Origin of the sequence: Pelomonas lactea (assembly GCF_043555885.1) — a bacterium.
Lineage (GTDB): Bacteria > Pseudomonadota > Gammaproteobacteria > Burkholderiales > Burkholderiaceae_C > Pelomonas > Pelomonas lactea.
Genome location: NZ_JBIGHX010000003.1, coordinates 282252 through 506326, shown reverse-complemented (window position 1 = coordinate 506326; position 224075 = coordinate 282252). Strand labels below are relative to the sequence as shown.

The window sequence follows — 224075 nt, the reverse complement described above, 5'->3', positions numbered from 1 at the left end:
CAGCGCCCGCCGGGGCGGCGGGACGATCCCTTCGGAAGGCAGGGTCGCAAGCTCGGCGTGGCGCAGGGCGGCTCCCATGTCGACGCCGACTTGAGCCGCAGGGGGCGCACTTCCCAGCCCCGGGATCACGCAGAACGCGCAGTAGTCAAGCCCCGGCAGACCCTTCACGTGGCAATGCGGGGCGGCCGCCGACGCCAACCAACGCCCAGCTTCGGTCCTCAGGCAGCGCGAAACGCTTGGCGCAACGCAGACAAGCACGAGCAGCAGCAGGACCAAGCTGCGGCGCAGCCCGGTGATCTTGCTTTGCTTGCCAACGTAAAGATGCATAACAAATTCACTTTAACATGTGCGAGCCAAGCATGTTCAACAACCACTCAAGCCTTGAGACATCTGCGAAATCCCCCTTAAACATGCACGGGCTTTGCTTGTTTAAATTGCATGATAAATGTATCTTTTGGCTTCACCCAATGTTCGGAGGTCCCATGAATCCAGGCCAAACCGCAGGCCGCCCGGGGCGCAAGTCCATCGCCGCAGCTGCACTGCTGGCAACGCTGATCTCAGGTCAAGCCTGGGCCGCCAAGCGCGAGTTCGAAATGAACATCGAGGACACGCGCATCACCCTGGTCGAGAAGCAGCAGTTCCACACCTTCGCGTTCGCCGGCCAGGTGCCGGGTCCGCTCTTCCATGTCGACGAGGGCGACGACATGGAGGTCAAGGTCAACAACATGACCGCCCTGCCCCACACCATCCACTGGCACGGCATGCTGCAGCGCGGCACGTGGAAGATGGACGGCGTGCCCGACGTGACGCAGGAGGGCATCAAGCCCGGCGACAGCTTCACCTACAAGTTCAAGGCCGAGCCGTCGGGAACGATGTGGTACCACTGCCATGTCAACGTCAACGAGCACGTCGCGCTGCGCGGCATGTGGGGCCCCTTCATCGTCAAGCCCAAGGCGCCAACGGCGCTGGAGAAGCGGGTCACCAAGGACTTCATCCTGATGCTGTCCGACTGGGACTCGAAGTGGGCCAACAAGCCAGGCTTCGGTGGCCTGCCCGGCGACAAGTTCGACTACTTCACCATCAACGGCCGCGCCTACCCGGACACCGAGCCGCTGCGCATCACCAAGGGCGATGTCGTGCGCATCCGCCTGATCGGCGCCGGCGACCTGGTGCACTCCATCCACATCCACGGCCACGCGTTCAAGATCGCATTCAAGGACGGCTTCCCGCTGCCGCAGCCCATCACCGGCGACACCGTGCTGGTGGGGCCGGGCGAGCGCTACGACCTGATCTTCGAGGCGGACAACCCCGGCCGCTGGATGGTGCATGACCACGTCGACAGCCACACCATGAACGGCGACCGCCCGCACGGCGGCCTGATGACGGTCATCGAATACACCGAGGTCAAGAGCGACGACGCCTTCTACCCGTGGAACAAGCGGGTGCCCAAGCCCAACTTCTACTACCAGGACTCGCTGAAGAAGGGCCCCGGCATCTACACCAACGAGACCTTCCAGGGTCAGGCCGTGCAGTGAGGGCGCCGTGATCAAGCTTCTCCTCTCCACACTGGCGGCAGCGGCGGCATTGGGCGCCGCCGCGCCTTCGCACGCCGCATCGGGCGCCGAACTGCTCAAGAGCCAATGCGTGGCCTGCCATGCGGTCACGAAACCGGCCGAGGCCAGCGTCGAACGCCTGCTGCAACGCAAAGGCCCCGACCTCTACTACGCCGGCAGCAAGTTCAACCGGGACTGGCTGACGGCCTGGCTGCAGCAGCCGACCGTGCTGCGCCCGGGTGGCGCGATGTTCCTCAACGCGGTGAAGCCGGGCGAGGCCGGCAGCGCCGATGTCGTCGACGCCGCCAAGGTCACGCCGCATCCCAAGCTCAACGCCGCGGATGCCGCCGCCGCCGCCGACGCGCTGATGGCTCTGACGACGCCAGACCTCGTCGCCAAGGGCGCGTTCAAGGGCGATCCCGTCAACGCCTCGATGGCATCGCTGCTGTTCAACAAGCTGCGCGGCTGCGCGTCCTGCCACTCGGCCAAGCCGGGCGCAGGGGGCGGCTCGGGCCCCGAGTTGTTCAGCGCGGGCGATCGGCTGCAGCCGGACTACGTCGTCGAGTACATCCGCAACCCGCAGAAGTTCGATCCGCACGTCTGGATGCCTCGCCTGGACCTGACCGACGCCGACGTGCAAAAGCTCAGCGGCTACATCAACACCCTGAAGCAAGGAGGCGCCAAATGACGCGCTGGCTCGCTCTCATGGCAGCCTGCCTGGCCGGCGCCGTACAGGCGGCCGAACCGCCTGCCCGCGCGGTGCGCAACTACAACGCCTACTGCGTGCAATGCCACGGCATCAACCGCGACGGCAACGGCATCAACAGCCGCGACATGGCCGTCAAGCCACGCGACCACACCGACACCAAGGGCATGGGCGACACGCCCGACGAGCTGCTGTTCAAGGCCATCAAGGGCGGCGGACTGGCAGTCGGCAAATCCGTCCTGATGCCCCGTTGGGAGGGCGTCATGACCGACGAGGAGATGGGGGAGCTGGTGGCCTATCTCCGCATCGTCAGCAAGACCACCGCGAAATGAAACCCTCGACCGAAAGGAACCCCGTGAAAAAGACGACCCTGGCCCTGGCGCTTGCCCTGGCCGCCCTGGGCGCTGCCCAGGCCAAGACCGTGCAGGTCACCCTGACCGCCAAGGAAGTGGAACTGCCCATCGACAACAAGGGCACCATGTACCGCGCCTGGACCTACAACGGCCAGATCCCCGGTCCCGTGGTTCGCGTGACGGAAGGCGACATCGTCGAGTTCACGCTGGTCAACGACAAGACCAGCAAGAACTCCCACTCCACCGACTTCCACGCCGCCCGCGTCGACGTCGTCAAGGAGTTCGAGTCCATCAAGCCGGGCGAGAGCAAGAAGTTCAGCTTCCCGGCCACCTACCCGGGCACCTTCTTCTACCACTGCGGCTCGGATCCCATGATCCAGCACATCGCCCGCGGCATGTTCGGCGTCATCATCGTGGACCCCAAGGATCCGAACGCACTGCCCAAGGCCGATCGGGAGTACGTGCTGGTCCAGTCCGAGCTCTACCCGAACCCGGACAACCAGGCCGAGATGATGGCCGGCAAGTGGACCAACACGATGTTCAACGGCGGCGTCTTCAAGTACGACCCCGTGCACGACCCCGCCGCCACCCGCATCCTGCAGGCCAAGCCGGGTGAGCGCGTGCGCATCCACTTCGTGAACGCCGGCGTCAACGAGTTCTCGTCCTTCCACCCCATCGCGGGCATCTGGGATCGCGTCTACGTCAGCGGCAATCCGAAGAACGTCATCCACGGCGCGCAGAGCTTCACCGTCGGCCCCGGCGACGGTGCCGCCTTCGACATCATCTCGCCGGTCGAGGGCGCCAACGCACTGGTCAGCCACGTAATGAAGCAGGCCCTCACAGGCGCCATCGCCATCCTGCAGTTCAGCAACGACGCCGACCCCAAGGCCGGCAAGGGCGACAACATCGTCGTCCGCTGACGGCGCCACGCTGAGCGGCCCGGCAGGGCCGCTCAGCCACGGAAGCAACCCATGTACCACCGACTGGCAATCGGCGTGGCCCTCGTGGCCATCGCTGCGACCGGCTTCGTCATCACACGCCACCAGGCATCGCACGGCGTCGGGCTCAAGCCCGTGCCGCAGGCTGCCGGCGAGGTCGTGCCGGGCGGCTGGACCTGCCCCATGCATCCCGACCTGCTGCGCGACGCGCCGGGCTCCTGTCCCATCTGCGGCATGGCCCTGGTTCGCGCAGCCGGGCCTGCAGCGGACGCCAATCCGGCAGTGCCGGTCAGCGTCGCGCAGCAGCGTCGCATCGGCCTGGTGCTGGAGAAGGTGGGCACTTCCGCAATCACCGCTGGCGACCTCGTCAGCGGCCAGATCGTGCAGGACGAAAGCGCCAGCGTGCAGCTGACTCCCAAGGCGGAGGGCTGGGTGCGGCGGCTAGCCGTAGGTGGCGTTGGCGACAAGGTGAGCAAGGGCCAGTTGCTGTACGAGCTCTATTCACCCGAACTGCAGCAGCGCCAGCGCGACTACCTGGACCTGCTGACGCGCCGCGACGCCCTCACCAACCGCCCGGGTGGCATGGGCCCCATCGGCAACACCGCGCCGGAGATCATGCTCGCCAGCATCGCGAAGGAACGCTTCCGGGCCCGTGCACGTCTGGTTGCGGCCGACATCCCGGAGGACGTACTCCAGGAACTCGAAGCCAGCCACCGCGTTCGCGAGCTGCTGCCGGTACGGGCCGAGCATGACGGCATCATCACCAGCCTGACGGCGCGTGAAGGTGCCGCCGTCGGCCCGGCACAGCCGGTGCTCAGCTATGCGGACACCAGGCGCGTCGCCGTCGAACTCACGCTGTCGCCCCGGCAACTGGGCGCCCTGGGCAGCCAGGCCCGGGTCAGGCTGCAGTCCAGCGTCGACCCGCATCAGACCCTGGTCGTGACCGCTCGCGCGCAGCAAGCCGTCGTCGACCCCGTCTCGCGCCAGGCCAGGCTCAGGGCCACGTTGAACCCGGGCGCCCATGCCGCGGCCTTTCCGCCGGGCAGCCTGGTGCGCGCGCAGCTGGCCGACGCCATGCCAGCGGTCATCACGGTGCCCAGCGACGCGGTGCTGCGCATGGGCGACACCGAGCAGGTCATCGTCGCCGACGGTGACACGGGTTTCCGGCCGGCCACGGTCATCCTGGGCCGCAGCGACGGCGAACGCGTCGAAGTGCGCGAAGGCCTGGCGCCCGGACAGCGCGTCGTCGTGAACGGCCAGTTCCTGATCGGCGCCGAAGCCTCCTGGGCGGCGGCCCGGGCCCGTTTCGCAGCCCACGCCAAGCCGCGCGACAACGCAGCACAGCACCACCATGCGCACTGACCGGCTGCTTGCCCGCATCATCCGCGCCTCGCTGGCGCACGGCCGCTGGGTCGTGCTGGCCGTGGCCGCACTCACAGCGCTGGCCGCCGGCCTGGCGTCGCAGCTGAAGCTCGATGCCCTGCCCGACCTGTCGGACGCCCAGGTCATCCTCAAGGTCGAAGCCCCGGGCCAGCCGCCCCGCCAGGTCGAGGACTTGTCGGTCTACCCCGTCACCACGGCGCTGCTGGGTGTGCCGGAGGCGGCCACCGTCCGCGCGGTGTCGATGTTCGGCGAGGCCTTCATCTACGTCGTCTTCCGCGATGGCATCGCACCCGCCCAGGCGCGTGCCGCTGTCCAGCAGCGCCTGTCGCAGCTGCAAGCGGCGCTACCTGCCGGCAGCAAGCTCGTCCTGGGCCCCGACGCCGCCGGCACGGGGTGGATCTACCAATACGCCCTCACCGGCCCGCTGCCCGTGGACCGCCTGCGCGCGCTGCAGGACACCGTGCTGCGGCCGCAGCTGCAGAGCCTGCCGGGCGTGGCCGAGGTGGCCAGCATCGGCGGCGCCGCCAGGCAGCTGCAGGTCGACCTCGACCCGCTGCGGGCCACGGCGCTGGGCATCACGCCCGACGCGGTGGCACAAGGCCTGCGCGACGCCAACCAGTTGCGCGGCGGCGGCGCTCTGGAACTCGGCAGGCAGCGAACGATGGTCACGCTGGATGCCCGCTCGTCGGCGCCGCGCGACCTGGCGGGCGCCGTTGTCGGCCAGGATGCAAACGGCCAGCCGGTGCGGCTGGCGCAGATCGCACGCGTGGGCTGGGGGCCTGCCCCTCGCGAAGGCGTGGCCGACCTCGACGGCCAGGGCGACGTGGCCGGCGGCATCGTCGTCATGCGCCAGGGCGAGAACGCCGAGCGTACGCTGAGGGCGGTCCACGAGCGCGTGGCCAGCCTGCAGGCCAGCCTGCCGGCCGGCGTCCGGCTGGAAACGACCTATGACCGGGCCGGACTGATCCACGCCTCTGTCCGTTCGCTGGCGCTGCGCCTGCTGGAAGAAGCCATCGTGGTGGGGGCCGTGTGCCTGCTCTTCCTGCGCCGCCTGCGCTCCGCATGGGTGGCCGTGCTGAGCCTGCCCGTCGGGCTGCTCGTCGCGCTGGCGGTGCTGGAGCGACAAGGCATCACCGCCAACATCATGTCCATGGGCGGCCTGGCCATCGCCGTCGGCGCCATGGTCGATGCCGCCGTCGTCATGGTCGAGACCCTGCACCGCAAGCTCGAGAACGCCGACGGCCGCGCCAGCCACCACGAGCTGGTGCTGCAGGCGGCCCAGGAGGTCGGGCCGGCGCTCTTCTTCTCGCTGCTCGTCATCACGGTGTCCTTCCTGCCGGTCTTCTCGCTGCAAGGCCCCGAGGGCCGGCTGTTCACGCCGCTGGCGCTGACCAAGACCTATGCAATGGCCGCGGGCGCGGCGCTGTCCATCACGCTGGTCCCGGTGCTGATGCTTCGCTTCGTGCGCGGCCCGGTGCAGCCCGAGCTCGGCAACCCCATCAACCGCGTGCTGCAAAACCTGTACAGCCCGCTGCTGCGCGCCGCGCTCGCGCATCCCCGCCGCACCGTAGCCGCTGGCGCGCTGACCAGTCTCACACTCGCCTGGCCGCTGCTGCACATGGGTAGCGAGTTCATGCCGCCGCTGGATGAGGGCGACCTGCTCTATATGCCCACGACGCTGGCCAGCGTGTCGGTGGACGAGGCGGCCGACATCCTGAGCCGCAGCAGCGCACTGATCAAGCAGCAGCCCGAGGTGGCCTCGGTCCACGGCAAGGCCGGCCGCAGCGATTCCGCCACCGACCCCGCACCCCTGTCCATGCTGGAGACCACCATCCAGCTCAAGCCCCGTGCCGAATGGCCCGATCCGGCCCTGCCCATGCCGGATCTCATCGCCCGGCTGGACGCCGAGCTGCGGCTGCCTGGCCTGACGGCGAGCTGGGGCCACCCCATCCGCACGCGCATCGACATGCTGGCCAGCGGCAGCAAGACGCCACTGGCACTGCGCGTCACGGCCCCCGACCCGGCGCTGGCGGCCCGCGTCGCCGAACAGGCGGAGGCGCTGCTCCAACAGGTGCCCGGCGTCAGGCACGCCGTGGCCGAACGCAGTGCGCAAGGCCGCTTCCTGGAAGTGCAGCTGGACCGCGCCCGCCTGTCGCAGGCCGGGCTGCGCGCCGCCGACGTCGCGCAGTGGGTGGCGGGCCCGCTGGGCGGCGAGGTGATCGACACCGTCGGCATCGGCCGCGAGCGGGTGCCCATCGTCGTGCGCCTGCCCCGCGCCGACCGCGACTCCATGCAAGCCCTGGAGCGCCTGCAGTTGCGCGCCGGCACCGGTGCCATCGTGCTGCTGGGCGACGTCGCCACGCTGCGCCTGACCGAAGGGCCGGCCGAGCTGAAGACCGAGAACGGCCAGCCCGTGGTCGACGTGCAACTGGATCTGGACAGCGGCGACATCGGTGGGGTGCTCGAACATGCCGGCCTGGCGCTGGAGCCGCTGCGGCCGCGGGCCGAAGGCGCTCAATGGACCTTCGTCGGGCAGCAGCTGCGGCTCGCGCAGGGGCGCTGGAGGCTGGCCGCCATCAGTGCCGCCACGCTGGCCCTCGTGGCAGCCATCCTGGCCCTGCACTTCCGCCGCACGCGGCATGTGGTGGTCGTGCTGTCCAGCCTGCCTGCCGCAGCGGCCGGCGCGTTCTGGCTGTGCTGGGCGCTGGGGCTACAGTGGTCGTTCGCCGTTGCCGTTGGGCTGCTCGCGCTGGCAGGGTTGGCGGCCGAGTTCTGCGTGGTGATGCTGCTCTACCTCGACCAGGAGCGGCAGCGCCACCCCGAGCTCGCGCTGGCGGACACCATCACGCGGGGCGCCCTGCTGCGCCTGCGCCCCAAGGCGATGACGGTGGCCGTCATCCTCGGCGGCCTGATGCCCCTGCTCTGGTCGGACGGCGTCGGCGTGGACGTCATGCGCCGCATCGCGACGCCCCTGGTGGGCGGCATGCTGACGGCACCGCTGTACACCTTGCTGGTGGTGCCGGCCCTCTACCGTTGGGTGGTGCGCGCATGAACCGGCTGCTGCGCCTGCTGGGCTCCATGCCCTTTGCCGTGGGCGTTCTGGCCGTGGTCGCCATCGCGGCGAGCATCGGCTCGCTGGTCGAACAGAACCAGCCCCTGGCGGCGGACGTCGGCCGCTACGGCCTGCTCTGGGCCACCAGCTTTCGCCTGCTCGGCCTGCACGACATCTATCACGCCGGCTGGTTCCTCGCGCTGCTCGGGTTCCTGACGTTCTCGACCGGGCTGTGCGTCTGGCGCCAGACGCCGGGCATGTGGCGCGAAGCGCGGGGCTTCAAGCACCACCTGGGCGCCGAGGCGCTGCGCCGCCTGCCCGCTACCGTCGAGCTGCAGCTGTCCGAGGGGCAGAAGGCACAACTGCCGACGGCGCTGCGGGCCGGTCGCTGGCGCTGGGTCGGCGACGGCCTGACGCTGTCGGCCACCAAGGGGCAGCTGCGGCGGCTGGGCTATGTCGCCACCCACCTGGCCATCGTCGTCATCAGCGTCGGCGGACTGGCCGACGCCAACCTCGGCCTGCAACTGCGACTGGCAGCCGGCCGACTGCACGCCGCACCGCTGGAGCAGCCGCCATCCGAGCTGAGCCCCGCCAGCCGGCTGGGGCCCGACAGCGGCGCTTTCCGCGGTGCGCTGCGCCTGGCGGAAGGCGGCAGTGGCGACCAGGCCAGCCTGGCTGTGGCGGACGGCTATCTGCTGCGCCGGCTGCCGGTGGCCGTACACCTGCGGGCTTTCCGCGTGGAGACCCACCCGGGCGGCCAGCCCAGCGACTTCGTCAGCGAGATCGAGATCACCGACCCGGCCCGGCCCGGCACCGCTTTCCCGTTGCGCGTCGCGATGAACGCGCCGGCCCGCTACGGCCGCCTGCAGTTCTACCAGTCGGGCTTCGACGACGGCGGCTCCAGCGTGCGCGGGGCCTGGCTGCTACAGGGCGGCCTAGCGCACCAGCCCCTGCAGGCCCAGGTGGGTGTATCGCAGGCCCTGCTGCTGGACGGCCGGCCGCTGACAGCGGAACTCACCGGCTACAAACCGCGCAATCTGGTCGCGCCCGACGCGCCTGCGACCCGGGGCTGGCACGAGGCCTTCCTGTCGGGTGCGCAGGCCGCGCAGCGCGTCGACCTGGGGCCCAGTCTGGAACTGCGCCTGCGCGACGATGCCGGGCAGACGCTGACCGAGACCGTCTACGTCAAACCGGTTCGCCTGGACGGGCGGGCCTATGCCGTCTTCGGCCTCGCCGAGGCCTCGGGAGAGGCGCGCTTCCTGCGCCTGCCCATCGACGAACGGGGCTCGCTGGGTGACTACCGCCGGCTGCTGGCAGCGCTGGCCGACCCAGCCACGCTGCACGCATTTGCCACCGGCGCGCCACCGGTCGTGGCGCAGGCCCTGCCGCATGCACTGGCGCAGTTCCGCCGCGGCGGGCTGACCGCCGTGGGCGACGCCAGCAACCAGCGCGTGCTGATCGAGCTGCTGTCCCGGCTGGCTCTGCATGCCTGGTCGGCCGAGCACCCCGGGCAGCCGCCCGCCGAAGGACTCGCGTTCGTGACAGACGCGCTGCTCGCCTACAGCCACTGGATAGAGGCGGGGAAGCCGGCCCTGCTGCAGGTGGACGAGGTCACGCCCGTGGCGGCCAGCGTGCTGCAGGTCAGCGAGGCACCGGGCGCCGCCATCGTCTACCTGGGCATGGCGTTGCTGGCCCTGGGCGCCGCATTGATGGTGCTGTGCCCGGAAAGGCGGCTGTGGGTGCGCGAATCCCCGCAAGGCGTTCTGATCGCACTGGCTGCCCACCGGCCGCTGGACGGCCTGCCAGACGAACTCCATGCGTTCACGCAACTCATCCTGAAGGAATCCCCATGAACTGGATAGTCGGCGCCACGGCGCTGCTGCTCACCTGCCTGCTGGCCCACCTCGGGGGCGCAGCGATGTTCACCCGCACGCTGGGCAGCAGCCAGGCGCAGATCTTCGGCATGGGCATCGCCACGCTGGCGGCGGTGCCCGCCTACGCGCTGGCGTGGTGGCGGCAGTCCCACGGCCCCTGGCCGGCCCGGCTGACCAAGCTGGCGCTGGTGCTGGGCATCAGCGGCCTCGCGCTGCGATGGGTCGAGTCCTACCGGCTGGGCGGCGGCATCGGCCATGTGCCCATCAGCAACCTCTACGAAGTGTTCGTGCTCTTCGTGCTGATTGCGGGCGCGATGCAGTTGCGCCTGCAGGCCCGCGGCTTGGCGAGCGCCGGTGCGTTTCTCGCCCCGGTCGGCGGCGCGGCAGCGGCGTTCCTGTTCTGGTACGCGCTGGCGCGCGGCGGCCATGAACAGGCGCCGCTGGTGCCAGCGCTGGATTCGTACTGGATGAAGCTGCATGTGCCCGCCAACTTCATCGGCTATGGCGCCTTCTGCCTCGCCGCGATGTGCAGCGCCGCGTGGTTGGCCGCCGGCCAGCCGTTCGCCGCGCGGCGCCTGCCCGCCAGGAAGGCCCTGGAGGAGGCGAGCTACCGGCTCATCGCCGTGGGCTTCGTCGCCTTCACGATCGCAACCGTCCTCGGCGCGCTGTGGGCCGCAGAGGCCTGGGGCGGCTATTGGAGCTGGGACCCCAAAGAAACCTGGGCCCTGGTCGTGTGGCTCAACTACGCGGCCTGGCTGCACCTGCGCCTGGTCGGCAGCCGCCGCCACGCCGGCCTGCTGGCCTGGTGGTCCATGGTCGGGCTGCTCATCACGTTGTTCGCCTTCCTCGGCGTCAACATCTATCTGTCGGGCCTGCATTCCTACGGTGCCCTGTGATGACGTCCATTGCCCCTGTCATCACTTATCTGTGCGCCGGTGCGCTGCTGGCCAACGTGGCAACCGCCTGGGCCTTGTCATCGCATCGCCCGACCTGGCAGCGCCTGCTGGCGCCCGTCGCCTGCCTGGCCGCGTGGCTCGCGGCTTCGGTGCTTCTGGACGACGGCTGGCCCGGCGCCGAACTGCCAGGCCACGCGGCAGCCGTAGCGACCGCCATCTTCTGCGTGGCCGGATTCCCGGTCTTCGTCGTCCAGCGCTGGCGCCGCCGATGACGGCGCCGCGCCCTCAAGCCTTGTCGATCGCCGCGTAGAACTCGGTGTTCTCGCGCCGGATCCTCTCGTTCAAGGCCTTGATGATGTGGCGGGACTCGTTGGCGAAGCTCAGCGCTTCCCGGGCGATGTCCTTGGGCAGCAGCCACTTGTCGCTGTAGGCCTTGAACGCCCCGGCCAGATCGCCCATCTCGGACTGGTATTTCTCGCCCAGCTTGCGCACCGCGGGATCGGCGCTGCCCAGCGCCTGGGGATAGAGCAGCTTGTCCTCGCCGGCCAGATGCAGGCGCAGCTTGCCCGCCAGCTCCGACAGCGCCCGGCGCGCCGGCGCACCGTCCTTGCCGAGCAGCGCGATGTCCAACGTGGTTTCAAAGCCCTTGATCAGCAAGGCCAGGCTGGCGTGTTCTTCACGGTAGCGGGCGGTTTTCAGCATCGTCTTCTCCTGGGTGGGTGATGGATACAAAAAGGGACGGCGGGCCCAAGCCCGCCGGTACTGCATAGGCGCAAGGCGCTCACGGGCTGCTGAACTTCCAGCTCATGCGCAGTTCGGCCGAGCCGTCACCGGCCGGCGCCTTCAGCACGTCCGAGCCTTGCTCGTTCAGATTCAGCAGCCGCTGCCGAAGCGCCCCATCGGCCTCCCACCACTTCAGCGCGATGCGCCCCTCCGTGCGGCGCGTCGGGTGGCCGGATTCCTCGCGGACAGTGATGCCCACGGTCTCCGGGCGCAGCGTGGGAATGCCCAGCCAGACGCGACCCGACCTGGGGTGCAAGACGACCTGGAACAGGCCGCACAACGCGCTGTCTCGCACGGTGCTTTCGCCGCGCTGCGTCTCGGTATACCTGACGACGCCCTGCACGTCGTTGAAGCTGCCTTCGACGCGCGAATCGATCTTGGCCTGCAGGGCCAGCTTGCAGTCCGCCTGGCCCGTGAAGAGCAGGAATTGCGGCTGGGGGCCGGTGTCGTCGTCCACGCGGGCGGCGGCCGGAGTGCCCGTCACGCCGGCCAGCGCGCTGTTCATCGCGGCGCTGAGGGCGGCGCTCTCGCGGGCGATGCACTGGGGATCGGTGCCGCATCGCGCCTGCATCGCCTGCACCTTGGACTGCATGTCGGCCTGCAACTGCCGGCCCTGGGACGCAGACACCCGCTGCTGCGGCCCTCCAGTGCCAGCCGCGGGCGCGCGGGAAGCCTGGGACTGCTGAAAAAGCCTGTCCACGTCTTGGGCATCCAGCGGATTGCTGGGGAACAGCACGCCATCGGAATGCAGCAAGGCATCGACCTTCAGAAGCTGGGTGAGCCGCTGTTCGCCGCTCTCCACGCCCAGCTGAACGGGGCCTCGACGCACCAGCTCAAGGCTCAGGCTGAGCCGGCGGCTTTGCGGCGCCGCGGCAGCTGCCGGGCTTGCGAGAAACGCGCCCGCCAGCACGGCGATGGCCAGCGTGGTGGCCGTGATGAAACGGCGTGGGCGTGGGGTGGCTTGGGGCATGGGCAACTCTCGGGACTCGATCGCAATGAGTTTCTGGGGCGGAGTCAGCGGATGCATCGCCCAAACGGCCCATCGAGGAGCCATGAAGCAGCGTGCCCTAGCCAGCAAGGCTGGTAACCAGCGACGTCGCGCCCTCATGAGCGGATGCAGGCGCTTCCGGCCCGAGCACGAGCGCCGCCACGGTGTCGGCGCCGCGGTCCTGCTCCTCCATCATTCGCCGGCAGCGCAGCCGCCGCATCTCGTTCTGGATATCGGTGAGAGCCCGGCTGATCGCCGTGGCGAACTCGCCGGCCGACCAGGCCGCGCTGCCCATCTCGCCCAGGCCTTCGCGCGCGAGACGGTGCGCGTTGTCGAATTGATCATGGGCGGAAGGCACGGCGAGCTGATGCACGCCAGAGCGCAGCGCTTCGGCCATGGTGCCTATGCCGCCGTGATGAACGACGAGCGAGACCCGCCGCAAGAGCGTCTCGAAGGGCGCGAAACGAAGCCACAGCACGTCGGCGTCGCAGCTCTGCGCCGTCGCGGCCGGGCCCACCGCAATCACCTTCGCGCCCGCCGCCAAGGCGCCGAGGATGCATCGGCTCATCCAGCCGGACACGTTGGCGACGGCGGTGCCGGCAGTGATGAGGATGGTCGGCTTGTCAGGCCGCATGGCCAGGAAGTCGCTCACCGTCCTCGGCAAGGCCACCCCACGCTGCTGTTGCAGCGGGAAACCGCCATGCACGCCCTGCTGCGGCCAGTCCGCGGCGGCTGGAGCGAACCAGGTCGGAAAGGCGTACACCACCCGCCGCGGCGAATGGATCCAGCGCGAGAACACCTGGGAGACCGGCTTCAGCCCCAGCCTGGCGCGGACCTTGTTGACCCCAGGCGCAATCACCGGGTCCAGGGCCAGCCGTTCCACCACGGACAGGGTTCCCTTCTTCAGCCAGAGCGGCCACTCGGCAGGAATGGAGGCCGCCGGCCACCTGGGCGGCGAAACGGCAGAGAAGATCACCGACGGCGACAGATGGACCGTTGCATTGGCAAACCCGTCCCTCTCCTCGGCCAGCCGCGCGGCCAGCGCGAAGCTAGAGCTGACCAGCAGCGTGCGACCCGGCGACCAGCGATGCGCGATCAGTTCGTGGCCGCTGCGCATCGCTGCCGTGTAGTAGCGCCAGGCCGCCGCGGTTCCCTTCTTGGGGTCCCAGACCTCCTCGCCGTCAAAGACGTCCTCGAAGACGTCCTCGGCGCCCATGCTCTCGAAGTCGAGGCCCCGGCTGTCGGCATGCGCCCGGTAGCGGTCCGGGCCCAGCATCGTGACCTGCAGGCCCCGCCTGGAGAGCGCGGCCCCGATCTCGACGAAGGGCAGGACATCGCCGCCCGACCCGGCCGCGCAGATGACGACACGATTGAATGACTCCATGGCCCGACTCCTGAGGGCATCACCCCCCGATCCTGTTTGCGCAGCAAGTCCTCTCGCCACGATTGATGCTTAGCGTATGCAGCATTTCGTTCCATGTCTTGAACGATTCGGCCAAAGGCGGCGCTTCGCGGGAATTCAGCAGCGGTCGGAAGCCGCAAAACCTCATCCGATGGGCCAAAGGAACCATTGATGCCCATCTTATTATGATGTATTGTTTATACATCTTATAAACAGCCGCACCGCGATGAATGAACGTGTCACCCTGCTGCCTGCGCCCGCGTCGCTGCAAGCGCATGTGGTGTGCATCGTCCGGCGCGAGGTGCAGGGCGACGAGCAGGCCGGGGCATTGCCCGGCACCGTGCCGGCCAATGCCTATGCCTGCCTCAACCTGGTCGCAAGGCCGGGTCATGTACGGCTCGACGAGTCGCGCGAACTGCTGCCCCGTGCCTTCGTCACCGGGCCGTTCACCGCCCCGCTGCGGACCCAGGCCCAGGCACCGCTGCGGTCGCTGAGCGTCGTGCTGCAACCCTGGCTGCTTTCACACTGGTTCGGCCTCGCGCCGGCGCGAATGGTGAATGCCCTTCAGGATCTGGAAGACGCCGCGCTCACCGACCTGCTGGCCAGCGTCGACCAGCCCGAGCGGCTGGCGCCGGCGCTGCTGGCACTGGCGACCCGCGGCGAGCGGTTCGAAAAAGAGGCGGCCGAGGCCAGGCGGCTCATCGGCGCAGTCTCTCAATGCACCACGGTGTCCGAGGCGGCAGCCATGGCGAGGCTCAGCGAGCGTCACTTCATGAGGAAGTTCGAAGTTCTCCTGGGCCTGAACCCCGTCGCCTGGCGCCGCGTCAAGCGCTTCGAGTCCGCCCTGGAGCAGATGGCGAACGAGCCGGCGAGCAAGGCGCAGCTCGGGCACATCGCCCTCGACTCGGGCTACTCGGATCAGGCCCATATGACGCGGGAGTTCCGGGCCATCACGGGTTGCACGCCTTCGGCGCTCCGGCTCGGTTTGAGTGCCGACGCTCCCGGCCTGTGGGCGTTCAAGCCCGCCCTCCACACCCCTCGAGCCTCAACTGCGCAGGCAGACTGCCCATGAAGCGCCACGCCAACCTGGTTGCACTCGCCCGAGAACACCACCAGTCTTTGGTGATGGCGCGTTGGGCCAAGGCCGCAACCGCCGACGAGGACGCCGCGCTGACGGCGTCCGAGCGGCTTCGCCTGGCCGAGTTCCGGGGCGCGCTGGCAAGGCATGCGAGCCGGGAAGAGGCCATCGTCGGCGCCATTCCGGAATTCGCCGGCCTTGGCCTGGAAGCGGCTCGGCTGCGGGCCGAGCATCTGGAATTGCTCGATCTGATGGACCGCTGCGGCAGCCAGGCCGACCTGAACCGGCTCGGCAACCGGCTGGAGGCCCACACCCGTTGGGAGGACCGCGAGTTCTTCGCTCAGCTGGAAGCCTACTGGTCAAGGAGCGGCCAATGAACCACACCGCGGCATTCCACGTCGAAAAGGCGCTCATCGGCCGCAGCACCTCCCCGGTCGTCAGCGAATGGCTGGGCTCACCCTGGAGCAGTGACATGTCCGAGATGAAGGCCTCCACGCCGGAGCGGCTGCTGCTGCTCGGCCTCATCGTCGATCAGCTGGTCGATGCGGTGATCACCATCACCCCGGACCAGCGCATCGTCGTGGCCAACAACGCCACCTCCCGGCTCTTCGGCTATGCGCACGAGGAGCTGATCGGCATGTCGCTGGCCTGGCTCATGCCCGAGAGGTTCCGGGCGGCGCACCGCCGCGGCGTCGACGCCTACCTGGCCATCGGCGGCACCCAGCGGCGCACCGAGGGCTACATCGACGTGGTGGGCCTGACCAAGGCGGGCGATGAAATCCCGATGTCCCTGAGCATGACCTGCATGTTCCACGAGGGACAGCCCTATCTGACCGGCGTGCTACGGGACATGTCCGCCATCACCGAGGCCAGAGAGACCATCCATCGCCAGCTCGAGGCGCTGACGGTGGCCAATGCCCAGCTGCAGCAACTGGCCGATCGCGATCATCTGACCGGCGTCATGAACCGCCGCGCGCTTCAACAGGTGCTGCCGGCACTCTGGCGTGACTCGGATCCTCAGTCGGCACCGATGGCCGTGCTGCTCTGCGATCTCGATCACTTCAAGCAGTACAACGACAGCTACGGCCACCTGGAAGGCGACAACTGCCTCATCGCTGTCGCCGCGGCTCTTCAGACCGCGCTGGCGGACGTGGCCACGGTCGCCAGGTTCGGTGGCGAGGAGTTCATCGCCTTGCTGCGGCCGTCGTCAGGACTGACTGCGGCGGCTGCGGCCGAGCGTATGCAACAGGCCGTGGCGTCGTTGGCCATCCCTCACGTCGGCTCGTCCGCCAGCCCCGTCGTCACGCTGAGCATCGGCGTCGCCAGCCACCAGGCACAGGACAGCAACGTGGAAGCGCTGATCCGCCACGCTGACGATGCCCTCTATGTCGCCAAGCGCTCACGCAACCGATACGTCGTCTGGGATCAACGCCTGCTGGGCGGCCCACACGACTGAGCCAGCCCGCCCACCACGCCATCTGCTTCGACTGTCACCCCATGAATTCCGAGATCACCACCGACCTCCGCCCACTGACCACCGCGAACCAGGACCTCCTCGCCGTCTTCAACGGGTATTGCGCTCTCCTGGCCGGCCAGGCCATGCTGCTGGTTTCCAACCGCCCCATGGACCATGTGCAAAGACACCTGGATTCGATGCTGGAGAGTGACTACCTCTGGGAAGTGCTGGACCAGGGTCCGGCGCAATGGCGTGCCCGCGTCACCAAGCTGGAAGCATTCCAGACCTGCTGCGGCGCATGTGGCTGAGGCTGGACGGGAAGCAGCTATGACCCATCTGCTCACCGCCAGGCACAAGGGGCTGGTCGCCTGCGTCGCCCAGGCCCTCGTCCACCTCGGTTCGGAAGGCCTGCTCCACCCTCACGACCGAGAGCAGGCACTGGCCGCCGTTGAAGAGGCGCTGACTGAAGTCGTCGGCCATGTGGAGTCGGAGAACCAGCTGCTGCACAACCCAGGGCCGCCTCCTGCGCCGGGCGCAGCCCATCTGCGGCATGACACCCTGCTCGAAGAGTGCCGGATCATCCGGTTCTCGATCGCTGCGATCCGAGCCTCGACACAGCAGAACTGGCCGCGGGTGGCCGACGTGCTCTACAACTCGCTGGCCAAGCTGCTGAGCATGCTGGTGACGCACACGCTCGAAGAGCAACGGCAGCTGAGATATGCCGGCGTGTCGGTCGAGGCGGCAGCAGCAGCCGACAAGAATCCGGCCGACATACGCCTGGCCAAGGACGCGGTCGCCCGGAATGCGGGGCAGGCCCTTCGTTGGATGGCGAGTGCGTGCAATCTGAAGGAAATCGCCTACGTTCTGCAGCTCATCGCCGCGTATGGAACACGCGACGACTACCGAGCAGCAGCGGAAATCATCCGCGCGCTTTCCATCCCTCGCAGGTGGGAGCAGATCTCGGCGAGCCTGCCCCAGTTCGCCGACACCATCCCTGCGGATCTGGGGGCATCGCCCCCCATGCGAGCGTGAAGCGCGCCGGCTTCGTCGGCCGCGCCACAGCGGCGCGGCGGCGATCAGATCACCCGCGAGACCCCGAACTGCTCCAGCACCTCGGCCATGACGCCCAGGTCTCGCGGCAGTTCCTGGACACGGTCGGCCATGGAGACGAAGAACTTGTCCATCGGACCGCCCACCGTCCAGGCAAGGAAGCGGGTGCGGGCCTGTGTCGGGTTGCGGTAGCCATGCGGCGTACCGGGCGGCAGATGAACCATGTCGCCCGCGGCGAGGGTGTGCTTCTCGGTCGGCGTGTGCATGAAGAGCTCGCCCTCCAGCACGAAATAGACCTCCTCCTCCTTGGCATGGGTCACGCAGGGCGTGCCGCTGTAGGGAGGCACATCGACGACGACGATGGCCATGCCGTGGGGCGAGTCCGACGACGGCACCTTGATGTTGACCTGGTCGCCGAGCACAGCCACCTGGTGGCCCTCGTTCATGCGGATGACTTTCATGGGGATTTCTCCAGTTCGGAAGTGACTTCATGTCTGATGCGGCGGCTGCCGCACAGCAGGCCAAAGAGTAGTCATCGCCCCCCGACAGGACATCGACCAAAAGCACCATCGGTGGACCACCCGAGCTGGCGGCACAGGCAGCAGACGGCAATGACCCATTCAGACCATGCGCGCAGCGAGCTCTTGGTTCACAGTCGGGTGGACCGGCATCCATCTCGCCCACATGAAACCGGATCTGGAGGGACACCCGCATGACTGACTCGACAAGCTGCACCCGCCCACAGCTGCCGGTCAAGCTGTGCCCGCCCCGCCCCCAACTCCACACGCTGGTCGCCCGCGAGCAACTGGGCGGCATGCTCGGCCGCGAGCTGGCCACGCGCCGGGTGGTGCTGGTGCAGGCGGCGGCCGGCTATGGCAAGAGCCTGGCGGTGGCCCAGGCGCTCGAGATGCTGCCGCCGCAGCTCATCAAGGTATGGATCAACCTCGATGAGGGGGATTCCCTGCGCAGCATCGCTCACGGTCTCTCGCAGGCCCTGGAGCCCTACGACCCGCCCTGGACCAGCGACCCCTGCGCCTGGGCGAACAACGTCATCGCCGGCGACAAGGGGTCGCTGATCGCGGAGTCGGCCGAATTCGTGCGCGCGCTGCAAGGCGTCGAGGCCCCGTCCGCGGTGCTGGTCTTCGACGATCTCCATAGGCTCCAGCAGGAGTCCGCCCTCGGCATCGTCCAACTGCTGGCAGAGCGCCTGGGCCACCGTTGGACCGTCGTGCTCGTCAGCCGGTCCCGACCCAGCTTCTCTGTGGCTCGCCTGGCTGCGAGCAGCGACCTGGCCATCTTCAGGGAGGCCGACCTGGCCCTCGGTCAGGACGAGACCCTCAGCATGTGTGCGTCGCTGCCAAGCGATCGTGCTCAAGCCATCTGGCGACGCACCGCGGGCTGGCCCGCGGGTGTGCGGCTGGCCATGGCCGCTTCAGCGGTCGATGCACGTGACGACGCCATCGACGAGTCGGTGTTCGACTTCCTGGCCTCGGAAGTCATCGAGCAATTGCCCCGCGACATGAGAAGGCTGCTGCTCCAGCTCGCCTGCCTGCCCGAGTTCAACCTCGCCCAGGCCGAGGCCTTCACCGGCAGTGCAGACGCGCCCCAACTTCTCGAAGAAGCCACCCGGCGATCCCTGTTCATCTCCCATCTCGGCGACGACAAGGGCACCCTGCGCTTCCACGACCTCTTCAGAGCGGCCTTGCTGCGCCACATCCGCTTTGAGCCCGACCTGGAGCTGCCCGCGCTGATGCGGCGGGCTGCCGAGCACGAAGCGGACCCGGCGCGCAGGATCGACTTCTTCATCAAAGCCAATGCCTGGCAGGAGGCTGCGGCTGAACTGTTTCGGCAAGCGCCGGCGTATTTGCTCCAGGCGGAGGCCGACGAGCTTGAAGGCCTGCTGCGGAAGTTCCCCGATCAGCAGCGCACCGCCATGCCGGACCTGCTGGCCGTGCAAGGCTTGATCGCCTTGAGCCGATGGCAGTGGCCCGACGTGCCGCCTTTGATGCGACGCGCCTCTGAGCTCTACGAGAACGAGCAGCGCAGGGCCGACAGTCTGCAAACCAAGAGCCTCATCCCCATCGCACTGGCCGGCCTCGGGGAGAACCAGTCCGCGCGGGCTCTCGTTCGCCAACTCGACGAGGCCGGCGGCCTGAGCGAGCAGGCCCGGCTCTACCTTGGAATCGCCCGGAGCTGGATCCTGCTTTCCGAGGGTGCGCTGGAAGCCACCGGGGAGTGCCTCACGGCCACCGTGGACTGCTTGAACGACATGGATGCGCCGCCCTTTCTGTGGCAGCAGGCGCAACCCCTGCCTGCGTTCATCGGACTGCCGAACTCGCGCGGCGCGATCTCTCGATGGGTGCAGGGATCGCTGCGTAGGAGCGGCGACGTTCCCACCACGCTCCGCGGCATGGCGCAGGTGCTGCGCGCCTGGCTGCTGCTGCGTGCCGGCGACAGCGACGGCGCCTGGGAGGCTTGCGAGGATGCAGCCAGCGAATGCAGCTGGCTCCACCAGCCCAGGGCGCTGGCATTCCAGCTCGGGCTGCTGAAGGCTCAACTGCTTTCGGTGGATGGGCGCCATGAAGCGCTGGAAACCCAGTTGAACACCATGCTGGTCAGTGCCGAAATGGGCGAGGAGCGCGCCAGCAGCTTCGCGGCACGCGGGCTGCTGCTCTACCTCGGCTGCCGACTCGCCAGCCAGGCCGGCCATACCGCGCTGGCCTCTCGCCTGGCATCGCAGCTGCTGAGAGAACCCGACGTGATGGTGGGTTGGATCCATGCCGACCTGCTGCACGGGATTCGGGCCATCGCCGCGGAAGCGCGCGGTGAAATGCAGATCGCGCTGAGCCATTGGCAGCTGCAGCTGGACATCGAAGGCCGGTCCGACCTGTTTGGTCAGGGCGCTGAGGCCCGCATCCATGCCGCCACGCTCGCCCATGCCGTGCATGGCCCGGGCGCGGCCGAGGTGATCCTGGGCCCGCTGCTGGACCAGTGCATCGCCAACGGTGAGCCCGGGCTGCTGCTGTTTGCAAGCCCACACGCACGCCGCTACATCGCCACCGCCAGTTGGAGCCCCGGCTTTGCCGAGCGATGGGCGGCACTCATGCCCGGCCGGCCCTCAGCGCCCAACACACTCACCCTCGCTTCGGCCAACCTCAACGACATCGATCGCCCGTCTCGATCTGTCGACAGGATGGCCGGGCTCTCTACCCGCGAGATCGAGGTCCTGGACAGGCTCGCCGCCGGGGACAGCAACAAGCAGATCGCCCGCGAGTTCGACATCAGCCCGTTCACCATCAAGAGGCATGTCGGCAACATCCTCAACAAGCTGGGCGTTCAGAGCCGGGGCCAGGCGGCGGCCTGGTACCGGAAACAGTCGAACTAGCACCGACAGCACATCGCCCGGCAACCACGGCGCTGGTTCCTTGGGGCGATGTCCCCCGGCCGGGATCCCCTCACAGTGCATCCACTGGCCTTGAGAGGATCAACATGCCGCGCCCCCCTCACAACTCGTTTCTCCCAAACCGTCGCCAGCCTGCTGCTCGCCGCCTCGTGTGGCGCCAACGCCGCTGCTGGATGCTGGATCGCCGACGCGCCCACGCAGGCCAGTGATCGCTCACCGCTGGGCACACCCTCGACGGTGCCTGTGGACAGGCTGGCGCGCGAGATCAACGCCATCCTGCACCGCAACCCGGTGCTTGCGGCGATGCCGACCGGGCCGACCCCGGTTCAACTGCGCACGCAATGGAGCGTGGGCACCAGGCAGGAGGCGGCCGGCAACCGCTATCTCTGGATCCCAGATCCTCGTCGACAAAGTGCAAGTCATAGCAGCACGGATCGAAAAAGGTGCAATCTGATCGTTCATCGTGAACGAGTCGGGTTGCCCAGACGCGTACATTCGTGGGTGCCGGGCTGATGACAGTGCAAGCTGTTGCTACCGCTCAGGTGCAAAGCAATCCTTCAAGTCACATGAGCGGTTACGCGCATGTCCCGGCCGCAGAGCATGGCATGGGTCTCCAGGCAGGTCCTCGGGTTGATTGCCCGCATCAAGCCCGATTAGCCTCAGCGTCGCGGGCGCGTAAATGTGCCCGTCCGGGTCAGAGCCCGCCGCCAAACAACACGCACGATCTCGACGCTGCCCGCTGCTGCCGGCATCGGCGGCCGGAGAAGCGCCCCTCGCCCCACAAGCGACTCCGGAATGCGGCATCTGACCCGGTTCTCCGGTTGGTCGTGTGCGCCGAATCGCACCACAATCCAGCTTGCCCACCGCTGGAAACGATTGCCGCCGGCAACGCGTACAGGGCGTGCAACCGACCTACGACCCTCGTCGCACCGCGACGACGCTGCACATGAAAGGTTCCATGAACGTCCTCAAGCGCAACAACGTCAGTGTCATGGGCGATCAGGGGCCCGTGTTGCTGTACGCCCATGGCTTTGGCTGCAACCGGGAAATGTGGAACCACATCTTGCCGGCCTTTGCCCAGACCCATCGTCAAGTCGTCTTCGACTACGTTGGGAGCGGCAACTCCGATCGCAGCGCATTCGATCCGCAACGGTACTGCGATCTCAAGGGCTACGCGCAGGACGTGCTCGACGTGTGTGACGCGTTGAACCTGACCGAGGGCGTCATCTTCGTCGGGCATTCCGTGAGCTGCAGCATCGGCATGCTGGCCTCCATTGAACGGCCGGCGCTGTTCGATCGCCTCATCTTGCTCGGGCCGTCGCCGTCCTTCCTGAATGATCCGCCGGGCTATCTTGGCGGCTTCGAGCGGGAAGATCTGGAAGGCCTGCTGGCGTTGCTGGATCAGAACTACATGGGCTGGGCGCAGTACCTGGCGCCCGTGGTGGCGGGCGCCTCAGGGGGCGATGCCGTGGCGGGCACCCTGAATGCGAGTTTCTGCTCCACGGACCCGGGCGTGGCGCGGGTGTTCGCACGTGCCACCTTCTTTGCGGACAACCGTGCCGACCTGAATCGCGTGCCACGGCCGGCACTGCTGCTGCAGCACCGCAAGGACAACCTGGCACCGCTCGGGGTGGGCGAGTACATGCACGCGCAGATGCCGCAAAGCACACTGCAGGTCCTGGACGTCGAGGGCCACTGCGCGCACTTGAGCCACCCGGCACTGGTCATCGACGCCATGCACCAGTACCTCGCGCCCGCCGCTTCGGCCGACTGACACCGGCCTCGAGCGATGAAGCTGCTGGACGAACTCCCCTGCGCGGTCGTCATCACGGATCGCGCAGGCCGGGTGCTGGGTGCGAATGCAGGCCTGGCGGCGCTGGTCGGGGCTCCCCGCGAGAACCTCGTGGGCGGCTCGATCGAAGACCTGCTGCCGCCAGCCAGCCGCATCTTCCTGCAGACGCATCTTTGGCCGACCTTGTTGCGTGACGGGCGCCTGACCGAGATCCATCTGCAGATCAAGGGCGACGGCAGTACCCGGCTGCCCGTCCTGCTGAATGCCCGGTTGGGTGAGCACCAAGGGGCGGCGGCCTATTACTGGACGCTCTTTGCCGCGATCGACCGGCACCGCTTCGAGGCCGAGTTGGTGGAGCAGCGCAACCTGGCCGAGTCGCGGAACCAGGCGCTGCACCAGGGCCAGCGCTTCATCAAGAGCGTGACGGATGCGATTCCGGGTCTGGTCGCCTACTGGGACAAGGACCTGCGCTGCCGCTTCGCGAACAAGGCCTACGTTGAATGGTTCGGCCGGCACCCTGACCAGTTGCTCGGCACCTCGCTGCGCGAGCTGCTGGGCGACGCCGTCTTCGCATTGAACGAGCCGTACATCCGCGGCGCGCTGGCGGGGCAGGAACAGGTTTTCGAGCGCACGCTCGTCAAGGCGGACGGCAGCACCGGTCACACGCTGGCGCACTACCTGCCCGATGTGGTGGCCGGCGAGGTCCAGGGCTTCTTTGTACTGGTCAACGATGTGACCGCCCTCAAGGAAAGCCAGGTGGTGCTGGAAGAGGCGCAACGGCTGGGCCAGATCGGCAGCTGGACATGGCGCGTTGCGGGCGACGTCGTCACCTGGTCGCCGCAGCTGTTCGCCATCTTCGGGCGGGACCCCGCTGGACCTACGCCCAGCTTCGTCGAGCAGGCGGCGCTCTACCTGCCGGAGGACTTCGAGCAGTTGCGGCGGCAGGTTGAGCTCGCCCTCTCGTCGGGGCAGTCCTACGACATCGAGCTGCGGTACTGGCGCTCCGATGCCTCGGTGGGCTGGTTGGACGCAAAAGGCGAAGTGGTCCGGAATGCGGCGGGTCAGGTCACCGGCCTGCGCGGGACGGTGCAGGAGATCAGCCTGCGCAAGGAGCAGCAACAGGCCCTGCTGGTGGCGAAAGCGCGCTTGCGCTCGATGTACGAGACCACACCGGCCCTGCTCCACTCCATCGACGCTCAAGGGTGCCTGCTGCACGTCAGCGATGCATGGCTGGCCCGCCTGGGCTATGAGCGAAGCGAGGTGATCGGTCGCCCCGTCACGGACTTCCTCACCGACGACTCCCGCAGCCGGGCGCTTGAGCAAGTGCTGCCGGCATTCTTCGAGATGGGCCGCTGCGACGACGTGCCCTATGAGATGGTCAGCAAGAATGGCGAGATCATCGACGTTCTCCTGTCGGCGATCCTGGAGCGCAACGAGCAGGGCCAAGGCGAGCGCAGCCTGTCCGTCATCCAGGATGTGACACTGCGCCGCCGCGCGGAACGCGAACTGGCCCGTGAACACGAGCGCCTGCGAAACCTCATCGAAAGCACGAACGCCGGCACCTGGGAGTGGAACGTCCAGACCGGTGAGGTGATCGTCAATTCGCGCTGGGCGAGCATCCTCGGCTGGTCCCTGGAGGAGCTTGGTGCCGTGACCAACCAGTTCCGCGCCGACATCGCCCATCCCGACGAACTGCCCCGCACAAGGACGCTGTTGCGCGAGCACTTCGCGGGCCGCTCGGACGCCTACATCACGGAGGTTCGGCTGCGCCACCGGGACGGGCACTGGATCTGGGTCGAGGACCGCGGACGGCTGATCTCCCGCACGCCTGACGGGCGGCCTGAGTGGGTTTACGGCATCCACATCGACATCTCCGAGCGCAAGCGCCGTGACGAGGTGCTGTCCACGCTGAGCATGCAGCTGGCGGACCAGCATGAACTGATGCGCGTGACACTGCGCTCGATCGGCGACGCCGTCATCACGACCGATGCCGAGGGTCTCATCAGCTGGCTCAATCCGGTGGCGGAGCGCATGACGGGATGGCTGTCCTCCGAGGCGCTCGGGCGGCCTCTGCTGCAGGTGTTCCACATCGTCAATGAAGAGACCCGGGAAGTGGCGCCCGACCCTGTGGCTGCGTGCATGGCCGAAGGACGGATCGTCGGGCTGGCACACCAGACGCTGCTGATCTCCAAGGACGGCACCGAGTACGGCATCCAGGACTCGGCGGCTCCGATCCTCAACGCGCTGGGCGATATGCTGGGCGTGGTGCTGGTATTCCACGACGTGAGCGAACAGCGCCGCCTCAGCGGCGAGATGACCTACCGCGCCACGCACGACGCGCTCACAGGGCTGGTCAACCGCGCCGAATTCGAGACGCGCATGCTGAGGACGCTGCGGCATGCCCAGGAGAACGACAGCCAGCACGCACTGATGTACATCGACCTGGACCAGTTCAAGCTCGTCAACGATGCCTGCGGCCACTCGGTGGGTGACCAACTGCTTCAACAGGTCAGCAAGCTGCTGGCCGACGCCGTGCGGGCACGTGACACCCTGGCTCGCCTGGGTGGCGACGAGTTCGCCATCATCCTCGAGCACTGCACGATGGAGCAGGCAGCCCGCGTGGCACAGAAGATCTGCGACCGCATGGACGACTTCCGCTTCATCCATGAGGACCGCCGGTTTCGCATCGGCACGAGCATCGGCCTGGTGCCGGTGGACAGGCGCTGGGCCAGCACGGCAGCGATCCAGCAGGCGGCGGACACCTCCTGCTACGCGGCCAAGGAAGCTGGGCGCAACCGGGTGCACGCCTGGTTTGACACCGACGCCGCCATGCGGGCGCGCAGCCACGAGATCCAATGGACGTCGCGCATCGAGAACGCACTCGATCAGGACGGCTTTGAACTGTTCGCACAACGCATCGAGTGCCTGAAAGATCAGGCGCAAGGCGTGCATGCGGAAGTGCTGCTGCGCATGCGCAACGACGATGGCACGCTGGCCCAGCCCGGCTCGTTCCTTCCGGCGGCGGAGCGGTTCCATCTCGTCTCGCGCATCGACCGCTGGGTCTTGAAGCGTGCTCTCGCGTGGCTGCGCGGACTGCCCGAGCCCTGCGTCATCGAGAGCCTGAGCATCAACCTCTCAGGCCGATCCGTGGGCGACCGCGCCTTTCATGCCTGGGTACTCGAACTGCTCGCCGAAGCAGGGGCCGGCGTGTGCCAGCGGCTCTGCCTGGAGATCACCGAGACCGCCGCGGTGACCAACCTCGCGGATGCCGCGGTGTTCATCGGCCAGGTCCGCGCTGCGGGCGTGAAGGTGTCGCTCGACGACTTCGGCGCGGGCGCCTCATCGTTCGGCTATCTGAAGGCCTTGCCGGTGGACTACCTGAAGATAGACGGCCAGTACATCCGCAACCTCGTGACGGACGCGCTGGACGACGCCGCCGTGCGCTGCTTCGTCGACGTTGCTCAGCTGATGGGCATCAAGACCGTGGCCGAGTTCGTCGACAGCCCCGAGGCCTTGAACCGATTGAAGCTGATCGGCGTGGACTACGCGCAGGGCTATCTGCTCCACCGCCCGGAGCCCATCGCCGGGCTGCTGGCGGTGGCGGCTCGACCAGGACACTGACGCCTCAGGCGGGCGCCTCCTGGCGCGGCGGAAGCGACGAAATGGCGGCGCGAAGCCGTGCTGCAGGCAGTTCGAGCTGCTGGGCGATGCTCTCGAGGCAGCGCTCGAAATCTGCTGCGGACGCGGTGGCGTGATGCGCCAGCGCAGACACCGCCGCGATGCGTCGATGACCGAGCGGGCCGGAGAGGGCCAAGGTCGTCTGCGTCTGCACGTGGTGGCGCACGCTGTGCACGGCCGAAGCCTGCAAGCCCCAGGTCTCGCACAAGGCTGCGCCGAGGATGTCGTGGGACGCTCCAAACGCCTGCATTTCGAGCGACACCAGCAACGCGTCATCGGCAGGTGCCTGGGCCCAGATCAAGCGGTAGCGTGACGCCGCGTGGCGGTACAGCAGCGCCTTGCCGCATTCCTCGAAAAGCCCGGCCGAGTGTGCCGCCCAGGCGTCAAAGCCGAGCGCCTGAGCCACGACACCCATCCATCGGCTTCGCTCCGTCGCTCGTTGCCAGAGCGCCTCAAGCTCGGGGGCCGGCGGGAATGCAGCGCGCAGCGCGTTCTGCAGGGTGATCGCGCTGACCTCGCGATGCCCCAGGTAGGTGATGGCCTCGCGCACGGTCTGCACACGGCCAGACAACTTGAAGAACGCGGAATTGACCGTCTTGAGCAGCGCCGAGCTCAACGCCATGTCGGCTTCGATGACGTCGCCCAGCGTGTCCACATCGCAGGTGGGCGCCGCCATCAGGGCAGCCATCCGCAAGAGCGCCGCTGGCGGCGCCGGCAACTGAAGGCTCAGGGCGCTCTGCGCAGCGCCCGCCGTTGACTCGTTCACGCTTGCCTCCCGGTGGGTCCACACGCACTGTCGACATCAGCCCCAAGCCTGCCGCGCCGGCGGACACTCACAGCTGCCTGTCGTTTGCACGAAGATCGCTTCGTCAGCGCCGCGCGCTTGGGGCTGATCATTTCTGAGCCAGTCTACCGGCCGATTGGCGTTTGCATGGAAGTTGACGATGAGGCGCCCACAAGCGCAACGGGGTGCGCCCGCTGGCTCGAGCGACGCGCCGAGCGCCTCCCGCGGTGCCATACCACCCGGATTCGTCATAAAAACCGCAGATGCAGACACCCAATCGTGGATCGACCAAGGGATTGTGAATAAATTCATCATCTTCATCAAATTCGTGTGTGCAACGTTGATCTTCATCAGCCGGAAATCTTCAATTCGGTAAAGATAACGACGCGTCCAGTTTGAACGCACACGACGACTCAACAAGAGAGGTAGGCGACATGAGCAAGATCAGCACTCGATCGTTTCTGATGGTGGCTTTCTGCGCGGCGGTGATGCCGCTGGCCGCCCATGCAAACGATCCCAAAGCAACCATCGCAGAACTGGATGCGCGCTTGACCAAGCTCGGCCCGCCCAAGATTCAGGGCATGGAGAAGGCTGGCGACAAGGAGGCGCCGGGCCTCTACTTTGGCTCACGCAAGCTCAACAACAACTACGACATCGTGGACGATGTGAAGAAGAAGTTCGGTGCGACTGCGACGATCTTTGTCAAACAGGGCGACGAATTTGTTCGAGTCAGCACCAACGTGCTCACGCCCGAGGGCAAGCGCGGCGTGGGAACGAACCTGGCGCGTGCCAAGGCGTACGAGGCGGTCAGCAAAGGCCAGAGCTTCTGCGGCGATGTCGACGTGCTGGGCACAGCGTTCAGCGCTTGCTACAACCCTGTCAAGGACGACAAGGGCAGCGTCATCGGCGTGACGTACGTCGGCTTCAAGAAGGGCTGACATGGGTACGCGCACCGGCAAGTTTCAGGGGCGCCTTCGCCGCCGACTCTCTGAGCTGTCCACGGCCAAGAAGTTCGCCTTGGCGTTCGGCTGGCTGATCCTGCTAACGGCGCTGCTCGGTGGAGGTTCGCTCTACTCACTGAACCGGGTGCACAGCGCGTCGGGTGAGTTGGCCGCACTTTGGCTTCCCGGTGCCGGTCACCTGGCCGCTGGCCGCGCTGCGCTGCTGGAGCATCGCGAGTTCGAAGTCAAGCACACGACCGCGGCCGACGCCGGTTACATGGATGAATACCAGGAGAAGATGAAGCAAGCGTTGGAGGCCGCCGAGAAGGCCTTCTCGGACTTCGCCGCCATCCCCCTTCCGGTAGAGCACAAGGCCATGCACAAGGCTTTCGACGGGCTGCTCAAGGCCTATCTCGCTACTGCTGCCAAGGTGGTCGCCCTTGACAAGGGCGGGAAGCAGGAAGACGGCAAGGAGATCAGCGAAGGCGCCGGAAAATCGACTTTCGACGAAGCCATCCTGGCTCTGGACAAGTTGGCCGCTGCCGGCTTCGAGGCGGGCGCCATCGCCGGTCAGGCGTCCCAGGCGACGTTCGAGAAGTCGAGGCAACTGACATGGGTGCTGCTGGTCGTGAGCCTGATATCCGGCGCCATGCTTGCAGCGGTGCTGTCCAGGGCCATGCTGGGTGAACTGGGCGGTGAGCCGCGCGTGGCCGCCGAGCAGCTCCGCCACATCGCGCAAGGGGATCTGACCCGGCCGGTCCCCGTGAAGCCGATGGATGACAGCAGCCTGATGGCGGGACTGGCTCAAATGCAGCAGCGTCTGATTGCCGTGGTGGCCCAGGTTCGGCAGGGGGCGGACAGCGTCGCCACGGCCAGCCAGGAGATTGCCGTCGGCAACACGGATCTGTCTCAGCGCACGGAAGTCCAGGCCGCCGCGCTGCAGCGCACCGCCGGCGCGATGGATCTTCTGCGCCAGCAAGTGCTGCTGAGCGCGAAGAATGCGAGGGATGCGAGCGGTGTGGCCACCCAAGCCACCTCCGTGGCAGAGCAAGGCGGCAACGTTGTGGGCGGCGTCGTTGAAACGATGCGTGGCATCAGCACCAGCTCCGACAGGATTGCCGAGATCATCGGCGTCATCGATGGCATCGCATTTCAGACCAACATCCTGGCCTTGAACGCTGCCGTTGAAGCGGCACGCGCCGGCGAACAAGGCCGCGGGTTCGCCGTGGTCGCGGGCGAGGTGCGCAACCTGGCACAGCGCAGCGCGGCAGCCGCCAAGGAGATCAAACAACTGATCGTTGCCAGCGGCGAAGAGGTGAGGAGCGGGTCGCGGCAGGTCGACCAAGCCGGTGACACGATGAAGGAGGTCGTCAGCTCCATCCAGCAGGTTGATCGCATCGTGAACCAGATCAGCGCGGCTGGCGCCGAGCAGGCAGACCAGGTGACGAAAGTCGGCGAATCGATCGGGCAGATGGACCAAACCACGCAGCAGAACGCAGCGCTGGTGGAACAAAGTGCTGCCGCTGCGGAGAGCCTGCAATCCCAGGCACAGCAACTGGTTCAAGCAGTTGCCTTCTTCAGACTGGAACGCTGAGCGTCGCCCTCAGGCTCTGAACCGACAGGTTCTCGACCGGCCGGTCCGCCGAATCATCCCCACCACCGCCCCAGTTGCGCCCTGATTGGAGATGCGCCATTCAACGACCCGAGCCGCCGTGACTGACCGAGGCCTCTGGCAGCCTGCCGGGACCTTCCAAGGAATACGTCTTACGCCTGGCTCCGGGTCCGACCTCGTCTGCAGCAGTGCCACACACCACCCTGCCCCGACGTCCGAGTGAAACCAGGCATGATTTGAGACTCTCTGTCCCCGCAACGGATCTCGCCTGACGGAATCCATGGGGGCACCATCATCCGTTCTATTTGCGGCGCGCTGCGTCTTCCGCACGCGCCCGCGTGAAGCGCTCATGACTGATTCCCACCCTCAACCGCTTCGCATCCTGGTGGTGGACGACGACGAGAGTGTCCGCGGCAGCATCGCGTACCACCTGGATCGCCTCGGCCACCAGGTCATCGAGGCATCGAGTGCCGCCTGGGCGCTGGAGCTGTTCGAGCGTCATCGCCCGCACATGGTCCTGAGCGACATCGTCATGCCGGAACACGACGGCTACTGGCTTGCGAACGGCATACGGCAACGAGAAACGCAGACCGGCGCCTGGACGCCCATCATCTTCCTCTCCTCGCTTTCCGAAGCGACCAGCGTCGCCGATGGCATTGCCGCGGGTGGTGACGACTACCTCACGAAGCCCGTGCATCCGCTGGTGCTGGAGGCCAAGCTTCATGCGATGCGGCGCCTCGCACGCATGCAGCGCGAGTTGCACGAGATCACGCAGGAGCTCCAGCGCGCCAACGCCGAGTTGCAGCGTCAGGCGGTGCATGACGCCCTGACGGGGCTGCTGAACCGCCGCGGGTTCAATGAGCAGCTGCAGGAGTCCATCGCGCTTTGCCGCCGGACTCAAAAGCCACTCACGGTGATGATCTGCGACGTCGACCACTTCAAGCAGTACAACGATGCGCTGGGTCACCAATCGGGCGATGACTGCCTGCGCATCATCGGCAGCATGTTGCGTCAGCTGGCGCGCCGTCCGCTGGATTCGGTGGCCCGGTATGGCGGCGAAGAATTCGCGCTGGTACTGCCCGACACACCGCGCTCGGGCGCGCGAACCCTGGCGAATGCGATCACCCGGGTGTTCGCCAGCGCCGCGCTCCCGCACCCCAATTCCGCGACGGCTTCACATGTCACGCTTTCCGGGGGGTTCACGACTTGCAACCCCGACGCCGACTGCCAGCCCGACCAGTTGCTGCGTGCGGCAGACGCGGCTCTCTACGACGCAAAAGCGACCGGCCGCAACCGCTTCGTGGGCGCGTGAGCCCCTGCGCGCTTTCGCTCAAGCCGACGCCGGCACGCGGAAGCGCGACACGACCTCGGCCAACCGCTGGGCCTGGGTGCTCAGGCTTTGCGATGCCGCTGCGCTTTCTTCCACGAGTGCCGCATTCCTCTGGGTCGCGTCGTCGATGCTGGACACTGCGGCGCCTACCCGCGACACGCCCTGGCTCTGATTGCGGCTCTCCGCCGCGATGTCCGACACGAGGTCGCGAACGCGATCAATCGACTTGACGACGGTCTGCATCGCGCCGCCGGCCTGATCGACCTCCACCACACCGTGCCGAACGTTCTCTGCGCTCTCGTTGATGAGGCTGGAGATCTGCTTGGCGGCATCCGCGCTGCGGGTTGCAAGCGCCCTCACCTCCGCCGCAACGACCGCGAAGCCACGCCCCTGCTCGCCCGCCCTGGCGGCCTCGACCGCTGCGTTGAGCGCGAGCAGGTTTGTCTGGAAGGCAATGCCGTTGATGACGTCCGTGATCGCCATGACGCGCTCGGAGCTGCTCCTGATCGAAGCCATCACGACGGAGACTCGGCGCACCGCCTGGTCGCTGTTCATGACATGCGTGGATGCCTCCGACGTGAGCGCCTGCGCGCTGGCGGCATGCTCGGCATTGCGCTGCACCATGTCGCTGAGCTCGCGCATCGTGGCGGCGGTCTCCTGCAATGCTCCGGCTTGAATCTCGGTTCGGCTGCTGAGGTCGGCGTTGCCCGCGGCGATCTGCCCCGTGCCGCTGGCGATGCAGTCACTGCCCTCCCGCACGGTGCGCACGATCTCGCCGAGCTTGCCATTCATGGCGCCGAGCGTGCGCAGCAGATGCGCGACTTCGTCATCCCCGCTCGTGGTCAGTCGAACCGTCAGGTCACCATCGGCCACGGCTTCTGCCAACGAGACGGCGTGGTTGATGGGAATCACGATGGAGCGCGTCACGGCGACCGCTGCCGCGATGGCCGCCACTAGCGCCACGGCGGAGCCGGCGAGCAAGACCACGTAGCCGTGGTGTGTCGTCTCCAACGCCTGATCCAGCCGCTCGACACTGCGCTCGCGCGTGTATTGCTGATACTCCTGACTACCCGCCTGCAGCGCCGCCAGCAGCGGCTGGCATCGCTCAACCAGCTTGGCCGCACCGATCTCCCGTCGACCGGCCTTCAGGTCTGCCACGATATCGACCGCGACAGGCCCGTACTGGTCTTCAAGTTTGCGCAGTTGTGCAATCAGCTCGCGCGCCTTGCTGCTGGCGTCCGACTGGGGCCCGGCGAGCGCTTCGAGTTCCTTGAGACGCTTGGCGACGGTGCCATGCGCGAGCTCAGCGTCGGCCCCGTAGGCCATGACATGCTGCTGGTCCGGCGTCACCACCATGTTGCGAACGGCAAGCGCCCGCTGATCGACGGCTGCCCTGAAGGCATTGGCCACTTCGGCGCGACGTGAAAGCCCGTGCACGAAACCGTCCAGCCGTTGCTGGGCGGCATGCAGCGCCTGAGCGGAAAGCGCCGCGACGAGGAGCGTGGAAGCGGCCAGCAGCCCGAAAACGAGCAACAGCCGGGTCTTGATGCTGAGACGTTCCATGACCTTGCCCTTTCGATGGTGCGCCGTCGCTTGTGACGGGATGCTTCAGAGAATGTCAGATAATTTGATGTAAATGATATTTTTGATCAAGATGGGATGTGTCTCTGACGCCGCTCACACCGCGTGCCCGCCGGGCTTTCAGTGAAAAGTGCACGCTGCGTGGCCCGGTGACGGGCCGACGACGGCACGCCGATCAGCTGGCGCTGGCTTCCACCCGCTGCATTTCAACCAGCGCTGCGAGCGCTTGCGGCCGGTGCAGCAGGTAGCCCTGGGCAAAGTCCACCCCGATCGCGCGGATCATGTCTTTCACCGCCGGGCGATCCACGAACTCCGCCACCGTCTTCACGCCGACGACGCGCGCGACATCGACGAAGCAACGAACAGCGGCTTCATCGAGCGGGTCGTCCACGACATCCCGGATGAACTGGCCATCGATCTTGATGTAGTCCACCGGCAGGCTCTTCAAGTAGCCGAAGGATGATGCGCCAGCCCCGAAGTCGTCCAGTGCCACCTTGATGCCCAGCGCGCGTACCTGCTGGATGAACACCGCGGCGTCGGCCATGTTGGTGACGGCTGCCGTTTCGGTGATCTCCAGGCACAGGCTCCGGCAGATCGCCTCGCCGGCACCCTCCAGCATCTCGAGCGCCTGCCGGTGAAACGCCCGATCGCCGATGGACTGCCCCGACAGGTTGACGTTGAGGCTGGACACGGAGGAGATCACGCCCGGCACATGCAGATAGTCGATCACGGCCTTCAACACCCAACGGTCCACGCGCGACGCGAGGTGAAACCGCTCGGCGGCGGGCAGGAAGGCGCCGGGCATCACGACGTTGCCATCGCTGTCCTGCATGCGCAGCAGCACCTCCGCATGCACGCCGGACTCCGGGTCACCGAGTGATGTGATGCGCTGTGCGTACAGCACGAACAGGTTTTCATCCAGCGCCTGCTCGATGCGCGACGCCCACTGCATCTCGCCGTGCCGCGCACGCATTGCCGCGTCCGTGTCGAACCAGGCGTGCACCCGGTTGCGCCCGGCCTCCTTGGCGGCATAGCAGGAGGTGTCCGCGGCCTGCATCACGGCCGCTGCCGTGCCCCACCGATGGTCGAGCGGCACGAGGCCGACGCTGGCCCCGATGCGGAAGCGCTTGCCATCGTGGACGAACCGGAAGTCATCCATGCGCTCGCAGATCTGCTGCGCGACGCGCTGCGCCTGATCGGCGGAACAATGCTCCAGGATCACTGCGAACTCGTCGCCGCCAAGCCGCGCCAGCGTGTCACGAGCCCGCACCGACTCCGCGAGCAGCTTGGACACCTGCTGCAGGAGCTGATCGCCTACCGAGTGGCCGCAGGCGTCGTTGACCAGCTTGAACTGGTCCAGGTCCAGGTACATCAGCGCATGCTCGCTGCGGTCCTCGTGGGCCTTGTTCAGCACGCGGCGCAGCCGGCTCTCGAACTCCGCGCGGTTGACGAGGCCGGTCAGGGCGTCATGCGTCGCACGGAAGGTCATCTCGCCGCTGAGGCGGCGCTGCTCGGTGACGTCATGGAAGACCAGCACCACGCCGAGGATCTCGCCGCCCTCGCTGCGGATGGGGGCGGCCGAGTCCTCGATGCCGAACTCCTCGCCCTGCCGCGAAATCAGCACCGTGTGGTTGGCCAGGCCAGCCACCTTGCCCTGGTCGAGACAGGTTGCCACGGGGTTCTCCGTGGGCTCGCGAGTCTCCTCGTTGACGATGTGGAACACGATGCCCACCGGCTGCCCGATCGCTTCGGCGTTGATCCAGCCGGTCATGCGCTCTGCCACGGGGTTCAGCCACGTGACCCGGCCGTCGCGGTCCGTGGTGATGACCGCATCACCGATGGATTGGAGCGTCACCTTCAGCAGCTCGTGCTGGTCTGCCAGCTCAGTGTGCAGCGCTCGGCGCTGCGTGATGTCCTGGAAGGCGCCCAGCAACCGCACGGGCTTGTCCCCTTCGAACTCCACGCCGCCGACCGCGCGCACCCAGATCGGCGTGCCATCGGCACGCACCAACGGAAGCTCGAGGTCCCAGCCCTGGCCGGTGGCCATCGACCGCTGGACCGCGGCCTGAATGGCCGGCCGCGCTTCGGGTGCATAGAAGTTGATCGCCGTGTCCAGCGTTGGCGTGTAGTCCGGAGGCACGCCATGGATGATGCGTGTCTGGGCGGTCCACATCAGCGATCCGGAGGCCAGATCCAACTCCCAGCCCCCCACACCGGCCACCTCGCCGGTGCGATTCATGAGCGCCTCGCTCTTGCGCAGGGCTTCTTCCTGCTCCTTGCGGGCGGTGATGTCCAGCTGAGTGCCGAACATCCACTCGGGCTTGCCATCGGCAGTCCAGCTCAGCACGCGGCCCCGCTCCAAGATCCAGATCCAGCCGCCGGCGGGTTGACGCACCCGAAGCTCGCATTCGTAGCGCTCCGTCCCCTCGGCGACATGCTTTTCGAGCAGCGTTTCCGCCCGCTTGCGGTCGTCCGGATGAATCGAGTCTCGCCAATGGTTGGCGCGCAGCGTGCCGAACTGCGCGGTGCAGCTCCCGGCAATCAGCATGCCTTTTTCGTTGAGCGACACCTGCCCGGTCTGCAGGTTCCATTCCCATGTCCCGACACCGGTCCCTTCGATGACGCCGGCCAGGCGTCGCTGCTTGGCGAGCAGTCTCACCTGGATGGCGCGCGCCTCGGTCACGTCTTCCACCGAGCCGACGTACCCCGTGACCTGCCCGGCCGAAGACTGGACAGCCCGGGCCCGGGAGCGTACGTAGCGCTCGCCACCCGACGGATGCAGGATGCGGAACTCCATATCGAATTCGCCCCCCGAAAGGGCCGCGCGCTGCCACTCGCCGAAGACGGTCCCCTTGTCGTCGGGATGCAGCGTCGACGCCCAGCCCTTGCCGAGACTGTCGGCCAGGCTCAGGCCATAGATCTCCTGCCACTTGGCGTTGGTGTAGGTGCAGTTGCCCTCCTGATCGGTGGCGAACACGCCCAGCGGCGACGCATCGCTGAGTGCGCGGAATCGAGCCTGGCTCTCGCCCAGCGACGCGGAAGCGGCGACGACTTGCAGGCCGAGTTCCCGCTCGGCCTTCAGGGCCCGGCGCCCCTCCAGCGCCTGGACTGCGGCGCGCGCCAGATGGCGCAGAACGTCACGCTGGGTCTCGTCGAGCTTGCGGGGCTGACGGTCGATGACGCACAGCGTGCCTGCGTGGGTGCCATCGTTCAGCTTCAACGGCGCGCCGGCATAGAAGCGGATGTTCGGATCACTGGTCACCAGTTCGTTCTCGGCGAACCGCGGGTCGAGCGCAGCGTCCGGAATTTCGAAGATGCCCTCCTGCAAGATGGCGTGCGCGCAGAACGCCAGGTCCCGCGGTGTTTCCGTGACGCCGGGCAGGCCGACATTCGCCTTGAACCACTGCCGCCCCTCGTCGATCAGGCTGATCAGCGAGATGGGCACGCCACAGGTCAGCGCAGCCGCCTCGACCAGCGCATCGAACTCCTGTTCCGGCGCGGTGTCGAGTACATGCAGCCGGTAAAGCGACTTCAGTCGGTCAATCTCATCGAGCGGCAGAGGGGCAGCGGGCATGGGAACCTTCTTGCGAGCAACACGGACAGAGGTTCCAGCGGCACACACCAACTACAACCGATTGCAAGGTTGGGACAGGACCGCGCACCGGTCAATGTGAATACTTCGGACAGCGCCTGCACGACCGAGTGCCCCGCGCGCTTCTGCGCATTAGTGCACGCCCGCCGCCCGGTCCGGCGCCGTGCGCCGCGAGGGGCCGTTCATCGAAGGTTCAGCCATCACCCACTATCCTGCGGCGTTGCCGCGGCCTGCGCGGCCCTACCACCGAACCGCCCGTGACCCCCTACCCGCCCGCCAGCGAAGACTCCGAGGCCTCCGAGCACACCCAGGCCGAGCGTGCCGCGGCCGCCTCGCGCAGCACCTGGGTCAGCGTGGTCGTCAACCTGGTGCTCACCACGACGCAGATCGTCGCGGGTGTGCTGACCAAGTCGCAGGCGCTGGTGGCGGACGGCGTGCATTCGCTGTCCGACCTCGTCGCCGACTTCGTCGTGCTACTGGCCAACCACCACAGCCAGAAGGACGCCGACGCGGACCATCCCTACGGCCACCACCGCTACGAGACGGCGGCCTCGCTGGTGCTGGGCCTGCTGCTGCTGGGCGTGGGCCTGGGCATGCTGTGGACCGCCGCCGTCAAGCTGGAGCAGCCGGACGCCATCCCGCAGGTGCACCTGGCGGCGCTGTGGGTGGCGCTGGGCGCGCTGGCGGCCAAGGAGCTGCTGTTCCGCTACATGCTGGCCGTGGCCAAGCGGGTCAAGTCCAGCATGCTGGTGGCCAACGCCTGGCATGCGCGCTCCGACGCCGCATCCTCGCTGGTGGTGGGCCTGGGCATCATCGGCAACCTGGCCGGCTACCCCATCCTCGACCCCATCGCCGCCGCCATCGTCGGCTTCATGGTCACGAAGATGGGTTGGGCATTCGGCTGGGACGCGCTGCACGACCTGATGGACCGCGCGGTGGACGACGAGGAAGTCGCGGCCATCCGCCAGACGCTGGCCGGCACGCCCGGCATCATGGGCGTGCACGACATCCGCACCCGCAAGATGGGCGACATGGTGGTGGTGGATGCGCACATCGAGGTCGACGCGACGCTGACCGTGGAGGCCGGCCACGACATCGCCGTGGAGGCCCGGCGCCGCGTGATGCAACGCCACCGGGTGCTGAACCTGATGACGCACGTGGACCCCTGGCACCGGCCGGACCGCGACCACGACAAGGTGGCTTCCGCGCCGACGCCCTGAGCCGCGAAGGCGTCAGTCATCATCGTCGTGGTGCCCACGCGGTGCTCGCCGTGCGGCGCCGACGCGCCACGCGCGTCGCCCTGCGCGGTATGCCAGCCGATGAACCCGACGCAGCCCGCCACCAGCAGCAGCGCCAGCCAGCCGCGGTTGGCGCGGACGAGATCCGGGCCCGGGCCCGGCGTGCGGCCCGTCAGCATGGGCGCCGCGAGATTGCGCCGCCGCAGCACCGACAGCAGCGCGATCAGACCCAGGTGCGCGGCCACCAGCGCCAGTGCCGTGTTGGCGAAGAACTCGTGTACCTCCTCCATCGCGTCCTCCAGGCCCAGCCAGTCGACGTGGCCGGCATAGCCGGACAGCACCAGCGGCCCGGCCAGCGCCAGCAGCAGCAACATCGCCGCACCCATGGCCAGCGTGGCGGCACGGGGCAGGTCGGGCCGGCCGGCGCCGGCCTGGCGCAGCCAGTCGCCCAGGCCCGACACGCGCTGCAACAGCCGGGCCAGCCGTGCCTGGCGAGGCCCGACCAGGCCATAGACCAGGCGGAACAGCAGCAGCCCGCCAAAGGCATAGCCCAGCGTCACGTGCAGGCCATGCCAGCGCTCGGACTCGGCGGTGAGCCAGGCGCCAGCGAAGCTCAGCGCGAACAGCCCGTGGAAAGCCCGCGTGGGGGCGTCGATCATCAGCCGCGCCGGGCGCGCGGCTGGCGCATGACCGGCGGCAGGGGCGTCGGGGGTGGTCGTCGAGGTCATCGGGTACTCCTTGCGTGACGCCGCCATCGTGGGCCGCCGCCCTTGAACCCCTGCTGAACCGCCCGTTCATCCTAGGTTCAGCTTCGGGCACCGACACTGCACCCATGAAACCGCCACGTTGGCCCCGCGCCCTCCTGCCCTGCGTCGCCGCGCTGTGGCTCGCCGCGGCCGGCGCAGACGACCGGCGCGAGCACGATCACGACCGGGCCCGCGCCGCGCTGAAGGCTGGCGAAGTGCTGCCGCTGCAGCAGGTGCTGGAGAAGGTGCAGCGCAGCCACCCGGGCGACGTGCTGGAGGTGGAGCTGGAACGCGAGGACGGCCGCTGGATCTACGAGCTCAAGCTGCTGCAAGCCGGCGGCCGGCTGCTGCGCCTGGACGTGGACGCCCGGACCGGCCAGATCGTCAGCACCCGGCAACGCCCAGCCCCCGGCGACAAGCCACCGCCCGCCTCCGCGCCGGAGCGCCGGCCATGAGGGTGCTGCTCGTCGAGGACGACGCGGTGCTGCGGTCGCAGCTCGTGCAGACGCTGGCGCAGGCCGGCTATGCCGTCGACGAGGCCGCAGACGGCGCCGCGGCGCTGCACCTGGGCATGACGGAGCCCTGCGACGCCGTCGTGCTCGACCTCGGCCTGCCGCAACTGGACGGCCTGACCGTGCTGCAGCGCTGGCGCGCCCAGGGCCGGGCCATGCCGGTGCTGGTCCTGACCGCCCGCGACAGCTGGCACGACAAGGTGGCCGGCATCGACGCCGGCGCGGACGACTACCTGGCCAAGCCCTTCCACACCGAGGAGCTGCTCGCGCGGCTGCGCGCGCTGGTGCGCCGCTCGCACGGGCTGGCGTCGCCGCTGCTGCAGCAAGGCGACATCACGCTGGACACCCGCACCGGCACCGTCACGCAGCGGGGTGCCACCGTCGGCCTCACGGCGCACGAGTACCGGCTGCTGGCCTACCTGATGCACCGCGCGGGGCAGGTGGTGTCGCGCGGCGAGCTGGTGGAGCACCTGTACGCGCAGGACTTCGACCGTGACTCCAACACGGTGGAGGTGTTCGTGGGCCGGCTGCGGCGCAAGCTGGGCGCCGGCCTCATCGAGACCGTTCGTGGCCTGGGTTACCGGCTCGTGCCGGCCGCCTGAAGGCCGGGAGCCGCGTTGACCCTGCCCGCCCTGCGCTCGCTGCGGCACCGCCTGCTGGGCGTGACACTGCTCACCGCGGGGCTGACGCTGGTGGCCGCGGGCGTGCTGCTGTCCGCCCTCTTCCGCGACCATGTGCGGCAGCAGTTCATCGAGCGCCTGACGGCCGACCTGGACCAGGTCATCGCCCGGCTGGAGGTGGATGCCCAGGGCCAGCCGGTGCTGGACGCCACCCGGCTGTCCGACCCGCGCTGGACACGCCCCCACTCCGGCCTGTACTGGCAGGTCGACGGTGCCGGCGCGCACGGCCGGCCGGGGCTGCTGCGCTCCCGCTCGCTGTGGGACGAGGACCTCGCCGCGCCGCGCGACGCGCCCGCCACGGGCGAGCTGCACGTGCACGAAGTGCTCAACCACCGCGCCGAACCGCTGCTGCTGATCGAGCGCGGGCTGCAGGCGGAGGGCGCTGCCACGCCTTGGCGCGTCATGGTGGCGGCCGGCACGGGACCGCTGGCGCAGGCCGCTGACCGGTTCGACCGCGTGCTGCTGGCGGCGTTGCTGCTCCTGTTGCTGCTGCTGGCCGCGGGTGCGCTGCTGCAGGTCACGCTGGGGCTGGCGCCGCTGGGCCGGCTGCGCGACGCGCTGGCCGCGCTGCGCGACGGCCGCACGCAGCGCCTGGCAGGCCGCTACCCGGACGAAGTGCAGCCGCTGGTGGACGACCTCAACAACGTGCTGGACCGCCAGGCCGCCTCGCTGGAGCGCGCGCGCGCCCAGGCCGGCAACCTCGCGCATGCGTTGAAGACGCCGCTGGCCATCCTGGGCCAGGGCGCCACGCAGGCGCAGGCCGACTCGGCGGCACTGCAGGCCCTGCCGCTGCTGGTGCAGGACCAGGTGCAGCTGGCGCGCCGCCACGTCGACTGGCACCTCGCCCGCGCGCGCGCGGCGGCGGCCCAGGGCGCCGGCGGCCTCAAAACGCCGCTGCAGTCGGTGGCCGACGGGCTGGTGCGCGTCATGCAGAAGGTGCACGCGGGCCGGGCGCTGGCCATCAGGGCCGACGTCGACCCTGGCCTGACCTTCGCCGGCGAGTCCCAGGACCTGCAGGAAATGCTGGGCAACCTGCTGGACAACGCCTGCAAGGCGGCGCACACGCAGGTGCTGGTGGCCGCCGTGCAGACCGGCCGGCAGCTGCGCGTGACGGTCGACGACGACGGCCCCGGCATCCCGCCCGCGCGCATGGCCCAGGCGCTGCAGCGCGGCCAGCGGCTGGACGAGAGCACGCCGGGCAGCGGGCTGGGGCTGGCCATCGTGCAGGAGCTCGCCGCGCTGTACGGCGGCTCGGTGGAGCTAGGCGTCAGCCCCATCGGCGGGCTGCTGGTGGTGCTGACGCTGCCGGCCGCCTGAAGCCGCCTATCCTGCGCAGCCCGCTCAGGGCTCGCCGGTGTAGCGCGTGTGGAAGCGCCGGCCCTGGGCATCCATGGCCTGCAGCCAGAGCTCCGACGTGACGGTGCTGGTGGGCGTGTAGGCGGTGGCCAGCGTCACGCTGGCCTTGGGCGGCAGCGGTACGGCGGTGTCCAGCACCTTGGGCGCGGTGCCGTCCGTGGGGCGAAACACGCGCTTGATCTCGATGAGGCGCAGGTCCGGGTTGGCCGCGGCCCACGTGGCCCAGTTGATCGCGTAGGTGCCGCCCTGCAGGTCCACCGCGCGCAGCAGCAGGTTGCTGGTCAGCCCGTCCAGCGCCGGGAAGCGCGCCAGCGCCGGCTCGCCCAGCACGTCGGCGCGCAGGTAGGCATTGCGGTTCTCGGTGGCGGTGCCCAGCGTGTAGTTCACGACGAACTTGGCGCCGCGCGTGCTGTCCGCGCCGCCCACCCAGCCCACGGCAGCGCGCTGGATGGCCAGGTCACCGACGCCACCGGTCGCGATGAGGTTGGTGGCACCCGCTGTGGGCGACAGGCACAGCCAAGGCCGGCTGCAATAGGCGAACGGGATGCTGAAGCCGCCCGGCAGCTGCACGGTGGCCGAGCTCAGCAACTGCGTGGGCGGGTTGGTCGGCAGCGGGTCGGGCGTCTGCGCCTGGATCTCCACCTGCAGGCCGATGCCCGGGTTGGGCGACAGGCTGGCGTCGGGCGAGCCGTCGGACTTGCGGGCGGCGAAGGCCAGCGGATGCACAGCCACCGCGAGCTTCTTGCCATTGCCGACGAGGTTCCACTTGTTGGTCGTCGTGGCGGACTTGTTGTAGCTGACGGCGTCGCTGAACACGTCGACGACGGTGCCGCTGGTGTCGCTGATGAGCGCACCGACGAGCACCTTGCTGCAGGTGCCGGTGGCGGGCGCGTCATCGGCGCAGCCCAGCAGCTGCAGGCGGCCGAACTGGCGGTTGGCCACCGAGTAGTCGTACAGGACGGCGCCCAGGTCGGTCTTCACGCGGCCGTTGTGCCTGTCGTAGCCGGTCACCAGCGGGTGGGCCAGCACGGTGGTGATGTCCTTGCCCTGCGCGATGAGCTGGTTCAGCGCGGCGCCCAGGTCGTCCAGGCCGGACAAGGTGCCCAGCAGCGTCGTCGCGCTGGTGGCGGCCTTCAGCGTGGACGTGATGGCGTTGGCCGGCGTGGCGCCGGTGGTCTTGAGCAGCTCGGTCTGCGCCGTGGGCAGCTCCACGACAACCTCGGCCGCCGGGCTGGCCAGGAACTTGTTGCCGATCTGCAGCACCGGCACGTTCAGCCGGGAGCGCGCCAGGTCCACCCGCACGCTCTCGATGAGCAGGTCATGGGCGCTCTTGTTCGCCGTGAAGCTCGCGTCGGCCAGCAGGTCCAGCGTCGTCAGCTTGAGGTCGGAGATCTGCGTCTTGACCAGCGTCTTCAGGAAGTCGCTGGCGGCCGTCGTGGCGGTGGCCATCTGCGTCAGCTGACTGCTGCTGGTGGCCGCGGCCGCGAACACCGGCGCGGGCTCGGTGCCCAGCGCCAGCGCCACGACGGCGTTCGTCAGCGGCGTCACATGGCCCACCATCGCGGCGCTGACGGTCGGCACCGTGGAGTGCAGCACCTGCATGGTGCCGGCGGCGTCCATGCCGCGCGCCTGGATGAACAGCGGCGCGGCGGGGCTGGTGACGGACAGCGTCAGGCTGTAGCTGCCGTCCGCGGCATGCGTGGTGGCCGTGCCGACCGCCTTGCCCTGCCCATCCACGACGCTGACCTGCGCGTTCACCAGAGGCGCGCCGGTCGCGGCCACGCCGCGCAGCGTGGGCGGTGTGGTCGGCGTGGGCGTGGTGCCGGCGTCGCCGCCTCCCCCGCCGCCGCCTCCGCAGGCGCAGAGCAGCAGGGTCAGGGCGAGGGCGGCTAGGCGGTACGGCATGGCACGGTCTGAAACGGGGCTCAGGTCAGTGTGCCGCGCCGGGCGAGCCCGCGGTGGGCCGTTAAGCGGTGGAAATCAGCGGCTGATCTGCACCCAGGACAGCTCGACGAAGTTGTCCGGCCGGTGCACCGGCGTCACGTTGGCGCGCGCGGCCCACGGGATGACCTGGCGGTGCAGCGGGATCACGTTGACCTGCTCGCGCAGCTCGGTCAGCGCGCCGCGGATCTGCTGCTCGCGCTTCTTCGGGTCGGGCTCGACGCTGCTCTGCGCGGCCAGCGCGTCGGCGCGGTCGTTGCGGAAGTTGCCGTAGTTGTAGTCGCCCACACCCTTGGCGCCGCGGTGGCGGAACACCGGCGTCAGCACGACCTCGGCATCGGTGATGCTGCCGCCCCAGCCATACAGGAACAGGCTGCTGTCCAGCTTCTCCAGCTTGGGGAAGTACAGCGCCCGCGGCATCGCGTTGACCTTGACCTTGACCTTGAGCTGCGCCCACATGGCCGCCAGTGCCGCACAGATTTCCTCGTCGTTGATGTAGCGGTTGTTGGGGCAGTCCAGCGTCACCTCGAAGCCGTCGGCGAAGCCCGCGTCGGCCATCAGCTTGCGGGCGGCGGCGAGGTCGTGCGGCAGCCGCGTCTGCAGCGCCGGGTCGTCGAACGAGGCGTTGGCCGACGGCGTCAGCGCACCGGTGGGCACCGCCAGGCCGGCCATCAGCTTGGTCTTCATCGCCTCGATGTCGATGGCCTGGTACAGCGCCCGGCGCACGCGCACGTCCTTGAACGGGTTCCGGTCGCCCGACGCCTTGCCGTACAGCAGCTTGTCGCGCGCCTGGTCCATCCCGAGGAAGACGAGGCGGTTCTCGGGGCCGTCGATGATCTTCACGCCGGGCGTGTTGCGCAGCCGGGTCACGTCGCGCGGTGCCGGGTCGTTGACGAGGTCCACCTCGCCCGACACCAGCGCGGCCAGCCTGGTCGCGTCGCTGGCGATCGGGGTGTAGACGACCTCCTGCAGGTTGCCGTCGAACCTGCCCCACCAGTTCGGGTTGCGCTTGAGCACGGTCTTGATGCCCGGCTGGCGGCTCGCCAGCATGAAGGGGCCGGTGCCGTTGGCGTTGACGGACGCGAAGCTCTCTTCCCTGTTCTTGAAGTCCAGAGGCTTGGTCACGCGGTGCGCCTCGCACCACTTGCGGCTCATGATGGGCAGCTGCTCCACGTGCTGCAGGAAGATCGGGTTGAAGGCCGCCAGCTGGATGTCGACGGTCAGGTCGTCGACGCGCTTGGCCACGCCGACCGCGTTGGCATAGACGGCGATCTGCGACGTGGGCTCCTTGGCCCGCTGCAGCGAGAAGACCACGTCGTCGGCCGTCAGCGGCGTGCCGTCGTGGAACTTGACGCCGGCGCGCAGCTTGAAGCGCCAGGTCAGCGGGCCGGTCTGCTTCCACTCCGTGGCGAGACCCGGCACCAGGGCCAGCTTTGCATCACGCAGGATGAGCCGCTCGTAGACCTGCGAATTGATGTTGTTGGTCAGCGTCTCGTTCTGCGAGTGCGGGTCCATGGTCTGCGGATCGCCCTGGCCGGCCCAGCGCAGCGTCTGTGCCCCGGCCTGCAATGACAACCCCACCGCCAGCCCCACGAGGGCCGCCCCCATCCATCGCTTCATCGCTGATCTCCCAACTGCATAGCGCGCAGTTTAGGAGCGGCCCCAAATTACCTTTTCGAGTTGGGGTTCCAGAGTTCTTCCAAGTGGCTGAAGCCCCAGTTCTCCGGCGGCTCGCGACCGGCGATGCGGTCGGTCGCGCCCGGCGCCGACAGGTCCAGCACCTGCACGGGGATGGGCATGTTGGACTTGGTCGAATAGAACACCTTGACCCGCGGCGCCACCAGCGACGACGGGTTCTGGTCCACCACGACGCCCAGCCGCCCGGACTGCAGCCGCACCAAGGTGCCGGTCGGGTAGATGCCGACGCTCTTCACGAAGGCCTGGAAGATGACGGGATCGAACTGACCCTTCCACTGCGCCATGCGCTGCAACGAACCGGCCGGGTCCCAGGCACTCTTGTAGGGGCGCGTGGACGTGATCGCGTCGTACACGTCGCAGACGGCGCCCATGCGCGCCAGTACGCTGATCTGGTCGCCTGCCAGCTTGTGCGGATAGCCCGTGCCATCCACTTTCTCGTGATGGTGCAGGCAGACGTCCAGCGCCGACGGCGGCACGTTGCTGCCGTCCTTCAGCAGCTCGAAGCCACGCTCGGGATGGCTGCGCATGACGCTGAACTCGGCGTCGGTCAGCGCGCCGGGCTTGTTGAGCACCTCCAGCGGCATCTGCATCTTGCCCACATCGTGCAGCAGGCCAGCCAGACCGGCCTCGCGCACTTGGTCGTCGGGCAGGCCCATGTGCCGGCCCAGCGCCACCATCAGCCCGCAGACGGCCACCGAATGCATGTAGGTGTAGTCGTCCTTGGTCTTGAGCCGCGCGAGGCTGACAAACGCGGACGGGTTGCGCGCCAGGGACGACGCGACCTCCTCGACGATGGGCAGGCAGACCTCGCTGTCGATGGCCTTGCCCAGTCGGGCCTCACCGAACAGCGCCATGACCGCCACCTTGGAACGGTTCAGCACCTGGGCGGCGCGATCCAGTTCGGCCTCCATGGTGACGCGCTGCTCCGGCACACGCGCGACCGGGGGCGGCGGCGGAGGCGCTGGCTCCACGGCCGGCGCGGGTGGCGTCGCGATGGGGCTGACCTTGGCGGGCTCGACGTCGGCCACGTCCGCGCCCTTCTCGTTGTCTATCCAGACCGCCGGCACGCCGCTGGCCTTCAGCGCAGCCAGGTCGGCCGGGTCCGTCAGCACGAATTTGGTCTTCCAGAACGGGTGAGACAGCCATGCGCCTTCCATCGCCTGGAGGTACATGCCCAGTCTCACGTCGGTAGTGGCGATCTTCTTCAACATGACCACGCTGTCAGAGTGGCACGCAGTATCTCTGCCTGCCGAGGCGGCCCGTGTGCAGCTCTGCACGGTTTGGCCATGGGCGTGAAAAAGCCGCCTCGCAGGGCGGCTTGTCGGCGCAGGTCAGCGGCGGCTCAGCGGAACTTGCTCTGAGGCACCGTGGCCAGCTCAGTGGGCAGCGTGCTGATGTAGGCCGCAATCGCCTTCAGCTCGGCGTTGCTGAACTGCTTGACCTGGCCGGCCATGATGCCGTTGCTGCGGCCCACGCTGGCGTTCTTGTCGACCTTGTACGACTTGAGCGCCACGGTCAGGTAGTCGGCGTGCTGGCCGGCCAGCTTGGGGTAGCTCGGGTCGATGGGCTTGCTGAAGTTGGCGCCGTGGCAGGAGATGCAGGCGCCCTTGGTCAGCAGCTCGGCCACGTTGGCGGGCGCGGCGGGCACGCTGTCGGCCACCGCGGGCAGCTTGGCCTGCTGTTCATAGAACGCGGCGACGTCGGCCATGTCCTGGTCGCTCAGCGAACCGGCGATGCCGCGCATCGTCGGATGCTTGCGTTCGCCCTTGGCATAGGCCTGCAGCGCTGAGACGATGTACTTGGCGTTCTGGCCCGCGATCATGGGGACCTTGTGGATCTCGGGGAAGCTCGCCTGATAGCCCACGATGCCGTGGCAGCCGATGCACATCGCGATCTTCTTTTCACCCGCCTTGACGTCCTGCGCCTGGGCGGCAACGGCACCGAATGCGGCGGCCAGGGCGAGCGAGATCTGCAGCAGTTTTTTCATGTCTCGGTGGGTGATGGGTTCTTGTGCGGCGCGGATTATAGGAGGGCTCCTATACTGAAACGGCCCCCTTCCAGCCCCGGTTTTCCCCATGAAATTCAAAGGTTCCGACCAGTACGTCGCCACGGCCGACCTGATGCTCGCGGTCAACGCGGCGGCCGCGCTGCAGCGCCCGCTGCTGATCAAAGGCGAGCCCGGCACGGGCAAGACCATGCTGGCCGAGGAGGTGGCCGCCGCCCTCGGCATGCCGCTGCTGCAGTGGCACATCAAGAGCACCACGAAGGCCCAGCAGGGTCTGTACGAGTACGACGCCGTCAGCCGGCTGCGCGACAGCCAGCTGGCCGGCATCGAGGGCAGCGAGCGCGTGCGCAACATCGAGAACTACATCGTCAAGGGCGTGCTGTGGCAGGCCTTCGAGGCGGACCAGCCGGTCGTGCTGCTCATCGACGAGATCGACAAGGCCGACATCGAGTTCCCGAACGACCTGCTGCGCGAGATCGACCGCATGGAGTTCTACGTCTACGAGACGCGCCAGCTCGTCAAGGCGAAGCACCGCCCGCTGGTGTTCATCACCTCCAACAACGAGAAGGAGCTGCCGGACGCCTTCCTGCGCCGCTGCTTCTTCCACTACATCAGGTTCCCCGACGCCGAGACGATGAAGAAGATCGTCGACGTGCACTTCCCGACGCTCAAGAAGGACCTGCTGGCCGCCGCGCTGAAGAACTTCTACGACGTGCGCAACCTGCCCGGGCTGAAGAAGAAGCCCAGCACGTCGGAGCTGATCGACTGGCTCAAGCTGCTGGTAGCCGAAGATGTGCCGGTTGACGCGCTGCAGGCCAAGGACGACAAGGTCAGCATCCCGCCGCTGGTGGGCGCGCTGCTGAAGAACGAGCAAGACCTGACGCTGTTCGAGAAGCTCGTCTTCATGCAGCGGAACAACCGCTGATGGCGCAGGACTTCAACCGCGCGATGCGCGAAGGGCTGGCCGATGCGGCCGGCTTCGTCGGAGGCGCGCTGCTGGGCTGGTGGGCCGGCCGGCAGTTAGGCATCGACTTCGTCGCCAGCACCGACTGGAACGCCACGCAGATGCTGGGCCTGCTGCTCATCGTGGCCGGCTGCGGGCTGGGCCGCTGGGCGGCGCGCAAGGTGCTGCTGAAGGACAGGCCGTGAAGCCGGTCGAGCCCGTCACGCTGGCCGCCGGGCCCATCCGCCTCGAGCCGCTGACGCTGGACCATGTGCCCGGCCTGCAGGCCGCGGCCGCCGACGGCGAGCTGTGGAACCTGCGCTTCACCAGCGTGCCGGCGCCCAGCGAGACCACCGCCTATGTCGAAACCGCGCTGGCCGGCCAGGCCGCCGGCCACCGGCTGCCCTTCGCGGTGCTGGACGCCGCCAGCGGCGAGGTGCTGGGCTCCACCAGCTATCACGACATCGTGCCGGCCATCGAACGCGTCGAGATCGGCTACACCTGGTACGCGCAGCGCGTGCAGCGCAGCGCCGTCAACACGACGGCCAAGCTGCTGCTGCTGACGCATGCATTCGAGACGCTGGGCGCGAAACTCGTGGGCTGGCGCACCGACAACTTCAACCACGCGTCGCAGCGCGCCATCGAGCGCCTGGGCGCCCGGCGCGACGGCGTCATCCGCCATCACGCGCTGCGGCGCGACGGCACGGTGCGCGACACCGTCATGTACAGCCTGACCGCGGGCGAATGGCCGGAGGTCAAGGCGCACCTCAGCTGGCAACTGACAAGACCGAGAGCATGAGCAAACCTTCCAGGCCTTTCAACGCACCGTTTGACGTTGATGCACTGTGGGGCCTGGACCGCATCGCCGCGCCCAGCCTCAGCCCCGACGGCGCCCAGGCCGTTGCCGCCGTCACGCGCTACTCGATGGAGACCAACCAGGCGCAGTCCAGCCTGTGGCTGTTCTCCACGCTGGGTGGCGCACCGCGCCGCCTGACCGAGGCCGGCGACAAGGACGGCCAGCCGCAATGGAGCCCGCGTGGCGACCTGATTGCCTTCACCGCCCGGCGCGAGCAGGGCGGCAGCAAGGACGAGGAGGCGCAGCTCTACGTCATCGCGCCCGACGGCGGCGAGGCGCGCCGCGTGGGCCGCGTGCCCACCGGCGTGGACGCGTTCAAGTGGTTCCCCGACGGCCGGCGCATCGCCTTCGTGTCCTGGGTCTGGCCCGACCGCAAGGCCGCCGCGCAGGCCGACGCGCTGAAGGAGTTCAAGGCACGCAAGGAGACGGCCTGCGTCACCGAGGAAGCGCTGTACCGCTACTGGGACCACCACATCCCCCAAGGCCGCGTGCCGCACCTGCACGTGATGGACGTCGCCACCGGCAAGGCGCGCGACCTGTTCGAGGGCAGCGCCTGGGAGCTGGAGCGCGCCGAGCCCGACGCGACCTGCTTCGACATCTCGCCCGACGGCCGGCGCATCGCGTTCGCGTTCGACCCGGCCGCCGAGAAGCGGCTGGACAACCGCTACGCGCTCGCCGAGATCGATGTACGCACGCGCCGCGGGCAGACGCTGCTGCAGGACGCCGACTGGGATTTCTCCGTCCCGCGCTACAGCCAGTCCGGCGCGCATCTGGCGTTCCTGGCCAGCCACCAGGCGCTGGGCCACAACCAGCCGGACCGCCTGGCCGTGCTGGACCAGCGCGGAAACTGGGCCGTGTTCAGCGACGACTGGGACCACGAGGTGGCCGCACCGCTGCAGTGGACCGACGACGACCAGGCCGTGCTGTTCGCCGCCGAGGAACGCGGCCGGCGCCACCTGTGGCGCTTCGCGCTGGGCGACCGCCGCGCTGAAGCGCTGTTCGAGGGCGGCCACGTGGGCAGCTTCGCGCAGGCCGGCGGCATCACGGTCATCAACCACGATGGCATGCAGCACCCGCCGCAGCTGTCGGTGCTGGACGGCGCCGCCGCCCAGCGCATCGAGACGCTGAACGATGACCGCCTGGCCGCACACCGCTTCGGCCGGCACGAGGAGGTCACCATCACCGGCGCGCGTGGCGACGCGGTGCAGATGTGGCTGACCTACCCGCCCGGTTTCGACGCGAAGGCGAAAAAGAAGTGGCCCGTGATGCACGTCATCCACGGCGGCCCGCACACCGCGTTCGGCGACAGCTGGCACTGGCGCTGGAACCACCAGGTGTTCGCCGCACAAGGCTACGTGGTCGCGAGCGTCAACTACCACGGCTCCTCCAGCTTCGGCCACGAGTTCCTGGACAGCATCACCGGCCACTGGGGCGAGTACGAGCTGCAGGACGTGGAGGCCGGCACCGACTGGCTGCTTCAACAACGCTGGGTGGACAAGACGCGCATCGTCGCCACCGGTGGCAGCTACGGCGGCTACATGGTCGCGTGGATGAACGGGCACGTGAAGCCGGGCCGCTACCAGGCCTACGTCTGCCACGCCGGCTGCTACGACTGGCAGGCCATGTATGCCGACGACGCCTACGCCTGGCACCGCAAGGAACTGGGCGCCGCCTACTGGGACGACCCGGCCCGCGTCTCCGCGCAGAGCCCGCACACGTTCGCCAGGCACTTCAAGACGCCCACGCTGGTCATCCACGGCGCGCTGGACTACCGCGTGCCCGACGCGCAAGGCCTGGCCTACTACAACACGCTGAAATCACTGGGCGTGCCGGCGCGCCTCGTGTGGTTCCCGGACGAGAACCACTGGGTGCTGAAAGCCCGCAACAGCCGGCTCTGGTACGGCGAGTTCTTTGGCTGGCTGGCGCGGCATGCACCCCCAAGACGCTAACGCCTTCACACAGGCCGGCGCCCGGTTGCCTTTCATAATGGACGGGCCATGCTGATCCAGTTCTTCTACACGCTGCGCGCCGCCAAGCTCAAGGTGACAGTGCCCGAGTACCTGACGCTGCTGGAAGCGCTGCGGGCCGGTGTCATCGCGTCGGCCGAAGACGGCGGCGTCGCGTCCATCGACGACTTCTATCACCTGGCCCGCGCCGCCCTCGTCAAGGACGAGACCCAGTACGACAAGTTCGACCGCGCCTTCGCCGCCTACTTCAAGGGTGTGGAGATGCTGACCGACTTCACGGCCGAGGTGCCGCTGGACTGGCTGAAGAAGAACCTGGAACTGAACCTGACGCCCGAGCAGAAGGCCGCCATCGAGAAGATGGGCTGGGACGAGCTGATGGAGACGTTGAAGAAGCGCTTCGAGGAGCAAAAGGAACGCCACGAAGGCGGCAACCGCTGGATAGGCACGGGCGGCACCAGCCCGTTCGGCAACAGTGGCTACAACCCGCAGGGCATCCGCATCGGCGGCGCCGGTGGCAACAAGAGTGCCGTCAAGGTGTGGGAGCAGCGCGCCTATAAGGACTACGACGACTCGCTGGAACTGGGCACGCGCAACATCAAGGTCGCGCTGCGGCGGCTGCGCCGCTTCGCGCGCGAGGGGTCCGACCTGGAGCTGGACCTGGACGGCACCATCCACGGCACGGCCGCCAACGCCGGCATGCTGGACATCCGCATGCAGCCCGAGCGCCACAACAAGGTCAAGGTGCTGCTGCTGATGGACGTGGGCGGCACGATGGACGAGCACATCCACCGCGTCGAGGAACTCTTCAGCGCCGCCAAGGCCGAGTTCAAGCACCTGGAGTTCTATTACTTCCACAACTGCGTCTACGACTTCGTCTGGAAGAACAACCGCCGCCGCTTCGCCGAGAAGCTCGCTACCCACGACCTGATCCGCAAGTACAACCGCGACTACAAGCTGATCTTCGTCGGCGACGCGACGATGAGCCCCTACGAGATCCTGCAGGCCGGCGGCAGCGTCGAATACAACAACGACGAGCCGGGCGCCGAGTGGCTGCAGCGGCTCACGCACGCGTTCCCGAAGTACGCCTGGATCAACCCCGAGCCGCAGGGCGTGTGGCAGTACCGGCAGAGCATCGCGCTGATCCAGCAGCTGATGCAGCAGCGCATGTTCCCGCTCACCCTCTCCGGCCTCGAAGGCGCGATGCGGCTGCTCAGCAAATGACGCGTGCCCTCCTCGCCCTGCTGCTCGTGGCGGTACTGAGCGGCTGTGCGACGAAGCCCCCCGCCCCCGCCTCCCCGTCCACTGGTTCTGCGCCCGACATCCCGGCCGACGCACCGGCCGTCTACAGCCTGGACATCCGCGTCGAGAACGACGGCGACGGCCGCTTGCGCGCGCTGCTGCAGCAGCACCTGGACATCGCCCGCTACCGCGCCAGCGAGGCGGCGCTGAGCCGCGTGGAGCTGGCCCGGCTGGCGGCGGCCGCGCCGGCGCAGGCCCAGACGCTGCTGGAGACCGAAGGCTTCTTCAACGCAGCGGCCGACGTGGCCCGCGATACGGACGATGCCACCCGGCTGCGCCTCACCGTCACGCCGGGCCCGCAGGCAAAGGTGGCCAGGGTGGAGCTCGAGTTCAGCGAAGGCCTGGCCAGCGACGACGTGCCGGCGCTGCGCGAGGCGCTGCAGCGCGCCTGGCCGCTGAAGGACGGCGACGCGTTCACGCAGTCGCAATGGGCGGCCGGCAAGGGCGACCTGCTGCTGCGCGCCCGCACCGGCGGCTACCCGACGGCGCGCTGGGCCGAGACGTCCGCCCGCGTGGACCCCGACACGCAGACAGTGGAGCTGCGCCTCGTGCTGGCCAGCGGCAACCGCGCGAAGTTCGGCGAGCTGCGCATCGAGGGCCTGCAGCGCCAGACCCGCCTGTCCGTCGAACGCCTGACCGGCTTTGACCGCGGCGATCCCTACACCGAGCAGCAGCTGGCCGACTTCCAGGAGCGGCTGGCCAAGACGCAGCTGTTCGACGCCGTGCGCGTGCAGCTGCAGCCCGAGGTGGTGGACGCCGACGGCACCAGCCCCGTGCTGGTCACGCTGACCGAGTCGGCGCTGCAGCAGGCCACCGTCGCGGTGGGCTACCACGCCAACAACGGCCAGAGCATCAGCGTGGAGCACCTGCACCGCCGGCCGTTCGGGCTGTCGATGCGGGCCCGCTCCAAGCTGCAGTTGAGCCGCGACCTGCGCGGGGCGGAGCTGGAGATCAGCTCCCACCCGCAGCCCGACCTGAAGCGCAACCTCGCGTCCCTGCAGTTCGAGCAGGACCGCAGCAGCGACAAGATCGCCACCAACCTGGGCCTGCGGCTGGGCCGGCTGTACGAGTCTCCGCACGACGAGCGGCTCAGCTACGTGGAGCTGCTGCGCGCCCGCGAGACGGCCGGCACCGAGGTCAACACCAACCTGGCCGTGTCCATCAACCAGCAGTGGATACGCCGCCGGCTCGACAGCTCGCTGCTGCCCACCGACGGCCACCAGGGCCTGCTGCTGCTGGGCCTGGGCCATGTGCGCGGCGGCGGCACGGACGACAGCGGCCCCTTCGGCCGCCTGCAGCTCAAGCTGGGCTACTACAAGCCGCTGGGCGGCTGGTTCACGTCGGCCCGCGCCGAGGTGGCCCAGGTGATCGCGCGCGAGCAGGTGGGCGTGCCCGAGAAGCTGCGCTTCCTGGCCGGTGGCGACGAGTCGGTGCGCGGCTACGCGTATCACAGCCTCGGGCCGGTCGACAACGGCCTGACCGTCGGCGGCCGCGTGATGGCCACCGGCAGCCTGGAGATCGCGCGGCCCGTGCTGGCGAGCATGCCCAGCCTGTGGGGCGCGCTGTTCGTCGACGCCGGCAATGCCGCGTCGCGCTGGCAGGACTACCGGCCCGTCATCGGCGTTGGTGCCGGCGTGCGCTGGCGCAGCCCCGTGGGCCCGCTGCGCGTGGACGTCGCCCGGGCGCAGGAGACGGGCAAGTGGCGGCTGCACTTCAGCGTGGGGATCACGCTGTGAGACGGTCGCTGCGCATCGCCCGCAACGGCCTGATCGGGCTGGCCGTACTGGCCGTGCTGGTGGCCGGCTTCATCGCCTGGCTGCTGCAGCAGTCGTCCGGCAGCGCCTGGCTGCTGGCCCGGCTGCCGGGCGTGCAGGTCGAGCAGCCCGAGGGCTCGCTGATGGGTGAGTTCCGCGCCCGCCGCCTGCTGCTGACCTGGGCCGGCGGCACCGCCGAGCTGCGCGGGCTGCACTGGACGGGCCTGGGCGTCAGCCCGCGCCAGCGCGTGCTGCAGGCGCGCGAGCTGGCGGTGGACGAGGTCATCGTCCGCACGCAGCCCAGCACCGCGCCGCTGGTGCCGCCGCTGGACCTGTCGCTGCCGCTGGGCGTGCAGATCGACAAGCTGGCCATCGGCAGCCTCAGCTGGGCCGCCGACCAGCCGCCCGTGCGCGGCATCGCCGCCACGCTGGACCTGCCGCGCAGCGGCACCCATCACGTCAAGCTGACCGGCGCACGCTGGCAGCAACTGCTGCTCGCGGGCGAGGCGCGCGTCGCCAGCGCCGCGCCGCTGCAGACGGAGGCAACGCTGACGGTGCAGCAGCAGGAGGCCACCGACCTGCCCTGGCTGGCCGTGGCGGCCGTGCGCGGCCCGCTGGCCCGGCTGCAGGCCAAGGCCGAGGTGCAGGCCGCCGGGCAGACACTGAAGGCGCAGGGCGACGTGCAGCCGTTCTCGCCGTGGCCGGTCGCGGCGCTGCAGCTGCAGGCCGAGCAGTTCAACCTCGCCGCGCTGTCGGCCCTCGCCCCCGGCCTGCCCCGCACCGCGCTGACCGGCAGCGCGCGGCTGAGCGCGCCGGCGCGCGACGCCGAGGCCACGCTGCAGGCCGAGCTGCGCAACAGCGCGGCCGGCCGCTGGGACCAAGTCGCCCTGCCCGTGCAGCAGCTCAGCCTGGCGCTGGCCGGCCGGCCCGACCAGCTCACCACGCTGCGCCTGACGACGCTGGACGCCACGCTCAGCGGCGGCGCCCGCGTGCAGGGCCAGGGCCGCCGCGAGGCCGACGGCCGCTGGCAGCTGGAAGCGCGCGTGCAAGGCCTGCGTCCCGAGCAGCTGGACGCACGCGCCACGCCCGCCCGCCTGGACGGGCCGCTGGCCCTCACCGGCGGCCCCGGCCAGCCGCTGACGGCAAAGACCGACCTGCGCGGCACGCTGGAGCAGCGCCCGCTGCGCGTGCAGGCGCGCGTGCAGGGCCGCCTGCACGACCAGGGCAGCAGCTGGCAGGTCGAGGAGGCCCGGCTCACCAGCGGCGACGCCGAGCTGCAGGCCAGCGGCAGCGTCGAGGCGCCACGCGCCGGCCTGCCCGCCGTCAAGCTCAAGGCGCAAGTGCGGCAGTTCGACCCGCACCTGCTGTGGCGCGGCGCGCCTGGCTCCGCATGGGCGCGGCTGCCCGGCCCGACGCGGTTGAACGCGGACGCGACGCTGGACCTGCGCGGCAACAGCGCCGACAACGCCACCGGCACGGCCGAGGCCACGCTGCTGCCTGGCCAGTTCGGCGGCCTGCCGCTGGATGGCCAGCTCAAGCTCGCCCGCCCGCGCGCGGCCGACGCGGCCGGCTTCGACCTCGCCGCGCGGCTGGGCAGCAACCGCGTGCAGACGCGCGGCGAGGCCCGGCCCGAGGCCGTCGCGGCCGACATCAAGCTGCAGGCCGCCAGGCTGGCCGAGCTGAACCCGCTGCTGGCGCTGCTGGGCCAGGGGCCGGTGGCCGGCCAGGTGGACGGCGACGGCGACCTGCAGCTGCAGCGCGTGAAGCTGCCGGCGCCGGGCAAGCTCTCGCCCAAGACGCTGCCCGCCACCGTATGGCAGGTGGGCGGCCGCGGCAGCGCGACGCTGAAGGGCCTGAGCGCCAACGGCACGATGGTGGAGAGCGCCAAGGCCCGCTGGAGCCTGCCCGCGCCGGGCGTGGATGGCGACGCGCCGCTGTCGCTGGCGGTGGAAGCCGGCGGCGTGCGCAACGGCCAGGTGCAGCTGAAGCTCGTCAAGCTGGACCTGCAGGGCCGGCGCAGTGCCCACGAACTCAAGGCCCAGTTGGCCGGCCGCGCACCGGCCGGCGGGCAGGACGTGAACCTGGGCGCCACGCTGCAGGCCCAGGGCGACTGGAACGGCCAGGCCTGGGCGGGCCGCATCGCGCAGCTGGACATCGCGCCGCTGCGCCCCGGCACGCCGGCCACGCTGGCCGCCAGCAACATCGGCCTGCGCGTGGCGCTGGGCGACAGCGGCCCGCAGGTGACGGCCGAGCCCGGCCGTGCCGAGGTAGGCGGCGCCTTCGTGCGCTGGCAGACCCTGAGCTGGCGCGGCGGCGCGCAACCCGAGGCGCGCGCCGAGCTGCAGCTGGAGGACCTGGCCGTCGCGCCGCTGATGGCGCGCTGGCAGCCCGACTTCGGCTGGAGCGGCGACCTGCGCATCACCGGCCACGCGTCGCTGCTGCTCACCGATCGGCTCACCGCCGAGGTGCTGCTGGACCGCCAGGGCGGCGACCTGCGCGTGACCGACGAATTCGGCACGCGGCCGCTGGGCCTGACCGACCTGCGCGTGGCGCTGAACGTGCGCGACGGCGTGTGGCAGTTCGCGCAGGGCCTGTCCGGCAAGGCGCTGGGCAGCCTGGGCGGCGCGCTCTCGCTGCGGCCCGCCGGGCTGTGGCCCGAGGCCGCCACGCCCATCGACGGCGTGCTGCAGGCCAACGTGAACGACCTCGCCACCTGGGGCCGCTGGGTGCCGGCCGGCTGGCGGCTGGCAGGCCGGGCCGCCGCCACGGTGCAGATCGGCGGCAAGCTCGCCGCGCCGGACCTGACCGGCCGCGCCGACGGCGACGGCCTGGCGCTGCGCCACCTGCTGTACGGCGTGGACGTCACCGAGGGCCGCTTCGTGCTGGACCTGAAGGGCCAGCATGCCGAGCTGACCGAGCTGCAGGCCCGCGCGGGCGATGGCTGGCTGCGCGCCACCGGCCGCGCGGAGCTGGGCGCCAAGCCGGCCGCGCACATCGAGATGACGGCCGACAAGCTGCGCGTGCTGTCGCGCGTGGACCGCCGCATCGTCGCCAGCGGCAACGCCACGCTGGACCTGGACGACAAGGGCCTGAACCTCAGCGGCAAGCTGCGCGCCGACGAGGGCCTGTTCGACTTCACGCGCGCCGATGCGCCGACGCTGGCCGACGACGTCATCGTGCGCCGCGGCCCGCGCACCGCCGAGCCCACCGCACCACCCGCGCCGCAGTCGGTGCGCGGCTCCACCGTCAACGTGTCGCTGGACTTCGGCCGCGAATTCAAGGTGCGCGGCCGCGGCCTGGCGACGACGCTGCGCGGCCAGCTGCAGATCGCGCAGAAGGAGAACGGCCCGTTGCGCGTGACCGGCAAGCTCGACGCCAACGGCGGCCAGTACGCCGCCTACGGCCAGAAGCTGGAGATCGAGCGCGGCGACATCAGCTTCACGGGCTCGCTGGACAACCCGTCGCTGGACCTGCTGGCCGTGCGGCCCAACCTGGACGTGCGCGTGGGCGTCTACGTCGGCGGCACCGCGCAGGCGCCGCGCGTGAGCCTGTACGCCGAGCCCGACATGAGCGACACCGACAAGCTGTCCTGGCTGCTGCTGGGCCGCGGCCCCGACGGCCTGGGCCGCACCGACACGGCGCTGCTGCAGCGCGCCGCGCTGGCGCTCATCAGCGGCGAGGGCGAAGGCGCCACCGGCAAGGCGCTGCGCCAGCTGGGGCTGGACGAGTTGTCGCTCTCGCAGAGCGACGACGACACCCGCGCCACCATCGTGCGGCTGGGCAAGCAGATCTCGCGGCACTGGTACGTGGGCTACGAGCGCAGCCTGAACGCGACGACCGGATCGTGGCAGCTGATCTACCGCATCGCCCGGCGCTTCACGCTGCGGGCGCAGAGCGGCGACGACAACGCGGTGGACCTGATCTGGCAATGGAAGTGGAACTAGCGGCCCGGCGCCCGGCCTTGCTGCACCACGACGATCAACCCGCTGCTCCAGCCTGCTGACCGGGCGGGGCGGCGCTTCTGGTGCGCCGCCCTCGCCCCGCGCGGTGACTCAGGCGCGCAGGTCGAAGCGGTCCAGCTCCATCACCTTGACCCAGGCCGCGACGAAGTCGTCGACGAACTTGGCCGCGGCGTCGCTGCCGGCATAGACCTCCGCCAGCGCGCGCAGCTGCGCGTTGGAGCCGAACACGAGGTCGGCGACCGTCGCCGTCCAGCGGCGCTGGCCGGTCTTGCGGTCCACGCCCTCCAGCACGCCGTCGGCTGTCTTCTGCCACTTCGTGCCCATGTCCAGCAGGTTCACGAAGAAGTCGTTGGACAGCGCGCCGACGCGCGTGGTCAGCGCGCCCGCCGGGCTGCCGCCCGCGTTGGCGCCCAGCACGCGCAGGCCGGCGACGAGCACCGCCATCTCGGGCGCCGACAGCGTCAGCAACTGCGCCTTGTCGACGAGGCGTTCGGCCGCGGAGGCCTGAGGCAGCCCGGGGGCCAGGTAGTTGCGGAAGCCATCGGCCCGCGGCTCCAGCGGTGCGAAGGATTCGGCATCGGTCTGTGCCTGCGTGGCGTCCGTGCGGCCGGGGTGGAAGGGCACGGTGATGTCGGCACCCGCCTGCTTCGCGGCGGCCTCGATGGCGGCGCTGCCGCCCAGCACGATGAGGTCGGCCAGCGAGATCTTCTTGCCGCCGCTCGCCGCGGCGTTGAAGGCCTGCTGCACGGCTTCGAGCTTGGCCAGCACGCCGGCCAGTTCTGCCGGCTGATTGACGGCCCAGTCCTTCTGCGGCGCGAGGCGGATGCGCGCGCCGTTGGCGCCACCGCGGTTGTCGCTGCCGCGGAAGGTGGACGCCGACGCCCACGCGGTGCCGACGAGCTGCGCCGTCGTCAGGCCGCAGGCGAGCAGTTGCTGCTTCAGCGCAGCCACGTCGTGGTCATCGACGAGCGGATGGTCGACCGCGGGCACCGGGTCTTGCCAGATCAGCGTTTCCTGCGGCACCAGCTTGCCGAGGTAGCGCGACACGGGGCCCATGTCGCGGTGCGTCAGCTTGAACCAGGCACGCGCGAACGCGTCGGCGAACTCGGCCGGGTTGGCGTGGTAGCGGCGCGAGATCTTCTCGTAGGCCGGGTCGAAACGCAGCGCCAGGTCGGCGGTGGTCATCATCGGCGCATGGAACTTCGTCGGGTCGTGCGCGTCGACGACCGTGTCGCTGCCCGCGCCGCCCTTGGGCCGCCACTGGTGGGCGCCGGCCGGGCTCTTCGTCAGTTCCCAGTCGTACTTGAACAGCGTGTCGAGATAACCCATGTCCCAGGTCGTCGGGTTGGGTTTCCAGGCGCCCTCGATGCCGCTGGTGATGGTGTGGCCGGCCATACCGGACGCGTAGCTGCTCTTCCAGCCCAGGCCCTGGTCGAGGATGTCGGCGCCCTCGGGCTCCTTGCCGACATGACTGGCCGGGCCCGCGCCGTGCGCCTTGCCGAAGGTGTGGCCGCCGGCCACCAGCGCCACGGTCTCCTCGTCGTTCATCGCCATGCGAGCGAAGGTGTCACGGATGTCGCGCGCCGACAGCAGCGGGTCGGGGTTGCCGTCCGGCCCTTCCGGGTTCACGTAGATCAAGCCCATCTGCACGGCGGCCAGCGGGTTGGCCAGGTCGCGCTCACCGCTGTAGCGGCCGCCGGGCTTGTCGCTGGTGGCCAGCCATTCGGCCTCGGGGCCCCAGTCGATGTCGGCTTCGGGCTCGTAGATGTCGGCCCGGCCACCGCCGAAGCCGAAGGTCTTGAAGCCCATGGATTCGAGCGCGACGTTGCCGGTCAGGATGAACAGGTCGGCCCACGACAGCTTGCGGCCGTACTTCTGCTTGATGGGCCACAGCAGGCGGCGGGCCTTGTCCAGGTTGCCGTTGTCGGGCCAGCTGTTCAGCGGCGCGAAGCGCTGGTTGCCGGTGTTGCCGCCACCACGGCCGTCGGAGGTACGGTAGGTGCCGGCCGCGTGCCAGGCCATGCGGATGAAGAACGGGCCATAGTGGCCGTAGTCGGCGGGCCACCAGTCCTGCGAGTCGGTCATCAGCGCCTGCAGGTCGCGGACGACGGCATCCAGGTCCAGCGTCTTGAACTCGGCTGCGTAGTCGAAGGATGCGCCCATCGGGTTGCCGCGCGGCGAATGCTGGTGCAGCACGCCCAGGTCGAGTTGGTTGGGCCACCAGCGCTGGTTGCCCCTGGCGGCAGGCTTGGCGTGGGCGCCCGAGAACGGGCAGTGAGATTCGGACATGGGAGTCTCCTCGGGGGGATGAACAGAGCCAGGGCAGTCTAGGAGTCGGTCCATGAGGGATCAACGCAATCCTGCCAATGGCAGCGATAGCGAGAAATGCGTGCCGACGATGCCGTTCACCGTTGCCAGCCGGAGATCTCTGCCGGCAGACCGGACCTGCCCAGCTGCCCTCGCACGCCCGACCCAGCAGCGGCGCCATGAGAGAATGCGCGCCCTCGCACCGCCGTCACGGCGGGCGAGACGGCACTCTCCGTAGTTCAATGGATAGAACGGCCGCCTCCTAAGCGGCAGATACAGGTTCGATTCCTGTCGGAGGGACCAAGGCTGGCACGGCGCATGGCTGAAGGTCCAAACGCACCGGCCGCATAAGCATCCCCGCTTTCCTTCGTTCCGCGCAGAAGCGCCGATCCCTATCGTGCAAGGCCTGAACACATGCAGGCCACCATGCACATCACCAGCATCTCCGGCAGTCCCAGCGAACGCTCGCGATCGGCGTGGCTGACACAGTTCGCGCTGACGCGGCTGGAAGGCGTGGCCACGCGCAGCGAGCACATCGCCGTGCGCGAGCTGCCGGCCGGCGCGCTGCTGAACGCCGACGCGCAAGACCCCGCCATCGCCCGCGCCATCGATGCGCTCAGCGGCGCCGGCCTCGTCATCGTCGGCACGCCCATCTACAAGGCCGCCTACTCGGGGCTGCTGAAGGTCTTCCTGGACCTGCTGCCGCCCGACGCGCTGCGCGGCAAGACGGTGCTGCCGCTGGCCACCGGCGGCAGCCCGGCCCACCTGCTGGCACTGGACTACGCGCTCAAGCCCGTGCTGTCGGCCCTCGGCGCCCGCTACGTGCTGGATGGCGTGTTCGCCACCGACGCGCAGCTGCAGCGCCATGAGGCGGGCGGTTATGTGCCCGACCCCGACCTGCTCGCGCGGCTGGACCGCGCGCTGCAACCGCTGCTGCCTGCCGCGCGAATGCGCAGCGCCGCGGAGCCGTTCGACTGTCGGCGCTGAACCCCTCACAACGCAGTACCTCTTGTCTCCTCGCCTCCCGGACGGGAACGGCGACTTCTTCCCGGCGCTCGGGCGCGGATCGGGTGTGACCGAGCGCCGGGATCTTTTTTGCACAGGACAAACACATGCTCTCCTTCCGCTCCCTCTTCCGCCTGGCCGCGCCACTGCTGGTGGCCGCCATCAGCCTGCAGGCGTCCGCGCAGACGACGCTGCGCATCGGGTTCCAGAAGTCCGCCAGCCTGCTGACCTACCAGAAGTCCAGCGGCTCGCTGGAGAAGAAGCTCAGTCCGCTGGGCGTGGCGGTGAAGTGGGTGGAATTCCCCGCCGGCCCGCAGCTGCTGGAAGGCCTGAACGTCGGCGCCGTTGACGTGGGCTTCGTCGGCGAGGCGCCGCCCATCTTTGCGCAGGCCGCCGGCGCCCGCTTCGTCTACATCGGCTTCGACCCCGCCGCGCCCGAGGCCGAGGCCATCGTCGTGCCCAGGGACTCGGGCATCAAGACCGTCGCCGAGTTGAAAGGCAAGAAGGTCGCGCTGAACAAGGGCAGCAACGTGCACTACCTGCTCGTGAAGGCACTGGAGAAGCAGGGCCTGAAGTTCAGCGATGTGCAGGCCGTCTACCTGCCGCCGGCCGACGCACGCGCCGCCTTCGAGCGCGGTGCGGTGGATGCCTGGGTGATCTGGGACCCCTTCCTCGCCGCCGTCGAAAAGCAGAGCGGCGCCCGCCTGCTGCAGGACGGCCGCGGCCTCGTCAACAACTACGCCTACTACCTGGCCGAGCGCGGTTACGCCGAGAAGCAGCCACAGGTCATCCAGGCGCTGTTCGAGGACACGCAGGCCCAGGCCGTGGCGCTGAAGGCCAACGTCAAGGCGGCGGCCGCCGTCATCGCGCCGCTGCAGGGGCTGGAGCCCGAGGTCGTCGAGAAGAGCCTGACGCGCTACCAGTTCGGCGTGAAGCCGCTGACCGCCGCCGTGGCCGCCGAGCAGCAGAAGATCGCCGACACCTTCCACGCGCTGGGCCTGATCCCCAAGCCCATCCGCGTGGCGGACGCGCTGCCAGGCAGCGTCAAGCTCGCCGAGGCCGGCAAGTGAGCTCGCCCGCGCCGCGGCTTGCCGCCATCGCCCTCATCCTCGCCACCACGGCGGCACTCTGGCAGCGCGAAGGGCTGCGCGTCCGGGTGCCGGGAGCGCCCGCATGAAGATCTTCTGGTTCATCCCCACCCACGGCGACAGCCGCTACCTCGGTAGCTCGCCCGGCGCGCGCGTGGCCGACCACGCCTACTTCAAGCAGATCGCCATCGCCGCCGACAGCCTCGGCTATGAAGGCGTGCTGCTGCCCACCGGCCGCTCCTGCGAGGACTCGTGGATCGTCGCGGCCAGCCTCATCGACGCGACCAGGCACCTCAAGTTCCTCGTCGCGCTGCGGCCCGGGCTGGTGGCGCCGTCGCAGAGCGCGCGCATGGCCGCCACGCTGGACCGGCTGTCGGGTGGGCGCCTGCTCGTCAACCTCGTGACCGGCGGCGACCCGGACGAGCTGGCCGGCGACGGCCAGTTCCTCGGCCATGCCGAGCGCTACGAGCAGTCGGCCGAGTTCATCCGCATCTGGCGCGAACTGATGAGCCGCTCGCACGACGGCACGCCGCTGGACTTTGAAGGCCAGCACCTCAGCGTGAAAAGCGGCAAGGTGCTGTACCCGCCCATCAACAAGCCCTACCCGCCGGTGTTCTTCGGCGGGTCCTCAGGCCCGGCACACGACCTCGCCGCCGAACAGGTGGACACCTACCTGACCTGGGGCGAGCCCCCCGCCGACGTCGCGAAGAAGCTCGCCGACGTGCGCGAACGCGCCGCGGCCAAGGGCCGGCAGCTGCAGTACGGCATCCGGCTGCACGTCATCGTGCGCGAGACGGAGGACGAGGCCTGGCGCGCGGCCGCCGAGCTGGTGTCGCAGCTGGACGAAGCCACAGTCGCCACCGCCCAGGCCAAGTTCAAGACGATGGACTCGGTCGGCCAGCGCCGCATGGCCGAGCTGCACGGCGGCCAGTTCGACAAGGCCAACGTGCGCGCCGGCCTGGAGATCGCGCCCAACCTGTGGGCCGGCGTGGGCCTGGTGCGCGGCGGCGCGGGCACCGCCCTCGTCGGCAATCCGCAGCAGGTGGCGGACCGCATCAAGGAGTATTCCGACCTCGGTCTGGAGTACTTCATCCTCAGCGGCTACCCGCATCTGGACGAGGCGCACCGCTTCGCAGAGCTGGTATTCCCTCTGCTGCCGCTGGGCGTGCGCGAGAAGCTGACAGCGCCGGCGCTGACCGGGCCGTTCGGTGAGGTCGTGGCGAACAGCTACGTGCCCAAGGCCGTATCGGCGAGCTGACGCATGCTGAAGCGCCTCACCCCCTGGCTGCTGCCCGCGGCCATCCTCGTCGCGTGGGAGATCGCGTCGCGCACGGGCTGGCTGTCGGCGCGCATCCTGCCGGAGCCCGCCGCCGTGGCCACCGCGTTCTGGACGCTGCTGCGCTCCGGCGAGCTGGCGCATCACGTCGGCGTCAGCGCGGCGCGCGCGTTCTCGGCACTGGCCGTCGGCGGCGGGCTGGGTCTGGTGCTGGGCCTGCTGACCGGCACCTGGCGCCACGCCGAGGCGTTGCTGGACACGACGCTGCAGATGCTGCGCAACATCCCGGCGCTGGCGCTGATCCCGCTGGTCATCCTGTGGTTCGGCATCGACGAGGCCGCCAAGCTGGTGCTGGTCGCCGTGGGCGTGTTCTTCCCGGTCTACCTGAACACCTTCCACGGCATCCGCAACGTCGACCGCGACCTCATCGAGATGGCGCGCAGCTACGGCCTGTCGGGCTGGCAGTTGTACCGGCAGGTCATCCTGCCCGGCGCGCTGCCGTCCATCCTCGTCGGCCTGCGCTTCTCGCTGGGGCTGATGTGGGTGCTGCTCATCGTCGCCGAGACGCTGTCGGCGCAGGCCGGCATCGGGTACCTGACGATGAACGCCCGCGAGTTCCTGCAGACCGACATCGTGCTGGTGGGCATCCTGCTGTACGCGCTGCTGGGCAAGCTGGCCGACGTCGTCGCCCGCGCGCTGGAGCGTGCGTGGCTGCCCTGGCACCGAGGCTATGCGAGCGAAGGAACCTGACGATGTGGCTCACCGAGTTCGACACCCCCGTGCTGCCGCGTGACGCCGTGGCCAACGATCCCCCTGCCCGCGACACCTCGCACGGCCTGGCGCTGACGCTGCGCGGCGTCGACAAATCCTTCGGCACGCGTCATGTGCTGCAGGCACTGGACCTGAACATCGCGCCCGGCGAGTTCGTCGCGCTGGTGGGCCGCAGCGGCTGCGGCAAGAGCACGCTGCTGCGCCTCATCGCGGGGCTGGACGCGCCCAGCGCCGGCCACGTCGACGCCGGCGCGGCGGATGAACGCCGGCTGATGTTCCAGGACGCGCGGCTGCTGCCGTGGAAGCGCGTCGTCGACAACGTCGCGCTGGGGCTGGCGGGCCGCGACGCCAGGGCCCGCGCGATGGAAGCGCTGGCCCAGGTGGGCCTGGCCGGCCGTGGCGACGACTGGCCGGCGACGCTCTCGGGCGGCCAGCGTCAGCGCGTGGCGCTGGCCCGCGCGCTGGTGCACCGCCCGCGCCTGCTGCTGCTGGACGAGCCGCTGGGCGCGCTGGATGCGCTGACGCGCCTGGAGATGCACCGCCTCATCGAGCAGCTGTGGCAACGCCACGGCTTCACGGCGCTGCTGGTGACGCACGACGTCGCGGAGGCCGTCGCGCTGGCCGACCGCGTGCTGCTCATCGACCGCGGCGGCATCGCGCTCGACGCGACGGTCACGCTGCCCCGCTCGCGCTCACGCGCAGCGCCGGGCTTCGCGGAGCTGGAAGACCGGGTGCTGCGGCACATCATCGGGCACCCAACAACCGCCTAGGCCTGTTAACACTGCGGGAGTAGGCCGCGAAGGCCCGCCGCCAGGGGCCAATCAAGGCGCGGCGCGCAGCCCGCATTGATATGCGGGCAAGCGGTGCAACGCAGAGTGGCCCCTGGCGGCGGGCCTTCCCTTCGGGTTGAGGCCATAAAGCCCGCGCGCGGCGTTGCAAATCCTCGCCGGGTATCGAACCCGGCTGCGGTTTGCGCCTTGCTCGCGGGCTTTCTGGCCTCAACGCGGCCGGCTCCCGCAGTGTTAACAGGCCTAACGCCGCATCAGCTTCCACACCCGCGGCACCACCAGCACCGCGGCCAGCAGCACCAGCAGGCCCTGCGACAGCGGCCGCTCGATGAACACGCTCCAGCTGCCGCTGCCGATGGACAGCGCGTTGCGGCCCTGGGCTTCGGCCAGGGGGCCGAGGATCATGCCGACGACCACCGGCGCGGTCGGGAAGTCGAAGCGCCGCATGACGACGCCCACCAGCCCCAGGCCCAGCATCAGGAACAGGTCGAACGCGCTCTGGCGCATGCCGTACACGCCCACGGTCGCGAAGATCAGGATGCCCGCGTACAGCTGCGGCTTGGGGATCTTCAGCAGCTTCACCCACAGGCCCACCAGCGGCAGGTTCAGCACCAGCAGCATCACGTTGCCGATGTACAGCGACGCGATCAGCGCCCACACCAGCGCCGACGACGTGGTGAACAGCTGCGGGCCCGCCTGGATGCCGTAGTTCTGCAGCGCGCTCAGCAGGATGGCCGCCGTCACCGACGTCGGGATGCCCAGCGTGAGCAGCGGCACCAGCGTGGCCGTCACGGCCGCGTTGTTGGCCGCCTCGGGGCCGGCCACGCCTTCGATGGCGCCGGTCGTGCCGAACTCGTGCTTGTGGTCGCTGAGCTTGCGCTCGGTGGCGTAGCTGAGGAAGGTGGGGATCTCCGAGCCGCCGGCCGGGATGGTGCCGAACGGGAAGCCGATGACCGTGCCGCGCAGCCAGGCCGGGATGGAGCGCTTCCACTCCGTCTTCGTCATGTGCACGCTGCTGAGCTTGTTGATCTCGGACTTGCTGCGCCCCTCGTACAGCGCCATGTAGAGCGTCTCGCCGACGGCAAACAGGCCCACGGCCACCAGCACGGTCTCGATGCCGTCCATGAACTCGGGCACGCCGCCCGTGTAGCGCACTTGGGCCGTGATCTGGTCCAGCCCGATGAGGCCCAGGGCCAGGCCGATGAACAGCGCCGTCATGCCGCGCAACGTGCTCTTGCCCAGCACGGCGCTGACGGTCGTGAACGCCAGCAGCATCAGCAGGAAGTACTCCGGCGGGCCCAGCGTGACGGCGAAGTCCGCCACGACCGGCGCGAACAGCGTGACCAGCACCGTTGCCACCGTGCCGGCGACGAACGAGCCGATGGCCGCCGTGGCCAGCGCCGCGCCGGCGCGGCCGCTCTTGGCCATCTTGAAGCCCTCCAGCGCCGTCACCATCGTGCCGGTTTCACCGGGCGTGTTGAGCAGGATGGAGGTGGTGGAGCCGCCGTACATTGCGCCGTAGTAGATGCCGGCGAAGAAGATCATCGACGCGGTCGGCTCGACCTGCGACGTGATCGGCAGCAGCATGGCCACCGTCACGGCCGGGCCCAGGCCCGGCAGCACGCCGATGCCGGTGCCGATGACGCAGCCGAGGAAGGCCCACAGCAGATTGATGGGCGTGCCGGCGGCGGCAAAGCCGCCCATCAGCTGGTTCCAGAGATCCATCATGATCGGCCGCTCCTCACAGCCAGCCGCTGGCCGTCAGGCCCGGCAGGTTGATGGCCAGCAGCTTGCTGAACATCCAGAACACCGGCGCCGCGATGGCCACGCCGGTCAGCAGGTCGATGGCGCTCTGCTTCGCGGCACCACCCGGCTTGCCCTCGGCCATGCGCAGCCCGCGCACGGCCAGCGCAAAGCACAGGCCGCAGGCCAGGATGAAGCCTATCGTCGTGATGAGGCTGGCGTTGGCGACGACGCCGCCCACCACCCACGCCACGGCGCGCCAGTCGCCGCGTTCGGCGCCGGACGGCGCCTCCATCTCGCGATAGCCGCCCGTGCGCGCCTCCCACACCAGCCAACCGCCGCACAGCATCAGCACCACGGACACCAGCCACGGCAGCGCGTTGGGCCCCACGCCGGCATAGCCGGCATCGGACGGGATGAACGTGGCGCCGAACGCCATGACGGCGCCGACGATGAGGACGCCAAGGCCGACAAGCGTCTGGCTGGCGGTGGAAGGATTCACGCTGCTCATGGAGCCGCCTCCGTGTTTGTATTGGGCCGAGCGCCGGGCCGCCCCAAGCCGGCCCGTCTGGCGATGTGCTTGGCGGTCGATCCGCCAAGCATCGCCGTCCCCTCGGGGGCTGAGGCCGGACACATTGAGCCCAGTGGGCTCAATGTGCCTGCCGAAGCGCTGCGGCCCAGGCCGCAGCGCGGTCCCGACTGGACCCGCCCGCGTTCAGCGCGGCGGGGCCAGGCGAGGGGCTTCAAATCATTCCGCTCTTCACCATGATGGCGCGCAGCGTCGCGAACTCGCGGTCGACGAAGGCATCGAACTCGGGGCCGGCCAGCAGTGCCGGTGTCCAACCGTTCTTGTCGATGGACTCGGCCCAGCTCTTGCTCTTGGTGGCCGCCACGACGAGGTCGGTCAGCGCCTTGCGCTGCTCGGGCGTGATGCCCGGCGGCGCATACACGCCGCGCCAGTTGCCGATCTCGACGCTGATGCCCAGCTCCTTCAGCGTCGGCGCGTTCACGCCCTTCAGGCGCTCCGGCGACGTGACCGCCAGCGCGCGCATCTTGCCGCTTTCGAGATACGGCTGGAACTCGCTGAAGCCGCTGCCGCCGATGGTGACGTTGCCGCCCAGGATGGCCGCCGTCGCCTCGCCGCCGCCGCGGAACGGCACGTAGTTGATCTTGGCCGCATCCACGCCGACGTCGCGCGCGATCATGGCCGCCGCCACATGCTCGGTGGCGCCGCGCGAGCCGCCGCCCCACTTGACGCTGCCGGGGTCCTTCTTCAGCTGCTCGATGACGTCCTTCATCGTCTTCAGCGGCGACGCCGCGTGGACGACGAACACGTTGTACTCGCTGATGAGGCGGGCGATGGGCGTGGCCTGCGACAGGCTCACCGGCGGCTTGCCGGTGATGATGCCGCCCAGCATGACGGCACCCATCACCAGCAGCGCGTGCGGGTCGCCCTTGCTGGCGTTGACGAACTGGGCCAGCCCCAGCGCACCGGCGGCACCGCCCTTGTTCTCGAACTGCACGGACGACGCGACGCCCGCGTCCTGCAGTGCCTTGCCGAGCGCACGGCCCGTGGTGTCCCAGCCGCCGCCGGGGTTGGCGGGGATCATCATCTTCATGGGCACGCCGGCCGCGCTGGCACTCAGCGGCAGCGCGCCGGTGGCAGCCAGCGCCGCCAGGGACTTGAGGAAGGTGTCGCGACGCATGGTTGTCTCCTTTGACGTCATCAGTGAACTCGCGGGCCGAGCGCCGGGCCGCTCCCAAGCCGGCCCGGTCTGGCGATGTGCTTGCGGCTCGAAGCCGCAAGCATCGCCGTCCCCTCGGGGGACCGGCCAAGGTACTCCTTGGACGAGGGGCCTGTCAGAACGAGTGATAGATGCCGGCCTCGATGCCGCGCGAGTCGTCACCCAAGGCAATCGCCGACCCACCGGGGATCAGGAAGCGGCCCGTCTTGCTATTGTTGACCTGCGAGAACGTCGTGTAGAGCGACGTGCGCTTGGACAGGTTGTGCACATAGCCCAGCGCGAACATCTTGCCCGTGTAGTCCTCGCCATTGGCGCTGTTGCGCGAATGCGCGTTGACGAAGCTGGCGCGGACGATGCCGCTGCCCACCGCGTAGTGCGCGCCGATGACGACGTTCTTCTGCTCGCGCGTCGTCTGCTTGCTGTTGTGGACGAGGCCCAGCAGCTTGAGCGCGCCGAGCGTGTAGCTGCCGCCCAGGTTGACGACCTTGAACTTGTCGCCCGCCGCAGTGTTGGTGGTCTCCGACACGCCCAGTGCCACGTCCAGCCCGTTGCCGGCCCAGCCCAGGCGCGCGCCGACGTAGCGGCCCGTGCTGCCCTCGCCCGCCGCCACCATGGCCTGGCCGTAAGCGCCGCCCAGCCCGTCGGGCAGGAAGTAGCCCACCGAGTTGTCGGAACGGATCACCGTCTTGGCCGTGCTGGAGGCGCCGTCGAAGCCGTAGACCAGGTTGCTGGCCGCGCCCACGCCGTTGGTGCCGAAGGCGTTGAACTTGCTGATGTTCCAGAAGGTCGGCGTGTAGTCGCGGCCCAGGCGCAGCTCGCCGGCATCCTTGCTCGCGAGGCTGACCGTCGCGCGGCGGCGCCAGTCGCCGCCTGAGCCGACGTCGGGGCCGATGGCGCCTTCCAGGTGGAAGCTGGCCGTCAGCCCATCGCCCAGGTTCTCCTGGCCGCGAAAGCCGATGCGGCTGGTCTGCAGGCCGTCGATGCTCTCCAGGTTCAGCGTCTTGCTGCCGTTCTTGATGCGCTGCACGCCGACGTCCAGCACGCCGAAGATGGTGACGCTGGAGGCCTGGGCTGCGGCCAGCGTGGCGGTGCCCGCCAGCAACGCGGCGGCGAGCGCCTTGGCTTGGAAGTTCATGGTTGTCTCCTGTTTATGACTTATGGGCCTTTCATGCTGGGCAGCCAGGCTGTCATTCCGCTGTCCAACGCGTCGGGGTAAACCTCAACTCCGGGGCAGGGCTACCCCGGTGCTAGCCTGCCGCCCCATGAAGTTGCTGGTCATCGAAGACAACGCCGCGATGCAGACCACGCTGCAGCGCTCCTTCGAGCGGCGCGGCTTCAAGGTCGCCATCTGCGACGACGGCGCCAAGGCCTTGGGCCGCTGGCACGCGGCTGTGCCCGACGTGGTGCTGCTGGACCTGTCCATGCCCGGCCTGGACGGCCTGGAGGTGCTGGCCCAGGCGCGCGCCGAGGGGTTGACGACGCCCGTCATCATCATCACGGCCCGCGGCACGCTGGGCGACAAGATCCTGGGCCTGAACACCGGCGCCGATGACTACCTGCCCAAGCCCTTCGACCTGGACGAGCTGGAGGCCCGCATCCGCGCGCTGGTGCGCCGCCAGGGCCAGGCGAGCGAGGGCTTCCGCGCCGCCGAGGCGCCCAGCTTCTGCGGGCTGCGCGCGGACGCCGACAGCGGCGCCGTCTACCACCACGGCCAGCCGCTGGACCTGCCACCGCGCGAGGCGGCGCTGCTGCGCGCGCTGCTCGTGCGGCCGGGTCAGGCGGTGGCCAAGGACCGGCTGTTCGAGCTGGTGTTTGCCGACGCCGCCGATGCGCAGCCCGATGCCATCGAGGTGGTCGCGTACCGGCTGCGCAAGCGGCTGGCTGCAACCGGGGCCAAGCTCGTCACGCTGCGCGGCCTGGGCTATCTGCTGCAGCCCGATGACTGAGCTGCGCCAGCGCCTGGCCGGCCTGTCCATGCGCGCCCGGCTGCTGTGGGGCATCCTGCTGCCGGTGGGCCTCATCGTGGCCATCAACACCGTGAGCCTGTACCGCGACACGCTGCGCGCGGTGGACACCGCCTACGACCGCACGCTGCTGGCCTCGGCCAAGGCCATCGGCGAGCTGCTGGGCGTGGACGGCAGCGGCGAGCAGGCGCGGCTGGTGGCCGCCGTGCCCTACGCCGCACTGGAGGCCTTCGAGACCGACAGCCGCAGCCGGCTGTACTTCCGCGTGCTGGGCTTCAAGGGCGAGATGGTGTCGGGCTACGACGACCTGCCCGCCTGGCAGGGCAAGCTGCCCGACCAGGGCGCCTACCCGGCGCTGGTGGACTTCTACGACGACACCTTCCGCGGCGAGCCGGTGCGCATGGCCGTGCTGCTGCAGCCGGTGTCGGGCCAGACCGGCATGGGCCTGGCCACCATCCAGGTGGCCGAGACGCTGGCGCTGCGCCGCAGCCTCGCGCGCCAGGTGCTGCTGCACACGCTGTGGCGGCAGGCGGCGCTGCTGGGCATCATCGCCGTCGTCGTGTGGGCCGTCGTGCAGCGCGCAACGCGCCCGGTGCGGGAACTCAGCGCCGCGCTGCGCGAGCGTGACGCCGACGACCTCAGCCCGCTGCAGGCACCGGGCCTGCCGGCCGAGCTGGCGCCGCTCATCGTCGCCACCAACGACGCGCTGGACCGCCAGGCCCGGCTGCTGGAGCACCAGAAGCGCTTCGTGCGCGACGCCTCGCACCAGCTGCGCACGCCGCTGGCCGTGCTGAAGGTGCAGGTGCAGTCGGCCCGCCAGGGCGACGTGGAGCCGCAGCAGGCGCTGGCCGAGATCGACACCACCGTGGCCCGCGCCACGCAGCTGGCCACGCAGATGCTGGCGCTGGCCCGTGCCGAGCAGATGCGCCAGCAGCGCGACGACATGCCGGTGCTGGACTGGGCCGACATCGTGCGCGCGATGGCGCTGGACCTGGCACCGCTGATTGCCAAGCAGCGGCTGGACTTCGACATCCACACCGAAGCTGCGCCCATCGCCAGCCACGAATGGGCGCTGCGCGAGCTGACGCGCAACCTGCTGCACAACGCGATCCAGCACACGCCGGCCGGCGGCCGGCTCGCCATCGCGCTGACGGTGCAGGCCGGTTCGGCGCGGTTGCTGATCGCGGACGGTGGCCCGGGCCTGACGCCCGAGCAGCAGCAACGCCTGTTCCTGCCGTTCGCCGTCGGCGAGGGGAGCGAGGGCTCGGGGCTGGGCCTGGCCATCTGCCAGGCCCTGGTGCATTCGCTGGGCGGGCAGATCACGCTCGGCAACCGCGTGGACGGCGGCCGCGTCGTCGGGCTGGACGCACGCGTGGACCTGCCGCTGCACGCCTGAACGCCGCCCGGTGCCCCCCGCGGCGGCGAGCGGCGGCGCCTCATGGCACCATGCCGGCCCATGACCCTTCACGTCGCCTGCCTCTGCGCCGCCTGGTGCCGCACCTGCGAGTCCTACCAGCAAGTCTTCGAATCCGCCTGCGCCGAGCTGCCGCAGGCCGGGCTGCAGGTGCGCTGGATCGACATCGAGGACGAGGCCGAGCTGATCGGCGACCTGGACATCGAGACCTTCCCGACGCTGCTGATCGCCGACGCCGAGCATGTGCGCTTCGCCGGCCCGCTGACGCCGCAGCCGGAGACGCTCAAGCGCGTGCTGCGCGCCCATCTGACGGACGCGACGCCGGCGCGGGTGGCGCCCGAGGTCACCGAGCTGGCGAGGCGCTTGCGGGCGGCGGGCTGACGTCCAGCGGCCTGCGACGCGGCCACTGGGCGGCATAGGCCGCCGACGCGATGTCCTCGGCGCTCCAGTGGCGCGTGAGCCAGATGGCCAGCGCCGCATTCGACAGATGCCACCAGGCCATGCTTCGTCGCGAAGGCTGACGCCAGTTGTGCTCTCGCGCCACCCAGTACGCGATGGTCTCGCCCGGCTGGGCTCGTCCATCGCCGGCCAGCAAGCGCAGCACATAGCCATAGGGGTTCATCGGAGCCACGGTCGGCATGCCCGAGCCTCGCGCCAGCCTCCACACCCACGCCTGCTGTTCCGCCGTGGCCATCTGCGCCGGCCGGGCCGGCATCGCGTCGAAGCGGCTCAGCCCGATCTCGTACAGCAGCCAGGGTGACAACATGGCCAGCAGCGCCGCGAGCAAGGCCATCATCCCTAGAACGCGGGCGATGAGCCGCGGGATTTTTCGCATGGTGAGCAAGTATGCAGCGCCCTGCCCTACCTGTAGGAGTCAACTGACATCCACAAGCGCCGCAAGCCGTCGCCGCCGGAGCTCGACGGCATCGACAGTGCGGTCATGGCCGACGCTCCCACCACTCCGCATGCCCCCCACGACCTCACGCCCACCGGCGCGGCCACCTTGTTTCTGCGCGTGGCCGGCGTCGCCGGCGCAGCGGCGCCGGCCGTGCGCGCCGTGCAGTTCGGCGCCGAGCGATTCGCCGAGCACGGCCGCAGCCTGGCCACCGCGCAGCGCGTGGACGACGACCGCAGCCAGCCACGCCCCTTCTTCCCGCGGTTGAAGAGCAATCTGCAGGTCTGGAGCGCCGCGCTGGAGGTGCTGTCCGAGCACGGCCTGCAGGCCGACAGCGACCCGGCGCATGCCTGGCTGCTGGACAACGCCCGCCTCGTGCAACAGCAGCTCGACGAGGTGCTGCACGACCTGCCACGCAGCTACTTCCAGCGCCTGCCGCGGCTGGCCGATGAGCCGCTGCAGGGCCTGCCGCGCGTCTACGGCGTGGCCTGGGCCTGGGTGGCGCATGCCGACAGCTCGCTGGACATGGCGCTGATGCGCCACTTCCTGGCCGGCCACCACGAGGCGCAGGCACTGACGCTGCGCGAGCTGTGGGCGCTGCCGTCCACGCTGCGCGTGGTGCTTGTCGAAAACCTGCGCCGGCTGGCCGAGCGCGCCGCCTGGCGCCACCTGGGCCGGCGCGCCGCGCAGGCCCTGTTCGAGGCCCTGCCCCACCTCAGCGCCGCGGCCGTGCGCCAGCAGCTGACGGCCTGGCAGGCCCGTTGGCCGAACGACCCGGCCATCCAGGCCCTGGCGCTGCGCCTGCACGAGCGCCTGGTGGACCGCGCGCTGGGCCAGCATGAGGACGGCGACGATGACGACTCCGCCTGGGATGCCGCCCGCGACTGGCTGACCGCACAGCTGCCCGACCCCGCCGCCGCGCAGGCGGCCGAGCAGTCCGAGGGCGCGGCCGACCATCAGAGCATCCGCAACGCGATCGGCAGCCTGCGCCACCTCGGCGCCGCCAACTGGGCCGGACTGTTCGACGACGTGCACCCGGCGCTGAAGGCGTTGAACCACATCGACGTCTACCGCCAGGAGCAGGAGAGCACGCAGGACCGCAGCATGCACGCCATCGAGGCGCTCGCAGCACGGCACGGGCTGCCCGAGGCCGAGGTCGCGCACGTGCTGCGGGTGCTGTGCAACGACGCCCAATGGGCGCCCGACGCCGCCGAGCGCGCGCCGCTGCACTGGCTGACCGGCCGCGGCCATGCGCAATTGCTCGCCGAGTTGCGTGTGAAGCCGACGTGGCTGAAGCGCGCGGGTGCCTCGCTGCAGCCGCACCGCACGCTCATCTATCTGTCCAGCCTGGGGTTGCTCAGCATTGCTGCGATGGCCTTGCTGCTGGCGCTGGGGTTGCCGCACGACGCGGGCTGGCCCATGACGGTGGCCGCGGCGCTGCTGGCCGCGCTGCCCGCCAGCGAGGCCATCGTCGCGCTGGCCAACCGGCTGATCAGCGAAGGCGCCCGGCCGCTGCGGCTGCCGCGGCTGGCCTGGCCCGGCGGCATCCCCCCCGAGGCGCGCGTCATGGTGGTCATTCCTTGCATGCTGACGCGGCCCAAGGGCATCGCCACGCTGCTGGCACAGTTGGAGCGACACCACCTCGCCAATCTGGAAGGCGAGGCGCAGTTCGCGCTGCTCAGCGACTACGGCGACGCCAAGGCCCAGCATCTGCCGCAGGACGCAGCGCTGCTGGCGCAGGCCCGTGCGGGCGTGGAAGCGCTGAACCAGCGCCACGGCCCCAGCTGCGGCGGGCTGCCGCGCTTCCTGCTGCTGCACCGCGAGCGCCGCTGGAGCGAGACCGAGCAGAAGTGGATCGGCTGGGAGCGCAAGCGCGGCAAGACCGAGGCGCTGGTCACCCTGCTCGCGGGCCATGCGCCCGAGACGCTGCCCGACCGTTTCATCGACCTGGGCGAGTTTTCCACGCCGGCACCGGGCATGCGCCACGTCGTCACGCTGGACAGCGACACCGCCCTGCCCCCCGGCGCGCTGCGCGAGCTGGTGTCCATCGCCGCGCACCCGCTGAACCGGCCGCGCGTGGCCACGTCCGCGCGTGGCGCCGTCACCGTCGTGCATGGTCACGGCATGCTGCAGCCGCGCATCGCCACGCCGTTGGCCACGGCCGCCGGCAGCTCCACGGTGCATGGCACCTGGTTCCACAGCCTGTTCGCCGGCCAGCCGGGGGTGGACCCCTACAGCACGGCCGCGTCCGAGGTCTACCAGGACTTGTTCGACGAAGGCAGCGCTACCGGCAAGGGCCTCATCGACGTGCACGCCGCGGCGCAGGTGCTGGCGCACCGGCTGCCCGAGGGCCAGGTCCTCAGCCATGACCTGCTGGAAGGCTCGCTGATGCGCTGCGGCGGCGTCAGCGACGTGGTGCTGGTGGAGCCCGCCCCCATGCACGCCGATGTGGCCGCGTCGCGCATCCACCGCTGGACGCGCGGCGACTGGCAACTGTGGCCCTTCATCGAGCACCCGCGCCGCTGGGGCCTGCGCGGCGTGCACCTGTGGAAGATGCTGGACAACCTGCGCCGCAGCCTCGTCGCCCCGGCATCGCTGCTGCTGCTGGTCGCGTCGTGGCTGGGGCTGGGCCTCACGCCCGGCTGGGCGCTGGCCGCCGTGGCCGCGGCCTTCGGCGCCGGGCCGCTGATGGGCGCACTGGCTGCCTGCGCGCCGGCGCGGGACCGCATCTCGCTGCCGCGCTTCTACCGCCAGGCGGCCATCGAACTGAGCCGCGCCGTGGCCGGCACGCTGTGGCACCTGGCCATGCTGCCGGCGGCCACCTGGCTGCAGCTGGATGCCATCGTGCGCGCCGTCTGGCGCCAGCGCGTCACGCGTCGCGGCCTGCTGGAGTGGACGACCGCGGACGCCGCCGAGGCCGCGGCGCGCACCGACTGGATGTCGCTGCTGACCCAGCATCGCAAGCTGAGCATCGCCACCGGCGTGCTGGCCACGCTGCTGGTCAACGCCGAGTTCCTGGGCCTGACGGTGGCCTGGCCCGTCGCCCTGCCGCTGCTGGCGGCCTGGATGCTGGCACCGCTGTGGATCGCGCTCGCCAGCCGGCCACGCGCGCGGCCGCGCCGCGAGGCCGTCACCGACGAGGAGCGCCACTACCTGCTGGGCGTGGCGCGCGACACCTGGCGCTGGTTCGAGCGCTGGGTCACGAAGGACGACCACGACCTGCCGCCCGACAACGTGCAGTTCGACCCCGACGTCGCCGTCGCCCACCGCACCTCGCCCACCAACATCGGCCTGTACCTGCTGTCGGCCTGCTGCGCGCGCGAGTTCGGCTGGCTGCACAACGTGGGCCTGGCCGAGCGCATCGGCCGCACGCTGGACACGCTGGAGCAATGCCCCAAGCACCGCGGCCATCTCTACAACTGGATGGACACGCAGCGCCTGGCCGTGCTGGAGCCGCACTACGTGTCGACGGTCGACAGCGGCAACCTGTGCGCCTTCCTGCTGGTCGTGGCGGCCGCCTGCGAGGGCTTTGCGCGCGGCGAGGACGGCATGGCCCCGCCGCCCGAAGTCGCCGACGCGCTCAACGCCGTGGCCGCCCGCGCCCGCGCGCTGGCGCTGGCACACGACTTCACGTGGCTGTACGACCCGCAGCGCCGGCTGCTGCACATCGGCGCCATCGCGCAGCCCGGCGTTGCACACGGCGAGGAGCGGCTGGACCAGAACCACTACGACCTGCTCGCCTCCGAGGCGCGCCTGACCAGCCTCGTCGGCATCGCCAAGGGCGACCTGCCCGCCTCGCACTGGGGCGCCTTGGGCCGGCCTTTCTTCTCGCGCGGCACCGTCACCGGCCTGAAGAGCTGGTCGGGCTCGATGTTCGAGATGCTGATGCCCTCCCTCGTGCTGGACGAGCCGGCGGGCAGCGCGCTGGAGGAGGCGGCCCGCGCCACCGTGATGGAGCAGATCCGCGCCGGCCGTGCCAAGGGCCTGCCTTGGGGTGTCTCAGAAAGCGCCTATGCCAAGCGCGACGAGAGCCTGGCCTACCAGTACGGCCCGCAGGGCAACGCAGCACTGGCGCTGCGCGACACGCCGCCGGAGGAGATCGTCATCGCCCCCTACGCCAGCCTGATGGCGACCATGGTGATGCCGCGCGCCGCGGTGGCGAATTTGCGCCACCTGCAGGCGCTGGGCGCCCGCCACGAGCTGGGCTTCATGGAGGCGCTGGACTACACCGCCACGCGCCAGCCCGAGCCCACCACCGACGGCGAACCGCAGGGCCCGCGCGTGCAGCGCATCGGCACGTCCATGAGCCATCACCAGGGCATGGCGCTGGTTGCGCTGACCGAGGTGCTCAGCGGCGGCGCGCCGCAGCGCTGGGCCGACGCCGAGCCGCGCCTGTCGGCCGTGCGCTGGCTGCTGCACGAGCGCGCGCCGCACGAGGTGCCGCCGCTGAAGGAACCGCCCGCCACGCCCACACGCGCCACGCCGCGGCGGGCCCACATCTCGCTGGTCGTGCCCGACACGCGCGGCCGCGCGCTGCCCGCCACCGGCTGGCTGGGCCACGGCCGGCTCAACACCATGCTGCGCGAGCACGGCGGCGGCACGCTGCTGTTCGGCGAGCCCGGCCAGCAGGTGCTGGTGAGCCGCTGGCATGACGACCTCGCGCAGGACCTGCTGGGACACCACCTGCACCTGCGCGGCCTGGATACGCCCTGGCCCGCCAGCACCGAGAGCAGCTGGCGCGGCGGCCCCGAGTCCAGCCCCTGGCGGTCGCTGACGCTGCGGCCCACGCCGGGCCCGCAGTGGCGCTACAGCGCGCGGCTGCATCCGGCCAGCGCGCAGTTCACCGCCGAGGGCGAGCAGCTGCACGCGCACACCGAGGTCTGGGTGGCCGTGGAAGACGACGTCGAGCTGCGCCGCGTGACGCTGCGCAACCTGTCCGACCGCGAGCGCCACCTGGTGCTGGTGTCCAGCTTCGAGCCCGTGCTGGCCCCGGCCCGTGCCGACCTGGCACACCCGGCCTTCGGCAAGCTGTTCCTGCAGGCCCGCTGGGCGCCCGAGCAGCGCGCACTGCACTGGCAGCGCCTGCCGCGCGGCCACAAGGAGGTGCCGCTGCACGCGGTGCACGCACTCGTGGGCCTGGAGGTGGAAGGCGGCGCGCGGCTGCTGCGCGTGCAGGCCGGCGCCGACCGCGCCCATTGGCTGGCCCGCGGCGGCCGTGCCGGCCAGCCGGGCGGCGCCATCGCGCGCGCCGACGCCAAGGCGCTGCGCAACCCGGTGCCCGGTCTCAGCACCGACGCCGGCGCGCTGGACACCGGCAACGACCCGCTGTCGCTGCTGCACCTGGCACTCACGCTGCCGCCCGGGGGGCGCGTGGAGCTGACCTTCGCCACCGCCGCCGCGCCCGAGGCGCAGACGCTGAACCACCTGCTCGACAAGCTGGCCCAGCCGGCGCTGCGCGAGCGCACGCTGATGCTGGCCCACACGATGGCCGGCGTGCGCACGCAGGGCGCCGGCCTGGCACCGGGCGCCTGGCGCGCGGGCCTCGCGCTGCAGACGCTGCTGACCTCGCAGGGTGCGCGCGACGGCGTGCCGGCGCTGGAGGGCTTCTTCCAGCGCGATGCGCTGTGGCGCCACGGCGTGTCGGGCGACGCGCCCATCATCCTCGTCCGCGTGGCCGACACGACCGGCGTGATGATGGTGCGCGAGCTGTGCGCGCTGCTGCAGGCCCAGGGCAGCCCGCTGGCGGTGGACATCGTCGTGCTGGACGCCGAGCCGGCCTCCTACCTCGCGCCGGTGTCGCGCGCGCTGCGCTCGCTGGCCGAGCAGCTGCGCGGCCGCGCCAGGCTGCATGTGCTGGCCGACGGTGCCGTGCAGGACGACACCCGCTTCGCGCTGAACCTGCTGGCCCGCGTGCGCTGGTTCGCCGACGGCCGGCCGCTGGCGCAGCAGCTGGAGCGCCTCACCGCGCCGCACGAGCAGGCCGCCAAGGCACGCCGCGCGGCCGGTGCCGTGCATGTGCTGTGGAACCACGCCGAGCCCGGCGCCGTGCAGCCACCGCACGACTTCGACACCGCCAGCGGCGCCTGCCGCTTCGAGCTGGCCCCCAGGAGCCAGCCGCCGCGGCCCTGGGTCAACGTCATCGCCAACGAGCACTTCGGCTGCCAGGTGTCCGAACGCGGTGCCGGCATGGCCTGGGCCGGCAACAGCCGGCTGCACCAGATCACGCCGTGGTCCAACGACGCGCTGCTGGACTCGCCCGGCGAGTGGCTGATGCTGCACTGCCTGGACAGCGGCTGCGCCTGGCTGCTGGGCCGCGCGAGCCCCCACCAGCCGGTGAGCCACCTGCCCGGCGCCACGGCGCTGGCGTTCACGCTGCCGGGCCTCGTCGTGCGGCTGCGCTGGACGGTGGATGCCCGCACCGCCGTGCGCCAATGCCAGGTCGAGCTGCACGCCGCGCCCGGCACGGCGCCGCGCCGGCTGCGCCTGCTGGCCGGCGCGCAATGGCAGCTGGGCATGGACAGCGGCGCGCGGCGCAGCGTCGTCACGCGCATAGACCCCGGCTCGGCCGACACGCCCACGCTGGTGCTGGCCACGCAGGCCGACGGCCTCAACGGCTTCGGCGGGCACACGGCATGGCTGGCGCTGCGCCCCACGCGCGGCAGCGACCAGACGCCCGACCAGATCGAGGCACTGGCCGAAGACCATGCGCTGTGGCCGTGGCCGCAGGAAGCCGGCTTCGCGGCCGACCTGAACCCGCCGCGGCTTTGGCAGGCCGCCGTCGAGGCCAGCGGCGACCGCCGCCTGCTGTTCGACGACGAGGGTCGCCTCGTCATGCCGCTGGCTCTCGACGGCCAGGCCGGCCCCGGCGCCGACGCCGCCGCGCTGCTGGCCGTGCCGCTGCGGCTGGAGGCCGGCCATGCGTGGCATGCCACGGTGCTGCTGGGCCACGCGCCCAGCTTGCCCGCGGCCCGCGAACTGGCCCGCGACGCCTGGACCGTGGACCCGCTGCAACGCCTGGCCGCGCAGCGCGCCGTGTGGCGGCGCTTGAGCGCGCCGGTGCAGGTGGCCACGCCGGACGCGGGCTTCGACGCCCTCGTCAACCACTGGCTGCCGACCCAGGTGCTGGCCTGCCGCATCTGGGGTCGCGCGGGCTTCTTCCAGGCCGGCGGCGCGTTCGGCTTCCGCGACCAGCTGCAGGACGCGATGTCGCTGGTGCAGCACGCGCCCGAGCGGCTGGCCGAGCAGATCCGCCGCCATGCGCGCCGCCAGTTCCGCGAGGGCGACGTGCAGCACTGGTGGCACGAGCCGGCCGGCGCCGGCGTGCGCACGCATTTCGCCGACGACCGGCTGTGGCTGGCCTTTGCATTGGCGCTCTACACCGAGCGCACCGGCGACACCGCGCTGGCCGACGAGCAACTGCCCTTCATCGACGGCCGGCCCGTGCCCGAAGGTGCCGAGGACATCTACGAGTCACCCGCTATCACCGACGAGACCGCCAGCCTCTACGAGCACGCGGCGCGCAGCATCGACATCAGCCTGGCCGTCGGCGCGCACGGCCTGCCGCTGTTCGGCACCGGCGACTGGAACGACGGCATGAACCGCGTCGGCGCGGGCGGCCAGGGCGAGTCGGTGTGGATGGGCTTCTTCCTGTGCGCCGTCATCGACGCGCTGCATCCGCTGGCCGTCGCGCGCAACGAGCAGGCGCGCGCGCAGCGCTGGCGCGAGGCGCGCGCGCGGCTCAGCGCCGCGCTGGACGCGCAGGCCTGGGACGGCGACTGGTACCGTCGCGGCTGGTTCGACGACGGCAGCGTGCTGGGCACGCACACCGCCAGCGAGTGCCGCATCGACCTCATCGTGCAGGCCTGGGCCGTGCTGACCGGCGCCGCCGACCCCGAGCGCGCCCGCCGTGCGCTGGACAGTGCCTGGCGCGAGCTGCACGACCGCGACGCGCACCTGCTGCGCCTGCTGTGGCCGCCGCTGAAGGACCACCAGCCCGAGGCCGGCTACATCCAGGCCTACCCCGGCGGCGTGCGCGAGAACGGCGGCCAGTACAACCATGCCGCCACCTGGGCACTGATGGCCAGCGCCAAGCTGGGCCAGGCCGACCGTGCCTGGGCGGCGTTCACGGCCATCAGCCCGGCGCACCGCAGCGCGCATGGCGCCGTCTACGGGCTGGAGCCGTTCGCCGTGGCTGGCGACATCGAAACCGCGCAGCCGCACGCCGGCCGCGGTGGCTGGAGCTGGTACACCGGCGCGGCCGGCTGGCTGCTGCGCGCGGCGGTCGAGTCCATCTGCGGCGTGCGGCTTGTTCACGGCCGGCTGACCGTGCAGCCCTGCCTGCCGCCGCACTGGCAGCAGGCCCGGGTGCGGCTGCAGGCGGACGGCCGCGGGATCGAGGTGCTGGTGCAGCGCGCCCCCGCCGATGCCCAAGCGCCGTCAGGCTACCGCCGCCTGCCACCGGGCACGACGCTGCTGCTGGCCGAGGCGGCGGGTGAGCTGCGCCTGTGGGTGCCCGCCGCCGAGGTCGCCGCGGCGCCGCGCGCCGAACCGGCGCTGCTGGCCTGATGAGGCCGGCCCAAAACAAAAGCGGCCCGCGGGCCGCTTTTGCGATGGCAGAAGGTCGCTCGGGCCGCTCAGGCCGTCAGGCTCAGCACCAGCGCCATCACGGCGCTGCCCAGCACAACCGTCGTGAACAGCCGCTGGCCCACTGCGGCGTCCAGCGCCTCCAGCGAGCACAGCGCACGCTGGCTACGGTCCGACAACGTGCGGCATTGGCGCAGGTGTGCGCCCAGGCTGTCCCGATGTTGACGCAGCAAAAGTTCGGTGGCTCGGGACATGGGGGACTCCTTGGGTTTTGGGTGAGCTTCAAATCTAGATCCGGACACGCGCCGTTGCATTCGGCGACAGACGCCACGGCCCGTAGTCCGGCTCCTACGCGTCTTGAGGCACGATGCGAGCCATGACCGCCCGCCTGCTCCGCCTCGCCCTCGCGGTCTGCACCGCCCTGTGGGTGGGCAATCTGCATGCCCAGCCGTTGCAGGTGGGCTCCAAGCGCTTCACCGAAAGCTATCTGCTCGGTGAAATCGTCAGCCAGACGCTCGTCGCGCAGGGCATCGCTGCCGAACACCGCCAGGGCCTGGGCAACACGGCCATCCTGGCCGCCGCATTGCGCGAGGGGCAGATCGACATCTACCCCGAGTACACCGGCACCATTGTTCGCGAGCTGCTCAAGCGCGACTCGCCCGCCGACGCGCAGGCGCCACTGGCGCAGATCAACGCCTGGCTGCAACCGCTGGGCCTGAAGGCGGCGGTGCCGCTGGGCTTCAACAACAGCTATGCGCTGGCGATGCGCGAGGCCGACGCGGCGCGGCTGGGCATCGCATCCATCTCCGACCTGGCCGCCAGGCCCGCCGCCCTCAAGCTGGGGCTGTCCCACGAGTTCATCGCCCGCGCCGACGGTTGGCCCGCATTGCAACGCGCCTACGGACTGGCGCTGAACGCCGGCGCCGGGCTGGACCATGGCCTGGCGTACCAGGCCTTGGCGGGTGGCCAGGTGGACCTCATCGACGTCTACACGACCGACGCGCAGCTGGCCCGCCAGCCGGTGCGCGTGCTGAAGGACGACCGGCAGTTCTTCCCGCGCTACGACGCCGTGCTGCTGATGCGCGCGACGGTGGACGACAAGCCGCTGCAGGCCTTGCGCGGCCGCCTGCCTGAGGCGCGCATGATCCAGCTCAACGCCGCCGCCGAGCTGCAAGGGCGGCCCTTCGCCGACGTGGCACGCGGTTTTCTGCAACCGGCACCCTCACCCGCGCCGGCGCCGGGCGTGATGGCACGCCTGCTGGCACCCGACCTGCCACGCTTGCTGGCCCAGCATCTGGCGCTGGTGCTGGGGTCGGTGGCATTGGCCGTCGCGCTGGCCGTGCCGCTGGGCATCGCCGCTCACCGCCTGCCGCGCCTGGCCGCGCCGGTCATGGCGGCAGCCGGCCTGCTGCAGACCTTGCCGTCGCTGGCACTGCTGGCGTTCCTGATCGCACTGCTGGGCCACATCGGCTTCGTGCCGGCGTTGCTGGCGCTGTTCGTCTATGCGCTGCTGCCCATCGTGCACAACACACACGCCGGCCTGCAAGGCGTGCCGACCGGACTTACGCAGGCCGCTCTGGCGCTGGGGCTGACGCGCAGCCAGACCTTGCGCGTGGTGCAGCTGCCGCTGGCGCTGCCCACGCTGATGGCGGGCGTGAAGACGGCCGCCGTCACCAACGTCGGCACGGCCACCGTGGCCGCGTTCGTCGGCGCCGGCGGGCTGGGCGAGCGCATCGTCGCCGGGCTGGCCGTCAACGACAGCGCGCTGATGCTGGCCGGCGCCTTGCCGGCTGCGGCGCTGGCGGTCGTCGTGCAACTGGTATTCGACGGGATGGAGCGGCGCCTCACGCCGGTTCACAATCGTTGCCAAACACGTTGGGACCGAGGGGCATGAACGCAACGAGGCGATCAGGCATGTGGTTGCTGGGGCTGCTGGCCGCGGGCGCGGCGCACGCCGGTTGCTCACGCGTCATCGACGTGCCCATGGCGCCCATCGGCGTCAGCGTGCGCTTCGAGCAGGGGCGCCCTCAGGGCATCTACCCCACGCTGCTGCGTGAAGTCGCCGTGGGCGCAGCCTGCCAGGTCGCGATGCAGCAGGTGCCGCGCGCGCGCCAGCAGTCCATGTTCGACGGCGGCCAGGCCGACGTGCTCATCCCGGCGTCGGCCACGCCATCCCGCGACGCAAACGCGGAGTTCGTGCCACTGATCCAGGTGCGCGCCAGCCTGCTGACGCTGGACGGCGAGGCCGCCGTGCCGCGCTCGCTGGCCGACCTGGTGGCCCTGCCCGACTACAAGCTGGTGGTCGTGCGCGGCTTCTCGTTCGGCCCCGCCTATGACGCCGCCATCGCGACGCTGCGCCAACGCCAGCGCCTCGTCGAGGAGGCCGACCCGGCCGGCGTCGCCCGCGCGCTGCGGTTGGGGCTGGCGCCGGCCACCGTCATGACGGCTTCCATCCTGGTGGGCACGCTGGCGACGGAGCCCGACCTGGCACCGCTGCTCAAGCGGCTACGCGTGGAGCCGCTGGATGAGCTGGGCTGGAACGCCAGCGGCGTGTACCTGTCGCGCCGCCTGGGCGAACCCGACCGGCGACTGCTGCGCCAGGCCTTCGGCCAGGCGGCCCGCGCCGGGCGCGTCTGGCAACTGTTCAACGAGCACCACCCGCCGGGCAGCCTGGGCGGCAGCATCCGTCCGCTGCCCTGACGAGCGCCGTCAGCGCAGCTGGCTGCTGTAGTCCAGCGGCATCCAGGTCCAGCCCTTGCCGGCCTGCTTCAGCCGGCCCACGCCGGGGAAGCTGAAGTGCGTCGCGGCGACAAGGCTGCCGCTGGCGGCCAGCTCGGCAAACACGCGGGCACGCGTCTGCGCCGCCTGCGGCTCGTCGGTGTCGAACGCGATGGTCACCTCCGGTGACGCCAGCTGCACGGACGCGACATGGATCAGGTCGCCGATCAGCACCAGCCGCTGCCCCTGGCTCTCCACGGCATAGATCGTGTGGCCGGGCGTGTGGCCGTGGGCCGCGACGGCACGGATGCCCGGCACGATCTCGGCGTCGCGCTCCAGCGTCCGGAAGCGGCCGGCCTGCACATACGGCGCCAGCGACGCCTGCGCCCCCTGGAAGAAGCCCTTGGCCTCCTTGGGCGCCGCCTCGGCCTTGGCAGCGGACAGCCAGTGGTCGGCATCGGCCTTGTCGGCATGCACGGTGGCGTTGGCAAACACGCGCTGGCCATCGGCCGCCAGGCCACCCACGTGGTCGGGGTGCATGTGGGTGATCAAGATGTCGTCGACCTGCTCCGGCCGGTAGCCGGCCGCACGGATCTGCGCCGCCAGCTTGCCCAGCGTCGGGCCGAACAGCGCACCGGCGCCGGCGTCCACCAGCACGAGGCGACTGCCGGTGTTGATGAGCCAGGCGTTGACGGAGGTCTCCAGCGGGGCGGTCTGGAAGTGCTGCTTCAGGCCCTCAGCGACACGGCCGGTCGGTGCGTGCAGCAGTTGGTCGACCGGCAGGGTGGCGGTGCCGTCGCTCAGCGACGTCACCTCGAAGCTGCCCAGCATCAGGCGGTACCAGCCGGGCGCCTGCGTCTTGACCTGCGGCGCGGCGGCGCGCGCGGGTACGGGCAGGCTGGCGAGCGCGAAACCAGCCAGTGCCAGCGCCGATGCGATGGCCAGGCGGCCCGGCGTGGTCTGGCGGCGGCGCGATGGGAGCGGGAAGGGAGCGGAGGTGGATGTCATGGCAGCTTCGGGTCGATGGTGTGAGGGAGTGGCGGGTTGTTCGCGAAACGGAGCGGATTGTTTTGTTTTGCGTTTCCCAGAACAATCACGCCGAACGCAAATGCCATTTGCGAATTTCGCAAAATAAGCCCCATGATCGAAGCGCTGGACACCTTTCTCGCCGTCGCCGCTCACGGCAGTTTCTCGGAGGTCGCGCGCCGGCAGGACGTGGCGGTGTCATCCGTCACGCGCAAGATCGACGCGCTGGAAGCCGAGCTGGGCAGCCGTCTGTTCCACCGCAGCCCGCGCCGCCTGGCACTGACCGACGCCGGCGAGCAGTTCCTGCCCCGGGCGCGCAACATCCTGGGCGAACTCGCGGGCGCCAAGGAGGCGCTGCAGGCCGCCGACGGCGAGCCGCGCGGCCTGCTGGCGGTGACGGCACCCACCGTGTTCGGCCGCCGCCATGTCGTCGGTGCGCTGGCGAGCTTCCTGCGCCGCTACCCCGACATCGAGGTGGACCTGCACCTCACCGACCAGATCGTCGACCTGTCCGAGCAGCGCATGGACGTCGCCATCCGCATCGGCGTGTTGCCCGACAGCGACCTGTGCGCCACGCAACTCGCACAGGTGCGCCTGATCACCTGCGCCAGCCCCGCCTACCTGGCCCGCGCCGGCCGACCGCAGACGCCCGAGGCGCTGATGGACCACGACTGCATCACCGTCGCCACGCCGCCGGCACCGGGCTTCGTCTGGCGCTATGCCGGCGTGAACCGCAATCAGCCATTGCCGGTCCGCGGCCGCTACCGCACCGATGACAAGGACGGCATGCTCCAGGCGGCGTTGCAGGGCGTGGGCGTGCTGCACATGGCGACCTGGGTGGTCTGCGACCACCTGCGCTCCGGTGAGCTGGTTGCGCTGTTCCCGGAGGAAGCCACTGCGCCGGCCGCGCCCGGCACGCCCGGCATCCACGCCGTGCGCCTGCCTGGGCGCAGCCATGCGGCGAAGTCCCGGCTGTTCATCGACCACCTGCGCGCCGAGATCGGCGAAATACCGTGGTGGGACCGCCTGCCGGGCACGGATCCGCGCGCCTGACAGCGGCCCCGTCCCGCTGCTACGCATCAGTTTTGTGGACGCCACGCCCGGCCCGGGTTGCCTGCGGGAAGCCGCGCCTCGGAAAATTCTCCGCAAATCACGCGGAGGCCGGCGATGCATCCCTCGGCAGATTCCTCATGCCCACCCTCCCATGCCGGCATTGCGGTGACGGATTCGCCCGCGGGAAAACTAGCGCTTGAAATACAGAAACTCACCGGCGAACTCCGGCATCAAGCCACGCAGGCCCAGCTGACCATCGAGAAACTCCGCCTGGAGAGCGAGAAACTGCAGCTCGACCTGGCGCGTGCCGCCGTGCACGATCCGCTGGCGCAACGAAAACTTGAGCTGGACATTCGCGAGCTGAGTCGCTCGCCCTGGCTCCGCCCGGGCACCATCATCCCGCTGGCGGCCACGGTCGGAACCATCCTGTTCGCCCAGTTTCAGGGTGTCTTCGATGTGGCGCGGCGCCGCCTCGAACTGAGCAACCTCAAGCTGCAGATCGATTCGGCCAACCTGACCGCGGGCAACGAGCAATTGCGCCAGAAGCGCGAAACCATCGACCACGACATCCTCAAACTCGCCGCGGACCGGGAGAAACTCCAGGAAACGTTGAAGGGACTGCAGAAAGACAAACTGGCACTGGAATCCAGAGTGCAGGACACGACCCGCCAGCTGGAAACCATGGCGCGGCGCCTGACGCAAGTCCAGACCCAGGCGCAGATCGCCGACACCAAGGCCCGCGCCTCCTATCCGGCATTCCGGACCCAGGTGCTGTCGGATGTTTATGCGCGCGTGAAGGCAACCTGCCGCGCGACGACGCTCCCGCTGTTTGCCGATGAACGCGGCACCGCGTCGCAACTCGAGGTCAGACCGCGCCCGGACGAGAGCACGCTGCTGAATCGCTCGCGCTCCGGCTGCATCCAGGAAATTGTCGACTCGGTCGAAACGACCCGTCAGCTGGAAGCTCAGGACCGGGAGGCACTGGCGGAAGACGTCCGGCAGCTGTCGGCCCTCATCGACGAGCTGCGACGGCAGGCGCTGACGGCCTACGCCGACGCCACGCAGTCCACCGGCGCCTGGGTGCTGAACCTGCCGCTGGACGCACCGCTGTCCAGATCGCTGCGAGATTCCCTGCGGGGCAGCGGCCAAGCATTGCCGGCCACCGAACCGCTACGCGGCCAATGGATCGAATGGCGGCGGCGCTACCTCGTCGAGCTTCACTACTTGAACCAGACGAATGGACTGCTGGGCCAGGACTGGCTGCACCTCTCAGACCCACGCTAGCCGCCGAAGCCGGGGCTGCGCCGCTCCGGCGGGGGCTGAGCCTTTTTCAAAGGCCGAAAAAACAAAACCCGCACAAGGCGGGTTTTGGTGGTTTGAGCCGACCTTTGCAGGATCGGCTCGAAATTTTGGTGGGCCCTGTAGGATTCGAACCTACGACCAACGGATTAAGAGTCCGCTGCTCTACCAACTGAGCTAAGAGCCCTGATTCAACTTGACTTGCGTCTTGCTGAGCCAATCATTATAGCGCGATTTTTTGGATCTCGCCAGAAATTTCTGGTGGGACGTGCAGGATTCGAACCTGCGACCAACGGATTAAAAGTCCGCTGCTCTACCGACTGAGCTAACGTCCCGCGTCAAGCAGAGCCCGCCATTATAGGCAGGTTTTTTGCCAGTCGGCAAAAATTTTCATGCAACGGTCTTCAAGCCGGTGGGCGCAGCAGATGCAGACGCTGCAGCTCGGCCGCTGCGCACAGCCCGAAGGTCGCCGTGACGGCGACGCTGGAACCGTAGCCGTGGCAGTTCAGGCTGCCGTCCACCTCGGCAACCTCGCAGGCCTCGCCCTCACCCAACTGCGGCAGATGCACCGGCTCGCGCGAGTAGACGCAGGCGACGTTCATGCCGCCGCTGCGCGGCGCACCGTGGTGCTTGCGCAGCCGCTGGCGCAGCGACGCCAGCAGCGGGTCGTGCGTCGTGGCGCTGAGGTCGTCGAGCTGCACGCGGTGCGGCTCGCGCTTGCCGCCGGCGGCACCGACCGTGACGAAGGGCAGCCCGCGCTCGCGCGCCCAGGCAGCCAGCGTGGCCTTGGCGCGGACCTGGTCGCAGCAGTCGATGAGGCCGTCGACCTCGGCGTCGCCGATCAGCGCCGGCCAGTTGTCGGGCTCGACGAATTCCTCGATGACACGCACCGTGCAGCCGGGGTGGATGTCGGCGATGCGCAGCCGCAGCGCCTCGGCCTTGGCCATGCCCACCGTCGCCCCCAGTGCCTGGATCTGGCGGTTGATGTTGGATTCGGAGACCTGGTCCAGGTCGATCAGCGTCAGCTCTGCAGCACCGCTGCGGGCCAGCGCCTCGACAGCCCAGGAGCCGACGCCGCCCAGCCCGACGACCGCGAAGCGCGCGGTGCGCAGGCGCTGGTAGGCGGCGTCGCCATGCAGGCGGCGCAGGCCGCCGAAGCGACGCTCCAGATCAGCGTCGAGCTGATCCGCAGACATCACTTCAGCGTCGCCAGGCGTTCCTTGCCGGCTTGCGCGGCTTCGGTGCCGGGGTAGGCCTTGATGAGGTCTTCGAGGCTGCGTCGCGCGGCCTTGTTGTCCTTCAACTCGGCCTGGCAGTTGGCCAGCGCGAGCAGCGCCTCCGGCGCGCGCGGGTGGTCAGGGTTGCCGGCGATGAGGGCCTTGAAGGTCGCGATCGCGTCCTTGTAGTCCCGCTTGCCGTACTGCGCGTTGCCCAGCCAGAAGCGCACCGAGTCGGTGTAGCCACTGGCCGTGTAGCGCTTCAGGAAGGCGTTCAGCGCGGCCACGGCCTCGGCGAAGTCGCCGCGGCGCACGAGGCCGATGGCGGCGTCGTACTGGCTGCGTTCGTCGGGGCTGACCTGGAACTCGCGGCCGTCGAGGCTGACCTTCTGCGGCTCCAGCGGCTTCAGGCGGGCATCGATGGACTGGGACTGGTCCGTGACCTTGCGCTGCGTGTCGGCCAGGTCGCGCGCGAGGCGCTCGTTGGCGCCGCGCAGCGTGGCGACCTCGGCGCGCAGCGCGTCGAGCTGGCTGTTGAGCTCCAGCATGCTGCGGCGCAGCGGCTGGAGCTGGTCCTGCACCAGCGAGTTGAGCTGCTCGGCGCGCTGCTTGGCGGCGTCCTCGTTGGCCTGGATCTTGGCGCGCAGTTCGAGGATGGCCTTGCGGGCTTCGTCATCCTCGAACAGGCCGGCCGAGGCCGGCTGCATGAAGGCTGCGCCCGCAGCCAGGGCCACCAGCGTCAGACGCAGTCCACGCATCACTTGTCCTTGAGCTCGACGCGGCGGTTCTTGCCCCAGGCTTCTTCGCCGCTGCCTTGCACGGCCGGGCGCTCCTTGCCGAAGCTGACGGCCTCGACCTGGTTGGTGCCCACGCCCAGCAGCGTCAGCGACTTGGCGACAGCTTCGGCACGACGCTGACCCAGGGCCAGGTTGTACTCGCGGCCACCGCGCTCGTCGGTGTGGCCTTCCAGCGTCAGCGCCAGCTTCTTGTTGTTGTTCAGGCGCTTGGCGTGCAGGTCCACCAGCGGGCGGTACTCTTCCTTGACGATGTCGCTGTCGAAGTCGAAGTAGACGACGCGCTTGCCCTGCACTTGCTGCGTCAGCTGTTCGTCCAGCGTCAGCGTCGTGACCTTGCCCTCCGGAACAGTGGCGACCTTGGGTTGAGCCGGGGCAACGGGCGGCGCGACGGGCGCGGCTTCCTTGACCGGCGCGGGCTCGTCCAGCTTGACGGCGGATTGGCAGCCTGCCAGCACGGCGGCGGCAACCAGGGTGAGCGCGTAACGGGTCAGCTTCATTCGAGTGTTCTCCACAACAGACGGGGGGCGGGGTGAAACGTCAATGCCGACAACGTTGCCGGCGCGATATTGTCCAACATGGTGCGAGTCATACGATCACTGGGCGCCAAAAGAGCCCCAGGTCGGCTCGCGCACCTCGGCCAGCGTGACCAGCAGCGGCGTCTTGATCTTGCCGTCCAGCGTGGTGGTCATCAGCACTTCCTTGCCGCCGGCGCGGCTGGCGTAGACGATGAGCTTGCTGTTGGGCGCGAAGGACGGGCTTTCGTCGTCGTTGGCGTCGCTGATCTGCTGGGACTGGCCGGTGGCGATGTCCATCACGCAAAGCCGGAAGGCGCCGCCGTTGCGCGTGACGTAGGCCATGGTGCGGCCGTCCGGGCTGATGGCGGGGCTGATGTTGTAGTTGCCGTTGAACGTGACGCGCTCGGCCGCGCCGCCGCCGGCGGGCATGCGGTAAATCTGCGGGCCGCCGCCCCGGTCGCTGACGAAGTAGATCTTGCTGCCGTCGGGGGCGTAGCAGGCCTCGGTGTCGATGGCGCTGCTCTGCGCGAGGCGGCGCAGGCCGGAGCCGTCGCGGTTGATGACGAACAGCTGCGTGCCGCCCTCGCGCGACAGGCTCAGTGCGAGCTGGCCGCCGTCGGGCGACCAGGCGGGCGCGCTGTTGGTGCCCTTGAAGTCGGCCAGCACGCGGCGCGCGCCGGTCTGTACGTCCTGGATGCGCACGGTGGCCTTGCCGCTCTCGAACGACACATACGCCAGCTCGCGGCCGTTGGGCGCCCAGGCGGGTGAGATGATGGGCTCGGGGCTGGTCAGCGCGACCTTGGCGCCCTCGCCGTCGGCATCGGCGATGACCAAGCTGTAGCGCCGCCCGGCCTTGGTGACGTAGGCCATGCGCGTGGCGAACACGCCCTTGTCGCCGGTGAGCTTCTCGTAGATGACATCGGCGATGCGGTGGGCCGCCAGGCGCGCGTCGTCGGGATGCACGGCCTGGGCCTGGCCGATGACCTCGGCGCCCCGCACGACATCCCACAGCTTGAAGCGGATGTCCAGCCGGCCGTCGGCCAGCCGACTGACGGAACCAGCCACGAGATCGTCCACCTGGCGGGCCTTCCAGTCGGCGTAGGCCGGCGCGCTGGTTTCGCTGAGGGCGCCGGCCACGTCAACGGTGCGGAACAGGCCGCTGCGCTCCAGATCGGCGCGGATGATGGCGGCGATGGGCTGGGGCGACTTGGACTCGTCGCGGAAGTCGACGATGGCCACCGGGATGCGGGTGCCACCAACGCCAGCGATGACGATCTTGACCTGGGCCAGGGCCGGCCCCGCGCCCAGCATGGCGAGGGCCGCGAGGCTGCGGCGACGGGAAACGGGTGCGAACATGGCGCGCGATTCTGCCGCAGTCGACCCGGCTGGGACGTCAGACAAGGCCCCGACTTTGCAATCCCTTATGCAAACACTGCGCTACAGCAGCACGATGTCGTAGTGCTCGGTCTGGTTGGTGGGCTCGGCCGTCAGCGAGATGGGCTTGCCGATGAAGTCGGACAGGCCGGCCAGGTGGGCGCTCTCCTCGTCCAGCATCATCTCCACGACGTTGGCAGCGGCGACGACGCGGAACTCGCGCGGCGAGAACTGGCGCGCCTCACGCAGGATCTCGCGCAGGATGTCGTAGCAGACCGACCGCGCCGTCTTCACCTGGCCGCGCCCCTCGCAGGTCCGGCAGGGTTCGCACAGCATGCGGGACAGCGACTCGCGCGTTCGCTTGCGCGTCATCTCCACCAGGCCCAGTTGCGTGAAGCCGCCCACGGTGACCTTGGTGCGGTCGCGGCTGAGCTGCTTCTTGAACTCGGCCAGCACGGCGGCCTTGTGCTCCTCGCGCGTCATGTCGATGAAGTCGACGATGATGATGCCGCCCAGGTTGCGCAGGCGCAGCTGGCGGGCGATGGCGCCGGCCGCCTCGAGGTTGGTCTTGAAGATGGTGTCGTCGAAGTTCTTCGCGCCGACGAAGCCGCCCGTGTTGACGTCGATGGTGGTCATCGCCTCGGTCTGGTCGAACACGAGGGACCCGCCGGACTTCAGCTCCACCTTGCGCGCCAGCGCCCGGGCGATCTCGGCGTCAACGTTGCACAGGTCGAAGATGGGCCGCTCGCCGCGGTAGTGCTCCAGCTTGGCCGTGGCGGACGGCATGAAGGTCTCGCCGAAGGCGCGCAGCACGTCGTACTGCATGCGCGAGTCGATGCGGATGTGGCCCGTGCGTTCGTTGGTCAGGTCGCGCAGCACGCGTTCGACGAGGCTCAGGTCCTGGTGCAACAGGCTGGCCGGCGCGGTGCTCAGCGCCTTCTCGCGGATCTGGTGCCAGGTCTTGCGCAGGTAGGCGATGTCCGCGGCCAGCTCCTCGTCAGACGCGTCTTCCGCGTTGGTGCGCAGGATGAAGCCGCCGCCACCGCCCTGCTCCTTGCTGCCTACCAGCGCCGCCATGCGGGCGCGCAGGGCCTCGCGCGTCTCGGGCGAGCCGATCTTCTGGCTGATGCCGATGTGCTCGTCCTGCGGCAGGTACACCAGCATGCGGCCGGCGATGCTGATCTGGCTGGACAGCCGCGCGCCCTTGGTGCCGATCGGGTCCTTGATGACCTGCACCGTCAGCGGCTGGCCCTCGAAGACCAGGCGCTCGATGGGCGTGGGCGGCGTGTCCGCGCTTTGATGCCGGCCATGGCCGAACTGCGACGCGCTGTGCAGGTCGGCCACGTGCAGGAAGGCCGCGCGCTCCAGGCCGATGTCGATGAAGGCGCTCTGCATGCCCGGCAGCACGCGCACGACCTTGCCGAGGTAGACGTTGCCGACCAGGCCCCGCTCCAACGTGCGCTCGATGTGCAGCTCCTGCACGGCGCCGTTCTCGACCACCGCCACCCGCGTCTCCTGCGGGGACCAGTTGATCAGGATGTCTTCCATCTCTCATCCTTGAATGCTGACGGTTGCGCGCCGCGGCGCGCAGACGTCAGAACTCGAAGCCGAATTTCTCCAACAGGCCGGCGGTCTCAAAGAGGGGCAACCCCATGATGCCCGAGTAGCTGCCGGCAATGTTCACGATCCAGGCCGCCGCCTGGCTCTGGATGGCGTAGGCGCCGGCCTTGCCGAAGGGCTCGCGGCTGGCGACGTAGCGATCGATCTGCGCGGCGGACAGCGGCGCGAACTCGACGTGCGACACGTTCAGCGCCTGGGCGCGGTGGCGGCCGTCGGCCACGGCCACGGCCGTGATGACGCGGTGGCTGCGGCCGGACAGCAGCGCGAGGATGCGGCGCGCGTCGGCCTCGTCTTCGGGCTTGCCGAGGATCAGGTCCTCGACGGCCACCGTCGTGTCGGCGCACAGAATGGGCGCCGGCGTCAGGCCGCGCGCGGCCCGCCGGGCGAGCGCCGCGTCCAGCTTGGCGGCCGTGACGCGGGCGCAGTAGGCCTCGGGCAGCTCACCCGCATGAACCGCCTCCAGCGCCTCGGCGTCCTCGTCGTCGCCGGGCAGCAGCAGTTCATGCCGCACGCCCAGCTGGTCCAGCAACTGGCGGCGGCGCGGGCTTTGCGAGGCGAGGTAGAGAAGCGGTGCGTTCATTCGCGGTGGTAGGGGTGGCCGGTCGTCACGGTCCAGGCGCGGTACAGGCCTTCGGCCAGCAGCACGCGGGCGAAGGCATGCGGCAGCGTCAGGTCGGACAGGCGCAGCGTCTCGTCGGCCGTGGCCTTGAGGTCGGGATGCAGGCCGTCCGGGCCGCCAATGATGAGGGCGGCGTCGCGGCCCTCCCCCATCCACAGCTTCAAACGCTCGGCGAGCTGAACAGAGGTGCGGCGTTCGCCGCGCTCGTCCAGGATGATGCGGCGCACGCCTCTCGGCAACGCGGCCTCGATGCGTGCGGCCTCTGCCGCCATCAACTGCTCGGCCGTCTTGCTGCCGCGCGTCTCGGCCTTGACGGCCTTCAGCTCCAGCCTGAGCTCGGGCGGAAAGCGCTTGGCGAAGTCGTCATAGGCGGTGTCCGCCCAGGCCGGCTGACGCTGGCCCACGGCGACAAGGAAGAGCCGCATCAGCCCTTCTTGGCCGGCGCCTTCTTGGCGGCCACCTTCTTGGCCGGAGCGGCCTTGGCGGTGGTCTTTGCCGCCGTCTTCGCGGGCGCTGCCTTCTTGACGCCCACCGTCGTCTTCACGGCCGCCTTCTTGGCCGCGGGCTTCTTCGCGGCCGGCTTGGCGGCGCCGACCTTGATGGTCTTGGCCACCGGTGCCTTGGCATCGGCGACGCGCGCCGGCGTCTTCTTGGCCGGCACCTTCTTGGCTGCCGTCTTGGTGGCAGGCGCAGCCTTCTTGGCCGGGGCTGCCGCGGTCTTGGCGGCCGGAGCCTTCTTGGCCGGCGCCTTCTTCGCGGCGGGCGCGGTGTCTTCGGAGGCCTTCACGAGCTTGGTCTCACCGCTGGCGACCTTGAGCTTGACGGGCTTCTCGCCCCAGATTTCCTCAAGGTGGTAGTAGTCGCGGATGGCAGGCTGCATCACATGAACGACGGCAGCGCCGCAGTCCACGATGATCCATTCGCCGTTGTCCTCGCCCTCCGTGCGCATGACCGTCATGCCGCGGCCCTTGACCGTCTCACGCACGCTGGAAGCGAGCGCCTTGGTCTGGCGGTTGCTGGTGCCGGAGGCAATGATGACGCGCTCGAACAGTGGCGACAGGTGTTCGGTGTTGAACACGACGATGTTCTGAGCCTTGACGTCTTCCAGACCATCGACGATGGCGCGTTGCAGCTTGCGAATGTCCATTCAGGGCTTCTTCCCGTAAAGACGGTGCGAGTCAATATAGCTCGCCACGTCGGCGCCCACCAAGGGGCTGATGTCGTCGCCACGCGCGATCGCGTTGCGCACGGCGGTGGATGAGAGGGGGATGTCCGGCAGGTTCAGCACCTGCAGGCGGTGCGGCGGCATGCCCGGCGGCGTTACGACGGCCTCGCCCGCCCGCGGCACGACCACCAGCGTGGCCAGTTGCGCCACCGTCTCGGCACGGTACCAGGTGGGCAGGCGGGCGTACTGGTCCTGGCCGATGAGGAACATCAGCTCGGCCTGCGGCGCCTCGCGCTTGAATTCGCCCAGCGTGTCCGCCGTGAAGCTGGGGCCCCGGCGATGCAGCTCGCGGTCATCGACGCAGAACCGCGGCTCGCCCGCGGTGAGCCGGCGCAGCATTTGCACGCGGTGCACGCCGGCGGCCATCACCTGGTCGGGCTTCTGCCACTGCCGGCCGGCGGGCAGCCACAGCAGGCGCTCGGGCGCCAGCGCGTCCAGCGCAAAGCGGGCGAAGGCCAGGTGGCCGAGGTGAGGCGGGTCGAAGCTGCCGCCGAACAGGGCCAGCTTCATAGCCACAGCGCCGTGGGGGTTTCGTCGGCCCAGTCGCGTGGCCGCAGGAAGTCGCTGTACAGCCGCGCCTCGGGCGTGCCGGGCTCGGGGGCCCAGTCGTAGCGCCAGCTCACCTGCGGGGGCATGGACATCAGGATGGATTCGGTGCGGCCGCCGGACTGCAGGCCGAACAGCGTGCCGCGGTCCCAGACGAGGTTGAACTCGACGTAGCGGCCGCGACGATACGCCTGGAAGTCGCGTTCGCGCTCGCCGTAGGCATAGCCCTGGCGGCGCTGCACGATGGGCAGGTAAGCGTCCAGGAAGGCGTCGCCCACCGAGCGGATCAGTGCGAAGCCACGGTCGAAGCCGCCGTCGTTGAAGTCGTCGAAGAAGATGCCGCCCACGCCGCGCGGTTCGTTGCGATGCTTCAGGAAGAAGTACTCGTCGCACCAGGTCTTGAAGCGCGGATGCAGGTCGTCGCCGTGGGGGGCCAGCGCATCACGGCAGGTGCGGTGGAAGTGCTGGGCGTCGCGCTCGTAGCCGTAGTACGGCGTCAGGTCCATGCCGCCGCCGAACCAGGTGACGGCCGGCGCGTTCGCGGGCAGCGCCGCGAACATGCGCACGTTCATGTGCACGGTGGGCACGAAGGGGTTGTGAGGGTGGATGACCAGCGACACGCCCATGGCCTCGAACGGCGCGCCGGCCAGCTCAGGCCGATGCTGCGTGGCCGAGGGCGGCAAGACCCGGCCCTTCACGTGCGAGAAGTTGACGCCGCCGCGTTCGAACACGGCGCCGCCTTCGATGAGACGGGACAGCCCGTCGCCCTCCAGTCGGCCGCCGGGCTCGCGCACCCAGCCGTCGCTGACGAAGGCATTGCCGTCGGCCGCTTCCAGCGCGGTGACGATGCGCTGCTGAAGGTCGAGCAGATAGTCGCGAACGGCTTGTGAGTTCATGGGCGCGGGCGGATGGGGCTGGCCAGCGCGGGGCGCTTGCCCGTGCGGTGGCCGAGGTAGTCGGCAAAGGCGGCGAAGTCGGCGTCGACGTCGCCGGTCGGCTGGATGAAGCGCGTCAGCGACACGACGCGCTCCTTGAAGTCGAAATAGCACAGGCCCACCGGCACGCCGGCCTGCACGGCCACCTGGTAGGCGCCGGTGCGCCAGCCGGTGGCCAGCGAACGCGTGCCCTCCGGCGCCGCGGCCAGCCAGAAGCGCTCGCCGCGGGCAGCGGCGGCCCGCATCTGGCGCACCGTGTCGCCCACCAGCCCGTGCGGGCTGCTGCGGTCCACGGCCACGCCGCCGATCCAGCGCGCCCACGGCCCCAGCAAAGGCACCTTGAACAGGCTGTCCTTGCCCCAGAAGCGCAGCTGCAGCCCCAGCGACCACTTGGCCAGCACGCCGACGACGAAATCCCAGTTGGACGTGTGCGGGTAGACCAGGATGACACCCTGCTCCGCCGGCAGCCCGGGCACGTCAAGCGTCCAGCCGCACAGCCCCAGCAGGCCGCGGGCCAGCCGGCTCTGGCGGCCGGTGGCATGCAACGGCCCGGTCAGGACGGTGGGGCTGCGCGTCAACGCTTGATGGCGCGGTGGCCGATGTCGCTGCGGTACTGCCGCCCGGCGAACTGGATGCCGGTGACGAGGTCGTAGGCACTCTGCGCCGCCGTGCGGGCCGACTCGCCCAGCGCCGTCACGCACAGCACGCGGCCGCCGCTGGTGAGCAGCTTGCCGTCCTGCTCGGTGGTGCTGGCGTGAAAGACCATGGCCTCGGCGTCGTCCGCCGGCAGGCCGGTGATGGCGTCGCCCTTGCGCGGATTCAGCGGGTAGCCCTCGGCCGCCAGCACGATGCCCAGCGCCACGCGGCGGTCCCACTGCAGCTCGACCTGGTCCAGCGTGCCGTCGGTCGCGTGCATCAGCAGCTCGAACAGGTCGCTCTTCATCCGCATCATGATGGGCTGCGTCTCGGGATCGCCCATGCGGGTGTTGAACTCCACCGTGCGCGGCTGGCCGTGCTCGTCGATCATCAGCCCGGCGTACAGGAAGCCGGTGAACGGATGGCCGTCCTTGGCCATGCCGGCGATGGTGGGCTGAATGATCTCGTGCATGACCTTGGCATGCACATTGGGCGTGACGACCGGCGCGGGCGAGTAGGCGCCCATGCCGCCGGTGTTGGGGCCTTCGTCGCCGTCCAGCAGGCGCTTGTGGTCCTGGCTGGTGGCCAGCGACACGACATGCCTGCCGTCACAGACGACGATGAAGCTGGCCTCCTCGCCGGCGAGGAAGTCCTCGATGACGACGCGCGCACCACCGGCGTTGTGCGTGACGCCGAGCTTGTTGTCTTCCAGGATCCAGCTGATGGCCTCGTGGGCCTCTTCCAGCGTCATCGCGACGACGACGCCCTTGCCCGCCGCCAGCCCGTCGGCCTTGATGACGATGGGAGCACCTCGACCGTCCACGTAGGCGTGGGCGGCGGCGGGGTCGGAGAAGGTTTCGTAGGCCGCCGTCGGGATGCCGTGGCGCTTCATGAAGTCCTTGGCGAAGGCCTTGGAGCTCTCCAGCTGCGCGGCCGCCTTGGTGGGGCCGAAGATGCGCAGGCCGCGGGCACGAAATTCGTCCACGACGCCCACCGCCAGCGCGGCCTCGGGGCCGACGACGGTCAGTGCGATCTTCTCCTGCGCCGCGAAGTCGGCCAGGGCCTGGGGGTCTGTCGCGGAGATGGCCACGTTCTGAAGCCGCTCGTCGCGCGCGGTGCCGCCGTTGCCGGGGGCGACGTAGACCTGGCTGACGCGCTCGGCCTGCGACAGCTTCCAGGCCAGCGCGTGTTCACGGCCGCCGTTGCCGATGACAAGGACTTTCATCAGCCGAGTTCCGCGTTGTGATAGACGGCCTGGGTGTCGTCGAGGTCTTCGATGACGTCCAAGAGCTTCTGCATGCGCTCGGCGTCCTCGCCGGTCAGCGCGATGGTGTTCTCGGGGCGCATCGTCACCTCGGCCAGCTCAGGCACCAGGCCGGCGGCTTCCAGCGCCGCCTTGACGACTTCATAGTCGGCGGGCGAGGTCAGCACCTCGATGGCACCGTCGTCGCCGGTGATGACGTCCTCGGCGCCGGCATCCAGCGCCACTTCCATGACCTTGTCCTCCGACGTACCAGGCGCGAACAGCAGCTGGCCCACGTGCTTGAACTGGAAGGCCACCGAGCCGTCCGTGCCCATGTTGCCGCCGTACTTGCTGAAGGCGTGGCGCACCTCGGCCACGGTGCGGACGCGGTTGTCCGTCATCGTGTCGATCATGATGGCCGCGCCGCCGATGCCATAGCCCTCGTAGCGGATTTCCTCGTACGTCAGGCCATCGATGTTGCCGCTGGCCTTGTCGATGTTGTACTTGATCCGGTCGGCCGGCATGTTGGCGGCCTTGGCCTTGTCGACGGCCAGCCGCAGACGCGGGTTGTCCTTGATGTCGGGGCCGCCCTGGCGGGCCGCGACCGTGATCTCACGGATGATGCGCGTCCAGATCTTGCCGCGCTTCTCGTCCTGGCGGCCTTTGCGGTGTTGGATGTTGGCCCATTTGGAATGACCAGCCATAAGTTCGGCTCCCGGCCGGCTGACGGTGCAGCGGCCTGATTTATCGTTGGCAGAAGTGTGATTTTAGAGGAGCGTCCATGACCGACCCCATCCTGCTGGCCCGCCATGGCGACATCGAGTGCCTGCTGCTGCCCGCGCTGGCCAACCGCCACGGCCTCATCACCGGTGCCACGGGCACCGGCAAGACCATCAGCCTGCAGACGCTGGCCGAGAACTTCTCCCGCATCGGCGTGCCCGTCTTCATGGCCGACGTGAAGGGCGACCTGACCGGCATCAGCCAGGCCGGCAACCCCAGCGAGAAGCTGCTCGCCGTGCTGAAGGACCGCGGCCTCGAACCGGCCGACAAGATCGCCTGCCCCACGACGCTGTGGGACGTGTTCGGCGAACAGGGTCACCCCGTGCGGGCCACCGTGTCGGACATGGGTCCGCTGCTGCTGGCCCGCATGCTGGCGCTGAACGAGACGCAGGCCGGCGTGCTGCAGATGGTGTTCAAGATCGCCGACGACCAGGGCCTGCTGCTGCTGGACCTGAAGGACTTGCGCGCGATGCTGCAACACGTCGGCGACAACGCCAGCCAGTTCACGACGCAGTACGGCAATGTGTCGGCCGCGAGTGTGGGCGCCATCCAGCGCGGCCTGCTGCAGATCGAGGCCCAGGGCGGGGACAGGTTCTTCGGCGAGCCGATGCTCAACATCGCCGACTTCATGCAGACCGAGTCGGGCCTGGGCGTCATCAACGTGCTGGCCGCCGACAAGCTGATGAACGCACCGCGGCTGTACGCGACCTTCCTGCTGTGGATGCTGAGCGAGCTGTTCGAGACGCTGCCCGAGGTGGGCGACCTGGACAAGCCCAAGCTGGTGTTCTTCTTCGACGAGGCCCACCTGCTGTTCAAGGACGCGCCGGACGCGCTGGTGGAGCGCATCGAGCTGGTCGTGCGCCTCGTGCGCTCCAAGGGCGTGGGCGTGTACTTCGTGACGCAGAACCCGCTGGACATCCCCGACGCCGTGCTGGGCCAGTTGGGCAACCGCGTGCAGCACGCGCTGCGCGCCTTCACGCCGCGTGACCAGAAGGCCGTCAAGAGCGCCGCCGAGACCATGCGCGCCAAGCCGGGCCTGGACATCGCGGCCGCCATCACGGAACTGGGCGTCGGCGAGGCGCTGGTCAGCCTGCTGGACGAGAAGGGCCGGCCCAGCATCACCGAGCGGGTGTTCGTGCTGCCGCCGGGCAGCCAGATCGGCCCCATCACGCCCACGCAGCGGCAGGCGCTGATCGCCAACTCGCTGGTGGCCGGCGTCTACGAGAAGCAGCTGGACCGCGAATCCGCCTACGAGAAGCTCAACGGCAAGCCCGCGGCGCCCGCTGGCGGCGGCATGGCGGGCGAGGCCGGCCAGGTGTTCAAGGGCGCGCCGGCCCAGCCCGCGCCGGCTGAGTCCGGCGGCGGGCTGATGGACGGCCTCAAGGACGTGCTGTTCGGCACCACCGGCCCGCGCGGCGGGCGCCACCCCGGACTGGCCGAGAAGGCGGCGCAATCGGCCGTGCGCAGCATCGGCTCGGCCGTGGGGCGCGAGATCATCCGCGGCGTGCTGGGCAGCATCCTGGGCGGTGGCGGGGGCCGTCGGCGCTGAGCGCGGCGCCGTTCGCGCCACAAGGCCCCCGTCCGTCGCAAGCCTCTGGCCCGCCTCGGGCGCTGGCTCCATGCTGCCGCCATGACATCCTTCCCCTGCAAATCGCACGACTGGGCCATCCACGTCGGCGGCACGGTGGCCATCTGCGTCATCGTGGGGTTGCTGAACTACCTGATCCGCGGCGGGCAGCTGGGCTACAGCATGCTGTACTCGTTCGCGATCGGCGTGCAGATATCGGCCTGCATTTCGCTGTTGCAGAAGGGGCTGGAGTGGCTGCTGCGCCGCTGGCGAGGCACGCCGTCCGCGCCCCCCAACGTCTGGATAGGCTGGGGCTGGATGATGCCGTGCATCCTGCTGGGCTCGGTGCTGGGTTTCACCGGCGGCCAGTGGCTGGCCGACACGTTGACCGGCAACCGGTCAACGCTGCTGTGGAACGTCGCAGACCGGCGCTTCGCGCTGTCGTTCGCGTTCACGCTGCTGGTCTCGCTGCTGGCGTCGATGTTCTTCTTCGCGGTGTTCAAGCTGAACCTGGCCCAGCTGCAGCAGGCCCAGGCCGAACGCCAGGCGGCCGAGGCGCGGCTGGCGCTGCTGCAAAGCCAGCTGGAGCCGCACATGCTGTTCAACACGCTGGCCCATCTGCGCGTGCTCATCAAGCTGCGGCCTGACGAAGCGCAGCAGATGCTGGACCGGCTCATCGACTACCTGCGCGCCACGCTGCAGGCCAGCCGCGCCACCGAGCACGCACTGGCCGACGAGTTCGAGCGCCTGTCCGACTACCTCGCACTGATGCAGCTGCGCATGGGCGCGCGCCTGCGCGTGCATCTGGCGCTGCCGGCCGGGTTGGGCGCCATCACCATCCCGCCGCTGCTGCTGCAGCCGCTGGTGGAGAACGCCATCAAGCACGGGCTGGAACCGCACGTGCAGGGCGGCGAGCTGCGCGTGTCGGCCCTGCGCGAGCCGGGCCGGCTGGTGCTGGAGGTGGCCGACAGCGGCGCGGGCCTGGCCGGCACCAGCGAACTGGGCAGCGTGGGCGCCGGCTTCGGGCTGACCCAGGTGCGCGAGCGGCTGGCGCAGCGCTATGGCGACGCCGCCACCTTCACGCTGCAGCCCCAGCCGGGCGGCGGCAGCATCGCCCGCATCGCCCTCCCGACATGACCACCGCGCTGATCGCCGAAGACGAACCCCTGCTGGCCGACGACCTGCGCGCCGAGCTGGCCGCCGCCTGGCCCGCGCTGCAGATCGTGGCCCAGGCGGGCAACGGGCCGGCCGCCGTCGAGCTGGCGCTGCGCCACCGGCCGCGCGTCTGCTTCCTGGACATCCGCATGCCCGGCATGACCGGACTGGAGGCGGCGCAGGCCATCACCGAGGACTGGCCCGACGACGCCGGCGCCCTGCCCCTGTTCGTCTTCGTGACGGCCTACGACCAGTACGCGCTGCAGGCCTTCGACGCCGCTGCGGCCGACTACCTGCTCAAGCCGGTGACACCCGAACGCCTGGCGCAAAGCGCGGCCCGGCTGCAGTCGCGCCTGGCACAGCCGGCCTTGGGCGACGCGACGCTGGCCTCGCTCCAGCAACTGCTGGCCCAGGCCGCCGCGCCCGCGCCGCGGCTGCGCCACCTGCAGGCCGCCGTGGGCGACGCCATCGAGCTGGTGCCCGTGGACGACATCTGCTATCTCGAAGCCGCCGACAAGTACGTGCGCGCCGTCACCGCCGAGCGCGACTACTGGGTGCGCGCGCCGCTGCGCGAGCTGCTGCCGCAGCTGGACCCTGAACGCTTCTGGCAGGTGCACCGCTCCACCGTCGTGCACATCGACGCCGTGGCCCGCGCGGCGCGGCAGGACAACGGCACCGTGCTGCTGGAGCTGCGCCAGCGGCCCGAGCGACTGACCGTCAGCCGCGTGCACGCCGGCCGGTTCAAGGCGCTGTGACGTCGAGGTAGCGCCGCGGCGATGGAAACCGTATAAACGGTTTTCATCGTTATGAGCCACGACCGCAAGCCACCGCCCCCCGAACGCGCCAAGCTCGTGCGCGACGGCTTCACGATGCCCGAGGCCGACTACGCGCTGCTGAAGGCGCTCAAGCACCGCCTGCACGGCCAGCAGCGGGAGGCCAAGAAGAGCGAGCTGCTGCGCGCCGGCCTGCAGGTGCTGGCCGCGCTGGACGACCGCGAGCTGGCCGCGGCGCTGGACCGGCTGGCGCCCGTGAAGACCGGCCGGCCGCCGAAATCGTGAGCCCCTCGTCCAACGGGTACGTTGGCCGGTCCCCCGAGGGGACGGCGATGCTGGCCGGATCGACCGGCCAGCACATCGCCAGTGCGGGCCGGCTCGGGAGCGGCCCATCGCTCGGCCCGCCAGGGCTCGACAACCCGCGCAATGGAAGGAGACCGCGATGACCGACGCGACCCTCTGGTGGCAGGCGCTGTGCGCCATTGCCGGCGTCAACCTGATCGCGTGGACGGCCTCCACCGCCTGGCTGCACCGCCACCGCCCCGACGGCACGACATGGCCGCACCAGCGGCTGCAGCTCGTGCTGTCGGCGCTGTACGTGCTGGGCTGCGGCTACCGCTCGGTGCTGCCGGTGTTCGACGTGCCACGCGTCGTCATGGTGGACTCCTGGGCGTCCAGCGTCATCGTTGGCCGCACGGTGGCCACCATCGCCGAGCTGAGCTTCGCGGCCCAGTGGGCGCTGCTGCTGCGCGGCGCCGCGCTGGCCACGGGCCACCTGTTCAGCCTGCGCGTGGCCTACGCCATCGTGCCGCTGATCGCCATTGCCGAGATCAACTCCTGGAACGCCGTGCTGACGACGCGCAACATCGGCCACGTCGCCGAGGAAGCGCTGTGGGGCACGGTGGCCGTGCTCAGCGTGGCGGCCATGCTGGGGCTGTGGCGACGCGTCGGCGCGCGGGGCCGCCGCTGGCTGGCCGCGGCCATCACGGCCGGCACGCTGTATGCGGGCTACATGTTCCTCGTCGACGTGCCCATGTACTGGGCGCGCTGGCTGGCCGACGAGGCTGCCGGCCGCGCCTACCAGACGCTGGCGGCCGGCATCGCCGACGCATCCAGCCGCTGGACCGTCTCGCATGACTGGGCGCACTGGCGCAGCGAGGTGGTGTGGATGACGCTGTACTTCAGCGTGGCCGTGTGGATCAGCATCGGGCTGGCCCATGTCAGGCTGCCGGCGCGGCGTCCTTAGAATTGGCGGCATCGCGGGCCGGGCACACGGCCCGCTCCCATTTCAGAGCCGACGATGAGCCATCCCGCCGCCCCCGCGCCCGCCCCCGCGACGAACTTCCTGCGCCAGCGCATCGAGCAAGACCTCGCTGCCGGCACGTTCGACGGCCGCCACTTCGCTGGCACGCCGGGCGACGCCGCCCACCACGCCGCCGGCCCGCTGGACGATGCGCGCATCCGCACCCGCTTCCCGCCCGAGCCCAACGGCTACCTGCACATCGGCCATGCCAAGAGCATCTGCCTGAACTTCGGCCTGGCGCGCGACTTCGGCGGCGCCTGCCACCTGCGCTTCGACGACACCAACCCCGAGAAGGAGGAGCTGGAGTACGTCAACGCCATCAAGGAGATGGTGCAGTGGCTGGGCTGGAGCTGGGGCGACAACCTGTTTGAGGCCAGCAGCTACTTCGACTTCATGTACCGGGCCGCCGAGGCGCTGATCACTGCCGGCCTGGCCTACGTGGACGAACAGAGCGCCGACGAGATGCGCGCCAACCGCGGCGACTTCGGTCGCCCGGGCGTGGACAGCCCCTTCCGCAGCCGCTCAGCCGAAGAGAACCTTGCGCGCTTTCGCGAGATGCGCGATGGCCGGCATGCCGACGGCGCGATGGTGCTGCGCGCCAAGATCGACATGGCCTCGCCCAACATCAACCTGCGCGACCCGACGCTGTACCGCATCAAGCATGCCGAGCACCACGCCACCGGCAAAACCTGGTGCATCTACCCGATGTACACCTTCGCGCACCCCATCGAGGACGCGCTGGAGCGCATCACGCACAGCATCTGCACGCTGGAGTTCGAGGACCAGCGCCCCTTCTACGACTGGCTGCTGAACCAGCTCGCCGATCTGGGCCTGCTGGCCCGTCCGCTGCCGCAGCAGATCGAGTTCGGCCGCCTGAACCTGAACTACGTCGTCACCAGCAAGCGCAAGCTGCGTCAGCTGGTCGAAGACAAGCACGTCAGCGGCTGGGACGACCCGCGCATGCCCACGCTCGTCGGCCTGCGTCGCCGCGGCTTCACGCCGGCCAGCCTGCGCGCGATGGTGGAAGCCACCGGCGCCAGCAAGCAGAACGCGTGGATCGACGACACGGTGCTGGACCAGGCGCTGCGTGCCGACCTGGAGCCACAGGCACCGCGGGCCTTCGCGGTGCTGCAGCCGCTGAAGCTGAAGCTGACCAACTACGGCGAGGTGTTCGGCAGTACCGACCACCGCGAGCCCTGCGAAACCGCCGCCCACCCGCACAAGCCGGAGCTGGGCCTGCGCAAGTTCTCGCTGGGCCCCGAGCTGTGGATCGAGGCGGAGGACTTCATGGAAGCGCCCGTGAAGGGCTACTTCCGGCTGTTCCCCGGCAACAAGGTGCGGCTGAAGGCCGGCTACATCATCGAATGCACCGGCGCCGAGAAAGACGCCGACGGCAGCATCACCGCCGTCCTCGCCACGGTCATCCCGGATACCAAGAGCGGCACGCCGGGTGCGGATGCCGTCAAGGTCAAGGGCACCATCGGCTGGGTGGGCGCGCACGAAGCCGTGGCGGCCGAGGTGCGGCTGTACGAACGCCTGTTCGCCGAGCCGCAGCCGGACGCCGGCGGCCGCGACTTCATCGAGTTCCTGAATCCGAACTCGCTGCGCGTGGTGCAGGGCTTCGTCGAGCCGTCGCTGGCCGGCGCCGCGGCCGACCAGCGCTGGCAGTTCGAGCGCCACGGGTATTTCGTGACCGACCGGGTGGACCACCGGGCGGACAAGCCCGTGTTCAACAAGATCACGGGGCTGAAGGACAGCTTCGCAAAGTGAAGCAGCGGGCTGAAGGGCCGATGCTGAAGGCGGCCGCCAGTGCGGTTGACACAGGTCACCGGTTTCACGCCGCCGTCTTTCTGTCCGAGGTTCGCTACGACGGCGACAAGCTGGTGCTCACCTTGACCTGCCCCGACGAAGTACAGCAGGCAGTGACCACCTTCACCGAAGTGGTGGGCTTTCGGCTGCTGGATGAGGGGAATCTGCTGGAGTTCTGGCCCCGCTGCGCTGCTGACCACGGATGGCTCTTCGAGATCAGCGAGAACGGCTGGTTCGCGCAAGAGTCCCTGCGCAGCGGCTTCCTGTCGAGCGACGCGCCAGGCATCACGGAATACTTCGTGGTTAGCACCAACGATTGCCTGAACGTGGTGGCGGGTGCGCGGCCCACCGTAGAGATCCACGCCGTCTGACGATAGCCGCGGCCTCAGCCGCGGCGCAGGACGATGGGGCTGGCGTAATCGCGGCCCACAACGGCGCGCGCGAACAGGTAGTTCTGCCGCGCCTTCTCGCTCAGAGAATCCAGCAGCACACCGCCATGCTTGTCGCATGGGAAGGCCAGCGCGCGACCGGCTTGGAACAGGGACTCGAAACGCAGCTCATAGTCGTCGCACATCAGGGGCATGGGGCGTGAGTTCATGGGGCACCTCGCTGGATGCGAGACTAGGCGCCGCCCTCACCCGCCGCGCGTGAAAACGTCGCAACCGCGCCGCGCACCCCCTCCCTGAGCGGCCCGGGCGCCAACATGTCACGCCGTCAACGGCCGGCCCTGCGCAGCAGGTCGATCTGGAACGGCCGGTCGTCCATCTCCACCCGGGTCGGCGTGGGTGTCCTGAGCAGGAACAGCCGCCGCCGCGGCAGCGCCAGCCGGGCCAGTGCCGGCTCCAGATAGCGCCGCAGCAAGGCCTGCAGCGACCCGTCGGCAAACGCCAGCCGCAGGCCGCGCTCCAAGCGCTCGATGGCCGTGCGGTTGTCGGCATGCGTGTAGAGATACTGTGGCAGGTCGTAGGACAGCAGCAGGCTGTCGTCCAGCGCCAGTCCCGGCATGCCGGCGTGCGCCTGGATTTCGTGCCCCACCTCCAGCACGCTGCGGCAGAACAGGTCGGCGCGACCCACGGCCACGACCTCGAACAAGGCTTCGTAGGTCGCCACCTCCGCGACCGTGAAGCCATTGGCCCGCATGACGGCCACGTCGGCCCAGTCGCGCCCCTGCACATGGCGCAGCCGGGCCACGGCGGCGAGGCTGTCCGCCGCACGCACAGCCGCCTGGCTGGGCGCATGCACGAAGCAGACGCGGTAGCGGTTGACGCCCAGATGGATGGGAAAGCGCACCGGCACCAGCCCGGCCGCGCGGCCCACTTCCGGCCCCGTGACGACGAGGAAGTTGAGCACCGTCCGCGCCGAGGCTTCCAGCAGCGCGCGCTGCTTGTTCATCGGCAGCGACAACACCAGCCTGAACGGCCCGTCGTCGCGCTCGGTCTTCTGCAGCGCCAGCTGCACGGCGTCGCGCACGTAGGCATTGCGCATGTCGGCCTCGCCGTCCGGGGCACGCAGCGTCAGCACCAGCTCAGAGGCACGCGCCGACCCCGCCGCCAGCAGGACGGGAAGGCTCGTCAGCAGCTGGCGCCTGGGCAACATGGGGGCAATGTAGCCCCGCGCGGCGGCGCCGGGAAGTCAGTCGGACAGGTCGGCCAGCCTTCTCACCTTGACCTTGCGGCCCTTGAGCTTGCCGGCCGACAAACGCCGCACGGCCTCCTTCGCGATATCACGCTGCACCGCAACATAACTGTGGAAGTCGGTGACATTGATCTTGCCGATCTGCGCCGATGTGAAGCCGGCTTCGCCCGTCAGCGCGCCCAGGATGTCACCGGGACGGATCTTCTCCTTGCGGCCGCCCAGGATCTGCAGCGTGTCCATCGCGGGCAGCAGCGGGCCGCCGGGCGCGTCGGTCAGCGCGTCCAGCGGCTGCCACTGGAACGGCGCCGACTGCAGCTGCTCGATGCGCCCCACGCGGCCCATCTCGTCCAGGCTGGCCAGGCTCAGCGCCAGGCCGGGCGCGCCCGCGCGCCCGGTGCGGCCGATGCGGTGCACGTGCTGCTCCACATCGGCGCTGATGTCCACGTTGATGACGCAGGCCAGGTTGGCGATGTCCAGCCCGCGCGCGGCGACGTCGGTGGCCACCAGCACCGACGCGCTGCGGTTGGCGAACTGGATCAGCACCTGGTCCCGGTCACGCTGCTCCAGGTCGCCGTGCAGCGCCAGCACGACGAAGCCTTGCGCCGCCAGCACGGCCTCCAGGTCACGGCACTGCTGCTTGGTGTTGCAGAAGGCGATGGTCGACTCGGGGCGGAACGCGCGCAGCAGCCGCGGCACGGCGTCCAGCCGCTGCGCCTCGGTCACCTCGTAGGCAATCTGGCGGATGGTGGACGCGGCCGCGCTGGTGGCGCCGGCCACCTTCACCGTCTGCGGCTCGCGCATGAACTTCTGCGCGATGTCCTTCACGCCATCCGGGAAGGTGGCAGAGAACAGCAGCGTTTGCCGGTTGGCAGGTGCGCGCCTGGCCACGGCCTTGATGTCGTCGACGAAGCCCATGTCCAGCATGCGGTCGGCCTCGTCCAGCACCAGCGTGTTCAGCGCGGCCAGGTCCAGCGTGCCGCGTTCCAGGTGGTCGATGAGCCGGCCCGGCGTGCCCACGGCGATGTGTGCACCGAAGGACAGGCTCTCGATCTGCGGCTTCATGGGGCTGCCGCCACACAGGCTCAGCACCTTGATGTTGTCGGCCGCGCGCGCCAGGCGGCGGATCTCCTGCGTGACCTGATCGGCCAGCTCGCGCGTCGGCGCCAGCACCAGCGCCTGCACGCGCGGCAGATCGGCCTTGAGCCGGTGCAGCAGTGCGATGGCGAAGGCAGCCGTCTTGCCGGAGCCGGTCTGCGCCTCGCCGATGACGTCGCGGCCCGCGAGGGCCAGCGGCAGGCTGGCGGCCTGGATGGGCGTCATCTGCGCGTAGCCGAGCTGGTCGAGGTTGGCCAGCATGGCGGGGCTCAGCGGCAGTGTGGAAAAAGCGATGTCGGTCATGCCACCATTGTCCCGCGTGTGACTTCCTGCGCGATTTGCGCTGGCAGCCGGTGCCGCCTTGCAATTGCTCACGATTGCGACCAAGGTCGATCACTAGCATTCGCCGCGGGCCTGCCGCCCCGCCTAACGCCATGCCTACCGTCACCCGCTCCTTCCCGGAAACCCAGCCCATCGACCCGCCCACATCGGCGCGGCCGAGAGTGCTGGAAGGCGGCGGAACGGCGCGCCCAGCGGCCTCGCGCGCCGCGATGCCGGCCGCGCCCAGGCCGCGCCCCGCCGCCGGCCCGCGTGCGCAGGGCACCGCCGTCAAGGCCGAGGGCCTGCCACGCTGGGCCAAGGGCGTCGTCATCGGCGGCGTGCTGCTGGCCGTGGCCATGCCGGCCTCGGTGCTGATGTCGCGCTCCATGCTGGTGCAGGAAGCTCTGGCGGCCGAAAGCGGCTCCAAGGCAGCGATGGTCTGCACGGCCGGCGACGCTCGCGCCGTGGACGACTCCAGCGTGATGGGCTGGCTGTTCGGGGGCTCGTTCTTCAGCTGTGGCTACTGGGAAACGCGCGAAGCCCGCCAGCAGCGCGAGCGCGACCGGGCCCACAACAACTACATGGCCCGCGAGCGGGCACGCCAGGGGCTGCCGCCGAACTAGCGGCTGCACCGGCCTGGTGCCATGAAAAAAGCCGGCCTGCACAGCCGGCTTTTTCAATGCGCCGACGGCGCGGGCGCAGGCCGGCGTCAGCCCATGTGCAGGCCGCCGTTGCAGGAGAAGTCCGCACCGGTCGTGAAGCCGCTGTCCTCGCCGGCCAGCCAGGCGACGACGGAGCCGATTTCCTCGGGCGTACCCAGGCGCTTGACGGGAATCGTCGCGACGATCTTCTCCAGGATCTCGGGCTTGATGGCCTTGACCATGTCGGTGCCGATGTAGCCGGGGCTGACCGTGTTGACCGTCACGCCCTTGGCTGCCAGCTCCTGCGCCAGCGCCATCGTGAAGCCGTGCATGCCGGCCTTGGCGGCGGAGTAGTTGGTCTGGCCGGCCTGGCCCTTCTCGCCGTTGACCGAGCTGATCTGGATGATGCGGCCCCAGCCCTTTTCCACCATGCCAGGCACGACCTGCTTGGTCACGTTGAACATGGAGTTCAGGTTGGTGTCGATGACGGCCTTCCAGTCTTCGGGCGTCATCTTCAGGAACATGCGGTCGCGCGTGATCCCGGCGTTGTTGACCAGCACGTCGATGGCGCCGTGCTCGCTGATGGCCTTCGTGAAGGCCTCGACCGTCGAGTCCCAGTCGGCGACATTGCCGACCGAGGCGTAGAACGTGTAGCCCAGGGCCTTCTGTTCATCCAGCCACTTCTGGTAGTCGCGGCTCGGGCCGCAGCCGGCGATGACCTTGAAGCCAGCCTTGGCGAGCTTCTGGCAGATGGCGGTGCCGATGCCACCCATGCCGCCCGTGACGTAGGCAATCTTCTGGCTCATTGGAGTCTCCTTGTGGTTGGAGTGGGGAAAAAGTGATTAACGCTCGACCGTCAGTGCAACGCCCATGCCGCCGCCGATGCACAGCGACGCGATGCCCTTCCTGGCGTCACGCTTGACCATCTCGTGCAGCAGCGTGACGAGCACGCGGCAACCGCTGGCGCCGATGGGGTGGCCCAGCGCGATGGCGCCGCCGTTGACGTTGACCTTGCTCGTGTCCCAGCCCATCTCGTTGTGCACGGCACAGGCCTGGGCCGCGAAGGCCTCGTTGATCTCCAGCAGGTCCAGGTCGGCCGCCTTCCAGCCGGCGCGGGCCAGCGCCTTCTGCGCCGCGGGCACGGGGCCCATGCCCATGTAGGCCGGGTCCAGGCCGGCCGACGCGTAGGACGCAATGCGCGCCAGCGGCGTCAGGCCCAGCGCCGCGGCCTTGGCGGCCGTCATCACCATCACGGCGGCGGCGCCGTCATTCAGGCCCGACGCGTTGCCGGCCGTCACGCTACCGGCCTTGTCGAAGGCGGGGCGCAGGCCGGCCAGCGCTTCGGCGGTGGACTTGCGGTTGATGAACTCGTCGGCGGCGAACACGACGGGGTCGCCTTTCTTCTGCGGGATCGTGAAGGGCACGATCTCGTCCTTGAAACGACCCGCTTCCTGCGCCGCGGCGGCCTTCTGCTGGCTGCCCAGCGCCAGCGCGTCCTGCTGCTCGCGGGTGATGCCGTACTTCTTCGCGATGTTCTCGGCGGTGATGCCCATGTGGTACTGGTTGTACACGTCCCACAGGCCGTCGGTGATCATCGTGTCGACCATCTTCCAGTCGCCCATGCGCTGGCCGTCGCGCGAGCCGGGCAGCACGTGGGGGCTGAGGCTCATGCTCTCCTGGCCGCCGGCGATGACGATGTCGCTGTCGCCGTCGCGGATGGCCTGGGCGGCCAGCATCACGGCCTTCAGGCCGGAGCCGCACACCTTGTTGATCGTGAACGCCGGCACGCCCTGCGGCAGGCCGGCCTTGATGACCGCCTGGCGGGCCGGGTTCTGGCCCACGCCGGCCGTCAGCACCTGGCCGAGGATGACCTCGTTGATCTGCTCGCCGGCCAGCCCGGTGCGGCGCAGCAGGTCCTGGATGACGGCGGCGCCCAGCTCGCTGGCGGGGGTCTTGGCGAGCGTGCCGCCGAACTTGCCGATGGCGGTGCGCGCGGCGGCGACGATGACGATGTCTTGCTGGCTCATGGGAGTCTCCTTCTCAGTGATACGGACGAAACGTTTTCGGGCCGAGCGCCGGGCCGCTCCCAAGCCGGCCCGCGATGGCGATGTGCTTGCAGCTCAACGCTGCAAGCATCGCCGGCCCCTCGGGGGACCGGCCAAGGTACTCCTTGGGCGAGGGGCTCACCATTTCTAGGCTTTGACTTTCACGTAGCGACCGGGCGCGGGCTCGATGGCCTTGTACTTGCGACTGCCCGGCGCCTTGGGCGCGGGCTTCTTCGCACCGGCGTGCGCGGCCAGCCATGCGGACCAGTCGGTCCACCAGCTGCCCGGATGTTCGGTGGCGCTGGCCAGCCAGGCCTCGGGGTCCGCCGGCAGCGCCGTGCTCTTGCCGATCCAGTGGCTGCGTTTGCCCTTGGCGGGTGGGTTGATGACGCCGGCGATGTGGCCCGAGGCGCCCATGACGAAGCGGCGCGGGCCCTTGAAGATCTGCGTGTTCCGGTAGGCGGCCTGCCAGGGCACGATGTGGTCCTCGCGCGAGCCGTAGATGTAGACCGGGCAGGCGATGGTGGACAGGTCCAGCTTCTCGCCGCACACGGTCAGCCTGCCCGGCACTTTCAGCTCGTTCTGCAGGTAGGTGTGGCGAAGGTACCAGCAGTACATGGGCCCGGGCAGGTTGGTGGAGTCGCCGTTCCAGTACAGCAGGTCGAAGGCCGGCGGCGCCTCGCCCTTCAGGTAGTTGCCGACGACGTAGTTCCACACCAGGTCGTTGGGGCGCAGGAAGCTGAACGTCGTCGCCAGCTCCTGGCCGTGCAGCAGCTGCGGGCCCTTGGGCGAGTCGGGCCCCAGCGTGGCCTCGCGCAGCCGCACGCTGGCCTCGTCGACAAAGATGTCCAGGATGCCGTTGTCGGCGAAGTCCAGCAGCGTGGTCAGCAGCGTGAGGCTGGCGGCAGGCTGTTCGCCCCGCGCGGCCAGCACGGCCAGCGCCGTGGCGAGGATGGTGCCGCCCACGCAGAAGCCCAGCGTGTTGACCTGGTCCTGGCCGGAGATCTCCTGCACGACGCGGATGGCTGCAATAGCGCCCTGCTCGACGTAGTCGTCCCAGGTCAGGTGCCTGACCGAGTCGTCCGGGTTGCGCCAGCTGACGACGAACACGCGGTGGCCCTCGGCCACGGCATAACGGATCAACGAGTTGTCAGGCTGCAGATCGAGGATGTAGAACTTGTTGATGCACGGCGGCACCAGCAGGAAGGGCCGCGCATGCACCTGCGGCGTCAGCGGCGCGTACTCGATGAGCTGGAACAGATCGTTCTCGAACACCACACTGCCGGCCGTGGTGGCTACGTTCCTGCCGACCTCGAAGGCGCTCTCGTCCGTCTGCGACACATGGCCGCGCTGCACGTCGCCCCACAGCTGCTGCAGGCCTCTGGCCAGCGTTTCACCATGGCTGTCCAGCGCGAGCTTCTGCGCCTCGGGGTTCAGTGCCAGGAAGTTGCTGGGCGACGCGGCGTCGACGAACTGCTGCACGGCGAACTTGATGCGCGCCTTGGTCTTGTCGTCGGCCTCGACCTGCTCGGCCATGCGGCCCAGCGTGCGGCCGTTGAGCAGGTAGAGCTGGCTCATGAAATGGGCCGCGGGATTGGACCGCCATTCCGGCGCCGCGAAACGGCGGTCCGTCGCGGCGGGCGCGTCGCCCTGACCCAGCGCCGCGTTCCACAGCGCGGTGGCCTGCCGGAGGTAGTCCGCCTGCAGTTCGACCAGCGTGGCAGGCGAGATCTGCGGCAGGTGCGCCATCTGCTGCATCAGGTCGGCAAAGGGCTGCGCGTCCTGGGCGGGCGCCGCGTCGTTCTTCTTGCGAGTGGCCATGTCTTCCTCGGAACTCCCGCATCAGCGGTCTTGTCTCGGTCCGTTGCAATAAGCTTGCCACATCCCGCCGTCGCGGCTTTGTAACCACGCGCGCTGACGCGCCCATGACACATGTATCTCGTCGCCATCGCCTGGGCCTACGTCGCACTGATGATGGCCGCCGCCGAAGCGCTGAGCCCGCAGGGCACGGTGTTCGGCGCCCTGGTCACGTTGATGCTCTACGGCGTGCTCCCGCTGCGCTTGTTGATGTACATCCTCGGCACGCCGGGCCGCAAGCGGCGCCGGCGCGCGGCGGAGTCAGCGGCCGAGGCTGATGCAGGCGGCCATGCGCCCGCGGGGCCGGCCCAGGGACTCGCCCCGGAACGAGAAGAAGCGTGAATCATCGGTCAGCGTGCACCAGCCGCCGCCGCTGATTTGGGTGACACCGGCCGCGCCCAAGCTTTCGCGAGCCAGCAAGGGCAGGTCGGCGCGCCAGCGAGGCTGGGGGTTAGGGCGATAGAGAAAGCCGGGCTGGTCGTGCGGCAGCGGCTCGCGGCCAAACGCGGCCACGACCTCCGGCCCCACCTCGAAGGCCTGCGGGCCGATGCTGGCGCCCAGCCAGGCCTGCACATCGCGCGGCTCGCAGCCGGTGGCGGCGCACAGCTCGGCCACCGTGTTCTTCAACACGCCCGCCGCCAGCCCGCGCCAGCCGGCATGCGCACCGGCCACGCCGCCGGGCGCGCGGAACAACACCGGCAGGCAATCGGCCACGAGGATGGCCACGGCCAGGTCGCGGTCGGTGGACACGGCCGCGTCGGCCTGCGGCGCGTTGTCGTCATGCCAGTCGGCGCGCAGCCGTACGACGCCAGCGCCATGCACCTGGTCCAGGAACACCGGCCGCGCGCCCAGCACCTCGGCCAGCGCGGCGCGGTTGGCACGCACCTCGTCGGCATCGCCGGCCTTGCGGCCGAAGTTGGGGCCACGGGTCGTCATGAAGGCTGTCACGCCGGGCCAGCCCGGGCTCAGCCACTGCGGGTCAGGCTGCATCGGGGCAGGCGTCCGGGTGGGTGGTGGCAAAGGCCGGCAGCGCCAGGCAGGCGGCGTTGACGCGCATCACGGTGGGGAAGGCGTCCAGCGGGCAGGCCAGGCGCTGCGCGTTGTAGACCTGCGGCACCAGCAGGCAGTCGGCCAGGCCCGGCGTGTCGCCGACGCTGAACATGCCGGCCATGCGCGCCAGCTTCTGCTCGACGATGGCCAGCCCGGTGGCCACCCAGTGGCGGTACCACGCGTCCACCTGCTCCTGCGACTGCCCCATGTCGCTCTTCAGGTGGCGCAGCACGCGCAGGTTGTTGAGCGGATGCAGGTCGCAGCCGATGTCCTGCGCCAGCGCCCTCACCTGCGCGCGGCCCACGGCGTCGCGCGGCAGCAGCGGCGGCTCCGGGTGGGTCTCGTCCAGGTACTCCAGGATGGCCATGGACTGGCCCAGCCAGGTGCCGTCGTCCAGCACCAGCGCCGGCACCAGGTGCGACGCCTGCTGCGCCGCGAAGTCGCCGGCGAACTGCTCGTTGCGGACGAGGTGGACGGGCTCGTAGCCGTAGTCCAGCCCCTTGAGTGCCAGGCCGATGCGAACGCGCCAGGACGCCGACGAGCGGAAGTAGTTGTAGAGCTTCATGGCCCGCAATTTAGCGCCTCTAAACTCGGCCGCATGCCCTTCCCCAGCCGCTTCAAGCACTGCCCCGCCTGCGGCTCCGCCGTGGACTACCGCATCCCCGCGGACGACAACCGCGAGCGCGCCGTCTGCCCGTCCTGCGGCGCCATCCACTACCAGAACCCGCTCAACGTCGTCGGCACGCTGCCCGTATGGGAGGAAGACGGCCGCGTGCTGCTGTGCCGGCGCGCCATCGAGCCACGCCACGGGTTGTGGACGCTGCCGGCGGGCTTCATGGAGCTGGGCGAGACGACGCTGGAAGGCGCGCTGCGCGAGACGCAGGAGGAAGCCGGCGCCGACGTTTCGATGGGCGAGCTGTACACGCTGATGAACGTCGTGCGTGTGGGGCAGGTGCACCTGTTCTACCTCGCGCGGCTGCGCTCCACCGTGTTCGACCCCGGCCCGGAATCGCTGGAGGCACGGCTGTTCGCCGAGCACGAGATCCCGTGGGACGACCTCGCCTTCAAGACCACGCGCGAGACGCTGCGCTGCTTCTTCGACGACCGCCGCCAGGGCCACGGCTTCCCGCTGCACGCCATCGACATTCCGTGAGGCGCGGCGCATCATCGCCGCCATGCTGACACGACGCCTGCTGCTGGGTTCCACGGGCGCGCTGGCCCTTGCCGGCGCGGCGCAGGCGGCGCCGCTGCGCGCGGTGGGCGCGCAGTTCGCCCGCATCTTCGAGGGCAGCGAGGGACAGGCGCCCAAAGGCCTCGCGGTGGACCTGCTCGTCCAGCTGTTCGGCGACGGCGTGCGCTGCGAATGGCTGCCCTGGCCGCGTGCTCAGCTGATGATCGAGCAGGGCGAGGCCGACATCCTCATCGGCCCCTACCGCACACCGGAACGCGAGTCCCGCATGCTGTTCAGCGTGCGATCGTTCTACGCGGACGCGATGGTCTGGTACGCGCGCCGCGGCGAGGAGTCGCGCTGGAGCGGCGAGTTCGGCGAGCTGGCGCAGACGCCCGTGGCCGCCGTGCGCGGCTGGGCCTACGGCAGCCGCTTCGAGCGGCTCAAGACCGGGCTGGCGCAGCTGACCTGGGTGCAGAACGTCGACTCCGGGCTGCAGATGCTGGGGCGCCGCCGCGTGGACCTGTTCGCGGCCAACGACCGCAACTGCCAGCCGGTGCTGCAGCGGCTGGCGCTGGCGGACGCGATCACGCGCTGCTCGCCGCCGCTGGACGTGCTGCATGGCCACATGGCCTTTGCACGCAGCGCCGCCGGCGAGGCCCTGGCCCAGCGCTACGACCAGGCCTTCGAGCGCTGGGTGCGGTCCGCGGAATCCGCCGAGCTGTACCGCCGCTGGAGCGTGGACCGGCCGGCAGTGGCGCTATAGCCGGGCGCGGCGACGCGCTCAGTACTGCGTCTGCACCTGCGAGTCGCCCGGCGCGCACAGCGGCAGCCGGATGCTGAACACGGCGCCGCCGCCGTCGCGGTTGGCCGCCACGATGTGTCCGCCGTGCACGTCGATGATCTTGCGGCAGATGGCCAGGCCCAGCCCCGTGCCGCCGGAGCCGTCCTTCGTGAGGCTGGACTGCACGAAGGCATCGAAGATGGATTCCAGCTCCGCCGGCGGGATGCCGGGGCCGCGGTCGGCGACCGTCAGCACGAACTCGTCCGGCGTTGCCGCACAGGCCTGGATGGCCAGCTCGCCGCCCTCGGGCGAGAACCTGATCGCGTTGGCGACCACGTTGCGCACGGCCTGGTGCATGCGCAGCGGGTCGACGCGGCCGACCAGCGGCTCGCCGGCCAGCTGCAGCGCCACGCGCAGCCGGCGCTGGCCCAGCAGAGGATCAAGCTCCAGCAGCACGGCCTGCACCAGCGTCCGCAGGTCGCAGCGCTGCAGCTCCATCGTGCCGATGGCGCTCTCGATCTTGGAGACGTCCAGCAGGTCGTTGACGAGGGCCAGCATGCGCTGTCCGGAGCGGTGGATGTCGCTGAACATGCCGGCCAGCCGGGCATTGTCGCGCCCGCGTGTGAGGCCCAGCTCCGAAAAGCCCAGGATGGCCTGCAGCGGCGTGCGCAGCTCGTGGCTGATGTTGGCGACAAACTCCGACTTGACGCGCGAGGCCTGCTCGGCGGCGTCGCGCGCCTCGCGCGTGGCCCGCTCGGCGGTGCGGAACTCGCTGACGTCCATCAGCGTGCACAGGATGCCGGTGGCTGCGCCATCCTCGCCAGGCACCCGCACCTTGGTGATGACCATGTCGCGCAGCGACCCGTCGCCATGCCGCACCTGGGTCTCGTAGCGCAGCCGGCCGCCCTGGGCCATCAGCAGGGCATCCTGCTCGGCGTGGATGCGCGCCTCTTGGCTGGACAGGAAGTGGCCGGCGTAGGCACCGATGACCTGCGCTCGCGGACGCCCCACAAAGCTCTCCCAGGCCTGGTTCACCATCACGTAGCGCCCCTGCGCATCGAACATGGACACCGGCAGCGGGCTCAGCTCCAGCAGCAGCGCGGAGAACGCGAGCTGATGCTGCAGCTGCTGGTCGAAGGCCACGCGCTCGCTGAAGTCGATCGCGCTGCCGGCGAACCCGATGACGCGCCCCTCGGCCAGCAGGGGCAGCACCGCCACCTTGAAGTGCCGCGGCTGGCCATCGGGCGCCGGGATGCAGACCTGCCCATGGCGCATGCCAACGTTGTCGTCCAGGCGGAACAGCGCCAGCGCGCGCTGCCGATCGGCCGGCACCACCAGGTCCCACAGCAGCCGGCCGCGTGCCGCGTCGACGCTGGCATCGCTGACGGCGATCCAGCGCGCGTTGACATAGGTGATGGCGCCGCTCGCATCGGTGCGGAAGATCAGCTCCTGCACGCTGCCGAGCAGCACGTCGAGCTCGCGCTCGCGCAGCGCCGACTGCTCGCGGGCACGCCGCTCGCGCTGCAGCGCCAACAGGCTGCCCAGGGCGGTCAACAGCGCCAGCCCCTCTGCGCAAGGCCAGCCCGGCAGATGGTGGGCGAGGCCTGCCAGCGCCGCGGCGGCGGCCAGCGTCAACGGCGCCGCCCAGGCACCCACTCGCTGGCGCAACCCGCCCAGCCCCTGCCGGGGCAGGGCTCGCCACCGCAATTGCCGGGTCCCGTCCATGCGCCCCTCCGCGTCGCTGCTGCCGTCGCGTCAGTCCAGTTCCGCCAGGTCTTCGAAGCTGGGCGGCTGCCGGTTGATCTGCTCGCGCAGCGCGATCAAGGCGGGGGCTTCGCGCAGGAACGTGTCGACGACGGTGGGGTCGAAGGCCTTGCCCCGCTGGTCGATGAGCATGCGCAGCGCCACGTCTTCCGCGAACGCCTTGCGGTAGCAGCGGTCCATCGTCAGCGCATCGAAGAAGTCCACCACCGCGACGATGCGGCCCGACAGCGGGATGTCCTCGCCACTGAGCCGGCGCGGGTACCCGCCGCCGTCCCAGCGCTCGTGGTGCGTCAGCGCCACCTCGGCGGCCAGTTGGAACAGCGGCACCCGCGAGCGCCCCAGGATGCCCGCGCCGATCTCGGCGTGCTGGTTCATCGCCAGGCGCTCGTCGGGCGTGTAGCCACCGGGTTTCTTCAGGATGGCATCGGAAATGCCGATCTTGCCCACATCGTGCATGGGGGCGGCATGCCGCAGCATGCGGGCGAACGCGGCGGACTGGCCCAGCGCGAGGGCCAGTGCCTCGGCCAGATAGCCGATGCGCACCATGTGCACACCGGTGTCGTCGTCGCGGAAGTCCGCCGCCAGCGCCAGGCGCAGCAGGGCCTCGTGGTGGGCGCGGGTGACCTCGCGCAAAGCCTCGTTGCGCTCCTGGTACATGCGGCGCAGGTCCACGACGATGCGCTCCATCTGCGCGGCGGCAGCGTCGTCGAAGGTGCGGCTGGCGGGCAGTGTTGACAGCTCGGCGGACATGTCATTGCTCCCCGGCCAGCGCGCACAGATCGGCGATGCAGTCGATCAACTGCAGCGGGCTGAACGGCTTGACAAGGTACATGTCGGCGCCCGCCTCCATGCCGGCCGTGCGGTCGCCGGCATGACAGCGCGCACTGAGCATGAGGATGCGGGGCGTCACCGGGAAGTCGCCGGACTTGAGATGGCGGCACACGTCCAGCCCGTCCAGCGGGCCCGGCATCATGACGTCCAGCAGCACCAGGTCGGGCTGCAGTTCGGCCGCGATGCGCAGCGCCGTCGGCCCGTCGGCGGCCTCCCGGATCTCGTAGTCCTCGAACTCCAGCGTCAGCCGGATGAGTCGGCGGATGTCCGAGTGGTCTTCGACGATGAGGATCTTCTTCACGCGGCACCCCTTGAAGCCATCAGTGGCTGGTCGCAATTATCACTTCTATCAATTCAAAATGGCAAATCGGGGCGCTGCCGTGGGCGTCCGGCCGCGCACAAATGCTCACGTCGGGCACTGGCGAGCACCGCACGCCGGGCGGCTGACGCGGGATCGACGCATGGCCGGGCGTTTGCTGGCGCTGCGGCGCGATCCTCTGCCGGTGATGCCCACCGGGCCCCAACCAGGCCGGGCCGCCGCCCACCGGCCGCAAGCCGTGCGACGCGCCGGTGGTGCGAGTGCGCAAAGCGTCACGGAATCGCGACCGCGGGGCTGGATTTTTGTATTTCAAAAATATCAAATATAGCGATTGAATTCAGCGAAGCAGCCCATGACAGCACTCACCGTCATCGAACACACGGCAGTTGCCAGCGCGGCCTCGCGCGAGGTCCTCACCTCGCGGCTTGGCGCCGAGGAATACGGCATCGACATCCTGGCAGTCCAGGAGATACGCCGCTACGAGGCCCCGACGCGCATCGCCAACGCGGCCGGCCATCTGCTGGGAGTCATGAATCTGCGCGGTGCCATCGTGCCCATCGTGGACCTGCGACGCCACCTCGGGCTGCCGGCCGAGAACGGCATCGACACCGTCACCGTGGTCGTCAATGTCGCGAGCCGCACGCTGGGCCTGGTGGTGGATGCAGTGTCCGACGTCGTGGCGCTGCAGCCCGGGCACATCCAGCCCTGCCCTGCGCTGGGCAGCGCGACGGATGATGGCTTCATCGTCGCCCTGGCCACGGTGGACGGCGCCGACGGCCCCCGGCTGCTGCAGCTGACGGACCTGGCCGCGCTGCTGCGCCATCTCTGACCCACGCTCCTGGCATGCACCAGCGGACGCGCCGGCGGCCGCTGCGCGAGGGCCGCGCCCATCACGGCCTCGACGACACGGTGAACGCCGCCGTCGCGGCCCTCCCTAACGGCCGCCCAGCACGCGCGCCGGCAGCATGACGATGGCGCGCAGCAGCGCGAACACGCCGTCCACCGCGATGCCCAGCAGCCGCAACGGCAGCAGGAGCAGCCACACCAGCGGCCACAGCAGCAGCGCACCGATGGCCAGCGGCCAGCAGACGACGAACAGCAGGCACCAGAGCAGAAAGCCGAACATCGCGGAACTCCTTTGAGCGAACAGCCCGCAGGCTACGCGCCGCCGAGTGCCGGTTCACGCGGCTTGCGACGGAGCGGCGATCCGCCGGGACGGGCCGTCAGACGCGCTGACGGCCGGCCACGTAGCAGGCCGCCAGGTTGCGCTCGTCGGCCAGCGTCATCCACGCGAAGACGCGCTCGTGCAGCTCGCGGGCCGCGGCGTCGCGCGCCTGGGCCACGGGGCCTTGCGCCCAGTCCCACACGCACAGGTCGGCCGCCTGTCCTACCGACAGCCCGCCGATCTCGTCGCCCAACTGCAGCGCCTCGGCCGCGCCACGCGTGGCGGCATGCAGCGCCGTCCAGGCCGTCAGCCGCTGGCCGCGCAGCGCCTGGATCTTGTAGGCGTCGCCCATGTTGCGCGGCAGGCTCAAGCTGGTGCCGCCGCCCACGTCGGACGCCAGGCTGACGTTGAACCCCGCGCCGGACCAGTCGAACAGCCCGCTGCCCAGGAACAGGTTGCTGGACGGGCAATGCGCCACCTGCGCGCCGCGCTCGGCGATGAGGCGCTTGTCGGCATCGTCCAGCCAGATGCCGTGGGCCAGCACCGCGCGCTCGTGCACCAGGCCCACGCGCTCGTAGACATCCAGGTAGCTGCGCGCCTCGGGGAAGAGCCGGGCCACCCACTCGACCTCGGCGCGGTTCTCGGCCACGTGGGTCTGCATGTAGAGGCTGGCGTCCGAGCGGCACAGCGCGCCGGCCATGGCCAGCTGCTCGGGCGTGCTGGTGGGTGCGAAGCGCACCGTCACCGCATACGACAGCCGGGCCTGGCCGTGGAAGCGCTGGATCAGGTCCACGCAGTCGCGCTCGGCCTGGGTGACGTCGTCGCGCAGGCCATCGGGCGCGTGGCGGTCCATCAGCACCTTGCCGGTGATGAGCCGCATGCCGCGCGTCATCGCGCCCTGGAACAGGGCCTCGGCCGACGTCTTGTGCACCGTGGCGAACACCACGGCCGACGTCGTGCCGCTGGCCAGCAGCGCGTCCAGGAACAGCTCGGCGCCGGCGCGGCTGCGCGCCGGGTCGGCGAACGCGCATTCGCTGGGGAAGGTGTAGCGCTCCAGCCAGTCCAGCAGCTCCGTGCCATAGGAGGCGATGACCTCCAACTGCGGGCAGTGGACATGGGTGTCGATGAAGCCCGGCAGCACCAGCTGGCCGGCATGGTCCTTGCGCGCCCAGCTGGCGTCGGGCGCCTGCGCCTGGCGGCCGACGATGCGGCCGTCCTCGATCAGCAGCCAGTGGTCGCGGTCGAAACGCACCGCGGCGGCCGTGGTGTCGCCCCAGCCGGGTGCGGCGGTGAAGTCCAGCAGGTCGCCCCGCAACGCCCAGCGCCGCGGCTCGGTTGGTGTATGGGCAAAGTTTTTCTGGTTAGTAAAACTCATATGGCAATTCTGAGGCAAGGTCGGACAATCGAGGCCAGCATGAATACCCGCCCCATCCGTTTCTTCCACCGCGGCCAGGTCGTCGAGGTGGCCGGCCTGCCGACCACGACGACGGTCCTGCAGTACCTGCGCGAGCACGCCGCCTGCACCGGCACCAAGGAGGGCTGCGCCGAGGGCGACTGCGGCGCCTGCACCGTCATCCAGGGTGAGCTGGACGCCGCCGGCCAGCTACAGCTACGCAATGTCAATGCCTGCACGCAGTTCCTGCCCACGCTGGACGGCCGCGCGCTGCTGACGGTGGAAGACGTGGGCGGCCCCGGGCAGCTCAACCCCGCCCAGCAGGCGCTGGTGAACTGCCACGGCTCGCAGTGCGGCTTCTGCACGCCCGGCTTCGTCATGACGATGACGGCCTGCTACGAGCGCCACCAGGCCGCCGACACGCGGCCGGACCGGCAGCAGCTGGCCGACGACCTGGCCGGCAACCTCTGCCGCTGCACCGGCTACCGGCCCATCCTGGATGCCGGCGAGCAGATGTTCGACGCGCCGGCCCGCCTCATCGACCGCGAGCCCATCACCGCCGCGCTGCGAGACCTGGCCAACGACGCGCCGCTGGCCTACGAACACGCCGGCCAGCGCTTCCACGCGCCGCAAAGCGTGGCCGACCTGGCACTGCTGCGCGAGGCCTCTCCGCAGGCCACGCTGCTGGCCGGCTCCACCGACATCGGCCTGTGGGTCAACAAGCAGTTCCGCGAGCTGCCGGCGCTGATCTACACGGGCCGCGTCGAAGCGCTGAAGGCCATCCGCGAGGAAGACGCCGGCCTGTGGATAGGTGCTGCGGCCTCGCTGGAAGACGCCTGGGCCGCGCTGACGGCACTGGCACCGTCTCTCGCCGAGCTGTGGCGGCGCTTCGCGTCGCCGCCGGTACGCCATGCCGGCACGCTGGGCGGCAACATCGCCAACGGCTCGCCCATCGGCGATGGCGCACCGGCCCTCATCGCGCTGGGCGCGGACGTGCTGCTGCGCAAGGGCGACCTGCAGCGCCGCCTGCCGCTGCAGGACTTCTACCTGGACTACATGAAGAAGGACCTGCAGCCCGGCGAGTTCGTCGAGGCGCTGTGGGTGCCCAAGCCCGACACCAGCTGGGCCATCAGCGCGCACAAGGTCTCCAAGCGGCATGACAGCGACATCTCCGCCGTCTGCGCCGTGCTGGCGCTGCAGCTGCGCAACGGCACGGTGCAGCAGGCGCGCTTCGTGTTCGGCGGCATGGCGGCCATCGTCAAGCGCGCGGCAGCGGCCGAGGCCGCCGTCGTCGGCCAGCCCTGGGTGGAAGCCACCGCCGAGGCGGCGGCTGCCGCGCTGCCCAACGACTTCAAGCCCATGACCGACATGCGCGCGTCCGACAACTACCGCATGAAGGTCGCGCAGAACCTGCTGCGCAAGCTGTGGCTGGAGAGCCTGGACCGCCGCACCATCACCGTGTGGCGCAGCGCGAGGTTGGCGACATGAACAAACCCGAAGTTCTTCTGATGCCTGAGCCCGTCGTCGGCACATCGCGGCCTCACGAATCCGCCCACCTGCACGTCAGCGGTGCCGCGCCGTACACCGACGACCTGCCCGAACCCGCCGGCACGCTGCACGCGGCGCTGGGGCTGTCGCCCATCGCCCATGGTCGGCTGCTGAGCATCGACGTCGAACGCATCCGCCAGCAGCCCGGCGTCGTCGCCGTGTTCAGGGCGGCCGACATCACCGGAGCGAACAACTGCGGCCCGCTGCTGCATGACGATCCCATCCTGGCCGATGGCGAGCTGCGCTACGTCGGCCAGCCGGTGTTCGCCGTCATCGCGACGAACCGCGAGCTGGCCCGCCGTGCGGCTTCGCTGGCCAAGCAGGTCATCCAGGCCGAGCCCTTGCCGCCGGTGCTGACGGCGCTGGCCGCGCACGCGGCCGGCCAGTACGTGCTGCCGCCCATGCACCTCACGCGCGGCGAGCCGGCCGAGCACCTCGCCACGGCGCCGCACCGACTGCACGGCACATGGAGCCTGGGCGGGCAGGAGCAGTTCTACCTGGAAGGCCAGATCAGCCTGGCCGTGCCGCAGGAGGGCGGCGAGGGCCTGCTGGTGCACTGCTCCACGCAGCACCCCAGCGAGATGCAGCAGCTCGTCGCGCATGCGGTGGGCTGGGCCGCCCACCGGGTCGTCGTGCAATGCCGGCGCATGGGCGGCGGCTTCGGCGGCAAGGAGAGCCAGTCGGCGCTGTTTGCCTGCGTCGCATCGCTGGCCGCGCTGGCGCTGAAGAAGCCGGTCAAGCTGCGCGTGGACCGCGACGACGACTTCCTCATCACAGGCCGCCGCCACGGCTTCGACTATCGCTGGGACGTGGGCTTTGACGACGAGGGCCGCGTGCTGGCCGCCGACATCGAGCTGGTCTCCAACGCCGGCCACAGCGCCGACCTGTCCGCGCCCGTCATGGCCCGCGCGCTGTGCCACTTCGACAACGCCTACTGGCTGCCGCACGTGGCCATGCACGGCTTCTGCGCCAAGACCAACACGCAGAGCAACACCGCCTTCCGCGGCTTCGGCGGCCCGCAGGGCGCCATCGCGATCGAGATGATCCTGGACGGCATCGCGCGCCGGCTGGGGCTGGATGCGGCCGACGTGCGCCAGCGCAACTTCTACGCGCCGGGCCGCGACATGACGCCCTACGGCCAGCAGGTCGAGGAGCTGCACGCGCAGCCGCTGACGGCGCAACTGCTGGCCAACAGCCGCTACGCCGAACGCCGCGCCGAGATCGCTGCGTTCAACGCGACCAGCCGCGTGCTGAAGAAGGGCCTGGCCTTCACGCCGGTCAAGTTCGGCATCTCGTTCAACGTCGCCCACCTGAACCAGGCCGGCGCGCTGGTGCATGTCTACACCGACGGCTCGGTGCTCGTGAACCACGGCGGCACGGAGATGGGCCAGGGGCTGAACACCAAGGTGGCGCAGGTCGTCGCTCACGAGCTGGGTCTGCCGTTCGACCGTGTGCGCTGCTCGGCGACGGACACCAGCAAGGTGGCCAACACCTCGGCCACGGCCGCGTCCACCGGCAGCGACCTGAACGGCAAGGCCGCGCAGGACGCGGCGCGCAAGATCAAGGCGAGGCTGGCGGCGTTCGCGGCCGAGCGCTTCGGCTGCGCGGCCGAGCTGGTCGCGTTCGAGGCCGGCCAGGTCAGCGGCGGCGGGCAGGCGCTGCCGTTTGCAGACCTGGTCGCGGCGGCGTATCTGAAGCGCGTGCAGCTGTGGAGCGACGGCTTCTACGCGACGCCCGGCCTGCACTGGGACCGCACCAGGCTGCAGGGCCACCCGTTCTACTACTACGCCTGGGGCGGCGCCGTCTGCGAGGCGCTCGTCGACACGCTGACCGGCGAGAGCCGCATCACGCGCGCAGACATCCTGCACGACGTGGGCCAGAGCCTGAACCCGGCGCTGGACATCGGCCAGGTCGAAGGCGGCTTCATCCAGGGCCTGGGCTGGCTGACGATGGAGGAGCTGGTCTGGCACCCGGTGACGGGCCTGCTGACCACGCACGCGCCCAGCACCTACAAGATCCCGACCGCGAACGACTGCCCGACCGAGTTCCGCACGGAGCTGTTCGGCGTGGCCAACGCGAGCGAGACCATCCACCGCAGCAAGGCCGTCGGCGAGCCGCCGCTGCTGCTGGGCTTCGCGGCGCTGCTGGCGATCAAGGACGCGTGCGCTGCCTGCGGGCCGGAGGGCTGCGACCCGCCGCTGCGCGCACCGGCCACGGCCGAGGCGGTGCTGGACGCGATCGACGCCGTGCGGTGAGACGCGGCCTCGCCAGCGTTGTTGCGGCCCTGTCGCTGGCGGGCTGCGCCACGGGGCGGCCGCCCGCCCCCACCATCATCGACGTGGACGCCTGGGGCGGCACGGCTGCCAGCACCGCGGCGCCCGCGCAGCCCATCCGCAAGATCACGTTGCATCACCAGGGCGAGGTCTGGCAGGACGGCGCCGACGTGGCGGCCTACCTGCGCCGGCTGCAGCAATGGTCGCGCCTCACCAGGCGCTGGGCCGACATCCCGTACCACTACGTCATCGCGCCCGATGGCCGCATCTACGCGGCGCGGCCGCTGCAGCAGCCGGGCGACACCAACACCGACTACGACCCTCGCGGCCATGCGCTGCTGATGCTGGTGGGCAACTTCGAGGTGCAGCAGCCCACGCCCGCACAGCTGAACGCCGCCGTCGATCTGACCGCCTGGTTGGCGCGCGAAAACAAGCTGGGGCTGGACGACATCGCCAGCCACAAGGACTACAGCGCCCAGACGGTCTGCCCGGGGCGGAACCTGTATGCCCGGATCGAATCAGGCGGGTTCAGGGCGGAGGTGCGCCGGCTGCTGGAAGCCAGGTGATGCCTCGCCGGTGGCGAGCGCGGCGGATGTTGCAAGCAAGTGTCGCCATTGCGCACCCGGCAATACGGGTAGCCGAGGGCGCCGACTGCGTTGCCAAGGGCGCAGTTAGGCGGGAGGCGGGAGCGCGCCTATCGGTCACCCGCCGACGCTCGCCAGTGGCCGATTTCGGCTAGGCTCCGGTAGGCAAGCGCTTTTGCATTGTTGATGCTTGGCAAAGCAGCAGCCGGCGGGGTTGCACGGCAGGGCTAGTTGGACAAACCCATGGTGAGGATGCCTAGTGACGCGACTTGACGCCATCAAGCAGATTACCCGCTCGGCAGCATGGGCGATGCTCTTGACCGGCGCATTGATGAGTCTGGTGATGGGGCTTCCGACCTCGCTGCGTTGGCTGTCACCAGCTGCTGCCGGGCTTGGCCTATTCAGCTACGGTTTTGCGCGACTGCGCTTCTTCAAGTCCGTGCGCGGCTGGGTGCCGGTGGATGGCAACGTGGTGTCGGCTGCCATCGAAGAGATTTTCGTCGGCGGCGCCACCCGCCAAGAGTACGCACCAGCCGTGCGTTTCATCTATCAATCGCCTTCAGGTTCGCGCGAGTCCTCGTGCCTCACGGCTGCTCGCCACGATCACCGCAATGGCGACCGGAAGACAGTCGAGCAACTTCTGTCGCGCTATCTACCGAATGCGCCGGTGGTGGCCTACATGCACCCGACTCGTCACGACATGGCGGTGCTGGAGCGGACCATTTCCGCAGCGCGTCGCAGTCACTACCGGGCAGTTGCCGCCGGAGGTGCAATCGTGTTTCTCGTATCCCTGTTCGTCGGGCTCGTGCTTCGAGCCTGATGGCGCCATGCCGAAACGCCTGTCCCAGCAGAAGTGCCTTGCGCCTCGGCCTCAGTACGCGACAGTTCTCGAACGCTGAACGGCTGCCTCTGGGGGAGCAATTCGCCTTGGACAAGTTGCGCTTTGGGTCTACGGGTGCCGACCACGCAGGAGCGATCAAGCCGCCGCAATACGCCCGTCACCGCCCTTGCTTCTGTGTCGCGATCAGCACCGCCTGCGTGCGCGAGTTGGCGCCGAGTGCCTTCAGCACCGCGGCAACGTGGTCCTTCACGGTATCGACGCTGACGTTCAGCTCCCGGGCGATTTCCTTGTTGGACAGCCCGCGTGCCAGCAGCTCCAGCACGCCCTTCTGGCGCGGTGTCAGCGGCAGTTCGGCCCAGGCACGGGCCGGCGCCGCCACGGGTGCGGGCTCGTCGGCCAGGCGCTTGAGCGGCGGCACGTAGGTGCCACCGGCCAGCACCAGGTGCAGCGCCTGCACCAGCGTGTTGAGGTCGCTGCGCTCGGGCACATAGCCCATCGCGCCGGCGCCCAGCGCCTGCAGCGCGTCCTCGGTGTCGTCGCTGCCCGAGATGACCACCACCGGCAGCACCAGGTGCTCGCGGTGGATCTGCTGCAGCAGTTCGAAGCCACCGTCCACGTGCAGGTCCAGCAGCACCAGGCGGGGCAGCTGCTCGGCCAGCGCGGCGCGCGCGGCAGCGACGCTGTCCACGCCCTGCACCTGCGCGCCGGCGAAGTTCTGCTCGATCAGGCCGGTGAGCGCGGCGCGCACCATCGGAAATCCATCGATCAGCAGAACCCTCATCACCCCTCCTCCAGGAGGTGGGGATGATAGTCAACGCAGCGCCGCGGCCAGCAGAGGTTTGGCCCAGGCGGGCACGCCGCGCAGCGGCGCGTGCGACATGACACGCCCGGCCTGCATCTGCAGCAGCAGCACCGGCTGCGGCCGCTTGCCGGCGCGCGGGTCGGCCTCCACGCTGTTGTCGTAGACGCGCAGGCTGGCCAGGTGCGGCATCAGCTTGACGAGGTTGCTGCGGCTGGCGTCGAAGCGCTCGCGCACCTTGGCCTCGGGGATGTCGTGCCCACCCGCCGCGACGCGCGCGGCGATGCGCTTCAGGTGCAGCTCGGGCGTCGCCAGGCCGGCAAACCAGACGTGGACTTCGGCGCCGGCCCGCGCCCCTTCCAGCAGCAACCTCGCGATGCTGTGGCCGCCCAGCGTCGTCTCGAACGCGTAGGTCAGGCCGCCGGCCAGCGCCTTCTCCAGGCCGCGGCGGCCCAGCGTCCACGCCAGGCCGTTGGCCTGTTCGGCGGACAGGCCCGGCTGCTGCTCGCGCAGCCGCGCGGCGATGACGTCGGGGTTGAAGAACTCGGCGCCGCTGGCCTGGATGGCCGCACCGCCCAGCGAACTCTTGCCGGCGCCGTTGACACCGGCCAGCACGAAGATCGGCAAGTCAGGCGGCCTTGCGGCGGGGCTTGGCGGCCTTCACGGCGGCTTGCCCCACCGCCTCGGGCGCCATCGCAAACGCGTCGGCCAGCGCCTCGCCCTGCCCCTGCATGCGCTCGAACATCGCATCGAACTCGCCGCTCAGCGCGCCCAGGTCGGGCTCGGCGGCGCGCTGCAGTTCGCGGTAGCGCTCGACGGACATCAGCACGAAGGCCGGCTGGTCGTGCTTGGTGATGAGCACGGCGCCATGGGCAGCCACCGCGCGGCCCACCTTCTGGATGCCGGCCACGAGTTCCGTGGCCGTCACGCTGGGCAGTTGGTCGGCGATGGCTTGTTCGAGGACGGCGGACATGGGTGGCTCCTGGTCAGGCCCACCCATTTTCCCTATTTTGGGAAAAATAGGAAATCAATGGGCTTCTTCCCAGTTGCTGCCCACGCCCACCTCGGCCAGCAGCGGCACCTTGAGCTGGGCCACGCCGGCCATCAGCCGCGGCACCTCGATGCGCATCCAGTCCAGCTCGGCTTCGGGCACCTCGAACACCAGTTCGTCGTGCACCTGCATGACGATCTTGCTCTGCTTGCCGGCGCGGTCCAGCTCGGCCTGCACGGCCAGCATGGCCAGCTTGATGAGGTCGGCCGCCGTGCCCTGCATGGGCGCGTTGATGGCCTGGCGCTCGGCACCGGCGCGGCGCTGGCCGTTGCCGCCGCGGATCTCCGGCAGGTAGATGCGGCGGCCGAACAGCGTCTCGACGTAGCCGCGCTCGGCGGCGCCGGCCTTGGTCTCTTCCATGTAGGTCTTCACGCCGGCGAAGCGGGTGAAGTAGCGGTCGATGTAGTCCTTGGCGGCCTTCTGCTCGATGCCCAGCGCCGACGCCAGGCCGAACGCGCCCATGCCGTAGATGAGGCCGAAGTTGATGGTCTTGGCATAGCGGCGCTGCTCGCTGGACACCTCGTCCAGCGGCACGCCGAACACTTCCGAAGCCGTCGCGCGATGCACGTCCAGGCCATCCTGGAAGGCCTTCAGCAGGCCCGGGTCCTCGCTGATGTGCGCCATGATGCGCAGCTCGATCTGCGAGTAGTCGGCGCTGACGATCCTGCAGCCCTCGGGCGCGACGAAGGCCTCGCGCACCTTGCGCCCCTCGGCCGTGCGGATGGGGATGTTCTGCAGGTTGGGCTCGTTGCTGGACAGCCGCCCCGTCACCGCCACCGCCTGCGCGTAGTTGGTGTGTACGCGGCCGGTGTGCGCGTTGACCTGCAGCGGCAGCTTGTCGGTGTAGGTGCTCTTGAGCTTGGACAGGCCGCGGTACTCCAGGATCTTGGCCGGCAGCGGGAAGTCGGCGGCCAGCTCGGTCAGCACCTCCTCGTCGGTGGACGGCGCGCCGGTGGCCGTCTTCTTGACGACCGGCAGGCCCAGCTTGGTGAACAGGATGTCGCCGATCTGCTTCGGGCTGCCGATGTTGAAGGGCTGGCCGGCGATGTCGTAGCACTGCTGCTCCAGCGTGACGAGGCGCTGGCCGATCTCGTGGCTCTGCTGCTGCAGGCGCTCGGTGTCGATGAGCACGCCCGTGCGCTCGATGCGCGCCAGCAGGTCGGCGGTGGGCATCTCCAGCTCGTAGATGCGCTTGAGGCCGGCCTCGGCCTCGATCTGCGGCCACAGCACGCTGTGCAGGTGCAGGCACATCTCGCTGTCTTCGCCCGAGTAGGTGGTGGCCTTGTCGACCGCCACCTGCGCGAACGGGATCTGGTGCACACCCTTGCCGCACAGGTCCTCGTAGCTCAGGCCCTTGCGGCCCAGGTGGCGCTCGGCCAGCGCTTCGAGGTTGTGGGTCTTGTGCGCCTCCAGCACATAGCTCTGCAGCAGCGTGTCGTGCTGCACGCCGGCCAGCTGGATGCCGTGGTTGAGGAAGACGTGGCGGTCGTACTTCAGGTTCTGGCCGATCTTCTTGGCCGACTCGTCCTGCAGCCAGGGCTTGAGGCGCGCCAGCACCTCGTCGAACGGTAGTTGCTCAGGCGCATCCGGGCCGCTGTGGCGCAGCGGAATGTAGGCGGCCTCGCCCGGCTTGTCGGCAAACGAGATGCCGACGATGGCGGCGGCCATCGGGTCCAGCGAATCGGTCTCGGTGTCCAGCGCACACAGCGGCGCGGCGCGCAGCCGGGCGATCCAGGCGTCCAGCTGCTCGAACGTGAGGATGGTGTCGTAGCGGCGTGGCAGGTCGGCGGCGCCGGCGGGCGGCTCGGGCTCGTCGAACAGGCCGGGGCTCGCCACGGCGGCGGCCTTGGGCTTGGGCGCGGGTGCCACGCCCGTCAGCTCCTCCAGCCAGGCCTTGAAGCCGCTGCGCGTGTAGAACGCCGCCAGCGCCTCCCTGGCCGGCTCACGGAAGGCGAGTTCGTCCAGCAACGGCCAGCCATTCACGTGGTCGGCCAGCTCACAGTCCAGCTTCACGGTGACGAGCTTGCGGCCCATGGGCAGCCAGTCCAGCGCGGCGCGCAGGTTCTCACCGGCCTTGCCCTTGACGCTGGCCGCCGCGGCGATGACACCGTCCAGCGAGCCGTACTCGGCAATCCACTTCGCCGCCGTCTTGGGGCCCACGCCGGTCACGCCGGGCACGTTGTCCACGGTGTCGCCCATCAGCGTCAGGTAGTCGATGATGCGGTTGGGCGGCACGCCGAACTTGGCCAGCACGCCGGCCTCGTCCAGCCGCTCGTTGCTCATCGTGTTGATGAGCTCGACATCGGGGTTCACCAACTGCGACAGATCCTTGTCACCCGTCGACACGATGACGCGATGCCCCTGCTCGGCGCCAACGCGGCACAGCGTGCCTATGACGTCGTCCGCCTCCACGCCCGGCACCGTCAGCGTGGGCCAGCCCAGCAGCTTGACGACCTCGTGGATGGGCTCGATCTGCGCGCGCAGCTCCGGCGGCATCGGCGAGCGCTGCGCCTTGTACTCGGGGTACCACTCGTCGCGGAAGGTGGGGCCGGACGCGTCGAACACGCAGACGGCGTGCTCCGCGCCGACGTCGCTCTGCAGCTTCTTCAGCATGGCCACCATGCCGCGCACCGCCCCGGTGGGCTGGCCCTCGGGGCCGCGCAGGTCGGGCATGGCATGGAAGGCGCGGTAGAGGTAGCTGGAGCCGTCGACCAGCAGCAGGATGGGTTTGCTCATGGGGTGGGATTCTCGGCGAGCCGCCCACCTAGAATCGGCAGCATGCGTCGCTTCACCGCCCTGCTGCTGCTCGCAGCCGTTGCTGCCCCCGTCCTGGCCGACCCGCCGCCCGAGCCCAAGGTCGAGCAGACCGTGGCCGAGGACGACCAGGTCCGCATCGAGGAACTCAAGGTGCGCGGCGAGACCAAGAAGGTCACGGTGAAGAACAAGCTCACCAAGGCCCCCGACTACGAGATCGTCGTCAACGACGCGGGCCGCGAGTCGGCCGGCGGCAGCGGCACCGGCCTGAGCAAGAGCGGCTCCGGCACCCGGGTCTGGCGCGTCCTCAAATTCTGATTGCCCGCGGCGCCCGCCGCCGCAGCCCAGCCCCCACGTCATGGCCGTTTTCACCGAAGTCAGCCCCGCGCAGGCCCAAGCCCTGCTGGATCACCTCCACCTGGGGCAGCTCAGCTCGCTGCGCGGCATCGGCGCCGGCATCGAGAACACCAACTACTTCGTCGACTGCACCGGCGACGACGGCCACCTGCACCGCTACGTGCTGACGCTGTTCGAGCGCCTCACTGCCGAGCAGCTGCCGTTCTACCTGCGGCTGATGCAGCACCTGGCCCAGCGCGGCGTGCCGGTGCCCGAGCCGCATGCCGACGCGACGGGCGAGATCCTGTTCGAGGTGGCGGGCAAGCCCGCGGCCATCGTCGACCGCCTGCACGGCGGCCACCAGATGGCGCCGGACGCCTTCCACTGCCAGCAGGTGGGCGCCACGCTCGCGCAGATGCACCTTGCCGGGCGCGACTACCCGCTGCACCAGCCCAACCTGCGCGGCCTGGCCTGGTGGCAGCAGGTGGTGCCGCAGCTGCTGCCCTTCCTGAACGCCGATGAGCGCGCGCTGCTGACCAGCGAGCTGGCCTACCAGCAGCAGCTGGCCGCGTCGGCCGGCTACGCCGAACTGCTGCAGCACCACTCGGGCCCCATCCACGCCGACCTGTTCCGCGACAACGTCATGTTCGAGCCCGGCGAGGGCCCGGGCCGCGAGCGGCTGACCGGCTTCTTCGACTTCTATTTCGCCGGCGTCGACACCTGGCTGTTCGACCTGGCCGTGTGCCTGAACGACTGGTGCATCGACCTGGCCGACGGCCGCCTCATCACCGAGCGCGCCGCCGTCTTCGTCGCCGCTTACGAGAGCGTGCGGCCGCTGTCCGGCACCGAGCACCGGCTGCTGCCCGCACTGCTGCGCGCCGCGGCGCTGCGCTTCTGGGTGTCGCGCCTGTACGACCTGCACCTGCCGCGCGAGGCCTCGCTGCTGAAGGCGCACGACCCGCGCCACTTCGAGCGCGTGCTGCGCGAGCGCATCAGCAAGCCCTGGCATGCCATGCCGCTGGAGAGTCTTGAATGACCATGCAGTTGCACCTGCAGCAGGTCCCGGCTGCCAATGGCCGGCTGTGGATTCGGCACGGCTTTCGCGTCTTCCGGCGCCAGCCTATGGCCTTCGTCGGCCTGATGGGCCTGGCGCTGCTGGCCTCCATGCTGCTGACGGCGCTGCCGCTGGTGGGCCCGCTGCTGGGGCTGATGGCCATCCCGATCTGCTCGCTGGGCTTCATGCTGGCCACGCACCTGGTGCTGCAGAAGAAGATGCCCACGGCGGCCGTCTTCGTCGCGCCGCTGCGGCTGACGCCCGAGCGCCGCAACCGCCAGTTGGTGCTGGGCGCCAGCTTCGCGGTGCTGGCGCTGCTCATCCTGATGGCCGCCAACGCCATCGATGGCGAAGCGACGCGGGCCGTGATGGAGCTGATGGAGAAGAAGGGCTCGGCGGAGGAGTTCGCCAAGGTGGCCGAGGACTCGCGCATCGTCTGGGGCGCGCTGCTGCGCTTTGGCGGGCTGGCGCTGCTGTCGGTGCCCTACTGGCACGCACCGGCACTCATCCACTGGGGCGGCCAGGGCGTGGGCCAGGCGCTGTTCTCCAGCACGCTGGCGCTGTGGCGCAACAAGGCGGCCTTCGCGCTGAACGGCCTGCTGTGGGTGGCGGCCTTCCTGGTGCTGTCCATGGCCATCACGATGGTGTTCACCGCGCTGGGGCTGCTGCAGGCGGCGCCGGTGGTGATGCTGGTGGTCGGCATGCTGGCCTGGGCGGTGTTCTACGCGTCGCTGTACTTCAGCTTCGTCGACTGCTTCATGTTCGGCGCGCCTCAGGACCTGCTCGACAGCAAGACCTGAGGCCGGCGCGGGCGGCGGGCCACCCCGCTTTTAACGATATCGACATGCAAAAAGCCTAGATTGCGGCGCTTTCCACAGCTGCGCAGTCTGCCGCTTTCATGTCCCGACCCAACGCTCTCCAACGCCGCCAAGCCCTGAAGTTCCTGGGCGCCCCGCTCATGCTGCCGCTCGGCGGCTCGGCCATGGGCAGCCTGCTGACCGCCTGCGGCGGCGGCACCAGCGGCCCCACGCCCAGCATGACCGGCGCCAGCTTCACCGGCATGGCCGCCCCGTCGCTGGCCACGCCGGCCGACATGGCCAAGACGCTCGTGGCCTCGACACTCAGCGTCAAGTACACCGACAACAGCACGCAGGACTACGCGCTGGCCTACCAGCCCTTCTTCACCACCGGCGACCTCGTGCCGGACGGCAAGGGCGGCACCGTCCTTGCGGGCGGCTATGTCGACTTCGCCGGCAAGCCCATCATCGACACCACGGTCGCCGGCAAGGAGCGCCAGTTCTTCAGCGACTCGCCGGACGGCACCTCGCTGCTGAAGCTGCCCAACGCCAGCGTCACCGGCGTGAAGGGCAACGCCGTGTTCGCCGTCGTGCAGTTCGAGTACACGACCTGGGCACAGGACGGCAAGACCGACATGTACGGCCGCCTGCCCTCCCCCATCGCCGTGCTGACGCTGGACCAGGACCCCGCCACCGGCAAGCTGTCGCTCGTGAAGTACCACAACGTGGACACCGCGCCCGCGATGGGCCTGTGGATCACCTGCGGCTCCAGCCTGTCGCCGTGGGACACGCACCTGTCCAGCGAGGAATACGAGCCCGATGCCTTCACCGCGTCGACCAGCGCCCAGTTCAAGGCCTACAGCAAGAACCTGTTCGGCGACGAGACCAAGGCCAACCCCTACCACTACGGCCACCTGCCCGAAGTGACCGTCAACCCCGACGGCACCGGCACCATCAAGAAGCACTACTGCCTGGGCCGCATCTCGCACGAGCTGATCCAGGTCATGCCCGACCAGCGCACCGCCATCATGGGCGACGACGCGACCAACGGCGGCTTCTTCATGTTCGTGGCCGACAAGGCCAAGGACCTGTCGTCGGGCTCGCTGTACGTCGCCAGGTTCGGCACCGGCTTTTCGCTGGACCCAGCCGCCGCGGGCGCCGCCATCACGTGGATCAAGCTCGGCTCGGCCACCAGCGCCGAGATCAAGACGCTGGCCGACACGCTCAAGCCCACGGACATCATGGACGTGTCCAGCACCGACCCGGGCGATGCGACCTACACCAAGATCTGGTTCAGCAAGAAGGTGCAGTGGGTGCGCGTGAAGCCCGGCATGGAGAAGGCCGCCGCCTTCCTGGAGACGCACCGCTACGCCGCGCTCAAGGGCGGCTCGATGGCCTTCACGAAGATGGAAGGCACCACCGTCAATGCGCGCGACAAGATCGCCTACTCCGCGCTGCAGAACATGCAGGACTCCATGGTGCGCGGCGACGCGGCCTGGAACCCGGACTACAACATCACCATCGAGAAGAAGCTGAACGCCGGCGGCGTGCTGGCCCACACGCTGAGTGCCGGCCAGAAGGACAGCACCGGCACCGCCATCGACAGCGAATGGGTGCCGTCGCTGACGAAGACGCTGCTGATCGGCGAAGACCTCGCCGCCGCCGATGCTCTGGGCAACCTCGCCAACCCCGACAAGATCGGCGCGCCGGACAACCTGAAGTTCTCCGAGCGCATGCGCACTCTGTTCATCGGCGAGGACAGCAGCTATCACGTCAACAACTTCCTGTGGGCCTACAACGTCGACACCAAGACGCTGAGCCGCATCGCCTCCATGCCGTCGGGCGCCGAGGCGACGGGCCTGGGCGTGGTGGACGACCTGAACGGCTGGACCTACATCACCAGCAACTTCCAGCACCCGGGCGACTGGGGCGTGCCGCTGCACAACGTCGTGAAGGCCACGCTGGATCCGCTGGTGCGCGCCAACTACAAGGACCGCTTCGGCGCCCAGGTGGGCTACCTGACGGGCGCAGCCACCGGCATGCGGCTGATGAAGGCGTGACCCCCACGGCACGCCGGGCGCCAAGCAGGCGCTGACGCACGAAGGGGCTGCCATCGCAGCCCCTTTTTCCATGGCGGCGCCGCCAGCCTGCCGACTTCACACTGACCTCATACGTACCTCACCGAGGCTGCGCACACTGCCCGCACCGCCACCGGCAGCCCGCGCCCCTCGCGTGCGGGGCCGAGTCGCAACCAGGCTCGCATGAAGGTCCTCCTGATCAACCCGCCGCACACCGCCATCGGCAGCCGCATCCCCGATGACCACCTGCCGCCGCTGGGGCTGCTCTGCATCGGCGGGCCGCTGCTGGACGCCGGCTTCAACGTGGAACTGCTCGATGCGGACCTGGGCAACCTGCCGCTGGCGCAGATCGTCGACGACACCGCGCGCCGCCAGCCGGACGTGGTGATGCTGGGCCACTCCGGCTCCAGCTCGGCCCACGCCACCGTGGTGACGCTGTGCGACGCGCTCAAGCAGCGGCTGCCGCAGGTCATCACCGTCTACGGCGGCGTGCACCCGACCTACCACTGGGACGAGATCCTGGCCGGCTGCCCCGGCATCGACGTCATCGTGCGCGGCGAGGGCGAGCAGACCGCGGTGGACCTGATGCAGGCCCTGCGGGAGCAGCGCGACCTGCGCGCGCTGCGCGGCGTGGCCTTCCGCGCGACGCGGCCCGACGGCACGGCCGAGGTCGTCGACACGCCCGCTGCCGCGATGCTCCGCTGCCTGGACGACTACCGCGTCGGCTGGGAGCTGATCGACCACGCCCGCTACACCTACTGGGGCGGCAAGCGCGCGGTGGTCGTGCAGTTCTCGCGCGGCTGCCCCTACCTGTGCAACTACTGCGGCCAGCGCGGGTTCTGGACGCAGTGGCGGCACCGTGACCCGGTCAAGCTGGCGCGGGAGATCGCCCGCCTGCACCGCGAGCACGGCGTGGAGCTGATCAACTTCGCCGACGAGCTGCCCACCGGCTCGCGCAAGCTGTGGCGCGCCTTCCTGGAGGCGCTGATCGAAGAGAACGTGCCGGTTCTGCTGGTGGGCTCCACCCGCGCCGGCGACATCGTGCGCGACGCCGACATCCTGCACCTCTACCGCCGCGCGGGCGTCATCCGCTTCCTGCTGGGCATCGAGTCGTACAGCGAGAGCACGCTCGCCCACATCCGCAAGGGAGGCAGCATGCACGAGGACCAGCAGGCCATCCAGCTGCTGCGCCGCCACGGCATCCTGTCGATGGCCACCTACGTCGTCGGTTTCGAGGAGGAACGCGACCGCGACCTGTGGCGCTCGCTGCGCCACCTGCTGCGCTACGACCCCGACCAGATCCAGCTGCTGTACGTGACGCCGCATCGCTGGACGCCGTTCTACAAGACCGCCGCGCACCGCCCGGTCATCCAGCTCGACACCCGCCGCTGGGACTACAAGCACCAGGTGCTGGCCACGCGCCACATGCCGCCGTGGCGGCTGTTCCTGTGGTTCAAGTCCATGGAGCTGATCCTGCAGCTGCGGCCCCGCGCGCTGTACCGGCTGCTGCTGCACCCGGACCCGGTGCAGCGCCAGTCCATGCGCTGGTACTCGGAGATGGGCCGGCGCGTGTGGCTGCGCGAGGTGGCCGAGTTCATCTTCACGACCAAGACCATGACCAATTTGCAGCGCCGCGGGCCGACGCTGCAGGAGTTCCTCGGCCCGTCGCTGGAAGACCGCGAGTACGCGCTGTCCAAGGCCGCGCCCGCGCGGCGCACCATCCCGCTGAAGGCCGCATGAGCGCCGCCACGCACTGGCTGGAGGTTGCAGACCGCCGCGGGCTGCTGCCCGTGCAGCTGCTGGGGCCCTACGCCAGCGCCGACCTGGCCACGCGCGCCCGGCGCGGCGTGCTGCGCGTGCTGAATGCCGGCCGCTATGCCGTCAGGGTGGTCAGCGGCCCCGCGGAATCGAGTACGTGCCCGTGGCATGCGCCACCGGCTCGTCCTCGCCCTCGGAGTAGATCGCAACCTCTCCCACCGCCAGCGCCTTGCCCAGCTTGAGCAGCCGGCAGCGCGCGACGACGCGCCGGTCCGCCCGCGGCTTGCGCAGGAAGTTGATGGAGAGGTTCGTCGTCACCGCCAGCGGCACGATGCCGATTCGCGCCAGGATGGCGATGTAGAGCGCCACGTCGGCCAGCGTCATCATGACCGGGCCCGACACCGTGCCGCCCGGCCGCAGTTCCGCCTCGCCCACGGGGTGCGCCACGACGACGCTGCCGTCCTCGTCCAGCTCCTCCAGCGTGCAGCGGCTCTGCGGGAACTCGGCACGCAGGAAGTCGTTCAACTCTTGCAGCGTCGGCATGCGGGCTCCTTCAGTCGATGGGGGTCAGCTTGGCGACCGACAGCGCCAGCCACTTGGTGCCGTGCCGGCCGAAGTTGACCTGCGCCCGCGCATCGGCGCCCGCGCCTTCCAGCGTCAGCAGCACGCCTTCGCCGAACTTGGTGTGGAACACGCCCTTGCCGACGCGCAGCCCACCATGCTCCTCGGACACCTTGGGCTTCATGCTGGCCGGCACCGGCGGCTCCACCCAGGCCGGCTTGGCGACGTTGCCTGCGCCCACCATGCCCTTCAGGCCCGAGCCGCGGTCCCAGGCGTTCTGGTACTCCCGCGCAAAGCCGGAGCCGAAGCCCTGGTTGCGCGGCGTCAGCCACTTCAGCGCTTCCTCCGGCAGCTCGTCGAAGAAGCGGCTCTTGATGTGATAACGCGTCTGCCCATGCAGCATGCGCGTCTGGCAGAAGCTCAAAGAGAGCTTCTTGCGCGCCCGCGTGATGGCCACATACATGAGGCGGCGCTCTTCCTCCAGCCCGTCGTGGTCGGACATCGCGTTCTCGTGCGGGAACAAGCCTTCTTCCAGCCCCGTGATGAACACCGCGTCGAACTCCAGGCCCTTGGCCGAATGCACGGTCATCAGCTGCACGGCGTCCTGGCCGGCCTGCGCCTGGTTGTCGCCGGCTTCCAGCGAAGCGTGGGTGAGAAAGGCCACCAGCGGCGACATGATCTCGCCGGTCTCGGCATCGGGCACCGCGCCGGGCGTGCCGGCGGTCTGCAGGCCGGGCGCCACCTCGTCCACGGGCAGGCCCACGGCGTTCTTGCCGAAGCCCTCCTGCATGACGAAGGCCTCGGCGGCGTTGATGAGTTCGTCCAGGTTCTCCAGCCGCTCGGCGCCGTCCTTGTCGGTGCGGTAGAAGTCCAGCAAGCCGGAGGTCTCCAGCACCTGCTCGATGATCTCGCGCAGCGTCATGCCCTGCGTGAGGTTGCGCGTGGAGTCGATGAGGTTGGTGAAGGCCAGCAGGTTGGCGCCGCCCTTGCCGGCAATGGCGCCCACGCTCTGGTAGAGGCTGCGGCCCGTGGCCTTGGCGGCGTCCTGCAGGTTCTCCAGCGTCTTGGCGCCGATGCCGCGCGTCGGGAAGTTCACGACGCGCAGGAAGCTGGTGTCGTCGTTCGGGTTCTCCAGCAGCCGCAGATAGGCCAGCGCATGCTTCACCTCGGCGCGCTCGAAGAAGCGCAGGCCGCCGTACACGCGGTACGGGATGCCCGAGTTGAACAGCGCCGACTCGATGACGCGCGACTGCGCGTTGCTGCGGTACAGCACCGCGATTTCCTTGCGGTCCAGCCCGCCGCGGTGCAGCTGCTGCACCTCCTCGATCAGCCACTGCGCCTCGGCAAAGTCGCTCGGCGCCTCCTGCACGCGGATGGGGTCGCCCTGGCCGGCGTCGGTGCGCAGCGTCTTGCCCAGGCGCTGGCTGTTGCGGCTGATCAGCTCGTTGGCGGCGTCCAGGATGTGGCCGAAGCTGCGGTAGTTCTGCTCCAGCTTGATGACTTTCTTGACGCGGTACTCGCGCTCGAAGTCGATCATGTTGCCCACGCGCGCGCCGCGGAAGGCGTAGATGCTCTGGTCGTCGTCGCCCACGGCCAGCAGGCTCTGGCCGGTGCCCCGCCCCGAGCCATCGGAATCCGCCGCCCGACCGGGCGGCGGGGCGAACATCTTCAGCCACGCGTACTGCAGCTTGTTGGTGTCCTGGAACTCGTCGACGAGGATGTGGCGGAAGCGGTTCTGGTAGTGCTCGCGCACGGCCGGGTTGTCGCGCAGCAGCTCGTAGCTGCGCAGCATCAGCTCGGCGAAGTCGACGACGCCTTCGCGCTGGCACTGGTCCTCGTAGTTGGCGTAGATCTCGACGAGCTTCTTCGTCTGGTCATCGCGCACCTCCACGTCGCCGGGGCGCAGGCCGTCTTCCTTGCAGCCGGCGATGAACCAGCCGACCTGCTTCGGCACAAACCGCTCCTCGTCCAGCTTCATCGCCTTGATGACGCGCTTGACGGCCGACGTCGTGTCGCTGGCGTCCAGGATCTGGAAGGCCTGCGGCAGGTGGGCCAGCTTCCAGTGCGCGCGCAGGAAGCGGTTGCACAGCCCGTGGAAGGTGCCTATCCACATGCCGCGCACGTTGAACGGCAGCATCGTGGACAGGCGCGTCAGCATCTCCTTGGCGGCCTTGTTCGTGAAGGTCACGGCCATCACGCCGCCGGGGCTCACCTGGCCGGTCTGCAGCAGCCAGGCAATGCGCGTCGTCAGCACGCGGGTCTTGCCGGAGCCCGCCCCGGCCAGGATCAGCGCCGGCTCGGGTGCCGCGGTGACGGCGGCCAGCTGCTCGGGGTTGAGGTTCTTGAGGAGGGGGCTGGAAGCGGCGCCGGCCGCCTGGCCGACAGGGAAGGAAGTCATGCCGGCATTCTAGGGAACGACCCCGGGCGGACCCGCCGGAGCGCCCGGTGGGCGTCGTTCTGCGGCTGGCGATGCGGCTGGCGATACTGCCGGTTTTCCCTGCCTGCTTTCCGATGCCTCGCCTTCGCCTCACGCGCCCCGCGCTCGCCGCCCTCGCCCTCTCGTTCGCCACGCCGGCCGTGCTAGCCCAGGACACCCCGGACGGCCGCTGGCACGGCGGCCTCAGCCTGGCCGGCGCCTTTGCCAGCGGCAACAGCAGCAGCCGCACGCTGGCCGCCAATGCCGACGCCAGCGCCGCGACGGCCGACGACAAGATCAGCCTCTACGGCGTGGCCAACTACGGCCGCAACAAGGTGGGCGGCGTCACCAGCACCACGGCCAACCTGCTGCGCCTGGGCGGCCGCTACGACTTCAACCTGGGCCCGCAGTGGTTCTCCTTCGGCGCCGCCGAGGGCGAGACCAACAAGGCCGGCGGCGTTCGCGACCGCTACAACCTGACCGGCGGCGTGGGCTACCACCTCGTGAAGAACGACACCCACAGCTGGGACGTCTTCGGCGGTCTGGGTTACACCGCCACCCACTTCACCGACGGCAACACGGCCAACGGCGTGCAGGTGCTGCTGGGGGAGGAGTCCAGCCACAAGCTCAGCGAGACCACGACGCTGAAGCAGCGCTTCGTCTACTACCCGGACGGCGGCGAGCTGGGCGACCGCGCCACCTTCGACGCCGGCCTGGCCACGACGATCAGCGGCGGCTGGACGCTCAACGTCGGCCTGGCCAGCCGCTACGCCGACCGCGTGCCCGTGGGCACCAAGAAGACCGACAACCTGCTGACCGTGGGCTTCGGCTACAAGTTCTGACGCCCCAATGCCAGATCAGCGCCGGCGCACCTTGCCGGCCCGCCCCGCCTTGCTCCACTCGTAGGCCTCGCCGTCGGGCGTGAGGCCGCCCTCCACGGCCGCCACGCCGGGCCGGCCCACGCTGCCGTCCAGCTCCGTCGAGATGCTGACGTGCCGGTGCCCCGCCCGGCGCCGCGCCTCCGCGCAGGCCAGCGCCTGCGTCAGCTCGCCGCTGCCAAAGCACTCGCACACCGGCAGGGCCGCGTCGCCCTCGCCGTCCAGCCAATACACCACGATGCCCACGGCGCCTCCACCAAATGAATGAGATGGCCGCCTCCGGCGGCCGCGCGCCTGTCGGGTCTGGCGCCACGGTCGCGTTGTAGCAGAGGAGGCGGACGCGGCCGGCCCGGCTGCGCGGCCTCGCCCACCCAGGAGCCTCCGCCATGCCCGCCTACAGCTACATGATCACGAACCGCCGCTACCCCACGGCGATCATCGACCCGCAGTCGCCGCTCGATGGCAACACGCTGTGGTGGTACGTCGCCACCGCCCAGGCCAACGATCCGAACTACGAGGACTACCAGTCGCTCACCGCCGACGCCCAGGCCAGCGCGCCGCCCAAGTTCGTCCAGGCCGTCGTCACGGAGCTGCAGAACCAGGGCTCGGCCACGCCCAGCCTGACGCTGTTCATCCACGGGCTGAACACCACCTGGAGCTACGCCGTGCGCGACACCGCCACGCTGGGCGCCAACCTCGCCAGCATGGCCGGCTACGACGGCCTGGTCATCGGCTTCAGCTGGCCCAGCATGGGCGAGCTGGACCTCATCGAGTACGCCGACAGCTTCCCCCAGCCGGCCCAGAGCGGCACGGCGCGCGGCAACGTCATGTGCAGCCTGGCCAGCTTCGGCAGCCTCATCGCCTTCACGCAGCAGCTGGCGGCCCAGGTGCCCGGCCTGCAGCTCAACGTCGTCTGCCATTCCGAGGGCAACTACCTGCTGATGAACGGCCTGGCCGCCAACAGCGGTGCCGGCATCACCGAAACCATCATGCTGGCCGCCGACATCAACAACGGCGCGCTCCAGACGCCCGCCAGCGGCCTGACGGGCAGCGCGGCCGCCATCGCAGCCCAGTCCTCGCGCGTAACGGTCTACTACAGCAGCAACGACAACACGCTGGCGCTGTCCGAAGGCGCGTTCTCCACCGAGCTGAGCTTCCCGCTGTCGATGGACACCGGGGCGTATCACAACCCCGCCTTCTTCGGCCGGCTGGGCCTGGCCGGGCCCAGCTACGACCAGGGGCCGCAGGCATCCAACATGGCCAGCGTCGACTGCTCGGCGGTGGTCAACCAGGTCTACGTGGGACAGCTGTCGCCCTCCGTCTACCCGGCCGGCACCGTGCTGCACAGCGCCTACCTCTACATCCCGCAGGTCATCCAGGACATCGCCGCGACGCTGACCGGCACGGCGCCCGGCGCGGTCGCCAACCGCACGCCGCTGCTGAACAACGGCCAATACTTCATGAGCGCCGAGACGTGACGTTGGCCGCATGATGGCGGCCATGCAACACACCAGCGATGCGCCGGCCGGCGGCGCCTTCCAGCGCTTGCGCACCCGCCACCTCGGCGGGCTGGCGCCATGATCCGCATCCCGGCACGGCCGGACCCCGACGCCGCGGCCCCGCTTGAGCTGCGCGCGCCGCAGCCGGGCGATCTGGGCTGGATCGTCGAGCGGCACGGCGCCACCTATGCCGCCGAACTCGGGCTGGACCAGCGCTTCGAGGCGCTGGTGGCGCGCATTTGCGCCGACTTCGTCGACCGCTTCCAGCCCGGCCGCGAGGCCTGCTGGATCGCCGCTCGCGGCGCCGAGCGGCTGGGCAGCGTGATGCTGGTGCAGGCCCGCGACGAGGCCACCGACGCACCCCGCCCCGGTGTCGCCAAGCTGCGCCTGCTGCTGCTGGAGCCCCACGCCCGCGGCCTGGGCCTGGGCAAGCGGCTGGTGCGCCAGTGCAGCGACTTCGCCCGCCAGGCCGGCTACGAGCGCATCGTGCTGTGGACACAGAGCGGGCTGACCTCGGCACGGGCCATCTACGCCGCCGAGGGTTACCGGCTCGTGCACAGCGCGCCGGGCCACGGCTTCGGCATCGACGTCGTCAACGAGACCTGGGAGCTGGCGCTGCGCTAGCCCGTCCCGTGGCGCACCAGGCTTGTGCGCCGCGCCCCATTCCCAGGATTCCCGGGCCGTGGAGCGGGCGAAACGCTGGCATGCGACTTGCGCAGTCCCGCCCCATGACCAGCCCGCAGGGATACCGCGCACCACCCCATGCCCTCCCGGAGGAACCGCCGCGGCCGGCCCTGCCGGCGGGCCTGCAGGCGCTGGAGCGCGCCGCCGGCTTCGGCCAGTGGTGGTACGACCCGCTGACCGGCCACAGCCTGCTGTCGCCCGTGGCCGCCGAGTACCTGGAGATGCCCGGCGAGGCGGCCGACAGCCTCTACGCCTGCTTCGGCCATGTCGTCGAGGACGACCTCCCCGAGCTGCGGCGGCTGTGGACCGGCGCGCCGGCCACGCGCCCGCTGGACATCCGCGTCATCGGCCTGGCGCGCGGCATGCGCTGGCTGCGCGTGACGCCGCTGCCGCCCGACCCGGCCCGCCCGCGCTGGCGCCACGGCCTGTTGCAGGACGTCACCGACCTGACCCACGCCGCCGTGCGCGAGCGCCTGGGCTACGCGCTGACGGAGTACCTCGTCGGCACGCACACGTTGCCGGACGCCATCGCCAACGTCATCCAGCTCATCTGCCGCAACCTCGGCTGGGAGTGGGGTGCCTACTGGCGCATGGAGGACGACGCCGACGGCGGCAGCGGCCAGCTGCGCTGCCGGCACTTCTGGCACCCGCCGGACCGCGACCTGGAGCAGTTCAGCGCCGTCAGCGCGGGGCTGGGCATGTCACCCGGCGAGGGGCTGGTGGGCCGCGTGTGGGCCACCGGCCAGGCCGAATGGGTGGAGGACATGAGCACCGACGCGCGCTTCCTGCGCCGCGGCAGCGCGCAGATGTGCGGGCTGTGGTCGGGCTATGTGTTCCCGGTCACCTATGCGTCCGACGACGGCGAACAGCACCGCCCGGGCGTGCTGGAGTTCTACAGCAGTCTGGCCCGCCAGCCCGACGCGCAGCTGCCCAAGGTGTCCACCACCATCGGCGCGCTGATCGCACAGACCGCGCAACGGCTGGAGACCGAGGCCGTCATCCGCCGCCTGGCGCAGGTGGACGAGATGACCGAGCTGGACAACCGCGGCTACTTCTACGCGCAGCTGAACCGCCACTGCGCGCTCAGCCAGCGCCAGGGCGGGCGCTTCGCGCTGATGTTCATCGACCTGGACCGCTTCAAGCCCATCAACGACGCCTTCGGCCACGAGGCCGGCAACGCCGTGCTGCAGGGCTTCGCGCGCCGGCTGCAGGTGCTGGCGCCGCCGCCGGCGCGCGTGGGGCGGCTGGGCGGCGACGAGTTCGCCGTGCTGCTGCCCGACAGCGGCGACGACGAGGCGCTGGCCGCGCTGGTGGACGGCGTGCTGGCCGCCGCCAGCCGCCCCTTCGTCTACGAGAACGTGGCGCTGAACGTGTCGGCCAGCGTCGGCGTCAGCCGCTTCCCCGAGAACGGCCTGACCGGCCCCGAGCTGCTGCGCAGCGCCGACGCGGCCATGTACCGCGTCAAGCAGAACGGCCGCAACGGCTGCAACGTGTTCTCCACCAGCAGCCCCGACACGCTGGCCGAGCAGCGCGCCAAGCTGGCCCGCCACCTGGCCATCGAGACCGAGCTGCACGAGGCGCTGGTGGGCGGCCAGCTGCGGCTGGCCTACCAGCCCATCGTGGACATCGGCAGCGGTGCGCTGCACGGCGTGGAGGCGCTGATCCGCTGGCGCAAGCCCGACGGCAGCGTCGTGCCGCCCGACGTCTTCATCCCCATCGCCGAGCAGAGCGACCTCATCATCGACATCGGCCGCTGGGTGCTGGGCCAGGCGCTGCGCGACCTCGCATCGCTGCAGGGCGGCGCGCTCGCCGGGTTGAAGATCCACGTCAACATGGCCGCGTCGGAGTTCACCAGCAGCGCGCTGCCCGAAATGCTGCGCGCCATGTCCGAGCGACTCGCCGTGCCGCCGTCGCAGGTGGTGCTGGAGCTGACCGAGAGCATGTTGATGCGCCAGCCCGAGCAGGTGAAGCGCGTCATGCACCAGCTGCGCGACATCGGCTTCGAGATCTCGCTGGACGACTTCGGCATGGGCCACTCGTCGCTGGCCATGCTCAAGAGCCTGCCCATCAGTTCGCTGAAGATCGACCGCAGCTTCGTACGCGACCTGCCCAGCGGCGAGCGCGACCGCGCCATCGCCCGCACCATCGTCGACCTGGGCCACCACCTGCAGCTGGAGGTCATCGCCGAAGGCATCGAGAGCGAAGCCCAGCTGGCCGAGCTGAGCGCCTGCGGTTGCCGCTTCGGCCAGGGCTGGCTGCTGGGCCGGCCGCTGCCGCTGGACGGCCTGGTGCAGGCCTTCCCGCAGGGCCGGCGCTGAACGCCCGGGCCGACGCGCCCTGTAAAGTCGTCCACGCCACCCGCGGCCGGCCATCCGCACCGGATGTGCCAGCATCGCGGCATCTGCCGGAACAACAGGCGAGCGATGGACAACTCCACCTTCGTGGCGGCCGCGGCCCACGACATGAAGAACTCGGTCAGCGTCATCGCGGCCTACCTGGAGGACGCGCTGGCCCGCATGGCCGTCACGGACGCCGGCCCGCCCTCCGCGGCCGCACAGTCCACCGCGCAGGCGCTGTACGAGACGCAGCGCGTCAACGGCAACCTCGTGCAGCTGATGGCGCTGTTCAAGATCGAGGAGGGCATGTACCCCTTCGAGCCCGCGCACGTGGCGCTGGACGAGTTTGCCGCCGAGATGCTGGGCCGCGTGGCGCCGCTGGCCCGGCTCAAGGGGCTGGACCTGCAATGCGACGCCCCGCCCGAGCTGCACGACTGGGTGTTCGACCACGACCTCATCGGCAGCGTCGTCATCCAGGCGCTGTTCAGCGCGGTGCGCTACGCCGCCCACACGGTGCGGCTGACGCTGCGCGCCAGCGACGGCCGGCTGGAGATCGAGGTGGCGGACGACGGCCGCGGCTTCCCCGACTTCATGCTGGAACAGGGCTTCCCGTCGCGCCAGGGCATCGACACCCGCACCGGCAGCACCGGCCTGGGCCTGTACTTCGCGCGCCTGGCCGCCCGCCTGCACCGCCACGGCGACGCCACCGGCAGCACGCGCCTGGCCAACGGCGGCGAGCTGGGCGGCAGCCGCTTCATCGTCCAGCTGCCATGAAGCCCGACACCTCGCCCGAGGCCCTGCTGCGCGCCAGCGACGTGCTGCTGGTGGAAGACTTCGAGGCCATGCGCAGCGTGCTCAAGGGCCAGCTGCTGCGCTGCGGCGCGCACCGCGTGGACACCGCCAAGGACGGCCGCGAGGCCACCGCCATGCTCGCCGCCAAGCCCTACGGCGTCGTCATGTGCGACTACAACCTGGGCCCCGGCAAGAACGGCCAGCAGCTGCTGGAGGAAGCCCGGCTCAAGGGCTGGGTGGGGCCGGCGTCGGTGTGGCTGATGATCACCGCCGAGAAGACCAGCGCCATGGTCTCGGCCGCCGCCGAGGACGCGCCCGACGACTACCTGCTCAAGCCCATCACCGAGAACCTGCTGCAGGCGCGGCTGCTCAAGCTCATCGAACGCAAGGCGGCGCTGGCCGGCATCGCCGTCGCGATGAAGGCGCAGGACTGGCCGCGCGCGCTGCAACTGTGCGACGAACAGATCGCCGCCGGCACCCGGAGCCTGGCGGAGGTGCTGCGCCTCAAGGCGCAGCTGCACCAGAAGCTGGACGACTGGCCACGCGCGCAGGCCGTCTACGAGAGCGTGCTGCAGCGCGGCCCCATCGCCTGGGCCAAGCTGGGCCTGGCCCAGGTGCGCATGCACGGCGGCGACCTCGCCGGCGCCCGCACGCTGCTGCAGGACACCGTGCGCGACCATCCGCAATACCTGGAGGCCTACGACGAGCTGGCCAGCGTGCTGCACGAGCAGGGCGAGGGCCGGCAGCAGGTGGCGGTGCTGGAGCGCGCCGTCCACCTGTCGCCCAATGCGGCGCATCGCCAATCGGCCCTGGGCGTGGCGGCGCTGGCGCAAGGGCAGCACGACGTGGCGGCCAAGGCCTTCTCGCGCGCCATCAAGCTCACCGAGCACAGCGCCGTCGAAAGCCTGGAGCCCTTCCTCGGCATGGCCAGGATGCACACCGAGGCCGGCGCGCCCGGCGAGGCGCAGAAGCTGCTCGCCACGATGACCCAGCGCTACGACGGCCCCGACGCCCAGCTGCTGGCCAAGGCCGAGACCGTGCGCGCGCTGCAGGCGCTGGGCGACAAGGCCGCCGCCGCCCGGCTCGCCGCCGAGCTGGTGGGCCAGAGCGCCGACGCGACGTCCGACCACGCGGCCGACATCGCCTTGCGCATCGCCGAGACGCTCATCGAGGCCCAGCAGGGCGGCGAGGCAACGCGGCTGCTGCAGCACGTCGCCCGCAACAACTACGACGACGAGCGCCTGCTGCAGCGCTCGCAGCGCGCCTTCGACCGGCTGGGTCAGGGCACCAGCGGCGGCGAACTGGCCGCAGCCGCGCGCCGCGAGGCCACGCATGCGATGAAGGACGGCATGCAGCTGATGGCCGATGGCGACCCGCAGGCCGCGCTGGAGAGCCTGCGCAGCGCCAAGATCTCCATGCCGCGCAACGCCCGCGTGCTGCTGAACTTCGCCGCCGTGGCCATGACGGTGCTGGAACGCCACGGCCGCTCCGCCGCGCTGGAGGCCGAGGTGCTGCAAAGCGTCACGACGGCCCAGGCGCTGCGCCCGCGCGACCCGCGCGCGGCGGAGCTGCTGCAACAGCTGGCGAGGTGGACGCAGGACCCGCCGTGACGACGTCCGGCATCATGCGGCGCCTATGACCCACTCGCTCCCCTGCCCCTGCGGCAGCGCCCTGCCCTACACCGCCTGCTGCGGCCGCTGGCATGCCGAACACGCTGCCAGCGGCCGGCTGGCCGCGCCCACGCCCGAGGCGCTGATGCGCTCGCGCTATGCCGCCTTCGTGCTGGACCGGCGGCCCTACCTGCTCGCCAGCTGGCACGTCAGCACCCGCCCCGACGATCTGGGCGCGCCCGAGCCCGGCCTGAAGTGGCTGGGACTCGACGTGAAGCGCAGCGCGCTGCAGGACGCCGACCACGGCACCGTCGAGTTCGTCGCCCGCAGCAAGCTGGGCGGCCGCGCGCACCGGCTGCACGAGGTGAGCCGCTTCGTGCGCGAGAACGGCGAGTGGTTCTACGTGGATGGCGACCTCGACGGCGATCTGAGAAATTGACCCTGACCCTGATTTACGGGGACGAGCACCTCGTCGCCATCGACAAGCCGGCGGGCCTGCTGGTGCACCGCACGCAGCTCGCCGCCGGCGAGGACGAGGCCGCGCTGCAGTTGCTGCGCGACCAGCTGGGCCGCACCGTGTGGCCCGTGCACCGGCTGGACCGCGGCACGTCGGGCGTGCTGCTGTTCGCGCTGTCGGCCGAGGTCGCGTCGGCGCTGGGCGCGATGTTCGAGGGCGGGCGCATGCACAAGCGCTACCTGGCCCTGGTGCGCGGCTGGCCGGCGGCGGACGAAGGCGTTGTCGACCACCCGCTGGCGCGCGACCCGGAGCTGCCGTCGGCCGGCCAGCCGCTGCTGGACGCGCAGACGCGCTGGCGCGTGCTGCAGCGGCTGGACTGGCCCATCGCCACCCACCCGCGCTTCCCGACGACGCGCGTCGCGCTGCTGGAGGCCGAGCCGCTGCAGGGCCGGCGCCACCAGATCCGCCGCCACCTGAAGCACCTGGCCCACCCCATCCTGGGCGATGCCACGCATGGCAAGGGGCCGCTGAACCGCGCGGTGGCCGCCCACCTGGGCGTGAACCGGCTGTGGCTGCACGCGCAGCGGCTGCAGTTCGCGCACCCGGTCAGCGGCGCGCCGCTGACGCTGCAGGCCGAGGTGAGCTGGCCGCCGGCCCCAGCCAGCGGCTGCGGATGCGCTGCAGCTCTCCCCGCGCCTCCAGCCTCTGGAGCGCCTCGTTGAAGCGGGCCAGCCCGGCCGCATCGAAGCGCTTGCGTCCGAGCTTGTAGGCGACGACGTCGCGGCGTACCGGCAGCGCCAGTTCCACCACCCGCACGCCCGCCGCATCGGCGGCGTACAGCACGGCCAGCCGGTCGCCCAGCAGCAGGTCTCCGCGGCCCAGCGACAGCAGCTCCACGCCCTTGGCGTAGTCCTCGAAGCCCGTCAGCCGCGCGCGCCGCTCGAACTCGGCCACCAGCGGCACGACGTACGGGCCGCGGTGGGCCAGCAGGCGCAGGCCGTCATCCAGCGCGTGGGCCAGCGTCTGCGGCGCTGGCCGGGCCCGGGCGGCATCCGCGCGCATGAAGGCGGCGAACTCCTCGTGGCGGTAGGCGCTGGTGTACCAGGCCAGCGACGGCGTGTTGGGGCCGTCATAGGAAGCGGCCACGAGCAGGTCCAGCTCGCCGCTGGCCAGCATGTGCAGGCGGCGGTTGCGCGACACATGGCGCACGTACTCCACGCTGCAGCCCTGCTCGCGCGCCACGGCCGCCAGCATCTCCACCTCCAGCCCGGCAGGCTGCCCGGCAGCGTCGAGATAGGCATAGGGCCGCCAGTCCTCGAACGGCACGCGCCAGGGCCGCGCGCAGTCCGCCACGGCCAGCAGCGGCATGCACATCAGCAGCGTGGTCAGCAGTCGTCTTCGCATCGCGGACGCTTCCAGCGGGCAGGCGTCCGAGGATAGACCGGATCAGCGCGGTCCGAGCACCTTCACCTCCAACCCCGACGCCTGGCCCTGCCAGCGGTAGAGCTTCTGCGTGGCGGGCCGGAAGTCCTCGGGCCTGGCACTGCGGATGGGCACGAAGGTCTGCGGGTTGCGGTCGATGAGCGGGAACCAGCTGCTCTGCAGCTGCACCATGATGCGGTGGCCGCGGCGGAAGCTGTGGTTCACGTCCTGCAGCGCCACGCGCAGCTCTTCCACCTGGCCCGGCACCATGGCCTCGGGCGTCTCGAAGCTCTTGCGGAAGCGGCCGCGCAGCGGGTCGCCGCGCACCAGCTGCTGGGTGCCGCCCAGCGGCGAATCGGCGGGCTCGACGTCCTCGGTGCGGGATTTGCGCTTCTTCGCCGCCTCTTCCTCCAGTTCGGGCGGGTAGACGTCGATGAGCTTGACGACCCAGTCGGCATCGGTGCCCGACGTGGACGCGAACAGGCGCGCGACGATGGGGCCGGCAATGACGATGTCCTCCTCCAGCACGTCGCTGCGGAAGGTCAGCACATCGGGCCGCGTGGCGGCGAAGCGCTGGTCGCCCACCATGTAGTCCTGCGGCACGCCCAGCGTCGTGTGGCCGACGAAGGGCACGGGCTTGTTGGGGTCGCTGACCCAGCTGTCGAACTCGGGCTGCGCGGCCGCGGGCGGCGTGAAGCTGAGCCGGCCGCCCGCTGCAAAGTACAGCGTGCGCGGCTGCGCCTCCTTCGGCGGCCAGGCGTCGTAGCGGCGCCAGACGTTGGTGCCGGTCTCGAAGACGGTGGCCTTGGCGACGGGCACCTTGGGCGCCTTCACTTCACCATCGGCCCGCAGATGCTGCTCGAAGAACGGCAGCAGAACGTCCTTCTGGAACTGCTCGGTCGTGGGCTGATGGAACTGCACGCGGCCCAGCTGCCGTCCTGGCGCGCCGACCCAGCCGCCATGCACCCACGGCCCCATGACGAGGCGGTTGTCCGTCGCCGGGCTCTGCCTGGCGATGGCGCGGTGGATGGCCAGCGGGCCGGCCAGGTCCTCGGCGTCGAACCAGCCGCCCACGGTCAACACCGCGGCGCGGATGTTCTTCAGGTGGGGCGTGATGGCGCGCTGCTGCCAGTAGGTGTCGTAACTGTCGTGCGCGAGCTGTGTGTCGAAGTAGGGGTTGGCGCCGCCGTCCTTCGCGAGCCGTGCGGCCAGTGCGTCCAGGTTGCCGTGCTGCAGAAAGAACTCGTAGCCGTCCAGCGTGCCCCAGTCAAACTGCGGCCATTGCCGGGGCGGCAGCACCGGCGTCTGCTGCGGCTTGAAGCCCGTGTAGAAGCCGAAGTTGGCCGCCAGCATGAAGGCGCCGCCGTGATAGCTGTCGTCGCCCATGAAGAGGTCGGCGATGGGCGCCTGCGGCGACGCCGCCCTGATGGCGGGGTGGGAGTCGATGATGGACGCCGCCGTGTAGAAGCCCGGGTAGGAGATGCCCCACAGCCCGACGCGGCCGTTGTGGCCGGGTATTCGTTCCAGCAGCCACTGCACGCTGTCGTGCGTGTCGCTGCTCTCGTCGACGTCGGCGGGCGTCTTCTTCACGGACTTGTGCGGCGTCATCTCGATGAACTCGCCCTCGGACTGGTTGCGCCCGCGCACGTCCTGGCAGACGAAGATGTAGCCGGCCTTCAGGAAGTCCTCGCTGGGCGCCAGGCGCCGCACGTTGTCCCGGTCCACTCCGTAGGGGCCGCAGCCGTAGGGCGTGCGCACCATCAGGAAGGGGTGGCGCCGGCTCTGGTCCTTGGGCACATAGACGGCGGTGAACAGCTTGCGGCCGTCGCGCACCGGCACGCGGTATTCGTACTTGGTGTAGTGCTCGCGCGGCTCGTAGGCCGGCGGCTTGTCTTCATTGCCGGCAAGCGCCACGGCGCCGGTCAGGCCCAACGACAACATCAGCAGAGAGGCACGCAGCGACATGAGCGGAACAGGAGGAAGACCACGAGGGGGTCGAGTCTGACACCACCCGACGATGCGGCGGCGCTACGCTGGCAGCCCGACACCCGCCGCACACCCTGAATGCCCCACGCTGCCAACGCCTGCCGGGTCGCCCCCGGCCAGAAGGTCAAGCTCAAGCACTGGCCGACACGCACAGACCCGTTGTACCGCGACGAGGCGGACTACGAGCGCCAGCTCGCGCGACAGGTGCAGCGCCTGAGCGCCCTGCAGGATCTGCTCTATGCCCACAACCGCTACGCGCTGCTGCTGGTGTTCCAGGCCATGGATGCCGCAGGCAAGGACGGCGTCATCAAGCACGTGATGTCGGGCGTGAACCCGCAGGGCTGCCAGGTCTTCAGCTTCAAGCACCCCAGTGCCCAGGAGCTGGACCATGACTTCCTTTGGCGCACGTCGCAGTGCCTGCCCGAGCGCGGGCGCATCGGCATCTTCAACCGCTCGTACTACGAGGAGGTGCTGATCGTGCGCGTGCATCCGCGGATCCTGGCGGCGCAGAACCTGCCGGGGTCCGTCACCAAGCCGCCTCAGCTGTGGGACGACCGGTTTGCCTCCATCAACCGGATGGAGCAGCACCTGCACCGCAACGGCACCCGCATCGTCAAGTTCTTCCTGCACCTGTCCAAGGACGAGCAGCGCCAGCGCTTTCTCGACCGGCTGGACGATCCGGCGAAGAACTGGAAGTTCACGGCCGCCGATCTCGCCGAGCGCGAGCACTGGGGCGACTACATGAAGGCCTACGGCGCCTGCCTGGGCGCCACCAGCAGCGCCGAGGCGCCCTGGTACGTGGTGCCGGCCGACGACAAGCGCAATGCGCGGCTGCTGGTCTCGCAGGTCATCGTCGACACGCTGGCCGCGCTGAAGATGAGCTACCCCCAGCCCAGCCTCGGCGCCGCCGAGTTGAAGGCCATCCGCGAGCAGCTCAGCCGAACTTGACCGCGTAGACGGGTGGCAGGTGGGCCGACACCGTCTGCCAGCTGTCGCCCCCATCGCCGCTGGCCCACAGGCCGCCGGTGGTGGAGCCCATCAGCAACTGCTCGCCGCTGTCGTCCACCGCCAGGCCGTGGCGGTAGATGAGGTCGTAGCAGTGCTGCTGCGGCAGCCCGGCGCGCAGCACGTCGAAGGTCTTGCCGCCGTCGCGCGTGCGGGTCACGCACAGCGCGGCATCGACAGGGATGCGGCGCTCGTCCTTGACGGCCGGCGCGAACCACGCGGTATCGGGGTCGTGCGGATGGGCGGCGACGGCGAAGCCGAAGCTGGAGGGCTGCGCCTGCAGCTCCTGCCAGGTCGCGCCGTTGTCGGTGCTGCGGAAGATGCCGCAGTGATGCTGGCACCAGAGCACGTCGGGCGCGGCCCGGCAGCGTGCGATGAGGTGCGGGTCCTGCGAATTTTCGTCGCCGGCCAGCTCGGGCGGCATGAAGTCGGCCCGCATGCCCTTGGCGCGCAGGCCCCAGCTGCGGCCGCCGTCCGTCGTGCGCCAGGCGCCGCCGCAGGACACGCCGATGAGCAGCTCATCAGGCTGCGTCGGATGCGGGCAGATGGAATGCAGCGCCGGGTTGGGGTTGCCGCCGCCCATCCACTGCTCGCGCCTCGGGTCGCGCCACAGCGGATCAATCAACTGCCAGTTCTCGCCCCGGTCGCGGCTGACGAACAGCCCGCCGGGCACCGTGCCGCACCAGATGGCATCGCCCGAACGCTCCAGCGAGAACACCTGCTCCAGCTTCCATGCGGGCCCCTCCGCGCCCTCGGGCTGCGGCGGGAACGCCGGCGCAGCCACCTCGCGCCAAGTCTGCCCGGCATCATCGCTGGCCTGCAGCTTGGCGCCGAAGTGGCCCAGGTTGAGGCCGGCCAGCATGTGGCCAGCGTCGTCGGGCGGCAACAGCATCGTGACCGGGTCGGCGATGAAGCTGAGGCGCTCCACCTGCCACGCGCCGCCGCGGCGGCGCAGTTCGAACAGGCCCTTGCGCGTCGCGGCCCAGGCACGGTCTTGAGTCATGGTTTCAACCTCCGGAGAGTGCTTGCAGAACGTGAACCCGGCTGTCGGGCCCGAGCGGGTCGGTCAGCCCGCGCAGATCACGCGCGCGCCGGCCGTCGATGAAGACGACCACGTTGGGCCGCAGATGGCCCTGGTCGTCCAGGATGTAGCCACGCAGCCGCGGGTTGATCGCGAAGGCGGCGTCCAGGCCCTGACGGAGCGCCGTGGCCTGCGTGTCGACGACGGGGGTGTCGACGAACCGGTGCAACTGGGGGGTGAATTCGATCCGGGCCATGTCCACACGACGATTGGGAGACCGGGCATTCGACGGCGATGCCCTCGCGACAGCGCTGGGGATTACCCGCATCCACAATGCTGGCGATGAATCGCGGCATCCTCTTCGCCCTCGGCGCCTACCTGAGCTGGGGGCTGTTCCCGCTCTACTTCCGGCAGATCGCCGCCATTCCCGCGCTGCAGATCGTCGCGCACCGCACGCTGTGGTCGCTGGTGTTTGTCACGGTCGTGCTGCTGGTGACCCGCCACCTGGCCTGGCTGCGCGACGTGAGTGCGGCGACGTGGCGGCGCTTCGCGGTCTCGGCCGCGCTGATCGCCATCAACTGGCTGACCTATGTGTGGGCGGTCGGCAACGGCCACGTCATCGACGCGAGCCTGGGCTACTTCATCAACCCGCTGGTCAACGTAGCGCTGGGCTTCGCCGTGCTACACGAGCGGCCCCGGCCGATGCAGTGGCTGGCGGTGGGGCTGGCGGCCTTCGGCGTCGTCTGGCTGACCGTGGCCGGTGGCCGGCTGCCCTGGGTGGCGCTGGTGCTGGCGGTCAGCTTCGGCCTGTACGGGCTGATGCGCAAGACGGCGGCGCTGGGCGCCATCGAGGGATTGACGCTGGAAACGCTGATCCTGGCGCCGCTGGCCACGGCCGGGCTGATCTGGTGGAGCCAGGACGGCAGCATGGCCGGCCAGACGGCGGTGGACTGGGCCTGGCTCATCGGCACCGGGCCGGTCACGGCCGGCAGCCTGCTGCTGTTCGCGGCCGGCGCGCGGCGCTTGCCGCTGGCGACGCTGGGCATCGTGCAGTACGTGTCGCCGTCGCTGCAGTTCCTGCTCGGGGTGTTCCTGTTCAAGGAGCCGATGGACGCCACCCGGCTGGTGGCATTCGGCTTCATCTGGAGCGCGCTGGCCGTCTACAGCGCCGAGGGGCTCTGGCAAACCCGCCGGGCGCTGCAAGTCCGGCCTCTTTAAAATCCGCACCCATGCAACTGAACATCGTCGTCTATTCCAAGTCCGCCTGCCCGCAGTGCGACACCGTCAAGAGCCTGCTGAAGGCCAAGAACCTGCCCTTCGAGGAGGTCAAGATCGACGACGAGGAGCAGCGCCTGGCCTTCTACGCCAAATGCGGCCCTGCGGTGCGCCAGATGCCGCAGGTCTTCATCAACGACCAGCGCGTCGGCGGCGTCGCCGGCCTGCAGGCGGCGTTTGCGCAGCTGAAGCTGTAAAACAGCCGGGGCCTTCCCGGCGTTGGGAGTCAGCGCTCAGGCGCCGATGCGCTTTTGGGTGCTCGGCCTTCCTCGCGGCTGTACCAGTCATAAGTGGCCGCGTTGAGGCGGCGGCGGTCCAGCTGCCAGAGACCCAACGGGCCGTGCACGATGTCGAGCTGGTGCGTGGAGCCGGGCTCGAACTGGGCCCAGTACTCGCGCACATCGTTCAACCGCACCTCGGGCGGGCCGGGCTCCACTGGCCGCAGCACCGCACCGTGTGCCAGCCGGTACGCCGTGGCGACTGAGCCACCGGACAGCCATTGGTCCAGCCGCAACGCCACGCGCGGCGCCAAGCCGCCCAGCACGACGCTGAGGAACATCGTCAACAGCAGCGACTCGCGGCCCGGCACCTTGCGCCGGATGAACGCGGGATAGAGCAGCAGCCCCGCCAGCCCCACGGCCAGGCCCAGCACGGTCAGTGCCCATGCCGGCGTCAGCAGTTGGTGCTCGGTGAACCCCAGGTCGGCCAGCAACCCCAGCAGCAGCACGATGAAGACCATCGTCGCCAGCCGCGTCGCGGGATGTTTGTCGAGCGCGAAATCGGCGAGCGCCGATGGGTCGAGCGGCTGCTGCGGCAGCAGCGCGCGCAACATGTCGGCCGTGGCCTCTCGCGACGCGACCGCGTTCATGCCGGTGTCCGCGCTGACCATGACGGCCTCGTCACCCGTGCCGATCTGCAGCCAGTGCAGATTGGCAGATTGCAGGCCGGCATTGCCTTGCCATCGAATCGATGACGGCGCCTTGGCTACGCGCAACTCCAGCCGCTCGCCGTCGGACCGCACCGCCACGGCACGCAAGGTCGGGCCCTCGTCGATCAACAGCCCCTTGGCCTCGAAGCCCAGCACGCGCAGGCGACGGGCGAAAAATGGCTGGCGGGCCAGATTGATGCGAAACCAGCGCTGCTGGCCAAGGCTGGGCTGCAACTCGTTCAGCAGCGCGTCCTGGCGCTTCTTCGTGCGCCGCTGGTGCAGCCCCAGCCAGACCAGCATCACCAGCAAGGCAACAAACAACACCAGCTGGGCGATCAACAACCCTTCCTTCATCGGCGCTCCCTGCGCGCCACTGACGGGCGCTGGGAGCAGTGTAGGCGGGGCTTCGCGTCAGCTGCGCATCAGGAAGTCGAAGGCGCCCAGTGCCGCCTTCGCGCCGTCGCCGGCCGCGATGATGATCTGCTTGAACGGCACCGTCGTCGCGTCGCCGGCGGCGAACACGCCCGGCACCGAGGTCGCGCCCTTGGCGTCCACGATGATCTCGCCGTGCTTGCTCAACTCCACGGTGCCGCGCAGCCACTCGGTGTTGGGCACCAGGCCAATCTGCACGAAGCAGCCGTCCACCTCCACGCGCTTGGCCTCACCGGTCACGCGGTCGGTGTAGTTCAGGCCGTTGAGCTTGCCGCCGGCGCCGGTGAACTCGGTCGTCTGCGCGTTGGTGATGATGGTCACGTTGGGCAGGCTCTTCGCCTTGTTGACCAGCACCGCGTCGGCGCGCAGCTCGGCGCCAAACTCGATCAGCGTCACGTGCTTGACGATGCCGGCCAGGTCGATGGCGGCCTCGACGCCCGAGTTGCCGCCGCCGATGACCGCGACCGGCTTGCCCTTGAACAGCGGGCCGTCGCAGTGCGGGCAGTAGGCCACGCCCTTGTTCTTGTACTCGGCCTCGCCGGGCACGTTGACGTTGCGCCAGCGCGCGCCGGTGGACAGGATGACCGTCTTGCCCTTGAGCTTGGCGCCATTGGCCAGTTCCACCTCGACAAGGCCGCCCGGCGTCGCCGCGGGGATGAGCTTCTCGGCGCGCTGCAGGTTGTGGATGTCGACCTTGTAGTCCTTGACATGGCCTTCCAGCGCGGCGGCGAACTTCGGCCCGTCGGTGACGGACACGGAGATGTAGTTCTCGATGCCCAGCGTGTCGTTGACCTGGCCGCCGAAGCGCTCGGCTGCCACGCCGGTGCGGATGCCCTTGCGGGCCGCATACACGGCCGCTGCCGCGCCGGCGGGGCCGCCGCCGATGATGAGCATGTCGTAGGGCGCCTCGGCGTCGAGCTTCTTGGCGTCGCGGGCGGCCGCGCCGGTGTCGAGCTTGGCGACGATCTCTTCCAGGCTCATGCGGCCCGAGGCGAACGGCTGGCCGTTCAGCCACACGGCCGGCACGGCCATGATGTCGCGCGCCTCCACCTCCGACTGGAACAGGCCGCCGTCGATGACGGTCGTGCGGATGCGCGGGTTGACGATGGACATCAGTGACAGCGCCTGCACGACGTCCGGGCAGTTGTGGCAGGTCAGGCTCATGTAGATCTCGAAGTCGAGATCGGCGTCCAGCGCCTTGACCGCGTCGATCTGCGCCTGCTCGACCTTGGGCGGGTGGCCGCCGGTCCACAGCAGCGCCAGCACCAGCGACGTGAACTCATGGCCCAGCGGGATGGCCGCGAAGCGCAGCGACTGCTCGGTGCCCGTGCGGCGCAGCAGAAAGGACGGCGTGCGGGTGTCGACCCCGTCGGCGCGGAACGAGATCTTGTCGTTCATGCCGGCGATCTCTTCCAGCAGCTCGCGCATCTCGTCGCTGGACGCGGAGTTGTCCAGCGTGGCGATGATCTCGAAGGGGACCTTGACGTGATCCAGGTAGCCCTGGAGCTGGGTCTTCAGTGCGGCGTCCAACATGGTGAGGTCCTTTCAGTGAGGCGTGGCGAGGCGGGCCACTGCTGAAAGGGTCCCCGCACCGAAGCGGCTGGAGGCCCTTTCAGCAGAACCTGTACGGTTCTGCGGAGGGAAGGAGCCCTCCCGGGCTCCTTGCAAACAGCATTTAGATCTTGCCGACGAGGTCCAGGCTCGGGGCGATGGTCTTGGCGCCTTCCTTCCACTTGGCCGGGCAGACCTGGCCGGGGTTGGCGGCGGTGTACTGGGCCGCCTTCAGCTTGCGCAGCGTTTCCGACACGTCACGGGCGATCTCGTTGGAGTGCACTTCGGCCGTCTTGATCTGGCCTTCCGGGTTGATGATGAAGGTGCCGCGCAGCGCCAGGCCTTCTTCCGGGATGTGCACGCCGAACGCGTTGGTCAGCGTGTGGGTCGGGTCGCCCACCAGCGGGAACTTGGCCTTGCCGACGGCCGGCGAGGTCTCGTGCCACACCTTGTGCGAGAAGTGCGTGTCGGTCGTGACGATGTAGACCTCGGCGCCCAGCTTCTGGAACTCGGCGTAGTTGTCGGCGGCGTCTTCGACTTCCGTCGGGCAGTTGAAGGTGAACGCGGCCGGCATGAAGATCAGCACGGACCACTTACCCTTCAGGGACTCGTCGGACACGGTGATGAACTTGCCGTTGTGGAAGGCTTCGGTCTTGAAGGGTTGGACTTGGGTGTTGATCAGGGACATGGTTGCTCCAGTGGGGGCTGGGGTGGATGGGATAGGTAGAACTATATAGACTTTGTGTTTTCGGTTGAAAACATTTATCAAATCGCCGTTATTGATTCGGCCTATCGGGGCCGATTGATTCAGGCTTCATAGCGGCGGTCGTACAGCTGCTGCGGCGCGAGCTTGACGCGCAGCTGCTGCGCCGCCGCCAGGCCCGTGATCGCATGTTCGGCGGACGCCGTGTCGCGCCGAACGGGTGACCCCAGCGCATCCCCCTGCCGGTTCATGACGGCGCTGACGATGGGGGTGTTGCCCGAGTTCCCGCGCCGCACGGCAACGGCGATCTCGCCGCTCGCCAGCTTAACCAAGGTGCCGGGCGGGAACATCCCCAGCTCCTTGACCAACAGCGCCGCAAAGGCGTGGCCGTTGCTGCCGGTATAGAGCGCCTTGGCCGCGTGCGGCGCCGGCAGCCCCGCGCGGCCGCCGCGGCTGGCCAGCTTGGCCAGGAAGATGTCCACCAACCGCAGCAGCTGCGCCGCCTCGCAAGGATCGGGCAGGTTCTGCGGGTAGCCGCCGCCGCCCGGCTGCTCGTGGTGCTGGGCCACGGCGGCCAGCCATTCCGCATCGTCCAGGCCGGCGTTGCGCAGCCAGGCCACGGCTTCATCGGGGTGGCGGTTGATGGCGGCGCGCTGCGGTGGCAGCAGCTTGCCGCCGCGCGAGGCGAGGCGCCCCTGCAGGTCGATGATGGACAGGTTCATCGTCAGCGCGGCCCCGACGAGGCTCTTCTGCCGCTCCGGCGTCCAGCCCAGCCGGCGCGACAGCAATGCAGCCACGGCGGCCGCATGCAGCAGGTGCACCAGCCCGTAGACCTCGTGGCGGCTGTGGTCGTGCTGGATGACGACGAACAGCAGCTGGTCGGGAAAGCGCTCAGCCCACGCAATGAGCTGGCCTGCGCATTCCTTGACGCGCGGCAGGAACAGCGGCTCCTGCGGTGCGCGCAGCAGCACGGACAGGCGCGTCTGCAGCGCCTCCCAGCGGGCGAAGAAGTCCTCGCCGCCGGCGCCGTCGTCATTCCCCCGGCGCGAGGGGTCCTTCAACTCGTCGAGGTCGACGAACACGCCCCGGTTCAGCAGCGCCTCGCGCATCTGCTCGCTGGGCACCATCTGGCCCTTGGCCAGCAGCAGCTTGCCTTCCGCGTCGCGCACACCGAACGGCAGCGGCGCCCCAGCCTTGAGTTGGCCGCCAACTTGTTGAATGGGAACGAGTTTCATGTCCGGATGATGACCGGACTTTGCGCTAACGGCCTCAGCCGATGGCAGCCGCGAGCGCGCTGACGACGTGGTCCTGCTGTTCGTCCGTCAGGTCGGCGCTCATCGGCAGGCTCATCACACGGCGGGCCGCGGCGACGCTGTTCGGGCAGGCGTCCGGGTGGCCGTACTGGGCATAGGCGGGCTGGTGATGCAGCGGCCGCGGGTAATGCACGGCGGTCGGGATGCCGGCGGCCTTCAGCGCCGCCTGCACGGCCTCGCGGTCATCGACGAACACCGTGTACTGGGCCCACACGCAATCGCGGTCGTCGCGCACGGCCAGCAGCTGCAGGCCCGGCGCCGCGGCCTGCAGCTTGCGCGCATAGGCGTCGCCCAGCGCCAGGCGACGCTCGATCTCCCAGCCGAAGCGATCCAGCTTGCCCAGCACGACGGCGCACTGCAGCGTGTCCATGCGCCCGCCCACGCCCAGACGGGTGTGCAGGTAGCGCTGGCTCTGGCCGTGGGTGCGGATCTCGCGGCAGGCCTGGGCCAGCCGGTCATCGCTCGTGAAGATGGCGCCGCCGTCGCCGTAGCAGCCCAGCGGCTTGCTCGGGAAGAAGCTGGTGCAGCCAAACGTGGACAGGTTGCAACTCTTCTTGGATTGATAGCTGGCGCCGAAGCTCTGCGCGGCGTCCTCGATGACGGCGAGGCCGTGCTTGTCGGCAATGGCGTTGATCACGTCCATGTCCGCCACCTGGCCATACAGGCTGACCGGCATGATGGCCTTCGTTCGCGGCGTGATGGCCGCCTCGATCTGCGTCGCGTCGATGTTGGCCGTGTCTGGCTCGATGTCGACGAACACCGGCACGCCGCCGGCCAGCACGATCATCTCGGCCGTTGCCGCGAACGTGAACGGGCTGGTGATGACTTCGTCGCCGGGCTGCAGGTCCAGCGCCATCAGGCAGATCAGCAGCGCCTCAGTGCCGCTGGCGACGCTGATGCAGTGCTTCGCGCCGGTGTAGGCCACCAGCGCCGCTTCCATCTCCTTGACCTCGGGGCCGAGGATGTACTGGCCATGATCCAGCACGGCCTGGATGCGGGCGTTGATGTTGTCGCGCAGCGCCGCGTACTGGCTCTTGAGGTCGATGAAGTCCATCAGATCAAAGTGAGTTGCTGGCCGGTGAGGCGGTAACGGTCGCCCGTGTGCGGGCATGTGGCTTCGACAGGCTCGGCGCTCTTCACGGGCAGGGCCAGCTTCTCGCCGAAGCGGCTCATCCAGCCGATCTGCTTGGCCGGCACGCCCACCATCAGCGCGAAGTCGGGCACGTCGCGGTTGATGACGGCGCCGGCGCCGATGAAGGCATGGCGGCCGATGGTGGTGCCGCAGACGATGGTGCTGTTGGCACCCAGCGTCGCGCCCTGCTTCACGAGCGTGCGCCGGTACTCGTCCTTGCGCGCGACGGCCGAGCGCGGGTTGTAGACGTTGGTGAACACCATGCTGGGGCCGCAGAACACGTCGTCCTCCAGCGTCACCGCGTCATAGACGGACACGTTGTTCTGGATCTTGACGTTGTTGCCGATGGCGACGTCGTTGCCGACATAGACGTTCTGGCCAAAGGAGCAGCGCTCGCCGATGCGCGCGCCCGCGCTGATGTGCACGAAGTGCCAGACACGGCAGCCGTCGCCGAGCTGGGCGCCGTCGTCGACGATGGCCGAGGGGTGAATCGTGATGCTCATCAGGCGCGCCCGCCGGGCCGCCCCAGGGGCGCGAGCGCCCCCTCGGGGGGCAATGAACGAAGTGAATGGGGGGGCATTTCAGTAACTCAAAGGCAGGTTGATGCGCTTGCCGTCGCGCGCACTCATGTACATCGCGATGAGCAGCTCCAGCGACTTCAGCCCCTCGCGGCCGTCGGTCTCGGCCTGCGCCTCGCCGCGCAGCGTGTTGATGACGTTGTCGTAGTACAGCGGGTGGCCGAAGCCGTAGACCGACGTCGTCTCGTAGCTCGCGTCGGCGATCTGCGCGTCCATCTCGTGCGGCGTGTCGAACTGCCAGTGCGTGATCTCGTTGACAGCCACGCCGGCGATGCGCACCGAGCCCTTCTCGCCCAGCACGGTGATCGAGCCTTCCAGGTTCTTGGGGTAGGTCAGCATGCTGACGTTGACGGTGCCCATCGCGCCGTTGCGCCACTTCAGCGCCGCCACGCCGGCGTCCTCCACCTCGATGTTGCGCGCCAGCGTGCCGGTGTAGGCCATGACGCTCTCCACCGGGCCGATGATCCAGTCCAGCAGATCGATGTAGTGGCTGGCCTGGTTCATGAACGCGCCGCCGTCGAACTCCCAGGTGCCCCGCCAGTCGGCACTGTCGTAGTAGGCCTGCGGGCGCGTCCAGAACACGTTGACGGCCACGTTGTAGAGCCGGCCGAAGCGGCCCTCGGCCACGGCGCGCTTGAGCAGCTGCAGCGTCGAATTGCGACGGTTCTGCTTGACGACGAACAGGCGCACGCCGGCGTCGTCGCAGGCCTTGACCATCGCGAGGCCGTCCTGCCAGCGCGTGGCCATGGGCTTTTCGGTCATCACGTGCAGGCCCGCCGCGGCGGCCTCGATGGCCTGGCGCGGGTGCAGGCCGCTGGGCGTCGTCAGCACGACGCAATCGATGCCCAATTCGTCCTTGGCCGCGAGCAGCGCCGTCAGCGACGAAAAACCGCGTGCGCCGGTCTTCGCGACCGCGGCCGCCAGCGCATGGGCATCGGTGTCGCAGGCGGCCACCAGCTCGGCGCGCTCGGCGTGCCGCTTGACGGCTTCGATGTGGTTCTGCGCGATGCGACCGCAACCGATCAGCGCGAAGCGGACCTTGCGGCCCTGGACGGGCGGGCGGGACGTGGGCATGGGCAATCTGGGGAACTCAATCCCCGGATTGTCCGATCAAAGACCGGTCTCCAAAGCCAGCAGTTCCTCGACCGTCTGGCGGCGACGGATCAGCCGCGCGGTTTCGCCATCCACCAGCACCTCCGCGGCCAGCGGCCGGCTGTTGTAGTTGCTGGACATGGACGCGCCGTAGGCGCCAGCGTCGTGGATGACCAGCACGTCGCCCACCTGCGCCTCGGGCAGCGCCCGCGTCAGCACCTCGCCGCCGGGTCCTTGAGTGAACACATCGCCCGACTCACACAGTGGTCCGGCGACGACGGACTCGCGCACCGGCCGCGCCACGCCGTCCGCCGGCAGCAGCGTCATTGCATGGAAGCTGCCGTACATCGCGGGGCGCATCAGCTCGTTGAAGCCGGCGTCCACCAGCACGAAGCGGTTGGCGCCGGCGTTCTTGACCGCCCTCACCTCCGCTAGCAGCACGGCGCTTTCGGCCACGAGGTAGCGGCCCGGCTCCAGCTCCAACGTGAGCTTGTGGCCCACCAGCGCTTCGGCTTCGCGGCGGGACGCATCCCACAGGCCGAAGTAGTGGTCTACGTCGATGCCCGCATCGCCATCGCGGTAGGGAATCGACAGGCCACCGCCGGCCGAGATCGCGTGCAGGTCGTGGCCGGCCTCGACGGTCTGCTTGACGAGGCCCACCATGGCCTGGCCGACCTGGGCCAGGTGGCCGTAGTCCACGCCAGAGCCGATGTGCATGTGCAGGCCCACGAGCTTCAAGCCATGCTGGCGGATGGCGGCCAGCGCCGCACCAAGGTCGGCGTGCCAGATGCCGTGCTTGCTGTGCTCGCCGCCGGTGTTGGTCTTGTGGCTGTGGCCGTGGCCGAAGCCGGGGTTGATGCGCAGCCAGACTGGATGCCCCGCGGACGCGGCGCCCAGCTGGTGCAGCATGTCGATGGAACCGGCGTTCACCGGGATGCGGTGCTCGACGACGGTGGCCAGCGTCGCGTGATCCAGCAGGTCGGCCGTGAAGACGATGTCGTCGCCACCCGGTTGGTAACCCGCCGCCAGCGCGCGCAGGATCTCACCGCGCGACACGGAATCCACCCTCACGCCGGCCTTGCGCAGCAGCTTCAGCACGTGGATGTTGGAACAGGCCTTCTGCGCGAAGCGGACGACGTCGAACTGCTTCAACGATGCGGCACGGGCACGGATGGTGGCGGCGTCGTAGACCCACAGCGGCGTGCCGTGTTCGGCGGCCAGGGCTTGCAGGCGGGCGGGCGTGAGGGCGGCAGGCAGGGGCTTGGTCATGGTCCGCAGCATGCGCCTCGCCATCCATTCAATCAAATTGCAATTTGTCGTTGGACAATCCATTCCTGATATGGACATCCAGCACCGCCACATCGAAGTCTTCCGCGCCGTCATGACGGCCGGCAGCGTCACCGCCGCCGCGGCGCTGCTGCACACGTCGCAGCCGACGCTGTCCCGCGACCTGGCCCGGCTGGAGCAGTTGCTCGGCTACGCCCTGTTCGACCGCGAGCGCGGCCGGCTGAGGGCCACGGCCCGGGCACGGGCGCTGTTCGACGAGGTGGAGCGCAGCTTCCAGGGCTTGGGCCGCGTCATCGAGCGCGCGCAGGCGCTGGGGCGGGACGACGGCGCGGAGCTGACGGTGCTGAGCCTGCCCGCGCTCAGCCACGCGCTGCTGCCCGGCGCGCTGGCGGCACTGCTGGCCACGCATGCGGGCGCGCGCGTCGACATCACGCCCGCCGAGCCGCCGCTGCTGGACGCCTGGATGAGCGAGCAGCGCTTCGACCTGGGGCTGGCGGAACAGGCCACGCCGCTGCCCGGCGTGCGCGTGGAGCCGGTGCTGGAAGCGGATGAGGTGGCCGTGCTGCCGGCCGGCCACGCGCTCGCGTCGCGCGGGCGGCTGGCGCTGCAGGATTTCGAGGCGCAGGACTTCATCAGCCTGGCCAGCGACGACCCCTACCGGCGTGAGATCGATGCACGCTTTGATGCGGCTGGCATCGCGCGCCGCCTGCGCGTGCAGACGCACAGCGCCGTGGCCGTCTGCGAGCTGGTGCGGGCCGGCCTGGGCGTGGCCATCGTCAACCCGCTGACGGCTACGGCATGTGCAGGCGAGGGCCTGGTGGTCCTGCCGCTGGCGGTGGCCATTCCCTACCGGGTCTCCGCGCTGATCCCGCTGCACCGGCCGGCGCAGCCGCTGGTCGATGCCCTGCTCAGCGCGCTGCGGTCGAACGGACGACCTGGGGCTTTGCCCCGAACCGCTTGACGATGCTGGCCTCGATGCCGGCGGCATCCAGCCCGCACAGGCTCATCAGCTTGGCCGGGTCGCCATGCTCGACAAACTCGTCCGGCAAGCCCAGCTGCAGCACCGGGACGGTGATGCCGGCAGCATTGAGCGCCTCGGTCACCGCGCTGCCCGCGCCGCCCATCAGGCAACCGTCCTCGACGGTGACCAGGGCGTCATGCGTGCGTGCCAGCTCGGCGACAAGCTCGGCGTCCAGCGGCTTCACGAAGCGCATGTTGGCGACCGTCGCGTCGAGGCGCTCCGCCGCCTCCAGCGCCGGATAGAGCAAGGTGCCGAAAGCCAGGATGGCCACGCGCTGCCCCTTGCGGCGCACCTCACCCTTGCCCCAGGCCTGCGCCGTCATCTGCTTGACCGGCACCACGCCGGCACCGGCGCCGCGCGGGTAGCGCACGGTGACCGGGCCGTCATGCAGGAAGCCGGTGTACAGCGCCTGGCGGCATTCGTCCTCGTCGGCCGGCGTCAGCACGGCCATGTTGGGAATGCAGCGCGTGTAGGCGATGTCGTAGTTGCCGGCGTGCGTCGCGCCGTCGGCACCGACGAGGCCCGCGCGGTCCAGCGCGAACAGCACCGGCAGGTTCTGGATGGCGACGTCGTGGACCATCTGGTCGTAGGCGCGCTGCAGGAAGGTCGAGTAGATCGCGACGACCGGCTTGATGCCTTCGCAGGCCAGGCCCGCGGCGAAGGTCACCGAGTGCTGCTCGGCGATGCCGACGTCGTGATAGCGCTGCGGGAAACGCTTGTGGAACTCCACCATGCCCGAGCCCTCGCGCATGGCCGGCGTGATGCCCACCAGCCGCGAGTCGGCCTCGGCCATGTCGCACAGCCAGTCGCCGAACACCTGCGTGAACGTCGTCTTGGGCGGCGTGGCAGGCTTGACGAAGCCCACGGCGGGGTCGAACTTGCCGGAAGCGGCGTGGTACTTGACCGGGTCGGCCTCGGCCAGCTTGTAGCCGGCACCCTTCTTCGTGACGATGTGCAGGAACTGCGGGCCGCGCTTGTCGCGCAGGTTCTCCAGCGTCGGGATCAGCGATTCCAGGTCATGCCCGTCGATCGGGCCGACATAGTTGAAACCGAACTCCTCGAAGATGGTCCCGGGCACGACCATGCCCTTGGTGTGCTCCTCGAACTTGCGCGCGAACTCGTACAGCGGCGTGTTCTTCAGCACGCTCTTGGCGCCTTCGCGCGCGGCCGTGTAGAAGCTGCCGCTCATCAGGCGGGCCAGGTATTTGTTCAGCGCACCGACCGGCGGGCTGATCGACATGTCGTTGTCGTTCAGGATGACCAGCACGTCGCCCATCAGGCCGCCGTGCGCCACGCCGGCGTTGTTCAGCGCCTCGAAGGCCATGCCGGCCGTCATCGAGCCGTCGCCGATGATGGCCACGGCCTTGCGGTCCTCGCCCTTGAGCTTGGCCGCCATGGCCATGCCGTGGGCGGCGGAGATGCTGGTGGACGAGTGGCCGGTGCCGAAGGTGTCGTACTCGCTTTCGTCGCGGCGCGGGAAGCCGCTGATGCCACCCAGCTGGCGCAGCGAGCCCATGCGGTCGCGGCGGCCCGTCAGCACCTTGTGCGGGTAGGTCTGGTGGCCCACGTCCCACACCAGCCGGTCCTCCGGCGTGTTGAAGACGTAGTGCAGCGCGACCGTCAGCTCGACGGTGCCCAGGTTGGAGCCGAGGTGGCCACCCGTCTTGGAGACGCTTTCCAGCACATAGGCGCGCAGTTCGTCGGCGACCCTCGGAAGCTCGGTGCGCGGCAGCCGGCGCAGGTCGGCCGGGCTGTTGATGCCGTTCAGCAGCGTGTAGTCCATGGCGAAACCCTCAGTTCACGCGTTCGACGACGGAGTCGGCCAGCAGACTCAGGTGGCTGACGTCCGCCAGATCGCTGGCCGCCAGCGCCGCCTTGGCCTCGGCACGCAGTTGCTGGGCCAGCGCCCTGGCCGGATCCAGGCCCAGCACGCTGACGTAGGTCGGCTTGTTGGCGTCCTGGTCCTTGCCGGCGGTCTTGCCCAGCACCGACGAGTCCTGCGTCACGTCGAGGATGTCGTCGACGACCTGGAAGGCCAGGCCCAGCGCAGCGCCATAGTCCGACAGCGCCTTCGTGGCCGCTGCCGACGCCGGACCGCAGGCCGCGCCCATCATGACGCTGGCCTGCAGCAGCACGCCGGTCTTGCGGCGGTGCATGTCGCGCAACGTGCACTCGTCAAGTTGCTTGCCGATGCTGGCCAGGTCGATGGCCTGCCCCCCGGCCATGCCGTCATGGCCCGACGAGCGGGCCAGCAGCGCGCACAGCCGCGCCTGCAGCGCCGGGGCAATGCCTTCGTCGGGCGTCAGCACGTCGAAGGCCAGTGCCTGCATCGCGTCGCCGGCCAGCATCGCCTGGGCTTCGCCGAAGGCCACGTGGGTGGTCGGCTTGCCGCGGCGCATCACGTCGTTGTCCATGCAGGGCATGTCGTCGTGCACCAGCGAGTAGGCGTGGATCAGCTCGACGGCGCAGGCAGCGCGCATCGCCGCGAAGGCGTCGCCGTTCACTGCGGCACAGCTGGCCAGCACCAGCAGCGGGCGCAGCCGCTTGCCGCCGCCCAGCACGGCGTAGCGCATCGCCTCCCCCAGGCCGGCCGGCGCGGTGGCCGGCACGAGCGCATCGAGGGCCGCCTCGAAGGCGGTCAGCGACGTGTCGACCCAGTGGTCAAAGTCCTTTGCATCCATGGTTCAGGAGCCCTCCCAGGCCTTCAGCTCGGCGCCGTCCAGCAGCTTCACCTGCTGCTCCACGGCCTGCAGCCGGCCGCGGCACAGGGCCAGCAGCTCGGCGCCACGCTTGTAGGCTTGCAGGAGTTGGTCCAGCGGCAGTTGCTGGCCCTCCATCGCCGCCACCAGGCGCTCCAGCTCGTCGAGCGCCTGCTCGTAGCTGGTTTCACTGCCGTCTGCTGCGGCGGCCTTGGCACGGGGGGAGGACTTGGTCGTCATTTCAAAACGCGAAACAGCAATTGTAGTCAGCGGGTTTTGACATTCCCGCGCAACCAAAAGCCCGCTGTAGCCCCGGCCCGACGCCCTGGGTAGAATCCCGACCCTTTCCCGCGGACGCGCGCACGCGCAGTCCGACTCCCCCACACCTTAGCAACCTGGCCGACTCGGCACCGCCGAGATGCGCCGGAGGGACGCAGCACCCCTACCCGCCTGAAAGACCCGCCTGGATCATGTCCGACCTGAGCCTCCCCGTCTCGGCGCTACAACGCAGCCAGACCCAGCTCCCGGTGAGCGCCTACTTCGACCCCGATCTGTTCCAGCGCGAGCTGGCAGGCATCTTCCAGCGAGGGCCCCGCTATGTCGGCCATGCACTGGCCGTCCCCGAAATCGGTGACCACTACGCGCTGCCGCAGGAGGGTGAAGGTCGGGCGCTGGTGCGGTCGTCGCAAGGTATCGAGCTGATTTCCAACGTCTGCCGGCATCGCCAGGCCGTCATGCTGCGCGGGCGCGGCAACACGAAGTCCAACATCGTGTGCCCGTTGCACCGCTGGACATATTCACATCAGGGCGAACTGATCGGCGCGCCGCACTTCGACCACGACCCCTGCCTGAACCTGAACCACTACAAGTTGCGGGAGTGGAACGGCCTGCTGTTCGAGGACAACGGCCATGACGTCGCCGCCGAGTTGGCCCAGCTCGGGCCGCGTGCGCAGCTGGATTTCTCCGGCTTTGTGCTGGACAAGGTGCAGGTCCACGAGTGCAACTACAACTGGAAGACCTTCATCGAGGTCTACCTGGAGGACTACCACGTCGGCCCCTTCCACCCCGGCCTGAGCGGTTTCGTCACCTGCGACGACCTGGCCTGGGAGTTCGGCAAGCACCACTCGGTGCAGACCGTGGGCGTGCACCAGGGGCTGGAGCGGCCCGGCTCGCCGGTCTACCAGCGCTGGCACGACCAGCTCATGAAGTACCGAGAAGGCCGCCCGCCCGAGGCGGGCGCCATCTGGCTGACCTACTACCCACACATCATGGTGGAGTGGTATCCGCATGTGCTGGTGGTGTCCACGCTGCATCCGCAGGGCCCGCAGAAGACGGTGAACCTCGTCGAGTTCTACTACCCCGAGGAGATCGCCGCCTTCGAGCGCGACTTCGTCGAGGCCCACCAGGCCGCCTACATGGAGACCTGCGTGGAGGACGACGAGATCGCCGAGCGCATGGACGCCGGCCGCAAGGCGCTGATGATGCGCGGCGACGACGAGCGCGGCCCCTATCAAAGCCCGATGGAAGACGGCATGCAGCACTTCCACGAGTGGTATCGCAAAGAAATAGGCGCACAGCTCTAATGCCGGCGCCGCTGCTCATGGTCGCGGCGACGCTGCTGTTCGCCACCATGGGCGTCTGCGTGAAGCTGGCCAGCGAGTTCTACGCCGCCAGCGAAATCGTCATGTACCGCGGCCTCGTCGGCATGGTGGCCATGGCGCTGCTGACGCGCCAGCAAGGCGTCAGCCTGGCGACCCGGGTGCCGGGCATGCACCTGTGGCGCAGCATCTCCGGCGTCACGTCGCTGTGCCTGTGGTTCTACGCCATCGGCAAGCTGCCGCTGGCCACGGCGATGACGCTGAACTACATGTCCTCGGTCTGGATGGCGCTGTTCCTGCTGGGCGGCGCGGTGCTGATGGGGGCCAGCAAGCTGGACTGGCGGCTGATGGCGTCGGTGCTGCTGGGCTTCGTCGGCGTCGCGCTGATCCTGCGGCCCACGGTGGACGAACAGCAGCTGTGGCACGGCCTCGCGGGCCTGCTGTCGGGCATGCTGGCCGCCATGGCCTATCTGCAGGTGACCGCGCTGGGCCGCGCCGGTGAGCCGGAGCTGCGCGTCGTCTTCTATTTTTCGGTGGGCGGCGCCATCGCCGGCGCGCTGGTCACCGCCGTCACCGAAGGCGGCCTGCAGGCGCACTCACTGAAAGGCGCCGCGCTGCTGCTGGCCGTGGGCCTGCTGGCCACCGCCGCCCAGGTCTGCCTGACCCGCGCCTACGCCATCGGGCGGCCGCTGGTGAACGCCTGCCTGCAGTACCTGGGCATCGTGTTCTCGTTCGGCTACGGCATGCTGCTGTTCAAGGACCGGCTGACCTGGCCCGCCGCCGTGGGCATGCTGCTCATCATCGGCGCCGGCATCGCAGCGACGCTGCTGCGCGCCAAGGTCGCCCCGCCCCCGAAGGACAGCCAGTTCAACCCCAACGAATCCTGACCATGGACTACACCACGCTGATCTCCGCCGCCGAGCTGCGCTCGCTGCAGGAACCGCTGATCCTGGACTGCAGCTTCGACCTCGCCGACACCGATGCCGGCGAGCGCGCCTACGCCGCAGGCCACATCCCCGGTGCGTTCTACCTGCACCTGGACCGCGACTGCTGCGGCCCCACCACGGGGCCCGACGGCGCCTTCCGCGGCCGCCACCCGCTGCCGGAGCGCGACGCCTTCGCCGCGCTGATGCGCCGGCTGGGCCTGGCCGCCGGCCGCCAGGTCGTCGCCTACGACCGGCAGGGCGGCCCCTACGCGGCGCATGTCTGGTGGATGCTGCGCTGGCTGGGCCACGCCGAGGTCGCCGTGCTGGACGGCGCCTGGGATGGCGAGCTGACCACCGCCCTACCCGCCGCCGCGCCCAGCGCCTGGCAGCCCGGCGAGCCGCTGGTGCAGCAGATCGACGCCGCCACGCTGCTGAAGCGGCTGGGCACGGTACGCCTCATCGACGCCCGCGCCGCCGAGCGCTTCCGCGGCGACGTCGAGCCGCTGGACAAGGCCGCCGGCCACATCCCCGGCGCCAGCAACCGCTTCTTCAAGGACAACCTCGGTGCCGACGGCCGCTTCAAGCCCGTCGACCAGCTGCGCGCCGAGCTTGCGCCTCTCGCCAGCGGCACCGTCGTGCACCAATGCGGCTCCGGCGTCACCGCCTGCCACAACCTGCTGGCGATGGCGCATGCCGGCCTGGCCGCACCGGATGGGGGCGTGCTCTACGCCGGTTCCTGGAGCGAGTGGTCGTCCGACCCGTCGCGCCCGCTCGCAAAGGGTTGATCTCCGACAAGCGGCGCGCCCGGCAATGGGCCACACTGGGGTCCTCCGCAACGACTGGAGGAGCGAATGTTCAAGCGCATCCTGGTTCCCACCGACGGCTCCGACATCACCGCCCATGCGGTGGACACGGCCATCCAGCTCGCCAAGGTCCATGGCGCCCAGTTGCTGACGCTCAGCGTCATGGAGCCCTTCCCCTACAGCGCGGTCTCCGAGATCCAGCCGGTGCCGCCGCAGGAATTCATCGAGGCGCAGCAGCGCGTGGCCACCAAGCGCGTCGAGGACGTCTGCGCCACGGCCGCCGCGCAGGGCATGGCCTGCAAGGGCCACACCATTGAGGCGCTGCACGCCTGGGAGGCCATCGTTGACCATGCCAAGGCCGAGAACGCCGACCTGATCGTCATGGCCTCGCACGGCCGCAAGGGCTTTGCCGCGCTGCTGCTGGGCAGCGAGGCGCAGAAGGTGCTGACGCACATCGACCTGCCCGTCCTCATCGTCAAGTAGCCCCAGCGGGCCTGGCCGCAGCGGCCTTGCCGTCTGCCCGGTCGTTCTCGATCTGCAAGCGCCGCCGCAACCACGCGTCGCGCGCGGCGTGTCGCCAAAGCCCTCGCCATGGCGGGGCAGGCCCCAGCACGTGGCCACGCCCCCCACACCCAGCAGGCCCACGATCGTGTTGGCGCCGAAGCGGGCGAAGTCAGACAGCGTGCGAGTGCGCGCTTCCTTGATGACGCGGCCATCGGGGCCGGGGTCGTCTCGCCGCTCACTTACCGCGGCGCGAGCGGAATCTGGGCCAGCAGGCTGCAAGCCGGCCATGGCGTTGGCTCCGTTGCCGGGGCATGCGCGGCGCTGACGAGCAGGACGGCGGTACCGACGACGGCGAGGAGCAGGGTCGACAGAAGACGCCGGGTGGCGGTTTGCATGTCATGTCCTCGGCGATGCGAAGCCCGGGCCGCCTCGATCACTCGGCATGGCTTGCGGGCCGTCGCCCGTGGCGGGCGAGGCGCATGAGGCGACAGGGGCGCGCTGCAGGCCCTGCCCGGCAGGCGCGGCCGGCGAGACGGCCTGAGCGCCGGCAGCCGGCCGCATGGCCGTCAAAGTTCTCAGCAGGCCGGCAGCGGCCCAGGCGAGGCGGAAAGGGCGTGTGGATCTCATCGGGCCGACTATTCGGCCGCCCGACTTTCCGGGGACTTACCGCGCCCGGCGTTCACGGCCGCCGCCCTGGTAAGTCGTCGGTAAGACCGGCTCGCCGACGATGGCCGCCCTTTCAACCTGCCCGTCACGGGACTGCCCATGCGACCGCTGTACTTCTCCACCTCCCGACTGCCTTCGACGCTGATGCGCCTGCTGCTGACCTGCGCCACGACGGCGCCACTGGCGACCATGGCGGCACCCGCGGACAAGGACGGCCAGCCGGCCGAAGCCTCGTCCTGGGGGCTGGGCGTGGCGGCCATCTCCAAGCAGCAACCCTATGCCGGCATGAACCGCGAGACGCGCGCGCTGCCCATGCTGAGCTACGAGAACCGCTGGTTCAAGTTCGCCGGCCTGGGCGCCGAGATCAAGCTGCCACGCCTCGTGCTCGGCGACCGGCAGTCCATCGACTTGCGCCTGGTCGGCCGCTTCGATCCCTCCGGCTACGAGGCCGGCGACGCCCCCATCCTGAACGGCATGAACGAACGCAAGGACGGGTTCTGGGTGGGGGCCAAGGCCACCTGGCGCAACGACCTCGCCCACCTCAGTGCCGAGGTGTCGGCGGACGCGTCCGGCCACAGCAAGGGCCGGCGTTTCGGGCTGATGCTGGAGAAGAACTTCCAGCTCGGGCCGCAGGCGATGCTCACGCCACGCCTGGGCGCCGTGTGGCTGGACAAGAAGTACGTCGACTACTATTTCGGCGTTCGCAGCCATGAGGCCCAGGTGGGCCGCTCGGCCTACACCGCTACGGGCGGCGTCAACACCGAGCTGGGCCTGCGCGGCGCCTACATGTTCGACCGGCACCATTCCCTGTTCCTCGACGTCGGCGTCACGCGCCTGGCCAAGCAGATCAAGGCAAGCCCGCTGGTCGATCGCTCCACCGAGAACCGGGTGCTGCTGGGCTATCTCTACCGCTTCTGATGAATCGCATTCTCCTGGTCGAGGATCACGAACGGCTGGCGCAGCTGATCAGCCAGGGGCTGGCCAACGCCGGCATCGCCGTCGATGCGGTCGACCGGGTGAGTACGGCCTGGGCCGCGCTGCAGCAGATTCCCTATCGCGCCCTGGTGCTCGACCGCGGCCTGCCGGGCGGTGACGGGCTGGCGCTGCTGAAGCGGCTGCGCGAGGCGGGGCTGGGCACGCCCTGCCTCGTGCTGACGGCCCGCGACGCGCTGCACGACCGCGTCGAGGGGCTGGAGGCTGGCGCCGACGACTACCTCGCCAAGCCCTTCGCCATGGACGAGATGGTGGCGCGCGTGCGCGCCCTGCTGCGCCGGCCAGCGCAGAGCCGCACGCTCGCGCCCCGGCTGGGCGATCTGCAGCTGCGCCCCGAAGCCGGCACGCTGGGCTGCGGCGGCGAGAGCATCACGCTGGCGGCAGCCGAGATGCAGATCATGCTGCTGCTCGTGGAAAAAGCCGGCGAGACCGTCCGGCGTGGCGCGTTGGAAGCGGCCGGCTGGGGGCTGGACGAGGCCGTGACACCCAATGCACTGGACGTGGCCCTGCACCGGCTGCGCCGCAAGCTGGGCGCCGTGGGGTCGCGCCAGCGCATCGTCAACGTGAGGAACCTGGGATATGCGCTTCGTGAAGCGGGCGTGGACGAATAGCCTCAGCGTCAAGGTCATCCTCGCCTACATCGCCGGCGTGGTGCTCAGCGTGTTGATCATCGTGCTGGTGATCAAAGGTCTGCTTGCCTTGCGCAGCCCCATCCTGGTCGAGGAAGACGTCAACCAGAACGCCGAAGGGTTGGGCGAACACATGGTGTTCGACGCATCAGGCACGCCCGTCGGATTCGACGACGAGCATGCCTGGGTCTTCGAGACCATGAAGGAAGAGGTGGCCTATCGCGTCCTCGACAGCTCGGGCAGGGTGGTCCTGCAATCGTCGGCGGGCGATGCCTTCTGGCCGCCCAGCAGCGGCCAGCCTGGCGCGCCCAAGCCCGGCCGCATTGACTTCACCCGGGCTGGCGTTCCGTTCCAGGGCGCCACCGCCGTCCTGGAGCGCGGCGGACGGCAGTGGTATTTCCAGATGGCCAACAGCGCGCGCTTGGCCGAGCTGATCCGCCTGGAGTTCGCGCTGCCCTTCATGGGCATAGGCATAGGCCTGTTCAGCGCGGTGCTGCTGTTCGTGTTCGGCGTCTGCGCCTTCATCACGATGCGCCACGTGCAAAAGCCGTTGCAGGAACTGTCGGCGGCGGCGGCGGCGATCTCGCCCCGCTCCCTGCATGCCAGGCTGCAAAGCGAGCGCGCGCCGACCGAGATCGCGCCGCTGGTGGAGAGCTTCAACCGCGTGCTGGAGCGCGTGGAGCACGGCTATCGCGTGCAGCAGGAGTTCCTCGCCACCGCGGCCCACGAGCTGAAGACGCCGCTGGCCCTGATCCGCGCCCAGATCGAGCTGACGCCCGCGGGCGCCGAGCGTGACGCGCTGCTGCGCGACATCGAGCACATGACGCGCCAGGTGCAGCAGTTGCTGCTGCTGGCAGAGGCGAGCGAGGCGCACAACTACAGCTTCGCGCCGGTCGACGTGCCGGACGTCGCCCGCGAGGCCATCGACTACCTCGACCGCATGGTGCGTGCCGCCCAGGTGCGCATCACGCTGGCCAGCGAGTCCGGCCCGGTGAGCTGGCATGCCGACCGCGGCGCGCTGTTCACGCTGCTGAAGAACCTGCTGGAGAACGCCGCACAGCACGCACCGGCCGGCACCGCCATCGTCATCGACGTGGACGCGACGACGCTGTCGGTGCGCGACTTCGGCCCCGGCGTCACGCCCGAGCAGTTGCCCAAGCTGTTCGCCCGCTTCTGGCGCGGCGCCCACCGCCGCGACCACGGGGCCGGGCTGGGGCTGGCGATCTGCCAGGAGATCGCCCAGGCGCATGGCTGGACGCTGACCGCAAGGCACGGCGACCCGGGCCTGCGGCTGCTGGTGTCGACGGTGCCCTGACCTTTGGCCGCGCTTGAGCCGCGCCGGCCACAATGACCGGCATGCACCTGCTGCTCATCGAAGACGATCTGGACCTCGGCCGCAGCCTGCAGGCCGCCTTCCGCCAGCAGGCCGGCTTCAGCTGCGAATGGCTGCGCCGCGCGCAGGACGCGCCGCTGCAGCTGGCCGACGTGGCCGCCGACTGCGTGCTGCTGGACCTGGGCCTGCCCGACGGCAGCGGCTTGGCCCTGCTCACGCGATGGCGGCGCGCGGACGCCACCACGCCCGTCATCGTCATCACCGCACGCACGGCGCTGGAAGACCGCCTGGCCGGGCTGGACGGCGGCGCCGACGACGTCGTGCTCAAGCCGTTCGCGATCCCCGAGCTGGTGTCGCGCATCCACGCCGTCGTACGCCGCAGCGCGCGCCAGGCGCACGAGAACTGGCAGTTCGGCGAACTCGTCGTCCAGCCCCGCGCCCATGCCGCGCTGCTGGCCGGCCAGCCGCTGCCGCTGACGGCGCGCGAGTTCCAGCTGCTCGTCGAGCTGGCCCGCGAGCCCGGCGCCGTCGTCGCCAAGGGCCGCATCGCGCAGCGCCTCGCCCCGCTGGACGAGCCCGTGGACGCCGCCACGCTGGAGATGCACATCAGCAACCTGCGCAAGAAGATCGGGGCCGAGCGCATCCGCACCGTGCGCGGCATCGGCTACCAGCTCGTCGCGTGAGCCCCGCACGGCCATCCGAAGGGGCTCGACTCCCGCCTGGCGGGCCAGCGCGCAGCGCGAAGGGTGCGGCATGAAGCCGCTGCTGCAGGCGTTGTGGCGGCCCTCGCTGCTGCGCCGCATCGTCGGCGCGCTGCTGCTCGCGTTCGCGCTGGCCGGCGCGGCGCTGCTGGCGCTGGAGTTCACCGAGTTCAAGCACGAGATGGCCACGCGCCCCGGCGTGCAGACGCTGGCCGATGCGATCGCCACGTCGCTGGCGGACGTGCCCCTCGCACGCGACGCCGCCCTCATCGTGCAGGCCCGTGCGCGCGAGACGCAACGGCTGCGCCGCGCGGAAGGCCTGCTGCCGGGCGACGTGGAGTTCCGCCTCGCCGACGCGACAGGCCGCGAGGTGTTCGCCACGCCCGGCGCCGCCGGCGCCACCACGACGACGCACTGGCAGGCGCAGGCCCAGGCCGGCCCGTGGCGCCTCACGCTGGCCGAACCCCGGGTGGCGGACGCCGCCGTGCTGGGCTGGCTGGTTCGCGAGCTGCTGCCCTCGCTGCTACTGGCCTTTCCCGTTGTGCTGCTGCCGCTGTGGATCGCCGTGAGCCGCGGCATGCGGCCGCTGAACGAGCTGGCCGAGCGCGTCGCCGCGCGCGACGCGCAGGACCTGTCGCCACTGGGCCTCACGCCGCGGCATGACGAGCTGCGGCCGCTCGTCACGGCCTTCGACGGCCTGCTCGCGCGGCTGCGCGGCCAGCTGCAGCGCGAGCGCGCCTTCGTGCAAGACGCCGCCCACGAGCTGCGCACGCCGATGGCCGTCGTTGCCGCGCAGGCCCACGTGCTGGCCCATGCGGCCAGCGACGCCGAGCGCCATGAGGCCGCTGCCGCGCTGGACGCTGCGCTGCAGCGCAGCGCGCACCTGAGCCGGCAGCTGCTGACGCTGGCGACGCTGGACGAGGGCCGTCCCGCCGCCGACGAGGCGCTGGACCTGGCCGCCGTCGTCCAGCAGGCGCTGGCGGCGCAGGCGGCCCGCGCGCTGGACCTGGGGCTGGAGCTGTCGCTGGACGGGCCGCCCAGCCTGCCTGCCCGGATGGACCGCACGGCGTTCGAGTCGGTGCTGAACAACCTCGTCGACAACGCGCTGCGCTACGTGCCGCCGGGCGGGCGCATCGCCATCACCCTGGCCGGCGGTCCGCAAGGGCTCAGCCTCGCCGTCGCGGACGACGGCCCCGGCATCCCGCCGGCGCAGCGGGAAGCGGCGTTCGGCCGCTTCTGGCGCGGTGCGGCCGGCGCCGACGTGGCCGGCACGGGGCTGGGCCTGGCCATCGTGCGCCGCGCGGCGGCCCGGCTGGGCGGCAGCGTGCACATCGAGGACGGGCTGGGCGGGCGAGGCTGCAGCGTCGTGCTGCGGTGGCGCGGCTAGCTCAGAAGCTCTCCCACTGCCCGGCTTCGTCGCTCGCGCGCACCGGCGCCACGGCGGCGGGCCGGGGCGCCGGCCGGGGCGCCGCCACGCGCGGCGCGGCGGGTGCGGCGGGCGCGGTGGGTACACGGCGCGCCGCTGGCGGGGCGGGCGGCACGGGCGCACCCGCATCCAGCTTGAACTGCCCCACCACCTCGGCCAGCCGGGCCGCCTGGTGCTTGAGGCTCTCGGCCGCGGCGGCGGACTCCTCCACCAGCGCGGCGTTCTGCTGCGTGACCTGATCCAGCTGGTTGACCGCCTCGCTGACCTGGCCGATGCCCTTGGCCTGCTCACCGCTGGCCGCGTCGATCTCGCCGATCAGGTCGGCCACGCGCTTCACCTGCGCCACGATCTCGCCCATCGTGCTGCCGGCCTCGGCCACCAGCTGCGAGCCGGCATCGACCTTCTCGACGCTCTGGCCGATCAGGCCCTTGATCTCGCGCGCGGCCTCTGCCGAGCGCTGCGCCAGCGTACGCACCTCGCCCGCGACGACCGCGAAGCCACGGCCCTGCTCGCCGGCGCGCGCCGCCTCGACGGCGGCGTTCAGCGCCAGGATGTTGGTCTGGAACGCGATGCCGTCGATGGTGGCGATGATGTCGACGATCTTGCGCGAGCTGGCCGTGATCTCGTCCATCGTGCTGACGACCCGGCCCACCACCTCGCCACCCTGGATGGCCACACCGCTGGCGCTGGTGGCCAGCTGCGTGGCCGTGCGCGCGATGTCGGCGTTCTGCTTCACCGTGGCGCTCATCTGCTCCATGGAGGCCGCGGTCTGCTCCAGGCTGGAGGCCTGCTCCTCGGTGCGCTGCGACAGGTCGGCGTTGCCGCTGGCGATCTCGGACGAGCCGGTGGCGATGGAGTCGGAGCTGTGGCGCACCTGGCTGACGATCTGCACGAGGTTCTCGTTCATCGTCACCAGCGCGCGCAGCAGCTGCGCGATCTCGTCGCGCCCCTGCACCGCGAAGCGCTGACGCAGGTCGCCGGCGGAGACCGCCTCGGCCAGTCGCACCGCCGCCGCCACCGGCTGCGTGATGGAGCGCGTGATCAGCCAGGCCAGCGCCGCGCCGACCGCGATGGCGAACACCGCCGAAGCCAGTGTGATCCAGCCGGCGCGGCGCTGCACGGCCTGCGCGGCCTCGAACTCCTGCTGCGCCACGCGCACCTGCAGCCGCTGCAGATCGGACAGCGCAGAGGCCACCTGCGGCGCCATCTCGGCCACCTTGCCGTCGTACAGCGCCCGCGCGGCCTCCAGGTCACCCTTCAGCAGCGCGGCGCGCGCCGGCGCCAGGCCCTGCTGCGCGTAAGCCGTGCGCGCGGCGACGAAGCGGTCGGCCAGCTGCTTCTCGTCCGGCGTCAGGTGGGTCGCCAGATACTGCTTGAGCAGGTCGTCGATGGCCTTGATGTTGGCACCCATCTCCGCGGTGTGCTTCTCGATGACCGCAGGTTCCGGCTTCAGCATCATGTCGGCCAGCAGGAAGCGGTTGCGTATCGTCAGCCGGCTGATGTCGCCCAGGTGAGCCAGCGGCACGGTGCGGTCCAGATAGACCGTTTCCAACCCGGCCGCCACCTGGCCGAGGCTGGCGCGCCCCAGCAGCGCCACCGCCGCCAGCAGCAGCAGCACCAGCCCGAAACCCAGGCCCAGCCGCTGGCCGACCCTAACTTGCTTGATCCAGTCCATCTTGTCCTCCCTAGTGACCGGTTCACTCTAGGCAAGGCATGACTGCGCTGTCAAAAAACTTTAGTGCACTGCAGCACACAAAGCGACGGTTTGAAGCATGGGCAGCGAGATCGCGCCGCTGGAAGGCAGTCTCGCTTCGACGACCGCGAACGCCGTGTTCGCGCGCCATCGAGCCGGCGGGGCTTCCCCTGCGCGTTCAGTGTGCGTTCAGTGCGTGTGCGAGCCGTGCAGCAGCGCCGACACGCCGAACGCCACGCCCAGGCCCACGGCCAGCCAGGCCACCTGGGCGAAGGTCTCGCGCCAGGCCAGGCGCTGCTGCAGCTGCGGCAGCAGGTCGGCCACCGAGATGTAGATGAAGCTGCTGGACGCCAGCACCAGCAGGTAGGGCAGCACGCCGTCGAAGCTGCCGATCAGGAAATAGCCCAGCACGCCGCCGACGACCGAGGCCATGCCCGAGATCGCGTTGAACAGCAGCGCCTTGGCGCGGGAGAGGCCGGCGTTCAGCAGCACGATGTAGTCGCCCACCTCCTGAGGGATCTCGTGCGCGACGATGGCCAGGGCCGTGGCGAAGCCCAGCCGCGTGTCGGCCAGGAAAGCCGCCGCGATGATCGCGCCGTCGCAGAAGTTGTGGATGCTGTCGCCCACCAGCACGGTCAGGCCGCCGCGGCCGGCCTGTTCGGCGTCGAAGTGGTGGTGGTGGTGGTGGCCGTCGCCCTCGTGGTGGTGCACATGCCGGTACAGCTCCACCTTCTCCAGCAGCCAGAAGAACAGCAGGCCCGCCAGCAGCACGGCGAACAGCGTCTGCGGCTGGGCCGTGTGGCTCTCGAAGGCCTCGGGCAGCACGTTCAGCAGCGAGGTACCCAGCAGGATGCCGGCCGACAGGCTGACCAGGCTCTTGACGAGGCGCGTCAGCACGCCGACGGTGAGGCTCGCGGCAACGAGCACCGACAGCAGCCCGCCCGCGAAGGTGGCGAGCACGATGTAGAGGAGAGTCATGGAAGCAGCAATGAAACGGGGCCGTTGGTGTACGGCCCCGACCTCGTCAGCCTAGCAGAGCTGTCAAGCCACGCCGTTCTTGCGGAACCAGGCCAAGCAGCGGGCCCAGCCGTCGTCGGCCGCCGCCTTGCGGTAGCTGGGCCGGTAGTCGGCATAAAAAGCATGCGGCGTGTCGGGGTAGACGACCACCTCGCTCTTCAGGTTGCCGGCGGCCTTCAGCGCCGCCTCCAGCTGCGTCAGCGTGTCGACCGGGATGCCGCCGTCCGCCGCGCCGTACAGGCCCAGCACCGGTGCCTTGATGCTGGCGGCCAGCTCGACGATGGTCTTGTCGCCCGGGTGGTAGCTGCGCGCCACCGGCCCGTACCAGGCCACGCCGGCCTTGACGCGCGGGTTGTGGGCCACATAGCGCCAGGTGGTGCGGCCACCCCAGCAGAAGCCGGTGATGCCCAGCCTGCCCGTATCGCCGCCATGGGCCGCGGCCCACGCGACCGTGGCGTCCAGGTCGGCCATGACCTGCGCGTCGCCGGCCTTGCTGACGACCTCGGCGATGAGCTTGCCCGCCTCGGTGTAGGCGCCGGCATTGCCCTGGCGTACGAACAGCTCCGGCGCGATGGCGAGATAGCCCGCCTTGGCGAAGCGCCGGCACACGTCGGCGATGTGCTCATGCACGCCGAAGATCTCGCTGGCCACCAGCACGACCGGCAGGTTCTTGCCGCCGGCGGGCTGGGCGCGGTAGGCGGGCATGCTGAACTCGCCCACGGGGATGACGATGCTGCCGGCCTCCAGCCCCGCGGTGTCGGTCGTGAGCGTCTGCGCCGACACCGGCAGCACGGCCGCCGCGAAGCCGCTGCCCACGGTGGTCTGCACGAAGCTGCGGCGGCTGAAGTCGCGGCTGGGCGCAAGGCTGTCGATGTCGTCTTTCAACATGGCGGCTCCGGGAGGGGCGGTTACGAAGGGGCGTCAAATTTTGCCGCGACAATCCGCCGCCATGACGAAGCGCCCTGATTCCGCCGGCCAGATCTGGGCCTCCATCGACATCGGTTCCAACAGCTTCCGCCTGGAGCTGGCACGGCTGAGCGGCGAGCGCTACCAGCGCGTCAGCTACATCAAGGAAAGCGTGCGGCTGGGGGCCGGGCTGGACGAGCAGGGCATGCTGACCGAGGCCGCGATGGAGCGCGGCCTCAACTGCCTGAAGGGGTTCGGCGAGCAGTTGGCGGGCATCCCGCCCGAGCGCATCCGCGCCGTCGCGACGCAGACGCTGCGCGAGGCCCGCAACCGCAACGCCTTCCTCGCGCGCGCCGAGGCCGTGCTGGGCCATCCGGTCGAGGTGATCGCCGGCCGCGAGGAAGCACGGCTGATCTTTGCTGGCGTCGCCCGCCTGCAGCCGTCGGACAAGCCGCGCCTGGTCATCGACATCGGCGGCCGCTCCACCGAGATGATCCTGGGCCAGGGCCGCAAGCCGGTGCTGGCCGAGTCCTTCGGCGTCGGCAGCGTGGGCCTATCGCTGCGCTTCTTTGCCGACGGCCAGTACACCGAGGAGTCGTTCCGCGCCGCGCAGGTGGCGGCGGGCGCCGAGCTGGAGGAGGCGCTGACGCTGTTCCGCCCCGAGCTGTGGCAGGAGGCGCTGGGCTCGTCGGGCACGGTGGGCGCGGTGTCGCAGATCCTGGCCGCCACGGGCCAGACCGATGGCCGCATCACGCCGGCCGCGCTGCGCTGGTGCATCGAACAGTGCCTCGCTGCGGGCTCGCAGGACAAGCTGCAGATACCGGGCCTGAAGGACGACCGCCGCCCCGTCGTCGCCGGCGGCCTGTGCATCCTCTACACGCTGCTGACGCAGTTCGGCATCGAGGAACTGCTGCCCACCAAGGGTGCGCTGCGCCAGGGCGTCATCTTCGACCTGGCCGAGCGGCTGCAGCCCAGCGCCGCGCGCGATCCGCGCGCCGCGTCGGTGGCCGAGCTGCAGCGACGCTTCGGCGTGGACGTGGCGCAGGCCGAACGCGTGGCCGGCCAGGCCGAGCGGCTGTACCGCCAGCTGGTGGACAAGCCGCTGCCCGAGCCGCTGCGCGAACTGCGCTGGGCTGCGGCGCTGCACGAGATCGGCATGCTGGTGTCGCATCACGACCACCACCGCCACAGCGCCTACATCATCGGCCACGTCGACGCGGCCGGCTTCTCGACCAACCAGTTGCAGCGCCTGGCCGCGCTGGCGCTGGGCCAGCGCGGCGGCCTGCGCAAGGTGGAGGCGCAGGTGGCCGAGGCCGGCCTGCTGGACCCGCTCGTTGCGCTGCGGCTGGCCGTCATCCTGTGCCACGCCCGCACGGCCCCGGCCGGCCACCCGCGCCTGACGCGAGACGGCAAGCGGCTGACGCTGCACTGTCCCAAGAGCTGGTCCACCGGCCAGGCGCGCACGCGCTTCCTGCTGAAGGAAGAGGCCGAGGCCTGGGCGCGCAGCGGCGCGCTGGAGCTGGTGATCGCCTGAGCGCGGCGGGCCGCTCCGGCCGGCGCCGTCAGCGCCCGCGCAGCTTCTGCACGGCCGTCACGGCGGCCAGCACCAGCGCGCCCGCCACAACGCCCACCAGCGCGTTCGCGCCGTTCTCGATCAGCGCGGCCACAAGCCAGGCCTGGCCTTGCGCCAGGTGTTCGATGGCATGGTGCAACGGCGCGATGCCATGCGCCAGGATGCCGCCGCCGACGAGGAACATCGCGGCCGTGCCCAGCACCGTCAGCAGCTTCATCAGCCGCGGCGCGGCGGCCAGCAGGAAGCGGCCGATGGCCTGCGACGCCGCGCCGGCGCGGCGCGACAGCCACAGCCCCGCGTCGTCCATCTTCACGATGCCGGCCACGAAGCCGTAGACACCCACCGTCATCGCGATGGAGACGGCCACCAGCACGGCAAGCTGCGTCTGCAGCGGCTGCGTGGCCACGGTGCCCAGCGCGATGACGATGATCTCGGCGGAGAGGATGAAGTCGGTGCGGATGGCGCCCTTGACCTTGTCGCGCTCGAAGGTCGCCATGTCCACCTGCGGGTCGGCATTGGCCTGCACCAGGGCGTCGTGATGGGCCTGGTCCTCCTCGGCGCTGTGCAGGAACTTGTGCGCCAGCTTCTCGAAGCCCTCGAAGCACAGGAAGGCGCCGCCCAGCATCAGCAGCGGCGTGATGGCCCACGGCGCAAACGCCGAGATCGCCAGGGCCGCGGGCACCAGGATGCCCTTGTTCAGCATCGACCCCCAGGCCACGGCCCACACCACCGGCAGCTCGCGGTCGGCGTTGACGCCGGTGACCTGCTGCGCGTTCAGCGCCAGATCGTCCCCCAGCACGCCGGCGGTCTTCTTGGCGGCGACCTTGGTCATGGTCGCCACGTCGTCGAGGATGGTGGCGATGTCGTCGAGCAGGACTAGCAGGCTGGAGGCCATGGGGCAGGCAAGGATTGGAGAGGCCGCGATGCTAGCTGGCTATTTGCGCCGAGCCCGCCGCACCCTGCCCACTCCCCCCAGAGGCTAGCGATAGTGCCGCGCAAGGCTCTCGGCCACGCACACCGGCTTGGCCGCGCCCTCGGCCTCCACGGCCACCTCCACCGTCAGCTGCACCGCGCCGCCGGCCACGTCGTCCAGCGCCAGCAGCCGGAACGCCGCGCGCAGCCGGCTGCCCACCGGCACCGGCGCCGTGAAGCGCACCTTGTTCAGGCCGTAGTTGACGACCATGCGCGTCTCGCGCACCGCGAAGCCGGTCTCGAAGAAGTACGGGATCAGCGACAGCGTCAGGAAGCCGTGCGCGATGGGGCCGCCGAACGGGCCCGCCTGGGCACGCTCCGGGTCCACATGGATCCACTGCCGGTCCTCGGTCGCCTCGGCGAAGGCGTTGACGCGGGCCTGGTCCACGGTGATCCAGTCGCTGTGGCCCAGCGGCTGGCCGATCAGGGGTTGCAGGTCGGCGAGGGTGTCGAAGGTGCGCATTCGGGTGAGCCAGATGGGAGCGGTCGTGCGGGGAAGTTACCCTAGCCGGCCATGCCTGACAGTACCGCCCGCGACATCCTCGTCCTCGCCGCCCACCCCGACCTGGGCCGCTCCCACACCACGCGCGCCGTGCTCGACGCGCTGCGCGCTTCACCCGCCGCAGACCGTGTCGAGCTGCGCGACCTCTACCGCCTCTACCCCGACTTCCACATCCACGTCGAGGCCGAACAGCGCGCGCTGCAAGCCGCCCGCCTCGTCGTCATGCTGCATCCCATCTACTGGTACAGCATGCCGGCCCTGCAGAAGCTGTGGTGGGACGAGGTGCCGCGCCTGGGCTGGGCCTATGGCCCGGGCGGCACGGCGCTGCACGGCAAGGACTGCTGGCTGGTCGCCTCCACCGGCGGCGGCGTCGAGGCCTACGCGCCGGGCGGGCACAACCACCACCCCATCGGCGACTTCCTGCTGCCCTACCAGCAGTCGGCCCGGACCTGCGGCATGAACTGGCTGCACCCGCAGATCCTGCACGCGGCCCACCGCGCCACGGACGATGACATCCAGGCCCACGCGGCGCTGTTCGTCAAACGGCTGCAGCATTTCCCCGACTGGTGCGACACCGCCGTCGAACGCGGCGTTGGCGACGAGGAGGCCGTCGCGCTGGACGAGCGGCCCGCGCTGTTCTCGACGCTGGGAGGTGCGCAATGAGCCACGGCGCCTGGCTGCAGCTGCCGCTTGTCTTCCTCGCCGCGGCCGTGCTGGCCGTGCCGCTGGCGCGCTACCTGCGGCTGGGGTCCATCCTCGGCTACCTCGTCGCCGGGCTGCTGATCGGCCCGGCCGTGCTGGGTCTCATCCCCGAATCCACCGCCATCCCCGAGGTGGCCGAGCTGGGCGTCGTGCTGATGCTGTTCCTCGTCGGCCTGGAGCTGGAGCCCAAGCGGCTGTGGGCCATGCGCCGGCCCATCTTCGGCTGGGGCAGCGTGCAGCTGCTGGGCTGCGCCGCCGCACTGACGGCGGTGGGCCTCGCGCTGGGCTATCCGTGGCGGCTGTCGGTGGTCGTCAGCCTGGGCCTGGCGATGTCGTCCACCGCCGTCGCGCTGGCCGTGCTGGCCGAGCGCAACCTGGGCCGCACGACGGCCGGCGAGAGCATCCTGTCCGTCGCGCTGCTGCAGGACATCGCGGCCATCCCGGTGCTGGCGCTGGTGCCCGTGCTGGCGCTCAGCGGTGCGCACGGCGACGGCGACGGCCGCACCTGGCTGGCCGCGGCCAAGGCGGTTGGCGCCATCGTCGTCATCGTGTTCGGCGGCCGCCTGCTGCTGCGCCCGGCGCTGCGCTGGATCGCCCACAGCAAGACGCCCGAGATCTTCACCGCCGCGGCGCTGCTGCTGGTGCTGGGCACGGCGGCACTGATGCAGCTGGTGGGCCTGTCGATGGCGCTGGGCGCCTTCCTGGCCGGCGTGCTGCTGGCCGAGAGCGAATACCGCCGCGAGCTGGAGACCGACCTGGAGCCCTTCAAGGGGCTGCTGCTGGGCCTGTTCTTCATCGCCGTGGGCATGGGGCTGGACCTGAAGGCCGTGGCCGCCCAGCCGGGCTTCGTGGCCGCGCTGGTGCTCGCGCTGCTGGGCTGCAAGATCGTCGTGCTGGCGCTGATGGCCAAGGCGATGAAGATCCCGCTGGTCGAGCGGCCGGCCTTTGTCATCCTGCTGGCGCAGGGCGGCGAATTCGGCTTCGTCGTGTTCCAGCTCGCGCAGAGCGAGGGGATGATCAACGCGGCGCAGAACTCGGCGCTGGTGGCGGCCGTGGCGCTGTCGCTGGCGCTGACGCCGCTGCTGCTGACCGGCGGGGACCGGCTGATGTCGCAGAAGCTCGCGCGCCGCGGCCTCAAGAAGCGCGCCGAGGCCGCACCGCCGCCGCCCTCGCCCATCATCATTGCCGGCAGCGGCCGCTACGGCCAGGTGGTGGCCCGCATGCTGCGCGCCAACGGCGTCGAGGCCACCGTGCTGGACCACGACTCCGAGGCCATCGAGAGCCTGCGCCGCTTCGGCTGGACCGTCTACTACGGCGACGCGACGCGGCTGGACATGCTCAAGACCGCCGGCGCCGCGACGGCGCGCATCCTCGTCATCGCCATCGACGACATCGCGCAGAGCGTGGAGATCGCCGAGCTGGCGCGCGAGCACTTCCCCCAGCTCACGCTGGTGGCCCGCGCGCGCAACGTGCAGCACTACTACCAGCTGCACGAGGCCGGCGTGCGCCACATCGAGCGCGAGACCTTCGACGCCGCGCTGATGAGCGCCCGCAGCGTGCTGGAGCTGACCGGCATGGAGCCGCACGCCGCGCGCCGCCAGGCCATGCGTTTTCGCCGCCACAACATCGAGGTGCTGAACCAGATGGTGCCGCTGCAGGGTGACGAGAACGCGCTGATCGCCGCCGCCAAGCTGGGCCGCCAGCAGTTCGAGCAGCAGATGGCTGCCGAGCGCGAGGCCGAGGAAGCCCACCGCCGCGCCCAGCGGGGCGGCTGGGACCGGCAGGACAGCTGAGGCCGCTGCCGCATGGCCGACCTGACTGCCCTGCTGCAGGCTGCACGCGATGGCGACGCCACGGCCGCCGAAGCCGTCTGGCCGCTGATCTACCCCGAGCTGCGCCGCATCGCCCGCGCCCGGCTGCGCGGCCCGGGCGCGCCCAGCCTCGCCACCGAGGAGCTGCTGCACGAGGGCTTTCTGCGCCTCGCCCAGTCGCCCGCCGCGCCGCTGGTGGACCGGCGCCACTTCTACGCGCTGGCCGCCAAGGCGATGCGCCACATCGTCATCGACCACCTGCGCCGCCGCCACGCCCAGGCGCGCGGCGGCGACTGGCAGGCGCTGAGCTGGGACACCGCGCTGGTGGACGCCGCCACGCCCGAGGCCGATGCCGACCGGCTGCTGGCGCTGGACACCGCGCTGGACGCGCTGGCCGCGCTGGAGCCGCAACTGGCCCACCTCGTGGAGCTGCGCTTCTACGGCGGCTACACCGAAGTCGAGACGGCCGAGGCGCTGGGCCTGGCCGAGCGCACCGTGCGTCGCCACTGGGCCAAGGCGCGCGCCTTTCTGCTGGTGCAGCTGGATGGCCACGCCGATTGACCCGGCGCTGTGGCCGCGGCTGTCGGCCGCGTTCGACGCCGCGCTGGACATCCCGGCCGAGCAGCGCGAGGCCTGGCTGGCCGCCCAGCCCGAAGACATCGCCACGCCACTGCGCGCGCTGCTGCGGGCCCATGACGGCGCGGCCGAGCTGCCGGCCATCGTGCCGCCCTCCCTGGCGCAGCCCGGCCAGCGCATCGGCCCCTACCGCCTCATCGAGCGCATCGGCGCGGGCGGCATGGCCGAGGTCTGGGGCGCGGCCCAGGTCACCGGGCCCATGGCCGGCCGGCATGTCGCGCTGAAGCTGCCGCACCCGGGCCAGCGGCTGGGCGAACGGCTGCGCGACGAGCAGGCGCTGCTGCTGGGCATGGAGCACCCGCACATCGCACGGCTGTACGACGCCGGCGAGGACGACGGCCAGCCCTGGCTGGCGCTGGAGTGGATCAACGGCCGGCCCATCCACGAGGCACTGGCCGGGCGGCCGCTGCGCGAGCGGCTCATCGCCTTCCTGCAGGTGCTGGACGCCGTGCGCCACGCCCACGCGCGGCTGGTGCTGCATGCCGACCTCAAGCCCGCCAACATCCTCGTCGGCAACGACGGCCGCGTGAAGCTGCTGGACTTCGGCATCGCCCGCCTGCTGCACAGCGCCGGGCCGCGCGCCTTCACGCCCGGCGCCGCGGCGCCGGAGCAGCAGCGCGGCGAGGCGCTGACGGTGGCCACCGACGTCTGGGGCCTGGGCGGCGTGCTGGCGGCGCTGGTGCCCGAGCGCCACCGCGCGCTGCATGCCGTCATCGCCCGCGCCCAGGCCGCGGACCCGGCCGACCGCCATGCCGACGTCGAGGCCCTGGCGGCCGACATCCACGGCGTGCTGGACCACCGCCCCGTCAGCGCGCTGCCGCGCTCGCCCGGCTACCGGCTGGCCTGCTTCCTGCGCCGCCAGCGCTGGCCGCTGCTGGGCGCGGCGGCGCTGCTGCTGGGCACCGCTGCCGCGCTCTGGCAGGCCGACAGCGCGCGCCGCGAAGCCCGCCGCGCCGAGGCCGCCAACAGCTATCTGCTGGACCTGTTCAAGACGCTGGACCGCCGCGCCCCCGACGCCGCCCAGCCCGAAGCCGCGCTGCGCCGCCTGCTGGACGAGCGGGCCCGCCGCATCGACGCGCTGCTGCCCACCGACCCCGACACCGCAGACGAGCTGCTGCGCATCACCGCCACGCTGCACGACTACCTCGGCGACGCCCGCCGCAGCCGCGCGCTGGGCGAGCGCCGCTACGGCCTGCTGAAAGGCCGCCTGGGCCTGGGGGACGCGCGCACACAGGCGGCCGGTCTCAGCCTGGCCTGGCCGCTGCTGGCCGCCCAAAACGCGCCGGCCGCTGGCGCGCTGCTCACCGAACTGGACGGCGCGCTCCCGCCCCACGGCCTGGTGCGCGCCGAATGGTGGCTGGCCTGGCACGACCTCCGCCAGCTGCAGGGCGCCGACGCCGCCGAACGCGAGCCGCTGCTGCGCCAGGCGCTGGCGCGCTACGCGGCCGATGCGCCACGCGACAGCGGCCATGCCGCCACCTGGCTGGCGCTCAGCGAACTGCAGGCCGCGGCCGGGCGGCGCGACGACGCGCTGGCATCGGTGGACCGCGCGCTGGCGCTGGTCGTCAACGCGCAGCCCTACATCGCCAGCGACCACGCCCGCCAACTGCTGCACCGCGCCAGCCTCGTCGACGCGCCCACCGACGAGGCACAGGCACTGCAACTGCTGCGCGGCAGCACCGGGCTGCGCGCGGCCTTCCTGCGCCAGCCGCTGCGGGCGCTGATCGCGCGACGCTGCGCGGCGGATGCCACGGCCGCGCAGGCGCTGGCTAGCGAGGCGGGGTTGCCGGGCTGTGCGGCGCCGCGCTAGCTGATCAGGCTTTGGACCGCGCCGCGGTCGGCAGCTCGCCGGTCCAGCGCTTGTAGGCACGGCGGAACGAGCGCGCGTCGGCATAGCCCACCGCCTGGGCCACCTCGGCGATGGTCAGGTCGGTGTTGGCCAGCAGGTCGCGGGCGCGGGCCAGGCGGGTGTTGTCGCGCAGCTCGCGGAAGCTGGTTTCGCGCTGCGCCAGCCGCCGCCGCAGCGTGCGGTCGCTGACGTTGATCTGCCCGGCCATCTCTCCCTGGCGCGGCGCTTCGTGCAGGCCGTGGCGCAGCCGGCTGGCCACTGACTCCAGCAGGTCGTCCTGGCCGATGGGGATGCTCAGCAGCTGGTTGAGCTGCTGGCGCACCAGGTCGCTGGTGATGCGGTCGTAGCCCGGCAGCCGCGCCTGCAGCCAGCGGGTCTCGATGGTCAGCCGGTGCTCGTCGGCCTGGAAGCGCACCGGGCACCGGAAGAAGCGCTCGTGCAGGCGGCGATGCCCCTCGTCGACATAGGCCAGGTCCACCTGCACCGGCCGGAAGCTCGGCCCCACCATCGCGCGCACCACCGCCACGGCGCCGGCGAAGGTCTCCTCGACGAGGAAGGCCTCGGTCTCCACATCGAAGACGTGCGGCGTCACCATCAGGTGGGCTCGCGGGCCGTCGAAGACGAGTCGGTGCTCCAGCATGGAGCCGGCCTCGGTCTGGCGCTCCAGGCCGTAGTGCACCGCCTCGCCCAGCGTCTCGCAGGTCAGCATCGCGAGGCCGGCCAGGCCCCAGGAGATCGGCGTCTCGCGCGCGCCCACCGCCAGGCCCAGCGACGGTTCGCTCAGCATGCGCTGGGCGCGCAGGATGAGCGCGCGGGTCTGCTGGTGCGACACCAGCGCGTCCGGCTGGGTCAGGCCGTGGGCGCTCAGCCCCAGGCCCCGGCACAGGCGCTCGGCAGGCAGGCCGCGGTCCTCGGCAAGCGCCAGCAGCGCGCGCGCAACGCTGGGCACGAGGTTGGCGTGGTGCCGGCGGTCGGTGGTAGCAGTGGGCTCGTTCATGAGGACGGTGTGGTGACGTGGCCGGTACAGCCCCAGCGGCACCGCAGCGCGTTGGCACGGCGAGACCACCGAGGGGATCTTCTGCTTGAGTACATCATGGGTCACGCGGCTGTCATGCAGCACGGGCGGCAGAGCGTCCAGAAATGTACCCAAGGTGGCCGAATCGGTTCCCTCCAAAGGGAACCTCGGTCCCTAGAGTGCCGCTCCATCGCAACCCCGGCCATCGCCCGGACCCGCCATGCCCACGAACCTCACCCCCGCTTTCGCCCGCCGACCCGCCGCCGTCACCGCCGTGCTCGGCGCCGCCTGGCTGCTGGCCGCCTGCAACCCCCACGAACCGCCGCCGGTCGCGCCAGCGGCCCGACCCGTGCTGGTCGCCCCCGTACAGCAGGCGCCCCTCGGCGGCCTGGCCTTTGCTGGCGAGGTGCGTGCCCGCGAGCGGGCCGAACTGGCCTTCGCCGTGCCCGGCGTGGTGCGCGAAGTGCGGGTGGACGTGGGCGCCACCGTGCGCCGCGGCGACCTGCTGGCGCGCATCGACGCCGCGCCCCAACAGGCCCAGCTCGCCAGCATCGAGGCCGACGGCCGCCGCCTGCAGGCCCTGCTGGACGAGGCCCGGCGCCGCGAGCAGCGCCTGCAGGCCGCCCGCGAGAGTGGTGCGGCCACCGAGGCCGAATGGACGGCCGTGCAGGCCGAGGTCAAGGCCGCGCAGGAAGCCCTCGCCGCCGCCCAGGCCCAGCGCACGGCCGCCGCATGGAACCAGGGCCAGACCGAGCTGCGCGCCCCCTTCGATGGCCGTGTTTCGCTGCGCCAGCTCGAAGTGGGCCAGGCGGTGGGCGCCGGCACGGTGGTGGTCGGGCTGGAAGGCCGCGGCCGCGAGCTCTGGCTGACCGTGCCGGGCTCGCTGACGCTGTCGACCGGCCAGACGCTGGCCCTGCAGGGGCCGTCCGGCAGCGCCGAGTCGCGCGTGCTGCAGTTGTCGTCCCGCCTGGAAGCCGGCGGCAGCCGCCGCGTGCTGGTGAGCGCGCCCGAGACCTGGCCGACCGGTGAGGCGGTGTCGGTGCAGCTGTGGCCGCGCGACCCGGCGGCCCTGGCCCTGCTGGTACCGCTGCGTGCGGTGCAGATGGACGCGGCCCGCCCCAGCCAGGGGCAGGTGCTGCGACTGCCGGCCAACAGCGCCGTGCCGGAGCGGGTCGAAGTGATGCTGGGCGCGCTGCAGGGCGACCAGGTCGAGGTGCGCAGCGGCCTGAAGGCGGGAGACCAGGTCGTGCTCGCCGGTGCGCAATCGCTGGTGGCCGGCCAGGCGGTCACGCCCGTGAGCCGTCTGCGCTGAAGGAGGGGCCATGAGCATCACCGCCTACGCCCTGAAGCGACCGCGCTTCGCCTTTCTCGCCGCCCTCTTGCTGGTGCTGTCCGGCCTGTGGCTGGTGCTGGACTTCCCGTCCACCGAAGAGCCCCAGATCACCATCCGCACCGCCACCGTGCTCACGCTGGTGCCGGGCGCCTCGGTCGAGCGCATGGAGCAGCTCGTCGCCCGCCCCGCCGAAGAAGCCATCCAGACCCTGCCCGAGGTCAAGCGCGTCAAGACGACGGTGCGCCCCGGCTTCGCGTTCAGCTATGTGGAACTGGAGCCCACGGTCAGCCCGCAGACCCTGCCCGCCATCTGGCAACGCCTGCGCAACCGGCTGGCCGAGGTGCAACCGCGCCTGCCGCAAGGCGCCGTCGGCCCGTTGGTGGATGACGAGTTCGGCCGCGTGGCCGTGCTGACCGTCGGCCTGACCGGCACCGGCTACACGCCCGGCGAGCTGCGCGAGCAGGCCCGCCTGATGCGCGACCGCCTCTACCACGTGCCCGGTGTGGAGCGCGTGACCCTGCACGGCCTGCGTGACGAGCAGGTGCAGGTCAGCCTGGACCTGCCGGCGCTGGCCGCGCAAGGCCTGGCCCCCAGCGCCGTGGCCGACGCCCTGGCCCGCCGCAACATCGTGGCGCCGGCCGGCTTCGTGCAGGCCGGTGGTGCCCAGCTGTCGCTGCAGGTCAGTGGTGACGCGGCCAGCCTCAAGGCCCTGGCGCAGACGCCCGTGGCCCTGCCCAAGGGCGGCTGGATGCCCCTGGGCCAGCTCGCCCGCGTCGAGCGCCTGCCGCTGGACCCGGCCAGCACGGGCGCCTTCGTCGACGGCCAGTCGGCCGCAGTGCTCGCGGTCTCGATGGATGCCGGGCTCAACGTCATCAGCTTCGCCGACCGGCTGCGCGACGAGATCACGCAGCTCGAGAGCCAACTGCCGGCCGGCATGGCCCTGGTGCCCATCACCGACCAGGCCCAGGTCGTCGGCAAGCAGCTCAAGCAGGTGGGCCAGGTGTTCCTGGAGACCACGGTCATCGTGATGGGCATCGTGGTGCTGTTCCTGGGCCTGCGCACCGGCCTCATCGTCGGCGCCATCGTGCCGACCACGGTGCTCGGCAGTCTGGTGGTGATGAAGCTGCTGTCCATCGACCTGCACATCATCTCCATCGGCGCCATCATCATTGCGCTGGGCCTGTTCGTGGACAACGCCATCGTCGTGGCCGAGGACATGGAGCGCCGCCTCGCGCTGGGCGAACCGCGCGAGCAAGCCGCCGCCGAGGCCGGCCGCACGATGTTCGTGCCGTTGCTGGTGTCGTCGCTGGCCATCATCCTGACCTTCCTGCCGCTGGTGCTCAGCCAGACCGAGACCGGCGAGTACCTGCGCAGCATGGGCATCGTCATGGCGATTGCGCTGCTGCTGTCGCTGCTGCTGGCGGTCACCGTCACGCCGCTGTTGTGCCAGCGCTTTGCCCACCACCATGCCGAACTGAGCCGCACGGCGCGCGCCGTCGAGGCGCTGACCGGCTGGTACCGCGGCAAGGTGCGCTGGGTGCTGGGCCACAAGACGGTCTACATCGGCAGCATGGTGGCCTTGCTGGTGGCGGCCGGCTGGCTGTTCGGCCATGTGCCGTCGGAGCTGATGCCGGCCTCCGAGCGCCGCCAGCTGCAGATGGGCATCGAGCTCGCGCCCGACAGCAGCGGCAACACCACGCTGGCCACCGCCGGCCGCATCTCGGCCGCGCTGGCCGACAGGCAGCGCTTCCCCGAGATCCAGAGCCAGGCGGTCTACGTGGGCGACGGCGGCCCGCGCTTCATCCTGGCGCTCAACCCGCCCACGCCGGCGGCCCATCGCGCCTATGCCGTGCTCAGCCTGGCCCCTGGCATCAGCCATGACGAGGCGCTCACCAAGCTGCGCACCGAGCTGCCGCGCCTGTTCCCGGAGGTGCGCTTCGAGCCCAAGCGCTTCTCGATGGGCTCGGCCGAGTCGGGCCTGGCGGTGTTCCGCCTGTCCAGCGCCGATGGCCAGTCGCACCACGCCGCGGCGGCCAAGCTCACCGAGGCGCTGCGCCAGCTGCCCGACATCGTCGAGCTGAGCAGCGATGCCGAGCGGGCCATCCCGCAGCTGCTCGTGCAGGTGGACCTGTTCAAGGCGGCCGCGGCCGGGCTGTCCAGCGCTGACATCGCGGCCCAGCTGGACCTGCTGCTGGCGGGCCAGGCCGTCACCCAGTTCCGCGAGGGCGACACCCTGCTGCCGGTGGTGGTGCGCGGCGGTGCCGAGGCCCGCGACCGCGTGGAGCAGTTGCGCGCCGCGACGCTGCAGCGCGCCGACGGCCGCGGCACGGTGCCCCTCGGCCAGGTGGCTGACATACAGCTCGCAGCCCAGCCCTCGGTGCTGCAGCGCTTCAACCAGGAGCGCACGGTCACCATCACCGCCAAGCACGCCCGCTGGACGGCCCAGACCCTGGCCGACGCCGTCGCCACCGAGACCTCGGCGCTGCAGCAGGCCGGCAAGGTGCGCATCGCGCTGGGCGGCGAGATCGAAGAGAACGCCAGCGCCAATGGCGCGATCTCGGCCCTGCTGCCGGCCTGCGTGGTGGCGATGTTCCTGCTGTTCGTGTGGCAGTTCGAGAGCCTGCGCAAGAGCCTCATCGTGCTGGCCAGCATTCCCTTCGTCAGCATCGGCGCGGCCATCGCGCTCAAGCTCACCGGCACCACGCTGACCTTCGTCGGCACGCTCGGCCTGCTGGCCCTGGCCGGCATCATCGTGAACAACGCGGTGCTGCTGCTGGACGCCATCGACGAGGCCCGGGCCAGCGGCATGCCGGCTCCGGACGCCATCGAGGACGCGGCGGCCAAGCGCCTGCGCCCCATCGTCATGACCAAGATGGTCTGCATCCTGGGCCTGGTGCCGCTGTACCTGTTCGGCGGCGCGGTCTGGACCAGCCTGGCCGTCGTGATGATGGGCGGCCTGGCCCTGGGCACGCTGATCACGCTGGGCCTCATCCCCGCCCTCTATGCCGTCGCCTACCGCGTGCCCGCCCCCGGCCGCGCCAACCTCCCCACGACGGCCTGAACCCGGACACCCCTCATGAACGCAAGCCTTCACCGCCGCGCCTTCACGCTCTCCGCCCTCGTGCTGGCCCTGGCACTCAGCGGTTGCGCCGCCGTCCCCCCCGGCACTCAACTGCCCACGCTGCAGGCCCGCCATGACGGCGCGCTGCCCGCCGCCGCCGGGCGCAACCTCAGCCCCGATGCAGCCGGCCGCCCCTGGTGGCGCGACCTGCGCGACCCGGCGCTGGACGCCCTGGTCGCCCAGGCCGAGGCCCGCAACCTGGACCTGCAGGCCGCGCTGGCCACCGTGCGCGAAGCCCGCGCCCGCGCCGGCGCCGTGCAGGCAGAGGCCCGACCGCAGGGCAGCCTGGGCGTGCAGGCCCAGGCCACCCGGCCCGCGCTGACCGAAGTCGACCCCTATCGCCAGGGCCTGCCCCGCCCGCCGGAACAGCGGCTGGTCACGCTGGGCCAGGTGCTGAGCTGGGAGATCGACCTGTTCGGCCGCGCCGGCACCGCGCAGGCCGCAGCCGAGCGTGACGCGGACGCGGCAGCCGCCGATGCCCGCGGCGCGCAGGCCCTGGTGCAGGCCGAGGTGGTGAGCCGCTACGTGGCGCTGCGCCACGCCCAGCAGGCCCGACAGCTCGCGGCCGAACAGCAGGCGGTGGCCGAACGGCGCCTGGCTCAACTGCAGGCCCGCGCCCGCGCCGGCCTGGCCGACCCGCGCGAGGCCGATGCCGCCACCGCCGAACTGGCCCAGCTGCGGGCGGCACAGGCGGGCTGGGCTGCACAGGCCTCGGTGGATTGGGCCGCGCTGGCGGTGCTGGTGGGCGAGTCTCCCGCCAGGCCGGGCGCCGCGCTGCAGGCCTTGCAGGCCAGCGCCCCGCTGCCTGACGTGCCGGACGACGCCACGCTGACCGTGCCCGCCGACCTGCTGGCCCGCCGGCCGGATGTGGCCCGCGCCGATGCCCTGCTGCGCGCCGGCCTGGGCCAGCAGGTGCTGGCTGAACGTGCCTACCTGCCCCGCCTGTCGCTGGCCGCCACGCTGGGCCTGCAGCAGACCACCGGCAACCTCGGCCAGGCCAACGCCCTGCGCTACGCTGCCGGGCCGATGCTGCAGTGGGACTGGCTGGACAGCGGCCGCCGCGCCGCCCAGACCGCCGCCGCCAAGGCCGGCAACGAACGCGCCTGGGCCCAGTTCGAGAAGACGGTGCTGACCGCACTGGCCGAAGGCGAGACCGCCCTGCGCGGCTGGCAGGCGCAGTGGCAGGCCTGGCAGCAGGCCCAGGCGGCGCTGCAGGCGGCCGACCAGGCGCTGCGCTACACCCAGCGGCGCGAAGCCCTCGGCCTGGAGCCTGCCGCCACCGCCCTGGCCTCGCGCCAGCAACAGCTCACGGCCGCCCAGCAGCAGCTCGACCAGCAGGCCCGCACGCTGGGCGCCTATGCGCAGGTGCAGCTGGCGCTGGCGGCCTGGCAGCCGCCGTTGTCGTCGTTGTCGCCGTTACCACCGTCGCCATAAGGCAGCCATCACGCGCCGGGTGCCCACCCAGGGTTTGCGCGGCCCGGCGTCACGGCGCCGCAAGGCCGGGCGGTGATGATGTCGGCAGCAAGCCAACGAGACGAGGACGTGATGAGGTCGTGCAAGCGCTGGGGCGCGAGTTGCGGGGCGGCGCTGGCCCTGGTGCTGTTGACCGGTTGTTCCAGCTACCGGCCCTGGGTCAATCCGCCGCTGGCGAGCGCCAGCGCCAGTGCGCCTGCATCGCGGCCGGCGCCACCGCCGCCCAGCCAGCCGGTCATGATGGCCGTCACCCTGTCCGGCGGCGGCGCCCGCGCGGCGGCCTTCGGCCTGGGCGTGCTGCGTGAACTGAAGGGCACGGGCTTCGCGCTGGACGGTCACTCGACCACATTGCTGGACCAGACGGTCATGATCAGCGGCGTGTCCGGCGGCAGCATCCTGGCGGCGCATTTCGCCGCCTTCGGCGACGCCACGCTCGACCGCTTCGAGCCCGATTTCCTGGCCGTGCCGTTCGAGAGCCGCCTCATCCGCGAGGCCTTGTGGCCGGCGCGGCTGTACCGGCTCACGTCGCCCTGGTATGGCCGCAGCCAGGTGCTGGCGCAGCGCTTCGACGAGTTGTTCCAGGGGCGCACCTTTGCGGATGTGCGCCGCCGCCCCGGCGCGCCGGAGCTGATGATCACCGCCACCGACCTCACCAGCGGCGCCCCCTTCGACTTCACGCCCGAGCAGTTCCAGCGCATCTGCTCCGACCTGGACGCCACGCCGCTGAGCTTTGCCGTCGCGGCGTCGTCCGCCGTGCCGCTGCTGCTGTCGCCGGTCACCGTGCACAACCATGCCGACAGGTGCCCGCACCCGGCGCCGCCGGCGGCCGACACGCCGGGGCTGGACTTCCGCAGCCGCATGCTGCAACGCAGCGCCGATGCCTACCGCAACGCCAAGGACAAGCCTTTCATCCACCTCGTCGACGGCGGCGTGACCGACAACCTCGGCGTGCGGCTGATGCTGGACCGCATGGTGGCGCTGGGGTCGATGAGCGCGAACTTCGCCGACGCGAAGCCCGGCAGCATCCGGCGGCTGGTGCTGGTCACCGTGAACTCCGAGCGCGGCCTGACCGAGCGCGTGGACAACAGCGATCGCGTGCCCACGACCACCCAGGTGCTGGAGACGCTGATCTTCGGCGCCGGCTCGCGCGAGACGGAGATCACGCTGGGCCTGCTGAACGACGACACGCAGCGCTGGCGGGCCGAGATCGACCGTGCCCGGGGACAGCCGGGCAGCCCGTTCGCGGCGGACGCCGAGATCCACGTCATCAGTGTCAGCCTGCACGACGTGCCGGACGACAAGATGCGCCACTCGCTGCTGCGTGTGCCCACCGCCTTCACCATCGAAGCCCGGGACGTTGTGGACCTGCAGCAGGCTGGCGCACAGGCGCTGCGCGCGGCGCCGGCCTACCGGGCGCTGCAGGCGTCGCTGCAGCGGCTGGGCCAGCCGTCGCCAACGCCCCCCTAACTTGAGATGGCCGGTTTTGCCGGCCGATTGCGTGTGTCCGGATGCGCTGCTGTTGGCGCTGATCCAGGACCCACCCATGCCTGCCCGACTTGCCCTGCTGCTTGCCAGCGCCCTCGCCGCGGCGTCCGCCACGGCCCAGACCGGTGCGGTGACCGGCCTCTTCAACACCGGCGTCGACGCCACCGGCGCGCCGCTGGCCGGCTACGCCGCCGACCCGCACTACGCCATCGTCGGCAACGCCGTGTTCTCGACCGCCTATGCCTCCCGCCTGGGCGACGGCTCGCCCATCGACACCAGCGCCTGGGTGCCGGACACCGCCGTCAGCAGCTGGATCAACCCGGTCATCGGCACCGGCTTCAGCGACCAGCCTGGCGTCACCGACGCGCTGCGCTACGAGACCCACTTCCAGGTACAGGCCGGCTTCGAGGCCCAGATCCAGCTGCAAGGCCGCTGGGCGGCGGACGACGGCGGCCTGCGCATCTGGCTGAACGGCGTGCCCGTGGCGGCCGTGCCGGTGGCCCAGGCCGACACCTGGCACAGCTTCAGCATCGCCAGCGGCTTCGTGGCGGGCGACAACGTGCTGGCCTTCGACACCCTCAGCACCCAGAGCCCCACCGGGCTGCGCGTGGAGGTGGCCGCCGTGCCCGAGCCGGGCAGCGTGGCGCTGATGCTGGGCGGCGGCCTGCTGCTGACGCTGCGCCTGCGGAGGCGCGCATGAGGGCCGCCGCCAGCGCGTTCTGCGCCGCCCTGCTGCTGGCCGTCAGCCTGCCCGCCCGGGCAATCGACAGCCAGCTGAGTGCGAACCTGCTCGTCAACGCGAGCGCGTTCTACCCCGTGTACGGCGTCGATAGCGAAGCACCCAACCTGGACCTGCGCGACGACCCGCGCCTGCGCCAGCTGCAGACGCTGGACACCAGCGCCGCTTTCGGTGGCGGCACCGCCCGCGCCCATTTCGAGGGACGCATGGGGCTGCTGCGCGCTTTCGCCGAGTCCAGCTACCCATACTGCTGCGATGCGACCGGCCACCGCGTGGTGCAGGGCTATTCCAATGCCACTGTGCAGGGCCGCTTCTACGACAGCATCGCGGTCACCGGCGCCGGGCTGGCGGTGGGCACGCCGGTCAGCTACACGGTGAACTTCAGCATCACCGGCGCACTGTCCAACCCCAGTTTCGAGTCCGGCGGCTTCCTGACGGCCTACGGTGTGGCCGAGGTGCGGTTGCGCGACATGAGCAGCTTCGCCGAGGTCAACAAGAACTGGGACGCCAGCCGCGACGCGACGGGCGTGTTCAGCCTGACGCTGGACACCTTTGTCGGCCGCACGATCTCGCTCAGCGGCATGCTGGCCGTGGGCGCCTCGGTCAGCGACTACGCCCGGCTGGGCCGCACCGCCTGGGCCGACTTTGGCCACTCGGCCGGCTACCAGCTGCTGCCGTCGGTGGCCGGACTCAACACCACGGGCGCGAGCGGCTACGACTTCTCCGCCGCCCCGGTGCCCGAGCCCGGCACATGGCTGTTGCTGGCCGTCGGCCTGGGCCTGCTGGCCTGGCGGCGACAATCGGGCCCATGTTTGCTCCGTCCCAGCTCGAAGTCCGGCGCTTCTTCTGCGCCACCTACCGCAAATGGCGTGATGGCGCCCCGCTGATCCCGATGGAGGCGCTGGCCGCGGACTGGATCGCCGAGCACCCGGAGTACCACGACGAGCTGGCCGACGAGGCCGGCGCGCTGGAGAAGGTCTACACGGTGGAGGAAGGGCGCACCAACCCCTTCCTGCACCTGTCCATGCACCTGACGATCACGGAGCAGCACGCCATCGACCAGCCCTCGGGCATCCGTCAGGCGGTGGATCTGCTGAGCGCCAAGCGCAACTCGCGCCACGAGGCGCACCACGTCGCGATGGACGCACTGGGCGAGATGATCTGGGCCTCGCAGCGCAGCGGCCTGCCGCCCGACGGCCACGCCTACCTCGACAAGGTGCGCCAGGCGGCGACCCGCTAGAAACGACAAAGCCACCCGAGGGTGGCCTTGGTTTGACAGATGGCGGCGATTCAGGCGGTGTAGCTGCCACCGCCCAAGCTGCGCCGCTCGGCCTTGCCGCCGGCGCCGTACAGGCCGGTGGGTTCGCTGGGGATCAGGACGTCCAGCGCACGGTCCAGCGACGCGTTGCCGCGCGCCAGCGTCTCGCGCTGCGCGGCCAGCAGGCCGCCGGCACGCACCAGGCGGTTGCGCAGCGCCGCCGGCACGCCGCCGCTGCGCGCGGCCTCGCCGAAGCTCTGCACGGCGCGGGCCAGGTGCTGGTGGAGTTCGGCGGCATGCTGTTCGATGCCAGCCGCGTCGCGGCGGGCCAGCGCGTCACCCAGCTGGTTCAGCGCGGCTTCGACGGCCAGCAGAGGCGCTTCCAGCTCGGCGCTGAGGGCTTGGGGCGAGACGGTGGCGGTCATGGTTCAGTGTTTGTTGGCGCGCGCGCTCAGCAATTCTTGCGCATTTGCGACCAGCTTGTCCGCGATCGCATTGGCGTTGACCGTGAACTTGCCCTCGCTGATGGCCTTGGCGATGCGGTCGACCTTGGCGGCGTCAAAGCTGCCGTCGTCACTGCCAGCGGCGCTGGCCGCCAGCTTGGCGGCGCTGGAGATGGCCACCTGGGCGCTGGGCGCTGGCGCCGCAGCCGCCGGGCGGGCGGCATCGGTCGTGGCCGTGCTTTCCGGCTTGCGCGCCGCGGGGCGCTGCTCGGCTTTCGCCGGGGCGCCGCTCTCAGGGCTGTTACCGATCTTCATGAGCTTCTCCAGGGTGCGGGGCGGGCCCCGCCGGGGGCATTGCAGGGGAGTTTCCCCTTGTATCGGCCCCGGGCCTAGAAACTTGAGCGGGAATTGGCGGGTTTTTCCGCCCAGTTCGGGCCTTCACCCCGGGGATGTGTGGCGCATTGCTCACAACGGCAGCTCCACGCGGCGCTCGCCGACGGCGCGGCCGGCGGCGATGCGGCCGCTGTCGAAGCGCACGCGCACGTCCTGGCCTTCGATGCCGGCGGACAGCGCCTGCGCCTCCGATGCCACCGAAAAACCCGGGCCGACGGCCAGCACCTGCACCGTCTCGCCCGCGGCAAACCACTGCCGCGACTTCAGCGCCGGCGCGCGCAGGGCGTCCGCCGCGCCGAGCGGGCGGGCCAGCGTACGGCCGATGAGCTGGGCGGGATCGGTGAACACGGCGCCGGGTTCGGCGGCAATGTCGATATCGGCCAGCGCCAGGTGTTCTTGAGACAAATTCACGCCGGCCGGCAGCGGGCCGCTGGCGACGACGGCGCGGCCGTAGACGGCCACGCGTACCGGCAGCGTCACGTTCCAGCGCGCCACGCCATCGGTGCAGCGCAGCCCGATGCGACTGCGGCCCCAGGCGGCCATGCCGGGCGGCAGATAGGGCTGCACCTGCTGGCAGGGCGCCAGGCGCAGGCGCGGGTCCAGCTGGCCGGTCTCCACGGCCACGCGGGTGCCAGGCGGGGCAGTGGCGCGGGCTGCCGTCTCGGCGAGCTGGCGCACGCGCTCGATCAGCGCCGGGTCGAGCACCGTCTGGGCCTGGGCATGCCACCCGGCCAGCGACAGACACAACAGGGACGTGATTCGACGCAGCATGGCCGCCACTCTAGAGAGGCCGGCAGCGCTCGCTAGGGCGGAATTGGCCGGCTTTGGCCTTGCTAATCCCGCTCATGTTTTCGGGGCCGGTTCAGACAATTTGCGCCAGGAGCTCGTCCCGCTTCGCCGCCTCGCAAGAGGGCCCCAGATGTTGAACCGACTCACCGACTCGCTGAACTTCCAGACCCAGGCGCTCTCGCTGCGGGCGGAGCGCCAGCGCCTGCTCGCCAGCAACATCGCCAACGCCGACACGCCCGGCTACCAGGCCCGCGACATCAACTTCGCCAAGGCGCTGCGCGAGGCCGTGGGCGATGTGAACACGCCAGGCGCCATGGCCACGACGCAGCGGGGCCACATCGCGCCGCTGGCAGGCGCCCGCGGCGAAAGCGGCAAGGACTACGCGCTGCAAAGCCAGACCAGCCTGGACAGCAATGGCGTGGACATGGACCGCGAGCGCGCCAGCTTCGCCGACAACGCGGTGAAGTACGAGGCCACGCTGCGCTTCATCAACGGCTCGGTGCGCACGACGCTGGACGCGATGAAGTCGCACAACCAGGGCTAAGAAGCCATGAACGAAGCCCGCACGCCTGCTCATCCCGCTGCAACGGTGCCACCCTGCGTTGCAAATGCTCGCAGTAGCAGCGGCTACTGCTCCGCTTTGCGCCTTGATTGGCACCGCCGCCGCGGTCTGCTCGGTCGCGCCGGCTCCATCCATGGCTTCTGGAGGGCCTGAACCATGTCGATGTTCCAGATCTTCAATGTCTCCGGCAGCGCGGTCAGCGCGCAGAGCCAGCGGCTCAATGTGGTGGCCAGCAACCTGGCCAACGCCGACACGGTGGCCGGCCCCGACGGCCAGGCCTACAAGGCGCGGCAGGTGGTGTTCCAGACGGCGCTGATGGGCGCGGGCAACGACAGCGGCAACGCCGGCGTGCGCGTGACCAACATCACCGAGGACCAGACGCCCGGCCGCCGCGTCCACGACCCCAAGCATCCGCAGGCCGACGCCGACGGCTACGTGACCTACTCCAACGTGAACCCGGTGGAAGAGATGGTCAACATGATCTCGGCGTCGCGCTCCTACCAGAACAACATCGAAGTCATGAGCACGGCCAAGAGCCTGCTGCTCAAGACACTGCAACTCGGTCAGTCCTGACCGCTGAGGAACCGCCATGGACGTCACCGCGCTGAACGGCAGCACCACCAAGACGCCGACGACCTCGGCCAAGAACGCGGCGGAGACGCAGGACCGCTTCCTGAAGCTGCTCGTCGCACAGATGAACAACCAGGACCCGCTGAACCCGATGGACAACGCCCAGGTGACGAGCCAGATGGCGCAGATCCAGCAGGTCACCAGCCTGTCGACGCTGGACACCAGCATCAAGAGCCTGGGCGGCCAGCTGGGCCAGATGCAGGCGCTGCAGTCCATCTCGCTGGTGGGCCGCGAGGTCAGCGTGCCCAGCGACAAGATCCAGGTCGTCAAGGGCGAGGACGGCAGCCTCGCCGCCGAAGGCAGCTACGAGCTGGACGGCGCGGCCAAGAACGTGAAGCTGGAGATCCTCAACGGCGCCGGTGCCGTCATCGACACGGTGCAGCTGGGCGCCCAGGGCTCGGGCCGCCAGACCTTCTCCTGGCCCGCCGGCACGAAGGCCGCGGAAGGGATGGAGGTCAAGTACCGCATCACCGCCACCAACGGCACGGCCGCCGTCGCGTCGACGACCTATGCCTACGACAAGGTCAATGCCGTCTACAGCGAGAACGGCAGCCTCAAGCTGAACCTCGACCGGCTCGGCCCGGTGGACTACACGGCCGTCTCGTCCGTCAACTGAACCCCTACCGCACGACTGCAAGGACTCCCCCATGGCATTCCAGCAAGGCCTCTCCGGGCTCAACGCCGCGTCCAAGAACCTGGACGTCATCGGCAACAACATCGCCAACTCGGGCACCTACGGCGCCAAGGGGTCGCGTGCGGAATTCGCCGACGTCTATGCCGCCGCGCTGAACGGCGCCGGCCAGAGCCAGATCGGCATCGGCACCACGCTGCAGTCGGTGGCGCAGCAGTTCACGCAGGGCAACATCACGACGACCGAGAACCCCATGGACCTCGCCATCAACGGCGGCGGCTTCTTCCAGGTCAGCGACGGCGTGAACCCGACGCGCTACACGCGCAACGGCCAGTTCAAGGTCAGCAAGGACGGCTTCGTCGTCAACAACGACGGCCTGAAGCTGATGGGCTACCCGGCCAACGGCTCCGGCGTCATCCAGCCCGGCACGGCGACGCCGCTGCAGCTGCCCACCAGCGGCATCCCGCCGGCGGTGACGTCGGAGGTCAAGATGGAGTTCAACCTGGACTCCCGCCTGAAGACCACCGCGCCCGGCGGTGGCCTGGGCACCACCATCGACCTCAAGGACAGCACGACGTACAACAACGCGACGTCCATGACGGTGTACGACGCCAAGGGCCAGGACGTGGCCGTGACGTTCTACTTCCAGCGCGCGGCGGACCCCAGCGGCGCCACGCCGCCCAACGATGTCTGGAACGTCTACGTCACCGCCAACGGCTCCCCGGTGACCGTCGATGCGGCCAATGCCGCCATCGTGCTGGACGCCAACAACAACCCGACCACGCCCTACACAACGATCACCTTCCCGCCCACGGGCGGCAACCCCGCCACCATCCTCGGCAGCGCGCCCGTACCGCCGGCCACCACCAGCCCGATCAACCTGATCATTCCGGCCGGCACCAGCTCGCGCGGCAACGCCACGCTGCCGATCGGCGACTCGACGACGACACCGCCCTCCGGCATCAAGATCGACCTGACCAAGATCAGCGAGAACGGCAGCAGCTTCGCCGTCACCGACATCAAGCAGGACGGCTATGCGCCGGGCCAGCTGACCGGCATCACGGTGGCCAGCAACGGCATCGTGCAGGCCCGCTACTCCAACGGCCAGAGCAAGCCCGCCGGCCAGGTGGAGCTGGCGACGTTCCGCAACCCGCAGGGCCTGCAGACCATGGGCGGCAACGTGTGGATCCGCACCGTCGCCTCGGGCGATGCCGTGGTGGGCGTGCCGGGCGACGGCAACATGGGTGCGCTGCAGGCCGGCGCGCTGGAGGAAAGCAATGTCGACCTGACCGCCGAGCTCGTCAACATGGTGACGGCCCAGCGCGCCTACCAGGCCAATGCGCAGACGATCAAGACGCAGGACCAGGTCCTGCAGACCATCGTCAACCTCCGCTGACCTCGACACAGACTGAGGGCGCGCGATGGACCGCATGATCTACCTCTCGATGGCCGGCGCCAAGGCGGCCATGCAGCGGCAGGACGTGCTCTCGCACAACCTCGCCAACGTCACGACCAACGGCTTCCGCGCGGAGCTGCAGGCGTTTCGCGCGGTGCCGGTGCGCGGCGACGGCGCGTCCACCCGCGCATTCGCGCTGGAAACCACCATCGGCTACAACGACGCGCCCGGCGCCCTCACGCCGACCGGCCGCAACATGGACGTGGCCATGCAGGGCAAGGCCTGGCTGGCCGTGCAGGCCAACGACGGCACCGAGGCCTACACCCGCGCCGGCTCGCTGGACGTGAACGCCGAAGGCCTGCTCGTGATGCGCAACGGCATGCCGGTGCTGGGCGACGGCGGGCCGATCAACATCCCGCAGAACAGCGAGGTGTCCATCGGCAGCGACGGCACCATCAGCGCCAAGTCGCCCAACCAGAAGCCGACGACGGTGGGCCGGCTCAAGCTCGTGACGCCCGAAGCGACGGCACAGCTGACGCGCGGCGACGACGGGCTGTTCCGCGCCGCCGACGGCGACCTGCCCGCCGACCCGGCCGCCCGGCTGCAGGACGGCGCGCTGGAAGGCTCCAACGTCAGCGCCGTCGAGACCATGGTGGCCATGATCGCCGCCGGCCGCCAGTTCGAGCAGCAGATGAAGCTGATGCAGATCGCCCAGACCCAGGGCCAACAGTCCGCCAAGCTGCTCGGCAGCACCTGAGCAGTAGGAAGGAACCCCCACCATGATGCGCTCGCTCTGGATCGCCAAGACCGGCATGGAAGCCCAGCAGACCCAGCTGGACAACATCTCGCACAACCTCGCCAACGTGGCCACCAACGGCTACAAGCGCTCGCACGCGGTGTTCGAGGACCTGATCTACCAGAACATGCGCCAGGCCGGCGCGAACAGCACCGAGCAGACCACGCTGCCCACCGGCCTGCAGGTGGGCCTGGGCGTGCGCCCGGTGGCCACCGCGCGCATCTACACGCAGGGCAACCTGCAGCAGACCAGCAACAACCTGGACCTGGCCATCAAGGGCGACGGCTTCTTCCAGATCCAGATGCCCGACGGCACGACCAACTACACCCGCGACGGCAGCTTCCAGCTCAACGCCAACGGCCAGATGGTCACGAGCAACGGCTACACGGTGCTGCCCGGCATCACGATCCCGCAGAACGCGCAGACGCTGACCATCGGCAACGACGGCACCGTCAGCGTGACGCTGCCCGGCCAGGCGGCCGCGCAGACGGTGGGCCAGATCCAGCTCGCCAACTTCGTGAACCCCGCCGGCCTGGACCCCAAGGGCCAGAACCTGTTCGCCGAGACCGCCTCCAGCGGCACGCCCAACACCGGCGCGCCCAGCAACAACGGCATGGGTGCGCTGCAGCAGGGTTTCGTGGAGACGTCCAACGTCAACGTCGTCGAGGAACTGGTGCAGATGATCCAGACGCAGCGCGCCTACGAGCTGAACTCCAAGGCCGTGCAGACGTCCGACCAGATGCTGCAGAAGCTCGCCCAGATCTAGCTCCCCCCGTAGCGCTCACGCGCTCCCCCCAGGGGGCGCAGCCGATGGCCCGGCAAAGCCGGCTCCATGGCTGCCGCTGGAGGAGCGGCCAGCTGCGCGGCCTGATGAATGGAGAAATCGTCATGAAGTTTGTTTGCTCCACCACTGTCGTCATCGCTGCGGCATTGCTTGCCGGCTGCGCCACGCCCTACCCCGAGCCGCGCGTGGAGCTGGCGTCCACGCCGGTCGTCAACCTGCCGCAGGTGCAGCCCGTCGCGGCCAGCAACGGCGCCATCTACCAGGGCGCCAGCTACCGGCCGCTGTTCGAGGACCACCGCGCGCGCCTCGTCGGCGACACGCTGACGATCAACATCACCGAGCGCGTGTCGGCGTCGCAGACCAGCACCAGCGAGCTGAGCAAGTCCGGCAGCCTGTCCGCGGGCGTCAGCGCGCTGCCGCTGGTCTCGGGCAACTCCTTCGGCCGCGCCAGCGCCGGCGCCACGTCCGCCAACGACAACAAGGGCAAGGGCAGCAACCAGAACACCAACGAGTTCACCGGCGCCATCACGGCCGTCGTGACCGGCGTGCTGCCCAACGGCCACCTGATGATCAGCGGCGAGAAGCAGATCGGCGTGAACCGCAATGTGGACGTGCTGCGCTTCTCCGGCCAGGTGGACCCGCGCTCCATCGGCCAGGGCAACGCGGTGGCGTCCACGGCGGTGGCCAACGTCCGCATCGAGCAACGCGGCCGCGGCGCCACGTCGGACGCTCACGCCATCGGCTGGCTGTCACGCTTCTTCCTGAACATCGCACCGAGCTGAGCGTCGGTTGCGGGCGCATTCAAGCGCTCTGGCTTTGCAGCGCTGGCGCTCAGTGAAGCCGAAAGCCCGGATCGCCCGGACGCCCCCCTGTCCGGCACGCGCAGGCGCGGCCATCAGCCCCCTGCCCCCATGCGCGGTTGCCTGCCTTCAAGGGAGGCTCAAGTCCATGCCCAGCATCCTGGCGAGACCGAAAGTCAGGGCGAGCAGCACGAGAAGCAACACCGCGAAGACGGCCAGGAACCTGGCTCCCGCGCGCAGCAACACGCGCCGGTCCGCCCACTGCTTCTCACGGTCGTAATGCCACTTGATCGCGAAGTACATGCCCGCGAGGAACACCCCACCCTTGAACAGAACGAAGACTATGAGGACCCAATCCAATTGAGTTCTCCCGGCTGTTGCTTCATGCCGCCTATCTTGACCTGAAACAAGCGCACGCGGCATTGGACGTTTTGACTCACGGCCTGTGCGCGGGCGTGGATACCGCCACCACGCCCGCGCCAGTTGCCGCAAGGGCTACATCACCGCTGCCCGCAAAGGCTGCTCACCGCCGGGTTGCTGCGAGGTAGTCCACCGCCAGGTGGGCCAGCGCGCGCACGCCCACCTCCAGCCCACGCTCGTCGACGACGAAGCGCGGCGAGTGGTTGGAGTAGGCCTTGCTCGGCTCGATCTCGGGCGGCGTCACGCCGACAAAGAAGAACAGCCCCGGGATCAGCCGCTGGAAGAACGAGAAGTCCTCGGCGCCGGTCGCCTTGGGGACCACCTCGATGCCCATGGGTCGCGGCCCCGTGCTGGCCACCCGCGTGAGCGTGGGCACCATCTGTTCGGTCAGCACCGGGTCGTTGCGCGTGACGGGGTAGTTCTTCGTGATGCAGACCTGGCAGGTCGCGCGCGACGCGGTGGCGATGCCCTCCGCCAACTGCGTGACACGCTCGTGGATCGCGTCGCGCATGCCCTCGTCGAAGCTGCGGATGGTGCCGCGCATCTCCACCGAGTCCGGGATGATGTTCTCGCGCACGCCGCCCTTGATGGCGCCGATGGTGACGACCGCCGGCTCGCGGTTCAGGTCCAGCGTGCGGCTGACGATGGTCTGCAGGCCCAGCACGATCTGCGCCGACGTGACGATGGGGTCCACGCCCAGCCACGGCGCCGCGCCATGCGTCTGCTTGCCGCGCACGGTGATCTTGAGCTTGTCGCTGCTGGCCATCGTGGGGCCGGGCCGGTAGCCGATGACGCCGGCCGGCTGGCGCGACGTGACATGCAGGCCGAAGATCGCGCCGGGCGTGGGGTTCTCCAGCACGCCCTCCTTGATCATCAGCGCCGCACCGCCCTCCTCGCCCTCGGGCGGCATCTCCTCGGCAGGCTGGAAGATGAACTTGACGCTGCCGGGGATGTCGTCGCGCAGCCCGGCCAGGATGCTGGCCACGCCCATCAGGATGGCGACATGGCAGTCGTGCCCACAGGCATGCATGACGCCCACCTCCTCGCCGTTCCACACCGCGCGCGCCTTGGACGCAAACGGCAGCTCGACCTCCTCGGTGACGGGCAAAGCGTCCATGTCGGCCCGCAGCGCCACCACGCTCCCAGGCATGCCGCCCTTCAGCAGCCCGACGACGCCGGTGTGCGCCACGCCGGTCTTGACGTCGTCGAAGCCCAGCGCGCGCAGGTGCTCGGCGACGAGGGCGGCGGTGCGGAACTCGCGGTTGCCCAGCTCGGGGTGGGCATGCAGGTCTCGCCGCCAGGCGATGACCTGGGCTTCCAGGGCCGCGGCGGCGGCGTCGATGCGGTCGGCAAGGGTCATGCGAGGGCTCGGGCGCGATGGACGGCGGCCAGTATGGCGTCAGGCGCGCGGCACGAGGCGGTTCAGGTCTTGCCGGGCCCAGGCGCGTTGCGCGGCCACCGCAAAAACCAGCGCCAGGGCCAGTTCGGCCGCCAGCAGAGCCGGCCCCCGCTGCAACGCCAGGCCCAGCACCCGCGCCAGCCCCGCCAGCAGCATGGCGGCCACGCCGAGGCTCAGGCTGCCCAGCCCCTGGCGCCAGTTGCTGTTGCGCCCGCCGCGCAGCCACAGCGACCACGCCATGGCCAGCAGTACATCGCCCATCACCGGCGCCCAGGCGCTGAGCTGCACGACGCGCAGGTCTGGCTTGCTGACCGCCATGCTGATTGCCAGCGCGACGGAAACGCAGACCGCGGCGTTGAGCAGCGAGCCCACCACCGTGCGCCGCGCCCAGCTGCCCGCCGACAAGCCGCCCGGCGCCAGCCGCGCCCGCCAATGGAGCGGCGGGCCGATGACTGCCGTGTGGATCAGCATGCCCAGCCCCAGCATCCACAGACCGACCAGGGCGATGTCCCAGCCGCTCGTGTAGGCCACTCCCCACGCATGGAAGCGCCAGTGCGCGGCCTGCACCAGCGCCTGCGGCACCAGCAGACAGGCCACCCACAGGGCGCCGCTGGGGTGGCGCAGGTCGACCTGCTGCCAGGTCGGCACCTGGCGCCAGCGCCACCAGCCGGAGGGCCAGCGCCACGTTCGCGCGAGCCGCAGGCGAGCCACTACCGGCGGCAGCACCAGGCGCTGCATCCATTCACCGAACGCCATGCCCGCCAGCACGGCGACGGCCACGGCCAGCAGCACGCCGCCCCCCATCGCCAGCAAGTCCCAGCCCGGCTGCAGCCACGCCAGGCCGACAAGCATCAGCAGCGGCCCGGCGACACCACGAGCGGCCAGTTGCTGCAGCATCCGGCGTGACGCCATGCGCACCCGCTGCAACGCCGCCGATGGCGCCACGCGCCGCCGCCAGCGCGCTGCCGCCGCGGCATGCACGCCGCTGATGACGGCCGCGCCCGCCAGCATCAGCAGGGCCTGCAGCATCACGACGACGCCCAGCATCGCCACGCTGCGCACGCCGGCCCAGGCCAGCGCCCAGCCCAGCAGCGCCGCCAGGAACGACAGCAGGCTGGGCAGCAGCAGCGTGGCGCCGAGGCGGACTTCCTCGCCCTCCGCGAGGCTGTGGGGAGCGACCTTCATGAGTTCAGCAGCTCCAGCAGGTCTTCCATGCCCAGCGCCGGCGAGGCCGCCGCAGCCGGGTGCTGGCGCGCATCCACCAGCAGCTGCCCGCCGGCCCAGTGCAGCTCGCCGGGCTGCAGCTGCGCCGGCCGCTCGGGGCGAGACAGGCAGCGCAGGTGCTCGACCGCCTCGTCCCACTCGACGAACAGCTGCAGCCGGCCCTCGCGCAGGAACATCACGTGGCTGACGACGCGCTCCAGGTCGCTCAGCAGGTGGCTGGACACCAGCACCGTGCGCGGCGCGGGCTTGTGGCGCAGCGCGAACAGCGCACGCATGAAGTCGCGGCGCGAGATCGGGTCCAGGCTGGCCACCGGCTCGTCCAGCAGCAGCAGGTCGGGGTCGTGCGCCAGCGCCAGCACGACGGCCAGCTTCTGCTGGTCGCCCAGCGACAGCGACGCGGCGCGCTGGCCCAGGCTCAGGTCCAGTCGCGCCGCCAGCGTGGCGGCGTCGCGCAGGTTGACGCCGGGGTAGACGGCCGCCATCTCCTCCAGATGCTCCAGGCCCGTCAGGCGCGGGAACAGGTCCGGCGTCTGCGCCGCGTAGCCCAGGCGCTCGAGCACGGCATCGGGCAGCGCGCGGCTGGGCGCGCCGAGCAGCCAGGACTCGCCCGCGCTGGGCGTCATCAGGCCCAGCAGGCAGCGCATCAGCGTGCTCTTGCCGGCGCCGTTGCGGCCCACCAGGCCCACGACCGCACCCTCGGGGATGGCGAAGCTGATGCTGTCCAGCAGCCGGGGCCGCGCCGCGCTCCAGGCGCCGTCGTCGCAGTCCAGGCCCAGTTGGCGGGCCTCCAGGGCAGGGCTCATGGGTTCTTCTCCTCGGGAATGCCTTGCAACGCGCGCTCAAAGGCCGCCAGCGCCGCGGCCGGCGTGATGCCCAGTTGGGCCGCCTGCCGCGCCGCGTTCGCCAGCGCCGGCGCCAGCAGCGCCATGCGGTCGGCCGACGCGCCGGCGGGCTGCACGCCGGCCGCCACCACCATGCCGACGCCACGGCGGCGCTCCAGCAGGCCCTCGGCCTCCAGCAGGCTGTAGGCCTTGCTGACGGTCATGGGGTTGATGGCATGGCGTTCGGCAACGGCGCGCACGCTGGGCAGCTCGTCGCCCGGCCCCAGCTGCCCGCCGGCCACGAGGCGCTGCACCTGCTCCACCACCTGCCGGTAGATGGGCGTCGCGAGCTGCGGCTGGATGTCGAAGAAGGCCGAGGGGTTGGGCATGCGTATCAGTGTATTACTTACACAATACACATGGCAAGCCCGTCGCGCACTACCCGCCGGTGAGCCGCCTCAGCCGGCGCTTGAAGTCCAGCCACTGCTTGCCGCGGGAGCGGTCGATGCGCTTCACGTCGATGAGCGTGAAGGCGCCGCAGCCCGTCAGCGTGTGCAGGCCGGCGGTGTGCGTGGTGCTGGCGAGGTCGCCGGTCAGGCGCTCGGTGCCGGCCTCGATGACGACGCGCTCGGGTGTCAACAGTGGAAAACGCAGCAGCCGCGTCGCGCTGCCGTAGCCAGCGGCGCAGTCCTGCACGGGCAGCGTCAGCACGCCATCGTGCGCGACGAACGGCCGGCCGGCCGGCCGTGCCCCATCGCGGGCCACGCGCACCGGGTTGCCGGCCAGCGGCGTCCACGGGCCGGTGAGCGCGGGCGCATGCGCCACGTGCAACTCGCGCTGGTCGCGCGCCTGCGGGCCCACCAGCGTGTAGAACATCCACCAGCGGCCGCCATGCTCGATGAGCGACGCGTCGGCGACGGGCCCGGCCAGCAGCTGGCCGTGGCGCTCCCAGCGGTCCAGCGACGCGTCGGTGGCGCGGTACAGCGCCACCTCGCCGGCCTGGAAGCTCTCCGGCACCATCCAGGTCTGGCCGCCATGCTCGAGGACCTGCGGGTAGGACAGGTGGAACGGCAGGTCCAGCGCTGTCGAGCGGCCGCGCCAGTGCAGGTCGGCCAGCGCGAACTCGTGGCGCTCGATGTGGGCGCGTTTGACGCGGTAGTCGAACGCCTCGACGAACACGTGCAGCGCGTCGCCACGCACCAGGCCGAAGGGGTCGGCCAGGTAACGCCAGCGGCCGGCGTCGGGCAGCCAGGTGATGCGGCTGCGCACGGCGCTCAGCGCGGTGGCGTCGACGTCCCGCAGCGCCAGCGGGACGATGCCGACCTGCCAGAAGTCGGTGCGAGGCCTCTTGATCATCAGGCGATGATCGCCTCTTCCTCGTCCTCGAAGTGGGGAGCCAGCGCGGCCTGGCGCTGCAGGACGTCGCGGTAGAAGCCCAGCGTGCGGTTCACGGCATTGCCACGGTCGTAGGCGGCGGTGGCGTAGCTGATGGGACGGGCGTGCGGCGGCAGTTCGCGCAGCAGCGCCAGCTCCTCGGCGAGTGCGCGACCCAGCAGGTCGGCGTTGCCCACTGGCACCAGGCGGGCGGGCTGGCCCGCCAGCAGCTCCAGCGGGCCTTGCGTGGCGGTGGACAGCACCGGCAGCCCGGCGTGCATGGCCTCCAGGATGGCGAGCGAGAAGGTCTCCTCGCGGGATGGCGACACGAACAGGTCGAAGGCCTTCAGCGCCTCGCACACGTCGGGACGGAAGCCCAGCAGGTGGATGCGCGCATCGCCGGCGGCCAGCGCCTTCAGACGGGCTTCGTCAGGGCCTTCGCCCAGGATGGCCAGCACCGCGTCGGCGGGTGCATGAGCCTTGAACCCCTGCACCAGCAGGTCCATCCCCTTGCTGGCATGCAGCCGGCCGACACTGCCCACCAGCAACTGGTGCGGCGCCAGGCGCAGCTCGGCGCGCAGGTCGGTCGGGCGGGCGGGGGCGACGAGCCGCTCCGGCGCCCAGTTGTAGATGAGGCTGGTCAGCGCCCCGCCCTTGGGCAGGCTCTCGTGCTGGGCGCGGTTCACGCAGACGAGGCCATCCAGCCGCGCATGGTGGTGAGCCTTGTAGCCCACGTGCAGCGTACCGATGCGGGCCGACCGGCGCGCGTGGGCGGCGGCCTTGCAGGCGGGGCCGAGATGGCCGTGGACGACGTCGGCGCCCAGCCGGCGCGCCAGCGCAGCAACCCGCCAGCCGCGCAGCAGCGGCAGCTTGAGCCCGTGGAAGGTCACGCCCCGCGCCAGCGCGCCGGCCACGGCGGAACCCGCAGAGCCGATGACGTGGACGCGGTGGCCCAGCGCCGCCTGGGCGTTGGCAAGGTCGATGCAATGCCGCTCACCGCCCGCGATACGGGACGAGAACACGACATGAACCAGGGTCAGCGGTTCTTGGAGCGGGGGCATGGCAGGTCTTGCGCGGATGCAATGAGAATCGGTACGCAAAACTTTACCGATCTACACATTCGGAAACCTGTCTAAGAACCCCCTCAATTCGGCGGATAACCGGGTAAAAACCCGCGCCAATTCGCGGCAACTTTCGCGAATCTTCAGAAACACGTTGCAGCCCATGACCGTCGGGGCGAGATGGAGGGCGGCGCGGCCGACGCGCCTGCGTGTGGCGGACGTGTCGCATAGGGGTTGACAGAATGTCACGCCGCGCAAGTTTCAACCTGAGCTCAAGCTTGCGCGCCAGCCCGAAACCACCCGACCGAAGGCCAAGGGCTTGGAAAAGCGGGGCGGTCCGCACCCTTTTCCACGGCTTCGCGGGCTCAAGCCTCCGCAGAATCGGTCGAGTGAAGTTCCTGCAAGTCCTCCTCCTCAGTCTGGCCCTCGTGCTGGCGCCCTTCTCGCATGCCGCGCGCATCAAGGAAGTCGCCTCCGTGGCCGGGGTCCGCTCCAACCCGTTGACGGGCTACGGTCTGGTCGTCGGCCTGGACGGCACGGGCGACCAGACCACGCAGGCGCCGTTCACCGGCCAGAGCCTGACGGCGATGCTGCAGCAGTTCGGCGTGCTGCTGCCCCAGGGCATCACCATGCAGCCGCGCAACATCGCCGCCGTCATGGTGACGGCCTCGCTCCCCGCCTTCGCGCAGCCGGGCCAGCAGCTGGACATCAACGTCTCGTCCATCGGCAATGCCAAGAGCCTGCGCGGCGGCACGCTGATCGCGACGCCGCTGCGTGGCGCGGACGGCCAGATCTACGCCATTGCCCAGGGCAACCTCGTGGTGGGCGGCGCCGGCGCGTCGGCCGGCGGCTCCAAGGTGCAGATCAACCACCTCAGCGCCGGCCGCATCCCGGCGGGCGCCCTCGTCGAACGCTCGGTGCCAACGCCGCTGGCCAACGGCGACGCCATCCAGCTCGACCTGAACAGCAGCGACTACGCCACCGCCCGCGCCGTCGCGCAGGCCATCAACAAGCTCAAGGGCGCCGGCACCGCGCAGGCGCTGGACGGCCGCGTCGTGCGCGTCAAGGCGCCCACCGCGCCGGACGACCGCGTCGCCTTTCTGGCCGATGTGGAGAACCTGTCTGTCGACCTCGCGCCGGCCGCCGCGCGCGTGGTCATCAACGCGCGCACCGGCTCCATCGTCATGAACCAGGCCGTCACGCTGTCGGCCTGCGCCGTCGCGCATGGCAGCCTCTCGGTCACGATCAGCTCCACGCCCATCATCAGCCAGCCCAACGCGCTGTCCGGCGGCCAGACGACGGTGGCGGAGAAGGCCGACATCGCCATCCGCCAGGAGCCGGGCAGCCTCATCCAGCTGCCGGCCGGCGCGCGGCTGTCGGACGTCGTCAAGGCGCTCAATTCGCTGGGCGCCACCCCTCAGGACTTGCTCGCCATCCTGCAGGCCATGAAGAGCGCGGGCGCACTGAACGCCGAGCTTGAGGTGATCTGATGAAGTACATGAGCCCCTCGCCCACGCTTGCACCCGCTGAACGCGGGCAAGCCCGGTCGGTCTTGCAGACCGCGCAGCCGGCGGAGCGGCTGCCCTTCGGCAGGCACGACAAGTCCACAGGACTTGTCGTGTCCGGCCTCAGCCCCCAAGGGGACGGCGATGCTTGCCGGGTCGACCGGCAAGCACATCGCCCGACGGGCCGGCTTGGGGCGGCCCGGCGCTCGGCCCACAGGTCCGCATGAGGCTGCTGACATGAGCAACTCCTTTCAATCGATTTCCGGCCAAAGCCTCGGCGGCGTCGACGCCCTGAACGGGCTGAAGGCGCAGGCCTCGCGCGACCCCAAGGCGAGCATCCGCGAGACCGCCCGGCAGTTCGAGACGCTCTTCATGCAGGAAGTCATGAAGAGCATGCGCGCGTCCACGCTGTCCAGCGGCATGCTGGACAACAGCGCCACGCAGCTGGGCACCGAGATGCTGGACACCCAGTTCGCCGGCAAGATGGCCGGCCTGCCCGGCGGCCTGTCCGACGCCATCCAGAAGCAGTTGCAGCGCCAGATGGGCGTGCAGGACCTGTCGCCCGAGAACATCCGGAAGAACAGCCAGACGACGCTGGCCCAGGCGCTGCCAGCGCTGGCCACCAAGGGCATCCCGAACCACGTGCAGAGCTTCATCCAGAAACACGATGCGTCGGCCCGCGCGGCATCGGCCGCCACCGGCATTCCGGCCAGCTTCATGGTCGCGCAGGCGGCCCACGAAAGCGGTTGGGGCAAGCGTGAGATCACCGGCGCCGACGGCAGCAGGAGCCACAACATCTTCGGCATCAAGGCCACGCCGGGCTGGACGGGCAAGACCGTGGACGTCAAGACCACCGAGGTCATCAACGGCCAGGCCGTCAAGGTGACGGCCAAGTTCCGTGCCTACGGCAGCTACGACGAGGCGTTCAAGGACTACGCGCGGCTGATCAGCAGCAACGACCGCTACGCCAAGGTCGTCGCCCAGGCCCAGGGCGGCAACGCCGCCGGCTTCGCGCGCGGCCTGCAGCAGGCCGGTTACGCGACCGACCCGGCCTACGCCGAGAAGATCGCCAAGACCATTCAAACCACCCAGCGTGTGCAGAGCACGCTGACGGCCTGAGGAGCTGAGTCATGGCAGGCCTGCTGACGCTCGGCGCCCGCGCAATGTTCGCCAACCAGGCGGCGCTGCAGACCATCGGCCAGAACATCGCCAACGCGAACACGCCGGGCTACTCGCGCCAGTCCGTCGTGCTGACCACCGCCCCCGGTCAGTACACCGGCGCGGGCTTCTTCGGCAAAGGCGTGGACGTCGAAACCGTGGTGCGCTCGCACAACGCGTTCCTGACCAAGGAGGCTGCCACCAGCAAGGCCGCCGCGTCGGCCGATGCGACGCGCGCCGAGCAGCTGTCACGCATGGAGAAGTTGTTCCCGCCCGGCACCGACGGCCTGGGCTACGCAGCCAGCCAGTTCCTGAACGCGATGGTGGACGTGACCAGCCGGCCCAGCGACCCGTCCGCTCGCCAGGTGGCGCTGGGCCGCGCCAACGAGCTGGCCGTGCGCTTCGCCAATGCCGGACAGCAGCTGACCGACCTGCAGTCCGGCGTCGTCAGCGACCTGCGTGCCTCGGTCACCACGGTGAACCAACTGGCGCAGCAGATCGCCAACGTCAACGAGCAGATTGCCAAGGTGCGCGGCAGTGGCCACACCCCCAACGACCTGCTGGACCAGCGCGAGCGCCTGATCTCCAGCCTCAGCGAATACATCGCGGTCACGACGCTGCCCGCCGACGACGACACCGTGGGCGTTTTCATCGGGGGCGGCCAGCGTCTGGTGTTGGGCAGCACCGCGTCAACGCTGCAGGTGACTGCCGACCCGTACGACCCCCAACGCGCCCAGCTCTCGCTCGCCGAGGGCGGCCTCGGCCGGGCACTGGACGAGAGCGTGCTGACGGGCGGCTCGATGACCGCGCTGCTGGGCTTCCAGAACCGGGACCTGCAGGACGCCCGCAACATGCTGGGCCAGCTGGCCGCCGCCATCGGCACCCGCATCAACGAACAGAACGCGCTGGGGCTGGACCTGTCCAACCCGCCGGGCGCGGGTGGGAAGATCTTCAACGTCGCGGCGCCCCGTGTGCTGGCCGCCGGCACGAACGCGCGCGATGCGACCGGCGCCTTCACCAGCGGCGTGGCGGCCACCATCAGCGACGCCTCGCAGCTGCTGGCCAGCACCTACACGCTGACCTCGCGCGCCGCCGGCAGCTACCAGCTGACGCGGCTGTCCGACGGCCTCGTGCGCGACATTGCCGACGGCGATGTGGTCGACGGCGTGAAATTCAGCTTCACGCCGGCGCCGCCGCAGCCCGGCGAGAGCTTCCGCATCGAGCCCGTCGGCTCCGCCGCGGTCGAGATGCGCCGCGTGATGGACGACCCCAACGGCATCGCCGCCGCCTCACCGGTGACGGCCACCGCGGCCATCACCAACAACGGCACGCTGACCATCGGCAGCATCTACGCGGTGGACCAGGCCCGCATCACCAGCCTGCTGACTCCGGACCCGGCCGACCCCAAGCTGCAACTCAAGCTGCCGCTGGACATCGTCTTCGGCGCTCAGGAACTGGATGGGGCGGGCCAGCCCACCGGCGGCGTGCTCTACACCTTGACGCAGCGGGACGGCACCGCCTTGAGCGGTGTCTGGAAGCAGGGGCAGCCGCTGGGCAACGAAACCGGCATCGACCTGGGCTTCGAGCTGCGCACCAACGGCGTGCCTCGCGCCGGCGACAAGGTCTCGATTGGCAGGACCATCTACACGGCCACGAACAACGGCAACGCCAAGGCCTACCTCAACATCCAGACCGAACCCATCGTCGGCGCCCGCAAGATCACGAACGCGGACGGCAGCATCACCGACGTGCCCGGCGTCACGATCAACGACGCCTATGCCGCCACGATCAGCGACGTCGGCGCCCGCGTGCAGAGCGCCAAGTACCTGTCCAGCGTGTCCACCACGGTGGCCAGCGACGCCGAGGCCAGCCGTTCGGGCGAATCGGGCGTCAACCTGGACGAGGAGGCCTCACGGCTGATGCAGTACCAGCAGGCCTACCAGGCCGCCGCCAAGGTGCTGCAGACGGCGCAGTCGCTGTTCAACGAACTGATCCAGCTCGGGCGCTGACCGCCCCGCCGACTGAACCCGCGCCCACCGAACGAGGCCACCCATGAGACTCGCCACCGCCAACCTCTTCGATGCGTCCATCGCCAATCTGCAGCGCCGCCAGAACGCGCTGCAGCAACAGCAGCAACAACTGACCTCCGGCAAGCGCGTGGCTATGGCCAGCGACGACCCCACCGGTGCCGCGCGTGCCGAGCGCGCGCTGGTCTCCATCGGCCGGGTCGAGGCCAACCAGCGGGCGCTGGAAGCCAGCCGCAACAGCATGACGCTGGCCGAATCCGCGCTGGGCGACGCCAACGAGCTGCTGCAGCAGGCCCGCGAGACCATGGTCGCCGCCGGCAACGCCAGCTACTCCGACGCCGAGCGTGCCGGGCTGGCCACCAAGCTCAAGGGCCTCCGCGACCAGTTGCTGTCCATCGCCAACCGGCCCGATGGCGCGGGCGGCTACCTCTTCTCCGGCCAGGGTGCGTCCACCCCGCCATTCCTGGACCAGCCGGCCGGCGTCAGCTACATCGGCGTGCCCGGCACCATCCAGACCGGCAACCTTGACGACTTCCAGCTCACCGTGGACGGCCGCAACGTCTGGGAAGAGGCCGGCAGCGGCAACGGCAGCTTCGTCACCGCGCCCAGCGTGATCATCTCGGACCCCGCCACGGGCAAGACGTCGGTGCAGCTCATCGACCCGGGCGCCACCGCGGCCAACGGCGGCGTGCCCGTCGCACTGGTCAACCCGATCACTAGCAAGCCGGCCTCGGGCTGGATCGACAGCGGCCGCGTCGTCGACCCCGCGCGGCTCACCGGTCACAACTACCGCATCGACATCGCCGGCACCGCGCCCAGCCAGACCTACACGCTGACCGACCAGGACGCCGGCACCGCCGTCAGCGGCACATTCGAGCCCGGCAAGGCCATCACGGCGGACGGCATGTCGTTCACCATCTCCGGCGCCCCGATCGACGGCGACGCCTTCGCCATCGCCGGGTCCAAGACCAACCTCAAGCTCTTCGACACGCTTGACAAGGCCATCGTTGACCTCAACACGCCACTGCGCACCCGCAACCAGGTCACGCAGGGCAATGCGCTGGCCGTGCGCGACATCGACGCCGTCATGGGCAAGCTGCAGAGCGCACGCAGCCAGGTCGGCGAACGCCTCAACAACCTGGACGGCACCGAAGGCCGCCTCGCCGCACTCAAGCAGTACAGCGAGCAGGAGCGCAGCGCCGCCGAGGATCTGGACATGGTGCAGGGCATCTCCGACTTCCAGAACCAGCAGACCGGCTACGACACCGCCCTCAAGACCTACGCCATGGTCCAGCGCATGTCGCTGTTCCAGTACCTGCAGGGCTGATTTCGACGCCGCCTGCGGCGGCGCGTGCACCTGTCACGATTTGACGGCGTGACCCCGGGATGGCCGTGGCAGACTGGCGCATTACCCGTCCCCGCGCCGCGCCATGTCCGACAACACCCCCGCTGCCCTCGACCACGCCATCCTGCCCGGCGTCGCCCTCGGATACTCGCCGGTCATCGATCGCCAGCACGGCATTGCCGGCACGCGGCTCACGCTGGTGCCGCTGCGCCCCGACGTCAAGGTCGACCACGCGGAACTGCTGGCCGCCCTGTCGGCCACCTTCCCCAAGGGCGGCACCGTGCTCAGCCCGCAGGGCGAGGCGCTGCTTGGCGCGTTGCTGGCCCAGCCGCCCGCCGAGGCCAGCACCATCGAGGTGCCGGCCTTCATCGCGTCCGATGCCGCCCACGCCGACGCCATCGCCGCGCTCAAGGGCGCCGGCCACCGCGGCCTGCTCAAGGGCCTGCCCACGGCACCGCTGCCAGCCGGCGTCGCCGCCGCCTTCAAGCAGGTGGCGCTGGACGCCGGCCAGCCCGCACCGGCCGGCATTGAGCTCGTGCGCAGCGGCCTGCGCGGCGCCGAGGCCATCGACGACGCTTTCCAGGCTGGCGCCACCGCCGTCATCGGCTGGCCCATGGACGGCCCCTATGAGGCCCTGCCCGGCGCCAAGACCGAGATCGCCGCCGACCTGCAGGTCATCATGGAGCTGATGTCGCGCGTGGACGAAGGCGAAGACGTCGAGCGCCTGGAGCAGACCTTGAAGCGCGACCCGAGCCTCGCCTTCAAGCTGCTGCGCTACATGAACTCCGCCGCCTTCGGCCTGCCGGTGGAGGTGTCCAGCTTCCGCCACGCCATCATGCTGCTGGGCTATGCCCGCCTCAAGCGCTGGCTGGCCCTGCTGCTGACGACGGCCAGCAAGGATCACAGCATGCGCCCCATCATGTATGGCGCCGTGCGCCGCGGCCTCATCATGGAAGAGCTGGCCGCCGGCATGGACGACCGCGAGCAACGCGACGAGATGTTCATCTGCGGCCTGTTCTCGCTACTTGACCACATGCTCAAGGCACCGTTCGACAAGCTGCTGCAGAGCATCCCCGTGCCCGAGCGCGTGCGCCAGGCGCTGGTGGAGAACACCGGCCCCTTCCTGCCTTATCTGCAGCTGGTGCAGGCCATCGAGGCCGAGAGCGTGTTCGACTACCGCGAGCGCGCCGACGCGCTGATGATCGGTGCCGGCGAGATCAACGCCTGCATGCTGCGCGCGCTGCACAAGGCTGCGCAACTCGAATGAGACGGCGCCCCTCGCCCAATCTCGCGCCGCTGAACGCGGGCGAGCCTGGTCGGTCCCCCGAGGGGACAAGGCTGCCCGCGGCATCGAGCCGCGTGCAGCCTCGGACGGGCCGGCTTGGGGCGGCCCGGCGCCCGGCCCGGAATCCTGCGCCACCTGCATTGACTGACGTGCTCGACGCCGCCGGCTGAACGATGTTCAGCCCGCCCGCCTCCGCCGCGCTGCTGGAGCTCATCGGCGACCCGGTGCTGACGCTGCGCGCCGACCTGTCCGCGCTGCGCGCCAACCCGGCCGCGCGCGAATGGCTGGGGGGTGACGCCGTCGAAGGCTGGCGGCTGCTGCGTCAGGCCGCCGGCAGCCGGCTTGAGAACTGGCTCCGCGAAGCGGCGCACGCTGTCGAGACCGGCCGCCCGCCGCCGCCGGCACCGCCGCTGAAGCTGGCCGACGGCCAGCGCGTCACGCTGCACCTGCTGCGCGACCGCCCCAACTGGCTGCTGCATGCGCGGCTCAGCACCGCCGACACGGGCGAGCCGCCGCTGGTGGAGTGGCTGGCCCTGTCACCGCAGCCCGCCGCGCTGGCCGACGCCGGCAGCGGCGCCTTGCTGCGCCGCAACGCCGCGTTCGATGCGCTGTGCCCCGGCTCGCCGCGCCACCTCAACGACCTGCCCGACCTGCTGCAGGCGCTGCTGGGCTGGCACCGCGGCGCGCCGCTGGCGGCGCTGACCGCGCAGCGCCTGCAGGACCCGCCGCTGCTGACCGAGGCCGAGTTCGTCGACCCACAGGGCCGCCACCGCTGGCTGCAGGCGCGGCTGCGGCTGTGGCGCCGCGACGGCCGCGCGCTGCTGCTGGTGCTGCTGGAAGACCACAGCATCGAGCACGAACGCGACCTGGCCCACCACCAGCTCGACGCGCTGATGGACACCGCCGCCGTCGGCCTGGCCACCTTCCAGCCCGAAGCCGGCTGGCTCAAGCCCCCCACCCGCAAGGGTTCGCCGTTCAAGGCCGGGCCAAAGCAGCCTGTAGCGTCGCTGCAGGGCATCAGCCGCGACATCGTCGACCCCGCGTCGCTGCCCGAGTTCGAACGCCTGCAGCGCGCGCTGAAGAAGGGCGACGCCGTCGAGGTGCGCTACGCGGTGCGTCACCCCGAGCTGGGCCGGCGCTGGCTGCTGACGCGCGTGGCGCCGGGCCTGCTGGCCGGCGGGCGGCGCTCCACATCCGTCGTCACGCTGGACGTCACCGCGCAGGCCCAGGCCGAGAACGCGCTGCTGCTGCGCGCCGAGAGCGAGCGCGCCGTGCTGGACTCGGTGCTGGTGGGCATCGTCACCGTGGGGCCGGACGGCATCGAATGGATGAACCGCTCGGCGCGGCGCATGTTCGGCTGCGAGCTGGACGACGTGCTGGGCCGCCCCATGGGCGTGCTGGCACCCGACGACGACGACCACGCCTTCCACGCCGAGCCGGGCAGCGACGTCTTCGAATGCAAGCTGCGCGGCCGCGACGGGCGCGAGTTCTGGGTCATCGGCAACGCCGTGCAGACGCCGCGCGAGGACGGCGGCCTGCAAACCACCTACGCGCTGCTGGACATCGACCGCCGTCGCCAGGCCGAGGCGCAGAGCCGGCTGGCGCAGGCCTCGCTGGCCCGCATCATCGAGGGCGCGCCGCTGGCCATCACGCTGCACGAGGCGCAGAGCCTGCGCATCGTCAAGCTCAACCAGGCCGCCGCCGCGCTGGCCGGCCGGCCCGAGAACGCGCTGCTGGGCGGCACGCCGGCGCAGCTGTTCGGTGACGAACAGGGCGCGCGCGTCGTGGCCGACATGCGCGAGGCGCTGGCCTCGCAGGCCGTCGTGCAGCGCGAGTACCCCGTGCCCGCCGGCGCCGCCACGCGCATCTGGGATGCGCGGCTGCTGCACCTCGCCGGCGTCGGCGGCGACGACACGCCCGAGCTGCTGCTGATGGTGGCCAGCGACGTGACCGAACAGCGCGCCGCCGAACAGGCGCGGCTGCAGGCCGCCATCTCGCAGCGCGAGCTGCTGGTGCGCGAGGTGCACCACCGCATCAAGAACAACCTGCAGGGCGTGGCGGGGCTGCTGCAGCAGATCGCCGTGCGCCGGCCCGAGGTCGCCCCCGTGCTCAAGGAGGCCGTGGGTCAGGTGCAGGCCATCGCGCAGGTCTACGGCCTGCAGGTGGGTGCCACCGGCCCGCTGGTGCTCAAGCGCGTGTTCGACGCCATCGTCGGCTCCGTGCAGCGCATGCAGGGCCGCGTCATCACGACCGCCGCCGAGGGCGGCGCGCTGCTGGAGGACTGGTGCCTGCCCGAGGCCGAGGCCATCCCCATCGCGCTGAGCCTGAACGAGCTGCTGGGCAATGCGCTGCGCCACAGCCACGACGCGCAGGTACGCTGCCAGCTCATCTGCGACACCACCGGCGTGACCGTGGAGATCGTCAACCCCGGGCGGCTGCCCGACGGCTTCCAGCTGCAGAACGTCAGGAGCGGCGTGTCGGGCCTGGGCCTGGTGCGCGCACTGCTGCCGCGGCGCAGCGCCATCCTCAGCCTGGAACAGCAGGGCGACGACGTCGTTTGCCGCCTGGAATTGATTCCGCCAAGCGTGGTTCACAATCCGGCCATAAAACCAAGTTCTTAATGGTCGAACGAGGGGCGCGGTGAGCAAGGGCAAGATCCTGGTCGTCGATGACGACCGACTGGTGTTGGCGACGCTGAGCTACGGGCTCACGCAGGCCGGCTTCGAGGTCATCGACGCCGACAACGGCGACGACGCCATCCTGCTGGCCCGCGAACACCGGCCTGAACTCGCGCTGCTGGACATCCGCATGGAAGGCCTGACCGGCTTCGACGTCGCAGCCTACCTGCGCGAGTACCTGCAGACGCCGTTCATGTTCCTGTCCGCCTTCGCCGACGAGGCGACGGTGGCCAAGGTCAAGGAGCTCGGCGCCGTGGCCTACCTCGTCAAGCCGCTGGACATCTCGCAGATCGTGCCGGCCGTGGAGGCCGCGTTCGCCCGCACGGGCACACCGCCCCCGGCGCCTGCTCCCGTTGCCGCCCCGCCGTCCGAGCTGCCGCACGCCCTGGACCCCACCGCGCTGGCCGTGGGTGTGCTGATGCACCGCTACTCGCTGCCCCGCGACGAGGCGCTGACCCGCCTGATGAGCCTGGCCGCCGCCGACGGCCACAGCCTGCCGGAGCAGGCGCGGCGCATCGTCGACGCCGTGGAGTTGCTGGCTCGCCCAGGCGCCAGATAGGCCCCTCGCCCAGTCCTGCGCCGCTGAACGCGGGCAGGCCTGGTCGGTCTTGCAGACCGCGCTGCGGCAGTGCCGCAACCCTTCGGCAGGCACATCCCGCCCACTGGGCGCGATGTGTCCGGCCTCAGCCCCCGAGGGGACGGCGATGCTTGCGGCATCGAGCCGCAAGCACATCGCCATGGCGGGCCGGCTTGGGAGCGGCCCGGCGCTCGGCTCGCAATACGGGCGTCAGCCCAAGGTGAAGTAAAAGCGGGAACCCTCGCCGACCGCGGACTCGGCCCAGATGTCGCCGCCATGGCGGCGCACGATGCGGCGCACCAGCGCCAGACCCACGCCGGTGCCCTGGAAGTCGCTGGCGCTGTGCAGGCGCTGGAACACGCCGAACAGCCGCTCGGCAAAGCGCATGTCGAAGCCGGCGCCGTTGTCCGACACGACGAAGGCGCGGCGCCCGCCCTGCTCGCAGCTCGCGAAGCGGATGCGCGCGCAGTCGACCTTGGCGCTGTACTTCCACGCGTTGCCCAGCAGGTTCTCCAGCACCATGCGCAGCAGCGTCGGGTCGCCCTGCACCACCAGGTCGGGCTCGATGTCCAGTTCGAGCTCGCGCTGCGGCGCGCTGCGGCGCAGTTCCTCCATGACATAACCCGCCTGCTGCGACAGGTTGACCGGCTGGGACGCCAGCGGCCGCGTGGACAGCTGGGAGAGCGACAGCAGCGCGTCGATCATGCTGTTCATGCGCGCCGC

Annotated in this window: 198 protein-coding genes, 3 tRNA genes and 1 pseudogene (1 of these 202 only partly in view); 113 read left to right on the top strand and 89 right to left on the bottom strand. The window is 70.2% G+C overall.

Features of this window, described 5'->3' with window-relative positions; all coding sequences use genetic code 11:
- Positions 1-482 precede the first annotated feature (482 nt).
- From ACG04Q_RS10820 to ACG04Q_RS10780, 9 genes are read left to right on the top strand one after another with little or no spacing between them, the layout of a single operon-like run.
- On the top strand, positions 483-1535 hold the full coding sequence (locus tag ACG04Q_RS10820; RefSeq protein ID WP_394510934.1) for a multicopper oxidase domain-containing protein: 1053 nt from the start codon (positions 483-485) through the stop codon (positions 1533-1535).
- 7 nt (positions 1536-1542) lie between these two features.
- On the top strand, positions 1543-2241 hold the full coding sequence (locus tag ACG04Q_RS10815) for a c-type cytochrome (RefSeq protein ID WP_394510933.1): 699 nt from the start codon (positions 1543-1545) through the stop codon (positions 2239-2241).
- Positions 2238-2591 carry a c-type cytochrome gene (locus ACG04Q_RS10810; protein ID WP_394510932.1) on the top strand — a complete coding sequence of 118 codons (354 nt, stop codon included), beginning with the start codon at positions 2238-2240 and terminating at the stop codon, positions 2589-2591. Before ACG04Q_RS10815 ends, ACG04Q_RS10810 begins: the two co-directional genes overlap by 4 nt.
- Positions 2592-2614: 23 nt before the next feature.
- On the top strand, positions 2615-3532 hold the full coding sequence (locus ACG04Q_RS10805; RefSeq protein WP_394510931.1) for a multicopper oxidase domain-containing protein: 918 nt from the start codon (positions 2615-2617) through the stop codon (positions 3530-3532).
- Positions 3533-3583: 51 nt separating this feature from the next.
- Complete coding sequence (locus ACG04Q_RS10800) at positions 3584-4912, top strand: heavy metal-binding domain-containing protein (protein WP_394510930.1); 1329 nt, start codon at positions 3584-3586, stop codon at positions 4910-4912.
- A complete protein-coding gene (locus tag ACG04Q_RS10795; protein WP_394510929.1) occupies positions 4902-7985 on the top strand; it encodes an efflux RND transporter permease subunit in 3084 nt (1027 codons plus the stop codon). The genes ACG04Q_RS10800 and ACG04Q_RS10795 overlap by 11 nt, the downstream gene beginning before the upstream one ends.
- Positions 7982-9838: a cytochrome c biogenesis ResB family protein gene (locus ACG04Q_RS10790; RefSeq protein ID WP_394510928.1), complete on the top strand. Its 1857-nt coding sequence runs from the start codon at positions 7982-7984 to the stop codon at positions 9836-9838. Before ACG04Q_RS10795 ends, ACG04Q_RS10790 begins: the two co-directional genes overlap by 4 nt.
- Positions 9835-10755 (top strand): c-type cytochrome biogenesis protein CcsB, encoded by a 921-nt coding sequence (ccsB, locus tag ACG04Q_RS10785; protein WP_394510927.1) that lies wholly within the window; start codon positions 9835-9837, stop codon positions 10753-10755. The genes ACG04Q_RS10790 and ccsB overlap by 4 nt, the downstream gene beginning before the upstream one ends.
- Complete coding sequence (locus ACG04Q_RS10780) at positions 10755-11027, top strand: hypothetical protein (protein ID WP_394510926.1); 273 nt, start codon at positions 10755-10757, stop codon at positions 11025-11027. Before ccsB ends, ACG04Q_RS10780 begins: the two co-directional genes overlap by 1 nt.
- 13 nt (positions 11028-11040) lie before the next feature.
- On the opposite strand, the gene ACG04Q_RS10775 is transcribed toward ACG04Q_RS10780, so the two are convergent.
- The 3 genes from ACG04Q_RS10775 to ACG04Q_RS10765 form a co-directional block, all read right to left on the bottom strand.
- Positions 11041-11457, bottom strand: a complete 417-nt coding sequence (locus tag ACG04Q_RS10775) for a hemerythrin domain-containing protein (RefSeq protein ID WP_394510925.1) — start codon at positions 11455-11457, stop codon at positions 11041-11043.
- 79 nt (positions 11458-11536) lie between these two features.
- Positions 11537-12592, bottom strand: coding sequence for a hypothetical protein (locus tag ACG04Q_RS10770; RefSeq protein ID WP_394510924.1), 1056 nt, complete (start codon positions 12590-12592; stop codon positions 11537-11539).
- Between the two features lie 13 nt (positions 12593-12605).
- The gene (locus ACG04Q_RS10765) at positions 12606-13910 is read right to left on the bottom strand and encodes a glycosyltransferase (protein ID WP_394510923.1); all 1305 of its coding nucleotides are present in this window, start codon (positions 13908-13910) and stop codon (positions 12606-12608) included.
- Between the two features lie 244 nt (positions 13911-14154).
- Here ACG04Q_RS10765 and ACG04Q_RS10760 point away from each other — a divergent pair, with 244 nt between their 5' ends.
- From ACG04Q_RS10760 to ACG04Q_RS10740, 5 genes are read left to right on the top strand one after another with little or no spacing between them, the layout of a single operon-like run.
- Positions 14155-15000 (top strand): helix-turn-helix domain-containing protein, encoded by an 846-nt coding sequence (locus tag ACG04Q_RS10760; protein ID WP_394510922.1) that lies wholly within the window; start codon positions 14155-14157, stop codon positions 14998-15000.
- Positions 14997-15383 (top strand): hypothetical protein, encoded by a 387-nt coding sequence (locus ACG04Q_RS10755; protein ID WP_394510921.1) that lies wholly within the window; start codon positions 14997-14999, stop codon positions 15381-15383. Before ACG04Q_RS10760 ends, ACG04Q_RS10755 begins: the two co-directional genes overlap by 4 nt.
- Positions 15380-16462, top strand: coding sequence for a GGDEF domain-containing protein (locus ACG04Q_RS10750; RefSeq protein WP_394510920.1), 1083 nt, complete (start codon positions 15380-15382; stop codon positions 16460-16462). The genes ACG04Q_RS10755 and ACG04Q_RS10750 overlap by 4 nt, the downstream gene beginning before the upstream one ends.
- A gap of 41 nt (positions 16463-16503) precedes the next feature.
- Complete coding sequence (locus tag ACG04Q_RS10745; RefSeq protein WP_394510919.1) at positions 16504-16770, top strand: hypothetical protein; 267 nt, start codon at positions 16504-16506, stop codon at positions 16768-16770.
- A 19-nt stretch (positions 16771-16789) separates the two neighbouring features.
- Positions 16790-17494 carry a hypothetical protein gene (locus tag ACG04Q_RS10740; protein WP_394510918.1) on the top strand — a complete coding sequence of 235 codons (705 nt, stop codon included), beginning with the start codon at positions 16790-16792 and terminating at the stop codon, positions 17492-17494.
- Positions 17495-17538: 44 nt separating this feature from the next.
- Here ACG04Q_RS10740 and ACG04Q_RS10735 read toward each other — a convergent pair whose 3' ends face one another.
- Positions 17539-17973 carry a cupin domain-containing protein gene (locus ACG04Q_RS10735; RefSeq protein ID WP_394510917.1) on the bottom strand — a complete coding sequence of 145 codons (435 nt, stop codon included), beginning with the start codon at positions 17971-17973 and terminating at the stop codon, positions 17539-17541.
- Positions 17974-18224: 251 nt separating this feature from the next.
- On the opposite strand from ACG04Q_RS10735, the gene ACG04Q_RS10730 reads away from it, so the two are divergent.
- The 3 genes from ACG04Q_RS10730 to ACG04Q_RS10720 all read left to right on the top strand — a co-directional run bounded on the left by ACG04Q_RS10730 (position 18225) and on the right by ACG04Q_RS10720 (position 26328).
- Positions 18225-20897, top strand: a complete 2673-nt coding sequence (locus ACG04Q_RS10730) for a winged helix-turn-helix domain-containing protein (protein ID WP_394510916.1) — start codon at positions 18225-18227, stop codon at positions 20895-20897.
- Between the two features lie 976 nt (positions 20898-21873).
- Entirely contained in the window at positions 21874-22689 is an 816-nt protein-coding gene (locus tag ACG04Q_RS10725) for an alpha/beta fold hydrolase (protein ID WP_394510915.1), read from the top strand.
- 15 nt (positions 22690-22704) lie between these two features.
- A complete protein-coding gene (locus tag ACG04Q_RS10720) occupies positions 22705-26328 on the top strand; it encodes a bifunctional diguanylate cyclase/phosphodiesterase (RefSeq protein ID WP_394510914.1) in 3624 nt (1207 codons plus the stop codon).
- Positions 26329-26332: 4 nt separating this feature from the next.
- Here ACG04Q_RS10720 and ACG04Q_RS10715 read toward each other — a convergent pair whose 3' ends face one another.
- The gene (locus ACG04Q_RS10715; protein ID WP_394510912.1) at positions 26333-27151 is read right to left on the bottom strand and encodes an HDOD domain-containing protein; all 819 of its coding nucleotides are present in this window, start codon (positions 27149-27151) and stop codon (positions 26333-26335) included.
- 36 nt (positions 27152-27187) lie between these two features.
- The gene (locus ACG04Q_RS10710) at positions 27188-27520 is read right to left on the bottom strand and encodes a hypothetical protein (RefSeq protein WP_394510911.1); all 333 of its coding nucleotides are present in this window, start codon (positions 27518-27520) and stop codon (positions 27188-27190) included.
- A gap of 83 nt (positions 27521-27603) precedes the next feature.
- Here ACG04Q_RS10710 and ACG04Q_RS10705 point away from each other — a divergent pair, with 83 nt between their 5' ends.
- From ACG04Q_RS10705 to ACG04Q_RS10695, 3 genes are all read left to right on the top strand, one after another.
- Positions 27604-28107, top strand: coding sequence for a Cache 3/Cache 2 fusion domain-containing protein (locus tag ACG04Q_RS10705; RefSeq protein ID WP_394510909.1), 504 nt, complete (start codon positions 27604-27606; stop codon positions 28105-28107).
- A gap of 1 nt (position 28108) precedes the next feature.
- Positions 28109-29704 carry a methyl-accepting chemotaxis protein gene (locus tag ACG04Q_RS10700; protein WP_394510907.1) on the top strand — a complete coding sequence of 532 codons (1596 nt, stop codon included), beginning with the start codon at positions 28109-28111 and terminating at the stop codon, positions 29702-29704.
- A gap of 367 nt (positions 29705-30071) precedes the next feature.
- Positions 30072-31034: a GGDEF domain-containing response regulator gene (locus ACG04Q_RS10695; RefSeq protein ID WP_394510905.1), complete on the top strand. Its 963-nt coding sequence runs from the start codon at positions 30072-30074 to the stop codon at positions 31032-31034.
- A gap of 18 nt (positions 31035-31052) precedes the next feature.
- On the opposite strand, the gene ACG04Q_RS10690 is transcribed toward ACG04Q_RS10695, so the two are convergent.
- On the bottom strand, positions 31053-32615 hold the full coding sequence (locus tag ACG04Q_RS10690; protein ID WP_394510904.1) for a methyl-accepting chemotaxis protein: 1563 nt from the start codon (positions 32613-32615) through the stop codon (positions 31053-31055).
- Between the two features lie 193 nt (positions 32616-32808).
- On the bottom strand, positions 32809-36207 hold the full coding sequence (locus ACG04Q_RS10685; RefSeq protein ID WP_394510903.1) for an EAL domain-containing protein: 3399 nt from the start codon (positions 36205-36207) through the stop codon (positions 32809-32811).
- A gap of 275 nt (positions 36208-36482) precedes the next feature.
- Between ACG04Q_RS10685 and ACG04Q_RS10680 the strand changes: the two genes are divergently transcribed.
- Positions 36483-37445: a cation diffusion facilitator family transporter gene (locus ACG04Q_RS10680; protein WP_394510901.1), complete on the top strand. Its 963-nt coding sequence runs from the start codon at positions 36483-36485 to the stop codon at positions 37443-37445.
- Between the two features lie 245 nt (positions 37446-37690).
- Here the strand turns inward: ACG04Q_RS10680 and ACG04Q_RS10675 are convergent.
- Positions 37691-38122 (bottom strand): annotated as a pseudogene (locus tag ACG04Q_RS10675) (cytochrome b/b6 domain-containing protein); the annotation flags it as partial.
- A gap of 173 nt (positions 38123-38295) precedes the next feature.
- Between ACG04Q_RS10675 and ACG04Q_RS10670 the strand changes: the two are divergent.
- The 3 genes from ACG04Q_RS10670 to ACG04Q_RS10660 are packed head-to-tail and all read left to right on the top strand — an operon-like array spanning position 38296 to position 40718.
- Positions 38296-38664: a PepSY domain-containing protein gene (locus ACG04Q_RS10670; RefSeq protein WP_394510899.1), complete on the top strand. Its 369-nt coding sequence runs from the start codon at positions 38296-38298 to the stop codon at positions 38662-38664.
- On the top strand, positions 38661-39323 hold the full coding sequence (locus ACG04Q_RS10665; RefSeq protein WP_394510898.1) for a response regulator: 663 nt from the start codon (positions 38661-38663) through the stop codon (positions 39321-39323). Before ACG04Q_RS10670 ends, ACG04Q_RS10665 begins: the two co-directional genes overlap by 4 nt.
- A gap of 15 nt (positions 39324-39338) precedes the next feature.
- A complete protein-coding gene (locus ACG04Q_RS10660) occupies positions 39339-40718 on the top strand; it encodes a sensor histidine kinase (RefSeq protein WP_394510897.1) in 1380 nt (459 codons plus the stop codon).
- Positions 40719-40742: 24 nt separating this feature from the next.
- Here ACG04Q_RS10660 and ACG04Q_RS10655 read toward each other — a convergent pair whose 3' ends face one another.
- The 4 genes from ACG04Q_RS10655 to ACG04Q_RS10640 all read right to left on the bottom strand — a co-directional run bounded on the left by ACG04Q_RS10655 (position 40743) and on the right by ACG04Q_RS10640 (position 46383).
- Positions 40743-42662 (bottom strand): hypothetical protein, encoded by a 1920-nt coding sequence (locus ACG04Q_RS10655; protein ID WP_394510896.1) that lies wholly within the window; start codon positions 42660-42662, stop codon positions 40743-40745.
- Positions 42663-42737: 75 nt separating this feature from the next.
- Positions 42738-44318 carry an ABC transporter substrate-binding protein gene (locus tag ACG04Q_RS10650; protein WP_394510895.1) on the bottom strand — a complete coding sequence of 527 codons (1581 nt, stop codon included), beginning with the start codon at positions 44316-44318 and terminating at the stop codon, positions 42738-42740.
- Between the two features lie 47 nt (positions 44319-44365).
- Positions 44366-45607 (bottom strand): HD-GYP domain-containing protein, encoded by a 1242-nt coding sequence (locus tag ACG04Q_RS10645; protein WP_394510894.1) that lies wholly within the window; start codon positions 45605-45607, stop codon positions 44366-44368.
- Between the two features lie 131 nt (positions 45608-45738).
- Positions 45739-46383 (bottom strand): c-type cytochrome, encoded by a 645-nt coding sequence (locus ACG04Q_RS10640; protein WP_394510893.1) that lies wholly within the window; start codon positions 46381-46383, stop codon positions 45739-45741.
- Positions 46384-46471: 88 nt separating this feature from the next.
- Here ACG04Q_RS10640 and ACG04Q_RS10635 point away from each other — a divergent pair, with 88 nt between their 5' ends.
- The 7 genes from ACG04Q_RS10635 to ACG04Q_RS10605 are packed head-to-tail and all read left to right on the top strand — an operon-like array spanning position 46472 to position 57164.
- Positions 46472-47326, top strand: a complete 855-nt coding sequence (locus tag ACG04Q_RS10635; protein WP_394510891.1) for an AAA family ATPase — start codon at positions 46472-46474, stop codon at positions 47324-47326.
- Positions 47326-47550, top strand: a complete 225-nt coding sequence (locus ACG04Q_RS10630) for a hypothetical protein (RefSeq protein WP_394510890.1) — start codon at positions 47326-47328, stop codon at positions 47548-47550. The genes ACG04Q_RS10635 and ACG04Q_RS10630 overlap by 1 nt, the downstream gene beginning before the upstream one ends.
- Positions 47547-48143, top strand: a complete 597-nt coding sequence (locus ACG04Q_RS10625) for a GNAT family N-acetyltransferase (RefSeq protein WP_394510889.1) — start codon at positions 47547-47549, stop codon at positions 48141-48143. Before ACG04Q_RS10630 ends, ACG04Q_RS10625 begins: the two co-directional genes overlap by 4 nt.
- Positions 48140-50149 carry a S9 family peptidase gene (locus ACG04Q_RS10620; RefSeq protein WP_394510888.1) on the top strand — a complete coding sequence of 670 codons (2010 nt, stop codon included), beginning with the start codon at positions 48140-48142 and terminating at the stop codon, positions 50147-50149. Before ACG04Q_RS10625 ends, ACG04Q_RS10620 begins: the two co-directional genes overlap by 4 nt.
- Before the next feature lie 48 nt (positions 50150-50197).
- Positions 50198-51388, top strand: a complete 1191-nt coding sequence (locus ACG04Q_RS10615) for a vWA domain-containing protein (RefSeq protein WP_394510887.1) — start codon at positions 50198-50200, stop codon at positions 51386-51388.
- Entirely contained in the window at positions 51385-53202 is a 1818-nt protein-coding gene (locus ACG04Q_RS10610) for an autotransporter assembly complex protein TamA (RefSeq protein WP_394510886.1), read from the top strand. The genes ACG04Q_RS10615 and ACG04Q_RS10610 overlap by 4 nt, the downstream gene beginning before the upstream one ends.
- Positions 53199-57164 (top strand): translocation/assembly module TamB domain-containing protein, encoded by a 3966-nt coding sequence (locus tag ACG04Q_RS10605; RefSeq protein WP_394510885.1) that lies wholly within the window; start codon positions 53199-53201, stop codon positions 57162-57164. The genes ACG04Q_RS10610 and ACG04Q_RS10605 overlap by 4 nt, the downstream gene beginning before the upstream one ends.
- A gap of 108 nt (positions 57165-57272) precedes the next feature.
- On the opposite strand, the gene katG is transcribed toward ACG04Q_RS10605, so the two are convergent.
- A complete protein-coding gene (gene katG, locus ACG04Q_RS10600) occupies positions 57273-59471 on the bottom strand; it encodes a catalase/peroxidase HPI (RefSeq protein ID WP_394510884.1) in 2199 nt (732 codons plus the stop codon).
- A gap of 246 nt (positions 59472-59717) precedes the next feature.
- Here katG and ACG04Q_RS10595 point away from each other — a divergent pair.
- The 6 genes from ACG04Q_RS10595 to ACG04Q_RS10570 all read left to right on the top strand — a co-directional run bounded on the left by ACG04Q_RS10595 (position 59718) and on the right by ACG04Q_RS10570 (position 64399).
- Positions 59718-59792: transfer RNA gene (locus ACG04Q_RS10595), tRNA-Arg, on the top strand.
- Between the two features lie 123 nt (positions 59793-59915).
- Positions 59916-60476 (top strand): NADPH-dependent FMN reductase, encoded by a 561-nt coding sequence (ssuE, locus tag ACG04Q_RS10590; RefSeq protein ID WP_394510883.1) that lies wholly within the window; start codon positions 59916-59918, stop codon positions 60474-60476.
- Between the two features lie 125 nt (positions 60477-60601).
- Positions 60602-61564 carry a sulfonate ABC transporter substrate-binding protein gene (locus ACG04Q_RS10585; protein ID WP_394510882.1) on the top strand — a complete coding sequence of 321 codons (963 nt, stop codon included), beginning with the start codon at positions 60602-60604 and terminating at the stop codon, positions 61562-61564.
- 103 nt (positions 61565-61667) lie between these two features.
- Complete coding sequence (gene ssuD, locus ACG04Q_RS10580; protein WP_394510881.1) at positions 61668-62840, top strand: FMNH2-dependent alkanesulfonate monooxygenase; 1173 nt, start codon at positions 61668-61670, stop codon at positions 62838-62840.
- Between the two features lie 3 nt (positions 62841-62843).
- A complete protein-coding gene (ssuC, locus tag ACG04Q_RS10575) occupies positions 62844-63608 on the top strand; it encodes an aliphatic sulfonate ABC transporter permease SsuC (protein WP_394510879.1) in 765 nt (254 codons plus the stop codon).
- A gap of 2 nt (positions 63609-63610) precedes the next feature.
- Positions 63611-64399: an ATP-binding cassette domain-containing protein gene (locus ACG04Q_RS10570; RefSeq protein ID WP_394510878.1), complete on the top strand. Its 789-nt coding sequence runs from the start codon at positions 63611-63613 to the stop codon at positions 64397-64399.
- A 261-nt stretch (positions 64400-64660) separates the two neighbouring features.
- Here the strand turns inward: ACG04Q_RS10570 and ACG04Q_RS10565 are convergent, their stop codons facing one another.
- From ACG04Q_RS10565 to ACG04Q_RS10550, 4 genes are all read right to left on the bottom strand, one after another.
- Positions 64661-66142 (bottom strand): tripartite tricarboxylate transporter permease, encoded by a 1482-nt coding sequence (locus ACG04Q_RS10565; RefSeq protein WP_394511344.1) that lies wholly within the window; start codon positions 66140-66142, stop codon positions 64661-64663.
- A gap of 16 nt (positions 66143-66158) precedes the next feature.
- Entirely contained in the window at positions 66159-66671 is a 513-nt protein-coding gene (locus ACG04Q_RS10560; RefSeq protein WP_394510877.1) for a tripartite tricarboxylate transporter TctB family protein, read from the bottom strand.
- Between the two features lie 232 nt (positions 66672-66903).
- On the bottom strand, positions 66904-67866 hold the full coding sequence (locus ACG04Q_RS10555) for a tripartite tricarboxylate transporter substrate binding protein (protein ID WP_394510876.1): 963 nt from the start codon (positions 67864-67866) through the stop codon (positions 66904-66906).
- A gap of 154 nt (positions 67867-68020) precedes the next feature.
- Positions 68021-69040 carry a porin gene (locus ACG04Q_RS10550; RefSeq protein WP_394510874.1) on the bottom strand — a complete coding sequence of 340 codons (1020 nt, stop codon included), beginning with the start codon at positions 69038-69040 and terminating at the stop codon, positions 68021-68023.
- Positions 69041-69167: 127 nt separating this feature from the next.
- On the opposite strand from ACG04Q_RS10550, the gene ACG04Q_RS10545 reads away from it, so the two are divergent.
- The 3 genes from ACG04Q_RS10545 to ACG04Q_RS10535 are packed head-to-tail and all read left to right on the top strand — an operon-like array spanning position 69168 to position 71664.
- On the top strand, positions 69168-69851 hold the full coding sequence (locus tag ACG04Q_RS10545; protein WP_394510873.1) for a response regulator transcription factor: 684 nt from the start codon (positions 69168-69170) through the stop codon (positions 69849-69851).
- A complete protein-coding gene (locus tag ACG04Q_RS10540) occupies positions 69844-71265 on the top strand; it encodes a sensor histidine kinase (RefSeq protein WP_394510872.1) in 1422 nt (473 codons plus the stop codon). The genes ACG04Q_RS10545 and ACG04Q_RS10540 overlap by 8 nt, the downstream gene beginning before the upstream one ends.
- A gap of 60 nt (positions 71266-71325) precedes the next feature.
- A complete protein-coding gene (locus ACG04Q_RS10535; RefSeq protein WP_394510871.1) occupies positions 71326-71664 on the top strand; it encodes a thioredoxin domain-containing protein in 339 nt (112 codons plus the stop codon).
- On the opposite strand, the gene ACG04Q_RS10530 is transcribed toward ACG04Q_RS10535, so the two are convergent.
- Entirely contained in the window at positions 71627-72118 is a 492-nt protein-coding gene (locus tag ACG04Q_RS10530; protein ID WP_394510870.1) for a hypothetical protein, read from the bottom strand. The genes ACG04Q_RS10535 and ACG04Q_RS10530 overlap by 38 nt on opposite strands.
- A gap of 105 nt (positions 72119-72223) precedes the next feature.
- Here ACG04Q_RS10530 and ACG04Q_RS10525 point away from each other — a divergent pair, with 105 nt between their 5' ends.
- Entirely contained in the window at positions 72224-80743 is an 8520-nt protein-coding gene (locus ACG04Q_RS10525) for a GH36-type glycosyl hydrolase domain-containing protein (RefSeq protein WP_394510868.1), read from the top strand.
- A 68-nt stretch (positions 80744-80811) separates the two neighbouring features.
- Here ACG04Q_RS10525 and ACG04Q_RS10520 read toward each other — a convergent pair whose 3' ends face one another.
- Positions 80812-81015: a hypothetical protein gene (locus ACG04Q_RS10520; RefSeq protein WP_394510866.1), complete on the bottom strand. Its 204-nt coding sequence runs from the start codon at positions 81013-81015 to the stop codon at positions 80812-80814.
- Between the two features lie 113 nt (positions 81016-81128).
- Between ACG04Q_RS10520 and ACG04Q_RS10515 the strand changes: the two genes are divergently transcribed.
- Both ACG04Q_RS10515 and ACG04Q_RS10510 read left to right on the top strand, forming a co-directional pair.
- On the top strand, positions 81129-82655 hold the full coding sequence (locus tag ACG04Q_RS10515) for a glycine betaine ABC transporter substrate-binding protein (RefSeq protein ID WP_394510865.1): 1527 nt from the start codon (positions 81129-81131) through the stop codon (positions 82653-82655).
- Positions 82656-82675: 20 nt separating this feature from the next.
- Entirely contained in the window at positions 82676-83461 is a 786-nt protein-coding gene (locus tag ACG04Q_RS10510; protein ID WP_394510864.1) for a substrate-binding periplasmic protein, read from the top strand.
- Between the two features lie 9 nt (positions 83462-83470).
- Here the strand turns inward: ACG04Q_RS10510 and ACG04Q_RS10505 are convergent, their stop codons facing one another.
- Positions 83471-84487 carry an MBL fold metallo-hydrolase gene (locus ACG04Q_RS10505; RefSeq protein WP_394510863.1) on the bottom strand — a complete coding sequence of 339 codons (1017 nt, stop codon included), beginning with the start codon at positions 84485-84487 and terminating at the stop codon, positions 83471-83473.
- A 132-nt stretch (positions 84488-84619) separates the two neighbouring features.
- On the opposite strand from ACG04Q_RS10505, the gene ACG04Q_RS10500 reads away from it, so the two are divergent.
- Together ACG04Q_RS10500 and ACG04Q_RS10495 are read left to right on the top strand one after the other, a co-directional pair.
- Positions 84620-85558, top strand: coding sequence for a LysR family transcriptional regulator (locus tag ACG04Q_RS10500; protein ID WP_394510862.1), 939 nt, complete (start codon positions 84620-84622; stop codon positions 85556-85558).
- Between the two features lie 114 nt (positions 85559-85672).
- Positions 85673-86842, top strand: a complete 1170-nt coding sequence (locus tag ACG04Q_RS10495; protein ID WP_394510861.1) for a coiled-coil domain-containing protein — start codon at positions 85673-85675, stop codon at positions 86840-86842.
- A 126-nt stretch (positions 86843-86968) separates the two neighbouring features.
- Here ACG04Q_RS10495 and ACG04Q_RS10490 read toward each other — a convergent pair.
- From ACG04Q_RS10490 to ACG04Q_RS10420, 15 genes are all read right to left on the bottom strand, one after another.
- Positions 86969-87044: transfer RNA gene (locus tag ACG04Q_RS10490), tRNA-Lys, on the bottom strand.
- 72 nt (positions 87045-87116) lie between these two features.
- A tRNA-Lys gene (locus tag ACG04Q_RS10485) sits at positions 87117-87192 on the bottom strand.
- A 69-nt stretch (positions 87193-87261) separates the two neighbouring features.
- Positions 87262-88053 (bottom strand): tRNA threonylcarbamoyladenosine dehydratase, encoded by a 792-nt coding sequence (locus ACG04Q_RS10480; RefSeq protein WP_394510860.1) that lies wholly within the window; start codon positions 88051-88053, stop codon positions 87262-87264.
- The gene (gene ybgF / locus ACG04Q_RS10475) at positions 88053-88832 is read right to left on the bottom strand and encodes a tol-pal system protein YbgF (RefSeq protein WP_394510859.1); all 780 of its coding nucleotides are present in this window, start codon (positions 88830-88832) and stop codon (positions 88053-88055) included. The genes ACG04Q_RS10480 and ybgF overlap by 1 nt, the downstream gene beginning before the upstream one ends.
- Complete coding sequence (pal, locus tag ACG04Q_RS10470) at positions 88832-89368, bottom strand: peptidoglycan-associated lipoprotein Pal (RefSeq protein WP_394510858.1); 537 nt, start codon at positions 89366-89368, stop codon at positions 88832-88834. Before pal ends, ybgF begins: the two co-directional genes overlap by 1 nt.
- Positions 89369-89464: 96 nt before the next feature.
- Positions 89465-90742: a Tol-Pal system beta propeller repeat protein TolB gene (gene tolB / locus ACG04Q_RS10465; protein ID WP_394510857.1), complete on the bottom strand. Its 1278-nt coding sequence runs from the start codon at positions 90740-90742 to the stop codon at positions 89465-89467.
- 81 nt (positions 90743-90823) lie between these two features.
- Entirely contained in the window at positions 90824-92308 is a 1485-nt protein-coding gene (gene rng / locus ACG04Q_RS10460) for a ribonuclease G (protein ID WP_394510856.1), read from the bottom strand.
- Between the two features lie 46 nt (positions 92309-92354).
- Positions 92355-92960 carry a Maf family protein gene (locus tag ACG04Q_RS10455; RefSeq protein ID WP_394510855.1) on the bottom strand — a complete coding sequence of 202 codons (606 nt, stop codon included), beginning with the start codon at positions 92958-92960 and terminating at the stop codon, positions 92355-92357.
- Positions 92957-93424, bottom strand: coding sequence for a 23S rRNA (pseudouridine(1915)-N(3))-methyltransferase RlmH (rlmH, locus tag ACG04Q_RS10450; protein ID WP_394510854.1), 468 nt, complete (start codon positions 93422-93424; stop codon positions 92957-92959). Before rlmH ends, ACG04Q_RS10455 begins: the two co-directional genes overlap by 4 nt.
- Positions 93424-94146, bottom strand: coding sequence for a ribosome silencing factor (gene rsfS, locus ACG04Q_RS10445; RefSeq protein WP_394510853.1), 723 nt, complete (start codon positions 94144-94146; stop codon positions 93424-93426). The genes rlmH and rsfS overlap by 1 nt, the downstream gene beginning before the upstream one ends.
- Positions 94147-94734, bottom strand: coding sequence for a nicotinate (nicotinamide) nucleotide adenylyltransferase (gene nadD, locus ACG04Q_RS10440; RefSeq protein WP_394510852.1), 588 nt, complete (start codon positions 94732-94734; stop codon positions 94147-94149).
- Positions 94731-95666, bottom strand: a complete 936-nt coding sequence (gene hemF / locus ACG04Q_RS10435; protein ID WP_394510851.1) for an oxygen-dependent coproporphyrinogen oxidase — start codon at positions 95664-95666, stop codon at positions 94731-94733. Before hemF ends, nadD begins: the two co-directional genes overlap by 4 nt.
- Complete coding sequence (locus ACG04Q_RS10430) at positions 95663-96283, bottom strand: 1-acyl-sn-glycerol-3-phosphate acyltransferase (protein WP_394510850.1); 621 nt, start codon at positions 96281-96283, stop codon at positions 95663-95665. Before ACG04Q_RS10430 ends, hemF begins: the two co-directional genes overlap by 4 nt.
- Positions 96280-97566, bottom strand: a complete 1287-nt coding sequence (gene purD / locus ACG04Q_RS10425; protein WP_394510849.1) for a phosphoribosylamine--glycine ligase — start codon at positions 97564-97566, stop codon at positions 96280-96282. The genes ACG04Q_RS10430 and purD overlap by 4 nt, the downstream gene beginning before the upstream one ends.
- A complete protein-coding gene (locus ACG04Q_RS10420; RefSeq protein ID WP_394510848.1) occupies positions 97566-98288 on the bottom strand; it encodes a YebC/PmpR family DNA-binding transcriptional regulator in 723 nt (240 codons plus the stop codon). Before ACG04Q_RS10420 ends, purD begins: the two co-directional genes overlap by 1 nt.
- A gap of 77 nt (positions 98289-98365) precedes the next feature.
- Here ACG04Q_RS10420 and ACG04Q_RS10415 point away from each other — a divergent pair, with 77 nt between their 5' ends.
- The 7 genes from ACG04Q_RS10415 to ACG04Q_RS10385 all read left to right on the top strand — a co-directional run bounded on the left by ACG04Q_RS10415 (position 98366) and on the right by ACG04Q_RS10385 (position 105342).
- Positions 98366-99913: a helicase HerA-like domain-containing protein gene (locus ACG04Q_RS10415; RefSeq protein WP_394510847.1), complete on the top strand. Its 1548-nt coding sequence runs from the start codon at positions 98366-98368 to the stop codon at positions 99911-99913.
- Between the two features lie 81 nt (positions 99914-99994).
- Entirely contained in the window at positions 99995-101068 is a 1074-nt protein-coding gene (locus ACG04Q_RS10410) for a sensor histidine kinase (protein ID WP_394510846.1), read from the top strand.
- Complete coding sequence (locus ACG04Q_RS10405; protein WP_394510845.1) at positions 101065-101841, top strand: LytR/AlgR family response regulator transcription factor; 777 nt, start codon at positions 101065-101067, stop codon at positions 101839-101841. Before ACG04Q_RS10410 ends, ACG04Q_RS10405 begins: the two co-directional genes overlap by 4 nt.
- Positions 101842-101892: 51 nt before the next feature.
- Positions 101893-102144, top strand: a complete 252-nt coding sequence (locus tag ACG04Q_RS10400) for a hypothetical protein (protein ID WP_394510844.1) — start codon at positions 101893-101895, stop codon at positions 102142-102144.
- A 157-nt stretch (positions 102145-102301) separates the two neighbouring features.
- Positions 102302-103105, top strand: coding sequence for a hypothetical protein (locus ACG04Q_RS10395; RefSeq protein WP_394510843.1), 804 nt, complete (start codon positions 102302-102304; stop codon positions 103103-103105).
- Positions 103106-103159: 54 nt separating this feature from the next.
- Entirely contained in the window at positions 103160-104932 is a 1773-nt protein-coding gene (locus ACG04Q_RS10390) for a glutamine--tRNA ligase/YqeY domain fusion protein (RefSeq protein WP_394510842.1), read from the top strand.
- 20 nt (positions 104933-104952) lie between these two features.
- Positions 104953-105342 carry a hypothetical protein gene (locus ACG04Q_RS10385; protein ID WP_394510841.1) on the top strand — a complete coding sequence of 130 codons (390 nt, stop codon included), beginning with the start codon at positions 104953-104955 and terminating at the stop codon, positions 105340-105342.
- A gap of 14 nt (positions 105343-105356) precedes the next feature.
- Here ACG04Q_RS10385 and ACG04Q_RS10380 read toward each other — a convergent pair whose 3' ends face one another.
- The 3 genes from ACG04Q_RS10380 to dbpA form a co-directional block, all read right to left on the bottom strand.
- Positions 105357-105569, bottom strand: a complete 213-nt coding sequence (locus ACG04Q_RS10380) for a hypothetical protein (RefSeq protein WP_394510840.1) — start codon at positions 105567-105569, stop codon at positions 105357-105359.
- Positions 105570-105685: 116 nt separating this feature from the next.
- Positions 105686-106567, bottom strand: a complete 882-nt coding sequence (locus ACG04Q_RS10375; RefSeq protein ID WP_394510839.1) for a hypothetical protein — start codon at positions 106565-106567, stop codon at positions 105686-105688.
- 36 nt (positions 106568-106603) lie between these two features.
- Positions 106604-108004 carry an ATP-dependent RNA helicase DbpA gene (gene dbpA, locus ACG04Q_RS10370; protein ID WP_394510838.1) on the bottom strand — a complete coding sequence of 467 codons (1401 nt, stop codon included), beginning with the start codon at positions 108002-108004 and terminating at the stop codon, positions 106604-106606.
- Positions 108005-108135: 131 nt separating this feature from the next.
- Between dbpA and ACG04Q_RS10365 the strand changes: the two genes are divergently transcribed.
- Complete coding sequence (locus ACG04Q_RS10365) at positions 108136-108645, top strand: hypothetical protein (protein ID WP_394510837.1); 510 nt, start codon at positions 108136-108138, stop codon at positions 108643-108645.
- Between the two features lie 86 nt (positions 108646-108731).
- Here the strand turns inward: ACG04Q_RS10365 and phbB are convergent, their stop codons facing one another.
- The 3 genes from phbB to phaC all read right to left on the bottom strand — a co-directional run bounded on the left by phbB (position 108732) and on the right by phaC (position 112466).
- On the bottom strand, positions 108732-109469 hold the full coding sequence (gene phbB / locus ACG04Q_RS10360) for an acetoacetyl-CoA reductase (RefSeq protein WP_394510836.1): 738 nt from the start codon (positions 109467-109469) through the stop codon (positions 108732-108734).
- A 36-nt stretch (positions 109470-109505) separates the two neighbouring features.
- Positions 109506-110690, bottom strand: coding sequence for an acetyl-CoA C-acetyltransferase (locus ACG04Q_RS10355; protein ID WP_394510835.1), 1185 nt, complete (start codon positions 110688-110690; stop codon positions 109506-109508).
- A gap of 165 nt (positions 110691-110855) precedes the next feature.
- A complete protein-coding gene (gene phaC, locus ACG04Q_RS10350) occupies positions 110856-112466 on the bottom strand; it encodes a class I poly(R)-hydroxyalkanoic acid synthase (protein ID WP_394511343.1) in 1611 nt (536 codons plus the stop codon).
- A 174-nt stretch (positions 112467-112640) separates the two neighbouring features.
- Between phaC and ACG04Q_RS10345 the strand changes: the two genes are divergently transcribed.
- Positions 112641-112907 (top strand): hypothetical protein, encoded by a 267-nt coding sequence (locus ACG04Q_RS10345; protein ID WP_394510834.1) that lies wholly within the window; start codon positions 112641-112643, stop codon positions 112905-112907.
- On the opposite strand, the gene ACG04Q_RS10340 is transcribed toward ACG04Q_RS10345, so the two are convergent.
- Positions 112827-113555, bottom strand: a complete 729-nt coding sequence (locus ACG04Q_RS10340; protein ID WP_394510833.1) for a purine nucleoside phosphorylase YfiH/LACC1 family protein — start codon at positions 113553-113555, stop codon at positions 112827-112829. The two genes, ACG04Q_RS10345 and ACG04Q_RS10340, sit on opposite strands and share 81 nt — an antisense overlap.
- A complete protein-coding gene (gene maiA / locus ACG04Q_RS10335) occupies positions 113545-114180 on the bottom strand; it encodes a maleylacetoacetate isomerase (RefSeq protein WP_394510832.1) in 636 nt (211 codons plus the stop codon). Before maiA ends, ACG04Q_RS10340 begins: the two co-directional genes overlap by 11 nt.
- A gap of 33 nt (positions 114181-114213) precedes the next feature.
- Here maiA and ACG04Q_RS10330 point away from each other — a divergent pair, with 33 nt between their 5' ends.
- Together ACG04Q_RS10330 and ACG04Q_RS10325 are read left to right on the top strand one after the other, a co-directional pair.
- Entirely contained in the window at positions 114214-114768 is a 555-nt protein-coding gene (locus tag ACG04Q_RS10330; protein ID WP_394510831.1) for an NUDIX hydrolase, read from the top strand.
- A gap of 22 nt (positions 114769-114790) precedes the next feature.
- Positions 114791-115549 (top strand): substrate-binding periplasmic protein, encoded by a 759-nt coding sequence (locus ACG04Q_RS10325; protein ID WP_394510829.1) that lies wholly within the window; start codon positions 114791-114793, stop codon positions 115547-115549.
- 18 nt (positions 115550-115567) lie between these two features.
- Here ACG04Q_RS10325 and ACG04Q_RS10320 read toward each other — a convergent pair whose 3' ends face one another.
- The 3 genes from ACG04Q_RS10320 to ACG04Q_RS10310 are packed head-to-tail and all read right to left on the bottom strand — an operon-like array spanning position 115568 to position 118463.
- Positions 115568-117292, bottom strand: coding sequence for a sensor histidine kinase (locus ACG04Q_RS10320; RefSeq protein WP_394510828.1), 1725 nt, complete (start codon positions 117290-117292; stop codon positions 115568-115570).
- Positions 117293-117322: 30 nt separating this feature from the next.
- Positions 117323-118081, bottom strand: a complete 759-nt coding sequence (locus tag ACG04Q_RS10315; RefSeq protein ID WP_394510827.1) for an HD-GYP domain-containing protein — start codon at positions 118079-118081, stop codon at positions 117323-117325.
- Position 118082: 1 nt separating this feature from the next.
- A complete protein-coding gene (locus ACG04Q_RS10310) occupies positions 118083-118463 on the bottom strand; it encodes a response regulator transcription factor (protein WP_394510826.1) in 381 nt (126 codons plus the stop codon).
- A 370-nt stretch (positions 118464-118833) separates the two neighbouring features.
- Here ACG04Q_RS10310 and ACG04Q_RS10305 point away from each other — a divergent pair, with 370 nt between their 5' ends.
- Entirely contained in the window at positions 118834-119310 is a 477-nt protein-coding gene (locus ACG04Q_RS10305; RefSeq protein WP_394510825.1) for a chemotaxis protein CheW, read from the top strand.
- A 105-nt stretch (positions 119311-119415) separates the two neighbouring features.
- Here the strand turns inward: ACG04Q_RS10305 and ACG04Q_RS10300 are convergent, their stop codons facing one another.
- A complete protein-coding gene (locus ACG04Q_RS10300) occupies positions 119416-119607 on the bottom strand; it encodes a hypothetical protein (RefSeq protein WP_394510824.1) in 192 nt (63 codons plus the stop codon).
- Between the two features lie 97 nt (positions 119608-119704).
- Entirely contained in the window at positions 119705-121021 is a 1317-nt protein-coding gene (gene guaD / locus ACG04Q_RS10295) for a guanine deaminase (protein ID WP_394510822.1), read from the bottom strand.
- Positions 121022-121060: 39 nt separating this feature from the next.
- On the opposite strand from guaD, the gene xdhA reads away from it, so the two are divergent.
- The 4 genes from xdhA (at position 121061) to ACG04Q_RS10275 (ending at position 126264) form a co-directional block, all read left to right on the top strand.
- On the top strand, positions 121061-122527 hold the full coding sequence (xdhA, locus tag ACG04Q_RS10290) for a xanthine dehydrogenase small subunit (RefSeq protein ID WP_394510821.1): 1467 nt from the start codon (positions 121061-121063) through the stop codon (positions 122525-122527).
- A 20-nt stretch (positions 122528-122547) separates the two neighbouring features.
- The gene (xdhB, locus tag ACG04Q_RS10285) at positions 122548-124842 is read left to right on the top strand and encodes a xanthine dehydrogenase molybdopterin binding subunit (RefSeq protein WP_394510820.1); all 2295 of its coding nucleotides are present in this window, start codon (positions 122548-122550) and stop codon (positions 124840-124842) included.
- Positions 124839-125426: a peptidoglycan recognition protein family protein gene (locus tag ACG04Q_RS10280; protein WP_394510819.1), complete on the top strand. Its 588-nt coding sequence runs from the start codon at positions 124839-124841 to the stop codon at positions 125424-125426. Before xdhB ends, ACG04Q_RS10280 begins: the two co-directional genes overlap by 4 nt.
- A 277-nt stretch (positions 125427-125703) precedes the next feature.
- Positions 125704-126264: a hypothetical protein gene (locus ACG04Q_RS10275; protein WP_394510818.1), complete on the top strand. Its 561-nt coding sequence runs from the start codon at positions 125704-125706 to the stop codon at positions 126262-126264.
- A 178-nt stretch (positions 126265-126442) separates the two neighbouring features.
- Here ACG04Q_RS10275 and ACG04Q_RS10270 read toward each other — a convergent pair whose 3' ends face one another.
- Genes ACG04Q_RS10270 through polA form a run of 4 tightly spaced genes read right to left on the bottom strand, consistent with a single transcriptional unit; the run spans position 126443 to position 130871 of the window.
- The gene (locus tag ACG04Q_RS10270; protein ID WP_394510817.1) at positions 126443-127066 is read right to left on the bottom strand and encodes a response regulator transcription factor; all 624 of its coding nucleotides are present in this window, start codon (positions 127064-127066) and stop codon (positions 126443-126445) included.
- 30 nt (positions 127067-127096) lie between these two features.
- Positions 127097-127711 carry an ATPase gene (locus ACG04Q_RS10265; RefSeq protein ID WP_394510816.1) on the bottom strand — a complete coding sequence of 205 codons (615 nt, stop codon included), beginning with the start codon at positions 127709-127711 and terminating at the stop codon, positions 127097-127099.
- A 1-nt stretch (position 127712) separates the two neighbouring features.
- Positions 127713-128057: a type II toxin-antitoxin system prevent-host-death family antitoxin gene (locus ACG04Q_RS10260; RefSeq protein ID WP_394510815.1), complete on the bottom strand. Its 345-nt coding sequence runs from the start codon at positions 128055-128057 to the stop codon at positions 127713-127715.
- Positions 128058-128111: 54 nt separating this feature from the next.
- Entirely contained in the window at positions 128112-130871 is a 2760-nt protein-coding gene (polA, locus tag ACG04Q_RS10255) for a DNA polymerase I (RefSeq protein ID WP_394510814.1), read from the bottom strand.
- Positions 130872-130913: 42 nt separating this feature from the next.
- Between polA and ACG04Q_RS10250 the strand changes: the two genes are divergently transcribed.
- From ACG04Q_RS10250 to bchE, 5 genes are all read left to right on the top strand, one after another.
- Positions 130914-131207 carry a hypothetical protein gene (locus ACG04Q_RS10250; protein ID WP_394510813.1) on the top strand — a complete coding sequence of 98 codons (294 nt, stop codon included), beginning with the start codon at positions 130914-130916 and terminating at the stop codon, positions 131205-131207.
- A gap of 40 nt (positions 131208-131247) precedes the next feature.
- Positions 131248-132261: a homoserine kinase gene (locus tag ACG04Q_RS10245; RefSeq protein ID WP_394510812.1), complete on the top strand. Its 1014-nt coding sequence runs from the start codon at positions 131248-131250 to the stop codon at positions 132259-132261.
- Positions 132258-133079 carry a BPSS1780 family membrane protein gene (locus ACG04Q_RS10240; protein WP_394510811.1) on the top strand — a complete coding sequence of 274 codons (822 nt, stop codon included), beginning with the start codon at positions 132258-132260 and terminating at the stop codon, positions 133077-133079. Before ACG04Q_RS10245 ends, ACG04Q_RS10240 begins: the two co-directional genes overlap by 4 nt.
- 98 nt (positions 133080-133177) lie before the next feature.
- Complete coding sequence (locus tag ACG04Q_RS10235; protein ID WP_394510809.1) at positions 133178-135136, top strand: PhoX family protein; 1959 nt, start codon at positions 133178-133180, stop codon at positions 135134-135136.
- Between the two features lie 201 nt (positions 135137-135337).
- A complete protein-coding gene (gene bchE, locus ACG04Q_RS10230) occupies positions 135338-136894 on the top strand; it encodes a magnesium-protoporphyrin IX monomethyl ester anaerobic oxidative cyclase (RefSeq protein ID WP_394510808.1) in 1557 nt (518 codons plus the stop codon).
- A gap of 150 nt (positions 136895-137044) precedes the next feature.
- Here the strand turns inward: bchE and ACG04Q_RS10225 are convergent, their stop codons facing one another.
- Positions 137045-137455: a PaaI family thioesterase gene (locus tag ACG04Q_RS10225; RefSeq protein ID WP_394510807.1), complete on the bottom strand. Its 411-nt coding sequence runs from the start codon at positions 137453-137455 to the stop codon at positions 137045-137047.
- 10 nt (positions 137456-137465) lie between these two features.
- On the bottom strand, positions 137466-139871 hold the full coding sequence (locus ACG04Q_RS10220) for a UvrD-helicase domain-containing protein (RefSeq protein WP_394510806.1): 2406 nt from the start codon (positions 139869-139871) through the stop codon (positions 137466-137468).
- A gap of 113 nt (positions 139872-139984) precedes the next feature.
- Between ACG04Q_RS10220 and ACG04Q_RS10215 the strand changes: the two genes are divergently transcribed.
- Positions 139985-140731, top strand: coding sequence for a DUF481 domain-containing protein (locus tag ACG04Q_RS10215; RefSeq protein ID WP_394510805.1), 747 nt, complete (start codon positions 139985-139987; stop codon positions 140729-140731).
- Positions 140732-140746: 15 nt separating this feature from the next.
- Here ACG04Q_RS10215 and ACG04Q_RS10210 read toward each other — a convergent pair whose 3' ends face one another.
- Positions 140747-141013, bottom strand: coding sequence for a hypothetical protein (locus ACG04Q_RS10210; protein ID WP_394510804.1), 267 nt, complete (start codon positions 141011-141013; stop codon positions 140747-140749).
- Between the two features lie 140 nt (positions 141014-141153).
- Here ACG04Q_RS10210 and ACG04Q_RS10205 point away from each other — a divergent pair, with 140 nt between their 5' ends.
- The 7 genes from ACG04Q_RS10205 (at position 141154) to ACG04Q_RS10175 (ending at position 148867) form a co-directional block, all read left to right on the top strand.
- Positions 141154-142245 (top strand): alpha/beta hydrolase, encoded by a 1092-nt coding sequence (locus ACG04Q_RS10205; protein WP_394510803.1) that lies wholly within the window; start codon positions 141154-141156, stop codon positions 142243-142245.
- Between the two features lie 99 nt (positions 142246-142344).
- The gene (locus tag ACG04Q_RS10200) at positions 142345-142890 is read left to right on the top strand and encodes a GNAT family N-acetyltransferase (protein WP_394510802.1); all 546 of its coding nucleotides are present in this window, start codon (positions 142345-142347) and stop codon (positions 142888-142890) included.
- A gap of 104 nt (positions 142891-142994) precedes the next feature.
- On the top strand, positions 142995-145268 hold the full coding sequence (locus tag ACG04Q_RS10195; RefSeq protein WP_394510801.1) for a putative bifunctional diguanylate cyclase/phosphodiesterase: 2274 nt from the start codon (positions 142995-142997) through the stop codon (positions 145266-145268).
- Positions 145269-145373: 105 nt separating this feature from the next.
- A complete protein-coding gene (locus tag ACG04Q_RS10190; protein WP_394510800.1) occupies positions 145374-146060 on the top strand; it encodes a sensor histidine kinase in 687 nt (228 codons plus the stop codon).
- A complete protein-coding gene (locus ACG04Q_RS10185) occupies positions 146057-147688 on the top strand; it encodes a response regulator (RefSeq protein WP_394510799.1) in 1632 nt (543 codons plus the stop codon). Before ACG04Q_RS10190 ends, ACG04Q_RS10185 begins: the two co-directional genes overlap by 4 nt.
- A gap of 25 nt (positions 147689-147713) precedes the next feature.
- Positions 147714-148127: a YchJ family protein gene (locus tag ACG04Q_RS10180; protein WP_394510798.1), complete on the top strand. Its 414-nt coding sequence runs from the start codon at positions 147714-147716 to the stop codon at positions 148125-148127.
- Positions 148124-148867 carry a pseudouridine synthase gene (locus ACG04Q_RS10175; RefSeq protein ID WP_394510797.1) on the top strand — a complete coding sequence of 248 codons (744 nt, stop codon included), beginning with the start codon at positions 148124-148126 and terminating at the stop codon, positions 148865-148867. Before ACG04Q_RS10180 ends, ACG04Q_RS10175 begins: the two co-directional genes overlap by 4 nt.
- Here ACG04Q_RS10175 and ACG04Q_RS10170 read toward each other — a convergent pair.
- Together ACG04Q_RS10170 and ACG04Q_RS10165 are read right to left on the bottom strand one after the other, a co-directional pair.
- Positions 148752-149549 carry a substrate-binding periplasmic protein gene (locus ACG04Q_RS10170; protein WP_394510796.1) on the bottom strand — a complete coding sequence of 266 codons (798 nt, stop codon included), beginning with the start codon at positions 149547-149549 and terminating at the stop codon, positions 148752-148754. The two genes, ACG04Q_RS10175 and ACG04Q_RS10170, sit on opposite strands and share 116 nt — an antisense overlap.
- 42 nt (positions 149550-149591) lie before the next feature.
- Positions 149592-151532, bottom strand: coding sequence for a CocE/NonD family hydrolase (locus ACG04Q_RS10165; protein WP_394510795.1), 1941 nt, complete (start codon positions 151530-151532; stop codon positions 149592-149594).
- 99 nt (positions 151533-151631) lie between these two features.
- Here ACG04Q_RS10165 and ACG04Q_RS10160 point away from each other — a divergent pair, with 99 nt between their 5' ends.
- Positions 151632-152501, top strand: a complete 870-nt coding sequence (locus ACG04Q_RS10160) for an ADP-polyphosphate phosphotransferase (RefSeq protein ID WP_394510794.1) — start codon at positions 151632-151634, stop codon at positions 152499-152501.
- Here ACG04Q_RS10160 and ACG04Q_RS10155 read toward each other — a convergent pair.
- Positions 152488-153561: a WD40/YVTN/BNR-like repeat-containing protein gene (locus tag ACG04Q_RS10155; RefSeq protein WP_394510793.1), complete on the bottom strand. Its 1074-nt coding sequence runs from the start codon at positions 153559-153561 to the stop codon at positions 152488-152490. The genes ACG04Q_RS10160 and ACG04Q_RS10155 overlap by 14 nt on opposite strands.
- A gap of 4 nt (positions 153562-153565) precedes the next feature.
- The gene (locus ACG04Q_RS10150) at positions 153566-153835 is read right to left on the bottom strand and encodes a MoaD/ThiS family protein (protein ID WP_394510792.1); all 270 of its coding nucleotides are present in this window, start codon (positions 153833-153835) and stop codon (positions 153566-153568) included.
- Between the two features lie 86 nt (positions 153836-153921).
- Here ACG04Q_RS10150 and rarD point away from each other — a divergent pair, with 86 nt between their 5' ends.
- Together rarD and ACG04Q_RS10140 are read left to right on the top strand one after the other, a co-directional pair.
- Positions 153922-154797: an EamA family transporter RarD gene (rarD, locus tag ACG04Q_RS10145; protein WP_394510791.1), complete on the top strand. Its 876-nt coding sequence runs from the start codon at positions 153922-153924 to the stop codon at positions 154795-154797.
- A gap of 11 nt (positions 154798-154808) precedes the next feature.
- On the top strand, positions 154809-155051 hold the full coding sequence (locus ACG04Q_RS10140; RefSeq protein ID WP_394510789.1) for a glutaredoxin family protein: 243 nt from the start codon (positions 154809-154811) through the stop codon (positions 155049-155051).
- A 29-nt stretch (positions 155052-155080) separates the two neighbouring features.
- On the opposite strand, the gene ACG04Q_RS10135 is transcribed toward ACG04Q_RS10140, so the two are convergent.
- The 8 genes from ACG04Q_RS10135 to lysA all read right to left on the bottom strand — a co-directional run bounded on the left by ACG04Q_RS10135 (position 155081) and on the right by lysA (position 163852).
- Positions 155081-156136 carry a hypothetical protein gene (locus tag ACG04Q_RS10135; protein WP_394510788.1) on the bottom strand — a complete coding sequence of 352 codons (1056 nt, stop codon included), beginning with the start codon at positions 156134-156136 and terminating at the stop codon, positions 155081-155083.
- 57 nt (positions 156137-156193) lie between these two features.
- Positions 156194-157747, bottom strand: coding sequence for an alkyl hydroperoxide reductase subunit F (gene ahpF, locus ACG04Q_RS10130; RefSeq protein WP_394510787.1), 1554 nt, complete (start codon positions 157745-157747; stop codon positions 156194-156196).
- A 142-nt stretch (positions 157748-157889) separates the two neighbouring features.
- The gene (gene ahpC / locus ACG04Q_RS10125; RefSeq protein WP_394510786.1) at positions 157890-158453 is read right to left on the bottom strand and encodes an alkyl hydroperoxide reductase subunit C; all 564 of its coding nucleotides are present in this window, start codon (positions 158451-158453) and stop codon (positions 157890-157892) included.
- A gap of 119 nt (positions 158454-158572) precedes the next feature.
- On the bottom strand, positions 158573-159703 hold the full coding sequence (locus tag ACG04Q_RS10120) for an HD-GYP domain-containing protein (protein ID WP_394510785.1): 1131 nt from the start codon (positions 159701-159703) through the stop codon (positions 158573-158575).
- A gap of 34 nt (positions 159704-159737) precedes the next feature.
- Complete coding sequence (locus ACG04Q_RS10115) at positions 159738-160835, bottom strand: DegT/DnrJ/EryC1/StrS family aminotransferase (protein ID WP_394510784.1); 1098 nt, start codon at positions 160833-160835, stop codon at positions 159738-159740.
- Positions 160835-161416 carry an acyltransferase gene (locus tag ACG04Q_RS10110; protein WP_394510783.1) on the bottom strand — a complete coding sequence of 194 codons (582 nt, stop codon included), beginning with the start codon at positions 161414-161416 and terminating at the stop codon, positions 160835-160837. The genes ACG04Q_RS10115 and ACG04Q_RS10110 overlap by 1 nt, the downstream gene beginning before the upstream one ends.
- 78 nt (positions 161417-161494) lie before the next feature.
- Entirely contained in the window at positions 161495-162565 is a 1071-nt protein-coding gene (locus tag ACG04Q_RS10105; protein WP_394510782.1) for a Gfo/Idh/MocA family protein, read from the bottom strand.
- Positions 162566-162601: 36 nt separating this feature from the next.
- A complete protein-coding gene (lysA, locus tag ACG04Q_RS10100) occupies positions 162602-163852 on the bottom strand; it encodes a diaminopimelate decarboxylase (RefSeq protein ID WP_394510781.1) in 1251 nt (416 codons plus the stop codon).
- A 70-nt stretch (positions 163853-163922) separates the two neighbouring features.
- Between lysA and ACG04Q_RS10095 the strand changes: the two genes are divergently transcribed.
- Positions 163923-164831 (top strand): LysR family transcriptional regulator, encoded by a 909-nt coding sequence (locus ACG04Q_RS10095; protein WP_394510780.1) that lies wholly within the window; start codon positions 163923-163925, stop codon positions 164829-164831.
- On the opposite strand, the gene dxs is transcribed toward ACG04Q_RS10095, so the two are convergent.
- Genes dxs through xseB form a run of 3 tightly spaced genes read right to left on the bottom strand, consistent with a single transcriptional unit; the run spans position 164779 to position 167830 of the window.
- Entirely contained in the window at positions 164779-166674 is a 1896-nt protein-coding gene (gene dxs / locus ACG04Q_RS10090; protein WP_394510779.1) for a 1-deoxy-D-xylulose-5-phosphate synthase, read from the bottom strand. The genes ACG04Q_RS10095 and dxs overlap by 53 nt on opposite strands.
- 10 nt (positions 166675-166684) lie before the next feature.
- Positions 166685-167572 (bottom strand): polyprenyl synthetase family protein, encoded by an 888-nt coding sequence (locus ACG04Q_RS10085; RefSeq protein WP_394510778.1) that lies wholly within the window; start codon positions 167570-167572, stop codon positions 166685-166687.
- 3 nt (positions 167573-167575) lie between these two features.
- A complete protein-coding gene (gene xseB, locus ACG04Q_RS10080; protein ID WP_394510777.1) occupies positions 167576-167830 on the bottom strand; it encodes an exodeoxyribonuclease VII small subunit in 255 nt (84 codons plus the stop codon).
- Between the two features lie 230 nt (positions 167831-168060).
- Here xseB and ACG04Q_RS10075 point away from each other — a divergent pair, with 230 nt between their 5' ends.
- From ACG04Q_RS10075 to ACG04Q_RS10060, 4 genes are all read left to right on the top strand, one after another.
- Positions 168061-169173 carry an aromatic ring-hydroxylating oxygenase subunit alpha gene (locus ACG04Q_RS10075; RefSeq protein WP_394510776.1) on the top strand — a complete coding sequence of 371 codons (1113 nt, stop codon included), beginning with the start codon at positions 168061-168063 and terminating at the stop codon, positions 169171-169173.
- A complete protein-coding gene (locus ACG04Q_RS10070) occupies positions 169173-170075 on the top strand; it encodes a DMT family transporter (protein ID WP_394510775.1) in 903 nt (300 codons plus the stop codon). The genes ACG04Q_RS10075 and ACG04Q_RS10070 overlap by 1 nt, the downstream gene beginning before the upstream one ends.
- Positions 170076-170077: 2 nt before the next feature.
- Positions 170078-170899 carry a sulfurtransferase gene (locus tag ACG04Q_RS10065; protein ID WP_394510774.1) on the top strand — a complete coding sequence of 274 codons (822 nt, stop codon included), beginning with the start codon at positions 170078-170080 and terminating at the stop codon, positions 170897-170899.
- 66 nt (positions 170900-170965) lie between these two features.
- Positions 170966-171400 (top strand): universal stress protein, encoded by a 435-nt coding sequence (locus tag ACG04Q_RS10060; RefSeq protein ID WP_394510773.1) that lies wholly within the window; start codon positions 170966-170968, stop codon positions 171398-171400.
- A 260-nt stretch (positions 171401-171660) separates the two neighbouring features.
- Here the strand turns inward: ACG04Q_RS10060 and ACG04Q_RS10055 are convergent, their stop codons facing one another.
- Positions 171661-171816 (bottom strand): hypothetical protein, encoded by a 156-nt coding sequence (locus tag ACG04Q_RS10055; RefSeq protein ID WP_394510772.1) that lies wholly within the window; start codon positions 171814-171816, stop codon positions 171661-171663.
- A gap of 370 nt (positions 171817-172186) precedes the next feature.
- On the opposite strand from ACG04Q_RS10055, the gene ACG04Q_RS10050 reads away from it, so the two are divergent.
- The 5 genes from ACG04Q_RS10050 (at position 172187) to ACG04Q_RS10030 (ending at position 177130) form a co-directional block, all read left to right on the top strand.
- Positions 172187-173005 carry a MipA/OmpV family protein gene (locus ACG04Q_RS10050; protein ID WP_394510771.1) on the top strand — a complete coding sequence of 273 codons (819 nt, stop codon included), beginning with the start codon at positions 172187-172189 and terminating at the stop codon, positions 173003-173005.
- Positions 173005-173691 carry a response regulator transcription factor gene (locus ACG04Q_RS10045; RefSeq protein ID WP_394510770.1) on the top strand — a complete coding sequence of 229 codons (687 nt, stop codon included), beginning with the start codon at positions 173005-173007 and terminating at the stop codon, positions 173689-173691. Before ACG04Q_RS10050 ends, ACG04Q_RS10045 begins: the two co-directional genes overlap by 1 nt.
- Entirely contained in the window at positions 173660-175024 is a 1365-nt protein-coding gene (locus ACG04Q_RS10040) for a sensor histidine kinase (RefSeq protein ID WP_394510769.1), read from the top strand. The genes ACG04Q_RS10045 and ACG04Q_RS10040 overlap by 32 nt, the downstream gene beginning before the upstream one ends.
- A gap of 41 nt (positions 175025-175065) precedes the next feature.
- Positions 175066-175725, top strand: a complete 660-nt coding sequence (locus tag ACG04Q_RS10035) for a response regulator (protein ID WP_394510768.1) — start codon at positions 175066-175068, stop codon at positions 175723-175725.
- Between the two features lie 70 nt (positions 175726-175795).
- Complete coding sequence (locus ACG04Q_RS10030) at positions 175796-177130, top strand: sensor histidine kinase (protein WP_394510767.1); 1335 nt, start codon at positions 175796-175798, stop codon at positions 177128-177130.
- A 1-nt stretch (position 177131) separates the two neighbouring features.
- On the opposite strand, the gene ACG04Q_RS10025 is transcribed toward ACG04Q_RS10030, so the two are convergent.
- The 3 genes from ACG04Q_RS10025 to ACG04Q_RS10015 all read right to left on the bottom strand — a co-directional run bounded on the left by ACG04Q_RS10025 (position 177132) and on the right by ACG04Q_RS10015 (position 180767).
- Positions 177132-178844: a methyl-accepting chemotaxis protein gene (locus ACG04Q_RS10025; RefSeq protein WP_394510766.1), complete on the bottom strand. Its 1713-nt coding sequence runs from the start codon at positions 178842-178844 to the stop codon at positions 177132-177134.
- Positions 178845-179051: 207 nt separating this feature from the next.
- Entirely contained in the window at positions 179052-179840 is a 789-nt protein-coding gene (locus ACG04Q_RS10020; protein WP_394510764.1) for a ZIP family metal transporter, read from the bottom strand.
- Between the two features lie 63 nt (positions 179841-179903).
- Positions 179904-180767: a dienelactone hydrolase family protein gene (locus tag ACG04Q_RS10015; protein WP_394510763.1), complete on the bottom strand. Its 864-nt coding sequence runs from the start codon at positions 180765-180767 to the stop codon at positions 179904-179906.
- A 61-nt stretch (positions 180768-180828) separates the two neighbouring features.
- On the opposite strand from ACG04Q_RS10015, the gene ACG04Q_RS10010 reads away from it, so the two are divergent.
- A complete protein-coding gene (locus ACG04Q_RS10010) occupies positions 180829-182319 on the top strand; it encodes a Ppx/GppA phosphatase family protein (RefSeq protein WP_394510762.1) in 1491 nt (496 codons plus the stop codon).
- Between the two features lie 28 nt (positions 182320-182347).
- Here ACG04Q_RS10010 and ACG04Q_RS10005 read toward each other — a convergent pair whose 3' ends face one another.
- Positions 182348-183253: a DUF808 domain-containing protein gene (locus tag ACG04Q_RS10005; RefSeq protein ID WP_394510761.1), complete on the bottom strand. Its 906-nt coding sequence runs from the start codon at positions 183251-183253 to the stop codon at positions 182348-182350.
- Between the two features lie 84 nt (positions 183254-183337).
- The gene (locus ACG04Q_RS10000; RefSeq protein ID WP_394510760.1) at positions 183338-183793 is read right to left on the bottom strand and encodes a MaoC family dehydratase; all 456 of its coding nucleotides are present in this window, start codon (positions 183791-183793) and stop codon (positions 183338-183340) included.
- A 51-nt stretch (positions 183794-183844) separates the two neighbouring features.
- On the opposite strand from ACG04Q_RS10000, the gene kefF reads away from it, so the two are divergent.
- From kefF to ACG04Q_RS09980, 4 genes are read left to right on the top strand one after another with little or no spacing between them, the layout of a single operon-like run.
- Positions 183845-184495, top strand: coding sequence for a glutathione-regulated potassium-efflux system oxidoreductase KefF (kefF, locus tag ACG04Q_RS09995; protein WP_394510759.1), 651 nt, complete (start codon positions 183845-183847; stop codon positions 184493-184495).
- Complete coding sequence (gene kefC, locus ACG04Q_RS09990) at positions 184492-186327, top strand: glutathione-regulated potassium-efflux system protein KefC (RefSeq protein WP_394510758.1); 1836 nt, start codon at positions 184492-184494, stop codon at positions 186325-186327. The genes kefF and kefC overlap by 4 nt, the downstream gene beginning before the upstream one ends.
- Positions 186328-186339: 12 nt before the next feature.
- The gene (locus ACG04Q_RS09985) at positions 186340-186906 is read left to right on the top strand and encodes an ECF-type sigma factor (protein ID WP_394510757.1); all 567 of its coding nucleotides are present in this window, start codon (positions 186340-186342) and stop codon (positions 186904-186906) included.
- On the top strand, positions 186890-188791 hold the full coding sequence (locus ACG04Q_RS09980; protein ID WP_394510756.1) for a protein kinase domain-containing protein: 1902 nt from the start codon (positions 186890-186892) through the stop codon (positions 188789-188791). The genes ACG04Q_RS09985 and ACG04Q_RS09980 overlap by 17 nt, the downstream gene beginning before the upstream one ends.
- Before the next feature lie 4 nt (positions 188792-188795).
- On the opposite strand, the gene ACG04Q_RS09975 is transcribed toward ACG04Q_RS09980, so the two are convergent.
- On the bottom strand, positions 188796-189827 hold the full coding sequence (locus tag ACG04Q_RS09975) for an AraC family transcriptional regulator (protein WP_394510755.1): 1032 nt from the start codon (positions 189825-189827) through the stop codon (positions 188796-188798).
- A gap of 238 nt (positions 189828-190065) precedes the next feature.
- Between ACG04Q_RS09975 and ACG04Q_RS09970 the strand changes: the two genes are divergently transcribed.
- From ACG04Q_RS09970 to ACG04Q_RS09940, 7 genes are all read left to right on the top strand, one after another.
- Positions 190066-191157 (top strand): efflux RND transporter periplasmic adaptor subunit, encoded by a 1092-nt coding sequence (locus ACG04Q_RS09970; RefSeq protein WP_394510753.1) that lies wholly within the window; start codon positions 190066-190068, stop codon positions 191155-191157.
- 10 nt (positions 191158-191167) lie between these two features.
- A complete protein-coding gene (locus ACG04Q_RS09965; protein WP_394510752.1) occupies positions 191168-194239 on the top strand; it encodes an efflux RND transporter permease subunit in 3072 nt (1023 codons plus the stop codon).
- Between the two features lie 15 nt (positions 194240-194254).
- The gene (locus ACG04Q_RS09960) at positions 194255-195733 is read left to right on the top strand and encodes a TolC family protein (RefSeq protein WP_394510751.1); all 1479 of its coding nucleotides are present in this window, start codon (positions 194255-194257) and stop codon (positions 195731-195733) included.
- Between the two features lie 111 nt (positions 195734-195844).
- The gene (locus ACG04Q_RS09955; RefSeq protein ID WP_394510750.1) at positions 195845-197239 is read left to right on the top strand and encodes a patatin-like phospholipase family protein; all 1395 of its coding nucleotides are present in this window, start codon (positions 195845-195847) and stop codon (positions 197237-197239) included.
- A 76-nt stretch (positions 197240-197315) separates the two neighbouring features.
- Positions 197316-197957, top strand: coding sequence for a PEP-CTERM sorting domain-containing protein (locus ACG04Q_RS09950; protein ID WP_394510749.1), 642 nt, complete (start codon positions 197316-197318; stop codon positions 197955-197957).
- Positions 197954-198883 carry a PEP-CTERM sorting domain-containing protein gene (locus tag ACG04Q_RS09945; RefSeq protein WP_394510748.1) on the top strand — a complete coding sequence of 310 codons (930 nt, stop codon included), beginning with the start codon at positions 197954-197956 and terminating at the stop codon, positions 198881-198883. Before ACG04Q_RS09950 ends, ACG04Q_RS09945 begins: the two co-directional genes overlap by 4 nt.
- Positions 198805-199236, top strand: a complete 432-nt coding sequence (locus ACG04Q_RS09940) for a DUF1841 family protein (RefSeq protein WP_394510747.1) — start codon at positions 198805-198807, stop codon at positions 199234-199236. The genes ACG04Q_RS09945 and ACG04Q_RS09940 overlap by 79 nt, the downstream gene beginning before the upstream one ends.
- A gap of 50 nt (positions 199237-199286) precedes the next feature.
- Here the strand turns inward: ACG04Q_RS09940 and ACG04Q_RS09935 are convergent, their stop codons facing one another.
- The 3 genes from ACG04Q_RS09935 to flgA all read right to left on the bottom strand — a co-directional run bounded on the left by ACG04Q_RS09935 (position 199287) and on the right by flgA (position 200861).
- A complete protein-coding gene (locus tag ACG04Q_RS09935) occupies positions 199287-199679 on the bottom strand; it encodes a hypothetical protein (RefSeq protein WP_394510746.1) in 393 nt (130 codons plus the stop codon).
- A gap of 3 nt (positions 199680-199682) precedes the next feature.
- Positions 199683-200012 carry a flagellar biosynthesis anti-sigma factor FlgM gene (flgM, locus tag ACG04Q_RS09930; protein WP_394510745.1) on the bottom strand — a complete coding sequence of 110 codons (330 nt, stop codon included), beginning with the start codon at positions 200010-200012 and terminating at the stop codon, positions 199683-199685.
- Positions 200013-200162: 150 nt separating this feature from the next.
- Complete coding sequence (flgA, locus tag ACG04Q_RS09925; protein ID WP_394510744.1) at positions 200163-200861, bottom strand: flagellar basal body P-ring formation chaperone FlgA; 699 nt, start codon at positions 200859-200861, stop codon at positions 200163-200165.
- A gap of 148 nt (positions 200862-201009) precedes the next feature.
- Between flgA and flgB the strand changes: the two genes are divergently transcribed.
- The 7 genes from flgB (at position 201010) to ACG04Q_RS09890 (ending at position 206460) form a co-directional block, all read left to right on the top strand.
- Entirely contained in the window at positions 201010-201423 is a 414-nt protein-coding gene (gene flgB, locus ACG04Q_RS09920) for a flagellar basal body rod protein FlgB (protein WP_394510743.1), read from the top strand.
- A 174-nt stretch (positions 201424-201597) separates the two neighbouring features.
- Positions 201598-202014, top strand: coding sequence for a flagellar basal body rod protein FlgC (flgC, locus tag ACG04Q_RS09915; protein ID WP_394510742.1), 417 nt, complete (start codon positions 201598-201600; stop codon positions 202012-202014).
- A gap of 16 nt (positions 202015-202030) precedes the next feature.
- A complete protein-coding gene (locus ACG04Q_RS09910) occupies positions 202031-202687 on the top strand; it encodes a flagellar hook assembly protein FlgD (RefSeq protein ID WP_394510740.1) in 657 nt (218 codons plus the stop codon).
- A 31-nt stretch (positions 202688-202718) separates the two neighbouring features.
- Entirely contained in the window at positions 202719-204098 is a 1380-nt protein-coding gene (gene flgE, locus ACG04Q_RS09905) for a flagellar hook protein FlgE (protein ID WP_394510739.1), read from the top strand.
- Positions 204099-204123: 25 nt separating this feature from the next.
- On the top strand, positions 204124-204855 hold the full coding sequence (gene flgF, locus ACG04Q_RS09900; RefSeq protein ID WP_394510738.1) for a flagellar basal-body rod protein FlgF: 732 nt from the start codon (positions 204124-204126) through the stop codon (positions 204853-204855).
- A gap of 22 nt (positions 204856-204877) precedes the next feature.
- Entirely contained in the window at positions 204878-205660 is a 783-nt protein-coding gene (gene flgG / locus ACG04Q_RS09895) for a flagellar basal-body rod protein FlgG (RefSeq protein WP_394510737.1), read from the top strand.
- 122 nt (positions 205661-205782) lie between these two features.
- A complete protein-coding gene (locus ACG04Q_RS09890) occupies positions 205783-206460 on the top strand; it encodes a flagellar basal body L-ring protein FlgH (protein ID WP_394510736.1) in 678 nt (225 codons plus the stop codon).
- A 147-nt stretch (positions 206461-206607) separates the two neighbouring features.
- On the opposite strand, the gene ACG04Q_RS09885 is transcribed toward ACG04Q_RS09890, so the two are convergent.
- The 7 genes from ACG04Q_RS09885 to ACG04Q_RS09855 form a co-directional block, all read right to left on the bottom strand.
- Positions 206608-206838, bottom strand: coding sequence for a hypothetical protein (locus tag ACG04Q_RS09885; protein WP_394511354.1), 231 nt, complete (start codon positions 206836-206838; stop codon positions 206608-206610).
- A 163-nt stretch (positions 206839-207001) separates the two neighbouring features.
- Positions 207002-208258, bottom strand: coding sequence for an amidohydrolase (locus tag ACG04Q_RS09880; protein WP_394510735.1), 1257 nt, complete (start codon positions 208256-208258; stop codon positions 207002-207004).
- A 39-nt stretch (positions 208259-208297) separates the two neighbouring features.
- Complete coding sequence (locus ACG04Q_RS09875) at positions 208298-209482, bottom strand: hypothetical protein (RefSeq protein ID WP_394510734.1); 1185 nt, start codon at positions 209480-209482, stop codon at positions 208298-208300.
- Positions 209479-210324: an ABC transporter ATP-binding protein gene (locus ACG04Q_RS09870; RefSeq protein WP_394510733.1), complete on the bottom strand. Its 846-nt coding sequence runs from the start codon at positions 210322-210324 to the stop codon at positions 209479-209481. The genes ACG04Q_RS09875 and ACG04Q_RS09870 overlap by 4 nt, the downstream gene beginning before the upstream one ends.
- Entirely contained in the window at positions 210321-210731 is a 411-nt protein-coding gene (locus tag ACG04Q_RS09865; RefSeq protein ID WP_394510732.1) for a GntR family transcriptional regulator, read from the bottom strand. Before ACG04Q_RS09865 ends, ACG04Q_RS09870 begins: the two co-directional genes overlap by 4 nt.
- A gap of 49 nt (positions 210732-210780) precedes the next feature.
- The gene (locus ACG04Q_RS09860; protein WP_394510731.1) at positions 210781-211698 is read right to left on the bottom strand and encodes a glucosamine inositolphosphorylceramide transferase family protein; all 918 of its coding nucleotides are present in this window, start codon (positions 211696-211698) and stop codon (positions 210781-210783) included.
- Complete coding sequence (locus ACG04Q_RS09855; RefSeq protein ID WP_394510730.1) at positions 211698-212777, bottom strand: glycosyltransferase; 1080 nt, start codon at positions 212775-212777, stop codon at positions 211698-211700. The genes ACG04Q_RS09860 and ACG04Q_RS09855 overlap by 1 nt, the downstream gene beginning before the upstream one ends.
- Positions 212778-213175: 398 nt before the next feature.
- Here ACG04Q_RS09855 and ACG04Q_RS09850 point away from each other — a divergent pair, with 398 nt between their 5' ends.
- The 7 genes from ACG04Q_RS09850 to ACG04Q_RS09820 all read left to right on the top strand — a co-directional run bounded on the left by ACG04Q_RS09850 (position 213176) and on the right by ACG04Q_RS09820 (position 223334).
- Positions 213176-214267: a flagellar basal body P-ring protein FlgI gene (locus ACG04Q_RS09850; protein ID WP_394511342.1), complete on the top strand. Its 1092-nt coding sequence runs from the start codon at positions 213176-213178 to the stop codon at positions 214265-214267.
- Between the two features lie 252 nt (positions 214268-214519).
- Positions 214520-215401 carry a flagellar assembly peptidoglycan hydrolase FlgJ gene (gene flgJ / locus ACG04Q_RS09845; protein WP_394510729.1) on the top strand — a complete coding sequence of 294 codons (882 nt, stop codon included), beginning with the start codon at positions 214520-214522 and terminating at the stop codon, positions 215399-215401.
- A gap of 11 nt (positions 215402-215412) precedes the next feature.
- The gene (gene flgK, locus ACG04Q_RS09840) at positions 215413-217449 is read left to right on the top strand and encodes a flagellar hook-associated protein FlgK (RefSeq protein WP_394510728.1); all 2037 of its coding nucleotides are present in this window, start codon (positions 215413-215415) and stop codon (positions 217447-217449) included.
- 43 nt (positions 217450-217492) lie between these two features.
- The gene (flgL, locus tag ACG04Q_RS09835; protein ID WP_394510727.1) at positions 217493-218794 is read left to right on the top strand and encodes a flagellar hook-associated protein FlgL; all 1302 of its coding nucleotides are present in this window, start codon (positions 217493-217495) and stop codon (positions 218792-218794) included.
- 103 nt (positions 218795-218897) lie between these two features.
- Positions 218898-220079, top strand: coding sequence for an EAL and HDOD domain-containing protein (locus tag ACG04Q_RS09830; RefSeq protein WP_394510726.1), 1182 nt, complete (start codon positions 218898-218900; stop codon positions 220077-220079).
- 191 nt (positions 220080-220270) lie between these two features.
- Positions 220271-222718 (top strand): sensor histidine kinase, encoded by a 2448-nt coding sequence (locus tag ACG04Q_RS09825; protein ID WP_394510725.1) that lies wholly within the window; start codon positions 220271-220273, stop codon positions 222716-222718.
- A gap of 19 nt (positions 222719-222737) precedes the next feature.
- Positions 222738-223334 carry a response regulator gene (locus ACG04Q_RS09820; protein ID WP_394510724.1) on the top strand — a complete coding sequence of 199 codons (597 nt, stop codon included), beginning with the start codon at positions 222738-222740 and terminating at the stop codon, positions 223332-223334.
- Between the two features lie 228 nt (positions 223335-223562).
- Here ACG04Q_RS09820 and ACG04Q_RS09815 read toward each other — a convergent pair whose 3' ends face one another.
- Positions 223563-224075, bottom strand: partial view of a sensor histidine kinase gene (locus ACG04Q_RS09815; RefSeq protein WP_394510723.1) — the final stretch only. Its footprint extends 816 nt past the window's final position; 513 of the gene's 1329 nt are visible here — the last part of the coding sequence; the start codon falls outside the window, past its right edge — the gene reads right to left on this strand; its stop codon occupies positions 223563-223565.

What these genes read in the sequence shown, in the direction of transcription:
- ACG04Q_RS10820 (WP_394510934.1), top strand. Translation starts at nt 483, where the DNA reads ATGAATCCAGGCCAAACCGCAGGCCGCCCGGGGCGCAAGTCCATCGCC.
- ACG04Q_RS10810 (WP_394510932.1), top strand. Translation starts at nt 2,238, where the DNA reads ATGACGCGCTGGCTCGCTCTCATGGCAGCCTGCCTGGCCGGCGCCGTA.
- ACG04Q_RS10800 (WP_394510930.1), top strand. Translation starts at nt 3,584, where the DNA reads ATGTACCACCGACTGGCAATCGGCGTGGCCCTCGTGGCCATCGCTGCG.
- ACG04Q_RS10795 (WP_394510929.1), top strand. Translation starts at nt 4,902, where the DNA reads ATGCGCACTGACCGGCTGCTTGCCCGCATCATCCGCGCCTCGCTGGCG.
- ACG04Q_RS10790 (WP_394510928.1), top strand. Translation starts at nt 7,982, where the DNA reads ATGAACCGGCTGCTGCGCCTGCTGGGCTCCATGCCCTTTGCCGTGGGC.
- ccsB (WP_394510927.1), top strand. Translation starts at nt 9,835, where the DNA reads ATGAACTGGATAGTCGGCGCCACGGCGCTGCTGCTCACCTGCCTGCTG.
- ACG04Q_RS10780 (WP_394510926.1), top strand. Translation starts at nt 10,755, where the DNA reads ATGACGTCCATTGCCCCTGTCATCACTTATCTGTGCGCCGGTGCGCTG.
- ACG04Q_RS10775 (WP_394510925.1), bottom strand. Translation starts at nt 11,457, where the DNA reads ATGCTGAAAACCGCCCGCTACCGTGAAGAACACGCCAGCCTGGCCTTG.
- ACG04Q_RS10770 (WP_394510924.1), bottom strand. Translation starts at nt 12,592, where the DNA reads ATGGCTCCTCGATGGGCCGTTTGGGCGATGCATCCGCTGACTCCGCCC.
- ACG04Q_RS10765 (WP_394510923.1), bottom strand. Translation starts at nt 13,910, where the DNA reads ATGGAGTCATTCAATCGTGTCGTCATCTGCGCGGCCGGGTCGGGCGGC.
- ACG04Q_RS10760 (WP_394510922.1), top strand. Translation starts at nt 14,155, where the DNA reads ATGAATGAACGTGTCACCCTGCTGCCTGCGCCCGCGTCGCTGCAAGCG.
- ACG04Q_RS10755 (WP_394510921.1), top strand. Translation starts at nt 14,997, where the DNA reads ATGAAGCGCCACGCCAACCTGGTTGCACTCGCCCGAGAACACCACCAG.
- ACG04Q_RS10750 (WP_394510920.1), top strand. Translation starts at nt 15,380, where the DNA reads ATGAACCACACCGCGGCATTCCACGTCGAAAAGGCGCTCATCGGCCGC.
- ACG04Q_RS10745 (WP_394510919.1), top strand. Translation starts at nt 16,504, where the DNA reads ATGAATTCCGAGATCACCACCGACCTCCGCCCACTGACCACCGCGAAC.
- ACG04Q_RS10740 (WP_394510918.1), top strand. Translation starts at nt 16,790, where the DNA reads ATGACCCATCTGCTCACCGCCAGGCACAAGGGGCTGGTCGCCTGCGTC.
- ACG04Q_RS10735 (WP_394510917.1), bottom strand. Translation starts at nt 17,973, where the DNA reads ATGAAAGTCATCCGCATGAACGAGGGCCACCAGGTGGCTGTGCTCGGC.
- ACG04Q_RS10730 (WP_394510916.1), top strand. Translation starts at nt 18,225, where the DNA reads ATGACTGACTCGACAAGCTGCACCCGCCCACAGCTGCCGGTCAAGCTG.
- ACG04Q_RS10725 (WP_394510915.1), top strand. Translation starts at nt 21,874, where the DNA reads ATGAACGTCCTCAAGCGCAACAACGTCAGTGTCATGGGCGATCAGGGG.
- ACG04Q_RS10720 (WP_394510914.1), top strand. Translation starts at nt 22,705, where the DNA reads ATGAAGCTGCTGGACGAACTCCCCTGCGCGGTCGTCATCACGGATCGC.
- ACG04Q_RS10710 (WP_394510911.1), bottom strand. Translation starts at nt 27,520, where the DNA reads ATGAAGATCAACGTTGCACACACGAATTTGATGAAGATGATGAATTTA.
- ACG04Q_RS10705 (WP_394510909.1), top strand. Translation starts at nt 27,604, where the DNA reads ATGAGCAAGATCAGCACTCGATCGTTTCTGATGGTGGCTTTCTGCGCG.
- ACG04Q_RS10700 (WP_394510907.1), top strand. Translation starts at nt 28,109, where the DNA reads ATGGGTACGCGCACCGGCAAGTTTCAGGGGCGCCTTCGCCGCCGACTC.
- ACG04Q_RS10695 (WP_394510905.1), top strand. Translation starts at nt 30,072, where the DNA reads ATGACTGATTCCCACCCTCAACCGCTTCGCATCCTGGTGGTGGACGAC.
- ACG04Q_RS10690 (WP_394510904.1), bottom strand. Translation starts at nt 32,615, where the DNA reads ATGGAACGTCTCAGCATCAAGACCCGGCTGTTGCTCGTTTTCGGGCTG.
- ACG04Q_RS10685 (WP_394510903.1), bottom strand. Translation starts at nt 36,207, where the DNA reads ATGCCCGCTGCCCCTCTGCCGCTCGATGAGATTGACCGACTGAAGTCG.
- ACG04Q_RS10670 (WP_394510899.1), top strand. Translation starts at nt 38,296, where the DNA reads ATGAAACCGCCACGTTGGCCCCGCGCCCTCCTGCCCTGCGTCGCCGCG.
- ACG04Q_RS10665 (WP_394510898.1), top strand. Translation starts at nt 38,661, where the DNA reads ATGAGGGTGCTGCTCGTCGAGGACGACGCGGTGCTGCGGTCGCAGCTC.
- ACG04Q_RS10655 (WP_394510896.1), bottom strand. Translation starts at nt 42,662, where the DNA reads ATGCCGTACCGCCTAGCCGCCCTCGCCCTGACCCTGCTGCTCTGCGCC.
- ACG04Q_RS10650 (WP_394510895.1), bottom strand. Translation starts at nt 44,318, where the DNA reads ATGAAGCGATGGATGGGGGCGGCCCTCGTGGGGCTGGCGGTGGGGTTG.
- ACG04Q_RS10645 (WP_394510894.1), bottom strand. Translation starts at nt 45,607, where the DNA reads ATGTTGAAGAAGATCGCCACTACCGACGTGAGACTGGGCATGTACCTC.
- ACG04Q_RS10640 (WP_394510893.1), bottom strand. Translation starts at nt 46,383, where the DNA reads ATGAAAAAACTGCTGCAGATCTCGCTCGCCCTGGCCGCCGCATTCGGT.
- ACG04Q_RS10635 (WP_394510891.1), top strand. Translation starts at nt 46,472, where the DNA reads ATGAAATTCAAAGGTTCCGACCAGTACGTCGCCACGGCCGACCTGATG.
- ACG04Q_RS10630 (WP_394510890.1), top strand. Translation starts at nt 47,326, where the DNA reads ATGGCGCAGGACTTCAACCGCGCGATGCGCGAAGGGCTGGCCGATGCG.
- ACG04Q_RS10620 (WP_394510888.1), top strand. Translation starts at nt 48,140, where the DNA reads ATGAGCAAACCTTCCAGGCCTTTCAACGCACCGTTTGACGTTGATGCA.
- ACG04Q_RS10615 (WP_394510887.1), top strand. Translation starts at nt 50,198, where the DNA reads ATGCTGATCCAGTTCTTCTACACGCTGCGCGCCGCCAAGCTCAAGGTG.
- ACG04Q_RS10610 (WP_394510886.1), top strand. Translation starts at nt 51,385, where the DNA reads ATGACGCGTGCCCTCCTCGCCCTGCTGCTCGTGGCGGTACTGAGCGGC.
- katG (WP_394510884.1), bottom strand. Translation starts at nt 59,471, where the DNA reads ATGTCCGAATCTCACTGCCCGTTCTCGGGCGCCCACGCCAAGCCTGCC.
- ssuE (WP_394510883.1), top strand. Translation starts at nt 59,916, where the DNA reads ATGCACATCACCAGCATCTCCGGCAGTCCCAGCGAACGCTCGCGATCG.
- ACG04Q_RS10585 (WP_394510882.1), top strand. Translation starts at nt 60,602, where the DNA reads ATGCTCTCCTTCCGCTCCCTCTTCCGCCTGGCCGCGCCACTGCTGGTG.
- ssuD (WP_394510881.1), top strand. Translation starts at nt 61,668, where the DNA reads ATGAAGATCTTCTGGTTCATCCCCACCCACGGCGACAGCCGCTACCTC.
- ssuC (WP_394510879.1), top strand. Translation starts at nt 62,844, where the DNA reads ATGCTGAAGCGCCTCACCCCCTGGCTGCTGCCCGCGGCCATCCTCGTC.
- ACG04Q_RS10570 (WP_394510878.1), top strand. Translation starts at nt 63,611, where the DNA reads ATGTGGCTCACCGAGTTCGACACCCCCGTGCTGCCGCGTGACGCCGTG.
- ACG04Q_RS10565 (WP_394511344.1), bottom strand. Translation starts at nt 66,142, where the DNA reads ATGGATCTCTGGAACCAGCTGATGGGCGGCTTTGCCGCCGCCGGCACG.
- ACG04Q_RS10560 (WP_394510877.1), bottom strand. Translation starts at nt 66,671, where the DNA reads ATGAGCAGCGTGAATCCTTCCACCGCCAGCCAGACGCTTGTCGGCCTT.
- ACG04Q_RS10555 (WP_394510876.1), bottom strand. Translation starts at nt 67,866, where the DNA reads ATGCGTCGCGACACCTTCCTCAAGTCCCTGGCGGCGCTGGCTGCCACC.
- ACG04Q_RS10550 (WP_394510874.1), bottom strand. Translation starts at nt 69,040, where the DNA reads ATGAACTTCCAAGCCAAGGCGCTCGCCGCCGCGTTGCTGGCGGGCACC.
- ACG04Q_RS10545 (WP_394510873.1), top strand. Translation starts at nt 69,168, where the DNA reads ATGAAGTTGCTGGTCATCGAAGACAACGCCGCGATGCAGACCACGCTG.
- ACG04Q_RS10540 (WP_394510872.1), top strand. Translation starts at nt 69,844, where the DNA reads ATGACTGAGCTGCGCCAGCGCCTGGCCGGCCTGTCCATGCGCGCCCGG.
- ACG04Q_RS10535 (WP_394510871.1), top strand. Translation starts at nt 71,326, where the DNA reads ATGACCCTTCACGTCGCCTGCCTCTGCGCCGCCTGGTGCCGCACCTGC.
- ACG04Q_RS10530 (WP_394510870.1), bottom strand. Translation starts at nt 72,118, where the DNA reads ATGCGAAAAATCCCGCGGCTCATCGCCCGCGTTCTAGGGATGATGGCC.
- ACG04Q_RS10525 (WP_394510868.1), top strand. Translation starts at nt 72,224, where the DNA reads ATGGCCGACGCTCCCACCACTCCGCATGCCCCCCACGACCTCACGCCC.
- ACG04Q_RS10520 (WP_394510866.1), bottom strand. Translation starts at nt 81,015, where the DNA reads ATGTCCCGAGCCACCGAACTTTTGCTGCGTCAACATCGGGACAGCCTG.
- ACG04Q_RS10515 (WP_394510865.1), top strand. Translation starts at nt 81,129, where the DNA reads ATGCGAGCCATGACCGCCCGCCTGCTCCGCCTCGCCCTCGCGGTCTGC.
- ACG04Q_RS10510 (WP_394510864.1), top strand. Translation starts at nt 82,676, where the DNA reads ATGTGGTTGCTGGGGCTGCTGGCCGCGGGCGCGGCGCACGCCGGTTGC.
- ACG04Q_RS10505 (WP_394510863.1), bottom strand. Translation starts at nt 84,487, where the DNA reads ATGACATCCACCTCCGCTCCCTTCCCGCTCCCATCGCGCCGCCGCCAG.
- ACG04Q_RS10500 (WP_394510862.1), top strand. Translation starts at nt 84,620, where the DNA reads ATGATCGAAGCGCTGGACACCTTTCTCGCCGTCGCCGCTCACGGCAGT.
- ACG04Q_RS10495 (WP_394510861.1), top strand. Translation starts at nt 85,673, where the DNA reads ATGCATCCCTCGGCAGATTCCTCATGCCCACCCTCCCATGCCGGCATT.
- ACG04Q_RS10480 (WP_394510860.1), bottom strand. Translation starts at nt 88,053, where the DNA reads ATGTCTGCGGATCAGCTCGACGCTGATCTGGAGCGTCGCTTCGGCGGC.
- ybgF (WP_394510859.1), bottom strand. Translation starts at nt 88,832, where the DNA reads ATGCGTGGACTGCGTCTGACGCTGGTGGCCCTGGCTGCGGGCGCAGCC.
- pal (WP_394510858.1), bottom strand. Translation starts at nt 89,368, where the DNA reads ATGAAGCTGACCCGTTACGCGCTCACCCTGGTTGCCGCCGCCGTGCTG.
- tolB (WP_394510857.1), bottom strand. Translation starts at nt 90,742, where the DNA reads ATGTTCGCACCCGTTTCCCGTCGCCGCAGCCTCGCGGCCCTCGCCATG.
- rng (WP_394510856.1), bottom strand. Translation starts at nt 92,308, where the DNA reads ATGGAAGACATCCTGATCAACTGGTCCCCGCAGGAGACGCGGGTGGCG.
- ACG04Q_RS10455 (WP_394510855.1), bottom strand. Translation starts at nt 92,960, where the DNA reads ATGAACGCACCGCTTCTCTACCTCGCCTCGCAAAGCCCGCGCCGCCGC.
- rlmH (WP_394510854.1), bottom strand. Translation starts at nt 93,424, where the DNA reads ATGCGGCTCTTCCTTGTCGCCGTGGGCCAGCGTCAGCCGGCCTGGGCG.
- rsfS (WP_394510853.1), bottom strand. Translation starts at nt 94,146, where the DNA reads ATGGACATTCGCAAGCTGCAACGCGCCATCGTCGATGGTCTGGAAGAC.
- nadD (WP_394510852.1), bottom strand. Translation starts at nt 94,734, where the DNA reads ATGAAGCTGGCCCTGTTCGGCGGCAGCTTCGACCCGCCTCACCTCGGC.
- hemF (WP_394510851.1), bottom strand. Translation starts at nt 95,666, where the DNA reads ATGAACTCACAAGCCGTTCGCGACTATCTGCTCGACCTTCAGCAGCGC.
- purD (WP_394510849.1), bottom strand. Translation starts at nt 97,566, where the DNA reads ATGAAAGTCCTTGTCATCGGCAACGGCGGCCGTGAACACGCGCTGGCC.
- ACG04Q_RS10420 (WP_394510848.1), bottom strand. Translation starts at nt 98,288, where the DNA reads ATGGCTGGTCATTCCAAATGGGCCAACATCCAACACCGCAAAGGCCGC.
- ACG04Q_RS10415 (WP_394510847.1), top strand. Translation starts at nt 98,366, where the DNA reads ATGACCGACCCCATCCTGCTGGCCCGCCATGGCGACATCGAGTGCCTG.
- ACG04Q_RS10410 (WP_394510846.1), top strand. Translation starts at nt 99,995, where the DNA reads ATGACATCCTTCCCCTGCAAATCGCACGACTGGGCCATCCACGTCGGC.
- ACG04Q_RS10405 (WP_394510845.1), top strand. Translation starts at nt 101,065, where the DNA reads ATGACCACCGCGCTGATCGCCGAAGACGAACCCCTGCTGGCCGACGAC.
- ACG04Q_RS10400 (WP_394510844.1), top strand. Translation starts at nt 101,893, where the DNA reads ATGAGCCACGACCGCAAGCCACCGCCCCCCGAACGCGCCAAGCTCGTG.
- ACG04Q_RS10395 (WP_394510843.1), top strand. Translation starts at nt 102,302, where the DNA reads ATGACCGACGCGACCCTCTGGTGGCAGGCGCTGTGCGCCATTGCCGGC.
- ACG04Q_RS10390 (WP_394510842.1), top strand. Translation starts at nt 103,160, where the DNA reads ATGAGCCATCCCGCCGCCCCCGCGCCCGCCCCCGCGACGAACTTCCTG.
- ACG04Q_RS10385 (WP_394510841.1), top strand. Translation starts at nt 104,953, where the DNA reads ATGCTGAAGGCGGCCGCCAGTGCGGTTGACACAGGTCACCGGTTTCAC.
- ACG04Q_RS10380 (WP_394510840.1), bottom strand. Translation starts at nt 105,569, where the DNA reads ATGAACTCACGCCCCATGCCCCTGATGTGCGACGACTATGAGCTGCGT.
- ACG04Q_RS10375 (WP_394510839.1), bottom strand. Translation starts at nt 106,567, where the DNA reads ATGTTGCCCAGGCGCCAGCTGCTGACGAGCCTTCCCGTCCTGCTGGCG.
- dbpA (WP_394510838.1), bottom strand. Translation starts at nt 108,004, where the DNA reads ATGACCGACATCGCTTTTTCCACACTGCCGCTGAGCCCCGCCATGCTG.
- ACG04Q_RS10365 (WP_394510837.1), top strand. Translation starts at nt 108,136, where the DNA reads ATGCCTACCGTCACCCGCTCCTTCCCGGAAACCCAGCCCATCGACCCG.
- phbB (WP_394510836.1), bottom strand. Translation starts at nt 109,469, where the DNA reads ATGAGCCAGAAGATTGCCTACGTCACGGGCGGCATGGGTGGCATCGGC.
- ACG04Q_RS10355 (WP_394510835.1), bottom strand. Translation starts at nt 110,690, where the DNA reads ATGAGCCAGCAAGACATCGTCATCGTCGCCGCCGCGCGCACCGCCATC.
- phaC (WP_394511343.1), bottom strand. Translation starts at nt 112,466, where the DNA reads ATGCAGCAGATGGCGCACCTGCCGCAGATCTCGCCTGCCACGCTGGTC.
- ACG04Q_RS10345 (WP_394510834.1), top strand. Translation starts at nt 112,641, where the DNA reads ATGTATCTCGTCGCCATCGCCTGGGCCTACGTCGCACTGATGATGGCC.
- ACG04Q_RS10340 (WP_394510833.1), bottom strand. Translation starts at nt 113,555, where the DNA reads ATGCAGCCTGACCCGCAGTGGCTGAGCCCGGGCTGGCCCGGCGTGACA.
- maiA (WP_394510832.1), bottom strand. Translation starts at nt 114,180, where the DNA reads ATGAAGCTCTACAACTACTTCCGCTCGTCGGCGTCCTGGCGCGTTCGC.
- ACG04Q_RS10330 (WP_394510831.1), top strand. Translation starts at nt 114,214, where the DNA reads ATGCCCTTCCCCAGCCGCTTCAAGCACTGCCCCGCCTGCGGCTCCGCC.
- ACG04Q_RS10325 (WP_394510829.1), top strand. Translation starts at nt 114,791, where the DNA reads ATGCTGACACGACGCCTGCTGCTGGGTTCCACGGGCGCGCTGGCCCTT.
- ACG04Q_RS10320 (WP_394510828.1), bottom strand. Translation starts at nt 117,292, where the DNA reads ATGGACGGGACCCGGCAATTGCGGTGGCGAGCCCTGCCCCGGCAGGGG.
- ACG04Q_RS10315 (WP_394510827.1), bottom strand. Translation starts at nt 118,081, where the DNA reads ATGTCCGCCGAGCTGTCAACACTGCCCGCCAGCCGCACCTTCGACGAC.
- ACG04Q_RS10305 (WP_394510825.1), top strand. Translation starts at nt 118,834, where the DNA reads ATGACAGCACTCACCGTCATCGAACACACGGCAGTTGCCAGCGCGGCC.
- ACG04Q_RS10300 (WP_394510824.1), bottom strand. Translation starts at nt 119,607, where the DNA reads ATGTTCGGCTTTCTGCTCTGGTGCCTGCTGTTCGTCGTCTGCTGGCCG.
- guaD (WP_394510822.1), bottom strand. Translation starts at nt 121,021, where the DNA reads ATGAGTTTTACTAACCAGAAAAACTTTGCCCATACACCAACCGAGCCG.
- xdhA (WP_394510821.1), top strand. Translation starts at nt 121,061, where the DNA reads ATGAATACCCGCCCCATCCGTTTCTTCCACCGCGGCCAGGTCGTCGAG.
- xdhB (WP_394510820.1), top strand. Translation starts at nt 122,548, where the DNA reads ATGCCTGAGCCCGTCGTCGGCACATCGCGGCCTCACGAATCCGCCCAC.
- ACG04Q_RS10270 (WP_394510817.1), bottom strand. Translation starts at nt 127,066, where the DNA reads ATGAGGGTTCTGCTGATCGATGGATTTCCGATGGTGCGCGCCGCGCTC.
- ACG04Q_RS10260 (WP_394510815.1), bottom strand. Translation starts at nt 128,057, where the DNA reads ATGTCCGCCGTCCTCGAACAAGCCATCGCCGACCAACTGCCCAGCGTG.
- polA (WP_394510814.1), bottom strand. Translation starts at nt 130,871, where the DNA reads ATGAGCAAACCCATCCTGCTGCTGGTCGACGGCTCCAGCTACCTCTAC.
- ACG04Q_RS10250 (WP_394510813.1), top strand. Translation starts at nt 130,914, where the DNA reads ATGCGTCGCTTCACCGCCCTGCTGCTGCTCGCAGCCGTTGCTGCCCCC.
- ACG04Q_RS10245 (WP_394510812.1), top strand. Translation starts at nt 131,248, where the DNA reads ATGGCCGTTTTCACCGAAGTCAGCCCCGCGCAGGCCCAAGCCCTGCTG.
- ACG04Q_RS10240 (WP_394510811.1), top strand. Translation starts at nt 132,258, where the DNA reads ATGACCATGCAGTTGCACCTGCAGCAGGTCCCGGCTGCCAATGGCCGG.
- ACG04Q_RS10235 (WP_394510809.1), top strand. Translation starts at nt 133,178, where the DNA reads ATGTCCCGACCCAACGCTCTCCAACGCCGCCAAGCCCTGAAGTTCCTG.
- bchE (WP_394510808.1), top strand. Translation starts at nt 135,338, where the DNA reads ATGAAGGTCCTCCTGATCAACCCGCCGCACACCGCCATCGGCAGCCGC.
- ACG04Q_RS10225 (WP_394510807.1), bottom strand. Translation starts at nt 137,455, where the DNA reads ATGCCGACGCTGCAAGAGTTGAACGACTTCCTGCGTGCCGAGTTCCCG.
- ACG04Q_RS10220 (WP_394510806.1), bottom strand. Translation starts at nt 139,871, where the DNA reads ATGACTTCCTTCCCTGTCGGCCAGGCGGCCGGCGCCGCTTCCAGCCCC.
- ACG04Q_RS10215 (WP_394510805.1), top strand. Translation starts at nt 139,985, where the DNA reads ATGCCTCGCCTTCGCCTCACGCGCCCCGCGCTCGCCGCCCTCGCCCTC.
- ACG04Q_RS10205 (WP_394510803.1), top strand. Translation starts at nt 141,154, where the DNA reads ATGCCCGCCTACAGCTACATGATCACGAACCGCCGCTACCCCACGGCG.
- ACG04Q_RS10200 (WP_394510802.1), top strand. Translation starts at nt 142,345, where the DNA reads ATGATCCGCATCCCGGCACGGCCGGACCCCGACGCCGCGGCCCCGCTT.
- ACG04Q_RS10195 (WP_394510801.1), top strand. Translation starts at nt 142,995, where the DNA reads ATGACCAGCCCGCAGGGATACCGCGCACCACCCCATGCCCTCCCGGAG.
- ACG04Q_RS10190 (WP_394510800.1), top strand. Translation starts at nt 145,374, where the DNA reads ATGGACAACTCCACCTTCGTGGCGGCCGCGGCCCACGACATGAAGAAC.
- ACG04Q_RS10185 (WP_394510799.1), top strand. Translation starts at nt 146,057, where the DNA reads ATGAAGCCCGACACCTCGCCCGAGGCCCTGCTGCGCGCCAGCGACGTG.
- ACG04Q_RS10180 (WP_394510798.1), top strand. Translation starts at nt 147,714, where the DNA reads ATGACCCACTCGCTCCCCTGCCCCTGCGGCAGCGCCCTGCCCTACACC.
- ACG04Q_RS10170 (WP_394510796.1), bottom strand. Translation starts at nt 149,549, where the DNA reads ATGCGAAGACGACTGCTGACCACGCTGCTGATGTGCATGCCGCTGCTG.
- ACG04Q_RS10165 (WP_394510795.1), bottom strand. Translation starts at nt 151,532, where the DNA reads ATGTCGCTGCGTGCCTCTCTGCTGATGTTGTCGTTGGGCCTGACCGGC.
- ACG04Q_RS10160 (WP_394510794.1), top strand. Translation starts at nt 151,632, where the DNA reads ATGCCCCACGCTGCCAACGCCTGCCGGGTCGCCCCCGGCCAGAAGGTC.
- ACG04Q_RS10155 (WP_394510793.1), bottom strand. Translation starts at nt 153,561, where the DNA reads ATGACTCAAGACCGTGCCTGGGCCGCGACGCGCAAGGGCCTGTTCGAA.
- ACG04Q_RS10150 (WP_394510792.1), bottom strand. Translation starts at nt 153,835, where the DNA reads ATGGCCCGGATCGAATTCACCCCCCAGTTGCACCGGTTCGTCGACACC.
- rarD (WP_394510791.1), top strand. Translation starts at nt 153,922, where the DNA reads ATGAATCGCGGCATCCTCTTCGCCCTCGGCGCCTACCTGAGCTGGGGG.
- ACG04Q_RS10140 (WP_394510789.1), top strand. Translation starts at nt 154,809, where the DNA reads ATGCAACTGAACATCGTCGTCTATTCCAAGTCCGCCTGCCCGCAGTGC.
- ACG04Q_RS10135 (WP_394510788.1), bottom strand. Translation starts at nt 156,136, where the DNA reads ATGAAGGAAGGGTTGTTGATCGCCCAGCTGGTGTTGTTTGTTGCCTTG.
- ahpF (WP_394510787.1), bottom strand. Translation starts at nt 157,747, where the DNA reads ATGTTGGACGCCGCACTGAAGACCCAGCTCCAGGGCTACCTGGATCAC.
- ahpC (WP_394510786.1), bottom strand. Translation starts at nt 158,453, where the DNA reads ATGTCCCTGATCAACACCCAAGTCCAACCCTTCAAGACCGAAGCCTTC.
- ACG04Q_RS10120 (WP_394510785.1), bottom strand. Translation starts at nt 159,703, where the DNA reads ATGAAACTCGTTCCCATTCAACAAGTTGGCGGCCAACTCAAGGCTGGG.
- ACG04Q_RS10115 (WP_394510784.1), bottom strand. Translation starts at nt 160,835, where the DNA reads ATGGACTTCATCGACCTCAAGAGCCAGTACGCGGCGCTGCGCGACAAC.
- ACG04Q_RS10110 (WP_394510783.1), bottom strand. Translation starts at nt 161,416, where the DNA reads ATGAGCATCACGATTCACCCCTCGGCCATCGTCGACGACGGCGCCCAG.
- ACG04Q_RS10105 (WP_394510782.1), bottom strand. Translation starts at nt 162,565, where the DNA reads ATGCCCACGTCCCGCCCGCCCGTCCAGGGCCGCAAGGTCCGCTTCGCG.
- lysA (WP_394510781.1), bottom strand. Translation starts at nt 163,852, where the DNA reads ATGACCAAGCCCCTGCCTGCCGCCCTCACGCCCGCCCGCCTGCAAGCC.
- ACG04Q_RS10095 (WP_394510780.1), top strand. Translation starts at nt 163,923, where the DNA reads ATGGACATCCAGCACCGCCACATCGAAGTCTTCCGCGCCGTCATGACG.
- dxs (WP_394510779.1), bottom strand. Translation starts at nt 166,674, where the DNA reads ATGGACTACACGCTGCTGAACGGCATCAACAGCCCGGCCGACCTGCGC.
- ACG04Q_RS10085 (WP_394510778.1), bottom strand. Translation starts at nt 167,572, where the DNA reads ATGGATGCAAAGGACTTTGACCACTGGGTCGACACGTCGCTGACCGCC.
- xseB (WP_394510777.1), bottom strand. Translation starts at nt 167,830, where the DNA reads ATGACGACCAAGTCCTCCCCCCGTGCCAAGGCCGCCGCAGCAGACGGC.
- ACG04Q_RS10075 (WP_394510776.1), top strand. Translation starts at nt 168,061, where the DNA reads ATGTCCGACCTGAGCCTCCCCGTCTCGGCGCTACAACGCAGCCAGACC.
- ACG04Q_RS10070 (WP_394510775.1), top strand. Translation starts at nt 169,173, where the DNA reads ATGCCGGCGCCGCTGCTCATGGTCGCGGCGACGCTGCTGTTCGCCACC.
- ACG04Q_RS10065 (WP_394510774.1), top strand. Translation starts at nt 170,078, where the DNA reads ATGGACTACACCACGCTGATCTCCGCCGCCGAGCTGCGCTCGCTGCAG.
- ACG04Q_RS10060 (WP_394510773.1), top strand. Translation starts at nt 170,966, where the DNA reads ATGTTCAAGCGCATCCTGGTTCCCACCGACGGCTCCGACATCACCGCC.
- ACG04Q_RS10055 (WP_394510772.1), bottom strand. Translation starts at nt 171,816, where the DNA reads ATGCAAACCGCCACCCGGCGTCTTCTGTCGACCCTGCTCCTCGCCGTC.
- ACG04Q_RS10050 (WP_394510771.1), top strand. Translation starts at nt 172,187, where the DNA reads ATGCGACCGCTGTACTTCTCCACCTCCCGACTGCCTTCGACGCTGATG.
- ACG04Q_RS10045 (WP_394510770.1), top strand. Translation starts at nt 173,005, where the DNA reads ATGAATCGCATTCTCCTGGTCGAGGATCACGAACGGCTGGCGCAGCTG.
- ACG04Q_RS10040 (WP_394510769.1), top strand. Translation starts at nt 173,660, where the DNA reads ATGCGCTTCGTGAAGCGGGCGTGGACGAATAGCCTCAGCGTCAAGGTC.
- ACG04Q_RS10035 (WP_394510768.1), top strand. Translation starts at nt 175,066, where the DNA reads ATGCACCTGCTGCTCATCGAAGACGATCTGGACCTCGGCCGCAGCCTG.
- ACG04Q_RS10030 (WP_394510767.1), top strand. Translation starts at nt 175,796, where the DNA reads ATGAAGCCGCTGCTGCAGGCGTTGTGGCGGCCCTCGCTGCTGCGCCGC.
- ACG04Q_RS10025 (WP_394510766.1), bottom strand. Translation starts at nt 178,844, where the DNA reads ATGGACTGGATCAAGCAAGTTAGGGTCGGCCAGCGGCTGGGCCTGGGT.
- ACG04Q_RS10020 (WP_394510764.1), bottom strand. Translation starts at nt 179,840, where the DNA reads ATGACTCTCCTCTACATCGTGCTCGCCACCTTCGCGGGCGGGCTGCTG.
- ACG04Q_RS10015 (WP_394510763.1), bottom strand. Translation starts at nt 180,767, where the DNA reads ATGTTGAAAGACGACATCGACAGCCTTGCGCCCAGCCGCGACTTCAGC.
- ACG04Q_RS10010 (WP_394510762.1), top strand. Translation starts at nt 180,829, where the DNA reads ATGACGAAGCGCCCTGATTCCGCCGGCCAGATCTGGGCCTCCATCGAC.
- ACG04Q_RS10005 (WP_394510761.1), bottom strand. Translation starts at nt 183,253, where the DNA reads ATGGCCTCCAGCCTGCTAGTCCTGCTCGACGACATCGCCACCATCCTC.
- ACG04Q_RS10000 (WP_394510760.1), bottom strand. Translation starts at nt 183,793, where the DNA reads ATGCGCACCTTCGACACCCTCGCCGACCTGCAACCCCTGATCGGCCAG.
- kefF (WP_394510759.1), top strand. Translation starts at nt 183,845, where the DNA reads ATGCCTGACAGTACCGCCCGCGACATCCTCGTCCTCGCCGCCCACCCC.
- kefC (WP_394510758.1), top strand. Translation starts at nt 184,492, where the DNA reads ATGAGCCACGGCGCCTGGCTGCAGCTGCCGCTTGTCTTCCTCGCCGCG.
- ACG04Q_RS09985 (WP_394510757.1), top strand. Translation starts at nt 186,340, where the DNA reads ATGGCCGACCTGACTGCCCTGCTGCAGGCTGCACGCGATGGCGACGCC.
- ACG04Q_RS09980 (WP_394510756.1), top strand. Translation starts at nt 186,890, where the DNA reads ATGGCCACGCCGATTGACCCGGCGCTGTGGCCGCGGCTGTCGGCCGCG.
- ACG04Q_RS09975 (WP_394510755.1), bottom strand. Translation starts at nt 189,827, where the DNA reads ATGAACGAGCCCACTGCTACCACCGACCGCCGGCACCACGCCAACCTC.
- ACG04Q_RS09970 (WP_394510753.1), top strand. Translation starts at nt 190,066, where the DNA reads ATGCCCACGAACCTCACCCCCGCTTTCGCCCGCCGACCCGCCGCCGTC.
- ACG04Q_RS09965 (WP_394510752.1), top strand. Translation starts at nt 191,168, where the DNA reads ATGAGCATCACCGCCTACGCCCTGAAGCGACCGCGCTTCGCCTTTCTC.
- ACG04Q_RS09960 (WP_394510751.1), top strand. Translation starts at nt 194,255, where the DNA reads ATGAACGCAAGCCTTCACCGCCGCGCCTTCACGCTCTCCGCCCTCGTG.
- ACG04Q_RS09955 (WP_394510750.1), top strand. Translation starts at nt 195,845, where the DNA reads ATGAGGTCGTGCAAGCGCTGGGGCGCGAGTTGCGGGGCGGCGCTGGCC.
- ACG04Q_RS09950 (WP_394510749.1), top strand. Translation starts at nt 197,316, where the DNA reads ATGCCTGCCCGACTTGCCCTGCTGCTTGCCAGCGCCCTCGCCGCGGCG.
- ACG04Q_RS09945 (WP_394510748.1), top strand. Translation starts at nt 197,954, where the DNA reads ATGAGGGCCGCCGCCAGCGCGTTCTGCGCCGCCCTGCTGCTGGCCGTC.
- ACG04Q_RS09940 (WP_394510747.1), top strand. Translation starts at nt 198,805, where the DNA reads ATGTTTGCTCCGTCCCAGCTCGAAGTCCGGCGCTTCTTCTGCGCCACC.
- ACG04Q_RS09935 (WP_394510746.1), bottom strand. Translation starts at nt 199,679, where the DNA reads ATGACCGCCACCGTCTCGCCCCAAGCCCTCAGCGCCGAGCTGGAAGCG.
- flgM (WP_394510745.1), bottom strand. Translation starts at nt 200,012, where the DNA reads ATGAAGATCGGTAACAGCCCTGAGAGCGGCGCCCCGGCGAAAGCCGAG.
- flgA (WP_394510744.1), bottom strand. Translation starts at nt 200,861, where the DNA reads ATGCTGCGTCGAATCACGTCCCTGTTGTGTCTGTCGCTGGCCGGGTGG.
- flgB (WP_394510743.1), top strand. Translation starts at nt 201,010, where the DNA reads ATGTTGAACCGACTCACCGACTCGCTGAACTTCCAGACCCAGGCGCTC.
- flgC (WP_394510742.1), top strand. Translation starts at nt 201,598, where the DNA reads ATGTCGATGTTCCAGATCTTCAATGTCTCCGGCAGCGCGGTCAGCGCG.
- ACG04Q_RS09910 (WP_394510740.1), top strand. Translation starts at nt 202,031, where the DNA reads ATGGACGTCACCGCGCTGAACGGCAGCACCACCAAGACGCCGACGACC.
- flgE (WP_394510739.1), top strand. Translation starts at nt 202,719, where the DNA reads ATGGCATTCCAGCAAGGCCTCTCCGGGCTCAACGCCGCGTCCAAGAAC.
- flgF (WP_394510738.1), top strand. Translation starts at nt 204,124, where the DNA reads ATGGACCGCATGATCTACCTCTCGATGGCCGGCGCCAAGGCGGCCATG.
- flgG (WP_394510737.1), top strand. Translation starts at nt 204,878, where the DNA reads ATGATGCGCTCGCTCTGGATCGCCAAGACCGGCATGGAAGCCCAGCAG.
- ACG04Q_RS09890 (WP_394510736.1), top strand. Translation starts at nt 205,783, where the DNA reads ATGAAGTTTGTTTGCTCCACCACTGTCGTCATCGCTGCGGCATTGCTT.
- ACG04Q_RS09880 (WP_394510735.1), bottom strand. Translation starts at nt 208,258, where the DNA reads ATGACCCTTGCCGACCGCATCGACGCCGCCGCCGCGGCCCTGGAAGCC.
- ACG04Q_RS09875 (WP_394510734.1), bottom strand. Translation starts at nt 209,482, where the DNA reads ATGAAGGTCGCTCCCCACAGCCTCGCGGAGGGCGAGGAAGTCCGCCTC.
- ACG04Q_RS09870 (WP_394510733.1), bottom strand. Translation starts at nt 210,324, where the DNA reads ATGAGCCCTGCCCTGGAGGCCCGCCAACTGGGCCTGGACTGCGACGAC.
- ACG04Q_RS09865 (WP_394510732.1), bottom strand. Translation starts at nt 210,731, where the DNA reads ATGCCCAACCCCTCGGCCTTCTTCGACATCCAGCCGCAGCTCGCGACG.
- ACG04Q_RS09860 (WP_394510731.1), bottom strand. Translation starts at nt 211,698, where the DNA reads ATGATCAAGAGGCCTCGCACCGACTTCTGGCAGGTCGGCATCGTCCCG.
- ACG04Q_RS09855 (WP_394510730.1), bottom strand. Translation starts at nt 212,777, where the DNA reads ATGCCCCCGCTCCAAGAACCGCTGACCCTGGTTCATGTCGTGTTCTCG.
- flgJ (WP_394510729.1), top strand. Translation starts at nt 214,520, where the DNA reads ATGAGCAACTCCTTTCAATCGATTTCCGGCCAAAGCCTCGGCGGCGTC.
- flgK (WP_394510728.1), top strand. Translation starts at nt 215,413, where the DNA reads ATGGCAGGCCTGCTGACGCTCGGCGCCCGCGCAATGTTCGCCAACCAG.
- flgL (WP_394510727.1), top strand. Translation starts at nt 217,493, where the DNA reads ATGAGACTCGCCACCGCCAACCTCTTCGATGCGTCCATCGCCAATCTG.
- ACG04Q_RS09830 (WP_394510726.1), top strand. Translation starts at nt 218,898, where the DNA reads ATGTCCGACAACACCCCCGCTGCCCTCGACCACGCCATCCTGCCCGGC.
- ACG04Q_RS09825 (WP_394510725.1), top strand. Translation starts at nt 220,271, where the DNA reads ATGTTCAGCCCGCCCGCCTCCGCCGCGCTGCTGGAGCTCATCGGCGAC.